General features: G+C 70.1%; 204 protein-coding genes, 1 tRNA gene, 6 pseudogenes and 2 riboswitches (2 of these 213 cut by a window edge). Of the genes and pseudogenes, 62 read left to right on the top strand and 149 right to left on the bottom strand.

Annotated elements, in window-relative coordinates; all coding sequences use genetic code 11:
• On the bottom strand, positions 1-83 hold the 5' end (the start) of the coding sequence (locus IE262_RS11550) for a hypothetical protein (RefSeq protein ID WP_189873324.1). Its footprint begins 823 nt before the window's first position; 83 of the gene's 906 nt are visible here — the first part of the coding sequence; it begins with the start codon at positions 81-83; the stop codon falls past the left edge of the window.
• A 41-nt stretch (positions 84-124) separates the two neighbouring features.
• Positions 125-742: an RNA polymerase sigma factor gene (locus IE262_RS11555; protein ID WP_189873326.1), complete on the bottom strand. Its 618-nt coding sequence runs from the start codon at positions 740-742 to the stop codon at positions 125-127.
• A gap of 360 nt (positions 743-1,102) precedes the next feature.
• On the opposite strand from IE262_RS11555, the gene IE262_RS11560 reads away from it, so the two are divergent.
• Complete coding sequence (locus IE262_RS11560) at positions 1,103-2,506, top strand: FG-GAP-like repeat-containing protein (protein ID WP_229877214.1); 1,404 nt, start codon at positions 1,103-1,105, stop codon at positions 2,504-2,506.
• Positions 2,507-2,606: 100 nt separating this feature from the next.
• On the opposite strand, the gene IE262_RS11565 is transcribed toward IE262_RS11560, so the two are convergent.
• The 4 genes from IE262_RS11565 to IE262_RS11580 form a co-directional block, all read right to left on the bottom strand.
• On the bottom strand, positions 2,607-3,080 hold the full coding sequence (locus IE262_RS11565) for a hypothetical protein (protein WP_229877240.1): 474 nt from the start codon (positions 3,078-3,080) through the stop codon (positions 2,607-2,609).
• A 214-nt stretch (positions 3,081-3,294) separates the two neighbouring features.
• On the bottom strand, positions 3,295-3,933 hold the full coding sequence (locus IE262_RS11570; RefSeq protein WP_134039598.1) for a hypothetical protein: 639 nt from the start codon (positions 3,931-3,933) through the stop codon (positions 3,295-3,297).
• A 190-nt stretch (positions 3,934-4,123) separates the two neighbouring features.
• Positions 4,124-4,900, bottom strand: coding sequence for a DUF4328 domain-containing protein (locus tag IE262_RS11575; RefSeq protein WP_189873329.1), 777 nt, complete (start codon positions 4,898-4,900; stop codon positions 4,124-4,126).
• 212 nt (positions 4,901-5,112) lie between these two features.
• Complete coding sequence (locus IE262_RS11580) at positions 5,113-6,723, bottom strand: beta-N-acetylhexosaminidase (RefSeq protein ID WP_189873331.1); 1,611 nt, start codon at positions 6,721-6,723, stop codon at positions 5,113-5,115.
• A gap of 230 nt (positions 6,724-6,953) precedes the next feature.
• Here IE262_RS11580 and IE262_RS11585 point away from each other — a divergent pair, with 230 nt between their 5' ends.
• The 5 genes from IE262_RS11585 to IE262_RS11605 all read left to right on the top strand — a co-directional run bounded on the left by IE262_RS11585 (position 6,954) and on the right by IE262_RS11605 (position 11,266).
• Positions 6,954-7,592 carry a 2-oxo-4-hydroxy-4-carboxy-5-ureidoimidazoline decarboxylase gene (locus tag IE262_RS11585; protein ID WP_166681725.1) on the top strand — a complete coding sequence of 213 codons (639 nt, stop codon included), beginning with the start codon at positions 6,954-6,956 and terminating at the stop codon, positions 7,590-7,592.
• Between the two features lie 248 nt (positions 7,593-7,840).
• Positions 7,841-8,221 (top strand): succinate dehydrogenase, cytochrome b556 subunit, encoded by a 381-nt coding sequence (gene sdhC / locus IE262_RS11590; RefSeq protein WP_131563907.1) that lies wholly within the window; start codon positions 7,841-7,843, stop codon positions 8,219-8,221.
• 5 nt (positions 8,222-8,226) lie between these two features.
• Positions 8,227-8,718, top strand: a complete 492-nt coding sequence (locus IE262_RS11595) for a succinate dehydrogenase hydrophobic membrane anchor subunit (RefSeq protein WP_131563908.1) — start codon at positions 8,227-8,229, stop codon at positions 8,716-8,718.
• A gap of 23 nt (positions 8,719-8,741) precedes the next feature.
• Positions 8,742-10,496 carry a succinate dehydrogenase flavoprotein subunit gene (sdhA, locus tag IE262_RS11600; RefSeq protein ID WP_134039595.1) on the top strand — a complete coding sequence of 585 codons (1,755 nt, stop codon included), beginning with the start codon at positions 8,742-8,744 and terminating at the stop codon, positions 10,494-10,496.
• The gene (locus tag IE262_RS11605) at positions 10,496-11,266 is read left to right on the top strand and encodes a succinate dehydrogenase iron-sulfur subunit (RefSeq protein WP_134039594.1); all 771 of its coding nucleotides are present in this window, start codon (positions 10,496-10,498) and stop codon (positions 11,264-11,266) included. The genes sdhA and IE262_RS11605 overlap by 1 nt, the downstream gene beginning before the upstream one ends.
• A 93-nt stretch (positions 11,267-11,359) precedes the next feature.
• On the opposite strand, the gene IE262_RS11610 is transcribed toward IE262_RS11605, so the two are convergent.
• From IE262_RS11610 to IE262_RS11620, 3 genes are read right to left on the bottom strand one after another with little or no spacing between them, the layout of a single operon-like run.
• Positions 11,360-13,834, bottom strand: a complete 2,475-nt coding sequence (locus IE262_RS11610) for a DUF4132 domain-containing protein (protein WP_189873333.1) — start codon at positions 13,832-13,834, stop codon at positions 11,360-11,362.
• A gap of 6 nt (positions 13,835-13,840) precedes the next feature.
• On the bottom strand, positions 13,841-14,233 hold the full coding sequence (locus tag IE262_RS11615) for a hypothetical protein (protein WP_189873335.1): 393 nt from the start codon (positions 14,231-14,233) through the stop codon (positions 13,841-13,843).
• A 51-nt stretch (positions 14,234-14,284) separates the two neighbouring features.
• Positions 14,285-14,665 (bottom strand): hypothetical protein, encoded by a 381-nt coding sequence (locus tag IE262_RS11620; protein ID WP_189873337.1) that lies wholly within the window; start codon positions 14,663-14,665, stop codon positions 14,285-14,287.
• Between the two features lie 101 nt (positions 14,666-14,766).
• On the opposite strand from IE262_RS11620, the pseudogene IE262_RS11625 reads away from it, so the two are divergent.
• The 6 genes and pseudogenes from IE262_RS11625 to IE262_RS11650 all read left to right on the top strand — a co-directional run.
• Positions 14,767-14,970 (top strand): annotated as a pseudogene (locus IE262_RS11625) (aminoglycoside phosphotransferase family protein); the annotation flags it as partial.
• A gap of 182 nt (positions 14,971-15,152) precedes the next feature.
• On the top strand, positions 15,153-15,560 hold the full coding sequence (locus IE262_RS11630) for a VOC family protein (protein ID WP_189873339.1): 408 nt from the start codon (positions 15,153-15,155) through the stop codon (positions 15,558-15,560).
• A gap of 102 nt (positions 15,561-15,662) precedes the next feature.
• Positions 15,663-16,070 carry a hypothetical protein gene (locus IE262_RS11635; protein WP_134039584.1) on the top strand — a complete coding sequence of 136 codons (408 nt, stop codon included), beginning with the start codon at positions 15,663-15,665 and terminating at the stop codon, positions 16,068-16,070.
• An 18-nt stretch (positions 16,071-16,088) separates the two neighbouring features.
• Positions 16,089-16,592, top strand: a complete 504-nt coding sequence (locus IE262_RS11640) for a thiol-disulfide oxidoreductase DCC family protein (protein ID WP_134039673.1) — start codon at positions 16,089-16,091, stop codon at positions 16,590-16,592.
• A 10-nt stretch (positions 16,593-16,602) separates the two neighbouring features.
• Positions 16,603-17,445: a TetR/AcrR family transcriptional regulator gene (locus tag IE262_RS11645; RefSeq protein WP_189873341.1), complete on the top strand. Its 843-nt coding sequence runs from the start codon at positions 16,603-16,605 to the stop codon at positions 17,443-17,445.
• A gap of 90 nt (positions 17,446-17,535) precedes the next feature.
• Positions 17,536-18,162, top strand: coding sequence for a Uma2 family endonuclease (locus IE262_RS11650; RefSeq protein ID WP_189873343.1), 627 nt, complete (start codon positions 17,536-17,538; stop codon positions 18,160-18,162).
• Here IE262_RS11650 and IE262_RS11655 read toward each other — a convergent pair.
• The 3 genes and pseudogenes from IE262_RS11655 to IE262_RS11665 form a co-directional block, all read right to left on the bottom strand.
• Positions 18,134-20,499: pseudogene (locus IE262_RS11655) on the bottom strand (MMPL family transporter). The gene IE262_RS11650 and the pseudogene IE262_RS11655 overlap by 29 nt on opposite strands.
• Before the next feature lie 228 nt (positions 20,500-20,727).
• Complete coding sequence (locus tag IE262_RS11660) at positions 20,728-22,113, bottom strand: metallophosphoesterase (protein ID WP_189873345.1); 1,386 nt, start codon at positions 22,111-22,113, stop codon at positions 20,728-20,730.
• Positions 22,114-22,146: 33 nt separating this feature from the next.
• On the bottom strand, positions 22,147-22,389 hold the full coding sequence (locus IE262_RS11665; RefSeq protein ID WP_131571092.1) for an SCO4848 family membrane protein: 243 nt from the start codon (positions 22,387-22,389) through the stop codon (positions 22,147-22,149).
• A 91-nt stretch (positions 22,390-22,480) separates the two neighbouring features.
• Between IE262_RS11665 and IE262_RS11670 the strand changes: the two genes are divergently transcribed.
• Positions 22,481-23,776, top strand: a complete 1,296-nt coding sequence (locus IE262_RS11670) for a D-alanyl-D-alanine carboxypeptidase family protein (RefSeq protein ID WP_351087043.1) — start codon at positions 22,481-22,483, stop codon at positions 23,774-23,776.
• A 51-nt stretch (positions 23,777-23,827) separates the two neighbouring features.
• On the opposite strand, the gene IE262_RS11675 is transcribed toward IE262_RS11670, so the two are convergent.
• The 3 genes from IE262_RS11675 to IE262_RS11685 form a co-directional block, all read right to left on the bottom strand.
• Positions 23,828-24,877, bottom strand: coding sequence for a YihY/virulence factor BrkB family protein (locus tag IE262_RS11675; RefSeq protein ID WP_189873349.1), 1,050 nt, complete (start codon positions 24,875-24,877; stop codon positions 23,828-23,830).
• Positions 24,878-25,022: 145 nt separating this feature from the next.
• Positions 25,023-25,970, bottom strand: a complete 948-nt coding sequence (locus IE262_RS11680) for a decaprenyl-phosphate phosphoribosyltransferase (protein WP_189873351.1) — start codon at positions 25,968-25,970, stop codon at positions 25,023-25,025.
• Positions 25,963-26,529, bottom strand: a complete 567-nt coding sequence (locus IE262_RS11685; protein WP_134039577.1) for a phosphatase PAP2 family protein — start codon at positions 26,527-26,529, stop codon at positions 25,963-25,965. Before IE262_RS11685 ends, IE262_RS11680 begins: the two co-directional genes overlap by 8 nt.
• 144 nt (positions 26,530-26,673) lie before the next feature.
• On the opposite strand from IE262_RS11685, the gene dprE1 reads away from it, so the two are divergent.
• Positions 26,674-28,089 carry a decaprenylphosphoryl-beta-D-ribose oxidase gene (dprE1, locus tag IE262_RS11690; protein ID WP_189873353.1) on the top strand — a complete coding sequence of 472 codons (1,416 nt, stop codon included), beginning with the start codon at positions 26,674-26,676 and terminating at the stop codon, positions 28,087-28,089.
• A 143-nt stretch (positions 28,090-28,232) separates the two neighbouring features.
• Entirely contained in the window at positions 28,233-28,988 is a 756-nt protein-coding gene (gene dprE2, locus IE262_RS11695) for a decaprenylphospho-beta-D-erythro-pentofuranosid-2-ulose 2-reductase (protein ID WP_189873355.1), read from the top strand.
• A gap of 195 nt (positions 28,989-29,183) precedes the next feature.
• Here the strand turns inward: dprE2 and IE262_RS11700 are convergent, their stop codons facing one another.
• The 3 genes from IE262_RS11700 to trpS form a co-directional block, all read right to left on the bottom strand.
• A complete protein-coding gene (locus tag IE262_RS11700) occupies positions 29,184-30,386 on the bottom strand; it encodes a hypothetical protein (RefSeq protein ID WP_189873357.1) in 1,203 nt (400 codons plus the stop codon).
• Positions 30,387-30,444: 58 nt separating this feature from the next.
• Positions 30,445-31,029, bottom strand: a complete 585-nt coding sequence (locus IE262_RS11705) for a 2'-5' RNA ligase family protein (RefSeq protein WP_134039574.1) — start codon at positions 31,027-31,029, stop codon at positions 30,445-30,447.
• A 165-nt stretch (positions 31,030-31,194) separates the two neighbouring features.
• Complete coding sequence (gene trpS, locus IE262_RS11710) at positions 31,195-32,208, bottom strand: tryptophan--tRNA ligase (RefSeq protein WP_134039573.1); 1,014 nt, start codon at positions 32,206-32,208, stop codon at positions 31,195-31,197.
• 142 nt (positions 32,209-32,350) lie between these two features.
• On the opposite strand from trpS, the gene IE262_RS11715 reads away from it, so the two are divergent.
• The 3 genes from IE262_RS11715 (at position 32,351) to IE262_RS11725 (ending at position 34,858) form a co-directional block, all read left to right on the top strand.
• Complete coding sequence (locus IE262_RS11715) at positions 32,351-32,911, top strand: RNA polymerase sigma factor (RefSeq protein WP_134039572.1); 561 nt, start codon at positions 32,351-32,353, stop codon at positions 32,909-32,911.
• On the top strand, positions 32,904-33,989 hold the full coding sequence (locus IE262_RS11720) for a hypothetical protein (RefSeq protein ID WP_373305027.1): 1,086 nt from the start codon (positions 32,904-32,906) through the stop codon (positions 33,987-33,989). Before IE262_RS11715 ends, IE262_RS11720 begins: the two co-directional genes overlap by 8 nt.
• A gap of 110 nt (positions 33,990-34,099) precedes the next feature.
• Positions 34,100-34,858: a hypothetical protein gene (locus IE262_RS11725; protein ID WP_229877215.1), complete on the top strand. Its 759-nt coding sequence runs from the start codon at positions 34,100-34,102 to the stop codon at positions 34,856-34,858.
• Between the two features lie 152 nt (positions 34,859-35,010).
• Here the strand turns inward: IE262_RS11725 and IE262_RS11730 are convergent, their stop codons facing one another.
• From IE262_RS11730 to pdxR, 4 genes are all read right to left on the bottom strand, one after another.
• Entirely contained in the window at positions 35,011-36,465 is a 1,455-nt protein-coding gene (locus IE262_RS11730; protein ID WP_189873361.1) for a glycine hydroxymethyltransferase, read from the bottom strand.
• Positions 36,466-36,496: 31 nt separating this feature from the next.
• Positions 36,497-36,610, bottom strand: a riboswitch (ZMP/ZTP riboswitch).
• Positions 36,611-36,715: 105 nt separating this feature from the next.
• Positions 36,716-37,900, bottom strand: a complete 1,185-nt coding sequence (locus tag IE262_RS11735) for a glutathionylspermidine synthase family protein (protein ID WP_189873363.1) — start codon at positions 37,898-37,900, stop codon at positions 36,716-36,718.
• A gap of 27 nt (positions 37,901-37,927) precedes the next feature.
• The gene (locus IE262_RS11740; RefSeq protein ID WP_189873365.1) at positions 37,928-38,287 is read right to left on the bottom strand and encodes a hypothetical protein; all 360 of its coding nucleotides are present in this window, start codon (positions 38,285-38,287) and stop codon (positions 37,928-37,930) included.
• Between the two features lie 177 nt (positions 38,288-38,464).
• Positions 38,465-39,907, bottom strand: coding sequence for a MocR-like pyridoxine biosynthesis transcription factor PdxR (gene pdxR / locus IE262_RS11745; protein WP_189873367.1), 1,443 nt, complete (start codon positions 39,905-39,907; stop codon positions 38,465-38,467).
• A gap of 47 nt (positions 39,908-39,954) precedes the next feature.
• Here pdxR and IE262_RS11750 point away from each other — a divergent pair, with 47 nt between their 5' ends.
• From IE262_RS11750 to IE262_RS11760, 3 genes are read left to right on the top strand one after another with little or no spacing between them, the layout of a single operon-like run.
• A complete protein-coding gene (locus IE262_RS11750; protein WP_189873369.1) occupies positions 39,955-40,503 on the top strand; it encodes a carboxymuconolactone decarboxylase family protein in 549 nt (182 codons plus the stop codon).
• Positions 40,504-40,511: 8 nt separating this feature from the next.
• The gene (locus IE262_RS11755) at positions 40,512-40,958 is read left to right on the top strand and encodes a carboxymuconolactone decarboxylase family protein (protein ID WP_134039566.1); all 447 of its coding nucleotides are present in this window, start codon (positions 40,512-40,514) and stop codon (positions 40,956-40,958) included.
• 14 nt (positions 40,959-40,972) lie between these two features.
• Positions 40,973-41,695: an isocitrate lyase/PEP mutase family protein gene (locus IE262_RS11760; protein WP_189873370.1), complete on the top strand. Its 723-nt coding sequence runs from the start codon at positions 40,973-40,975 to the stop codon at positions 41,693-41,695.
• A gap of 25 nt (positions 41,696-41,720) precedes the next feature.
• On the opposite strand, the pseudogene IE262_RS39415 reads toward IE262_RS11760, so the two are convergent.
• Positions 41,721-41,825: pseudogene (locus tag IE262_RS39415) on the bottom strand (glycine/betaine ABC transporter substrate-binding protein); the annotation flags it as partial.
• Between IE262_RS39415 and IE262_RS11765 the strand changes: the two are divergent.
• Positions 41,824-41,937: pseudogene (locus IE262_RS11765) on the top strand (glycine/betaine ABC transporter substrate-binding protein); the annotation flags it as partial. The pseudogenes IE262_RS39415 and IE262_RS11765 sit on opposite strands and share 2 nt — an antisense overlap.
• Positions 41,938-41,976: 39 nt before the next feature.
• On the opposite strand, the gene IE262_RS11770 reads toward IE262_RS11765, so the two are convergent.
• The gene (locus IE262_RS11770) at positions 41,977-42,690 is read right to left on the bottom strand and encodes an SDR family oxidoreductase (RefSeq protein ID WP_189873371.1); all 714 of its coding nucleotides are present in this window, start codon (positions 42,688-42,690) and stop codon (positions 41,977-41,979) included.
• 175 nt (positions 42,691-42,865) lie between these two features.
• On the opposite strand from IE262_RS11770, the gene IE262_RS11775 reads away from it, so the two are divergent.
• Entirely contained in the window at positions 42,866-43,474 is a 609-nt protein-coding gene (locus IE262_RS11775; RefSeq protein ID WP_189873373.1) for a TetR/AcrR family transcriptional regulator, read from the top strand.
• Positions 43,475-43,890: 416 nt separating this feature from the next.
• Here the strand turns inward: IE262_RS11775 and IE262_RS11780 are convergent, their stop codons facing one another.
• The 9 genes from IE262_RS11780 to IE262_RS11820 form a co-directional block, all read right to left on the bottom strand.
• Positions 43,891-44,838, bottom strand: a complete 948-nt coding sequence (locus IE262_RS11780; RefSeq protein ID WP_189873375.1) for an ABC transporter substrate-binding protein — start codon at positions 44,836-44,838, stop codon at positions 43,891-43,893.
• Between the two features lies 1 nt (position 44,839).
• Positions 44,840-46,804: an ABC transporter permease gene (locus tag IE262_RS11785; protein ID WP_189873377.1), complete on the bottom strand. Its 1,965-nt coding sequence runs from the start codon at positions 46,802-46,804 to the stop codon at positions 44,840-44,842.
• Positions 46,804-47,994, bottom strand: a complete 1,191-nt coding sequence (locus IE262_RS11790) for a quaternary amine ABC transporter ATP-binding protein (protein ID WP_189873379.1) — start codon at positions 47,992-47,994, stop codon at positions 46,804-46,806. Before IE262_RS11790 ends, IE262_RS11785 begins: the two co-directional genes overlap by 1 nt.
• Positions 47,994-49,553, bottom strand: coding sequence for a GMC family oxidoreductase (locus tag IE262_RS11795; RefSeq protein ID WP_189873382.1), 1,560 nt, complete (start codon positions 49,551-49,553; stop codon positions 47,994-47,996). The genes IE262_RS11790 and IE262_RS11795 overlap by 1 nt, the downstream gene beginning before the upstream one ends.
• A gap of 78 nt (positions 49,554-49,631) precedes the next feature.
• A complete protein-coding gene (locus IE262_RS11800; RefSeq protein ID WP_189873384.1) occupies positions 49,632-51,143 on the bottom strand; it encodes an aldehyde dehydrogenase family protein in 1,512 nt (503 codons plus the stop codon).
• A gap of 188 nt (positions 51,144-51,331) precedes the next feature.
• Entirely contained in the window at positions 51,332-52,324 is a 993-nt protein-coding gene (locus tag IE262_RS11805) for a serine/threonine kinase C-terminal domain-containing protein (protein ID WP_229877216.1), read from the bottom strand.
• A gap of 10 nt (positions 52,325-52,334) precedes the next feature.
• Entirely contained in the window at positions 52,335-52,700 is a 366-nt protein-coding gene (locus tag IE262_RS11810; protein WP_189873386.1) for a hypothetical protein, read from the bottom strand.
• Complete coding sequence (locus IE262_RS11815) at positions 52,687-54,570, bottom strand: AbeC-like domain-containing protein (RefSeq protein ID WP_373305029.1); 1,884 nt, start codon at positions 54,568-54,570, stop codon at positions 52,687-52,689. Before IE262_RS11815 ends, IE262_RS11810 begins: the two co-directional genes overlap by 14 nt.
• A 105-nt stretch (positions 54,571-54,675) precedes the next feature.
• A complete protein-coding gene (locus tag IE262_RS11820) occupies positions 54,676-55,203 on the bottom strand; it encodes an NUDIX hydrolase (protein ID WP_373305030.1) in 528 nt (175 codons plus the stop codon).
• A gap of 51 nt (positions 55,204-55,254) precedes the next feature.
• Here IE262_RS11820 and IE262_RS11825 point away from each other — a divergent pair, with 51 nt between their 5' ends.
• A complete protein-coding gene (locus IE262_RS11825; RefSeq protein ID WP_189873388.1) occupies positions 55,255-56,178 on the top strand; it encodes a bifunctional helix-turn-helix transcriptional regulator/GNAT family N-acetyltransferase in 924 nt (307 codons plus the stop codon).
• Between the two features lie 83 nt (positions 56,179-56,261).
• On the opposite strand, the gene IE262_RS11830 is transcribed toward IE262_RS11825, so the two are convergent.
• From IE262_RS11830 to IE262_RS11845, 4 genes are all read right to left on the bottom strand, one after another.
• Positions 56,262-57,251: a malate dehydrogenase gene (locus tag IE262_RS11830; RefSeq protein WP_189873390.1), complete on the bottom strand. Its 990-nt coding sequence runs from the start codon at positions 57,249-57,251 to the stop codon at positions 56,262-56,264.
• Between the two features lie 404 nt (positions 57,252-57,655).
• Complete coding sequence (locus IE262_RS11835; RefSeq protein WP_189873392.1) at positions 57,656-58,852, bottom strand: helix-turn-helix domain-containing protein; 1,197 nt, start codon at positions 58,850-58,852, stop codon at positions 57,656-57,658.
• A gap of 520 nt (positions 58,853-59,372) precedes the next feature.
• Entirely contained in the window at positions 59,373-59,792 is a 420-nt protein-coding gene (locus tag IE262_RS40530; RefSeq protein WP_134039667.1) for a DUF3017 domain-containing protein, read from the bottom strand.
• 220 nt (positions 59,793-60,012) lie between these two features.
• Positions 60,013-60,867 carry a bifunctional methylenetetrahydrofolate dehydrogenase/methenyltetrahydrofolate cyclohydrolase gene (locus IE262_RS11845; protein WP_134039556.1) on the bottom strand — a complete coding sequence of 285 codons (855 nt, stop codon included), beginning with the start codon at positions 60,865-60,867 and terminating at the stop codon, positions 60,013-60,015.
• A gap of 265 nt (positions 60,868-61,132) precedes the next feature.
• On the opposite strand from IE262_RS11845, the gene IE262_RS11850 reads away from it, so the two are divergent.
• Positions 61,133-61,852, top strand: a complete 720-nt coding sequence (locus IE262_RS11850; RefSeq protein ID WP_134039555.1) for an RDD family protein — start codon at positions 61,133-61,135, stop codon at positions 61,850-61,852.
• Between the two features lie 255 nt (positions 61,853-62,107).
• On the opposite strand, the gene purH is transcribed toward IE262_RS11850, so the two are convergent.
• Together purH and purN are read right to left on the bottom strand one after the other, a co-directional pair.
• Complete coding sequence (gene purH, locus IE262_RS11855; protein ID WP_189873395.1) at positions 62,108-63,700, bottom strand: bifunctional phosphoribosylaminoimidazolecarboxamide formyltransferase/IMP cyclohydrolase; 1,593 nt, start codon at positions 63,698-63,700, stop codon at positions 62,108-62,110.
• The gene (gene purN, locus IE262_RS11860) at positions 63,697-64,335 is read right to left on the bottom strand and encodes a phosphoribosylglycinamide formyltransferase (RefSeq protein ID WP_189873397.1); all 639 of its coding nucleotides are present in this window, start codon (positions 64,333-64,335) and stop codon (positions 63,697-63,699) included. Before purN ends, purH begins: the two co-directional genes overlap by 4 nt.
• 410 nt (positions 64,336-64,745) lie before the next feature.
• Here purN and IE262_RS11865 point away from each other — a divergent pair, with 410 nt between their 5' ends.
• Positions 64,746-65,513 (top strand): hypothetical protein, encoded by a 768-nt coding sequence (locus IE262_RS11865; RefSeq protein WP_134039553.1) that lies wholly within the window; start codon positions 64,746-64,748, stop codon positions 65,511-65,513.
• A gap of 38 nt (positions 65,514-65,551) precedes the next feature.
• Here the strand turns inward: IE262_RS11865 and IE262_RS11870 are convergent, their stop codons facing one another.
• Positions 65,552-67,261 carry a cell division protein PerM gene (locus IE262_RS11870; RefSeq protein WP_373305031.1) on the bottom strand — a complete coding sequence of 570 codons (1,710 nt, stop codon included), beginning with the start codon at positions 67,259-67,261 and terminating at the stop codon, positions 65,552-65,554.
• 98 nt (positions 67,262-67,359) lie between these two features.
• On the opposite strand from IE262_RS11870, the gene IE262_RS11875 reads away from it, so the two are divergent.
• Positions 67,360-68,364: a SigE family RNA polymerase sigma factor gene (locus tag IE262_RS11875; RefSeq protein ID WP_229877218.1), complete on the top strand. Its 1,005-nt coding sequence runs from the start codon at positions 67,360-67,362 to the stop codon at positions 68,362-68,364.
• 89 nt (positions 68,365-68,453) lie between these two features.
• On the opposite strand, the gene sucD is transcribed toward IE262_RS11875, so the two are convergent.
• From sucD to IE262_RS11905, 6 genes are all read right to left on the bottom strand, one after another.
• Positions 68,454-69,338: a succinate--CoA ligase subunit alpha gene (sucD, locus tag IE262_RS11880; protein WP_189873399.1), complete on the bottom strand. Its 885-nt coding sequence runs from the start codon at positions 69,336-69,338 to the stop codon at positions 68,454-68,456.
• 21 nt (positions 69,339-69,359) lie between these two features.
• Positions 69,360-70,541 (bottom strand): ADP-forming succinate--CoA ligase subunit beta, encoded by a 1,182-nt coding sequence (gene sucC, locus IE262_RS11885; protein ID WP_189873401.1) that lies wholly within the window; start codon positions 70,539-70,541, stop codon positions 69,360-69,362.
• Between the two features lie 708 nt (positions 70,542-71,249).
• Positions 71,250-72,167, bottom strand: a complete 918-nt coding sequence (locus IE262_RS11890) for a hypothetical protein (RefSeq protein WP_189873403.1) — start codon at positions 72,165-72,167, stop codon at positions 71,250-71,252.
• Between the two features lie 318 nt (positions 72,168-72,485).
• Complete coding sequence (locus IE262_RS11895; RefSeq protein ID WP_229877219.1) at positions 72,486-73,688, bottom strand: VWA domain-containing protein; 1,203 nt, start codon at positions 73,686-73,688, stop codon at positions 72,486-72,488.
• A 19-nt stretch (positions 73,689-73,707) separates the two neighbouring features.
• Positions 73,708-76,146, bottom strand: coding sequence for a DUF5682 family protein (locus IE262_RS11900; protein ID WP_229877220.1), 2,439 nt, complete (start codon positions 76,144-76,146; stop codon positions 73,708-73,710).
• 130 nt (positions 76,147-76,276) lie between these two features.
• Positions 76,277-77,476: an ATP-binding protein gene (locus IE262_RS11905; protein WP_134039549.1), complete on the bottom strand. Its 1,200-nt coding sequence runs from the start codon at positions 77,474-77,476 to the stop codon at positions 76,277-76,279.
• A 144-nt stretch (positions 77,477-77,620) separates the two neighbouring features.
• Between IE262_RS11905 and IE262_RS11910 the strand changes: the two genes are divergently transcribed.
• Complete coding sequence (locus IE262_RS11910; protein ID WP_189873405.1) at positions 77,621-78,976, top strand: SWIM zinc finger family protein; 1,356 nt, start codon at positions 77,621-77,623, stop codon at positions 78,974-78,976.
• 334 nt (positions 78,977-79,310) lie between these two features.
• Complete coding sequence (locus tag IE262_RS11915; protein ID WP_189873408.1) at positions 79,311-80,918, top strand: DUF5691 domain-containing protein; 1,608 nt, start codon at positions 79,311-79,313, stop codon at positions 80,916-80,918.
• 85 nt (positions 80,919-81,003) lie between these two features.
• On the opposite strand, the gene icmB is transcribed toward IE262_RS11915, so the two are convergent.
• The gene (gene icmB, locus IE262_RS11920) at positions 81,004-81,420 is read right to left on the bottom strand and encodes a coenzyme B12-dependent isobutyryl CoA mutase small subunit (RefSeq protein ID WP_131564477.1); all 417 of its coding nucleotides are present in this window, start codon (positions 81,418-81,420) and stop codon (positions 81,004-81,006) included.
• 701 nt (positions 81,421-82,121) lie between these two features.
• Here icmB and IE262_RS11925 point away from each other — a divergent pair.
• Together IE262_RS11925 and IE262_RS11930 are read left to right on the top strand one after the other, a co-directional pair.
• On the top strand, positions 82,122-83,015 hold the full coding sequence (locus IE262_RS11925) for an esterase/lipase family protein (protein WP_134039546.1): 894 nt from the start codon (positions 82,122-82,124) through the stop codon (positions 83,013-83,015).
• A 285-nt stretch (positions 83,016-83,300) separates the two neighbouring features.
• Entirely contained in the window at positions 83,301-84,929 is a 1,629-nt protein-coding gene (locus IE262_RS11930) for a M23 family metallopeptidase (protein ID WP_189873410.1), read from the top strand.
• Positions 84,930-85,026: 97 nt separating this feature from the next.
• Here IE262_RS11930 and pcrA read toward each other — a convergent pair whose 3' ends face one another.
• Positions 85,027-87,519: a DNA helicase PcrA gene (gene pcrA / locus IE262_RS11935; RefSeq protein ID WP_134039544.1), complete on the bottom strand. Its 2,493-nt coding sequence runs from the start codon at positions 87,517-87,519 to the stop codon at positions 85,027-85,029.
• Positions 87,520-87,816: 297 nt separating this feature from the next.
• A riboswitch (cyclic di-AMP (ydaO/yuaA leader) is annotated at positions 87,817-87,985 on the top strand.
• 8 nt (positions 87,986-87,993) lie between these two features.
• Here pcrA and IE262_RS11940 point away from each other — a divergent pair.
• Positions 87,994-89,172, top strand: coding sequence for a C40 family peptidase (locus IE262_RS11940; protein ID WP_189873412.1), 1,179 nt, complete (start codon positions 87,994-87,996; stop codon positions 89,170-89,172).
• A gap of 69 nt (positions 89,173-89,241) precedes the next feature.
• On the opposite strand, the gene IE262_RS11945 is transcribed toward IE262_RS11940, so the two are convergent.
• On the bottom strand, positions 89,242-89,595 hold the full coding sequence (locus IE262_RS11945) for a hypothetical protein (protein ID WP_134039542.1): 354 nt from the start codon (positions 89,593-89,595) through the stop codon (positions 89,242-89,244).
• 516 nt (positions 89,596-90,111) lie between these two features.
• Between IE262_RS11945 and IE262_RS11950 the strand changes: the two genes are divergently transcribed.
• Positions 90,112-91,182 carry a C40 family peptidase gene (locus tag IE262_RS11950; RefSeq protein WP_189873414.1) on the top strand — a complete coding sequence of 357 codons (1,071 nt, stop codon included), beginning with the start codon at positions 90,112-90,114 and terminating at the stop codon, positions 91,180-91,182.
• Between the two features lie 112 nt (positions 91,183-91,294).
• Here IE262_RS11950 and IE262_RS11955 read toward each other — a convergent pair whose 3' ends face one another.
• The 3 genes from IE262_RS11955 to IE262_RS11965 form a co-directional block, all read right to left on the bottom strand.
• Entirely contained in the window at positions 91,295-92,029 is a 735-nt protein-coding gene (locus tag IE262_RS11955; RefSeq protein WP_189873416.1) for a LuxR C-terminal-related transcriptional regulator, read from the bottom strand.
• A 167-nt stretch (positions 92,030-92,196) separates the two neighbouring features.
• A complete protein-coding gene (locus tag IE262_RS11960) occupies positions 92,197-93,522 on the bottom strand; it encodes an ATP-binding protein (RefSeq protein WP_166681723.1) in 1,326 nt (441 codons plus the stop codon).
• Between the two features lie 85 nt (positions 93,523-93,607).
• Positions 93,608-93,868, bottom strand: a complete 261-nt coding sequence (locus IE262_RS11965) for a hypothetical protein (RefSeq protein WP_189873608.1) — start codon at positions 93,866-93,868, stop codon at positions 93,608-93,610.
• Between the two features lie 90 nt (positions 93,869-93,958).
• On the opposite strand from IE262_RS11965, the gene IE262_RS11970 reads away from it, so the two are divergent.
• Positions 93,959-95,452, top strand: coding sequence for a PspC domain-containing protein (locus IE262_RS11970; protein ID WP_189873594.1), 1,494 nt, complete (start codon positions 93,959-93,961; stop codon positions 95,450-95,452).
• 369 nt (positions 95,453-95,821) lie between these two features.
• Here the strand turns inward: IE262_RS11970 and IE262_RS11975 are convergent, their stop codons facing one another.
• Both IE262_RS11975 and IE262_RS11980 read right to left on the bottom strand, forming a co-directional pair.
• Positions 95,822-96,352: a DoxX family protein gene (locus IE262_RS11975; protein WP_134039536.1), complete on the bottom strand. Its 531-nt coding sequence runs from the start codon at positions 96,350-96,352 to the stop codon at positions 95,822-95,824.
• A gap of 309 nt (positions 96,353-96,661) precedes the next feature.
• Positions 96,662-97,933: a hypothetical protein gene (locus IE262_RS11980; RefSeq protein WP_134039662.1), complete on the bottom strand. Its 1,272-nt coding sequence runs from the start codon at positions 97,931-97,933 to the stop codon at positions 96,662-96,664.
• A 268-nt stretch (positions 97,934-98,201) separates the two neighbouring features.
• Between IE262_RS11980 and IE262_RS39430 the strand changes: the two are divergent.
• Positions 98,202-98,483 (top strand): annotated as a pseudogene (locus IE262_RS39430) (DUF4429 domain-containing protein); the annotation flags it as partial.
• A 121-nt stretch (positions 98,484-98,604) separates the two neighbouring features.
• Here the strand turns inward: IE262_RS39430 and IE262_RS11985 are convergent.
• A complete protein-coding gene (locus IE262_RS11985) occupies positions 98,605-99,399 on the bottom strand; it encodes a class II aldolase/adducin family protein (protein WP_134039535.1) in 795 nt (264 codons plus the stop codon).
• A 267-nt stretch (positions 99,400-99,666) separates the two neighbouring features.
• On the opposite strand from IE262_RS11985, the gene IE262_RS11990 reads away from it, so the two are divergent.
• Positions 99,667-100,161, top strand: a complete 495-nt coding sequence (locus IE262_RS11990; RefSeq protein ID WP_189873418.1) for a pyridoxamine 5'-phosphate oxidase family protein — start codon at positions 99,667-99,669, stop codon at positions 100,159-100,161.
• A 151-nt stretch (positions 100,162-100,312) separates the two neighbouring features.
• On the opposite strand, the gene guaA is transcribed toward IE262_RS11990, so the two are convergent.
• Positions 100,313-101,893, bottom strand: a complete 1,581-nt coding sequence (guaA, locus tag IE262_RS11995; protein ID WP_189873419.1) for a glutamine-hydrolyzing GMP synthase — start codon at positions 101,891-101,893, stop codon at positions 100,313-100,315.
• 401 nt (positions 101,894-102,294) lie between these two features.
• Between guaA and IE262_RS12000 the strand changes: the two genes are divergently transcribed.
• A complete protein-coding gene (locus IE262_RS12000; RefSeq protein WP_229877221.1) occupies positions 102,295-102,645 on the top strand; it encodes a chorismate mutase in 351 nt (116 codons plus the stop codon).
• Positions 102,646-103,288: 643 nt separating this feature from the next.
• On the opposite strand, the gene IE262_RS12005 is transcribed toward IE262_RS12000, so the two are convergent.
• Complete coding sequence (locus IE262_RS12005; protein ID WP_229877222.1) at positions 103,289-103,843, bottom strand: hypothetical protein; 555 nt, start codon at positions 103,841-103,843, stop codon at positions 103,289-103,291.
• A gap of 440 nt (positions 103,844-104,283) precedes the next feature.
• On the opposite strand from IE262_RS12005, the gene IE262_RS12010 reads away from it, so the two are divergent.
• Positions 104,284-105,330, top strand: coding sequence for an LAETG motif-containing sortase-dependent surface protein (locus IE262_RS12010; RefSeq protein WP_189873423.1), 1,047 nt, complete (start codon positions 104,284-104,286; stop codon positions 105,328-105,330).
• Positions 105,331-105,533: 203 nt separating this feature from the next.
• Here the strand turns inward: IE262_RS12010 and IE262_RS12015 are convergent, their stop codons facing one another.
• From IE262_RS12015 to IE262_RS12055, 9 genes and pseudogenes are all read right to left on the bottom strand, one after another.
• Entirely contained in the window at positions 105,534-107,417 is a 1,884-nt protein-coding gene (locus IE262_RS12015) for a GMC family oxidoreductase (protein WP_189873425.1), read from the bottom strand.
• Between the two features lie 39 nt (positions 107,418-107,456).
• Positions 107,457-109,100, bottom strand: a complete 1,644-nt coding sequence (locus tag IE262_RS12020; protein ID WP_189873596.1) for a succinic semialdehyde dehydrogenase — start codon at positions 109,098-109,100, stop codon at positions 107,457-107,459.
• A 328-nt stretch (positions 109,101-109,428) separates the two neighbouring features.
• On the bottom strand, positions 109,429-110,832 hold the full coding sequence (locus IE262_RS12025; protein WP_189873427.1) for a diacylglycerol/lipid kinase family protein: 1,404 nt from the start codon (positions 110,830-110,832) through the stop codon (positions 109,429-109,431).
• Between the two features lie 276 nt (positions 110,833-111,108).
• Positions 111,109-112,890: a serine/threonine-protein kinase gene (locus tag IE262_RS12030; RefSeq protein ID WP_189873429.1), complete on the bottom strand. Its 1,782-nt coding sequence runs from the start codon at positions 112,888-112,890 to the stop codon at positions 111,109-111,111.
• A 180-nt stretch (positions 112,891-113,070) separates the two neighbouring features.
• Positions 113,071-114,369, bottom strand: a pseudogene (locus IE262_RS12035) (serine/threonine-protein kinase); the annotation flags it as partial.
• Between the two features lie 111 nt (positions 114,370-114,480).
• The gene (locus IE262_RS12040; protein ID WP_189873431.1) at positions 114,481-116,361 is read right to left on the bottom strand and encodes a serine/threonine-protein kinase; all 1,881 of its coding nucleotides are present in this window, start codon (positions 116,359-116,361) and stop codon (positions 114,481-114,483) included.
• Positions 116,362-116,514: 153 nt separating this feature from the next.
• Positions 116,515-119,196: a serine/threonine kinase C-terminal domain-containing protein gene (locus tag IE262_RS12045; protein ID WP_189873598.1), complete on the bottom strand. Its 2,682-nt coding sequence runs from the start codon at positions 119,194-119,196 to the stop codon at positions 116,515-116,517.
• A gap of 247 nt (positions 119,197-119,443) precedes the next feature.
• Entirely contained in the window at positions 119,444-121,666 is a 2,223-nt protein-coding gene (locus tag IE262_RS12050) for a serine/threonine-protein kinase (RefSeq protein WP_189873433.1), read from the bottom strand.
• Between the two features lie 213 nt (positions 121,667-121,879).
• Positions 121,880-123,586 carry a glycerol-3-phosphate dehydrogenase/oxidase gene (locus tag IE262_RS12055; RefSeq protein WP_189873435.1) on the bottom strand — a complete coding sequence of 569 codons (1,707 nt, stop codon included), beginning with the start codon at positions 123,584-123,586 and terminating at the stop codon, positions 121,880-121,882.
• Between the two features lie 272 nt (positions 123,587-123,858).
• Here IE262_RS12055 and IE262_RS12060 point away from each other — a divergent pair, with 272 nt between their 5' ends.
• A complete protein-coding gene (locus tag IE262_RS12060; RefSeq protein WP_189873437.1) occupies positions 123,859-125,079 on the top strand; it encodes a nucleotide sugar dehydrogenase in 1,221 nt (406 codons plus the stop codon).
• Positions 125,080-125,773: 694 nt separating this feature from the next.
• On the opposite strand, the gene IE262_RS12065 is transcribed toward IE262_RS12060, so the two are convergent.
• The 4 genes from IE262_RS12065 to IE262_RS12080 form a co-directional block, all read right to left on the bottom strand.
• Complete coding sequence (locus IE262_RS12065; protein ID WP_134039525.1) at positions 125,774-126,898, bottom strand: GuaB3 family IMP dehydrogenase-related protein; 1,125 nt, start codon at positions 126,896-126,898, stop codon at positions 125,774-125,776.
• A gap of 180 nt (positions 126,899-127,078) precedes the next feature.
• Positions 127,079-128,584 (bottom strand): IMP dehydrogenase, encoded by a 1,506-nt coding sequence (gene guaB, locus IE262_RS12070; protein WP_134039524.1) that lies wholly within the window; start codon positions 128,582-128,584, stop codon positions 127,079-127,081.
• 199 nt (positions 128,585-128,783) lie between these two features.
• Positions 128,784-129,359 carry a sigma-70 family RNA polymerase sigma factor gene (locus IE262_RS12075; RefSeq protein ID WP_131567123.1) on the bottom strand — a complete coding sequence of 192 codons (576 nt, stop codon included), beginning with the start codon at positions 129,357-129,359 and terminating at the stop codon, positions 128,784-128,786.
• A 451-nt stretch (positions 129,360-129,810) separates the two neighbouring features.
• Complete coding sequence (locus tag IE262_RS12080) at positions 129,811-130,422, bottom strand: response regulator transcription factor (protein WP_003948568.1); 612 nt, start codon at positions 130,420-130,422, stop codon at positions 129,811-129,813.
• Positions 130,423-130,824: 402 nt separating this feature from the next.
• Here IE262_RS12080 and IE262_RS12085 point away from each other — a divergent pair, with 402 nt between their 5' ends.
• Positions 130,825-131,154, top strand: coding sequence for a WhiB family transcriptional regulator (locus IE262_RS12085; protein ID WP_134039523.1), 330 nt, complete (start codon positions 130,825-130,827; stop codon positions 131,152-131,154).
• 72 nt (positions 131,155-131,226) lie between these two features.
• Here the strand turns inward: IE262_RS12085 and IE262_RS12090 are convergent, their stop codons facing one another.
• Positions 131,227-132,123 carry a LysR family transcriptional regulator gene (locus tag IE262_RS12090; protein WP_189873439.1) on the bottom strand — a complete coding sequence of 299 codons (897 nt, stop codon included), beginning with the start codon at positions 132,121-132,123 and terminating at the stop codon, positions 131,227-131,229.
• 80 nt (positions 132,124-132,203) lie between these two features.
• On the opposite strand from IE262_RS12090, the gene IE262_RS12095 reads away from it, so the two are divergent.
• The 3 genes from IE262_RS12095 (at position 132,204) to IE262_RS12105 (ending at position 134,532) form a co-directional block, all read left to right on the top strand.
• Entirely contained in the window at positions 132,204-132,878 is a 675-nt protein-coding gene (locus tag IE262_RS12095) for an MOSC domain-containing protein (protein ID WP_189873441.1), read from the top strand.
• Positions 132,879-132,991: 113 nt separating this feature from the next.
• Positions 132,992-133,762: an SDR family NAD(P)-dependent oxidoreductase gene (locus IE262_RS12100; protein ID WP_189873444.1), complete on the top strand. Its 771-nt coding sequence runs from the start codon at positions 132,992-132,994 to the stop codon at positions 133,760-133,762.
• A 62-nt stretch (positions 133,763-133,824) separates the two neighbouring features.
• Positions 133,825-134,532 (top strand): ester cyclase, encoded by a 708-nt coding sequence (locus IE262_RS12105; RefSeq protein ID WP_189873446.1) that lies wholly within the window; start codon positions 133,825-133,827, stop codon positions 134,530-134,532.
• 151 nt (positions 134,533-134,683) lie between these two features.
• On the opposite strand, the gene groL is transcribed toward IE262_RS12105, so the two are convergent.
• The 3 genes from groL to IE262_RS12120 form a co-directional block, all read right to left on the bottom strand.
• The gene (gene groL, locus IE262_RS12110) at positions 134,684-136,309 is read right to left on the bottom strand and encodes a chaperonin GroEL (protein ID WP_134039518.1); all 1,626 of its coding nucleotides are present in this window, start codon (positions 136,307-136,309) and stop codon (positions 134,684-134,686) included.
• Positions 136,310-136,448: 139 nt separating this feature from the next.
• Positions 136,449-136,757, bottom strand: a complete 309-nt coding sequence (groES, locus tag IE262_RS12115; protein WP_131567147.1) for a co-chaperone GroES — start codon at positions 136,755-136,757, stop codon at positions 136,449-136,451.
• 270 nt (positions 136,758-137,027) lie between these two features.
• Positions 137,028-138,017 (bottom strand): polysaccharide deacetylase family protein, encoded by a 990-nt coding sequence (locus IE262_RS12120; protein WP_189873448.1) that lies wholly within the window; start codon positions 138,015-138,017, stop codon positions 137,028-137,030.
• A 90-nt stretch (positions 138,018-138,107) separates the two neighbouring features.
• On the opposite strand from IE262_RS12120, the gene IE262_RS12125 reads away from it, so the two are divergent.
• A complete protein-coding gene (locus IE262_RS12125; RefSeq protein WP_229877224.1) occupies positions 138,108-139,313 on the top strand; it encodes a class I SAM-dependent methyltransferase in 1,206 nt (401 codons plus the stop codon).
• Positions 139,314-139,432: 119 nt separating this feature from the next.
• Positions 139,433-139,861 (top strand): large conductance mechanosensitive channel protein MscL, encoded by a 429-nt coding sequence (locus tag IE262_RS12130; RefSeq protein WP_134039515.1) that lies wholly within the window; start codon positions 139,433-139,435, stop codon positions 139,859-139,861.
• Positions 139,862-140,067: 206 nt separating this feature from the next.
• On the opposite strand, the gene IE262_RS12135 is transcribed toward IE262_RS12130, so the two are convergent.
• From IE262_RS12135 to IE262_RS12150, 4 genes are all read right to left on the bottom strand, one after another.
• Entirely contained in the window at positions 140,068-141,333 is a 1,266-nt protein-coding gene (locus IE262_RS12135) for an RNA polymerase sigma factor (RefSeq protein ID WP_189873451.1), read from the bottom strand.
• A 43-nt stretch (positions 141,334-141,376) separates the two neighbouring features.
• The gene (locus tag IE262_RS12140; protein ID WP_134040924.1) at positions 141,377-141,733 is read right to left on the bottom strand and encodes a YciI family protein; all 357 of its coding nucleotides are present in this window, start codon (positions 141,731-141,733) and stop codon (positions 141,377-141,379) included.
• 166 nt (positions 141,734-141,899) lie between these two features.
• The gene (locus tag IE262_RS12145; RefSeq protein WP_189873453.1) at positions 141,900-143,261 is read right to left on the bottom strand and encodes a glycoside hydrolase family 10 protein; all 1,362 of its coding nucleotides are present in this window, start codon (positions 143,259-143,261) and stop codon (positions 141,900-141,902) included.
• Between the two features lie 455 nt (positions 143,262-143,716).
• Positions 143,717-144,808 carry a LacI family DNA-binding transcriptional regulator gene (locus tag IE262_RS12150; RefSeq protein ID WP_134040920.1) on the bottom strand — a complete coding sequence of 364 codons (1,092 nt, stop codon included), beginning with the start codon at positions 144,806-144,808 and terminating at the stop codon, positions 143,717-143,719.
• 107 nt (positions 144,809-144,915) lie between these two features.
• Here IE262_RS12150 and IE262_RS12155 point away from each other — a divergent pair, with 107 nt between their 5' ends.
• From IE262_RS12155 to IE262_RS12170, 4 genes are read left to right on the top strand one after another with little or no spacing between them, the layout of a single operon-like run.
• Positions 144,916-146,286 carry an ABC transporter substrate-binding protein gene (locus IE262_RS12155; protein ID WP_189873455.1) on the top strand — a complete coding sequence of 457 codons (1,371 nt, stop codon included), beginning with the start codon at positions 144,916-144,918 and terminating at the stop codon, positions 146,284-146,286.
• On the top strand, positions 146,283-147,182 hold the full coding sequence (locus IE262_RS12160) for a carbohydrate ABC transporter permease (RefSeq protein WP_189873457.1): 900 nt from the start codon (positions 146,283-146,285) through the stop codon (positions 147,180-147,182). Before IE262_RS12155 ends, IE262_RS12160 begins: the two co-directional genes overlap by 4 nt.
• A 4-nt stretch (positions 147,183-147,186) precedes the next feature.
• Positions 147,187-148,089 carry a carbohydrate ABC transporter permease gene (locus IE262_RS12165; protein ID WP_373305033.1) on the top strand — a complete coding sequence of 301 codons (903 nt, stop codon included), beginning with the start codon at positions 147,187-147,189 and terminating at the stop codon, positions 148,087-148,089.
• A 54-nt stretch (positions 148,090-148,143) separates the two neighbouring features.
• Entirely contained in the window at positions 148,144-150,498 is a 2,355-nt protein-coding gene (locus tag IE262_RS12170) for a beta-xylosidase/alpha-l-arabinosidase (RefSeq protein ID WP_189873461.1), read from the top strand.
• Between the two features lie 52 nt (positions 150,499-150,550).
• Here IE262_RS12170 and IE262_RS12175 read toward each other — a convergent pair whose 3' ends face one another.
• The 5 genes from IE262_RS12175 to tsaB form a co-directional block, all read right to left on the bottom strand.
• Complete coding sequence (locus tag IE262_RS12175; protein WP_189873463.1) at positions 150,551-152,416, bottom strand: glycoside hydrolase family 15 protein; 1,866 nt, start codon at positions 152,414-152,416, stop codon at positions 150,551-150,553.
• A 118-nt stretch (positions 152,417-152,534) separates the two neighbouring features.
• Positions 152,535-152,801 carry a hypothetical protein gene (locus IE262_RS12180; RefSeq protein ID WP_189873465.1) on the bottom strand — a complete coding sequence of 89 codons (267 nt, stop codon included), beginning with the start codon at positions 152,799-152,801 and terminating at the stop codon, positions 152,535-152,537.
• Positions 152,798-153,895, bottom strand: a complete 1,098-nt coding sequence (gene tsaD, locus IE262_RS12185) for a tRNA (adenosine(37)-N6)-threonylcarbamoyltransferase complex transferase subunit TsaD (protein WP_189873467.1) — start codon at positions 153,893-153,895, stop codon at positions 152,798-152,800. The genes IE262_RS12180 and tsaD overlap by 4 nt, the downstream gene beginning before the upstream one ends.
• Positions 153,888-154,490, bottom strand: coding sequence for a GNAT family N-acetyltransferase (locus IE262_RS12190; protein ID WP_134040944.1), 603 nt, complete (start codon positions 154,488-154,490; stop codon positions 153,888-153,890). The genes tsaD and IE262_RS12190 overlap by 8 nt, the downstream gene beginning before the upstream one ends.
• Positions 154,491-154,516: 26 nt before the next feature.
• Positions 154,517-155,170, bottom strand: a complete 654-nt coding sequence (tsaB, locus tag IE262_RS12195; protein WP_189873469.1) for a tRNA (adenosine(37)-N6)-threonylcarbamoyltransferase complex dimerization subunit type 1 TsaB — start codon at positions 155,168-155,170, stop codon at positions 154,517-154,519.
• Between the two features lie 204 nt (positions 155,171-155,374).
• On the opposite strand from tsaB, the gene IE262_RS12200 reads away from it, so the two are divergent.
• Entirely contained in the window at positions 155,375-155,929 is a 555-nt protein-coding gene (locus tag IE262_RS12200; protein WP_189873471.1) for a hypothetical protein, read from the top strand.
• Positions 155,930-156,340: 411 nt separating this feature from the next.
• Here the strand turns inward: IE262_RS12200 and tsaE are convergent, their stop codons facing one another.
• From tsaE to IE262_RS12220, 4 genes are all read right to left on the bottom strand, one after another.
• Positions 156,341-156,874: a tRNA (adenosine(37)-N6)-threonylcarbamoyltransferase complex ATPase subunit type 1 TsaE gene (gene tsaE / locus IE262_RS12205; RefSeq protein WP_189873473.1), complete on the bottom strand. Its 534-nt coding sequence runs from the start codon at positions 156,872-156,874 to the stop codon at positions 156,341-156,343.
• Positions 156,840-158,081 (bottom strand): alpha/beta fold hydrolase, encoded by a 1,242-nt coding sequence (locus IE262_RS12210; RefSeq protein WP_189873475.1) that lies wholly within the window; start codon positions 158,079-158,081, stop codon positions 156,840-156,842. Before IE262_RS12210 ends, tsaE begins: the two co-directional genes overlap by 35 nt.
• A gap of 239 nt (positions 158,082-158,320) precedes the next feature.
• Positions 158,321-159,484, bottom strand: a complete 1,164-nt coding sequence (gene alr, locus IE262_RS12215; RefSeq protein ID WP_134040900.1) for an alanine racemase — start codon at positions 159,482-159,484, stop codon at positions 158,321-158,323.
• A gap of 172 nt (positions 159,485-159,656) precedes the next feature.
• Entirely contained in the window at positions 159,657-159,989 is a 333-nt protein-coding gene (locus tag IE262_RS12220) for a hypothetical protein (RefSeq protein WP_189873477.1), read from the bottom strand.
• Positions 159,990-160,166: 177 nt separating this feature from the next.
• Here IE262_RS12220 and glmS point away from each other — a divergent pair, with 177 nt between their 5' ends.
• Both glmS and IE262_RS12230 read left to right on the top strand, forming a co-directional pair.
• The gene (gene glmS / locus IE262_RS12225) at positions 160,167-162,014 is read left to right on the top strand and encodes a glutamine--fructose-6-phosphate transaminase (isomerizing) (protein WP_189873479.1); all 1,848 of its coding nucleotides are present in this window, start codon (positions 160,167-160,169) and stop codon (positions 162,012-162,014) included.
• A 130-nt stretch (positions 162,015-162,144) separates the two neighbouring features.
• Positions 162,145-162,846 (top strand): hypothetical protein, encoded by a 702-nt coding sequence (locus IE262_RS12230; protein ID WP_189873481.1) that lies wholly within the window; start codon positions 162,145-162,147, stop codon positions 162,844-162,846.
• Here IE262_RS12230 and IE262_RS12235 read toward each other — a convergent pair whose 3' ends face one another.
• The 3 genes from IE262_RS12235 to IE262_RS12245 are packed head-to-tail and all read right to left on the bottom strand — an operon-like array spanning position 162,847 to position 164,116.
• A complete protein-coding gene (locus IE262_RS12235) occupies positions 162,847-163,056 on the bottom strand; it encodes a DUF397 domain-containing protein (protein WP_189873483.1) in 210 nt (69 codons plus the stop codon).
• A gap of 11 nt (positions 163,057-163,067) precedes the next feature.
• Entirely contained in the window at positions 163,068-163,271 is a 204-nt protein-coding gene (locus IE262_RS12240) for a DUF397 domain-containing protein (RefSeq protein ID WP_189873485.1), read from the bottom strand.
• Positions 163,272-163,279: 8 nt separating this feature from the next.
• Entirely contained in the window at positions 163,280-164,116 is an 837-nt protein-coding gene (locus tag IE262_RS12245; RefSeq protein ID WP_189873487.1) for a helix-turn-helix domain-containing protein, read from the bottom strand.
• A 223-nt stretch (positions 164,117-164,339) separates the two neighbouring features.
• Between IE262_RS12245 and IE262_RS12250 the strand changes: the two genes are divergently transcribed.
• Positions 164,340-164,747 (top strand): ATP-binding protein, encoded by a 408-nt coding sequence (locus tag IE262_RS12250; RefSeq protein WP_189873489.1) that lies wholly within the window; start codon positions 164,340-164,342, stop codon positions 164,745-164,747.
• 71 nt (positions 164,748-164,818) lie between these two features.
• Here the strand turns inward: IE262_RS12250 and IE262_RS12255 are convergent, their stop codons facing one another.
• From IE262_RS12255 to IE262_RS12265, 3 genes are all read right to left on the bottom strand, one after another.
• Positions 164,819-165,685 carry an AraC family transcriptional regulator gene (locus IE262_RS12255; RefSeq protein WP_189873491.1) on the bottom strand — a complete coding sequence of 289 codons (867 nt, stop codon included), beginning with the start codon at positions 165,683-165,685 and terminating at the stop codon, positions 164,819-164,821.
• 176 nt (positions 165,686-165,861) lie between these two features.
• Positions 165,862-166,227: a VOC family protein gene (locus tag IE262_RS12260; protein WP_189873493.1), complete on the bottom strand. Its 366-nt coding sequence runs from the start codon at positions 166,225-166,227 to the stop codon at positions 165,862-165,864.
• Between the two features lie 198 nt (positions 166,228-166,425).
• Positions 166,426-168,114: a PA14 domain-containing protein gene (locus IE262_RS12265; protein WP_189873495.1), complete on the bottom strand. Its 1,689-nt coding sequence runs from the start codon at positions 168,112-168,114 to the stop codon at positions 166,426-166,428.
• A gap of 238 nt (positions 168,115-168,352) precedes the next feature.
• Here IE262_RS12265 and IE262_RS12270 point away from each other — a divergent pair, with 238 nt between their 5' ends.
• The 3 genes from IE262_RS12270 (at position 168,353) to IE262_RS12280 (ending at position 171,489) form a co-directional block, all read left to right on the top strand.
• Positions 168,353-169,426: a glycerophosphodiester phosphodiesterase family protein gene (locus IE262_RS12270; protein WP_189873497.1), complete on the top strand. Its 1,074-nt coding sequence runs from the start codon at positions 168,353-168,355 to the stop codon at positions 169,424-169,426.
• A 96-nt stretch (positions 169,427-169,522) separates the two neighbouring features.
• On the top strand, positions 169,523-169,894 hold the full coding sequence (locus IE262_RS12275) for a holo-ACP synthase (RefSeq protein WP_134040873.1): 372 nt from the start codon (positions 169,523-169,525) through the stop codon (positions 169,892-169,894).
• 164 nt (positions 169,895-170,058) lie between these two features.
• Positions 170,059-171,489, top strand: coding sequence for an NAD(P)H-hydrate dehydratase (locus IE262_RS12280; RefSeq protein WP_189873499.1), 1,431 nt, complete (start codon positions 170,059-170,061; stop codon positions 171,487-171,489).
• 19 nt (positions 171,490-171,508) lie between these two features.
• Here IE262_RS12280 and IE262_RS12285 read toward each other — a convergent pair whose 3' ends face one another.
• Positions 171,509-171,787, bottom strand: a complete 279-nt coding sequence (locus IE262_RS12285; protein WP_189873610.1) for a hypothetical protein — start codon at positions 171,785-171,787, stop codon at positions 171,509-171,511.
• Between the two features lie 200 nt (positions 171,788-171,987).
• On the opposite strand from IE262_RS12285, the gene coaA reads away from it, so the two are divergent.
• Entirely contained in the window at positions 171,988-172,977 is a 990-nt protein-coding gene (gene coaA, locus IE262_RS12290) for a type I pantothenate kinase (RefSeq protein WP_134040869.1), read from the top strand.
• A 29-nt stretch (positions 172,978-173,006) separates the two neighbouring features.
• Positions 173,007-173,954 (top strand): DUF389 domain-containing protein, encoded by a 948-nt coding sequence (locus IE262_RS12295; RefSeq protein ID WP_134040867.1) that lies wholly within the window; start codon positions 173,007-173,009, stop codon positions 173,952-173,954.
• A 129-nt stretch (positions 173,955-174,083) separates the two neighbouring features.
• Here the strand turns inward: IE262_RS12295 and glmM are convergent, their stop codons facing one another.
• The 4 genes from glmM to IE262_RS12315 all read right to left on the bottom strand — a co-directional run bounded on the left by glmM (position 174,084) and on the right by IE262_RS12315 (position 178,243).
• Positions 174,084-175,442 (bottom strand): phosphoglucosamine mutase, encoded by a 1,359-nt coding sequence (gene glmM, locus IE262_RS12300; protein WP_134040865.1) that lies wholly within the window; start codon positions 175,440-175,442, stop codon positions 174,084-174,086.
• A 306-nt stretch (positions 175,443-175,748) separates the two neighbouring features.
• A complete protein-coding gene (gene rpsI, locus IE262_RS12305) occupies positions 175,749-176,270 on the bottom strand; it encodes a 30S ribosomal protein S9 (protein ID WP_134040863.1) in 522 nt (173 codons plus the stop codon).
• Positions 176,271-176,312: 42 nt separating this feature from the next.
• Positions 176,313-176,756 (bottom strand): 50S ribosomal protein L13, encoded by a 444-nt coding sequence (rplM, locus tag IE262_RS12310; RefSeq protein WP_134040861.1) that lies wholly within the window; start codon positions 176,754-176,756, stop codon positions 176,313-176,315.
• A gap of 206 nt (positions 176,757-176,962) precedes the next feature.
• Positions 176,963-178,243: a glycosyltransferase 87 family protein gene (locus tag IE262_RS12315; protein WP_229877225.1), complete on the bottom strand. Its 1,281-nt coding sequence runs from the start codon at positions 178,241-178,243 to the stop codon at positions 176,963-176,965.
• Positions 178,244-178,317: 74 nt separating this feature from the next.
• On the opposite strand from IE262_RS12315, the gene IE262_RS12320 reads away from it, so the two are divergent.
• Entirely contained in the window at positions 178,318-179,196 is an 879-nt protein-coding gene (locus tag IE262_RS12320) for a hypothetical protein (RefSeq protein ID WP_134040859.1), read from the top strand.
• Between the two features lie 465 nt (positions 179,197-179,661).
• Here the strand turns inward: IE262_RS12320 and IE262_RS12325 are convergent, their stop codons facing one another.
• The 5 genes from IE262_RS12325 to IE262_RS12345 form a co-directional block, all read right to left on the bottom strand.
• A complete protein-coding gene (locus IE262_RS12325; RefSeq protein WP_134040857.1) occupies positions 179,662-180,738 on the bottom strand; it encodes a C40 family peptidase in 1,077 nt (358 codons plus the stop codon).
• Between the two features lie 19 nt (positions 180,739-180,757).
• Positions 180,758-181,240 carry a poly-gamma-glutamate biosynthesis protein PgsC/CapC gene (locus IE262_RS12330; protein WP_134040855.1) on the bottom strand — a complete coding sequence of 161 codons (483 nt, stop codon included), beginning with the start codon at positions 181,238-181,240 and terminating at the stop codon, positions 180,758-180,760.
• An 84-nt stretch (positions 181,241-181,324) separates the two neighbouring features.
• Positions 181,325-182,839 carry a poly-gamma-glutamate synthase PgsB gene (gene pgsB, locus IE262_RS12335; protein ID WP_229877226.1) on the bottom strand — a complete coding sequence of 505 codons (1,515 nt, stop codon included), beginning with the start codon at positions 182,837-182,839 and terminating at the stop codon, positions 181,325-181,327.
• A gap of 7 nt (positions 182,840-182,846) precedes the next feature.
• The gene (locus tag IE262_RS12340) at positions 182,847-185,093 is read right to left on the bottom strand and encodes a HAMP domain-containing protein (RefSeq protein ID WP_189873501.1); all 2,247 of its coding nucleotides are present in this window, start codon (positions 185,091-185,093) and stop codon (positions 182,847-182,849) included.
• Positions 185,094-185,387: 294 nt separating this feature from the next.
• The gene (locus IE262_RS12345; RefSeq protein WP_373305039.1) at positions 185,388-186,545 is read right to left on the bottom strand and encodes a CapA family protein; all 1,158 of its coding nucleotides are present in this window, start codon (positions 186,543-186,545) and stop codon (positions 185,388-185,390) included.
• 212 nt (positions 186,546-186,757) lie between these two features.
• On the opposite strand from IE262_RS12345, the gene IE262_RS12350 reads away from it, so the two are divergent.
• Entirely contained in the window at positions 186,758-187,567 is an 810-nt protein-coding gene (locus IE262_RS12350) for a hypothetical protein (RefSeq protein WP_373305034.1), read from the top strand.
• A 32-nt stretch (positions 187,568-187,599) separates the two neighbouring features.
• On the opposite strand, the gene truA is transcribed toward IE262_RS12350, so the two are convergent.
• From truA to IE262_RS12580, 46 genes are all read right to left on the bottom strand, one after another.
• Entirely contained in the window at positions 187,600-188,460 is an 861-nt protein-coding gene (gene truA / locus IE262_RS12355) for a tRNA pseudouridine(38-40) synthase TruA (protein WP_189873505.1), read from the bottom strand.
• 79 nt (positions 188,461-188,539) lie between these two features.
• Positions 188,540-189,085, bottom strand: a complete 546-nt coding sequence (gene rplQ, locus IE262_RS12360; RefSeq protein ID WP_134040847.1) for a 50S ribosomal protein L17 — start codon at positions 189,083-189,085, stop codon at positions 188,540-188,542.
• 183 nt (positions 189,086-189,268) lie between these two features.
• Positions 189,269-190,291 carry a DNA-directed RNA polymerase subunit alpha gene (locus tag IE262_RS12365; protein ID WP_003966937.1) on the bottom strand — a complete coding sequence of 341 codons (1,023 nt, stop codon included), beginning with the start codon at positions 190,289-190,291 and terminating at the stop codon, positions 189,269-189,271.
• 151 nt (positions 190,292-190,442) lie between these two features.
• Entirely contained in the window at positions 190,443-190,847 is a 405-nt protein-coding gene (gene rpsK, locus IE262_RS12370; RefSeq protein WP_003956432.1) for a 30S ribosomal protein S11, read from the bottom strand.
• A 68-nt stretch (positions 190,848-190,915) separates the two neighbouring features.
• On the bottom strand, positions 190,916-191,296 hold the full coding sequence (rpsM, locus tag IE262_RS12375) for a 30S ribosomal protein S13 (protein WP_134040845.1): 381 nt from the start codon (positions 191,294-191,296) through the stop codon (positions 190,916-190,918).
• A gap of 199 nt (positions 191,297-191,495) precedes the next feature.
• Positions 191,496-191,609 (bottom strand): 50S ribosomal protein L36, encoded by a 114-nt coding sequence (gene rpmJ, locus IE262_RS12380; protein WP_003998809.1) that lies wholly within the window; start codon positions 191,607-191,609, stop codon positions 191,496-191,498.
• 65 nt (positions 191,610-191,674) lie between these two features.
• Positions 191,675-191,896 (bottom strand): translation initiation factor IF-1, encoded by a 222-nt coding sequence (gene infA / locus IE262_RS12385; RefSeq protein ID WP_003948620.1) that lies wholly within the window; start codon positions 191,894-191,896, stop codon positions 191,675-191,677.
• A gap of 190 nt (positions 191,897-192,086) precedes the next feature.
• Positions 192,087-192,923 (bottom strand): type I methionyl aminopeptidase, encoded by an 837-nt coding sequence (gene map / locus IE262_RS12390; protein ID WP_189873507.1) that lies wholly within the window; start codon positions 192,921-192,923, stop codon positions 192,087-192,089.
• Positions 192,924-193,118: 195 nt separating this feature from the next.
• Positions 193,119-193,781 carry an adenylate kinase gene (locus IE262_RS12395; RefSeq protein WP_189873509.1) on the bottom strand — a complete coding sequence of 221 codons (663 nt, stop codon included), beginning with the start codon at positions 193,779-193,781 and terminating at the stop codon, positions 193,119-193,121.
• Complete coding sequence (gene secY / locus IE262_RS12400; protein ID WP_134040839.1) at positions 193,781-195,094, bottom strand: preprotein translocase subunit SecY; 1,314 nt, start codon at positions 195,092-195,094, stop codon at positions 193,781-193,783. Before secY ends, IE262_RS12395 begins: the two co-directional genes overlap by 1 nt.
• A 233-nt stretch (positions 195,095-195,327) precedes the next feature.
• Positions 195,328-195,783, bottom strand: a complete 456-nt coding sequence (gene rplO / locus IE262_RS12405; RefSeq protein ID WP_134040837.1) for a 50S ribosomal protein L15 — start codon at positions 195,781-195,783, stop codon at positions 195,328-195,330.
• Between the two features lie 2 nt (positions 195,784-195,785).
• The gene (rpmD, locus tag IE262_RS12410; protein ID WP_003974250.1) at positions 195,786-195,968 is read right to left on the bottom strand and encodes a 50S ribosomal protein L30; all 183 of its coding nucleotides are present in this window, start codon (positions 195,966-195,968) and stop codon (positions 195,786-195,788) included.
• 2 nt (positions 195,969-195,970) lie between these two features.
• Positions 195,971-196,576 carry a 30S ribosomal protein S5 gene (rpsE, locus tag IE262_RS12415; protein ID WP_003992370.1) on the bottom strand — a complete coding sequence of 202 codons (606 nt, stop codon included), beginning with the start codon at positions 196,574-196,576 and terminating at the stop codon, positions 195,971-195,973.
• A 36-nt stretch (positions 196,577-196,612) separates the two neighbouring features.
• Complete coding sequence (gene rplR / locus IE262_RS12420) at positions 196,613-196,996, bottom strand: 50S ribosomal protein L18 (protein ID WP_134040835.1); 384 nt, start codon at positions 196,994-196,996, stop codon at positions 196,613-196,615.
• Positions 196,997-196,999: 3 nt separating this feature from the next.
• A complete protein-coding gene (rplF, locus tag IE262_RS12425; protein ID WP_134040832.1) occupies positions 197,000-197,539 on the bottom strand; it encodes a 50S ribosomal protein L6 in 540 nt (179 codons plus the stop codon).
• 24 nt (positions 197,540-197,563) lie between these two features.
• On the bottom strand, positions 197,564-197,962 hold the full coding sequence (gene rpsH, locus IE262_RS12430) for a 30S ribosomal protein S8 (RefSeq protein ID WP_007384075.1): 399 nt from the start codon (positions 197,960-197,962) through the stop codon (positions 197,564-197,566).
• 211 nt (positions 197,963-198,173) lie between these two features.
• Positions 198,174-198,359 (bottom strand): type Z 30S ribosomal protein S14, encoded by a 186-nt coding sequence (locus IE262_RS12435; RefSeq protein WP_003948630.1) that lies wholly within the window; start codon positions 198,357-198,359, stop codon positions 198,174-198,176.
• Positions 198,360-198,364: 5 nt separating this feature from the next.
• The gene (rplE, locus tag IE262_RS12440) at positions 198,365-198,922 is read right to left on the bottom strand and encodes a 50S ribosomal protein L5 (RefSeq protein WP_007494758.1); all 558 of its coding nucleotides are present in this window, start codon (positions 198,920-198,922) and stop codon (positions 198,365-198,367) included.
• On the bottom strand, positions 198,922-199,245 hold the full coding sequence (gene rplX / locus IE262_RS12445; protein ID WP_134040828.1) for a 50S ribosomal protein L24: 324 nt from the start codon (positions 199,243-199,245) through the stop codon (positions 198,922-198,924). The genes rplE and rplX overlap by 1 nt, the downstream gene beginning before the upstream one ends.
• A 2-nt stretch (positions 199,246-199,247) precedes the next feature.
• Positions 199,248-199,616, bottom strand: a complete 369-nt coding sequence (rplN, locus tag IE262_RS12450) for a 50S ribosomal protein L14 (protein ID WP_003998823.1) — start codon at positions 199,614-199,616, stop codon at positions 199,248-199,250.
• Positions 199,617-199,866: 250 nt separating this feature from the next.
• Entirely contained in the window at positions 199,867-200,154 is a 288-nt protein-coding gene (gene rpsQ, locus IE262_RS12455; RefSeq protein ID WP_131564577.1) for a 30S ribosomal protein S17, read from the bottom strand.
• Positions 200,154-200,378: a 50S ribosomal protein L29 gene (gene rpmC / locus IE262_RS12460; RefSeq protein ID WP_030174543.1), complete on the bottom strand. Its 225-nt coding sequence runs from the start codon at positions 200,376-200,378 to the stop codon at positions 200,154-200,156. The genes rpsQ and rpmC overlap by 1 nt, the downstream gene beginning before the upstream one ends.
• Positions 200,378-200,797, bottom strand: coding sequence for a 50S ribosomal protein L16 (rplP, locus tag IE262_RS12465; RefSeq protein WP_134040826.1), 420 nt, complete (start codon positions 200,795-200,797; stop codon positions 200,378-200,380). Before rplP ends, rpmC begins: the two co-directional genes overlap by 1 nt.
• A 5-nt stretch (positions 200,798-200,802) precedes the next feature.
• A complete protein-coding gene (rpsC, locus tag IE262_RS12470; protein ID WP_189873511.1) occupies positions 200,803-201,612 on the bottom strand; it encodes a 30S ribosomal protein S3 in 810 nt (269 codons plus the stop codon).
• Complete coding sequence (rplV, locus tag IE262_RS12475; protein WP_004571827.1) at positions 201,612-201,959, bottom strand: 50S ribosomal protein L22; 348 nt, start codon at positions 201,957-201,959, stop codon at positions 201,612-201,614. Before rplV ends, rpsC begins: the two co-directional genes overlap by 1 nt.
• Positions 201,960-202,001: 42 nt before the next feature.
• On the bottom strand, positions 202,002-202,283 hold the full coding sequence (gene rpsS, locus IE262_RS12480) for a 30S ribosomal protein S19 (protein ID WP_134040824.1): 282 nt from the start codon (positions 202,281-202,283) through the stop codon (positions 202,002-202,004).
• 12 nt (positions 202,284-202,295) lie between these two features.
• Complete coding sequence (gene rplB, locus IE262_RS12485) at positions 202,296-203,132, bottom strand: 50S ribosomal protein L2 (RefSeq protein WP_131564585.1); 837 nt, start codon at positions 203,130-203,132, stop codon at positions 202,296-202,298.
• 40 nt (positions 203,133-203,172) lie between these two features.
• The gene (rplW, locus tag IE262_RS12490; RefSeq protein WP_134040822.1) at positions 203,173-203,592 is read right to left on the bottom strand and encodes a 50S ribosomal protein L23; all 420 of its coding nucleotides are present in this window, start codon (positions 203,590-203,592) and stop codon (positions 203,173-203,175) included.
• Complete coding sequence (gene rplD / locus IE262_RS12495; protein ID WP_189873513.1) at positions 203,592-204,251, bottom strand: 50S ribosomal protein L4; 660 nt, start codon at positions 204,249-204,251, stop codon at positions 203,592-203,594. The genes rplW and rplD overlap by 1 nt, the downstream gene beginning before the upstream one ends.
• A gap of 8 nt (positions 204,252-204,259) precedes the next feature.
• The gene (rplC, locus tag IE262_RS12500) at positions 204,260-204,904 is read right to left on the bottom strand and encodes a 50S ribosomal protein L3 (protein WP_134040818.1); all 645 of its coding nucleotides are present in this window, start codon (positions 204,902-204,904) and stop codon (positions 204,260-204,262) included.
• Positions 204,905-204,921: 17 nt separating this feature from the next.
• Positions 204,922-205,230: a 30S ribosomal protein S10 gene (rpsJ, locus tag IE262_RS12505; RefSeq protein ID WP_003948644.1), complete on the bottom strand. Its 309-nt coding sequence runs from the start codon at positions 205,228-205,230 to the stop codon at positions 204,922-204,924.
• Positions 205,231-205,689: 459 nt separating this feature from the next.
• Complete coding sequence (locus IE262_RS12510; RefSeq protein ID WP_189873515.1) at positions 205,690-208,803, bottom strand: glycosyl hydrolase 115 family protein; 3,114 nt, start codon at positions 208,801-208,803, stop codon at positions 205,690-205,692.
• A 204-nt stretch (positions 208,804-209,007) separates the two neighbouring features.
• Positions 209,008-210,201: an elongation factor Tu gene (tuf, locus tag IE262_RS12515; protein ID WP_134040813.1), complete on the bottom strand. Its 1,194-nt coding sequence runs from the start codon at positions 210,199-210,201 to the stop codon at positions 209,008-209,010.
• A 155-nt stretch (positions 210,202-210,356) separates the two neighbouring features.
• Complete coding sequence (fusA, locus tag IE262_RS12520; protein WP_134040811.1) at positions 210,357-212,483, bottom strand: elongation factor G; 2,127 nt, start codon at positions 212,481-212,483, stop codon at positions 210,357-210,359.
• Positions 212,484-212,522: 39 nt separating this feature from the next.
• Positions 212,523-212,993 (bottom strand): 30S ribosomal protein S7, encoded by a 471-nt coding sequence (gene rpsG, locus IE262_RS12525; RefSeq protein WP_009330725.1) that lies wholly within the window; start codon positions 212,991-212,993, stop codon positions 212,523-212,525.
• Positions 212,994-212,995: 2 nt separating this feature from the next.
• A complete protein-coding gene (gene rpsL, locus IE262_RS12530) occupies positions 212,996-213,367 on the bottom strand; it encodes a 30S ribosomal protein S12 (RefSeq protein WP_003948652.1) in 372 nt (123 codons plus the stop codon).
• 440 nt (positions 213,368-213,807) lie between these two features.
• The gene (locus tag IE262_RS12535) at positions 213,808-217,707 is read right to left on the bottom strand and encodes a DNA-directed RNA polymerase subunit beta' (protein WP_134040809.1); all 3,900 of its coding nucleotides are present in this window, start codon (positions 217,705-217,707) and stop codon (positions 213,808-213,810) included.
• Between the two features lie 97 nt (positions 217,708-217,804).
• Positions 217,805-221,290: a DNA-directed RNA polymerase subunit beta gene (gene rpoB / locus IE262_RS12540; protein WP_189873517.1), complete on the bottom strand. Its 3,486-nt coding sequence runs from the start codon at positions 221,288-221,290 to the stop codon at positions 217,805-217,807.
• Between the two features lie 598 nt (positions 221,291-221,888).
• On the bottom strand, positions 221,889-222,278 hold the full coding sequence (rplL, locus tag IE262_RS12545; RefSeq protein ID WP_134040805.1) for a 50S ribosomal protein L7/L12: 390 nt from the start codon (positions 222,276-222,278) through the stop codon (positions 221,889-221,891).
• A gap of 121 nt (positions 222,279-222,399) precedes the next feature.
• On the bottom strand, positions 222,400-222,930 hold the full coding sequence (rplJ, locus tag IE262_RS12550) for a 50S ribosomal protein L10 (protein WP_134040803.1): 531 nt from the start codon (positions 222,928-222,930) through the stop codon (positions 222,400-222,402).
• 318 nt (positions 222,931-223,248) lie between these two features.
• On the bottom strand, positions 223,249-224,103 hold the full coding sequence (locus IE262_RS12555; protein WP_189873519.1) for an SCO4651 family lipoprotein: 855 nt from the start codon (positions 224,101-224,103) through the stop codon (positions 223,249-223,251).
• 225 nt (positions 224,104-224,328) lie between these two features.
• Positions 224,329-225,054, bottom strand: coding sequence for a 50S ribosomal protein L1 (rplA, locus tag IE262_RS12560; protein WP_134040799.1), 726 nt, complete (start codon positions 225,052-225,054; stop codon positions 224,329-224,331).
• A gap of 103 nt (positions 225,055-225,157) precedes the next feature.
• Complete coding sequence (gene rplK / locus IE262_RS12565) at positions 225,158-225,592, bottom strand: 50S ribosomal protein L11 (protein WP_019756559.1); 435 nt, start codon at positions 225,590-225,592, stop codon at positions 225,158-225,160.
• 201 nt (positions 225,593-225,793) lie between these two features.
• Positions 225,794-226,630 carry a transcription termination/antitermination protein NusG gene (gene nusG / locus IE262_RS12570; RefSeq protein ID WP_134040797.1) on the bottom strand — a complete coding sequence of 279 codons (837 nt, stop codon included), beginning with the start codon at positions 226,628-226,630 and terminating at the stop codon, positions 225,794-225,796.
• A 77-nt stretch (positions 226,631-226,707) separates the two neighbouring features.
• Positions 226,708-226,992: a preprotein translocase subunit SecE gene (gene secE / locus IE262_RS12575; RefSeq protein ID WP_134040795.1), complete on the bottom strand. Its 285-nt coding sequence runs from the start codon at positions 226,990-226,992 to the stop codon at positions 226,708-226,710.
• 109 nt (positions 226,993-227,101) lie between these two features.
• Positions 227,102-227,174, bottom strand: a tRNA-Trp gene (locus IE262_RS12580).
• 348 nt (positions 227,175-227,522) lie between these two features.
• Here IE262_RS12580 and IE262_RS12585 point away from each other — a divergent pair.
• Positions 227,523-228,749, top strand: a complete 1,227-nt coding sequence (locus IE262_RS12585; protein ID WP_189873521.1) for a pyridoxal phosphate-dependent aminotransferase — start codon at positions 227,523-227,525, stop codon at positions 228,747-228,749.
• 171 nt (positions 228,750-228,920) lie between these two features.
• Positions 228,921-229,215, top strand: the 5' portion of a protein-coding gene (locus tag IE262_RS12590) for an adenosine deaminase (RefSeq protein WP_134040791.1). Its footprint extends 737 nt past the window's final position; the window shows 295 of its 1,032 coding nt (coding positions 1-295); its start codon is at positions 228,921-228,923; the stop codon falls past the right edge of the window.

The following is a 229,215-nucleotide window of genomic DNA, read 5'->3' on the forward strand; positions in this document are numbered from 1 at the left end:
TCGGGGAAGTCCTGCGGGGCGTCCGCCCCGGGACGCGCGAAGGGGCGGCCGGATGGCGTGCTGTCGCCCTGTTGTCCGCCCATACCCACGTCACCTCCACCCGACGGCTGCCTGTCGTCGCCGTTCATCTCGACTCCCCCAGCGTCTGGGGGCCCTCATCCGTCACACCCTCCCCGCCGAGCAGCCGGGCGAGGCGTTTGAGGCCACGGTGAGCGGCGGTACGGACCGCGCCCGGGCGTTTGCCCAGAACGCGGGCGGCGGCGGGTCCGTCCAGGCCGACCACCACCCGCAGCAGTACGGCTTCCGCCTGGTCGCGCGGCAGCCGGGCCACCAGTTGCAGGGCGTGCTGGGTGGCGAGGGACTCGACGGCCTGCTCGTAGGTGCTGTGGGGGCCGGGCAGGTCGAGGACGTCGTTCTCCAGCGCGGTCGCCCGGGGCCGTACCTTCTGCCGCCGCAGATGGTCCAGGGCCCGGTGCCGGGCGATGGTCGCGGTCCACCCGCGGAAGCCCGCGCCGTCCCCCTTGAACCGCCCGAGGTCCCGCGCTATCTCCAGCCACGCGTCGGACGCGACGTCCTCCGCGTCGTTCCCGACCAGACCCCTGAGATAGCCGAGCAGGCCCGGCTGCACGATCCGGTACGCCACGGCGAAGGCGGCCTCGTCCCCCTCCTGGGCCCGCGCGACGGCAGCCCCCAGCTCCCCGTCGTACGCCTGCACACGACGGGGTTCCCCTTGCTGGCCCACTACCGTCCTCGTTCGCACCGAGATCGAGTTCCGCGTCCTCCGGTCCGGCCGGACGTGGTCACTTCCCGCCGTGTCCGCGCCCTCCAAGGTCAACAGCGCCGAGCCGCACAGAAATGTCACAGTTCCCCCGCGGACCAGGGCGTAGGGCGAACGGTCACCTGGAGGTCACCTTCTGGTGATGTAGCGCACATCCAGGGTTCTCGATGATGATGTTCGGCCCGCCATGTGTGCTCAATGGAGGGCTGCCCGTGCGCCGGGCGGCTTGCTCATGCGGTTTTCCAGGGGTGGGACATCCAGGTGGAACAGCTAGGGGTGGGACATTTGAGCCGCCGCAGGACTCACGCGTACAAACCGCTCAGCATGAAGCGGAGAGCGTGGCTGACGCTGGGGGCCGTCGTGGTGGGCGGGGCGGGCGTCGTGACGTACGCCGTCGCCAGTCCGGTCAGCGGGCCGGCCGCCGACTACACCGGAGACGGCGTCAGCGACCTCGTGGCCGCCACGCCGAAGACCGGCAGCGGCTGGATCACCCTCGTGCCGGGCGGCGCCAACGCCCCCGTCTCCGGTTCCAAGCTCCGCCTCAACCAGGCGAGCCCGGGTGTCCCGGGTGCCGCGGAGTCCGGCGACCAGTGGGGCGCGGCCACCGCGTGGGGCGACATCAACGGCGACGGTTACGCGGACCTCGCGATCGGCGCGCCCGGCGAGGACGACTCCACCGGGCACAAGGACCGCGGTGCGGTGACGATCCTGTACGGCCCCAAGTTCGACACCGACGCCGACACCATGGCGCTCGGCGACGACTACAACCCGAACAGCGCGAGGTTCGGCTCGACCGTCGCCGTGGGCGACTTCAACTCCGACGGCAGGGCCGACGTCTTCACCGCGGCCACCGGCACCGGCGGCAACTGGGCCGCCCGCTTCGACAACGGCCACGAGGTGGCGGGCGACCTCACGACGGCGACCGGCTCCCTGGCCTACGCCGACGCCACGACCGGTGACTTCAACCGGGACGGCTACACGGACGTGGCGCTCAACTACCGTGACGCGTCCGGCGTCGGCAAGATCGTCTGGTTCAGGGGTTCCAGGTCGCTGGGCCTGACGAAGGTGTCCACGCTCACCGTCAAGGGTGGCCGCTCCATCGCCGCGGGCGACATGAACGGCGACGGCTACGACGACATCGCCGTCGGCCAGCCGTACACCTCCGAGTCCGGTGCCACGGCGGGCGGCCAGGTCACGATGGTCCTGGGCTCGTCCACCGGCTTCACCACCACCGGCACGAAGACGATCCACCAGGCCACGAGCGGCGTGGAGGGCGCCGCCGAGGCGGGCGACGCCTTCGGCACCTCGGTCTCGGTGGGGGACTTCAACGCCGACGGCTACGCGGACGTCCTGACCGGCGCCCCGAACGAGGACATCACCCGCGACGGGACGAACCGCTCCAACGCGGGCGCGGTCTGGCTCCTCAAGGGCACGTCCTCCGGCCTGACGGGCACGGGCTCCCTGTCCCTCTCCCAGGACTCCCCGAGCGTCCCCGGCGCCACCGAGACCGACGACAAGTTCGGCTCCGCCGTCTCACTGACCGACCTCACGGGCGACGGCTACGCCGACCTCACCATCGGCACCGAGGGCGAGGACACCGGCAACGGCACCCTCCTGTGGGTCCCGGTCCAGGACGGCACGGTCACGACGACCAAGTCGACGTACTACGGGCTGACGCAGCTGGGGACATCGACGGGGGCGAGGCTGGGCCAGGTACTGACGCCGTAGCGCGCCCCGGTCACTGACTCAGAAACTCCGGCCGGCTTGGCCTCCGGGCCGGCCCCTCCAGCCCGTCCGGCGTTCGAGGACGAGGCCGGATCAGGCCGGATCAGGCCGGACGGGGGTCTGGGGGCGGAGCCCCCAGGGGATGGGAACGGGTAGGTGCGGCGGGGGCGAACTCCCCCACCGCGTCCAGACACAACAACCGCAGCGACCCGTCCCCGGAGTAACACCGCCGCGCCTCATCGATCGGATCCCACACCCGGCCGTCCGGCGTCCGCACCCACAGATCCCCGCCCGACGACAGCCACTCCCCGCCACCCTCGCGGATGATCACCTCACCCGCATACGCACCGAGCCCCCGCAGCACCCGCTCGGCAGCGGCCCACGGCGTACCCTCCCGCCGTATCTCCTCGATCATCCGGTCCACCCGCCACAGACTCCGCGCCGAGTAGTCGAGACGCACCCGCGCCCCTTCGCGCATCATCCCCACCACGTCAGCCGCCCACCGAACGGGCTTGCCCGCGGAATGGTGCCGTGCCGCTGGCTGCGTCGCTGTCGTGGTCGTCGCCGCTGTCGCCACCGTCGTCGTCGCCGTCCATGCCGTCTGCTGTGCGTCGTTCACACTCGGAAGAGCGCCCTCCGCACGCGCCGCGTCACACGAATCCGGGGGATGCGCGACACCGGCGCAGGACCGCCACAGCGGCCGCAGGACGGTTACAACATCCTTGCGCCATCAGGGGTTTGCCCCGTCACTCACGCCCCCGGCTCACGCCCAGTGGCTCACGTCTCGCGGCTTACGCTTCGCGGCTTACGCTTCGTAGCTCAACCCCCCGCGCCCGCCGCGACACCACCGCCCGCAACACCCGTCGCCCCTCCGTCGACACGTCGAGCGCCTGCCGCACCCCGTTCGCCCCGTGCCCGGCGAGCAGCTCCAGCACCGTGACCTGACGGCGCAGTTCCGCGGCGACGAGCGGGGACATGCCCTCCGTACGCCCCTCACGGGGGGCCGTCACGGACGAACCGCCCTCCTCCGATGCCTTGCCCACGGGGTCGAGCAGCCGGTGTATCCGCAGGGCGGCCACGGAACAGGCGTCGGCCCACTCCCGCAACGCCCTCGCGGACCGCTCACCGGGCGCGGCGGCCAGCATCCGCCGGGCGAGCAGAGCGGCCTCGTCCTCGGCGGAACCACCGCCGGGACCCAGGCCAGCGGCCCCGCCCTCGCCCCAGGCGTCCCCCGCGCCGAGCTCCCCCCGCACCTTGGTGACCCGCTCCTCCCAGTCGGCCCAGGCGTCTCCGCCCGCGAGGCTCGCCCACAGCGGGCGCAGCACCTCGTCATCGCCCCCGAGCAACGGAACGCAGCGATCCAAACAAGCCAGTCCGCTGGCGGCCAGCCCGCGTTCGTCGGCCTGTGCGATCAGCTCCACCAGGCTCATCACGCCTCCTCGAAACTCGTTCGACAGGGCGCCTGTGCTTGACGGAGCCCGCACTTTCCCTTACTGCGTGCGACGGCCCGGGAGTGTCACAGGGGCACGACCCCGAGCCGGTCGAGCAACGGGAACAGCGGGATTCGGCCACGAGCGGCCGCTCGCAGAAATCGGGCGGTCCGTCCCGGCGCACCCGCGGTCAGCCGGAGACGGCCGCGGGCGCCGGCGCGCCCGGCCCGCTGCGCGCCTTGGTGTCCTGCATGCGCGTCAGCGTGAGCACGAAGAGGATGGCGAGGACGGCGGCGACGGCGTCGACCGCGTCCGCGAACAGCACCTGCCCCACGGCCCGCTCGATCTCCGGTGCCGTCTCGGCCCTGCTGTAGGCGGTGGAGGCGAGCCGCCCGGCGACCTGACCGATCACCCAGGCGGCCCACCAGGCGTTCACGAGCGCGTGCGAGCGGGGCGTGTACCAGGGGCTGCTGGCGTCCCAGATGTCGAGCGCGATCCGCCGCGGGAACCACAGGTTCACGATCGGCACGAACCAGCCGCCCACCGCCCAGCCGCGCTTCTTGCCGTGCCCGAACGGGTGGAACACCTCGGCGTTCACCCGCACCCGGTGGAACCAGACGAGGAAGACGACGGCGGTGGAGAGCAGAGCGGCCGTCTGCACGGACCCGGCCGCCGTGAACAGCGAGTCCGCGGAGTCGGCCCTGCGCTGCACGTCCGCGCCGGCGTCGCCGTCGGCGATGTCGCCGACCACGTCGTACGACACGAGGTCCGCCCAGATGGCGAACAGATCGGCGGCGACCACCGCGCCGAGCAGCACGGCGACGGCCCGGCCGAGGCCGACGGGCGAGCTCAGCCAGGCGCCCGGCCCGTGCGGCGGGGCCACGGGCGCGGCACCGGCCGCGGCGCACTGGGCGCAGATGACCCCGTCCGGTGTGGCGTCGAAGTGTCGGCATCGCGTGCAGAGCATGGTGAAGCGGCCCCCCGTGTCGGATCGGACAGAACCGCACGGGGCCCTCCCCAGAGCCTCACACGCGGCAGGCGGAACATACGGCGCACCGGCCGCGCACGTCCACCGGTTTCAGCCCCGCTTCAGCCCCGCAGTTTCCGCGCCCCGCAGTTTCCACCCCGTAGCTTCAGCCCCGTGGCTTCAGCCCGTACGAACGCCCGGCGCGGCACGCGTCAGCCGACCCGCTCCGCCAGCTTCTGGAACTCCGCCCAGGACAGGTCGGGCTTCCCCGGATCCCACAGCTTCTGGCTCAGCGCCCGCAGCGGCATCCGTACGCCCTGCGCCACCTCTGCCTCGGTCTGGGAGTTCGACAGGTCGCACCAGACCGCGAAGGACCCGCCCAGGATCTGGTCGTCGTACTTCTTGGCCACCGGAGTCGTGCCGCGCAGCACCAGTGGTGTCCACTGCTCGTAGATCCGCTGCCCGGTCGGGTAGACGAACTGGTTGGGTTCGCCGAGGACGTAGTACAGGAACTCGTCGTTGTAGTTGACCACCCGGCGTCCGGCGCTCAGGTATGCGTCCGGCTGCCGGGCCCCGAACTCCTTGCCCGTCCAGTACGCGACCTGGATGTCGCGCGACGGCTGCACCTTGGTGTCGCGGAAGAACCCGTCGTTCCAGGCCCGCATCGTCCGGTCGTGCTTGCGGATCGTGGCGGCCCTGTCGTCCATCCAGCCCGTGGCCAGGTCGGCCACGGTCGCCCCCGCCCCGTACCGGGCCCGTGCCGCGGCCGCCAGCTGCGGATAGGAGGACTCGGGGTCCGAGACCATCAGCGCCCGGTACTCGTCGGCGCCGAGGTGCCAGTAGGGCCCGGGGAACAGGTCCGCGTACTCGTTCAGCAGATCGTCGACGACCTTCGCCGCCCTGGGCTTGGAGATGTCGACCGCGCCGGAGGCGGCCACGCCGCTCGCGTTGCGCAGTTGCAGGTCCGGGTAGGCGGCGATCACCGCGCCCAGATGGCCCGGCGAGTCGATCTCGGGGACGACCTTGATGTGGCGGCTCGCCGCGAGGTCCACGATGCGCCGTACCTGCGCCTTGGTGAGGTGCTGCTTCGACACCACCTCGGGGTGCGTGTCCGACTCGATGCGGAAGCCCTGGTCGTCGGAGAAGTGGAGCCCGAGCTGGTTGTACTTCAGGTCGCCGAGCTCGCGGATGCGGTCCTCGATCCAGCCCGCCGTGAAGTGCTTGCGCGCGGTGTCCAGCATGAACCCGCGCTGCGGCTTGGCGGGCTCGTCCCGTACGACGCCCTCGGGTGCCGTGCCCCCGTCACGCACCTCCTGTTTGAGGGTGCGCGTGCCGTAGAAGACGCCCGTGTCGGTGGCCGCGGAGATCCGTACGCGGCCGTCGCGCACGGTCATCGTGTACGCCTCGGAGTTCGGCTGGTTTTTGCCGGTCAGCGTCAGCTGCACGTCCCCGTCGCAGGGCTCGACCTCTCCCGCGTACGTGAGACCCAGCTCACGCGCGGTGAGCTTGCCCTCGTCGGCCAGCTTCCTGTCGTCGACCACGAGCCGGGCTCCGTCGGAGGGCCGCCAGCCGGGGCCGCGGGCGGGCGTGTGCTCCCGTACCGCCGGAATCGTCCGGGGCTTCTGGGACATCGGGTACGAGCGCGACGGGGACGAGGACGCGGACGGGGACGGGCAGTCGCCCGAGTCGGCCCCCGCGCCCACCCCCGCCGGCCGGGAACCGTTCGCCTCCCCCGCGTCACCGCCCGGCCAGACGGTCACACCGAACACGACGGCAGCACCCGCCAGAGCGACCGCCACGACGGGGAGCAACCACTTCGGCATCCCGGACGTCTTCCTCCTTCGGGGTGCCCTGCGCCGACCACGGTTCACGACGCGCCCCCGATTGCTCCCTCTATCCGCGTTCGCCCCATGTCACATACCTCCACTCACGTACCTCCAGCGCCGAACCTACGACGTCCCTCCAGCCCGACCGTCCACCAGCGTTTCCGAAACTCTTCCCTCCGGGTGAATTTCGGGCATCGTTCAGACAGTCGTTGACCGCCCTCGATAACGTGACGGCACATCTCACACACCACCCCCAGCCGACCCGTACGCGACGTCCACAAGACCTCGCCACACACCGCCGAGGACCCACGCTGCCTTCGCACCGTCTTCCGCACCTCCCCGGCCAGGTCGCCTTTCCGGAGCAACCGCGCACCGCCCCCGACGGCCCCATCAACCTGGACGGGTTCAACACCGCGCCCGCGCCCGACACCGAGCAGGCCCTCCTCACCTGCTGCCGGAGTCTGCGCTGGGCCCACCGCGTCGCCGAGCACAGGCCCTACCCGGACCTGGAGGCCCTCCTCGCCGCGGCCGACGAGGCGGCCTACGACCTGACGCCCGCCGACATCGCCGAGGCCCTGGCCGCCGAGTCGCTCACCCTGCTCCCGGCCGGCGCGTACTCCGCCGCCCACACCGCACTGAGCGCCGCACACGCCGCCTACGAGAGCCGCTTCGGGCACGTCTTCGTGATCTGCCTGGACGACATCCCCACCGAGGAAGCCCTCGACCGGGTCCTCACCGGCATCCGGTCACGATTGACAAACGATCCGGAAGAAGAACGCCTCCTGGCAGCGGAGGAGCTCCGCCGCCTGGCAAGAGGAAGACTGACAAGGATCGTAGGGGACTTCTCGACGCAACCTGTGGCATAAGCAGGGGCGCGGGGAACTGCGCGACCAGCCAAAACCAGCCCGCACCCGGCATACAGGACAAACCCCCACCCCGGAAGCCGCCAGACTCCATCCCGTCCACATGCCTGATTGATCACACCCGCAACCCCCCGAGTAAGCGCCGCAGGCACACGTCGCTACGATGCTGGGGGCCGGTGGACCGTACCCGGCCGGGCCCGACCGACACAGAAGCCGGCAGGCCCCAGTCCCCGCTCCCGGAGGGTTCTTCCGTGCCGGCTGGAACGCTGTACCGCGGCCGGGAAGGAATGTGGTCCTGGGTGGCTCATCGAGTCACCGGCGTCCTCATCTTCTTCTTCCTGTTCGTACATGTGCTGGACACCGCTCTCGTCCGTGTCTCCCCCGAGGCCTACGACACGGTCGTGGCCACGTACAAGACCCCGCTCGTCGCGCTGCTGGAGTACGGCCTCGTCGCCGCCATCCTCTTCCACGCGCTCAACGGCCTGCGCGTCATCGCCGTCGACTTCTGGGCCAAGGGCCCGCGCTACCAGAAGCAGATGCTCTGGACCGTCGTCGGCGTCTGGCTCGTGCTGATGATCGGGGCGCTGTACCCCGTCCTCGGCCACGCCGTTCGTGAAGTCTTCGGGAGCTGAGGCGCATGTCCACCACTGAGACCACCGAATCCGGAATCGGCCCGGTAGAGGGCGCGGGCGAGCTGTCGGGCTACAGCCCCGAGAACCCGGCTCCCGTCATCGAGCCGCCCCGCAAGCGGACCACGAAGACCCCGAAGTCGACCCGCGGCAACTTCGAGATGTACGGCTGGCTGTTCATGCGCCTGTCCGGCATCGTCCTGGTCGTCCTGGTCATCGGCCACCTGCTCATCCAGCTCGTCCTCGACGGCGGCGTCTCCAAGATCGGCTTCGCGTTCGTCGCGGGCCGCTGGGCCTCGCCGTTCTGGCAGACCTGGGACCTGCTGATGCTGTGGCTGGCGATGCTGCACGGCGCGAACGGCCTCCGCACGATCATCAACGACTACGCGGAGCGCCCGAACACGCGCCTGTGGCTGAAGGGCCTGCTCTACACCGCCACGGTGTTCACCATCCTGCTGGGCACGCTGGTGATCTTCACCTTCGACCCGAACATCCGCTAGGCACGGGGCTGAGGTATCCACTCATGAAGATCCACAAGTACGACACCGTCATCGTCGGCGCCGGTGGCGCGGGCATGCGCGCGGCCATCGAGTCCACGAAGCGCAGCCGCACCGCGGTCCTGACCAAGCTGTACCCCACCCGCTCCCACACGGGCGCCGCGCAGGGCGGCATGGCCGCCGCGCTGGCCAACGTGGAGGAGGACAACTGGGAGTGGCACACCTTCGACACGGTCAAGGGCGGTGACTACCTGGTCGACCAGGACGCCGCCGAGATCCTGGCGAAGGAGGCCATCGACTCGGTCCTCGACCTGGAGAAGATGGGCCTGCCGTTCAACCGCACCCCGAACGGCACGATCGACCAGCGCCGCTTCGGCGGTCACAGCCGGAACCACGGTGAGGCCCCGGTCCGCCGCTCCTGCTACGCGGCCGACCGCACCGGCCACATGATCCTCCAGACGCTGTACCAGAACTGCGTGAAGGAGGGCGTGGAGTTCTTCAACGAGTTCTACGTCCTCGACCAGCTGATCACCGAGGTGGACGGCGTCAAGAAGTCCGCGGGCGTCGTGGCCTACGAGCTGGCCACCGGCGAGATCCACGTCTTCCAGGCGAAGGCGGTCATCTACGCGTCCGGCGGCTGCGGCAAGTTCTTCAAGGTGACGTCGAACGCGCACACGCTGACGGGCGACGGCCAGGCAGCGGTCTACCGCCGTGGCCTCCCGCTGGAGGACATGGAGTTCTTCCAGTTCCACCCGACCGGCATCTGGCGCATGGGCATCCTGCTGACGGAGGGCGCCCGCGGTGAGGGCGGCATCCTCCGCAACAAGGACGGCGAGCGCTTCATGGAGAAGTACGCGCCGGTCATGAAGGACCTCGCGTCCCGTGACGTCGTCTCGCGCTCCATCTACACGGAGATCCGCGAGGGCCGTGGCTGCGGTCCCGAGGGCGACCACGTCTACCTCGACCTCACCCACCTCCCGCCGGAGCAGCTGGACGCCAAGCTCCCGGACATCACGGAGTTCGCGCGCACCTACCTCGGCATCGAGCCCTACACGGACCCGATCCCGATCCAGCCCACCGCGCACTACGCGATGGGCGGCATCCCGACGAACGTCGAGGGTGAGGTGCTGCTCGACAACACCACCGTCGTCCCCGGCCTGTACGCGGCCGGCGAGGTCGCGTGCGTGTCGGTGCACGGCGCGAACCGCCTGGGCACGAACAGCCTCCTGGACATCAACGTCTTCGGCCGCCGCGCGGGCATCGCCGCCGCCGAGTACTCCCAGAAGGCCGAGTTCGTCGAGCTGCCGGAGAACCCGGAGTCCCTGGTCGTCGAGCAGATCGAGCGGTTGCGCTCGTCCACGGGCAGCGAGCGCGTGGCGGAGCTGCGCCGCGAGCTGCAGGAGACCATGGACGCGAACGTCATGGTGTTCCGCACCGAGCAGACGATCAAGACGGCCGTGGAGAAGATCGCGGAACTCCGCGAGCGCTACAAGAACGTCTCGGTCCAGGACAAGGGCAAGCGGTTCAACACGGACCTGCTGGAGGCCATCGAGCTGGGCAACCTGCTCGACCTGGCCGAGGTCATGGCCGTGTCGGCGCTGGCCCGCAAGGAGTCCCGCGGCGGTCACTACCGCGAGGACTACCCGAACCGCGACGACGTCAACTTCATGCGCCACACCATGGCGTACCGCGAGGTGGGCGACGACGGCGCCGAGTCCATCCGTCTCGACTACAAGCCGGTCGTCCAGACCCGCTACCAGCCGATGGAGCGTAAGTACTGATGGCTACCCCTGTTCTGGACAAGGCCGAGACTCCCGATTCGGCGTCTGCGGCCTCCCCGTACATCACGGTCACGTTCCGCGTGCGCCGGTTCAACCCGGAGATCGCCGCCGAGGCGCTCTGGGAGGACTTCCAGCTGGAGATCGATCCCAAGGAGCGCGTCCTCGACGGCCTCCACAAGATCAAGTGGGACCTCGACGGCACGCTCACCTTCCGCCGTTCCTGCGCCCACGGCATCTGCGGCTCGGACGCGATGCGGATCAACGGCAAGAACCGCCTTGCCTGCAAGACGCTGATCAAGGACATCAACCCCGAGAAGCCGATCACGATCGAGCCCATCAAGGGCCTCACGGTCCTGAAGGACCTGGTCGTGGACATGGAGCCGTTCTTCCAGGCGTACCGGGACGTGATGCCCTTCCTGATCACGAAGGACACGAACGAGCCGACCCGCGAGCGCCTCCAGTCGTCGGAGGACCGCGAACGCTTCGACGACACGACGAAGTGCATCCTGTGCGCGGCGTGCACGTCCTCGTGCCCGGTCTTCTGGAACGACGGCCAGTACTTCGGCCCGGCCGCCATCGTCAACGCGCACCGCTTCATCTTCGACTCGCGTGACGAGGCGGGCGAGCAGCGCCTGGAGATCCTCAACGACAAGGACGGCGTGTGGCGCTGCCGCACGACCTTCAACTGCACGGACGCCTGCCCGCGCGGTATCGAGGTCACCAAGGCCATCCAGGAGGTGAAGCGAGCGCTGATCACGCGCCGCTTCTGATCTCTTCCGCCGTACGTTTCGTACGGTGCTGTGGGCCCCGTTTCCCGGTTGCGCACCGGGGGCGGGGCCCACGTGTTCGCCGATCGCATACGGTCACAGCTGGCTGAGGATCGTGGGATCCGTGATCTTCGTGTCCTTGGCCAGCAGCATCGCCTTGCTGAGGATGACGGCGAGCATACGGTCCCCCTCGTACGGCAGATACCCTGCCTGCGGGCCACCCGCGGTCGCCTTCGGCACAATGCAGAGGTACTGGTCGTTCGGCGTCCTGAGGATGTTGCCCGAGCCGAGGTGGATCTTGTACGTGTGGCGCTCGCCCTTCACGTGCAAGAACCGGCCCTCCAGTGTGCAGCGGTCGGCTATCGCCAGACGGGGTATCAGCCGCTCAAGCAGCGCTCGACGCGTCTCGGCACTCTGGTTCAGCTCGCCGAAACCGTACGACGACCAGTACTCCCGGAAGCGCCCGCCGGGGCCGCCGTCCTGCCACGTGGGGTCGTTGCCGACACTGGCGACGCCGACGAACAGGTCGACGTCGCGCAGGACCTCGGACAGGACCAGGGGCGGGAGGCTGGAGAGGGGCAGCGGGTCGACCGGGTCGGCGCCGTCGCGCAGCCACATGGTGTACTCACCGCCGCAGCAGTGCGCCGAGTTCTCCGGGGCGTCGACCGGGTAGAAGCGGACCTGGTCCGTGCGCAGGCGGACATAACTGCCGGAGTCGGTGGTGTCGACGCCGTACTCCTCGCCGTCCCCCTCGATCCAGTACTCCGCGCGCAGGCCCCACTGCGGCAGCTCGCGCACGGCCGGCGGCGCCGAGTCGTCAACCATCAGCCGCATCCTGTTGCGCCAACCCCGGATCGCCGCAAGGGAGTTGAACTGGTGCTGACGCAGGATGTGCGCCGCGAAACGGTTGGAGTACGTGTCCGTCGCACGCTCGGCGTCCGTCAGCAGGTAGACCTCGCGGTGGGCCTGCTTGAACGGCTGGGTGATCTCGTGCCGCTCCAGCCAGTCGCGCCAGGCGACGATCTCGGCGGGTTCGTGGCCGACCGGATGCCAGAGGGTCACCTCCGACCCGCCGTCGACCGGGTCGTCGGTGAGCGTGCGCAGGGCCCCGTCCGCGTAGCCCACGGTCGTGCCGTCGACCGACCAGAGCAGACGGCGTGCGAGGGTCCCGACGAGCGGGTGGTCGAGGTAGCGCTCGCGCCAGGTGTCGTGGGACCAGGTGCGGCGGGCCAGGAACTGGCGGTCCAGGCGCTCGCTCTGTGCGGTGAGCATCTTGTCGATGTCCTTGACGGCTGCCTTGAGCTCCTTGAGCTCGTCGGCGAAGTCCCGCTTGACGGCCGCGGGCACGCTCTTGACGGGTTTGCCCGCGGCGCTGCGCCAGCCGAGGACCGCCCGGGTGCCGTGGACCTCGATCCGGGCGGTGACGTCACCGAGCCGGTGCCCCACGTGTCCGACCTCGGTGAGCCCGTACGCCGGAACGGCCAGCTCCTCGATCTCCTCCCGGCTGAGCCCGAGGGCGGTGGCGCGGTCCTCCAGGGCCGTGTCGACGATCTTCGCGGTGGCCTTGTACGTGATCCGGGTGGCGAGCCGCGCGAGCTCCGCGAGGGCTGCCTCGCTGTCGATCCGCGCGAGGGCGATGACACCGGCGTTGGCGACCTTCGGATTGCGCGGCCCCATCCCGGCGACCTTCTTCAGCGAGGTCTCGACGAGCGCGCCGAGCGCCCGCGCGGTGTCCGGGTGCGGCGGCAGGAGGGAGAGCAGCCAGGCCAGCCCGCGCAGGGCGTTGGCGTTGTACGGGTCGTAGGCGCTGTTGACGTCGGGCTCGTACTGCCCGCGCTCCAGCTCGAAGGTCCGAGGACGCCCGACGAGGCCGAGCCAGGGCAGGACGGTCGTACGAACGCGATCAGTGCCCAGAGCACCGATGAGCCCTTCGGCCCGCTGGTCCCATGCGGGGCTGGGCTTGGAGGCGGTGGCGCCGGCGGCATGGGCGAGGAGCGCACGCCATGCGGGCCCCTCGGCATCGGCCATGGCACGCTCGGCCCACTCCTCCCCCACGTTGAGGACGGGGACGGTCTCGGGCAGCTTTCGGACGAGCTCGCGGAGGTCCCCGGAGCGGTAGGTGTCCAGAGCGGAACGCCGGAAGACGGCGACGACGGCCGGTGCGAGGGGACGCCCCACGGCCAGCTCCTGCTCGGCCAGGACCTCCAACCGCGACGAGTCCCAGAAGTAGCGCTCCCGCCCCAACTGGTCGAGCTCCTGGAGGCGTTCCGCGGACAGCAGATCCTCCGAAAGACCTCGGGAGATGATCCCGATGAGGACGAGTGCGCCCCGCCGCGCGATGGGCCCGGCCTCGGCGGAGTGGTACTGCTCCGCCAGGGCGTTGCCGAGCCGCTGCCGCACCTCTCCAGGCAGGCCACGCAACAGGTCCACCAGCTCGTCCCACTCCTGGCCCCAGTACCCCTTGGTGCTGGGCTCGGCCTTCAGCAGATCAACGGCGAGCGCAGGGAAGTCCCCCTCTTCGACGCGCTGCCGCACCAGCGTCTTGTACCTCTTGACACTCGCATAGGCCATCGCTGCTCATCCCCCCACCAAGGGAACCAGCTTCAGAAAGACAACCTCGCTCCCGAGCGGCAGCTCGACCTCTTCTTCGAGATCGGTGACCTGCCGGTCCCCCACGAGCACGAGGAACCCGTTCCCCGCGAAGGCGGCGAGCGCGAGCTCGGTCTGCGCCTCCGGGTCGATCCGCCGGCGCGTCCGCATCGCGTACCCGTTCAGCACGCGCTCGGCGTCCTTGGGCTGCACGAGCCCCTGGAACACCTCAGGTGTGCGCGCGTTGTACTCGGCGACCTCCTGGAAAACCCGTCGCCGAATCAACTCCCCCACCGAGAGCCGCTCTTCAGCGACCTCGATCCCCCAGCCGGCACTCCGGCCCCCACTCGTCGTCTCGTCGACGAACGTCACGGTTCCCATGTCGGGGAACAGTACGGCCCGCCACTGACAACGAGGGTCGCCCTGGTGGTGCTAGACGTCCGCCGACCGCAACGTCCGGGCGGCCAGGAGCAACCCGGCAGCCCCGGCCACGGCCCCCACGGCACCGTAGGACCACACGGCACGAGAGGAACGCCAGGACAGCACCGACCACTTCGACTGCGCCGACAGGGCTGACCCCAGACTCAGCCACGACCCGGCGGAGACGAGCGACAGGGCGGACCCGATCGAACCGGCAGACAGCACACTCCCGACCGAGCCGATGGACAGGGCGGAGCCGACGGACCCGATGGACAGCACCGACCCCACGGAGCCGATCGAGAGCACGGAGTCCTGGGACCACAGGGACAACGCGGAGCCCGAGCCGGTGTGACGCGCCGGTGGGACGGACGGTTCGGACGACAGCTTGGTCATGAGTCCATCTTGCCGTTCTGTACGTCGTCCGCCAGTGCGCCGAGGTCGCCCTGGCGACCATGACCATGGGCCGCTCCCGCAGGTGGTGGGACGACTACCCCCTGTACGACCTCGCCACCTTCACGCTCGGACACGAGGAGCACCTCGACGACGTCATCGCCGGCTATGGCACCGACATCGACCTCGACGTGATCCACGCGTGGTGGTCGTTGCGAAGCCTGCTGATAATTCGCTGGCTGGTCGAGCACGGCTTCGACCCGTTCGCGCCGGGCTGTGAGGTCGACGTGCTGAGATCCCGGATGTGACTGAGACGGCCGCGCAGGGGTGAGGGTCGCACCGACCGTGTACTCGGCGAAGCTGACGCCGGCGGAGTCTCCCTGGCGCGGAACCGTACCCGAGGGACAGGACAGCAGCCCGGGACACGGCACCCGAGTGACACCTTCGTGGGCTCCCCGACCATGCTCGCAGCCGGATCTAACCTGATGGCATGTCAGATGACGAGTCGTACGAGCTGCTCGGTTTCGACAACGTGCTGCTGCCCGTGGGCGATCTCGACGAGGCCGTGGCCTTCTACGGGCGGGCCGGGTTCGGGGTGGCGTTTCGGCTGGACGAGGCCGGGATCGCGCTGTTGAAGGTGGGGAAGGAGACACCCGGCCTGCTGCTCCGGGCGGAGGAGGCGCTGGGGCAGCGGCCGCCGGAGTGGGCCTCACCCCGGGTGTGGCTGGAGGTGCGGGACGCCCGGGCCGCCGGGCGGGCGCTCGAAGCGGCCGGAGTACAGCCGCTCGACGCACCGTTCTCCGTGGCCACGGGGTGGACCGTGGAGTTCGCCGACCCCTGGGGCAACGTCATCGGGCTCACCGACTACAGCAAGCGGCCGGAGCTGGGGCGGGGCTGACCGGCCCGGAGCACCTCCGGAAACCGCCACTTGAACATGTTCAAAAGCAAGAGTACGGTTCCCGCAAGAACCTTTTGAACGTGTTCAAGAAGGGGTGGGGACATGGACCTCACGGTCGTCGCGTACGTCATCTACCTGCTGGTCAGCGTGGGACTGACGGTCTGGGTGGCGCGGACGCTGAGCCGGAACGGCCGGATCTTTCTCGGCGATGTGCTGCACGGGAACGAGAAGCTGGCCGACGCGGTCAATCACCTGCTCGTAGTGGGCTTCTACCTCGTCAACCTGGGGTTCGTCGCCCTCTATCTGAACCAGGACGGAGGGGTCGCCGACCCCCGCGGGGTCTTCGAGGCGGTCTCGACGAAGCTCGGCGTCGTGCTGCTCGTGCTCGGCGCGCTGCACCTGGGCAACGTGTTCGTGCTGAACAAGATCCGGCGGCGTGGGGTCATGGAGCGTGAGCAGGTGCCGCCCGTGCCGCCGCAGGGCTGGGTCGCCCCCTCGGCCAAGGCGTGACGACACGTGACGACGCCGATGGACGCCATCGCCGTACGCGACCGGGACGCCGCGCGCGTCCCGGTGCGCGGGCTCACCGTGCTGTACGACGCCCAGTGCTCGCTGTGCCGGTCCGTCCGGGAGTGGCTGGGAAGGCAACGGCAACTGGTGCCGCTGGAGTTCGTGGCGGCGGGGGAGGAAGAGGCCCGGCGCCGTTTCCCCTCACTCGATCACCGGGCCACCCTCGACGAGATCACCGTCGTGGGCGACGCGGGGCAGGTGTACCGCGGGCCCGCCGCCTGGATCGTGTGCCTCTGGGCCCTGCGTGAACAGCGGCCACTCGCCCACCGGCTGAGCACCCCGGCCGGGGCGCGGCTGGCCAAGGGTGCCGTCCTGGCAGCGGCCAAGTGGCGGGAGGCGCACGGCCGGTCCCAGTGGGGCGGAGACGCGTACGGGCGTGGCGACGGCTGGGCCTACGACCCGCGGTACGGGTGGACGTACACCCCGCCGGGCTGCGACAGCGGTACCTGCGCGACTCGTTAGGCTCTGTTCCGTGCCAGCAGTTCGCGAAGCGGCCGACGCGGCCGACGACCCCCGGCCCGAGAAGCACCCCAGCCCGAGCTCCGGATCCGCCCAGGGCTCCGGATCGGGCTCCGGACCGGACTCCGGATCCGCCCCGGCCTCGCCACGCGGTTCCGCCAAGTCCGAACAGACCCGCGCGCTCATCCTTGAGACCGCGCTACGGCTCTTCCAGGAGCGCGGGTACGACCGGACGACGATGCGGGCCATCGCGAAGGAGGCCGGGGTCTCCGTCGGCAACGCCTACTACTACTTCGCCGGCAAGGAGCACCTGATCCAGGGGTTCTACGACCGGATCGGCGCCGAGCACCTGGCGGCGGTCCGGCCGGTGCTGGAGCGGGAGACCGATCTGGAGGCGCGGATAGCCGGGGTGCTCAAGGCGTGGCTGGACGTGGCCGAGCCGTACCACGAGTTCGCCGCGCAGTTCTTCAAGAACGCGGCCGATCCGGACAGTCCGCTCAGCCCCTTCTCGCCGGAGTCGAAGAAGCCGAGGGAGGAGGCCATCGCCCTCCACCGGGAGGTGCTGGCCGGGTCGAAGGCCAAGGTGCCGGAGGAACTCCGCGAGGTGCTGCCGGAGCTGATGTGGCTGTCCCAGATGGGGCTCGTGCTGTACTGGGTCTTCGACCGGGCGGCCGGGCGCGAGCGGAGTTACCGGCTCGCCGAGCGGGGGGCCCGGCTCACGACGCGGGGGGTTTCGCTCGCGCGGTTCCGGGTGCTGCGGCCGCTCGTCCATGAGGTGCACGAGCTGTTCAGGGACTTCTTGCCGGGGATGACCAGGGCATTGCCCGATCCCGGGGGCAAGGGGCGGGCGGGTTGATCACTTTCGGGTGAAGCGGTTCGAACGGGACACCTGGCTTGCGGCGTGCCTACGATGATGCTCTCGACACCAGCCCCTAGGAGGCACGCGATGTCCGCTGCATCCGTCGAGCAGCCCTTCGACACCTTCGGCGACGACCGGCCATTCTCGCTCACGGCCATCGCCGACGAGATCATGGAGCGCCATCCGGGCTACCGCGTCGAGATCATCGGAGGCCACCTCCTCGTGACCCCATCACCGGATGCCCCTCACGCCCGCGCCCTGACCAAGCTCATGCGCCCCTTCATCGCTGCGGGCCTGGACGACGGCGAAACCGAGGTCCTCCAGAACGTCGGCCTCTGGCTGCCCACCGGCGCCGAGGACTACGCCATCCCCGACCTCGTGGTGGTGGACGCCGACATCGACGACCACTTCGTCGAGAACAACGCGTACGACCCGGTCTGCTTCCGCCTCGTCCTGGAGGTCACCTCCAGCAACTGGAAGGACGACCTCAAGACCAAGGTCGGCGCCTACGCCGAGGCCAAGGTGCCCGTCTACCTGGTCGTCGACCGCAAACACCAGCGCCTGCACGTCCTCACCGACCCCGACGGGAGCGAGTACGGGAATCACCGCGTCCACGCTCCCGGCGAGACCGTCACACTGCCTGACACGATCGGCGCCGAGGTCACCCTCGACGTGGAGCAGATCATCAAGGCCGGGCAGAAGAAGGCTGATTGAGCGCGTCCGCCTCACCCTCCGACACGTCCGCCAACTCCACGTCGTACACCAACGGCCCCGGCACCGCCACGACGTACGACCCGTCCGCCCGCGCCGTCACCCGGTCCAACTGAGGCCCGCCCTTCGAGAGCAGGGTCACCGCGGCGCCTGTACCGGTTCGCCCTCCTCCGTGCGGACGAAACCGTTGATCACCGAAGAGGGACGCCCGGTCGGCGCGGCCTCGGCCACGGTCTCCTCCCCGGGCTCCACCGTCAGGTGCGGCAGCCGCTTGTCCAGACCGGCGGGCAGCCACCAGTTGGCGCGGCCCAGCAGGTGCATCGCGGCCGGGACGAGGGCCGTGCGCAGGATGAACGCGTCCAGGGCCACCGCGGCCGCCAGGCCGACGCCGGACATCGCGCCCTCCAGTTCGCCGCTGAGCACGAAGGCCGAGAACACACAGATCATGATCAGAGCCGCGGAGTTGATGACCCGGCTCGTCTCCGCGAGACCGACGCGCACGGCCCGCGCGTTGTCCTTGGAGCGGACCCACTCCTCGTGCATCCGGCTCACCAGGAACACCTGGTAGTCCATCGAGAGGCCGAAGAGCAGCGAGAGCATGATGACCGGGAGGAACGCCGAGATGGGGCCCTCCTTTCCGATGCCGATCAGCTCCAGGCCCCAGCCCCACTGGAAGACCGCCACCAGCACACCGAAGGACGCCGCCGCCGCGGCAAGGTTCATCAGCGCCGCCGTCAGCGGGATCACCAGGGAGCGGAAGGCCAGGAGCAGCAGCAGGAAGCCGAGCGTGATGATCGCCGCCAGGAAGTACGGCATCCGGTCGGCGGTCACGGCCGCGAAGTCCTTGAAGACCGCCGTGACGCCACCCACGTGGGCCTTGGCCCCGGACTGCGGGATGACCTCGTCCCGCAGGCGGTCGATCAGCCGGTCCGTCTCCTCCGACTGCGGTGACGTCGACGGCACCACCTGGACCATCGAGACGCCGTTCGCGGACGGGAGGGCGACCACCCGGGCCACGCCCTCGGTCCTCTCGATGGTCGTGAGCAGCTTCTGGGGTGCCGCGCCGTCCACGACCACCTGGAGCGGCCCGTTGAAGCCGGGCCCGAAACCCTCGGCGAGCAGGTCGTACGCCTGCCGTGTGGTCGTCGGCTCCTGGTGGTTGCCCTGGTCGGTGGCGCCGAGCCGGATCGACAGGACGGGGATGGCGAGCACCGCCATGACGACCACCGCCAGCGTCGCGAGCGAGCGCGGCCGCCGCTGCACGTACGACGACCAGCGCGCCGCCGGACCGCTCGCCTCCTCCGGATGCGGGCCCGCCTCGGCGAGCCGGCGCCGCTGCCGGCGGCTGAGCACCCGCAGGCCGAGCAGCCCCAGCAGGGCGGGCAGCAGGGTGACGGCCGCGAGCACGCTCAGCACCACTGTCAGCGAGGCCGCGATGACGACCCCGTTCAGGAACCGCAGGTTCATCACCAGCATGCCGGCGAGCGCGATGCACACGGTGCTGCCCGCGAACAGCACCGCGCGCCCGGAGGTGTTGAGGGCCGTCGCCGCCGCGTCCTCGGGCTCCACCCCGCGCAGGATGCCGCGCCGGTGCCGGGTGACGATGAACAGCGCGTAGTCGATACCGACGCCCAGGCCGATCAACGAGCCCAGCAGCGAAGCGATTTCGGGCACATCCGTGACATGGCTGAGCAGCGTCGTCGCCATCATGCCGGTGCCGACGCCGGCGATCGCGACGACGATCGGCAGCAGCATCGCGAAGAGCGAGCCGAAGGCGAGGAAGAGGACGACGGCCGCCGCCAGGATGCCGACCAGTTCGGCCAGGCCCTGCGGTGGTTCCTGGACGCGGGCGATGGCCTGGCCGCCCAGCTCCACCTGGAGCCCGGCCCGTTCGGCGCCGTGGGCCGTGTCGACGACGTCCTCGATCAGCTCCTTGGGGATGGCGTTCGACTGCTCGGGGAAGGTCACCTGGGCGTATGCGATCCGCCCGTCCTGGCTGATCTGTCCGGCGCCGCCGCCTCCGGCCGCGTACGGGCTCGTGACCTGGCCGACGCCCTTCATCGCCGCGATCTCCTGGAGCGCGGGCTCGATGCGCGACCGTACGGACTCGTCCCGTACCGATCCCGTGTCCGTCTTCCACACGACCGTGTCGGTGTCGCCCGCGCTCTGCGGGAACGCCTTCTCCATCAGGTCGTTGGCGCGTTTGGAGTCCGTTTCCGGCAGGGTGAAGACGTTCGCGTAGTCCGGCCCGGCGGCGGAACCCGCCGCGCCCAGACCGAACAGCGCCCCCACCCACAACAACAGGACCACCAGCCGGTGCCGGTAGCACCACCGTGCCAATGTCGCCACGATCAACACTCCTCGTACGTCGTGTTCGACCGTCGATTGGGCCCGCCGGGCCCTGGGCAACAGCATGGGCGGAGGCAGGGACGCGGGGACGTGAGCCGGCCGTGACGCTCAAGGAACTCCACAGCTCTAAAGGGACTCCAAAGCGGGAGCGGGCCTTGTGTTGACTCGCGGGGTGAGGGGAGGGCCGCATCGCGGTGTCGCAGGCCCTCCCGAGCCCGTTCAGGCCTGCTTCGACGCCAGCTCCACCACTGTGATGTCCGACGGGACTCCCACGCGGACCGGAGGCCCCCACGCGCCCGCGCCGCGGGTGACGTACAGCTGCGTGTCGCCGTGGCGTTCGAGGCCCGCGAGGGTCGGGTTGGCGGCGGCCGCGACGTAGTTCATGGGCCACATCTGGCCGCCGTGGGTGTGGCCGGACAGCTGGAGGTCGACGCCGTGGTCGACGGCCTCTCTGATCTGGACCGGCTGGTGGGCGAGGAGGACGACGGTCCGCGAGGTGTCCCGGTCGCCCAGCGCCTTGGTGAAGTCCGGCCCCTGGCCCTCGTCCTCGCCCGCCACGTCGTTGACGCCCGCGAGGTCGAAGGCGGGCAGCTCCCGGCGCGCGTTCTCCAACGGGGTCAGGCCGAGCCGCCGTACCTCCTCGACCCACTGCCCGGCGCCGGAGAAGTACTCGTGGTTGCCGGTGACGAAGTACGCGCCGTGGCGGGCCCTCAGCTGCGCCAGCGGGGCCGCCGCCGGGCCCAGGTCCTCGACCGAGCCGTCCACCAGGTCGCCGACGACCGCGATCAGGTCGGGCTGGGTCCCGTTGATCGTGTCCACGACCTTCTGGGCGAAGCCCCGGCCCAGCATCGGCCCGAGGTGGATGTCGCTGACCACGGCGATCCTGAAGCCGTGGGCGGCGCGCGGCAGCTTGGCCAGCGGCACGGTGACCCGCTTCACCTTGGGGCCGCGCACGACGCTGTACGTGCCGTACCCGACTGTCCCGACCGCGGCGGCGGCCACGGCTCCGCCGACCACGCGGGAGACGAAGAGACGACGGGAGGGGTCGGTGGGCGCCGGGTCGGCGGACGTGGCGGTTCCTGCCGGGGCCGCGGGGGCGGCGGCTCCCGCCGGGTCAGCGGCAGTGACGGGCTTCGCCGGGTCCGCGGCAGTGGTGGGCTCCGTCGGGGCCGGGGGGTCGGCGGGTTCCATGGGCTGCGGGCCGGCCGGGACGGGCTCGGCCGCCCTCACCGGCACCGGCTCCGTCGCAGTGGCGGGTGCGTGTGCGGGCGCAGGTGCGGGCGCGCGCCGCTCCACCAGGCGCCGCACGAGCGGGCGTACGAGTTCTCCCGCCAGCAGCGCCAGCAGCAGGTACAGCGACAGCGCCAGCCACAGGAAGCCCGGCCAGCCCAGCACCTGCTGGAGCCAGAAGGGGGCGCCGCCGCGCTCGGCCGCGAACGCCGCGAACAGCAGCACCGGCCCGGCCACGAACACCGCCGCGCCCACCCGGCGGGCGGTTCCCGGCCCGGCTGTCGTGTCCCGCACCAGGCGGCGCCAGGCGTACCAGTGCAGGGCACCGAACGCGGCCAGGACGATCAGGGCCACGACTATGAAGACAATCACCATTCCGCCGAATCCCCCACTATGCCGAATCCCCCACTATGACGTCGGACGCAGTGCGCGCAGTCCGCGCAACCCGATGACCCCGATGGCAGTCCCAAGGACAAACGAGACGACGGCAAGCGTCAGGTGCACCCAGAAGTAAGCCGTCGGATCACCCGCGTCGTCGAACGCGAGCCCGCTGCCGTCGTTCCAGAGGTTCTTGACGAAAGTGATCCAGATGACCCAGCTCCACACCCCGAAGGCGAGCAGGAACCAGGAGAGGGGGCGGCTGAGCTTCATGGGCCCAGTATTACCTTTGCGCGCTCCGCTTCGCCGTCCGGGTGGGGGGAACGGTAGGACTTGTCGGTCGGAGCCATGTACTTTCTCGGTCGTGCCCGCCTCCTTGAAGACCACCAGGCGATCCCTGCTGGTCGCCTCCGCCGTGTCGTTGTCCCTGTCGTTGCCCCTGTCGATGTCCATATCGCTGACGGCTGCCCCGGCCGCGCTGGCCGCCGACAAGCCCTCGCCCGACGCGTCGCCGTCCGCCACGCCCCCGGCGCAGATGTCCACCGTGGGCGGCGAACGGCTGGGCACACCGGGCACCCAGGTCGAGCTCGGTGCCGACGCCCCGGTCCTGCCGAAGGACCTCTCCGCGCGTTCCTGGATCGTCGCCGACGCCGAGTCGGGTGATGTGCTGGCCGCCCACAACGCCCACTGGCGGCTGGCGCCGGCGAGCACGCTCAAGATGCTCTTCGCGGACACGCTGCTGCCGAAGTTCGGCAAGGACGAGGAGCACAAGGTCGTGCCCTCCGACCTCGCGGGCATCGGCGCGGGCTCCAGCCTGGTCGGCATCAAGGAGGACGAGACCTACACCGTCCACGACCTGTGGCTCGGTGTCTTCCTTCGCTCCGGCAACGACGCGGTGCGTGTGCTGTCCGCGATGAACGACGGCATCGACCAGACCGTCAAGGACATGAACGCACACGCCGAGGAGCTCCAGGCCCTCGACACGAACGTGGTCAGCCCGGACGGCTACGACGCGAAGGGGCAGGTGTCGTCGGCGTACGACCTGACCCTCGTCGCCCGGTCCGGCCTGCAGAAGAAGGACTTCCGCGAGTACTGCTCGACCGTGCGGGCCAAGTTCCCGGGCGAGACCAAGAAGAACAAGAAGGGCAAGACCACCCGGGAGTCCTTCGAGATCCAGAACACCAACCGGCTGCTGACCGGTGGCGCGGGCCTCGACGCGTACCAGGGCATCGCGGGTGTGAAGAACGGCAACACCACGAACGCGGGCTCCACCTTCACGGGGGTGGCCGAGCGCGACGGCAGGGTGCTGCTGGTCACGGTCATGAACCCGGAGAAGGACGGGTACACCGAGGTCTACAAGGAGACCGCCCGCCTCTTCGACTGGGGTTTCCAGGCCGCGGACAAGGTGACGCCGGTGGGTGAGCTGGTGCCGCCGAAGAGCGCGGACACCGGAAACGGTGCGCAGCAGGGGGCCACGGCGTCCCCGTCCGCGTCGGGCGCGCCGGGGGACAAGCCGATGGCCGTGGGTGCCTCCGGTGGGTCCAGCGGTATGGGGGTTGCACTGGGTATCGCCGGGGGTGTTCTGGCGCTTGTGGCGGCTGGGGCGTTTCTGGTGAATCGGCGGTGGCCGTTGCCGGAGCTGATGCGTCGCCGTCGGTGACGGTCCGCTCCGCTGGGGTGAGGGCTTGTGTCCGGCACAGGCCCTCGGGCCCTACGGGGAGCGGTGGTGCAGCGAGGACGAGTCGGGGTCGGGGCGCTTGTCGGGCTTCCCATCCGTACGGGCGGTCCCGACCTCCGGACGGCCCGTCCGCTCCTCCTGCTGTTCTGTCCCTTGCTCCGTCTTCTGCTCCGCCCCTTGTTTCGCCTTCTGTTCCGCCTTCTGTTCCGCCCCTTGGTCCGCCTTCTGTTCCGCCGCCTCGCTGTCCGTTGCTGTCCAGGCCGCGCAGTACAGGAGCAGTTTCACGGTGAAGTTGATCCAGAGGAGAAGGGCGATGGGGACGCCGAAAGCGCCGTACATGCTCTTCGAGGCGACGCCCTGCATATAGCCGCTGAGCAGCAGCTTCAGGAGTTCGAAACCGACGGCGCCGAGCAACGCGGCCACGATCAGGCGGCGGCGCGGCGGATGGACGCCGGGCAGCAGGGTCAGGACGTACAGCAGGATCAGGAAGTCGGCGAGGACGGCGATGGCGAAGGCGGCGGCCTGGAGCAGCGCGCCGCCGACGCCGTTCCGGTCGAGGCCGAGTTGCTCGGTGATCCGGCCGACCATCGCCGAGGCGACCGCGGAGACGGCGAGGGACACCAGGAGCGCGCCGCCGAGGCCGAGGAGCACGCCCGCGTCCTTGGCCTTGCTCAGGACCGGGTTCTCCTCGGGGTCCGGCTTCTCCCACACGGTGCGCAGACAGCCCCGCATCTCGCCGACCCAGCTGATGCCGGTGAACAGCAGCAGAGCGCCCGCGATGATCCCCACCGTGCCCGCGTTGCTCACGAGCGCGCCGATGTCGAGTTTGCCCGCGATGCCCGGCACCTGCTGGGCGATCTTGTGTTCGAGGTCCTTCAGCTGGTCCTTGCCGAGGGTCGCGGCGACCACGGTGGCGACCAGGGTCAGCAGCGGGAAGAGCGCGAGGAAGCTGATGAAGGTCATCGCCGCGGCCAGCCGCGTCCACTTCACGCGGGCCAGCCGCTCGTAGGACCGCCACGCGTGCGTGGTCATCAGCCACGCCACCACCGGGCCGATCACCGGGAGCCTCTTCAGCCAGTCCATGATCCCTCTCTGTCTCCTCTGCCTCTGCCCCCGTTCGGGGGGAGCATGTCCGTTCCGGGGACCCGGTCCGTTCCGGAAGACCAAGCCCGGGTACCCCCGAATCCGCGGGACAGGGGCCGTCACCAGGGCGCCGTGGAGCGGCGCCTCACCAGCGGGCCACCGCCAGGCCGTACAACGCGATCCACACCACCCCGATGAGCGCGAGCGCGCGGTCGCGGAGCACCACGTCCTCCGGCTGTCCCGCGGTGCCGCGGTCGGCGAAGACGGCGTACCTGAGGATCGCCAGGACGAAGGCGACCACGGACAGCTGACGCCACGGCAGCAGGCCCGTATGCGGCACCCCGCCCTCCTCCAGGGCCCACAGGCAGTAGCCGAGCACGGCCACCCCGGCGGCCAGTTGCCACACGAAGCGCAGGTATCCGACGGTGTACTCAGTGAGGAGCACGCGCGTGGCGCCCTGCTTCCCGGCCATCTGGACGGCCTCCGAGTACCGCTTGGCGGCGACCATGAACAGCGCGCCGAAGCCCGTGGTGATCAGGAACCAGCGTGAGAGCGGGATGCCGAGCGCCAGCCCGCCGGCCATGGCCCGCATCAGGAACCCGGTCGTGACGACGACGAGGTCGACGACGAGGACGTGCTTGAGGCTGAAGCAGTACGCGAATTGGAGCCCGAGGTACGCGATGAGCAGAGCCGAGGTCCGCGGCGAGCAGAGCCAGGCCGCGGCGGTGGGCGCGAGGACGGCGAGGGTGCCTCCGACGGCGTACGCGACCGGTACGGGGACCTGACCGGCGGCGACCGGGCGGTGGCGCTTGACCGGGTGGGCGCGGTCGGCCTCGGCGTCCCGGGCGTCGTTGACGAGGTAGACGGCGGCCGCGCAGGCGGTGAACAGGACGAAGACGAGCGGGAGTTGGATCAGGGCGCGGGTGGTGAAGAGCTCTCCGGCCGAGGCGGGGGCGGCCACGACGAGGACGTTCTTGGCCCATTGGCGGGGGCGGGCGGTTCGCAGGAGACCGAGGGCGAGGCCCCGGGGACGGGACGCGGAGGCGGGGGTGGTCGTCGATTCCGGTTCGGGGAGCGTGGTGGGTTCAGCCATAGTCGGCGCACCCCGTCGCGGGCGCCGTCGGGGCCGCCACCGCCTCGGTCATCCAGCGGGCACCGAGCCGCGCCGTGGCCGCTCCGAGGGCCACGCCCGCCGCCACGTCCGACGGGTAGTGCACGCCGACGACCAGCCGCGAGACGCACATCGCGGCGGCCAACGGGGGCACGAGGGAGCCGAGCAGGGGCGCGCGGAGCGCCCCGTACGCCACCGCAGCCGCCGCGGCCGAGCTCGCGTGTGAGCTGGGGAAGGAGTGCCGGCCGGCGGTGCGGACGAGGGGCTCGACATGGGCGGGCCGGGGGCGGCGCACCACCCGTTTCACCCCCATGCTGACCAGGTGTGCGCCGGCGGTCAGCGCGGTACCGCGCAGCCAGGCGCCGCGTCGCTCGCGGTCGACGGCGGCTCCGGCCAGGCCGGCCGCGAGCCACAGGGCGCCGTGTTCCCCGGCCCGGGACAGGGCGCGCGCGGCGAGGGCGACCCGCGGGTCCGACCCGTACCCGTGGAGCATCGACAGGAGCCGCCTGTCCAGGTTGGGAACATCGTCAACATCGTCCATGCGACGCCACTCTTCTAGGGAAGCCACCCAGAATGACGTAAATCTTGACTGACATCCCATTAATCACCCATTTCGGTGAGGGGCGCGGAGCGCACTCAAGCGAACGCGACGATATGCCCCTTTGTGGGGGATATCGTCGCGGGCATGCCAGCCGAAACGGTCCCTTCGACGACTCTCACCCCTTCTCCCGCCGCCTCCCCAGCGTCCCCTGCCTCCCTGGCCTCCGTCCCCGTCACCGGCTGGGGCCGCACCGCCCCCACCGTGGCCCGTCTGATCCGCCCATGCACGTACGAGGAGGCCGCGGCCGCCGTCCGGGCGTGCGGGGCGCGCGGGGGGATCGCACGGGGGCTCGGGCGGGCGTACGGGGACGCGGCGCAGAACGCGGGCGGAGCCGTGCTCGACATGACGGGTCTGGACCGCATTCACGCCATCGACGTGGACGGCGGGACGGTGCGCTGCGACGCGGGCGTGTCGCTGCACCGGCTGATGGAGGTCCTGCTGCCGCTGGGCTGGTTCGTGCCGGTCACGCCCGGGACGCGGTACGTCACGGTCGGCGGCGCGATCGGCGCGGACATCCACGGCAAGAACCACCACGTCTCGGGCTCGTTCTCGCGTCATGTGCTGTCCCTGGAACTGCTGACGGCGGACGGCGGGATCCGTACCGTGAGCCGCGGGACGCCGCTGTTCGACGCGACGACGGGCGGCATGGGCCTGACCGGGGTGATCCTCTCGGCGACCGTCCGGCTGCTGCCGGTGGAGACCTCGCTGATGTCGGTCGACACGGAACGTGCCCGCGACCTGGACGACCTGATGGCCCGCCTCACCATGACGGACGACCGCTACCGCTACTCCGTCGCGTGGATCGACCTCCTCGCACGCGGCGCGTCGACGGGCCGCTCGGTGCTGACCCGCGGCGACCACGCGCCCCTGGACGCACTGCCCACACGCGCGCGGAGACATCCGTTGGAATTCCGGACCCGCCGGCTCCCCGCCGTCCCCGCCCACGTTCCGGAAGGGCTGCTGGGCCGCACGACCGTGGGCGTCTTCAATGCGCTCTGGTACCGCAAGACGCCCCGTTCGCGCACGGGCGAACTGCAACGGATCTCCAGCTTCTTCCACCCGCTCGACGGTGTCCCTCACTGGAACCGCGTCTACGGCAGGTCCGGCTTCGTCCAGTACCAGTTCGTCGTCGGCTACGACCGCGAAGAGGCCCTGCGGCGGATCGTGCAGCGGATCTCACGGCACCGCTGCCCGTCGTTCCTCGCCGTACTGAAACGCTTCGGCGAGGGCGATCCGGGGTGGCTGTCCTTCCCGATGCCCGGCTGGACGCTGGCCCTGGACATCCCCGCGGGGCTGCCCGGCCTCGCCGCCTTCCTCGACGAACTGGACGAGGAGGTCGCGGCCGCGGACGGGCGCGTCTACCTGGCGAAGGACGCCCGGCTGCGGCCCGAACTGCTGGCGGGCATGTATCCGCGGCTGGCCGAATTCCGGGAACTCCGCCGGACGTTGGACCCTGGCGGCGTCTTCGTGTCGGACCTGGCCCGACGCCTCGGCCTCTGAGGCTGCCGGCTTCTGAGGCTTCTGAGGCTGCCGAGGCTTCTGAAACCTCTGAGGCTTCTGCTCCCACGTGCCTCCACCTGCCGCTGAAGGACCTGTTCGCCGCCCCCCTTTCCCTCTCCCCTCCAAGATCCCCAGGAGCTGTCATGAAGGACGCCTTCGGTACTCCCCAGTCCCTGCTGGTGCTCGGCGGCACGTCGGACATCGCGCTGGCCACCGCGCGCCGGCTGATCGCCCGCCGCACCCGCACGGTGTGGCTGGCCGGCCGCCCCTCGCCCGACCTGGACGAGGCGGCCGCGCACCTGCGCGGACTGGGCGCCGACGTGCGCACCGTCGCCTTCGACGCGCTCGCCCCCGCCTCCCACGAGACGGTCCTCGGCAAGGTGTTCGCCGAAGGCGACGTCGACATGGTGCTGCTCGCCTTCGGGGTGCTCGGCGACCAGGCGAACGACGAGCGGGACCCGGTGGCCGCGGTGCGCGTCGCACAGACCAACTACACGGGCGCGGTCTCGGCCGGGCTCGTGTGCGCACGGGCGCTCCAGGTGCAGGGGCACGGGTCGCTCGTGGTGCTGTCGTCGGTCGCGGGCGAGCGCGCCCGCCGCGCCAACTTCATCTACGGCTCCAGCAAGGCCGGCCTCGACGCCTTCGCCCAGGGCCTCGGTGACGCCCTGCACCGCACGGGCGTCCACGTCATGGTCGTCCGCCCCGGCTTCGTACGCTCGCGGATGACGGCCGGTCTGCCGGAGGCCCCCCTGGCGACGACTCCCGAGGCGGTCGCGTCCGCCATCGAACTGGGGCTGCGCCGCCGCTCGGAGACGGTGTGGGTGCCCGGGACACTGCGCCTGGTGATGTCGGCACTGCGCCACGTACCACGACCGCTGTTCCGAAGGCTGCCGCTCTAGGTCCTGTCGTCAAACTCCCGCCTGCCGCGCGACGCCCTGCACGCACTCTCGCCGCACCGGGCGAAAGCCCACGTACATCCAGTACGAGGGCTTCCGCCCGGCACGCCGAGAGCACGCACCTGACGCCGCGCGGCCCGCCCTCCGGGCGGACGACGGGAGTTTGACGACAGGACCTAGGCGCGAGAGCACAACCCTCTACCGGTTGAGCGAGACCACCACGGCCTTGCTCATCGGGTTCCCGCTCTGGTTGACCTGGACGTGCCCCACTCCGATGACCTTGTCCGTGCCGGGCAGCCGGGCCAGTTCCTCCAGCCACAGCGACTGCCGCGACGTACTGCGGACCCCGTCCTTGTTCGGCAGCCGGGACCGGGTGATCTTCCGGCAGGTGCCCTCCGCCGTGAGGTACCAGTTGCCGTCCAGGAAGAGCCCGTTGGCGCCGTCGCTCAGCACGGGGACCCGCTCGGCGCACCGGCCCGGCGCCTGAGGCTGCTCGGCCCAGCGTTCGCCGTCCCAACGCAGCCGTATCGCCTCGTCGTCCGGCTCGTCCTCGACCTCGCCGTGGTTGAAGCTGTGCGTGCCGTACGCGCGTATGTCGTCCTCCGCGAGTGCGATGACCGTGTCGAGCCAGGCGCCGGGCTCGGGCGGCACCGGCTCCGGGAAGTGGTACTCGGGGGTCTCGGCGCGGCTCCACGTACGGCCGTCCCAGTGCACGGCCACCGGCTGGGTGTACTCGCTCTCTCCGGGGCCGTCGGCCGTGCGGGTGTCGCGGGCACCCACGGCCCACAGGTCGTCCGTGGCGGTGCCGTCGAGCGCGGCGAGACCGTCGGCGGGCAGGGGCGTGACGGTCCACCGGGTGCCGTCCCAGTGCTGCACGCGACCCTCACCGGCCAGCACCCAGACGTCGTCCGGGCCGAAGGCCCTGATGTCCTCGACGGGTTGGCCCGGCGCCGGTTCCAGCGGGGACCAGCGCGTGCCGTCCCACCGGACGATCCGCGTCTCGCCGGTGGAGCCGGCCGTCGCGTCGGTCAGCCAGACCTCGCCGGAGCCCACCGCGGTCAGCTCGACCGCCTGGACCTCCGTGCCGATGGCCTCCGGCAGGGGCTGTTCGCGCCAGTCCTCCCCGTCGTAGCGCAGCAGAAAAGGGTCGCTCGTCCCGTCCGCACGCCGTCGGCTGCCGTAGGCCCAGATGTCGTCCTCGGCGACCACCGCCATGTCGCCCAGGGCGGCGGATCCGTCGAGGATGCGGTCGTACGACCAGGACAGGCCCGGCTTGCCGGAGCCCTTGGCTCCTGGTGACCGCTCACCGCTCCCGGACCGTCCCGAACCGCCCTCGTCCTGCCCGCCGCAGGCGCCCACAGTGAGAGCGAGCACGGCGAGCAGCGCCACGGTCCTGCGCATCGTCCCCCTCATCCCCCCATACGTCCCGCTCAGCGCGGCCCGGCATCCCTCCGGTGCCTCAGCGCGTCGGCAGGGTGGTGTCCCTCTCCGTCGGCGCCCCCGCCTGCGGCGGCACGACCGCTCCGCCGAAGGCGAACTCCCTGAGCTTGCGCCACACTCCGTCCGCGCCCTGTTCGTAGAGCGCGAACCCGGTGCAGGGCCACTCCGCCTCGTACTCGGACAACTCCTCGTACGCCCGGTCCATCGCCTCGTCGGAGATACCGTGCGCCACCGTGACGTGCGGGTGGTACGGGAAGGCCAGCTCGCGCGCCACCGGACCCGACGCGTCCCGGACCTGCTTCTGCAGCCACGTACAGGCCTCGGCCCCGTCGACGACCTGTACGAACACAACGGGCGACAGCGGCCGGAAGGTTCCCGTGCCGGACAGCCTCATCAGGAAGGAGCGCCCGGCGGCCGCGACGTCGGTCAGGTGCTCCTCGATCGCGGGCAGCTCCGAGTCGTCGACCTCCGTCGGCGGCAGCAGGGTGACGTGGGTGGGGATGCCGGAAGCCGCGGGGTCGCCGAAGCCCGCGCGCTGCTCCTGGAGCAGGCTGCCATGAGGCTCCGGGACCGCGATCGAGACACCGATCGTTACGGTCCCCACGTCGTCTCCTGTCGTCTGGTGTCGTCTGTGTGGTCAGTTTGCGGTCGGATTGCGGCCGGTTGTGGTCGGTCGTCGGGTCCGAGCGGTCGGTAGGCAGGGGTGATTGATGCCTGGTTATCGACTGTACGGTGGTGCGGCTCGACGAGGGGAGGGCGGCCGGGCGGCTCAGTGCTTGGCGGGCAGGAAGCCCACTCTCGCGTACGCCTGAGCGAGTGTTTCCGCCGCGACACCACGCGCCTTCTCTGCGCCCTTGGCGAGGATCGAGTCGAGCGTCTCGGGGTCGTCCAGATACTGCTGGGTGCGTTCCCGGAACGGCGTCACGAACTCCGTCATGACCTCGGCGAGGTCCGTCTTGAGCGCACCGTAGCCCTTGCCGGCGTACTTCTCCTCCAGGTCCGCGATCCCGGCCCCGGAGAGGGTCGAGTAGATGGTCAGCAGATTGCTGACACCCGGCTTGTTCTCCGCGTCGTAGCGGATGACCGTGTCGGTGTCGGTGACCGCGCTCTTCACCTTCTTGGCGGTCACCCTGGGCTCGTCGAGCAGGTTGATCAACCCCTTCGGGGTTGATGCCGACTTGCTCATCTTGATCGACGGGTCCTGAAGGTCGTAGATCTTCGCCGTCTCCTTCAGGATGTACGGCTTCGGAAGGGTGAAGGTCTCTCCGAAACGGCCGTTGAAGCGCTCGGCGAGGTCGCGCGTCAGCTCGATGTGCTGGCGCTGGTCCTCGCCGACCGGGACCTCGTCGGCCTGGTACAGCAGGATGTCCGCGACCTGGAGGATCGGGTAGGTGAAGAGTCCGACGCTGGCCCGGTCGGCGCCCTGCTTGGCGGACTTGTCCTTGAACTGGGTCATGCGGGACGCCTCACCGAAGCCGGTCAGGCAGTTCATGATCCAGGCGAGCTGCGCGTGCTCGGGGACGTGGCTCTGGACGAACAGGGTGCAGCGCTCCGGGTCCAGCCCGGCGGCGAGCAGCTGGGCGGCGGCGAGCCGGGTGTTGGCGCGCAGCTGAGCCGGGTCCTGCGGAACGGTGATCGCGTGCAGGTCGACGACCATGTAGAACGCGTCGTGGGACTCCTGCAGGGCCACCCACTGGCGCACGGCGCCGAGGTAGTTGCCGAGGTGGAACGAGCCTGCGGTGGGCTGGATTCCGGAGAGGACCCGGGGTCGTTCAGAGGCCATGTTCACCATTCTCTCAGGTGCCAGGGGCCGCTCCGGAACTGGTCGGGAACAGATGTGACACAGGTGGGAACCGATCCTCCTCGGCCGGTGTAACAAAGACGTGAGAACGCGGGAGGGGGGCCGCATCGTCGATGAGGCCGCGGTGATCGCACGCGTACGCACCGGTGATCCGGAGGCGTACGCGGACCTGGTGCGCGCCCACACCGGCATCGCGCTCAGGGCCGCCCGCGCGCTCGGAGCGGGAGCGGACGCGGAGGACGTGGTGCAGCAGGCCTTCTTCAAGGCGTACTGCTCCCTGGGTCGCTTCCGGGACGGCATGGCGTTCCGGCCGTGGCTGCTGTCGATCGTCGCCAATGAGACGAGGAACACAGTGCGGGCGGCGGGCCGCCGACGGACTCTGGCCGGCCGGGAAGCGGCACTGATCGAGACGGAGCCACTGATACCGGATTCGGCGGACCCGGCGGCCGCGGCCCTGGAGATAGAGCGCCGCGTGGCACTGCTGCGGGCGCTGGAGAAGCTGAGCGCGGAGCACCGTCTGGTTGTCACGTACCGCTATCTGCTGGAAATGGACGAACCCGAGACCGCGGAGGCCCTCGGCTGGCCCCGGGGCACGGTGAAGTCCCGCCTGAGCCGCGCCCTGCGCAAGCTGGGGCGGCTGCTGCCGGAGTTCGAGCCGAGGGAAGGAGGTGAGGAGGGTGAGTGAGCGGTACGGGGACGAGGACGCCGAGGCCGGGGGCGGAAGGGCCAGGGGCGGAAAAGCCGGAGGCGACAGGTCCGGGTGCGGTGAAGTAGGAAGCGGCGAGACCGAGGACCAGGGGCGGACGGCTTCGGGCGGCCTCGGGGCCCAGGAGACCGGGAACCGGGCTCCGCGCCCGGGCGAGGACGCCGGCTCGGGCGGCCGTGATGCCGAGGAGCCCAGCGGATCGCGTCAGCGGCCGGCTCACGCAACCGACCGACGTGTTTCCCGGTTGCCCGAGGAGCTGACGGCGCTCGGCAGGTCACTGGACCGGCCGGGGGCCGACGGGGACGAGACGATGGTCGAGCGCGTCCTTCAGCAGATACTCGCCGAGCGGGTGCCGACCCCGGTGGCCGGGCATCCCGGACCCGGCGAGCGGCTGCGCAGGGTGGGCCGCTGCGCCCGCACGCGCTGGCGCACGCTGACGGCCGTGCTCTGCGGGCTGCTCACCGCCCTCGTGCTCACGCCTCCGGTGCGGGCGTCGGTGGCCGACTGGTTCGGCTTCGGCGGCGTCGAGGTGCGGTACGACCCGTCGGCGGTGCCCACACCGGGGGCGTCGGTGCCGGGGTGCGGGACGTCCGTCCCGCCGGCGGAGGCCGAGCGGCGGGCGGGGTTCGCTCCTCGTGTGCCGGAGGCCCTGGGCCCGCAGGACGCGGTGACGGTGACGCGCCAGCCACACGACCGGTACCTGATCAGCCTGTGCTGGCGGGAGCAGGGGCACACGGTCCGGCTCGACGAGTTCCCGGCCCGCCTGGACGTCGGCTTCGTCAAGGGCGTCCGCGAACAGCCCGACTGGGTGCCCCTCGGCCGGCACGACGACGCGGACGACGGTCTCTCGGCCAACGCTCTGTGGTTTCCGCGCCCGCACCTGCTGACCTTCTGGCTGACCGACGAGAACGGCGACCGGTTCACCCGCTCCGAGCGCACAGCCGGCCCCACGCTGCTGTGGACGCACCGGCAGCCGGACGGCAGCGACGTGACGCTGCGCCTGGAGGGGGTGGCGTCGAAGACACGGGCGCTGGAGATCGCGAAGTCGCTCGGCTGAGGAAAGTCGGGCGGAGTGGGAACCCCGGCGGGTCGAGCGGTGTACCAGGAATGACACAGCGAGTGCGGGTGGTCCGCACCGGGCCTGATGGGGGGTGTCGAATGCGCTGGATGCATGACTGGACTCGTGACGGGATGCGTAAGCCGGGGGTGCTGTTAGGGGCACTGGCGACAGCTTTCGCCTTTGTGCTGCTGGGCGCGCCGTCCTCGGTGGCGGGGGGACCGACGAGCGTGCTGCTGGCCTCACCCACAAGCCGGCAGACGGCCTCGCTGTACTCGACGGATGATGGCTACAGCCTTCTGGAACTACTCCTTGGCAGGGCGGGCAACGCCCTGGACCGCAGCGAGGAGAAGCCCCCGAAGCTGGACGACACCATAGGCCGCACGGTCAACGTCACCTGGCTGGTCCACGACGTCAAACCATGGCGTGTGGACCGGGTTTACACCCTGGCGCCCGAGACCCAGGGTGTCTGGATCCACACGACGATAGGCACCCCGGACGACACGAACGGCATCTGGCACAAGGCGGAGCGCCCGGAGGAGCTGCGGTCGCTGCTCACGGATCTCGGAGTCATGGGCCAGGCACCGAAGAACTGGCCCGCGAACGCAGCGGCAGACCGTCCGTCGGGCGACGATGACACCGCCGCCCCCGCGACCAACGGCAGCTCGTCCGCCAGGGCGGCCGCCGCGAGCACGGACCTCGGCACCAACTGGTGGTGGGCGATACCGGGACTGGCAGTCGGCGCGGCACTGGCCCTGGCGCTGCACCCGCTGGCGGTCCGCGCCGGATGGCCCCCGTCGGCCCACTGGCGAACCTGGTGGAGGCACCGTCGAGAGCCCGGGCCACGGCAGGAACTGCGAGACGTCTGAGGGGCCTGCGCCGACCCCCCTCGGAGCGGCACTGGGCGGCATGTGGCTGATACGCCGCGTGGCGGCCCGGCACGAGTCCGGGCCGCTGCGGGGAGCCACGGCCGGTGGCGATCGACGGGTGGGACGGGACCGGCAGTCGCCGCTCGGTGGCCTCAGCCGAGGTCGATCTCCGGGTACAGCGGGAAGCCGGCCACGAGGTCGGTGGCCCGGCGGGAGATCTCGTCCGCGATCTTCGGGTCGAGCACATGCTGGGCCTTGGAGGGGGCGCCCTTGGCGGTGGTGCCGGGCTCCGTGGTGGTGAGGACACGGTCGATGAGACCGGCGACCTCGTCCATCTCGGCGGTGCCCAGGCCTCGGGTGGTCAGCGCGGGCGTGCCGATACGGATGCCGGAAGTGTACCAGGCGCCGTTGGGGTCGGAGGGGATGGCGTTGCGGTTGGTGACGATGCCCGAGTCGAGCAGTGCGGACTCGGCCTGACGGCCGGTGAGGCCGTAGGAGGAGGCGACATCGATCAGGTTGAGGTGGTTGTCGGTGCCGCCGGTGACGAGGGTGGCGCCACGGCGCATCAGGCCCTCGGCGAGGGCACGGGAGTTGTCGACGACGGCCTGGGCGTAGTCACGGAACTCGGGGCGGCGTGCCTCGGCCAGCGCGACGGCCTTGGCGGCCATGACATGCGGGAGGGGGCCGCCGAGGACCATCGGGCAGCCGCGGTCGACCTGGTCCTTGAGGGAGTCGTCGCACAGGACCATGCCGCCGCGCGGGCCGCGCAGCGACTTGTGGGTGGTCGTGGTGACGATCTGGGCGTGCGGCACCGGGTCGAAGTCACCGGTGAGGACCTTGCCGGCGACCAGGCCCGCGAAGTGGGCCATGTCCACCATGAGCGTGGCGCCGACCTCGTCGGCGATCTCGCGCATGATCCGGAAGTTCACGAGACGGGGGTAGGCGGAGTAGCCGGCGACGATGATCAGCGGTTTGAACTCGCGGGCGGAAGCGCGCAGGGCCTCGTAGTCGAGGAGGCCGGTGGCGGGGTCGGTCCCGTAGGAGCGCTGGTCGAACATCTTGCCGGAGATGTTCGGGCGGAAGCCGTGGGTGAGGTGGCCGCCGGCATCCAGGGACATGCCAAGCATGCGCTGGTTGCCGAAGGCCTGGCGGAGTTCGGCCCAGTCGGCGTCGGAGAGATCGTTGACCTGGCGGACGCCGGCCTTCTCCAGGGCGGGAGCTTCGACGCGCTGGGCGAGGACGGCCCAGAAGGCGACGAGGTTGGCGTCGATGCCGGAGTGCGGCTGGGCGTAGGCGTGCTGGGCGCCGAAGAGCTCGCGGGCGTGCTCGGCGGCGAGAGACTCGACGGTGTCGACGTTGCGGCAGCCGGCGTAGAAGCGGCGGCCGACGGTGCCCTCGGCGTACTTGTCGCTGAACCAGTTGCCCATGGCCAGGAGAGTGGCCGGGGAGGCGTAGTTCTCGGAGGCGATCAGCTTGAGCATCTCGCGCTGGTCGGCGACCTCCTGCCCGATGGCGTCGGCGACGCGGGGCTCCACAGCCCGGATCACGTCGAGGGCGGCACGGAAGGCGGTGGACTCGGTGGAGAGAGGCGCAGAGTTGTCGGACATGAGGACCTCCGGACGTGGCGTTCGGCGTGCACGGTACGGCCCAGGCGCACGGCACTCACGTACTCGGGCCGCTCCCCGATGGTCGGTCCCATCCTTGGACCCTGCCGTCACAGCGGGGTCCGGCGCGCCAGTCACGGCCCGCCGCTCACCCTACCGGGCACGCCGGAGCAGCGGGTTCGCCCGTCCACCATGCGAGCGTCGCGCGGGAGCCGACGTGGAGGGCGTCGAGAAGTATGTGACAGAAACCACGTCACAGGATCACGTGCGGCAGAAACCGAGCGTACTCGTCCGTGACCAGTCCCGACGACTCGCGGATACCGAGCCCGGCCGACTCGTTCTCCACGACCCACGCGCCGAGCACGACCCGGTTGCCGTCGAAGGACGGCAGCGGCGCCAGTTCCTGATAGCAGCAGGGCTCTTCCCGGGCGGTGCCCGGAGTGCCGGGCTCGTGGACCGTCACCCCCGCTCCCTCCCGCCCGAGCAGCGGCTTGGCCACGTAGCCGTTCCCGGAGACCAGTTCCCGGGGGCCGTCCAGGTAGGCGGGGAGCAGGTTCGGGTGTTCTGGATACAGCTCCCACAGCACCGCCAGCAGTGCCTTGTTGCTGAGGAGCATCTTCCATGCGGGTTCGATCCACAGGGTCGTGCCTGTGCCGCCGCCATTGTCGAGGGTGGCGAGGACGTGCGGGGCGAAGCGGTCAGTGGTGAGCCACTCCCAGGGGTACAGCTTGAAGATGCCCCGTATGAAGCGGAGCTTCGTGTCGACGAAGCGGCCGGACAGGCGGTCCCAGCCGATGTCCTCCATGGAGATCCAGTCGGTGGCGAGGCCGGCCTGTTCGGCGGTCTCCTTCAGATACGCGACCGTCATCAGGTCCTCACCGAGCTCGTCCGCCGCGGAGTGCGCGAAGTAGAGCGGGCCCCCCGGTGGAAGCAGGGCGGACTGGTTCCGCCAGGCGTCGACGAGGCGTTCGTGGAGGGAGTTCCACTGGTCGGCGCCCGGGAAGCGTTCCTCCATCCAGAACCACTGGGGGCTGGCGGCCTCGACGAGCGAGGTCGGGGTGTCGGCGTTGTACTCCAGCATTTTCGCCGGGCCCGTGCCGTCGTAGCGCAGGTCGAACCGGCCGTAGAGGGAGGGGAGTTCGGCTCGGCGGTGCCATGCCTCGGCGACCAGTTCGGCGAGCCGGGGGTCGGTGATGCCGAGGTCGGCGAACCGGTCCTGCTCGACGATGTGCGCGGCCGCCGCCAGGCACATGCCGTGCAGTTCCTCCACGACCTCCTCCAGTGCCTCGACCTCGGGGAGCGAGAAGACGTAGTACGCGCTCTCGTCCCAGTACGGGCGCAGGGAGCCGTCCGGGTAACGGGTCAGCGGGTAGATGAGGCCCTGCTCCTCGACGGTCTGCTGCCAGCCGGGGCGGGGCTCGATGGTGCGGCGCTCCATGGCTTCCGGATCCGTCCGCGCGCCCGCTCAGCCGCCGCCCGAGCCGGAGCCCGAGCAGCCGAAGCCGTCGCGGTCGACGGCCTCGCTGCGGCTGAAGGTGCCGTAGTCGGCGTAGCGGCCGGTGACGTCGGCGTCGTAGTACCAGGCGGCGTCGGTGGTCCGGCCGCCACTGCTCTTGCGCTTCTTGGCGGACGACGTGGATCCCGACCCCGACGACGTGCAGTTCTTGTCGGCGATGATCTTGTAGCCGTTGGCGAAACTGTAGCTGTCACGGTCCACACAGCGGCGGTCCGGTTCGGAGCCGCACGACGTGAGCGCCGCCGCTATGACGCCCATGCCCCCGAGTGCGACCGTGCTGGACCGCAGCCGCCTGCGCTGCTCTGCCATGTTCTCTTCCCCCGTCGGATGTACACATTCGGATGCAGACATGTGGGCCTACGCGCGGCACGTGCCCGGCGACCGACCGGCGCTCAGACTAGTGATCGAACCGAGTGGTTGCCCAGTCGGCTCCCCGATCCGGTGCGCGCACGCCACCGGTGCGCGCCCGCCAGTGCGGCACGCCCGCTACCGCAGCACCCTGCACAACGCGTCCAGCGCCCCCACCCACGCATGGTCCGGCGGGGTCCCGTAGCCGACGACCAGGGCGTCCAACGGGTCGACGGTCGCCCGGGCATGGCGGTAGCGGGCGAGGCCGTGCACGCCCAGGCCCTGCTCGGCCGCCGCCCGGACGACCGACTCCTCGGTGCCGGGCGGGAGTTGCAGCACCGCGTGCAGACCGGCCGCGATACCGGTGGTGCGGACACCGGGGGCGTGCTCCCGCAGAGCGTCGACCAGCGCGTCCCGGCGGCGCCGGTAGCGCAGCCGCACGGAGCGCACATGCCGGTCGTACGCGCCCGATGTGATGAACTCGGCGAGGGTCAGCTGGTCCAGCGACCCGCAGGACCAGTCCGTCCCGCCCTTCGCCATAAGGACCTCCGGGGTGAGCGACGGCGGCAGGACCAGCCAGCCCAGGCGCAGTCCCGGCGCCAGGGACTTGCTGGCCGTTCCGAGGTACACCACGTGGTCCGGGGCGAGGCCCTGCAGCGCGCCGATCGGCTGGCGGTCGTACCGGAACTCACCGTCGTAGTCGTCCTCCAAAACCAGCCCGCCCGTGCGGCGCGCCCACTCGACGACGGCGGCGCGCCGGTCGGGGTGGAGCGGCGCCCCCATGGGGAACTGGTGGGCGGGGGTGAGCAGGACGGCCCGTACGCCGGTCAGGTCGTCAATCAGATCGCTGGTCAGGCCGCTGGTCAGGCCCTCGGTCAGTTCCTCGGTCCGGGTGCCGAGTTCGTCGTACGGGAGCGGGACCGTCGCGAGGCCGGCCCGGGACAGCAGCTTCCAGTGGGTGTCGAGGCCGTACGACTCCACCGCGGGCGGGTGGCCGCCCCGGCGCGACAGCACCGTGCCGAGCAGCATCAGCGCGTGGGAGATACCCGAGGCGATCACGATGTGCTCGGGGTCGGCGCGGACACCGCGGGCCCGGGAGAGATAGCCGGCGAGGGCGGTGCGCAGTTCCACACGGCCCCGCGGGTCGCCGTAACCGAGGGCGTCGTACGGGGAGGACGCCAGGGCACGGCGGGCCGCCTTGAGCCACTCGGTGCGCGGGAAGGAGGCCAGATCGGGGCTGCCGGGGCAGAGGTCGTACGCCGGACGGCCGGGTTCCGGGCGGGGCACGGGCCGGCGGCGCCGCGCGCTCTGCGGGACGGCGCCGTCCGCGACGCGGGTGACCGAGCCCTGGCGCGCGGTGAGCCAGCCCTCGGCGACGAGGTCCCCGTACGCCCCGGCGACCGTGTTGCGGGCGATGCCGAGGTCGGCGGCGAGGGAGCGGGAGGAGGGCAGCCGGGTGCCGGGGGCGAGACGGCCACTGCGCACCGCCTCCCGGAGCGCGTCCGTCAGCCCCTTGCGCACACCGGAACCGGATGGCTCGACATGCAGGTCGACGCCATAAGTGGCCCATCCTTTCGCCATGGAAATGGACCATACTCCTGGGCTGCCTTGCTCCTAGGGTCGAGGGCATGAGGACGACGAACGACGAGACGAACGACGAGACGAGAGTGGAGTACGCCCCCGAGACCGGCCCTCGTCTGCGGTGGGCCCAGCTCGCCCCCGACGTCTACAAGGCGATGATCCGGCTCGACGCGGCCGCCCGGCAGGGCCTCGACCCGACGCTGTACGAGCTGGTCAAGATCCGTGCCTCCCAGATCAATCACTGCGCCCTGTGCATCGACATGCACACCAAGGACGCGCTCGCCGCGGGCGAGCGGGTCGAGCGGATCGTCCAGCTCAACGCCTGGGAGGAGTCGCGGCACTTCTACACCGAGAAGGAACTCGCGGCGCTGGAGCTGACGGAGGCCGTGACGGTCCTGACGGACGGCTTCGTATCCGACGAGGTGTACGAGAGGGCCGCCCAGCACTTCGAGGAGGTCGAGTTGGCCCAGCTGATCTCCGCGATCGCGGTGATCAACGCCTGGAACCGCTTCGGCGTGACCGCCCGGATGGCACCGGGCCACTACCAGCCAGGACGGAACCAGTCAGAACGGCACCAGCCGGGACGGCCTACGTGACGGCACACGTGACGGTCCGGACACGGCTTCTCGACCAGGCGGTCGGCCAGGCCATGTCGGCGCTCAGCGCGGCCGCGAAGAAGGGGCTCGGCGACCCCGCCCTCGCCGAACTCGTCATGATCCGGGCCTCACAGCTCAACCACTGCGCCTTCTGTCTCGACATGCACCTCGCCCTCGCCCGTAAGCAGGGGGTCAGTGAGAAGCAACTCGACCTCCTGGCCGCCTGGGAGGAGGCCGGGGACGTCTTCGACGAACGGGAGCGGGCCGCACTCGCGCTGACGGAGGCCGTGACGGTCCTGACGGACGGGTTCGTGCCGGACGAGGTGTACGAGCGGGCAGCCGGGCACTTCGACGACGTCCGCCTCGCCCACCTCGTCGCCGTGATCACCGCCATCAACAACTGGAACCGGGTGATGGTCAGCCGCCGGATCCCGCCGGGAGGTTACACACCGTGAACGACGGGAGCGGCATGAGCAAGGTCGATCTCTTCCGCGCCCTGCACCACGGCCGGACCCCGGAGGACCCCCTCGTCCTGCCGGGCCCGTGGGACGCGGCCAGCGCCCGTGTCCTCGCCGAGGCCGGGTTCCCGGCGCTCGCCACGCCCAGTGCCGGGGTCGCGGCCTCGCTGGGGTACGCGGACGAGGACGTGCCCGCCGACGAGATGTTCGCGGCGGTCGCGCGGATCGTACGGGCCGTGGAGGTGCCGGTGTCCGCGGACGTCCGGGACGGATTCGGGCTTCCGCCCAAGGAGCTGGTGGAGCGGCTCCTGGAGACCGGTGCCGTGGGCTGCAACCTGGAGGACTCCAGCGGGGGCGTCCTCAAGGACCCCCGGCAGCACGCCGACTGGCTCGCTCAGGTGCGGGCCGCGGCGGGCGGGGCGCTGTTCGTGAACGCGCGCGTCGACACGTTCGCCCGCGGTGTCCCCGATCCCGGCCGGGCCATCGAGCGGGCCGCGCTGTACGTCGCCGCCGGTGCCGACTGTGTGTACCCGATCTACGCCCCGCCGGAGGTGCTGCCGCTGCTGCGGTCCGGTATCCAGGGGCCGGTCAACGTGATGGCCCGGCTGGACGGCAAGGGCCCCTCGCCCACCGAACTCGGTGAACTCGGGGCCACTCGCGTCACGTTCGGGCCGGGACTGCAGCGCTGGGCGGCACAGGCACTGCGGGGGAGGGCCGACGACCTCAGACGGTAGGGGTGTTCTCAGACACCAGGAGCGTTCAGGGCACCCACGCCCTCCACGCGGACTCGTGGCTGTCCGCCCCCTTCTTCGCCGCCTCCTGAGGCGTGAGTTTCTGGCCGGCGATCATCAGGGAGACCTGCGAAGTTCCGCCGTGCAAGGAGGGCTGCGACGCCGACCCGGACAAGGTGGCGGGCGCCTGCCCGCACACGCCCCTCCAGAAGTGCCTGAACGCCGACTTCGCCTGGTCCGGGGGGAGGCGACGGCCCTCCTGAAGAACAGTGTGGAACTGCTCGTCAGGGGCGGGCGTGCACACCGACGCCTCCGGAGACGGTGAGGTTGTCGCCGGTGATGTAGCCGGCGGCGTCCGAGGCGAGGAAGGCCACGGCTTCGGCGATGTCGGCGGGAGCGCCGACGCGGCCGAGCGGGACGTCCCGAGCCCAGGAGCCGATCATTTCCTGGGAGACACCCATCTTGCTGTAGGCAGGGGTGTTGATCAGTCCTGGGCTGACGGCGTTGACGCGGATGCGGCGGGGGGCGAGTTCGAGCGCGAGGGACCGCATGAGGGGGAGCAGAGCGCCCTTGGCGGCTGTCATGGCGGCTCCGACCCCTTCGCCGGCGCCCACGGTGAACACGACCGAGGCGCCCTCGTTGAGGAGCGGGAGTGCCTTTTGCAGGGTGAAGAAGGTGCCCTTGACGTTGGTGTCGAACAGGGCGTCGAAGGCGTCTTCGTCGGTTGACTCGATCGGGCCGGGACGGGAGATGCCCGCGTTGAGGAAGAGCAGGTCGAGAGAGCCGAACTGCCGGCGCGCCTGGCCCATCGCATGGTCGATGTCCGGCAGGGACCGTGCGTCGGCCCGGACGACCATGACGTCTTCGGGAAGTCCGGCGTTGGCGACATTGCCGACGCCGGTGACCATGACGCGGTAGCCGCGAGAGTGGAGCAGTTCAGCGGTCGCCTTGCCGATGCCGCTGGTTCCACCGGTGATCAGAGCTGCAGGTGCAGACATGATGCGTTCCTTTGCGTGTTCCTGGGAGGTAGGGGGGTGATCGGTGAGCGGTTCCGGGCCGTGGGGCGGCGGGCTGTGCCGGGGTGACCACCTTTTGGCAGCGTACGGCGGGTTGGCAGCGACTGCCAAATCTAATGTGAGTGTCGACCTGGCAGTGCTGGGCTAGCCTGGTGGCATGAAGCAGGAAGCCAAGACAGCGACGGGCGCACCGAGCACGCTGTGGGACCGGACGCGGCAGCTGGCCTCCCAGGAGATCCTCAAGACGGCTCTGCGCCTGTTCACCGAGCAGGGCTACGACCAGACGACCATCGCCCAGATCGCGCGAGAGGCCGGCGTCTCCCAGCGCACCCTCTTCCGCTACTTCGGCACCAAGGAGGACCTGCTCGGCGGCAACCAGCACCGGTTCGGGCAAGTCCTGACGGACACGATCAGCGAACAGCCCGCCGAAGTCGGTGTCTGGGAGGCCCTGCGCGCAGGGGTTGCTGCCGTTCTGGCCCTGCATGACAGCCGCGAACAGGCCCTGGAGCGGTTCCGTCTCCTGCACAACACCCCGTCGCTGCGTGCCGGTTGGCTCGAAAAGCGGCTGCAGTTCCAGGAGGACCTGCTGCCGCACATCGAGGCGCGTATGGACGCTGCTACCGGCAGCGCGGATCCAAGGGCCCTCGCGGTGATCGCGACGGCGTTCGCATGCCTGGACGCCGCATCGATGACGTGGGTCGGCAACGACGGCAACGGCGACATCATGGACCTGTACGACGAGTGCCTGGCTGCGGTGCGCGGCTAGCACGCGGCGACCAGCCGGCCCCGAAAACGTGGACCGCCGGCGCCGAATTCGTCGGCCTGGCCCATGTCCCCGTTAACACTGAGGCCAGTTGGCACCACTCCGGTGATCGTTTCCGGCTCGCCTTGCTCTGGCGGCAGGGTCAGCAGGGTGTGGAGGGTTCCGACCCCGGCCGAGCGGATGAGGTTGACGGCGCGTTCCTCACTCACCCGAAGCCGCAGCGCTGGCAGCCTCCCACATGCCGGACTTCGCCGACGTTGCCGAGACCCTCAGCCGCATCACCTGCCGGACCCGCTGACCTGTGGTCTCTCCAGGCTGCAAGGATGTAGTGGCTCCCCGCCGGCGGTCGTGGGGGAACTCGCCGTCGTAGTCGTCCTCCACTACCGGCCTTCCGGTGCGGGGCGTTCAGGGCCAAGGGCTCAGGGCAGCCACGCCCTCCACGTGGACTCGTGGCCGTTGACCCACTTCTTCGCCGCCTCCTGAGGCGTGAGCTTCTGGTCGGCGATCATCAGGGAGACCTGGTTCTGGTCCTCGGTGGTCCACTTGAAGTTCTTCAGGAGGGCCGCCGCCTCACCGCCGTTCCGGGCGAAGTCGGCGTTGAGGTACTTCTGGAGGGGCGTGTGCGGGTACGCGCACGCCACCTTCTCCGGGTCCGCGTCGCAGCCCTCCTCGTACGGCGGGAGCTTCACCTCGGTCATCGGGACCTTCTCGAAGAGCCACTGCGGTGTGTACCAGTAGGTCAGGAAGGGCTTCCGCTCCTTCGCGAACTGCCGGATCTGGGTGATCTGCGCGGCCTCCGAACCGGCGAACACCACCTGGTAGTCCAGATCCAGGTTCTTCACCAGCGCCTTGTCGTTGGTGACGTAGGACGGGGAGCCGTCCAGCAGCTGGCCCTTGCCGCCGCTCTCGGGGGTACGGAGCTGGGAGGCGTACTTGTCGAGGTTCTTCCAGTCCGTGACGTCGGGGTGCTGCTTGGCGAAGTACGTCGGCACGAACCAGCCGATGTGGCCGGTGACCCCGAGGTCGCCGCCGTGGGCGATCGTCTTCTTGTCCTTGACGTACCGCTGCTCCTGCTCGGGGTGTCCCCAGTCCTCCAGGATCGCGTCGACGCGGCCCTGGCTGAGCGCGTCCCACGCGGGGACCTCGTCGACCTGGACGGTGTCGACGCGGTAGCCCAGCTCGTGTTCGAGCAGGTACTCGGCGACGGCCACGTTCGCCTGCGCGCCCACCCAGGACTGCACGGACAGGGTCACCGTCTTCGCGCCCTGGGCGTTCGCGAAGGGCGAGGCCTGCTTGGTCATGTCGGCGGCGCCGCAGCCGGTCAGCAGCAGCAGAGCGCCCACCACAGCAGTCGTACGAAGTCGCATGTCACGCTCCCTGCTTCACTCGGCGGCGTTCCGTCGGCTGCGTCACCCGGTCCAGCACGAGACCGAGGCAGACGATCGCGACGCCGGCCACCAGCCCGGTCGCCAGATCCCCTTGGGCCAGGCCGAAGACGACGTCGTAGCCGAGCGCCCCGCCGCCGACCAGCCCGCCGATGATGACGACGGCGAGGACGAGGACGACACCCTGGTTGACGGCCAGCAGCAGCGCCGGGCGGGCGAGCGGGAGCTGGACCTGGCGGAGCTGCTGTGCGCCGGTCGCGCCGAGCGAGCGGGCCGACTCCAGCGCGGCCGGGTCGACCTGGCGCAGCCCCTGGGCGGTGATGCGGACGACGGCGGGCAGTGCGTAGACCACGGCGGCGGCCACGGCGGGGGCGCGGCCCACGCCGAAGAGGGCCACGACCGGGATCAGGTAGACGAACTGCGGCATCGTCTGGAACACGTCCAGGACCGGGCGCAGCAGCCGCTCCACCCGGTCGCTGCGGGCGGCCGCGACACCGGTCGCGAAGCCCAGGACCAGCGTCACCGCGACCGCGGCCAGCACCTGCGACAGCGTGTCGAGGGACGGCTCCCACACACCGAGCACCCCGGTCGCGGCCATCGCGAGGACGGCGGTCAGCGCGGTGCGCCAGGTGCCGATCAGCCAGGCGACGGTGGCCACGAGGAACAGCACGGACCACCAGGGCAGCCCCTGGAGGCCGGAGCGCAGCGGGTCGAGCACCCAGGTGGTGAAGTGGCCCGCCCAGTCGGCGGTGCCGCCGAGGTACGGGACGCCCGAGTAGAGGTGGGCGGTCATCCAGTCGACGGCCCGGTTCACGGGCTCGGCGATGTTCACGGCCCACGCCTCGGGCCACTCCCGACGCCCCGCGAGACGCGCGGCGACCGCGACCGCCACGGCGAGGACGGCCGCGCCGCCCCACAGCAGTGCACTGGACCGGCCGGAGTTCTCGGGGCCGTCGCCGCCCAGCCGGGCACCCGCCGCGCCCGTGACCCGATCGAGGACGACCGCGAGCAGCACGATCGGGATGCCTGCGGCCAGCGCGGCGCCGACGTCGACCGACGCGAGCGCCTGGTAGACGCGGTCGCCGAGGCCGCCCGCGCCGATGACGGACGCGATGACGGCCATGGACAGCGCCATCATGATCGTCTGGTTGAGGCCGAGGAGCAGCTCCCCCCGCGCCAGCGGCAGCCGGGCGGTCACCAGGCGCTGGCGCGCGGTCGCCCCGAGCGAGGCGACGGCCTCCAGGACGCCCGGGTCGGCGCCGCGCAGCCCCAGCGCGGTGAGCCGGGCCATGGGCGGCGCCGCGTACACGACGGTGGCGAGGACGGCCGCGGGGACACCGATGCCGAAGACCAGCACGACGGGCAGCAGGTACGCGAACGCCGGGAGCACCTGCATGGTGTCCAGCACGGGCCGCAGCACGCGGTACGTGCGGTCCGACAGCCCGGCGGCGAGGCCCAGCAGCGCGCCGAGGACGACCGACGCGAGGACGGCGACCACCATGAGCGCCAGCGTCTGCATGGTGGGCACCCACATGCCGAGCAGCCCGCAGGCGAGGAACGCCAGGCCCGTACCGAGCGCCGCCCTCACCCCGGCGACGCGCCAGGCGACCAGCGCGGCCGCCGCGGTGACGCCCGCCCAGCCGGCCGCGAGCAGCACCAGGTAGACGGCGCGCACACAGAGCACGACCGTGTTGCTGACGTGGCCGAGGAAGTACAGGAACAGCGGGTGGCTGTCCCGGTTGTCGATGATCCATTCGCTGGCCCTGCCGAGCGGCTCGGACAGGTCCACGGTCAGTGCGTCCGGCCAGCTGCCGCTCGCCCAGCGGGCGCCCACGACGGGTACGAGGACGGCCGCCGCCAGGGCCAGCAGGGCGAGCTTGGCAAGGGCGCGGTGCCTGAGCAGGCCGGGCAGTCCGGCCCGGACGGTGGGTGCGGTGACGGCGGCCATCACACCGCCTCCCCGCCGGCCTCGGCGTCGGCCTCCTTGTCGGTGGCCTGCACGGGGGCGGCAGTTGCCTGCGCGGGGACTGCGGGCAGCGGCTTCGGGGCGGCGCCCGGTGCGGACATCGGCTTCGGGGCGGCGCCCGGGTGCGTGCCCGCGACCACGCCGAGGAGCGCGTCGGAGTCGACCACGCCGAGGCAGCGGCCGCCGTCCACGACCCGTGCGGGGGTGCCGGTGCGGGCCACCGCCTCGATGGCCTCCGAGACCGTCACGTCGGGTGCGACGGCCGGTCCCCGCCCGGCCTCCTCGGCGGTCGCGGGCGCCCGCATCGCGGTGCGTACGGTCATGACCTGCTCACGGGGCACCTCGCGCACGAACTCCCGCACGTAGTCGTCGGCGGGCGAGCCGACGATCTCCTCGGGCGTGCCCAGCTGCACCACCCGGCCGTCGCGCATGAGGGCGATGCGGTCGCCCAGTTTGAGTGCCTCGTTCAGGTCGTGGGTGATGAAGACCATCGTGCGGCCCTCCTCGCGGTGCAGCCGTACGACCTCCTCCTGCATGTCCCGCCGGATCAGCGGGTCGAGCGCGCTGAACGGCTCGTCGAACAGCAGCACCTCGGGGTCGACGGCGAGCGCCCGGGCGAGCCCGACGCGCTGCTGCTGGCCGCCGGAGAGCTGGCCGGGCCTGCGCTGTTCCATGCCGTCCAGGCCGACCTTGGCGACGACTTCGCGGGCGCGGGCGCGGCGCTCGGACTTACCGACGCCCTGGATCTGAAGGCCGTACGCCACGTTGTCGAGCACGGACCGGTGCGGCAGCAGCCCGAAGTGCTGGAAGACCATCGACGCACGGTGGCGCCGCAGTTCGCGCAGCCGTGCCCTGTCCATGCCGAGGACGTCCTCGCCGTCGATGGCGATCCGGCCGGATGTCGGCTCGATCAGCCGGGTCAGACAGCGCACCAGGGTGGACTTGCCGGAGCCCGACAGTCCCATGACGACGAAGACCTCGCCCTTGCGCACGTCGAAGCTGACGTCCCGGACGGCGGCCGTGCAGCCGGTGCGGGAACGCAGTTCGGCGGGCGCGAGCGCGGTGAGCTCGGGGTCGGCGGGCACGCGGTCGGCCTTCGGCCCGAAGACCTTCCACAGGCCCTCGACCGAGAAGACGGGGGTGCCGGCGGCGGTGCTCGTGACCGCGCCCATCACGCCTCACCCCCGGCCGTGGCGGTGGCGGTGGCACCGACGAGGTCCGCGCACCTCTCCCCGACCATCAGCACCCCGATCATCGGGTTCACGGCAGTCATCGTCGGGAAGACGGACGCGTCGGCCACGCGGATGCCGTCGAGTCCGCGGACCCTGAGCTCCGGGTCGACGACGGCGAGCGGATCGTCGGGGGCGCCCATACGGCACGTACCGGCCGGGTGGTACACGGTGTGCGCGACCTTGCGGGCGTACTCGCCGAGCTCCTCGTCACCGGTGACGTCCGGCCCCGGGCACACCTCGCGCCGGAGCCATCCGGCCAGCGGTTCGGTCTTCGCGATCTCGCGGGCGATGCGGATGCCGTCGACGAGGGTGCGCCCGTCGTAGTCGTCCTCGTCGGTGAAGTACCGGAAGTCGAGGGCGGGCTTGACGGCCGGGTCGGCGCTGGTCAGGTACAGCCGGCCGCGGCTCTTCGGCTTGGGGATGTTGGGGGTCATCGAGACGCCGTGCGCGGGCCGTTCGTACCCGAGGCGCTCCGGGTTGTCCGTGAACGGGATCTGGTAGAAGTGGAACATCAGGTCGGGGCCCGTGTGTTCGGGGTCCCGGCGCACGAACAGGCCGGCGTCGCTGTCCATCGCGGAGTTCTCCGGGATCGGCCCGTTCGTCTCCCACACGATGACCGACTCCGGGTGGTCGAGCAGGTTCTCGCCGACGCCGGGCAGCTCGTGGGTGACGGTGATGCCGAGCGCCTCCAGGTCCGCGCGGGGTCCGATGCCGGAGTGGAGCAGCAGCCGGGGCGAGTCGACGGCGCCGGCGCACAGCAGCACCTCGCGGCGGGCCCGTACGAGGAGTTCCTCGCCGTCCTTGGTGCGGACGTGCACGCCCTCGGCGCGCGTCCCGTCCAGCTCCAGCCGGTGTGCCCAGGTCTCCAGGTGGAGGCGGAGGTTCGTCCGCTCGTCCATGACCGGGTGCAGATAGGCGACCGACGCGCTGGAGCGCGTGTTGTTCTCGGGGTGGTAGGCGAGGTCGAAGAAGCCGACGCCGTCGTGGAAGGGCTTCTTGTTGAAGCCCTCGACGCGGGGGACGCCCAGGGCGGTCTGCGCGGCGTCCACGAAGTCGCGGGCGATGGCGTTCCGGTCCTTCTCGTCGACCGGGACGATGTTGTTCTTCAGGCGCGCGTAGTAGGCCTCCATCGGCACCGCGCCCCAGCCCTTGGCGCCCGCCGCCTCCCACTCGTCCCAGTCGGAGGGCAGCGGCTTGAACGCGATCAGCGTGTTGTGGCTGGAGCAGCCGCCGAGGACGCGGGCGCGGCTGTGCCGGATGTGGGAGTTGCCGCGGGGCTGCTCGGTCGTCGGGTAGTCGTAGTCGAGCTCGCCGCCGAGGAGGCCCATCCAGCGGCGCAGGGTGAGTACATCGTCCCGGCCGACGTCGCTGGGTCCGCCCTCGATGACGGCGACGGTCACCTCGGGGTTCTCGGTGAGGCGGGAGGCGATGACGGAGCCCGCGGTGCCGCCGCCGATGACGACGTAGTCGTACGTGTACTGATCCGTGTCTTGGTGCATGGGGGTGCTCCAGAGTGGGAGAGTGACCGGGCGGGAGACGGTGCCTCGGAGTGGGAGAGGGGCCTCGGGGGGAGGGGCTCAGCCCCCGAACCACCGCACCGGCTTCGGCGCCAGGTTCTGGTAGACGTGCTTGGTCTCGCGGTACTCGGCGAGGCCGCTGGGCCCGAGTTCGCGTCCCACTCCGCTCTTGCCGAAACCACCCCACTCGGCCTGCGGGAGGTAGGGGTGGAAGTCGTTGATCCAGACGGTGCCGTGCCGCAGCCGCCCGGCGACGCGCCGCGCACGCCCCGCGTCGGCGGTCCAGACGGCGCCCGCGAGCCCGTACTCGGTGTCGTTCGCGAGCGCCACGGCCTCGTCCTCCGTGCGGAAGGTCTCCACCGTCAGGACCGGCCCGAAGACCTCCTCGCGCACGACCCGCATCTCGCGGTGGCAGCGGTCGAGGACGGTCGGCTCGTAGAAGTACCCGGTGGCGGGCCGCCCGGCCGTCGGCTCGGGCCGCCTGCCGCCCGTCCGCAGCACCGCGCCCTCGGCGAGCGCGGACGCGACGTACGCCTCGGTCTTCTCCCGCTGCTGCTCGGACACGAGCGGGCCGCACTCGACGCCCTCCTCGGTGCCGCGCCCGAGCCGGATACGGCTCGCCCTGCGGGCCAGTTCGGCGACGAACCGCTCGCGCACGGACTCCTCGATGATCAGCCGTGCCCCGGCCGAGCAGACCTGGCCGCTGTGGATGAAGGCGGCGTTGAGGGCCTGGTCGACGGCGGTGTCGAAGCCCTCCTCCGTCGCGCAGGCGTCCGCGAAGACGACGTTCGGGTTCTTCCCGCCGAGTTCCAGGGCGACCTTCTTCACGCCGACGGCGGCGGCCTGCGCGACCTTCGTACCGCTGACGAGTCCGCCGGTGAACGACACGAGGTCGACGTCGGGATGCCCGGCGAGCCGCGCCCCGACCGAGTGCCCCGGCCCGGTCACGATGTTGGCGACGCCGTCCGGCAGCCCGGCCTCGACGAGCAGTTCGACGAGGGCGACGGTGGTGAGCGGCGTGATCTCGCTCGGTTTGACGACGAAGGTGTTCCCGGCGGCCAGCGCGGGGGCGATCTTCCAGCTGGCCTGGAGCAGCGGATAGTTCCAGGGCGTGATCAGCGCACAGACACCGACGGGCTCGTGCACGACGACGCTGTGGATGTCCTCGGAGCCCGCGTCGACGACCCGGCCGCCGCCCTCGCCCACGACGAGGTCGGCGAAGTAGCGGAACGCGTCCGCGACACAGTCGATGTCGACGCGCCCCTCCTCCAGGGTCTTGCCCGCGTCGCGGCTCTCCAGCCGCCCGAGGGCTTCGCGGTCGCGTACGAGGAGATCGGCGACACGGCGGAGCAGGGCGGCCCGCTCGGCCACGGGTGTACGGGCCCACGTGCCCTCGTCGAAAGCACGCCGGGCGGCGGCGACGGCGGCGTCCGCGTCCCGCTCGTCACCCTCCGCGACGACGGCGAACGGCTTGGCGTCCGCCGGGTCGAGGATCTCGCGCGTGGCACCCGAGACGGCGTCCAGCCACTCGCCGCCGACGTGGATGCTGCGCTGCGCCTGCTGTCCTGCCATGTTCGCAGTTGCCTTCCGTTCCAGGTCCGTGCCCCTGTGCCCCCTGCCCCTGTGTCACAGCGGTGTGACTCCGGGGGCCGTGAGCGCCTGCCCCCGCCCCCGGAATGCATGCACGATCGATGGCTGGAAGTGCGCAGCGTCACTGAACGCGCGTATGACGCGTGTGATCAGCCCGCTGACGCGTGTGATCAGCTCGCGCAGGTGGCGCCCGGCGGGCAGAACCAGCCCACCGCCGTGTCGGACATGGAGACCTCGTCGCTCCGGCCGTCGTCGTCGCGGCCGTACACGGCCACCGCGTAGAGCGTGCCGTCCGCGGCCGCGAAGCGTGTGTCGACGACATGCCAGGTGCCGACGTCGGGCTCGCCCCGGATCGAGTCGACCAGGTACTCCAGCCGCTCCCCCACGAAGTCGCCGTCGCTCAGGTCCTGCCGTCCGAGCTCCCGGAAGCTGTCGGACTTCGGGGTGTCCGGCGACAGGAACAGGTCGAACGACTCCTGCGGGGTCGCCTCGGCCACCTGGAACACCTGGATGCGTTGTTCGCCGTCCGGGCTGCGGAAGTTGACGACGTCCATGCCGTACTGGGACGGCACGGAGTCGCGCTCCCAGCCTTCGGGCACGGCCGTCCGGAACCCCTCGGGGTCGTCGAACGACTCGTAGCCCGTGGGGAGCTGGGCCGCGGTCAGGGACGGTGAGGGCGTCTCCTGCGGTACGTCACCGGTGGGCGACTCCGAGGTGTACGTCCCCGCCGGGTCGGTGGGGGTGACCGTCTCGCCGGCCTTCCGGTCGCGCCCGCCGTCGTCGCCGCCACCGGTCGTCTGGGTGAGCACCAAGCCCACGGTGACCCCGACCACGGCGGCCCCGGCCACCACTGCCGCCCACACGCGACGCCGGTCGAACCGGCCGCCCACCGGCTCCGACGGCTGGTCCGCGGGCGGCCAGGCGGGGCCGGACGGCCAGGGCGCCGAAGCCGGGGGAGGCGGCGGAGGTGTCGGAGGTGGCGGGGTCCCCGGCGACTCGGATGCCGCCGGGGGCAGGACTCCCTCGTCGTCGCCGTGCGGTGCGGCCACCGCCGGTTCGTGGTCGGGTCGGCCCGGTGGTGGCGGGGTGGCGTGGGCCGTCTCCCGGGTGCCGTCCTCCCAGCGCTGGGTCTCCTCGTTCCAGTACCGCTGTCCCCCGTTCATCGCGTCCCCCTCACATTCCGAGCAGTCCTGTCACGGCACCGGCCACGGCTCCGGCCGAGGCGAGCAGGCTCACCAGGGCCTCGGAGTCCGCGAGCAGCCTGCGCAGCCGCTGCAGTCTGCTCTCGCCGACCGTGCCGGTACGGCTGATCTCGTCCTCGGTGTCGGCCAGTTCGGCGTCCAGCTCGCGGGTCCGCTCGTCCGCCCGTACGCGGGTCAGGTCGGCGCGCAGCTCGCGCACCGCCTTCAGCAGTTCCTCGGCCGCGGCGTCGCGCGGGCCGCCCGTGCCGTGGTGGCTCTCGGCGTGCGCGTGGCTGCCGATGGCGAAGGTGCTGTGCGAGACGTCGCCGATGCGGACGTTCGGCTCATCCGTTGCCATCGCTGTCGGTTCCCTTCTGCTTCCGCGGCGCGGAGCCGCCGCTCGTGGTGGAGGAGTCGGAGGAAGCGCCGGTGGCTGAGGCGGAGGAGGCGCGGGCGTGGGAGCCGACGGCGAACGTGCTGCCCGCGACGGAGTCGATGTGCACCCCGCCGCCGCTGATGTTGACCACCTTCTGCACGAACTCGCCGGTCTGGTAGCCGTGGTCGGCCAGCGCCGTGCGCACCCCGTTCGCGATGCGGTCCTGCACGCTCCTGAGGTAGCGGTCGACGTCCATCTGCTGGAAGAGCGACCCGGACCGTGCCGAGCCCAGCTCGCGCACCGACATCGCGGGGCCGTCGGGCAGCGCGTTCCCGTAGCCGCCGGTGAGCAGTTGCCAGCCGTAGGCCGCGCCGTGGCCCAGGGTGACCAGGGAGCCGATCGCGGAGCGGGGCACCTGGCCGACGGCCCAGGTGGCCTTGCCGAAGGTGCTGTTGCTGCGGAACCGGTGGGCCGTGCGGTCGGCGTCCTTGAAGTCCGCGCGGATCGGCTGCAGTACGTGCGGGGCGATCTCCAGCATCAGCATGCGGCCCTGGGTGTGGATCCGGACGTAGACGGTGACGACCAGCTCCTCCTCCCAGCCGCCCACGCGGACCCGCAGGAAGTGCCGCCGCTTCTCGGCGCCCTCCTCCACCGCGCGGGCGCGGTGCTCCTCGAACGCCTCCTGGTTGTACGGGGCGTCCTCACGGCTGCCGAGTCCCTCGGCGGGAAGGAACACGCACTCGTCGATCTCCAGCCAGCGCAGCCGGTCGCGCACGGCGTGTCCGGCGTATTCCGAGGGCAGCCGCAGCCCTTCGATCAGCGGACGGACGACGTCGAGGATCGTCCGGTTGCTCATCGGCCGGACCTTCTTCATGCCGTCGGGCCGCAGCTCGACGGCGAGCACCCAGGTGTCGTAGGCCGCACCGGCGCCGCAGAACGGACGGGCCTCGTGGTACATGATCAGCGGCGCACGCTGCTCCAGCCGGATGCGTTCCTTCAGCCGCTGGAACCGCCGGTTGTCCTCGCTCTCCGCGGGGTCGGAGGCGGCGTCCGGGAACCGCTCCGGGGACAGCTCACCGCTCAGGGCACGCACGAACTGGCTGCGCTGGGCGCCCGTGCACAGGGCGACGGCCACGAAGAGCACGAGCGCCAGCCAGGCCTGGAACGCCTGGACCGAGGCGTCGCCGCCGACCATCTCCGACACGGCGGGCAGCAGCCCCTTGAGGAAGTCCCAGAAGCCCGTACCGTCGTCGTAGGAGTACGACTGGCAGGTGCCGTAGGAGTCGTACGAGGTGCAGGAGGGCTCGGACGACGAGTCGCCGCCGGAGAACGCGAAGACGACCGTGGCGACGAGGAACAGACCGAACACGATCCGGCCCAGCCAGCGGACGACGAACGCGGCCAGTCGCCGCGGGAACGGCGGGCGGTCGTCGTCGCCGCGGAGGGCGGTCCCCATCGCCAGCAGGACGCTGGGCAGGAGGTAGCCCGCCAGCAGGAAGTCGGTCACCAGCAGGCCCACCACCCACAGGCCCACGATCGCCCCGGCCCAGGCCAGTTCCAGGCGGCGGGCCCGCAGGGCGTGCGCGAGGACGCGGGCCGCGTCGAACCCCAGGGAGGGCGCCACGATCCGCTGCTCGTTGAGGTCCAGTTCCTCGATGACCCGGTCCCGGTAGGCGGAGTCGAGGTAGGTCCCGGCACACAGCAGACGACTGGCCTCGCTGGCATGCGGCGGGATGGGCGGCGGGGCCGACGGTGTCGGTGGCGCGGCGGGTGGTGCCGTTGCTGCCGGCTGTGAATCCGACTGTGGCTGAGGCTGTGACTGCGGCTGTGATGGCACGCTGGCGGTACTCACACGTCTCCCCCGATGTGTGAACTGGCTTGCGCTTCAGGCCAGGTGAGAAACCCTCAGCATAGAGGGGCCGCGGGAACACCGGAAACCGTTTCGCACGGCCAACGGTCACCGCACAGACGTGCCACACGAACTCCCCTTGTCCAGGTACCGCCGAAGCGCGCCCCTGCCGTCGCCCACGAACGGCCGGTGGCGGACCGCCGCCCGGAGTTCTCCTTCGGTGAGCCAGGCGTACCAGGAGATCTCCGCCGGGTCGGGGGTGACCGGCTCGGTGAGGACGGTTTCGTGGAGGCCGAGCCAGTAGGGGCTGATCTCTCCGTGACAGAGGTACTTGAACAGGAAGCGGGGTGCGGCGGAGACGGCCCCCAGTTCCTCGCCGAGTTCGCGGGCCGCCGCCTGTTCGTAGGTCTCACCGACGTCCACGGCGCCGCCTGTGAGCCAGTGGTACTGGCCCGGAAAGCGGGACACGTCGTTCGCGCGGCGGTGGACGAGGATGCGGCCTTCGGGATCGCGGCAGACAGTGGTCGATATGCGGTGCAGCCAGTGGCGCGAGATCGCCTCGGCCCGGTCGACGAGCCCCACCACGCGGTCCTGTTCATCCACCCGCTCGATCAGTTCGCCCCGAGGCATGGCCATGGCGGCACCCTACCGTCGACAGATCTCATTTCTTTGACTACGGTCAAAGAAATGAGGGCCAGCCATCCCACGACGGTGAACACATCGGCCGTGGCCACGGAGGACATCGCGAGTCTGCGGCGCTTCAACCGGTACTTCACGCGCCGGATCGGCGCGCTCGACGACCACTACCTCGGCCAGAACCGCCCCCTCGGCGAGGCGCGGCTCCTCTTCGAGATCGGGGAGGGCGGAGCCTCGCTGCGGGACCTGCGGGCGCGGCTCGGGCTGGACGCCGGGTATCTGAGCCGGATGGTGAAGGCGCTGGACGCGGAGGGTCTCGTACGGGTCCGCGTGCATCCCGGTGACAGCCGGCTGCGGATCGCCGAGCTCACGTCGGCCGGGCGGGTCGAGGTGGCGGAACAGAACCTTCGGGCCGACGCGTTGGCCGAAGGGTTGCTCAAGGGACTCACCCCCCGCCAGCGGGAGCAGCTGACCGGTGCCCTCGGGTGCGCACAGCGGCTGTTGCGGCTCGCCGCCATCCGGGTCGAGGTCGTCGACGGAGGGCACCCCGACGCCCGGGCCTGCCTCGACGCCTACGCCGCCGACATCGACGAACGGTTCCCCGAGGGCTACGACCCGGCCACCCTCGTCCAACCCGGCGAGGTGTCCGGGGAGTCGGGTGCGTTCCTGGTCGCGTACGAGGAGAGGCGGCCGGTGGCCTGCGGGGCGCTGACGCGGTTCGACGAGGCGGGCCGGGTCGCGGAGATCCGGCATGTGTGGGTGCACTCGGACGCCCGACGGCTGGGGCTCGCCCGGCGGCTGCTCGCGGAACTGGAGGGGCAGGCCGAGGAGCGCGGGTACGCCGTCGTACGCCTCGACACGCACGCCTCGCTGACCGAGGCTCAGTCCCTGTACCGGGCGTGCGGGTACACGGAGATCCCCCGCTACAACGACGACGCCTACGGGGCGTACTTCTTCGAGAAACGGCTCGGATAGACACCGCTCGGCGTGGACAGGCCCCGTCCCGGGCGGAACCGGGACGGGGCCTGTTTCGGTGTGGTGACGGATTCCTCCGACGCTCAGATGAGGCCGAGCGCGCGGACCGCCTCGCGCTCCTCCGCGAGCTCCTGGACGGAGGCGTCGATGCGGGCGCGGGAGAAGTCGTTGATCTCCAGGCCCTGGACGATCTCGTACGTGCCGTTCTGCACGGTGACCGGGAAGGAGGAGATGAGCCCCTCGGCCACACCGTACGAACCGTCCGACGGGATGCCCATGGAGACCCAGTCGCCCTCGGCGGTGCCGTTGACCCACGTGTGGATGTGGTCGATCGCGGCGTTGGCGGCGGAGGCGGCCGAGGAGGCGCCGCGGGCCTCGATGATGGCGGCGCCGCGCTTGGCGACGGTGGGGATGAAGTCCTCGGCGAGCCACTTCTCGTCGTTCACGACCTCGGCGGCGTTCTTGCCGGCGACCGTGGCGTGGAAGATGTCCGGGTACTGGGTGGCGGAGTGGTTGCCCCAGATCGTCAGCTTCTTGATCTCGGAGACGGGGACGCCGGTCTTCTTCGACAGCTGGGTCAGCGCGCGGTTGTGGTCGAGACGGGTCATCGCGGTGAAACGCTCGGCCGGTACGTCCGGAGCGGCGGCCTGGGCGATGAGGGCGTTGGTGTTGGCCGGGTTGCCGACGACGAGGACCTTGATGTCGTCCGCGGCGTGGTCGTTGATGGCCTTGCCCTGCGGCTTGAAGATGCCGCCGTTCGCCTCCAGGAGGTCACCGCGCTCCATGCCCTTGGTGCGCGGGCGGGCGCCGACGAGCAGGGCCACGTTCGTGCCGTCGAAGGCGACGTTCGGGTCGTCCGTGATGTCGATGCCCTGAAGGAGCGGGAAGGCGCAGTCGTCGAGCTCCATGGCGGTGCCCTCCGCGGCCTTCAGCGCGGGGGTGATCTCCAGCAGGCGCAGCTTGACCGGCACGTCCGCGCCGAGCAGCTGGCCGGAGGCGATGCGGAAGAGCAGGGCGTAACCGATCTGGCCGGCCGCGCCGGTGACGGTGACGTTCACGGGAGTGCGGGTCATGGCGTTCTCCGTATGACAGCTGGCGGTGGGGCGGTCCCTGCCCCGGGTGGGACGTACAGATGATCGATCTCTTGGCGTCAAGAGAGATCCACCGGTCAGGCTATCGCGCATCCGGGATCTCGTACGGTCCGGTGTGTGTGGCCCGTCCCACAGCGGCCCAACGGCGGCGAAGGGGGGCAACGAAGAGGCGGCCGCCGTCCGGGAGAGGGGGACGAAGCGGCCGCCTTGTGGGGGTGCCGGGCCGGGAGGGGGACTGGGTCTCCCGGACGGCCGGACTCCCGTGGGGGTACTGTCCGCATGCCCCGGCCGGCCGCGGGCATTCCCCTTGCCCCACGATTACTTTGAGTGGCGGGGTGTCACGTCCGGGCACCCCGCTCCACCCGGCGACCGCACCCCTGCCGCCCCTACTGCGTGCAGCCCTCCTGGCCCGCCGCAAGCGTCACGCACGCCGTCGCGTCACCCGCGTCCTTCACGGCGACCATCGGGGTGTACGCGGTGGTGTCGCCGACCGTCTCGACGGTGGCGGTCTGCTTCGTCCTGCCCACGCTCACCCGCACCTCGTCCCCCTGCGTGGCGGCGGTGATGCGCGCCCAGGCCGCGCCACAGGTCTCGCTGTAGCGGACCTCGACCTGGGTCGTGTCCACGGTGACGCTGTCGGTGGTCCGCACCAGCTCACCGCTGCACCCCATCGCCTCGGCGTCCTTGCCGGTGCAGCTGCCACCGCCGCACTTCACACCGGGCGGCAGATCGGGGTCGGGGCCGGCTGAGGTCGCGGGCGTGGACGGCTTGTCGTCGGCCGACTTCTCGTCGCCGCCGCCCGTGAGGAAGAAGGCCGCCGCGACCACCACACCCGCACCGACGACACCGGCCAGGAACATGGTCAGCCGCCGCTTCCCCCCTCCCCCGCCGGACGAACCGCCCCCGCCCGGCCGGGCGTCCTGCGGGGTCCCGGCCGGACCGAACCCACCGGACGTGCCGGAGCCGTGCGAGGGCCCGTACGGGTCCGAGGGTGAGGCGGCAACTCCCCAACCGCCGCCCCGGGAAGCCCCGCTCCCGGGCCCACCGCTCCCGGAAGCCGCACCGTACGAGCCCGCGGACGAGCCCGCGGATGAGCCTGCGATAGAAGGCGCGGAAGAGGGCGGGACCGTGGGGGCCACGCCCGCCGGGCCTGCCACACCCGGCGTCGCGGTCGCACTGCGGCCCGCCCTGCCGCTCTTGCCCTTGGCGGGCGGCGGATTCGTGCCGGGCTCCCCGAACTCCCCGAACTCCCCGAGCGCGGCGCGCGCCTGGGAGATACGGATGGCCTCCATGGTCATGTCGTGGCGCATCTCCGAGCGGCTCCAGGCCCGCTCGGCCAGCTCCCACATGGTCGTCAGGTGCACGGGATTGGTCCCGGTCACCTCGGCCAGCGCGACGATCGCACCCTTGGGCGCGAGGAGCCGGCCGTTCAGATAGCGCTCCCAGGACGTCTTGCTGTAACCCGTGCGGTCGGCCACTGCGGCAATGCTCAGCCCACTGCGGTCGACGAGTCGCCGCAGCTGGCCGGCGAACTCCTTGACCTGCGGATCGAGTTCATCGGGCAGATCCCTCCAACGAGGCATTGCTCCCCCCTCTTTCCCCCCGAACGTGCCTGATCTTTCCCCCGTACTGCTTCTCCCGCGCGTGGTGCCCTGGCCCGGTTCGTTACGTTCGTGGCGACGGCTCCGAACCACCCTGTGGGATGCGTCTGGTCAGGATGCCAGTTCCCGAAGTGGGGGCGCGCACGGGAGCATTCGGGCCACGGCATGCGCCGCCCCCCACCCCCCTGGTCCGCGGTCCAGTGTCCCACCGCCGTCCCCGTTCCCGGACCGCCCCAGGGCTACGACCGCCCCGCCGGACGGAGAAACCGTGGCGGAATGGTCACCTCCATGCCACAGCGGGCCGACAGCTGTTGAAGGCCGTGTTCGCCGTGCCCGAGCGTTGACCGCGACGGCGATCCGTCCTGACTCGGGGGAGAGGACGGGCCGCCGTCCTGTAGAACACCTGGTGAGCCGGACCGGCCCGCGCCGGTCCCGATGACAGCGGTGGCCCGTCCTCACCCCGAGGGGGAGTGGACGGGCCACCGCTGTGCGCGTTGCCGCGTCACCTGATCGTGAAGTGGAGGGTGTCGTCGAGGAACGGGATCTCCAGCCACGGGTTCGGCTGGGCCATCATCGCGAGCAGGACGATCCCGGCGCCGAGGAAGCCGTACGTGACCATGTCGGTGAACCGGGAACGCACGGCGAGCATGCCGACGTCGGGCAGGGCCCAGCGCAGGACGGCACCGCCGATCAGGGCGGCGCCGACCAGGATCGTGCCGAACCGGAACACGTCCAGCGCGGTCAGCAGCAGTCCGAGCCCGACGGCGGAGAGCACGGCGAGGATCGGCCACTGACGGGCCGGTGCCGGGGCGTCCCGGGGCGCCGCGCGGCCACCGCCTTCGGGGCGCGCGGTGTCACGGGTGAACCGGGGGAAGCGCCGGGTGGCCCGTCTCGGGACCCCGGTGGCGTCCGGCGCGCTGATCGCGTCCCGTACGGTCTGCTCCGCGCTCTCTTCCGGGTTCGCCGCCCCGCTCTTGTTCGGGTTCGTCTGCGCGTTCTTGTCCGGGTTCCTTTTCGGGTTCTTCTCCGCGTTGTTCTGCGCGTTGTTCTCCGGGGAGCCGGCGTCGTTCTCCGGCCCGGCCCCGGCAGTCTCGTCCTCGCGGGTCCTGTCCTTCACGGTGCCCTCCGGCTCGCTCGCCGTCTCAGCCGACACCGCGCTCCGCCGCCTCGACCACGTTCACCAGCAGCTGGGCGCGGGTCATCGGGCCCACACCGCCCGGGTTCGGCGAGATCCACCCGGCGACCTCGGCGACGCCCGGGTGGACATCGCCCACGATCTTGCCCTCGGCGGACCGCGAGACGCCGACGTCCAGGACGGCGGCACCCGGCTTCACGTCCTCCGGCCGGATCAGATGCGCGGAACCGGCGGCCGCGATGATGATGTCGGCCCGCTTCAGGTGCGCCGACAGGTCGCGCGTGCCGGTGTGGCACTGCGTCACGGTCGCGTTCTCGCTGCGCCGCGTCAGCAGCAGCGGCATCGGGCGCCCGATGGTGACGCCCCGGCCGACGACCACGACTTCGGCGCCCTTGATCTCGACACCGTAGCGGCGGAGCAGGGTGAGGACGCCGTTCGGGGTGCAGGGCAGCGGGGCGGGCTCGTTCAGCACCAGCCGGCCCAGGTTCATCGGGTGCAGGCCGTCCGCGTCCTTGTCCGGGTCCATCAGCTCCAGGATGCGGTTCTCGTCGATGCCCCTGGGCAGCGGCAGTTGGACGATGTAACCGGTGCACGCGGGATCCTCGTTCAGCTCCCGCACGACCGCCTCGATCTCCTCCTGCGTGGCGGTCGCGGGCAGTTCACGCTGGATGGAGGCGATCCCGACCTGCGCGCAGTCGCGGTGCTTGCCGGCGACGTACTTCTGGCTCCCGGGGTCGTCACCGACCAGGACCGTGCCGAGCCCGGGTGTGACCCCCTTCTCCTTCAGGGCCGCCACGCGGGTGGCCAGGTCGGACTTGATCGCGGCTGCGGTGGCCTTGCCATCGAGAATCTGGGCGGTCATGGGCCCCATCCTCGCCGATGACCTGCCCCCGGTTCCAATCCGGGCGCCCTAGACGCCACCGGGGTACCGGTCACCTCGTATCCGCCCATGATCAGTGATGTTGCACTTGCACAACACATAGCGAATGCCGCTGGACAAATAAGCCGGGCCTAAAGAACGATGAACGGCGCAGTGCCGCGGGCAGTGCCGGGGGGACGAACCGCATGAGATGAACCTTCCTCCGAACGTGCCGCGCGTCGTCCCCATCAACGGAGGAAACACCGCCATGAGTTTCGGCGACCCGAACAACCCGTACGGACCCCCGCAGGGCCAGCAGCCCGGCTACCCCCAGGCCCCGCAGCCCGGTTACGGCTACCCCCAGGGCGCTCCGCAGGGCGCTCCGCAGGGCGTGCCGCCGCAGCAGCCCGGGTACGGCTACCCGCAGGCCCCGCAGGGTGTGCCGCCGCAGCAGGGCTACGGCTACCCCCAGCAGCCGGGCTACCCGGGCGGGCCTGCCGCTCCCCGACCGGCCTCGATGGGCCGCCGCTTCGGTGCCCGTCTGATCGACGGCGTGGCCTTCGCGGTCATCTACTTCATCCTCGGCGCCATCGGCATCGGCGGTGCCGTCGGTGCGGCCCAGGACTGCGACCCGAACGCCGCCGACTACAGCACCTGCATCAACGACGCCAGTTCGAACTTCGCGGCCACGTTCGGCGCCGCGATCGGCATGCTCGCCATCGTCGGCCTGCTCTACGAGTGGCTGATGACCGGTCTGGTGGGCGCGACCCTGGGCAAGCTCGCCGTCGGCATCCGCGTCGTGAAGGTGGACACCGGCCAGAAGCCCGGCCTGGGCTCCTCGTTCATCCGCTGGATCATCCCGCAGGTCGGCAGCTTCGCCTGCGGTATCGGCGCGCTCCTGGTCTTCCTGTCCCCGTTCTGGGACAAGTCGGGCCGTCAGCAGGGCTGGCACGACAAGGCCGCGAGCACGATGGTCGTACAGAGCTGACGCGGGGCGCCTGACGACGTGGCGTTCGCGCCGTTCGCTCCTGGGGCCGTGCCTCTCCGCATCGAGGAGGGGCACGGCCCCGGTGCTGTCTGCAGCGCGAGGTCACGCCCGCGCTCATCGCCGCGACGCTGAAGGTGGAGAGCCGCGGCACCGTGGGCACGAAGCGGCCTCCGGCTCCCTCGGGGGAGGGCCGGAGGCCGCTTCGGTGTACGCGCTCGGTTCGTCCGCTCGGTCCGCTCGGTCCGCTCGGTCCGCTCAGTGGAAGAAGTGGCGGGTGCCCGTGAAGTACATCGTGATGCCCGCCTTCTGGGCGGCCTCGACGACCAGTTCGTCGCGGACGGAACCGCCGGGCTGCACGATGGCCTTGACGCCGGCGGCGCTCAGGACGTCGATGTTGTCCGGGAACGGGAAGAACGCGTCCGACGCGACGTACGAGCCCCGGGCGCGCTCGGCGCCGGCCCGCTCCACCGCCAGCTTGCAGGAGTCCACGCGGTTGACCTGCCCCATGCCGACGCCCACCGAGGCGCCGTCCTTGGCGAGCAGGATCGCGTTGGACTTGACGGCCCGGCACGCCTTCCAGGCGAAGGCGAGCTGCTGGAGCTCCTCGCCGGTGAGCGCCTCGCCGGTCGCCAGGGTCCAGTGCGCGGGGTCGTCCCCCTCGGCCTGGAGACGGTCGGTGACCTGGAGCAGCGCGCCGCCGTCGACGGGCTTGAGCTCGACGGAGGCCGCCGGGGCGTCCGGCGCCTTCAGCACCCGGATGTTCTTCTTCCTGGTGAGGGCCTCCAGCGCGCCGTCCTCGTAGTCGGGCGCCACGATGACCTCGGTGAAGATCTCCGCGACCTGCTCGGCCATCTCCTTGCTGACCGGCCGGTTGACGGCGATGACCCCGCCGAACGCCGACAGCGGGTCACAGGCGTGCGCCTTGCGGTGCGCCTCGGCGACGTCCGCGCCGATCGCGATGCCGCAGGGGTTGGCGTGCTTGATGATGGCGACGCAGGGCTCGGTGTGGTCGTACGCGGCACGGCGGGCGGCGTCCGTGTCCGTGTAGTTGTTGTACGACATCTCCTTGCCGTGGAGCTGCTCGGCCTCGGCGAGGCCGCCAGTGCCGCTGGTGTAGAGGGCGGCGGGCTGGTGCGGGTTCTCGCCGTAGCGCAGGGTGTGCGCGCGCTCCCAGGTGGCGCCCAGGAAGTCGGGGAACCCGCTGTCGTCGGCCGGCGCGTACGAGGAGGCGAACCAGGAGGCGACGGCCACGTCGTACGCGGCGGTGTGCTGGAAGGCCTCCGCGGCGAGCCGCTTGCGGGCGGCGAGGTCGAAGCCGCCGTCCTTGAGAGCGGCCAGGACGTCGGCGTACCGGGCCGGGCTGGTGACGACGGCGACGGACGGGTGGTTCTTGGCGGCGGCCCGCACCATGGAGGGCCCGCCGATGTCGATCTGCTCGACGCACTCGTCGGGGGTGGCCCCCGAGGCGACGGTCTCGCGGAACGGGTAGAGGTTCACCACGACGAGGTCGAACGGCTCGACCCCGAGCTCGGCGAGCTGCCGCTGGTGGTCGTCGAGGCGCAAGTCGGCGAGGATGCCGGCGTGGACCTTGGGGTGGAGGGTCTTGACCCGGCCGTCCAGGCACTCGGGGAAGCCGGTGAGCTCCTCGACCTTGGTGACGGGGACGCCGGCGTCGGCGATACGGCCGGCGGTGGATCCGGTGGAAACGATCTCGACCCCGGCCTCGTGCAGCCCGCGCGCGAGCTCGCCGAGCCCGGTCTTGTCGTAGACGCTGACGAGCGCACGACGGATGACGCGCTTGGCGCCGCTCCCGGCCGTCGTTGTGCTCTCGGTGCTCTCGGCGGTCACTGGATAACTACCTTTCGTCCCTCAATGCGATAGCCGTTGCGGGCGATCCGCCCCACGACATCGACGAGCAGCCTTCGCTCGACATCCTTGATGCGCTCGTGCAGAGCGCCCTCGTCGTCCTCGTCCCGGACCTCCACCACGCCCTGAGCGATGATCGGTCCGGTGTCGACGCCGTCGTCGACGAAGTGGACGGTGCATCCGGTGACCCTGACGCCGTACGCGAGCGCGTCGCGGACGCCGTGGGCTCCCGGGAAACTGGGCAGCAGAGCGGGGTGGGTGTTGACGAACCGCCCGCCGAACCGCGCCAGGAACTCCTTCCCCACGATCTTCATGAACCCCGCGGACACCACGAGATCGGGCTGGTGGGCGGCGACGGCGTCGGCAAGGGCCGCGTCCCACTCCTCGCGGGAGGCGTAGTCCTTCACCCGGCACACGAAGGTCGGCAGACCGGCGCGCTCGGCACGGGCGAGCCCCTCGATGCCGTCGCGGTCGGCGCCGACGGCCACGATCTCGGCGCCGTAGGTCTCGACACCCACCTCGTCGATGGCATCCAGCAGCGCCTGCAGATTGGTCCCGGAACCGGAAACCAGGACGACAAGACGCCTGGCCGCGGACTTGACCACGGACTCGGCCACGGCGGGGCCCTTTCTCGGGGGGTCTTTTGTACGGTCGTACGAATGCTTCGCGCCCCCTGATACGGGGAAGTGTACGAAGCGGTCGACCGCCAGCAACGATACCGGCACACCGGACGGCCCCCACGGGACGGGGGCGTGGCCGGAAGGTACCGTCAGGGAAGCATCCGACCGGGGAACACAGCCCAGCCAGGGCCCATCAGAAGGGCCCCAGGGGAACGCCTTGCCCGCCTGGGACGTTGACCAAGGGACGGATGCGACCGCTCCAGCGGCACCGAAGTGGGGCCGCAGCACCGATTCCAGAAGCCCAGACCACAGAACTCATCCCACCGAGCTCATAGAACTCATAGAGCCCTTACAGCTCATACAGCTCGTACCAAGAGAACTTATTACAAGGGGAAGACGCACACCTGATGCCGGACCGCAGTCTCCGACTTCCGCCGCTCCTGCTGCGCGAGCGGCGTTCTTCGCCCACCCCGCCGGGGGAGAGCAAGGACGCACCCGAACGCGGTCAGGACGCCACCGGGGGGCGTGGGGCCCAGGCCCCGGCCGACGACAACCCCTTCGCGCCGCCCCCGGAGGGGACGCCCGACCGCCCGTGGCGGCCGCGCCGCCCCGCGCACGGAAAGGGAGGGGACGACGAAGGGAACGCCCCTTGGGGCAGCCAGTGGAGCGACCGCCAGCCCGGCCGCTCGACCGGCGGCGGCTTCGGCGAGCGGCCCCGGCCCTCCGGTGGCGGACAGGGCGGCCCCGAGGGCGGCGGGCCGGGCGGTAGCCTGCGCTGGGACCCCACGGACCCGGCCCAGCGCCGTGCGCGCTATGCCCTGCTCGCCGGCATGTGGGCGTTCTTCTTCTCCCTCTTCAGCTGGCCGTACATGGCACTGCTGCTCGGTGCGCTGTCCCTCTACTGGGGCGTCAGCGCCCTGCGTGCCAAGCCCCGCCGCCCCGACCCCGGCGCTCCGGCCTCCGACCCGGCCCCCGCGCGCCCGCAGACCACGGCGGCGATCAGCGGCCTGGTGACCGCCTCACTGGCCCTGATCATGGTGGCCGCCACCTTCAGCGCCCAGCTGGTCTACCGCGACTACTACACGTGCACCAACGACGCCCTCACCACCGTCTCGAAGAAGTCCTGCGAGAAGCTCCTCCCGGAGGAACTCCGCGGCGTACTGGGCACCCCCTGAGTTCGGGCCGGGCGATCCACCGCTGACAGCACGGGCGCTCAGGGGCGGATGCGGTCGGGGCGGATGCGGTCGGGCGAGTCCTCGGCGGACGTGGCCCTGCGGAGCGCCGCCCAGCGGGTTTCGCGGGAGGTGTCGTCGTGCCAGGGGGAGCCCGTGGGGTCGAGGGGGACGAAGTCGTAGGGCTCGACGCCCGGGTCGGAGCGAGCCGTCTTGCGCGATGACGGGGAGCCGGGTTTCGCGACTCGGGTGGGCCGGTCGCGGCGCCGCGGCACGCGCCGTCCGGAACGCGACACCCGACGCCCCTCTTCGTGCGGTCGTCGAGCCCCGTGCGCACGGTCGACGTGGCGGCGCCCCTTCTTGTCCGGGCCCGGGGCCCCCTTCTTCTCCGAGTCCGGAGTCCCGCGTACCCCCAGCGCCACCGGCACCCCCACCGCCACCGTCCACGCCACCACCGCACCACCCACCTGCCACCACACCGGCCCGACATGGGCCAGCGCGGCGTTGCCGAGGCGGCCGGACGACAGGGCGGTGAGGGCGGCGAGGAGCAGACCGCACAGGACGGACGCGAGGACCGTCGTGGCGCAGGTCCGGCCACGGGACCAGGGCGCTCCCCGGTCGGCACGGGCCGCCGCCCCCGCACACCAGCCGAGGGTCACCCCCGCGGCCAGCGGCACCGCACCGGCCGCCCACTCGACCGGCGCACCACCGCCCGGTACCGCGGCCAGGAGGGGGAAAGGCGGCAGGAGAGGGTCGGGCGGGGTCGTGGACAGCGGTGCCGTCACCTGCGCCGCTCCCAGCGAGAAACCGGGCCCGAGGGCGTAGGCCGCCGCCCACACCGCCGCGTTCGGCAGAAGCGCCAGACACAGCAGCAGTACGGCGCAGCGCCCCGACCACACGTCCGTCAACTGCAGCAAGGCGTCCCGCGCCGCGCCGCCGTGCCACGCCAGTGACACCACGACCAGGATCCCGCCCCCTCCGACCAGCACCGCCGCCCCCGCCCCCGCGGCCCGCCCGGCGGTCATGAGGCGTGCACGCGTCCCGGGCCTCAGGCCCCCACCGAGCCACGCGGGCGGCGGACCGCCCGGACGGCCGGACGCCGACCACACCCCCGCGCCCGCCACGGCCCCCGCGAGCAGCGGCACACACACGAGGGCCCACACCCAGGAGGGCCGGAGTGCGCCACTGGAGGCGTACGCCGCGGCTGCCCCGCCGACGGCCGCGTAGCCGAGCACGACGCCCGCCCACGCCGCACCGATCGACCCTGCCCCACGGATCGACCCTGCCCCACGGGTCGGCCCTCCCGCACGGGGTGCGGCCTCGGCATCGTCCACCGCGTCCCGCGCCGCCCGCCGCACGAGCCCCATCGGGAGCGCGAGGAGCAGCAGCGGAGTGACGCCGACCGGCGCGGGTACTCCGGAGAGCGTCTCGGTGCGGACGAGTTCGACGCCGTGGGCCAGCAGCCACAGCGCCGCCGCCACGTGCAGCGCACCGCCCGGCCCGCTGTCGGGGTACGGCGAACTGATCCACAGCGCCATCACCAGCACGGCGAACGCCCCTAGCCCGAGCCCCGCCGCGAAGGCTCCTCCCAGCAGTCCCGCGCCCAGCCCGGACGGCCGCCTCCGCAGCCGGCCACCTGGGAGACCGGTCCACCGGCCGGACGGCCGGTCCGGCGGAGGCGGTAGTGGAGGAGACGGCGGTGAGTTCCGTACCGGGTGGGCGGGGTGGGAGGAGTCGCTCAGGTGCGTCACGGCCCCATGCTGCCAACGACACGCGCTTGGGCCGCGTAACGGGAGAATCATGGATGTGTCGCTCAATATACGTTTATGTGCTTTTCAGTACGGGGGGCATGCCCGTGACACAGAGCCCCGGAGCCTCGTCCACCCAGGCGATCGAGCCCTCGACCCGCGCAAGCGAGCCGTCGAACGAGGATGCCGAGCCCTCGCTCCCGGCCGCCGAGTGGTACGAACTGACACCCATCGAGGCAGCCGAACCCGCGCCCCCGTCGGGCCCCCTGACGCCCGCTCAGGCGTTCGACGCCCTCTATGCGTTCTGCGCCCCCACCCTCGTACGGCAGACGTACCTGCTCACCGGACGGCGCGCACTGGCCCGCGAATCGGTGGAGCGCGCCTTCCAGCTCGCCTGGCAGTGCTGGCCCGAGGTGGCCGTCGACCGGGACCCCACGGGCTGGGTACGGGCCGCGGCACACGAGTACGCGCTCTCCCCCTGGCACCGGCTCCGCCCCCGCCTCTGGCGCACCGACACCTGGCGCACCCCCACGCTCTCCGCCTCACCCGACCAGACGGGCACCGCCCTCACCGACCGCGCCCTCATCCACGTACTCCTGAAGCTGCCGCCCCCGTACCGGCGTGCGGTGCTGCTGTACGACGGTCTGGGCCTGGACCTGCCCGACACGGCCGCCGAGAGCGAGGCGAGCACCCCCGCGACGGCGGGCCGTCTGCTGTACGCACGAGAGGCGCTCGCCGCGCGTCTGCCGGAGCTGGCGGACACCGAGGAGTTGCACCGTCGGCTCGCCGATGCCGCGAACGGGGAGGGTCCGTGGATCGTCAGGCCGTGTTCCCCGGCCGCCGCGCGCCTGCGCGGCGAACGCCGGGCCCGCCGCTGGGTCCACGCGGCCACCGCCTTCGCGGCCCTCCTCCTCAGCACGACCGCCGTCGCCGTACGCACCGCCCCCGACCACTACGAGCCCCCGGTGGCCCCGGGTGCGCCGATCCGGGGCCTCCCGCCGAAGGGAGCCATGGGTCCGCTCTCCCAGGACCAGCTGGATCTCCGGGCCAAACTGAGATCGGCCACGGGAGGCGGCCCGCAGAGGCTGGCCCCGGAGAGCAGGTGACGGATCGGCCCGGCACGCGCCGGGGAAACGCCGGTGGGCCCGTACCCCCGAGGGATACGGGCCCACCTGACGCGCTTCGGGCCGAGGCGTCAGCCGGCGAGGATCTCCCGCGCGAGCTTGGCCGTCTCGGTCGGGGTCTTGCCGACCTTGACGCCCGCGGCCTCCAGGGCCTCCTTCTTCGCCTGGGCGGTGCCCGACGAACCGGAGACGATGGCGCCCGCGTGACCCATGGTCTTGCCCTCGGGAGCGGTGAAGCCGGCGACGTAGCCGACGACCGGCTTGGTCACGTTGGCCTTGATGAAGTCGGCCGCGCGCTCCTCGGCGTCGCCACCGATCTCACCGATCATCACGATCAGGTCGGTGTCGGGGTCGTCCTGGAACGCGGCCAGGGCGTCGATGTGGGTGGTGCCGATGATCGGGTCACCGCCGATGCCGACGCAGGAGCTGAAGCCGATGTCGCGGAGCTCGTACATCATCTGGTACGTCAGCGTGCCCGACTTCGAGACCAGGCCGATGCGGCCCGGCTTGGTGATGTCGGCCGGGATGATGCCGGCGTTCGACTGACCCGGGGTGATCAGGCCGGGGCAGTTCGGGCCGATGATGCGGGTCTTGTTGCCCTTGGCCTGGGCGTGCGCCCAGAAGCCGGCCGTGTCGTGGACCGCGATGCCCTCGGTGATGACGACCGCGAGCGGGATCTCGGCGTCGATGGCCTCGACGACGGCGTCCTTGGTGAACTTCTCCGGGACGAAGATGACCGTGACGTCGGCGCCGGTCTTCTCGATCGCGTCGGCGACCGAGCCGAAGACCGGGATCTCCGTGCCGTCGAAGTCGACGACCTGGCCCGCCTTGCGCGGGTTCACGCCACCGACGATGTTCGTGCCGGAGGCCAGCATGCGCTTGGTGTGCTTCTGGCCCTCGGAGCCGGTCATGCCCTGGACGATGACCTTGGATTCCTTGGTGAGGAAGATAGCCATGGTGTTCTGTGACCTCGTCCCTTACTTCGCGGCAGCAGCCAGCTCGGCGGCCTTGTCGGCCGCGCCGTCCATGGTGTCCACCTGCTGCACGAGCGGGTGGTTGGCGTCGTTGAGGATCTTGCGGCCCAGCTCGGCGTTGTTGCCGTCGAGGCGCACGACCAGCGGCTTGGTGACCTCTTCGCCCTTGCTCGCGAGGAGCTCCAGGGCCTGCACGATGCCGTTGGCGACGGCGTCGCAGGCGGTGATGCCACCGAAGACGTTCACGAAGACGGACCGGACGTCCGGGTCGCCCAGGATGATCTCCAGGCCGTTCGCCATGACCTCGGCGGAGGCGCCGCCGCCGATGTCGAGGAAGTTGGCCGGCTTGACGCCCTGGTGGGCCTCACCGGCGTACGCGACCACGTCGAGGGTGGACATGACCAGACCGGCACCGTTGCCGATGATGCCGACCTCGCCGTCGAGCTTCACGTAGTTCAGGCCCTTGGCCTTGGCCGCGGCCTCCAGCGGGTTGGCCGCCGCCTTGTCCTCGAACTCCTCGAACTCCGGGTGACGGAACTCGGCGTTCGCGTCCAGGGAGACCTTGCCGTCGAGGGCGAGGACGTCACCGGAGGCGACCTTGGCGAGCGGGTTGACCTCGACCAGGAGGGCGTCCTCCTTGACGAAGACGTCCCACAGGGTGACCAGGACATCGGCGACCTGGTCGGCGACCTCGGCCGGGAACTGCGCCGCGGCCACGATCTCCTGGGCCTTCTCCTTGGAGACGCCGGTGTTGGAGTCGACCGGGATCTTGGCGAGCTTCTCGGGGGTCGTCGCGGCGACCTCCTCGATGTCCATGCCGCCGGCGACGGAGGCCATGGCCAGGAAGGTACGGTTCGTGCGGTCGAGGAGGTAGGAGACGTAGTACTCCTCGACGATCTCCGGAGCCGTCTCGGCGATCATGACCTTGTGGACCGTGTGGCCCTTGATGTCCATGCCGAGGATGTCCGTCGCGCGGGCGACGGCCTCGTCCGGGGTGGCGGCCAGCTTGACGCCGCCGGCCTTGCCACGACCACCGACCTTCACCTGCGCCTTGACGACCGACTTGCCGCCCAGCCGCTCGGTGATCTCGCGCGCCCCCTCAGGCGTGTCGATGACTTCACCGGCCAGCACCGGTACACCGTGCTTGGCGAAGAGGTCCCTCGCCTGGTACTCGAACAGGTCCACGCGCTTCCGTCCCTATCAGTGATCTAGCGGTTCGTTGGATGCGTGGGCGTGCCGCGAAGGGCAACGTGACGTCCGCATGAGTCACAGGGGAAGCGCACACGGTGTCCGAGCGCGCGGCATGTCCGTCTCGCAGGTTATCTCTGCTTCCGGGGGGCCTCTAAATTCCGGGTCACACCTGAGCGGTGATACCTGTCACATGATGCCGCCCTCACTGGCACGGCGTGCCGCATGTGCGGGGCCTCACCGGGCTGGGGTTGACCCGGTGAGGCCCCTGGAAGGCCCTCCCATGGCTGTGAAGGGCCCGGGGCGGGTGGTCCCCACCCCCATGGGGACCACTCACGCCATCCGCCGGGATTCGCTCGGACACGGCCGACGGCTTCGGCCGCCTGCGGCACGGCCGATGGCTTCGGCCGCCCGGATGCCTCCCGGTGGAGCTGGTTTGCTCGTCTACGCCGGCCCGTCCGCGTCCCTGCCCGCGTTCCCGACCGCCTGCCCGGCGACGAGCGGGCGCCGCCCACGGCGTGGCCCGCGGGGAGACGGTGGCTCCGTCGTGGTGCGGGGTCGGCGTTGTCGACGCGGTCCGGCTCCGGCGGCGTCTGTCGAGGAATGTCGAGGGAGCCGAGGGATCGGAAGAGTGCCCGGACGGCGGGCAGACCTGCCCCGCTCCTCGCGTCCTCGCGCTACAGGGCCTGGCGGGAACGGGCCGCGCTAGCCGGGAAACTCGGGTATGTCCCGGTTCCTGTCCCGGGTTCCGTCCACGGCGACGACCGCGGTGACGCCACGCAGGCGGCTCAGCGGCGCCCGGTGGTCGAGGGTGACGGCGTGCGGCTCACCGTGCCGCGCCCCGCCGTGGTCGACGGCGGAGTGCCGGCCGAGCACACCGGCCTCGTCGCCCGGCGCCTGCTGCGGGGGCGTCCGTACGGTGTCCGCGCCCTGGGCGACGCGGACGCCGGACACGTCGGACTCGGCGCCATGGGCGAATCGCGGTCCGTACACGGCCCCCGCCCGTGCGGCCGACCGCGCCTCGGAACCGTCACCGCGCTCGGCGGCGCCGGGCTGCTCGGGCGCCGCACCGCCGGGCTGCTGGGGTGCCGCACCGATCGGCAGGATGTCCGCGGGTATCCCTGGCAGTCCTGGCAGTCCGGGGAGCTCGGGGAGCTCTGGCAGCTCGGGCAGTGACGGCGCCTCGGGGTGACCGGGCAGCGACGGCACCTCGGGCTGACCGGGCAGCGACGGCATGCCCGGCAGCGGCGGGAACTGCGAGGGTTCGTCCGCCAGACCGCCGGTCACCGTCTGGACGAGATCACCGACGGGCCGCACGACCGGTTCGGTGACCGGCCTCCGAGGGTCGGTGCTGTCCTCCACGCTCTTTGCCGCGCTCTTCGCCGTGCCGGCCACGGGAGCGGCATGCATCGCGGACCGAACGGACTCGGGCGTTGTGCTCACCGCGACCGTCCCCGCCTCCGGCGATGCCCCGCCCGCCGCGTGTGCCGGCTGCCCGCAGAGGAACCCCAGCACGAACAGCCCGCCCACCAACAGCACGACCTGCAGCACACGCCGCCCGGCCGCCCCGCGCGTCACGCGCAGAACGGCACCGGCACCGGTCAGTGCGGCTGACGGAGTCACAACGGGGAGAGCCCTCCCAGGAAGCGGAACGACGGCGTACGACACGCTGGGTGCGGTGGACTGGAGACCCTGCGGTACGAGGCGGTGCGCGCGCCGGACATCCGGCGAACTGTTCGAGGCGTGCGAACAAGTGCTGCCGATCCTCGCACGGGCCTCCCGAGGTTGCGCAAGCCCCTCGTTACCGATGGGCGATCATGCCCTCTTTCTCGGCTTTCTCAGTTTTCTCGGCTTTCTTAGCTTTATTGGCTTTCTTAGCTTTCTCGATTTTCTCCGTCATCCTTACTTCTCCTCACGGCTCTCCAGGTCCGTCCCGTCACGTCACGCCGTATCAGGAACCGGCAGGGGCCGCTTCTCGATGGCCGCCGCCATGACCTCGGGGAAGAGGTCCGGCGTGCAGGCGAACGCCGGTGCGCCGAGGGCCGCGAGCGCCGCCGCGTGCTCCCGGTCGTACGCGGGCGCCCCTTCGTCGGAGAGCGCGAGCAGCGTCACGAACTGCACGCCCGACGCCTTCATCGCCGACACCCGCTTCAGCATCTCGTTCCGTATTCCGCCCTCGTACAAGTCGCTGATCAGTACGACCACCGTTTCCGCGGGCCGGGATATCTGCGACTGGCAGTACGCCAGCGCTCTGTTGATGTCCGTGCCACCGCCGAGCTGGGTGCCGAACAGGACGTCGACCGGGTCGTCCAGCTGGTCGGTGAGGTCGACGACGGCCGTGTCGAACACGACGAGCCGGGTGCTGATGGACCGCATGGAGGCCAGCACGGCCCCGAACACCGACGCGTAGACGACGGATGCCGCCATCGAGCCCGACTGGTCGATACAGAGGATGACCTCCTTCTTCACCGACTGCGAGGCCCTCCCGTACCCGATGAGCCGCTCGGGCACCACCGTCCGGTACTCCGGCAGGTAGTTCTTCAGGTTGGCCGCGATCGTGCGGTTCCAGTCGATGTCGTGGTGACGGGGGCGGCTGACGCGGGCACTGCGGTCGAGGGCGCCGGTGAGGGTGGCCCGCGTACGGGTGGCGAGCCGCTTCTCCAGGTCCTCGACGACCTTGCGCACCACGGCCCGTGCGGTCTCCTTGGTCGTCTCGGGCATCGCCTTGTTGAGGGAGAGCAATGTGCCGACGAGGTGCACGTCGGCCTCCACCGCCTGGAGCATCTCCGGCTCCAGCAGCAGCGTGGACAGCCCGAGCCGGTCGATGGCGTCCCGCTGCATGACCTGCACGACGGACGAGGGGAAATACGTCCGGATGTCCCCGAGCCAGCGCGCCACGGACGGCGCCGACGCCCCGAGCCCGGCGGAACGCTCGCGTCCCGACTGTGGTTTGTCGCCCTTCCCGTAGAGAGCGGTGAGCGCACCGTCCATGGCCGCGTCCCGCCCGGAGAGCGCGCACCCCGTTCCGTCGGCCGCGTCACCGCCCAGCACGAGCCGCCACCGCCGCAGCCGCTCATGGCCGTCGGCCGGCTGCTCCGTCACCGCTGTCCCGCTCGCCGCAGGCGCATCCGTATCCGTACTCATCGGCCCACCCCCACAAGACTCATTGGCCCACCGCCACAAGGTCGTTGATGCCCGACGTGATGCCGGTGCCGTCGCTCGTATCCGCCTCCGCCTCCGCCTCGTCCAGCCCCAGCAGCAGACGCAGCACCGGCAGCACGGCGTCCGCCCGACCGGTGTCGAGCTCGGTGGCGAAGCCCGGTATCCCGGAACCGTCGGCCGCGGCCCCCGTCCGTGCTCCTGGTCCGCGCCGGACCAGTTCGCCGAGGGTCCGCCGCACCCCGGGCTCGTACGCCGAGAACGTCCGCCGCAGCAAGGGCAGTACGTCGGTGAACGCCTCCTGCGGCACTCCGGTCAGCCATGCGTCCACCAGCCCGAGCAGCCGCTCGTCGTGTACCAGCAGCATGCCGCCGCCGGCCCCGCCCCCGACGAACCCCTCGATCCACGCGGCGGCGTCCGCCGGCGCGGTCCCCGGCGACAGCACCAGCGCCATGAGCCGCGCGGCGTCGCCCTGCGCCAGCTCCCCGTCGTCCAGGAGGAGCCGTACGGCCCGGCCTCGGATGACGCCGGGAACGGTGTCGCGTCCGCAGAGGACGTGCAGCACGGAGTGCCAGCGGGCCCGCAGGTCGCCGTGCGCCCGCGAAGCGGTCTCGCCCAGGAGCGCCACCGCGCCGTGCACCGCGTCCACATGGCGGCGCATCTCCTCCGCCGCCTCCGCGTCGAGCGCGGCGCATGCGGGCGGGAGGCCCACGAAGACACGCTCGGCGAGTCCGGCCGCGACCTCGGCGAGAGCGTGCGTGTCCGTGGCGCGGACGTCGCCGTACCGGAGGGAACGGACCAGGGCGGGGAGCGCCTGGGCGAGGTGACCGACGTCCGCGTCCAATGCGGCACGGTCGGCGAGGGCCCGCATCACCACAGGGAGGGCGTCCGGGAGTTCGGCAAGGAGGCAGCGCTCGGCGAGCCCGGTGACGTCGGCGAGCGACTGCGCGGCCACGGCGTCTGCTTCGGCCTTGGCGGTCGCGGCCGAGAGTACCGTCGTCCCCCACACCCCGGCCTCGGCCACCCGCACCGACAACTCGGGCTCCCAGCACAGCCGCCAGGTCTCCCGGAACGTGCCCGTACTGCCGCGCGAGGCCGCGGGCTCTCCCCACTCGATGCGCAGCAGCCTCAGCCGGTGGAGGAGAAGGCTGCGCGCGGCGTCGTTCTCCTTGCGCAGGTCGAGCTCCAACTCCCGCTCCAGCGCCTCCGGCTTGAGCCGCAGCTTCCGCTGGATCCGCACGAGGTCACGCTGCAACGGCACCGCCGGCGCCGCCGCGGGCACCTCCCCCAGTACGTCCCCGACGACGAGCCGGTCGTGCACCAGGTCCAGCGGCACGTCCGAGCCCTCGCACATCACCGCCCGCACGGCGTCGGTGGTCTCGGTGAGGCCCGGCAGCGGGCGCCCACGCATCGCCGCCAGCGTCTGGGCGAGCCGCACCGCCTCGATGACGTGCGCCGACGAGACGATCCGGTCCTCCTCGCGCAACAGCCCGGCCACCTTGGTCATCCACCGCTCGACGGGGCGGTCGGGCGCGCCGAACAGGTGCCCGTACCAGCCCGGCGAGTCGATGCCCGCGCCGTACCCGCTGACCCGGGACAGCCTCCGGTGCGTCCACGGCACCCACGTCATGTCGGCCTTGACCTTGAGCAGCCCTTTCAGCAGCGCCCGGTCGGCGGCGACGGTGTGCTTCTCCCGCAGCGCGGGCACGTGCCACGCACCGCACACCACGGCGACCCCGTCCCCCGCCTCCTTCTGCGCGGCCCTCATCTGGAGCCGCATGTACGCCTCCCGCACCAGGTCCCGGTCATGACCACCGGTCCCGTACGATTCCCGCAGCGCCCCCATGGCCTCGGCGAGCACCGCGAACGGCGCGAACACGTCCCCACCCGTGCCCCTGTGCTCGACGACGTCCTCCCACCACCGCTCCGGGTCGTCGTACCCCGCGGCTTCGGCGAGAGCGGCGAGGGGGTCCACGCGGAGGGCTTCCGCGGGCGTGACGGTCTCGGTGGTGTCGGTGGTCTCAGTGGACTCTGTGGTGGTCTCGGTCGGCTCGGTCGGCTCCGAGGGTTCTTCCTTGCCCCACGCCAGCGTGTGGGTCGCCGGGAGGTCGATGAAGCGGGCCGGGACCTGGTGCTCCAGCGCCCAGCGGATGGCGACCCATTCCGGGGAGAACTCGGCCAGCGGCCAGAAGGCCGACCGGCCGGGCTCGTCCACCGCGTGGGCGAGGAGGGCGACCGGTGGTCGCATGTCCTCGTGGGCGGCGAGCGGGATCAGGGCGTCCGCCTCCGGCGGCCCCTCGATGAGGACGACCTGTGGGCGCGCCGCCTCCAGGGCCGCACGCACCGCCCGTGCCGACCCCGGACCGTGGTGTCGGACACCGAGCAGCAGCGGCCCGTCACGGTGCGCCCGCTCTCGCGACGGTGCCCCTTTGACGCCGGTCACACGCTCCCCCTGAATCCGCGGCCGTCGTCCGGGCAGAATTCCCGGCCGGAGTCGCCCGAACCGGTCCCATCGCCTCCGGAGCCGGAGCCGGGGCGGGGGCGGAGGCGCCCACCCACCTCCTGGAACCTGCTCACGCGCTCACCTCCCGGCAGGCGCGGTAGAAGTCCGCCCAGCCGTCGCGCTCCCGTACGACCGCCTCCAGGTACTCCTGCCAGATGACGCGGTCGGCCGCCGGGTCGCGGACGACGGCGCCGAGGATGCCGGCGGCGACGTCCGAGGCCCGCAGGACGCCGTCGCCGAAGTGGGCCGCCAGGGCGAGTCCGTTGGTGACGACGGAGATGGCCTCCGCTGTCGACAGCGTGCCGCTGGGCGACTTCAGCTTCGTACGGCCGTCGGTCGTCAGGCCGTCGCGCAGTTCGCGGAAGACTGTGACGACCCTGCGGATCTCGTCGATGCCGTCCGGTGCGGCCGGCAGGTCGAGGGAGCGGCCGATCTGGTCGACCCGGCGCGAGACGATGTCCACCTCGGCGTCGGCGCTCTCCGGCAGCGGCAGCACCACCGTGTTGAAGCGACGGCGCAGGGCGCTGGACAGGTCGTTGACCCCGCGGTCGCGGTCGTTGGCCGTGGCGATCAGGTTGAAGCCGCGGACGGCCTGCACCTCCTGCCCCAACTCCGGTATGGGCAGTGTCTTCTCCGACAGAATGGTGATCAACGTGTCCTGGACGTCGGCGGGGATGCGCGTCAGCTCCTCGACGCGGGCGGTCATGCCCTCGGCCATGGCCCGCATGACGGGGCTCGGCACGAGCGCGTCGCGGCTGGGGCCGTGGGCGAGCAGCTGCGCGTAGTTCCAGCCGTAGCGGATCGCCTCCTCCGGCGTGCCCGCGGTCCCCTGCACCAGCAGGGTCGAGTCGCCGCTGACGGCTGCGGCGAGGTGCTCGGACACCCACGTCTTGGCCGTGCCGGGCACACCGAGGAGGAGCAGGGCGCGGTCGGTGGCGAGCGTGGTGACGGCGACCTCGACGATGCGGCGCGGGCCCACGTACTTCGGCGTGATCACCGTGCCGTCCGGCAGGGTGCCGCCGAGCAGGTAGGTCGCGACGGCCCAGGGCGACAGCTTCCAGCGGGTCGGGCGCGGCCGGTCGTCCTGTGCGGCCAGCGCGGCGAGTTCCGCGGCGAAGGCGTCCTCGGCGTGCGGGCGCAGCGCCTCGGCATCGGTCTGTTCCGCGGGCGTGTGCCCGCTCGTGTGGGCGCCCGGGTCCGTGTGCGCGTTCGCGGGCGCGGACGGGTTCCGGTGCTCGTCGACGGATGTCGGGTCGATGGAAACAGGCATGACTTCAGTCCCCCTCCAGATCGGCCGCCTCCGGCCGGTTCGGATCTGGTGTCCACCGTGCACCACGCCACTGACAATGCGTTCTGACCTGCGGAAACGCGCCGCAGAGGTCGATTGTCAGTGGTGGGTTCTACCTTCGATGACATGACTCAGCAGGGGGTGCGCTGGACGGCTGAGCAGGTGCTGGCATTGGCGCCTGACGCCGCGTCGCGCAAAGCGGGAAGCAAACTCGGCGCGGCCGGGCCGTGGTCGGAGGCGGGCAGTTCTGACGAGGGGACGGTGTGGGGACTGTGCAAGGGCAGTGGCAGCAAGCCGTATCAGACGGTCATCGACGTCGCGGACTCCAGTGGGCCCGCGTACAAGTGCAGTTGTCCGAGCCGCAAGTTCCCGTGCAAGCACGCGCTGGGGCTGCTGTTGCTCTGGGCGGGCGACGACGGATCGGTGGCGCGTGCCCAGCCACCGGACTGGGCGGAGCAGTGGCTCACCGGGCGCCGGCGGCGCGCGGAGGAGAAGAGGACGACGACGGGCGCGGCATCTGGGGACACGTCAGGTGATCCGGAGGGGGCGCGCCGCAGGGCGGAGCGGCGCGCCGAGCGGATCACCGCGGGGGCCACGGAGCTGGAGCAGCGGTTGTCGGACCTGCTGCGGGGCGGTCTGGCGGCGGCCGAGCAGGCGGGGTACGGGCTGTGGGAGGAGACCGCGGCCCGCATGGTCGATGCCCAGGCGCCCGGACTGGCCGCGCGGGTGCGGGAGTTGGGGGCGATACCGGGCTCGGGGCCCGGCTGGCCGGTGCGGTTGCTGGAGGAGTGCGCGCTGCTCCACCTCCTCGACCAGGGCTGGCTGCGGCGTGAGGGCCTGCCGGACGGCCTCGCGGCGACGGTCCGTTCCCGGGTCGGCCTGCCCGGCTCGGCGGACGGCCCCCCGGTCCGGGACCACTGGCTGGTCCTCGCCCAGTACGACACGGCGGACGCCCGCCTGACCACGCGCCGGATCTGGTTGTACGGCGCTGAGTCCGGGCGTACGGCGCTCCTCCTCTCCTACGGGGCGGCCGGCCGCGCGCCGGAGTTGACGCTGCCGGTGGGGCTCGCCTTCGAGGCGGAGATGTCGTCGTATCCGGGTGCGGGGCAGTTGCGGGCCTCTCTGGGCCGGCGGTTCACCGCGCCCGAGCCCGCGGCGATACGACCGCCGGGGGTGACCCCGGCTCAGGCCGCTGCCCGCTACGGCGAGGCGCTGTGCGACGACCCGTGGCTGGACTCGGTCCCGGTCACCTTGTCCAGGGTCGTCCCGGCCCCGGACGGCGACTCCTGGCAACTGTCCGACGAGGACGGCGACATGGCCCTCCCCTTGTCGCTCTCCGCTCGCTCCCGGCCCGGCCTGTGGCGCCTCGTCGCCCTCTCGGGCGGCGCTCCCGTCACGGTCTTCGGCGAGTGCGGTCACCACGGCTTCACACCACTGACGGCCTGGCCCGAGGGAGCGGGAGACGCGGTGGGGCTGTGCTGAGGGAGGTGACCCGACGCGTGAGGTGAGGCGGCGCGTGAGGTGAGGCGGCGCGTGACAAGCCGGATGTGACCCGCACCCGGCTCGTCCGCTCCGGCGTTCCGCGGGAGGCCGGCCGGCCTGGTCAGCCTGGCCGGCCTCCTGCGGAACGAACGAAACCAGCGGCACGGCAGCACCGGCAGCGTCAGCAGCACCAGCAGCACCAGCAGCACCAGCAGCACCAGCAGCACCAGCAGCAAGAACGGACGCTTTCGGCCCGCGAGCCGGGCCGAGGGCCACCGCCTCGACCACCAACTGACCAGCCTTACAAGGAAGCACGGACAGAAGGGACGGACCCATGAACAGCACCTCGCCTCCTCCGCGGAACGCGTGGGAAGAGCTCGTGACCGTCGCCCTGCTCGGGACCGATCGGCGCCCGGCTCCCGGGCCGACCGCCGGGCGGGAGGCGCCAGTGGCGTTGCTGGACGCGGCGGCGGTGGAGACCGTGCGGCGCAGGGCGGGGATGCGGCCCGCGCGGGCGGCGGTGCGGCCGGAGCCCGCCGCGCCGGATCCGCGTCCGCCGTTGCCGCCGGCCGCGGCGCGCAGGCTCACGCAGTTGCTGGCCGACCGGGCCGGCGCGGGCGGCGGGGGACGCAGAGGTACGGCTCCCGACCTCATGGAGTTGCTGCCGCAGTGGCTGGCGCTGGCGAACGCGCGCGGGTTCGCGGCACCCCCCGAGGCGCTGCCCGCCCTTCTGGACACGGCACGGGGCCGTACGGACCTGCGCCCTGCGGCCCTGGCCTTCGCGGGCCCACGCGCGCTGTGGCTGGCCCGGCTGAACCCGGACTGGCGCTTCGCCCTGCGGGCCGCACCCGGTGGCGGCGCCGATCTGCCCGATGCCCAGCAAGCCGACCGGGTCCGACGGCTGTGGCAGGAGGGCCTGTTCGCGGAGCGGGTGGCGCTCCTGGTGGGGATACGGGCACAGGAGCCCGCGGCCGCACGCGAGTTGCTTGAGACGACGTGGGCGACGGAGCGGGCCGAGGACAGGCTCATGTTTCTCGATTCCCTGCGGACGGGGCTGGGCGCGGAGGACGAGCCGTTCCTGGAGCGGGCGTTGACGGACCGCAGCCGGAACGTGCGGGCGACGGCTGCGGAGCTGCTGTCCGCACTGCCGGGTTCGGCGCTGGCCGCGCGGATGGCGGACCGCGCGGCGGCGTGCGTGGCCGTCGACCGTACGCGGGACGTGCCCACGATCGTGGTGGAGGCGCCGCACGAGTGCGACGCGGGCATGGAGCGCGACGGGGTGGTGCCCAAGGCTCCGGCGGGACGGGGTGAACGGTCCTGGTGGCTGGGTCAGTTGGTGGAGGCGACACCACTGGCGGCGTGGTCGGCGCGGCTCGGGGGGCGTGCGGCGGAGGAGATCGTGGCCCTGCCGGTGGCGGACGACTGGCAGGGGGAGCTGAACGCCGCGTGGTGCCGTGCGGCGGTGCGGCAGCGGGACGCCGGCTGGTCCAGGGCGCTGCTGGGCTCCCCGTCCGCTCCCGAGGCCGCCGGCCCCGGGGCGGTGTCGCTGGCCGAGCGGGCCAAGCTTCTGGGGACGCTGGGTGCCGACGAACGGGCGGAGTGGGTGGCGGTGTTCATCGCGACGCACGGGCTGTCGGAGGCGTTCCAGTTGCTCGGGGTCTGCGCGGTGCCGTGGGCGCCGGCTCTGGGCGGCGCGGTGGTGGACGCGCTGAACATCGCGCGGGACGCCGGCAGTTATCCCTGGAGCTTCAGCGGCGTGATGGGGCTCGCCGAGCGCTGTCTGTCCCCTGCGGAGGCGGCGCGTCTGGATGCTCTGACGGCCACCCCCGAGGAGCAGGAGGACGCGTCTCCGGGGGCCGGCGGGTACTGGTCCGAGGCCTTCCAGCGCCTCGTCACGACGTTGCGTCTGCGCGCGGCGATGGAGGAGGAGCTGAGGAGCTGAGGAGCTGACCCATGGTGAGCCGGACTCTCCCGCCGTCACGGCGGGCGGCCACCCTCCGTGGGGACCGCTCGCCGGGAGGCCAGGGCTACGCCTCCGCCGGCTGGCGTACGTTCGCGCGGACCCAGTCCACGATCGACGCGGTGGTGGCGCCGGGGGTGAAGATCTCGGCGACGCCCATCTCCTTCAGCGGCGGGATGTCGGCCTCGGGGATGATGCCGCCGCCGAAGACCTTGATGTCCTCCGCGTCCCGCTCCTTGAGGAGCCGGATGACGGCCGCGAAGAGCGTGTTGTGGGCACCGGAGAGGATGGAGAGCCCGATCGCGTCGGCGTCCTCCTGGATCGCGGTGTCGACGATCTGCTCCGGTGTCTGGTGAAGGCCGGTGTAGATGACCTCCATACCGGCGTCGCGCAGCGCCCGCGCGATCACCTTGGCCCCGCGATCGTGGCCGTCGAGCCCCGGCTTGGCCACCACCACGCGGATCGGACCGGCTGCCACACCCATCACTGCCTCCATCCAACGACTGCACCGAACCCGTACCGAACGTCACGACACATACGGCACACGAACCATCACGGCACGTACGGCCACACACCGTACCGACCACCCATGCAGTGCGCACCGCACATATCACTCATACCGCCACCCGCCACGCCGGATACGTCCGCGGGCACAGGCCCGCGTACCGCACCGGCCGGGAAAGTGAACGAACGTTATCGCCAGCATCCCGCAACCGGCAGTTTCGCGGTGCAGACCGAGGGGGAAATCACACAAAGGACACGTTCACAGCGCAAGGTTTCGGGTTCCGCGGCACACGCGTCACCGAGACGGGCGGCTACCAGGCCGAACGCCCCCGGGACACGGGCGTCACGGGCGGATCGTGCGCAAGGAGAGCCGCCACGAGGTGGCCGCACCACCGCCGTACCGGCGGGAGACGGCAGCGGTGGTGAGGTGCTTCGGCGATGGCACGAGCACGAAAGCGAGGAATCACGGTCGTACGGAGTCCGGGACAGCCTGTGCCGTGAGTACGGCAGGGCGTCGCGTCGTCGGCACGGGTCGGCACGGCAAAGGCCCTCGTCGCGTCACCGGCGCCCCAAGCGTCGTCCACGCCGCACTCGCGCACCGTCACCCACCTCCACGGCGGCTCACCACGAGGGCACATGGGGGACAGGGACGTCCTCCCGAGTGCCGACGGGAGGTCGACCATGAAGGTCACCTGGGCAGGACTGCCCTTTCTACCGTTCTGCCAGCGCCTCTGGCCCGTCAGACTGGCAGGGCTGTCGGTGGCCCTCCTGAAGGCGACCGCCCTGGAGTTCGCGGTCCTCGCGGGGCACCTGCTCCTCTACCCGTCCGGAATTGCCCAGGAGCGCCGGTCCGTCCCCGCCCCTTCACCCCCCGGCGACGCCACCACCGCTTCCCTGCCGACCGAGGCCAAACCCCCGGTCGTCCTGTTGCACGGGTTCATAGACAACCGCTCCGTGTTCGTCCTGTTGCGCCGCTCCCTCACCCAGCACGGCCGACTGCAGATCGACTCGCTCAACTACTCGCCCCTCACCTGTGACATCCGCACCGCCGCCGAGGCGCTCGGCCGCCGCCTGGAGGAGATCTGCGAGCGCACGGACTGTGAGCGGGTGGACATCGTCGGGCACAGCCTCGGCGGACTGATAGCGCGGTACTACGTACAGCGACTCGGCGGCGACGTGCGCGTACGCACAGTCGTCACACTCGGTACCCCGCACGGGGGCACGCGCGTCGCACCACTGGCCGACGCACACCCCGTCGTGCGCCAGATGCGCCCCGGCTCACCGGTGCTGCAGGAGTTGCGCGAGCCCGCACCGGGCTGCCGTACGCAGTTCGTGGCCTTCTGGAGCGATCTCGACCACCTGATGGACCCGCTGGAGGCCGCCTGCGTCGACCATCCGGACCTGCTCGCCCAGAACGTACGGGTGAGCGGCATCGGGCACCTCGGCATGCTCGTACACCCCGCCGTCGCCGCGGGGATACGGCAGGCACTCGACCACGACGAGACGACACCGGAGACGGTGCACGGGCCCACCGGAGAGCCGGGAGCCTCCCCAGAAGGCCTGACCGTGGCGTAATCGCTCAAAGTCAGCCGAAATTCCGGCAGAACCAGTCGAGTCGAGCGGCGACCCGTCGCCCGAACGACCACTGGTGCAGCCATTCGACGGTCGCGACCCCGTCCCACATTTTCGAACACTCGTCGAACACAAAGCCAAGGCTGAGTCCATGGTCCGCCGAAAGGCGCTCGAATGCCCGTTTCCTGCGACCGCGAAACCCGTTGAAGATTGTCGCGCCCGCGCACCGCCGGGTACAGTCGCCGCACTGCTCTGCCAGCCCCTGTTGTCGAGGCGAAAGAGAAGTTGGTGAACGATCGTCACCCGTCGGGGACTGTGACTCCCCCGGCTCCGGCTTCCGATGCCGCCTCGGCGCACTACGCGTCATACGGCCACCAGGAAGCCTCGTACGGCGACTTCACCACGTATGACGGTTACGGTGCCACCGGTTTTGACGCCGGGCACCACTCCACCGCCACCGCCGACACGGGTTTCGCGACCGCGACCTTCGAGACCGACCCCCTCTTCGGCGATATGCCGGGCGCCGGCGCGACGGGCTCGTACGACTCCTCGCAGTGGTCCACGGGCAGCCAACAGACGCTGACCCATGACCCGTACGCGGCCCAGCCCCAGGCGACCTACGACACGGGCGGCTACGACTCCACTGGCTGGACGGCGGGTTACCAGAACCTCGCCGAGATCCCCGCGCAGCCCCAGAGCCCCGAAGCGTCCGGGCAGTGGGACGCGAACGGGTGGGTGCAGGCCGAACAGCTCGGCCAGGCCGCCGAGTTGGGACAGCCCGACCAGACCCAGCAGTGGACGGGCGGGCAGTTCTTCGACACGGGCGCCTACGACGCCACGCAGTGGAACAGCGACGGCACGTCCGGCGACCACGACACGAACGGCCATGAGCCGTACGAGGGGTACGAGCAACAGACACCGGCCGACGGGTACGAGCACCCCTCCCTCGACGCCTTCGACCAGCAGGCGACCGCGACCTTCGAGCAGGTCAACCCCTATGACGACGGGCAATCCGCCGCCATGGAGGGTGAGTTCGAGGAGGCCGACGGCACCGCAGCGCACGGAGCAGACCGTTCCACGCTGCTGGACGACGAGGAAGAGACCGCGCCCAGGAGTTCTGGCGCCTCAGCGGCGTCCGGCGTCTCCACCGGCTCCGGCCGGGCTGCGGCCCGCGCGGCCGCGCGCTCGCGTCGCCGCGCTCCGGCGAAGCGTTCCGCCGTGCTGACCGTCGCCGTGCCGTCGGCGTGCGTCATGGGCGTCGCGGGGATCGCCGCCGCCTCCGTGGGCGGTGGCGACGAAGACGTCAACAGGACGACGGCCACTGCGTCCGAAGCGGTCGCGGTCAAGCCGTCCGCCGCCAACAACAAGCTCGACACACAGCTCGAAAGCCTTTCCGCCGGGGCGGACGACTTCGCCGACCGGGCGAGCCGGACCCAGGAGCGCATCGACCTCAAGGCCCAGCAGGAGGCCGAACAGAAGCGGGCAGCGGCGGAGGCAGCGCGCAAGGAGCGCCTGCGGCCGAAGTTCGCGCTCCCGGTCGAGCAGAAGGGGCTCAGCGCGTACTACGGGCAGTCCGGCATCAACTGGATGTCCACGCACTCCGGCATCGACTTCCCGGTCTCCTACGGCACGCCGGTGATGGCGGTGGCCGACGGCGTCATACGGACCCAGTGGAACAGCGCCTACGGCAACATGGTCGTCCTGACCGCCAAGGACGGTACGGAGGTGTGGTACTGCCACCTCTCCACGTACAAGATCCCCTCGGGTACGGCGGTGAAGGCGGGTGACGTGATCGCGTTCTCCGGCAATTCGGGCAACTCGACGGGCCCGCACCTGCACCTCGAAGTACGACCCGGGGGCGGCTCGGCGATAGACCCGCTGGCGTGGCTGCGCAGCCACGGCCTCGACCCGACGTAGCTCGACGACGCACCGCGAGCCCCGGACACTCGGCAAGCACAGAAGCGGGCCCCTGCTCAGCAGGGGCCCGACTCGTGTCCGCGAACTCGTCGTCGGCCTACAGCTTCTCCACCGGCGCGTACCGAAGGAGCAGCCGCTTCGGCTTGGTGTCGCCGAAGTCGATCGTCGCCTCGGCGTTGGCACCCGTGCCCTTCACGCCGACGACCGTGCCCAGGCCGAACTGGTCGTGGGTGACGCGGTCTCCGACGGCCAGGGAGACGACCGGCTTCTCGGTGGCCGTGGCACGTCGCGTCGCGAAGCCGGAGGCGCCCGCGGCGGACGAACGGGAACGGGAGGACGACAGGGAGGCAGCGATCCCCGAGGCCGGGCCGGCGGCCCCTGGCGCCGTCGACGCGCCCGTGCGCTTCCAGTCCAGGTGCGCCGCCGGGATCTCCTCCAGGAAGCGGGACGGCGGGTTGTACGAGGGCTGGCCCCAGGCGCTGCGCAGGGTCGAGCGGGTCAGATAGAGCCGTTCCCGCGCGCGCGTGATGCCCACGTACGCCAGGCGCCGCTCCTCCTCCAGCTCCTTGGTCTGGCCGAGGGCGCGCATGTGCGGGAAGACACCGTCCTCCATGCCGGTGAGGAAGACGACCGGGAACTCCAGACCCTTGGCGGTGTGGAGGGTCATCAGCGTGATGACGCCCGAGCCGTCCTCTTCCTCGTCCGGGATCTGGTCCGAGTCGGCCACCAGGGCGACCTGCTCCAAGAAGTCGGACAGGGCCACCGACTCGCCCTCGGCGCGCTCCTGCTCGAACTCCAGTGCCACTGCGGCGAGTTCCTGGAGGTTCTCGATGCGTGTTTCGTCCTGAGGGTCGGTGGAGGCCTGCAACTCGGCCAGGTAGCCGGTGCGTTCGAGAATCGCCTCCAGGACCGTGGCCGGGCCCGCGCCGGAGTCGACGATCGTGCGCAGGTCTTCCATGAGCGTGTTGAAGCGCTTGACGGCGTTCGTGGAGCGCGCCGCCATGCCGTACGCCTCGTCCACGCGCCGCAGCGCCTGCGGAAAGCTGATCTTCTCGCGCTGGGCGAGGGCGTCGATCATCGCCTCGGCGCGCTCGCCGATGCCGCGCTTGGGCACGTTCAGGATGCGGCGCAGCGGGACCGAGTCCTCCGGGTTGGCCAGCACCCTGAGGTAGGCGAGGACGTCCCGGACCTCCTTGCGCTCGTAGAAGCGGACGCCGCCGACGACCTTGTAGGGCAGGCCGACGCGGATGAAGACCTCTTCGAAGACACGGGACTGGGCGTTCGTCCGGTAGAAGACCGCGACGTCCCCGGCCTTGGCCTCGCCCGCGTCCGTCAGCCGGTCTATCTCGTCGGCGACGAACTGTGCCTCGTCATGCTCCGTGTCCGCGACATAGCCGGTGATCCGGGCGCCCGCTCCGGCGTTCGTCCACAGGTTCTTGGGGCGGCGGGACTCGTTGCGCTCGATGACCGCGTTGGCGGCGGAGAGGATCGTCTGCGTGGAGCGGTAGTTCTGCTCCAGGAGGATCGTCGTCGCGTCCGGGTAGTCCTCCTCGAACTGGAGGATGTTACGGATGGTCGCGCCGCGGAAGGCGTAGATGGACTGGTCGGCGTCACCCACGACGCAGAGCTCGGCGGGCGGGACGTCGTACTCGCTGGGCGGGACGTCGACGGGGTGCTCGCTGGTGCCGACGAGTTCGCGTACGAGCGCGTACTGCGCGTGGTTGGTGTCCTGGTACTCGTCGACGAGCACATGACGGAAGCGGCGGCGGTAGTGCTCGGCGACGTCCGGGAAGGCACGGAGCAGGTTGACCGTCGTCATGATCAGGTCGTCGAAGTCGAGGGCGTTGGCCTCGCGCAGCCGCGACTGGTAGAGCGCGTACGCCTGGGCCAGGGTCTTCTCGAAGCCGTCGGCGGCCTGGGCGGCGAAGTCCTCCTCGTCGATCAGCTCGTTCTTCAGATTCGAGATCTTGGCGCTGAACGACTTGGGCGGGAAACGCTTCGGGTCGAGGTCCAGGTCGCGGCAGACGAGCGCCATCAGCCGCTTGCTGTCGGCAGCGTCGTAGATCGAGAAGGACGACGTGAAGCCGAGCTTCTTACTCTCCCGCCGCAGGATCCGTACGCACGCGCTGTGGAAGGTCATCACCCACATCGCGTTCGCGCGCGGGCCGACGAGCTGCTCGACGCGCTCCTTCATCTCGCCCGCGGCCTTGTTGGTGAAGGTGATCGCGAGGATCTGGCCCGGGTGGACGTTCCGCTCGCCGAGCAGGTGCGCGATGCGGTGGGTGAGCACGCGGGTCTTGCCGGAACCGGCGCCGGCCACGATGAGCAGGGGGGAGCCGGAGTGGACGACCGCCGCGCGCTGGTTCTCGTTCAGCCCCTCCAGGAGCGCAGCGGGGTCCACCGCGGGGCGTGGCTCGCCGTCGCGGTAGTAGGCGTCCCGGTCGGGCGGCGTGTCGAACCTGCCGCCGAACAGATCGTCCGGAATCGGTTCCGGTACGTGCTCGTCCTCGGGCGGCGGCGGAGGTTCTTCCTCATGGGCCCGCGGGGCCTTGAGATCCGCCAGGAAGCTGTCGTCGAAAAGGCTGCTCATCGCTCTCCGAGTCTAGGCCGCGCCACCGACACCCAGGGGCCACCCCGCAAACTCGGTCCGAGCGCGCGCTGCCGACGATCTTCGATGGCCGGCCTCCGCCAAGCCTGATGCCGATCCGGGTTGAACCTGCATGACGCTAGGGGTTTAGGCCGTCACTGTCCGCGATGACCAGGGAGGGAGTTGACCAAGGTCACGAAAACGTATCGGGCATATCGCGCATCAACCTTCACAGGCGCCACACGAATTGGCTAGCGTTCTTGTGGGCCGCTCGACCCAACCGGCGAACGTCGCCGGGCCGGGCGGCCTCCGCCGAGTCCGGCGCCCCTCGCGGAGCCGGAGCCGGGGACCCACCGACCTTGGGGTGAATCGGCCCACCTGCCGTACCAGGCAAGGGCCGTAGGGCACACCTTCCGACGCACGCGCCCGAACCCGACAGCTAACTCGGTAGGCGGACAACGGAAGGAGCCGCCTTTCATGGCGCCGCACCGAAAGTCGCGCCCCACCCGGACGCGCACAGGCATACGGACACCCGCCCTTGCGACGGCGGCGCTGACCTCCGTGGCCCTGTTCTCCCAGACAGCGAACGCCGCCCCCTCGACCGACGACAAACCGAGCCTCGAAGAAGTCGAGAAGAAAGTCGGCGACCTCTACCGCCAGGCCGAGTCGGCGACCGAGAAGTACAACGCGGCCGAGGAGAAGACGGCCAAGCAGAAGAAGCGTGTCGCCACGCTCCTCGACGATGTCGCCCAGCGCACGGAGAAGCTCAACGAGGCCCGGGAGCAGCTGGGCTCGTTCGCCGCCGCCCAGTATCGGGCGGGCGCCGCGGCCCCGGACACGGCAGCGATGCTGCTGGCGGACAGCCCGCAGGACTACTTCGACCAGACCCAGCTGATGGACCGCTTGACGGAACGTCAGAAAGAGGTGGTCGACGACTACGTCGCCCAGCGGACCGAGACGGCTCAGAAGCGCCAGGAGGCCACCGAGAGCCTGGAGTCGCTCACCCAGTCGCAGTCCACGCTGAAGTCGAGCAAGGCGAAGGTCCAGGCGAAGCTCACCGAGGCCCGTGAACTGCTGGCCAAACTGACCGCCGAGGAGAAGGCCCGCCTCGCGGCGATCGAGAAGGAGAAGCAGGAGGAGGCCGAGCGCCGGGCGGAGGAGCTGGCGCGGCAGCAGGCGGCCGAGGCAGAGAAAAAGCGCCAGGCGGCCGAGGCGGAGCAACAGAAGCAGGCGGCCCAGGAGCAGAACGCCGACAGCAGTTCCACGGTCGAGGCCCCGGCAGAGGACTCCACCTACGCCACGAAGGCCGCGAAGGCCATCGCGTTCGCCCGCGCACAGATCGGCAAGCCGTATGTCTGGGGCGCGACCGGCCCCGACTCGTACGACTGCTCCGGGCTCACCCAGGACGCCTGGAAGGCCGCCGGCGTCGACCTCCCGCGCACCACGTACGACCAGGTCACCGCGGGCAAGACCGTCTCACTCACCGACGCCAGGCCTGGCGACCTCGTCTTCTTCTACGACGACATCACCCACGTCGGGCTCTACATCGGCAACGGCATGATGATCCACGCGCCCAAGCCGGGGACGTATGTCCGCGAGGAGTCGATCTTCTACGACGGTGAGTCGTCGATCCACAGCGTGGTGCGGCCGGCGTAACGGTCGCGCCCTCCCGGCCCTGGCCGCGCCCGGCTCCTCGCCGCCGGCCGGGGCCGGCGCGGTTCCCGTTCAGGTCCAGAGCACCGCGATGAAGATGTTCGCTGTGGTCAGGGCGCCCACCAGGCCGAAAAGGCCCTTCTCCACCCGTTCCTCGTCGCGCTTCACGTAGACGAGCCCGAGGATCACGACCAGCAGGGCCAGCTTCACGCCGATCTTGACGTTGTTGACCGCCTGGTCGTCCGCCTGGTTGAGGCCGACCAGAACCGCACCGGTGATGAGCATCGTCAGCGCGCCGTGCAGCATGGCGGGCACGAAGCGGGCCGCCCCCTGCCCCATCGCCTTCATCTGGGTGAGGAAGCCGCCCAGGAGGGAGGCGATGCCGATGATGTGCAGGGCGACGAAGAGATGGATGAGTATGTCCATGGAGCCGGAGCCTAACCAGGGCCCCTCACGCGGCTCGGCACCGGCCCCGGAAAGACTCCGGTACTGGCTGGGGTGGTGGATCCTGATGCCGACCGCGGCCCCGGCCATGCCACTCGCTGCATCTAATACACCCATAGCGCCGCATATATGTGCCCAATAGCACCGCCTCGCCGCCGCTTGCCTCCAAACCACCGCATCGATCATCGCTCTGCGTGAAGGCGGCGCCGCCAGGCGGAGATCACGGCCATATACGGTCACCGACGGTCCACTGGGATCAGTTCCGCACATGGCGCCACAGAGCGGACACGGCCACGTTTAGCGTCCTCCACCAGGTGACCGGCTCCCCACCGCCGCCCCGGCCAGGGGCGGCAGTCGGACACCTCCGCCGCGAGGTCCGGCGGCAGCCCGCTGCCCCGGTGCGGGCCGCCACCGGACGCGAGACCGTCGAGCCCACGGCGGCCCCGGCCGAAGGCCGTCCCGGTCGTATCGCGTCGTACGAAAGGACGTGACATCCACTTGGCAGTGCACCGCAGGCCCGGACAGCGCCCCCTCAGTGGCAACAGGGCCCGTACCGCCGTCACGATCGCCTTGGCGGGCGCGGCGAGCGCGACCGGCTTCAACGGCACCGGGCACGCCGAACCGCAGCTCACACCGGCGCAGGTCAGGGCGAAGGTGGCCAGGCTGTACGAGCAGGCGGAGGTTGCCACCGAGCAGTACAACGGCGCCAAGGAGGGGGCCGACAAGGCGCGGGAGCGGCTGGAGGACCTGCGGGACGAGGCGGCCCGCCGCACGGAGGAACTGAACTCCGCACGCGAGAAGCTGGGTTCGGTGGCGGCGGCGCAGTACCGCGGTGGCGGCATCGACCCCGCGGTGCAGCTCGCGCTGAGCGGTGACCCGGACGCCTATCTGGACGGTGTGGCCTTCGCCGAACGGATCGGCAGCCGACAGGTGTCGGACGTGGCGAACGTACGGAAGCAGTTGAGGGAGATCGAGCGACTGCGGGGTGCCGCACACATCGAACTGTCACGGCTCGCGTCCCGGCAGTCGGACCTGAAGCGGCACAGGGGGACGATCACCGGAAAGCTGGGCGAGGCGAGACGCCTGCTGGCGCGGTTACCGGAAGGGGCCCGGTCGGGGCTGGACGCAGCGCCGGGCGCGGGGCGCGCATCGCGGTCCAGTGCCTCGGCGCGCGAACTCGGTCCGCTCCCGGCGGCCTCCTCCACCGGCCAGGCACCCAGTTCACGGGCGGCCGCGGCCCTGGCGTACGCCTACGCCAAGCTCGGCAGCCCGTACGTGTGGGGCGCGACCGGCCCCGACGCCTTCGACTGCTCCGGGCTCACCCAGGCGGCGTACCGCGCGGCCGGGGTCTCGCTGCCCCGGACGACGTACACCCAGATCGGCGCCGGGCAGCGCGTCGCACGCTCCCAGCTCCTCCCCGGTGACCTCGTGTTTTTCTACTCCGGGATCAGCCACGTGGGCATCTATGTGGGCAACGGACAGATGATTCACGCGCCCCGCCCGGGGACGCGGGTGCGGATGGCACCACTGGACGAGATGCCGCTCACGGGCGCTACACGGGTGGCGTGACCCGCAGGGCCGCGCGGTGGTGTGAGCCGTGGAGCCACGCGAGTGGCGAGAGCCGTGCGTGCTCCGCGGGTGGCCTGAGCCCTCGTGCCCTGCCGGGATCAGGCTCTCGGCTTCACACCAGCCGCCGTGCCGTCGCCCACCTCGTCAGTTCGTGCCGGTTGGAGAGCTGCAACTTCCGCAGCACCGCCGAGACATGTGACTCCACCGTCTTGACGGAGATGTACAGCTGCTTGGCGATCTCCTTGTACGCATAGCCACGAGCGATGAGGCGGAGGACCTCACGCTCGCGCTGGGTGAGACGGTCCAGGTCCTCGTCGACCGGCGGGGCGTCCGTCGAGGCGAAGGCGTCGAGGACGAAGCCGGCCAGTCTCGGCGAGAACACCGCGTCGCCCTCCTGGACGCGGAAGATGGAGTCGACCAGATCCGTGCCGGTGATCGTCTTGGTGACGTATCCCCGGGCGCCACCCCGGATGACACCGATGACGTCCTCCGCCGCGTCCGAGACGGAAAGAGCGAGGAAACGGACGGGCTGCTCGGCGTCGGACATCAACGCGGTGCACCGGCGCAGCACTTCGACCCCGCCCCCGCCCGGGAGATGCACGTCGAGGAGCACCACCTCGGGCCGTGCGGCCGAGATGACGCTCACGGCCTGGTCGACGTCCGCCGCCTCCCCGACGACCTCGACACCGGTGCGCTCCGTCTCCCCGATCTCCGCCTGCACGCCCGTACGGAACATACGGTGATCGTCGACCAGCACGACCCGGACCCGTCGTCCGGGCGCCGAACCGCTCGTCTTCCCCGAGCCGCTCGGTGCGTCCGACTCCGTCGGGGCAGCCGCCGTACCCATGAGACCTGTGGGTCCAGCAGTGGGGTCGGGCTGAGTGGAGCTTGTGGGTGCAGTGGGGCTTGTGGGGGCAGTGGGGGTAGGCCTCTTGGTGCCAGTGGGGCTGGTGCGGTCGGTTCCGGGAGCGGAACCGACCTGCCTGATCGGACCGCTCGCCCCGTTCGCGTCGCTCATGACGTCGTCTCCGCCCTCTCCATCTCCAACTCGACCTCCGTGCCGCCGTCCGGTACGGCGCGTAGCCGTGCCGTACCACCGTTGCGCTCCATGCGACCGATGATCGATTCTCTAACGCCCATGCGGTCGGCGGGTATCGAGTCGAGGTCGAAGCCGGGGCCCCGGTCACGCACGGACACGAAGACCGTCCTGCCCTCGACTTCGGCGTAGACCTGTACGGCGCCGCCCTCGCCACCGTACTTGGCGGCGTTCACCATCGCCTCGCGCGCAGCCTGCATCTGCGCGCCCAGGCGTTCGTCGAGGGGGCAGTCACCGACGACCACGACCTCGATGGGGACGCCGTGCTTGTCCTCCACCTCGGCGGCGCTGCGCTTCACGGCCTCCGCGAGTGTGTCGGGCTCGTCGTCCTCGTCCTTGCCGGTGCCCTCTGGCTTGTAGAGCCAGTTGCGCAGGTCGCGCTCCTGGGCGCGGGCGAGGCGGCGTACCTCGTTCGCGTTCTCCGCGTTGCGTTGTATCAGCGTCAGGGTGTGCAGCACCGAATCATGGACGTGGGCCGCGACCTCCGCCCGCTCCTGGGCGCGGATGCGCATCAGCCGCTCCTCGGAGAGGTCCTGGGTCATGCGGACGAGGTACGGGCCGGCCAGCAGCGCTATCCCCACGAGGACCGCGAGCGCGGCCTGCAGGACCGACCCGAGGTGGGCGGCGGAGCCCTGGAGGACGAATATCCCGGAGACACCCGCGGTGACGAGCAGGACCCCGCCCACGGAACGGAGCAGCGTGAGTGTGCGCCGCTGGCTGCCGACCTCGACCCAGCGGGCCCGCCGCGCGTTGTCCGCCTGGCGCCAGACCAGGGCGACACCGGCGGCAACCAGCACGGTCGGCCACAGGTACGCCTTGGCTCCGTCACCGAGGTTCACATTGCCGACGAAGACCATGGCCACGACGACCATGAGGAGCAGGGCGACGATCTGCCCCTTGTCCGGTCTGCGGGCCACGAGTTTTCGCCGGCCGTCCGGCGAGGTCTCCGTGGAGACCGCCGGGGGCCGCTGGTTGTCGACACCGCCCACACCGAGCGGGACGAAGAACCAGAACGCCGCGTACAGCAGCGCGCCGAGGCCGTCCGCGAGGAACAGACCGACGAACACCAGCCTCAGCCAGGTCACCGGCAGCCCAAGATGCCCCGCGAGCCCCCGCGCCACGCCTCCGAGCCAGCGACCGTCGCTGCTGCGGTAGAGCTTGCGCGGGGGCCGCGGGACATCGACTGGCACTGCTGCGGCTTCCGGCATGCCATCGATGTTCACACGCATGGCGGGCCATGGCATCAGGGTCTGCCCCGGAGACGTCCCTGATCTCCGACCAACTCGTGATCGAACAGTTCCCGGGGCCGATATCAGGGTTGCGCCAGGGTCATCCCGACTGCCGCAGGGCGGTCTCGGCAGCCACGATGGACACATGACAGATCAGCAGCACGCGGCACCGGAGCCGGGCCCCGGCTCGGGCGCCCGGCGGACGGCCACCGAGCCGCAGGACGCCGTGCCCACCCAGGACAAGGGCGGCACCACGCCCGGACCGGGCCAGGGCAAGGAGCCGCGCGCGTACGGGGGCGCACACACGCATACGGGCGCGGACGCCCGTGCGCACGCGGACGCAGGCACGCCCGCCGATCAAGCAGGCCAACCGGAGCAAGCGGGTCAAGCAGGTCAAGGCGGACTCGCGGGCCAAGCTGCGGCGAACCCCTGGGCTGGGGCCGCGGGCCCGATGACAAACGAATCGAGGAACGAGCCGAGGAACGGACCAAGGAACAGGCCAAACAACGAGCCGACGAGCCAGCCGACGGACGGGTCCGCCGACGGGATCGCGGCCGGGCCTACGGGGCAGGCGAGAAACACGGATCAGTCATCCGGAGGCCGGCCCCAGCGCGGCACCCCACCCACCGGGCCCACGGCTCAAGTCGCCGCCGACGGGTCCACTCCGGCCCCCGGCCCCACCGGGTTCCGCCGTGACCGGCGGCACAAGATGCTGGGCGGGGTGTGCGCGGGGCTGGGACGGCAGTGCGACATGGATCCGGTGATCTTCCGGATCGTGCTCACGGTCCTGTCGGTGAGCGGTGGCGTCGGCCTCATCTTCTACGGCTTCGTGTGGCTGTTCCTCCCGTACGACGACGAGGAGGAGAACGAGGTACGCAAGCTGCTGACCGGCCGCGTCGACGGCCAGGCCCTGGCGGCCGTGCTCTTCGCCCTGGTCGGCTGCGGCGTCTTCCTCACCATGCTGGGCAACGGCGGGGTGCTGACCTTCGCCGTGGTCCTCGCCCTGCTCCTCGCGGGCGCGGGGTACTGGTCGCAGCAGCGCAGCGCTCCCGACCCCGACCCGCTTGCCGCACAGGCCGTCGCCGACGCCCCACCGGAAGCGCAGGCGCCGCCCGTCCCCGTTTCCTATCCGTCCTGGTGGCGTGACCCGATCGTCAAGGACGGCAGGCACGTGGGCAGGACGGGATACCTGTGGGGGCCCTGGGAAGCCCGGGACCGCGATATCGCGGCGGCCATCAACATCGCCCGGGGAACGCCGTCCCACCAGGACATACGTGCCGCCCAGCGGCCCAAGCCGCGGGGGCCACGTTGGATAGGCGGCTGGGTGTTCCTGCTCGCGGTGCTCGCCGGCGGTCTCGCTACCGGTCTGACATGGGACGACCACGCGCTGGGGACGAGCCTGCAGGCAGGTCTGGCCTGCGCCCTCGCCGTGTTCGGCCTGGGCATCGGGGTCAGCGCGTTCCTGGGGCGTACAGGCGTGGGGTCGATCTTCCTCGCGGTGGTGACGGCAGGTCTGCTGGTGTGCTCGGCGGCGCTTCCGGCGGACATCAGCACCCACTGGATACGCACGACCTGGGCACCGACCGCCGTGGCGGGCGTGCATCCGGCGTACAAGCTGGGCAGCGGTGTGGGCACCTTGGACCTGACGCGCGTCAACGTGCCGAAGGGCAAGACGGTGACGACCGGCGCGGAGGTGGGCGTGGGCAAACTGAAGGTGGTGGTCCCCTCGGACGTCACGGCGCTCCTGACGGTAGAAGTGGGCGTGGGGGACATCCAGTTGCCGGGCGACAAGAAGGAGGACGTGGACGTGGCACCGGGCAAGGAGAAGCAACTGACCCTCTCCCCCGAGAAGGGGATCACCGGTGACGGGAAGTCCGGCGGCACGATCCGTGTCCATCTCAGGGTCGGTCTGGGCCAGGCGGAGGTGACCCGTGCTGCGGCATGACGTCCAGCCCGGCAAGCTCGTCGCGGGCTTCTTCCTCACCCTCACCGCCGTCATCTACGCCGGAGACGCGGGAGGCTCCTGGGAGGCCCCCTGGTTTGTGGCCATACCCCTGGTTACCGCAGGGCTCTGTCTGGCGGGCGCGACGGCGCTCCTGACGCACGCGATACGACGACGCCGATCGTCCCCCTGTGCGGGGCACGCTCCCGGGAACAGGCAGACGTCGGACGCCGGGGTGTCAGGCAGGACGGAGTAACGGCCCTTTCGGGCTCGGGCACAGGGTCACCCCCGGAACACCCGGACACCGCCTGCCGCCCGTGGGCGGTCAGTGACCAACGGCCGCGCGGCGCAGCAGCCCGGCTGTGCCGCAGCTCAGCGATAGGCGCCCATGCGTTGCCTTCGGCGGTTGCGGATGGCCGCGTCGATGGAGAGGACAGAGGCGCCGGCCAGGACGAGGGGGAGCCAGGCCATGAGGTAGGCGAGGTCGTTGCCGTAGTAGTAGGGGTCGGATGCCCAACTGACGGTCAGCCAGAGGCTGAGGGAGATCAGGGCGCCGCCGAAGGCCGCGAGACGGGCGAGGAGGCCGACGAGAGTGCCGATACCGACGGCGAGTTCACCGAAGGCGATGGCGTAGCCGAAGCCGACGGGGTTCTTGAGGGCGAGATCGACGAGGGCGGGGATCGCCGCGCTGTCGCGGACCGCGCGCATCATGTCCCCGACCGAGCCGGAGCCGGCATCGGACAGGAAGGCACTGTCGGTGAGTTTGTCCAGGCCGGCGTAGATGAAGGTGACGCCGAGAAAAACCCTCAGGGGGAGCAGGGCGTAACGGGTGGCGGTGTCCCGCCAGTCTCGGCCGCCCTCGAAGTAGGGGGTCCTCGTGTCCGAACGAATACTGTGAGTCATGACTGTCCGCCGCCTCTCGCCGCCGTGCCGTTGACCCCTCAACAGACCATACGTACGAAAGGGGGGAGCCGCTCAATGAGCGCGCATCAGTTTTCTGTGAAGATTGTCCTTGGGATCGTTGCTCGGTTTCTCTCAGCGGGTTTCCGCACGGCTCGGTCGGCTCTGGCCCCGTACCGGCCTCACCATTTGAACGAGGCCCACGGCCAACGCCTTGTCTGTCGACGGCCGGTCAAGGGACCGGTCGGGCAGTCGGCCACTCGGGCAGTCGGCCACTCGATCAGACAGCCACTCGATCAGACGGCCAGTCACTCAGTCGGTCACCTCGATCACACACCGGTTCGTCTCCACCCCGGCGGCGGTCACCACCTGGACCTCCACTCGGCCAGGCTCCACGTCGGCGGGGACCGGCACGGTGAGGACGGCGTCCGTGGGGTTGCTGAAGCCTCCGGCGACGGGGACGAGCGGGACGTGGACGTGGACGGCACCGATACGGACGACCATCCGGGAGAGGCGGTCGGCGGCCTGGGCACCCGGCGGTACGAAGCCGGCGCCGCGGATCTCGATGTCGTCGCCGGTGCGGATCGGCGCGTCGAGGTCGCCGGCCTCCCGGGCTCGGACAACGGAGAGGATCACAGGGCGGCCGCCCTCCGCGTACTTACCGGCGACGTACGTGGCCGCCGAGACCAGCACCAGCAGCGCCAGCCCCCAGGGGAGGTCGGGGAGTTGGTCAGGGCGGCGGGCCAGCCGTACCACAGCGAAGGCCAGGGCGACGGTGTTCACGACGACGTACTGGATATCGGTGAAGCTGCCGCGACCGGAGTCGTCGGTGAGGAGGTCGGAGGCGCGTGGACGGTCGGCGCGGACCTTCTGCAGGCGCTGACCGAGGACGCGCAGGCCGACCACTCGCCGGACCAGCACGGCGATCCCGCACACTACGGCGAGGACAGTCACCACGCCCGCGCCCCGGGCAAGATCGAGCCCGGTGATCAGCGCGTCCCGCTTGCCGTGGTCCGAGGCCGCGGCGAGTTGTCCGACGAGCACCAGGACGGCGTACACGGCGAGGAGCACCCAGCTCGCGGCCACGGCGCGGGACGTGGACAGCCGGTTGTCCTCACCGATCACGGGGGCCAGAGCGCCGCCCTTCGTACGGTGCAGGTATCCGGCGCCCGTCGTGGCCAGGCCCACCACCAGTGCGGCCAGCAGACCGGCCGTGCGCGCTGCCGTCCAGCCCGCTCCGATCGCGGTGAGTGCCTGGACCAGGAGCAGGAACAGGAAGGCGCCCCATACGACGCAGGCCGTGCGCAGCCACAGGCGGCCCAGCCATGCCTCGCCCTCCACCCGCCCGCGTTCGGCGACGAGGGCGGCGGACTGGGTGAGTTCGTCGGAGACCCACTGGCGGGATGCCGACGCCGAGTGCGCGACCGCCGCGGGCAGTCCCTGGCCGGACGCGAACCCCTCGCGCATGAGCAGGAATTCGGCGACCGCGCGCCGGTGTCCCTCGCGCGCGCCGTGCGGGCAGTCCCCGCATGCGCAGCCGCCCTCGTGGGCACCCACGCCCTGCCTCGCCTCCTGCACCGCCACGCCCGTGCCCGCCTTCCCCGCGCCGCTTCTCCTCCGTACGCCCGCGCCATGCGACAGCCGTACAGCCACCCTGCGATGACAGCGAATTCTGCCGTACGGAACAGGGCCTTCATCCGGCAGGTCTGGTCAGTGCGGGGTGAAGGGCGGAGACATGTGTTGACCAGGGCGGCAACGCCCATATCAGCGCCCGTTCAGGAGCGCGGGGCTGTGCCAAGGTGCGGCACCACCGGGTGGGCGCGAGCAACCACACACGCCCCGCAGCACCCCACTGCCGCCCGAGAAGGCCCCGTAGGCGCTCGACCCTCTGGCAGTACCCGGCGCGACCTGCTCACGGCCCTCGTCGCCACCGCGGTCACCGCCCGGCTCCCGCACCCGTCGAACCGCGCGATCGACGACGTGGAGCGCCCCGGGCTCGGCGCCGCGACCGCGCCTGCGGCCGACCATCACGACGTCCTCCTGTGCAGTTACGGGATTTGGGGCGCCTGCACCGCGAGGGGGTGCTCATCGACAAGGAGTTCGCTTGACGAAGGCGGCCGTGCTACGGGGCTTTCAGGTGCCGCGCTACGGGGTTTCCAGGGTGGCGTGCCGTGCGGTGCGGTGTGGTTTCCAGTGTTTAGTCCCGCGAGAACGGGGGGCGGGCCCAGGGAAGAGACATGCGGCATGGATGAGCGCTAGCTCAGCAGGTCGGGCTCGCTCCTGCTGATGTCCTGCCACAGGGGCTGGTAGTTGATCCACGCGACCAGGTCGCCGCCGAGTTGCTCCCGTGTGGCCACCGCCTGCCGGTGGCCGATGAGCACGGGCCGCCCCGCAGCCTTCGCGGTCAGCTGGACCTGGGCCGAGCGCTCCATCGACAGGAACCACCAGGCCGCCGCGTCCACCGAGTCGCCGACCGTCAGTAACCCGTGGTTGCGCAGCACCAGGGCCTTGCGGCTGCCGAGCGCGGACGCGATCCGGCGACCCTCCTCGGCGTCGACGGCGACACCGGTGTATGCGTCGTAGAGCGCGTGGTCCTCGTAGAAGGCACAGCTCTCCTGGGTGATCGGGTCGAGCAGTTCGGCAAGCGCCGAGAGAGCGCGGCCGTGCACCGAGTGACAGTGGGCGACCGCGACGACGTCCGGGCGGGCGGCGTGGACCTGGGCGTGCACGGTGAACGCCGCCTGGTTCACGTGGTAGCGGCCGTGGATCACCTGTCCTTCGGCGTTCGCCATGACCAGATCACTCACCGTGACGTGCTTGAACGGCATCCCGAACGGGTTGACCCAGAAGCAGTCGCTGAACTCCGGGTCGCGGGCGGTGATGTGCCCGGAGACTCCGTCCTCGAACCCGAGCCGCCCGAAGATCCTCAGTGCCCCGGCCAGTCGTTCCTTGCGGTGCCGGCGCTCGTCGTCCAGTGAGTCGTGCATCGGCGGCATGGCGAACTGCAGCTGGTCGGTGGGTAGGGGCAGGGGCGGTGTGGGCCCGTGCATATGTCCTCCAGCACTGGGTTCCTGTACGGAGCGGAAGTTACCGTCAGTCCCTGTAAGAGGACAGGGCCGTCGGGTGAAGAGTGTGCGCAACCGTTACGGAAGTCACGGAAACGCGTCGCCCTTCACGACGTCGCCGCCAGATCCCCGCCTCCGCGACCTCACCGCCACACCCCGCCCCCGCGACCTCACCGCCATGCCCTCGTCGCCGCGACAAGAGAGCCGGGATACGCGACAGAGGGTGTCGGGTATGAGCACCAGACTCGGCGTATGAACCACATCGATGTGCACACGGGCAGGAACTGGGCCGCCTTCGCCGACGCCGCACCCGATCTCGCCGGCATCGTCGAGGAGCGCTTCGGCAGCTTCACGCACCACGTCCTCGCCACGCTCCGCAAGGACGGTTCGCCGCGCACGACCGGGCTTGAGGTCCGTTTCCTGCGCGGTGAGCTGTGGTTCGGCATGATGCCGGACTCACTCAAGGCGCTTGACCTGCGGCGCGATCCTCGCTTCGCGTTGCAGGCGAACCCGGGCTCGGGTACGGAGATGGGTGGCGGTGACGTACGGATCGGTGGGCGGGCGATCGAGGTCGAGGACCCGGAGACGAAGGCCCGCTACACGCGAGAGGTGGAACCGCCGGAGCCGTTCCACCTCTTCCGCACCGAACTGACGGAGGTCGTACGGACCTACGTCGAGGACGACAAGTACCTGGTCGTCCAGGTCTGGAAGCCCGGAGAGCCGGTGCGCACGCTCAAACGGACCTGACGTTCAAACGGACTGGCACTCAACGGCACGGACGCTCAACGGCACGGACACTCGAAGCGACGGACACTCGAAGCGACGGACACTCGAAGCGACGGACGCTCAAAGGGGCTGACGCCACAACCGGTCTGAGCCCCGAGAATCCCCAAGGGGCTCACTCCCACTCGATGGTCCCCGGCGGCTTGCTCGTCACGTCGAGGACGACCCGGTTGACGTCCTTGACCTCGTTCGTGATGCGGGTGGAGATGCGGGCGAGGACGTCGTACGGCAGGCGCGACCAGTCGGCCGTCATCGCGTCCTCACTCGACACGGGACGGAGGACGATCGGGTGGCCGTACGTGCGGCCGTCGCCCTGGACGCCGACGCTGCGCACGTCCGCGAGCAGCACCACGGGGCACTGCCAGATGTCGCGGTCGAGTCCGGCGGCCGTCAGTTCCTCGCGGGCGATGGCATCGGCCTCGCGGAGCAGGTCGAGGCGGTCCTTGGTGATCTCGCCGACGATACGGATACCGAGGCCGGGGCCGGGGAACGGCTGGCGCTGGACGATCTCGTCCGGCAGGCCGAGTTCCTGGCCGACCATGCGGACCTCGTCCTTGAAGAGCTTGCGGAGCGGCTCGACGAGCTCGAACTCCAGGTCCTCGGGGAGGCCGCCCACGTTGTGGTGGGACTTGATGTTGGCGGTGCCGGTGCCGCCGCCGGACTCGACCACGTCCGGGTAGAGGGTGCCCTGGACGAGGAACGCCACCTCGGGGCCCTCATCCGCGATGATCTCCGCCTGGGCCTGCTCGAAGACGCGGATGAACTCGCGGCCGATGATCTTCCGCTTCTCCTCCGGGTCGGTGACCCCGGCGAGCGCCTTGAGGAAGCGTTCCTCGGCGTCGACGACCTTCAACTGGACGCCGGTGGCCGCGACGAAGTCCTTCTCGACCTGCTCGGTCTCGCCCTTGCGCATCAGGCCGTGGTCGACGTACACGCAGGTCAGCTGGGAGCCGATGGCCTTCTGTACGAGAGCCGCGGCGACCGCCGAGTCCACACCGCCGGAGAGGCCGCAGATCGCGCGCTTGCTGCCGACCTGCTCACGGATGGCCGCGACCTGCTCCTCGATCACGTTGCCGGTGGTCCAGGAGGGGGTGAGGCCCGCGCCCCGGTACAAGAAGTGCTCCAGGACCTGCTGGCCGTGCGTGGAGTGCATGACCTCGGGGTGGTACTGGACGCCGTACAGCTTCTTCTCGTCGTTCTCGAAAGCGGCGACCGGGACGACGTCCGTGGAGGCCGTGACGGTGAAGCCCTCGGGGGCGGCGCTGCACGCGTCGCCGTGGGACATCCACACCGACTGCTCTCCCGGGGTGCCCTCGAAGAGGGTGGAGCCCGGCTTGGAGACGTGGAGGGGCGTACGGCCGTACTCGCGTGCGCCGGTGTTGTCGACCGTGCCGCCGAGTGCCTGGGCCATCAGCTGGAAGCCGTAGCACATGCCGAAGACGGGGACCCCGGACTCGAAGATCTCGCGGTCCAGGCGGGGGGCGCTCTCGGCGTAGACCGACGAGGGGCCACCGGAGAGGATGATCGCCGCCGGGTTCTTGGCGAGCATCTCCGCGACCGGCATGGTGCTCGGCACGATCTCGCTGTAGACCCGGGCCTCACGGACTCGGCGGGCGATGAGCTGGGCGTACTGCGCGCCGAAGTCGACGACCAGGACGGTGTCGAGGGGAGCGGCAGCGGGGGTCGCTGATGACACGGGGTGCCTTCCGGCGGTTGGGCGGGGGTCTGTGCTGCCGAGTCTACCGGGGGTGTTGATCGGGGGTGCCTGTGCCGGTTCTGTGCCGGTTCTTCGCCTCGCTGCCCCCACCCGTCTTCTCCACGTCCCATCCCCCAGGGGACTCTCACCCGCACCGTCTCACCATTCGAACCCACTTGGTTGCCGCCACCGCGCGGGGCCATACTGCTCGCATGCTCAAGCACCAGACGTTCGTCTTTACCTATGGCAACCGGCCCACCGGCTGCCATGGTCGTGCTGCTTGAGCAACTGACAAGCGACTTCCCAGGCGCCCCGGGCCGACAAGGCCCGGGGCGCCTCGTCGTTTCCGGGTCCTGCCGCTCCGGGCGTCCATGACGAACACGGAACAAGGAGCCCTCGCGATGACCGCCACCACGCCCACCACGCCCATCAGTCCCACCAGTCCCATCAGTCCCACCACGTCCACCAGTCCCACCTCCACCGAGAAGACCGGCGCCCGCACCGAGGAAGCGGCCGACGTGATCAGGGGCGCACGCGAACGCATCGACGCTCTGGACGACCGGATCATCGGGCTCGTCCAGGAACGGATGGCCGTCTCCGCCGTCATCCAGGACGCCCGCATCGCCTCCGGTGGCCGCCGCGTGAACCTCTCCCGCGAGATGGAGATCCTCACCCACTACAGCGAGGCCCTCGGCAAGCCCGGCACCTCCCTCGCCATGACCTTGCTGGAACTGTGCCGGGGCCGCATCTGAGCCACCCCCGACACGCGGCGCGCCACCCCGCACGCAAGCCGGCGCACGCTCGTCCGCACCCCACCTCTCACCCGCACACCCCTCTCACCCGTACGGCGCGTGACCGCCGTACCACACGTTTCGTTGGTACCGGTGTCCGTGCCAGCCAGGCGCGGGCCCGAAAGAACCACGCGTGGCTCCGCTGGGGCGATGAGGCGTACGGATCGTGCTGTGCGCCGTGGGACCTCGCTCCAGGGTCGTGACCGGACGGCAGGGGACAGCAGCCCGGTCACCAAGAGAACGGTCGGCTTCGGGGACGCCCGGAGCCGACCGGCGGAATCTGTTCAAGGGTGGTCGAAACGGTTGCGGAGGCCGTGCCCCATCCAGCACGATGCAGGGACAGCCCGCACCGGACAACCGCATTGCACAGCCCGACTGCCAATGGTCGAGACCACACGCACTCCAACCGTGCGCCGAGGCGCCGACCGGCGGCCGGCGAGCCGAGAGCCAACCAAGCGGCGCAACCCCCCGGCGCCGCTCCCCAAGCACCGGCGCTGCCCTGACGCCGGTGCTGACTCCGAAGAGCCCCGCGGGATGCATCCCGCGGGGCTCTTCGCCGTCCGGCCGATTCTCCGCCCCGCCCCACCTCGCCTGTGCTCCTGCTTCAGCCCGACGTCTTCTCCAGCTTCGTCAGCTGAGTCAGCTTTGTCAGCTGCGTCTCGATCAGCTCTGCCGGCACCTGTGCCTTGTCCGCGTCGAGGAGGTTCATCGCGTAGAACGCCGCAAGCGTCGACCCGCTGCGGACGATCGTGAAGGTCATCGGCACGTCGGTGCCCTCGACGGAGCTCGTCAGCTTGAACGAGACCGCCTCGTCGCCCTGCTGGGGAGCGGGCAGGGCCTTGACGCCGCTGTGCTTGTAGTCGGCGTGCTCGTAGGCGGTGCACGACTTCGACGCGGTGCGCAGGTCTGCGACGACCTTCTCGGCGTCGCTCTGTTCATACGCGAGCAGGGCGAGCGAGACGATCGTCGCGTCGAGCTCGTTCTTGGCGGTGAGGGTGCGGGCCGCGCGGGCCTCGGCTCTCGGGGTGGAGGTGAAGAAGAACATGTCCGCGAGCGGCTGGCATGCGGCCGGCTCAGCGGGCACGGACTCGGCGGGGATGTCCTCCTCGGGCGTCTTCTCGATCTTGTAGTCCCCCGGTCGACTTCTCCACGGCGTCACCCTGGTCCCCGCCCCCACCGCACGCCGAGGTGAATCCCAGCACGGCCACGACCGAGACGGCCGCGGCTGCCCGCGACATCCTTGACTTCACGTTCCCCACCTTCCGCTCCGGCGCACGCCCACACCCCTGCCTGCCCGCGCCCCTGCACGCCTGCACGCCTCGCATGCGGTCTCGTACGCGGCCTCGTATGCGCCCACGAGACTCGGACAGTTCCGTCCGGGTCGGCGCACATCACATCATGTACGCGACATCGCAGTATGGCGGCATGGCAGCATGCCCCGCCCTCCCTTCACATGTGACCCAACCCACATAAGGATTCTGTGAAATCGGGCGCAACCCTTCTCGGATCTCGCAGGTCACATCTGTGCAGAACCCACAGCCATGCCCGCGGCCCGCGGCGTGGCCGCCACCCCCCGACCCGCACTCGGATGAGGTCCCGATGAAGCTTCGCCGCACTCTGGCCACAGCGGCCGCGACGGCAGTCCTTGCGCCGCTGGCCCTGCTGTCGGCCCCGGCCGCGTTCGCCGAGGAGACCGAGGAGACATCGACCTCAAGCGCGACTCCGAGCGCGCCCGAAGTGCCCGCCGAGTCCACCCCCGAGTCGACGCCGGAGAGCACTCCGCCCACCACGACGCCGGAGCCGGAGGCCACCCCCTCCACGTCCGCGCCGGCGGCCGGGGAGGAGGAAGAAGAGGGCGACACGGGCCCGGGCGAGTCCCAGACCCCGACGTCCACCCCGTCCGAGTCCAGCGAGCCGGACCCCTCCGACCCCGACATCCCGTTCTGCGAGGAGCTGGACGAGAACTACGGCGACGCCAAGGTGTCCGCTCAGGTCAAGGGTCTGCCCGGCAAGATCGTCGCGGGCAGCGGTTCCCACGCGTTCCAACTGGTCGTCACGAACGGCAGCGGCGTGGACATCAAGGGCGTCGCCTTCTACGCGGAGATCGAGAACTACGAAACGGACGAGGACAAGTTCCTCAGCCCCTACGTGGACCTGGAGTTCAAGAACCCCGAGAACGGCAAGTGGACGCGGATCGGGAACGACGAGTGGGCCGGTGACTACTTCGCCTACGTCGACGAGCTGAAGGCGAAGGCGAGCCAGAAGTTCGACCTGCGCGTGAGCATCGACGCGAAGGCACCCGCGGGCGACGCCTGGTCCTTCGGTTCCGGGGCCTACCTCGACAAGGTCGACGATCAGGACTGCATCGCCGAGGGCTGGGCACAGTACGACTTCGAGGTACTGAAGGCCGGCTCCGACAACCCGAACCCGGGGGAGGCCGGGCCGGGTGACAAGGGCAAGGGCGACAAGGGCTCCGTGAAGAAGCCGCAGGGCGATGTCTCCGAGCTGCCGAGCGGCAACCTCGCCGAGACCGGGTCGAGCTCCGCACTGCCGGTGATCGGCCTCGTGGGCGGCATCGCCGTCGTCGCGGGTGCGGGCGCGGTGTTCCTGGTCCGCCGCCGCAAGGGCGCGGACACCGCCGCCTAGGAGCTACGCGTCGCGTAAGGCATCACGCCTCGCACAAACAAGGAGGACCCGCGCTCGGAGGGGAGCGCGGGTCCTTCTCGTCGTCCACTTCTTCTGCGGACTCCCGCACTTCTTCTGCGGACCCCCGTGTTCTGCGGACTCCCGTGTTCTTCTGCGGACTCCCGTGTTCCGCTGCTTCCTCCAATACCTCGGCGTCTTCTGCTTCACTTCTTCGGCGGTACCCTCGGCACCCCCAGCAACGGCAGCCGCAGCGACCCGAACGCGTTCTCCGGAACCGCCGGGTGCCGAGGCTCCACCGGATTCAGCCGCTCGTACGCGGCACCGGGGGCCGGACGCGGGTCGGCCTCACCCTTGTTGGGCCAGTACGACATCGCGCGCTCGGCCTGGGCGGTGATGGTGAGCGACGGGTTCACGCCGAGGTTGGCGGAGACCGCGGCGCCGTCGACGACCGAGATGCCCGGGTGGCCGTAAAGCCGGTGGTACGGGTCGATCACGCCCTCCTCCGGGGACGCACCGATCGGGCAGCCGCCCAGGAAGTGCGCGGTGAGCGGGGTGCCCATCAGCTCGCCCACGTTGCTGCCGGCGAAACCGTTGATCTCGGTGGCGAGGGCCGAGGCGGCCTCCGTGGCGGCCCTGATCTGCTTGGGGTTGGGGGCGCCGTGGCCCTGGCGTGCCGTCAGCAGGCCCTTCCCCACGCCCTTGTCCTTCAGGTAGGTGGTCAGGGAGTTGTCCAGCGACTGCATCACCAGGCCGATGATGGTCCGTTCCGACCAGCTTCGGTTGGACAGCGAGCGGACCACGAGCCAGGGGTGCCGTGCGGCGTGGGCGAGCCAGCCCAGAGCCCTCGACGAGCCCTCCGCGTACGGCACCTGGAGGATGGACAGGCCGCCCATCGCGTTGGAGCCCTTGCCGTAGCGGACGGGTTCGATGTGGGTGTTCTCGTCGGGGTGGATCGAGGACGTGATGGCCACGCCCCGCGTGAAGTCGACCCGGGGCGCGCCGTGTGCCTTGCGGTAGCGCCGGTTGTCGGTCTGCGCGCCCACCAGTGCCTCGGAGTTGGTACGGGTGAGCATGCCCAGCCTCGGTGAGAGGTACGGCAGTTGGCCGCCCGCCTTCATACGGTGCAGCAGGGTCTGGGTGCCGTAGGTGCCGGCCGCGAGCACGACGCGCCGTGCCTTGAAGACCCGCCCGGCCTGACCGTTCCCGTTCCCGTACCCGAACCCGTACTCGTTCCCCTCCGCCCCCTCCTCCTGCCCCTGCCCCTGCCCCTTCCTCTTCCCCTTCGTCCCCTTCGTCGTCCCCTTCGCATCCGTGGGGAGCGTCGTGACGGCGTATCCGCCCTGCGAGTCGTCGGTGACCGCGACGACCGTCGTCATCGGGTGGACGACGGCGCCCGCCTTCTCGGCCAGGTACAGGTAGTTCTCGTTGAGGGTGTTCTTCGCGCCGTGGCGGCAGCCCGTCATGCACTCGCCGCACTCGGTGCAGGCGCTGCGGGCCGGCCCGGCGCCGCCGAAGTACGGGTCGGTGACCTCCTCGCCGGGCTCGGCCTTCACCGTGCCCTCCGCGTCCTCGCCGTCCCCGAAGAACACGCCCACGGGCGCCAGGTGGAAGGTGTCGCCGACGCCCATCCGCTCGGCCGCCGCCTTGAGGTGGACGTCCGACGGGGTCATCGTCGGGTTGAGCCGTACGCCGAGCATGCGCCGGGCCTGGTCGTAGTACGGCTGCAACTCCTCCTGCCAGTCGGTGATGGCCTTCCACTGCGGGTCCTCGAAGAACTGCTTCGGCGGTACGTAGAGGGTGTTGGCGTAGTTGAGGGAGCCGCCGCCGACCCCGGCACCCGCCAGCACCATCACGTTGCCCAGCAGGTGGATGCGCTGGATTCCGTACATGCCCAGCCTGGGTGCCCAGAGGTAGTTCTTCAGGTCCCAGGAGTTCTTCGGCAGTGACGCGCGGGTGAAGCGGCGGCCCGCTTCCAGCACGCCGACCCGGTAGCCCTTCTCGGTCAGGCGCAGCGCGGTGACGCTGCCGCCGAAGCCGGAGCCGACCACGATGACGTCGTAGTCGTATGCGGAGTACTCCTGAGGCACGTGCTCTCTCTCCTCGTCGGATGTGCGGTGCGACAGGGCCTAGCGCAGCCTCAGCGCCTTCATCACCCTCAGGCTCCGGCTCATGAACGCCGCGTACTTCTCGTCGTCCATCCCCAGCGCCGGCGCCATCGGCAGCACCCGCTGCTGGGCGATCGTCTGGGCCTCGGTGTACTTGAGGATGCCCTCGGCGCCGTGGCGGCGGCCGAGGCCGGAGTCCTTCATGCCGCCCATGGGCGACTGGACGCTGCCGTACGCGGAGGCGTAGCCCTCGTTGACGTTGACCGTGCCGGTGCGCAGCCGGGAGGCGACCTCGCGGCCGCGCCTGCCGTCCTTGGTCCAGACGGACGAGTTCAGGCCGTACGCCGTGGAGTTGGCGAGCTCGACCGCCTCGTCCTCGTCCTTGAAGCGGTAGACGGAGACGACCGGCCCGAAGGTCTCCTCGGCGCACACGGCCATGGGGGCCTCGACGCCCTCCAGGATGGTCGGCTCGTAGAAGTACGGGCCGATGTCCGGGCGGGCCACGCCACCGGCGAGGACCTTCGCGCCGTTGGCGACGGCCTCCTCCACGTGCCGCTTGACGGTCGCCAGTTGCCGCTCCCCCACCAGCGAGCCCATGTCGGCTCCGTACGCGAGGGACGTGCCGAGCCGCATGGCCTTGGTGCGGGTGGCGAACCGCTCCAGGAAGGCGTCGGCGATCGACTCGTGGACGTACAACCGTTCGATGGAGATGCAGAGTTGACCGGCTGAGGAGAAGCAGGCGCGGACGGCGCCGGCCGCGGCCTTCTCGATGTCGGCGTCCTCCAGGACCAGCATGGCGTTCTTGCCGCCGAGTTCGAGGGAGACCCCGACGAGCCGGGCGGCGGCTCCCTGGGCGACCTCGCGGCCGGTGCGGGTGGAGCCGGTGAACGAGACGTAGTCGGCGTGCCTGACGACCTCCGGGCCGACGACCGGGCCGTCGCCGATGACGACCTGGAAGAGCTCGGCGGGCAGTCCGGCCTCGATGAGCAGGTCGCGGGCCCAGAGCGCGGTGAGGGCGGTCTCCGTGTCCGGCTTCATCACGACCGCGTTGCCCGCGACGAAGGCGGGGATCGCGTCGCCGACCGACAGCTCCAGGGGGTAGTTCCAGGGCGCGATCTGGCCGATCACGCCGCGCGGGTGGCGCCGTTCGGTGACGCGCGTGAGGGTGGGCATGGCGCCCGCGTGCCGCTTGGGCTTCAGATACGACGCGGCCTTGCGCCCGTAGTGGCGGGCGGCCACGGCGACGGCCTGGATCTCCTCGTGCGCGTGCAGCCGGGCCTTGCCGGTCTCCAGCTGGATGAGGTCCAGCACCTCGGCCTGGCGCTCCAGCACCAGGTCGTGGAAGCGGAGCAGGACGGCGGCGCGCTCCCGTACCGGCCTCTGGGCCCAGACGGTCTGCGCCCTGCGCGCCTGCTCGTAGGCGTGGCCCACGTCCTCGGGGGTGGACTCGGGCAGGTCGGCCAGCTTCTCACCGGTGAACGGCGTGTGGTTGGCGGTGCGGCCGGAGCCGGCCACCCCCTTGGTGAGCTGGGCGACCAGCTCCGGCGTGACCACGTCGACGGCGGTGCGGGTGCCCTGAGGGGCGGGCGCGAGCGGGTTGGTGCCGGAAGGTGCGTCCATGCCGGTCTTCTCCGGGGCCTGCGAGTCCGGGGCCTGCGAGTCCATCATGACGCGCAGAGTATGCCTGCGCGGAGCCTTTGGGTACCCGGCGGTAACCGGCTTTCACCAGGCGCGCACACCACGTCAGCGATCAGGGGAAACGAATGCACTGATCAGGACGCGGGTGCGGTGATTGAGACACGTACGCATTGCAAACAGGGACGCGGGTGCCAGTACGCACTGCACACGCATTGCACGTACGCATTGCACGTACGCATTGCACGTACGCATTGCACGTACGCATTGCGCGTACAAATTGCATGTACCAGTTGCACGTACGAAGTGAGCGGGCGGGACCGGCCGGTACTGGGCGGTGCGGGCGGCACCGCTTCGGCTACCGCTTCGTCCAGTCCTGCCAGGTCTGTGGGGCGCGCCAGGTCTCGCCCCCGCTCTGGCGGCTCTTGGGCAGGGCCGTGCGGCCCACCGCGGCCGCGAGCTTGCGCAGCCGTCGCCAGTCCAGGGGCGGCTTGGTCTCCGGGACACCGGGGCGGCCCGCGGGGACCCTTACCCGCAGGGCCCCGGGCTCGATCCGGCAGCGTACGGGCGTGGGCAGGACCAGCGCCTCGCCGTCTATGCCCACCTCGATCTCGGCCCGGTCCGCCTGGACGACGACCTCGTGTGTGGTGAGGACCGTGAGGCCGGGGGCGTTCGGCCCCAGCAGCAGGGCGGCGGCCTCGGCGGCGCTCTCGACCTTGATGCCGATCACGCCGAGCGTTCCGGAGTCGAGCCGTTCCCGGCGCCCCAGGCCGGCGAGGTCGTCGCTCCGGTAGGGGTTGTTGCTCACGAGCACGGCCTGGGGCGCCTCGATGACGGTGTCCCTGGCGCGGGCGACGAGTCGCGGGCCCCGCTGGTGGGTGAGCAGGTCGGGCAGCAGCTCCAGCGTCGTACCGATCTTGTCGTCCCGGTACTCCGGGCTCTGTACGACGGCGGCGTAGGCCCCGAAGGAGGCGTTGTTGACGAAGGGGTGGGTGTCGGCGAACCCGAGATCGACGCGGAGTTCGACGCCCGCGTCGGTGAGCGCGTCGAGGCAGGCGGCCGGGTTGTCCCGGTCGAGGCCGAGGTCCATGGCGAAGTGGTTGCGGGTGCCGGCGGAGATGACGAGGAAGGGGATGTCGTGCTCCGCGGCGACGGCGGCGACGAGGGCCTGTGTGCCGTCCCCGCCGGCGACCCCGAGCAGATCGGCACCGCGGTCGACGGCGTCCCGGGCGAGCGCGACGACGTCCTCGTGCCGTGCGGGGTCGAGCAGGTGGACGTGCGCCCCCAGTTGCTCGGCCTTCTCCTTCAGCCCGAACCGCTCGACCTTCCCGCCCCCGGACCGCGGGTTCATGATGAGGAACGGCCGGGCGGGGGCGGGCGTCCGGTACGCGCGCACCCGCACGGCGTGCGACCGGGTGGTGCTCAGGGCGAACTTCCCGGCCCAGACGGCGAGTCCCCACAGCGCCAGGGACACCACGACGACCCACAGCAGGTTGGCGGCGGCGAAGGCCCAGATGACGGCGGTCGGCGCGGCGACGGCGAGCAGCCCGGAAGCTGTCCGGGCGGCGCCTCGCCGGGTCAGGACCCACCAGAGCGCGGCAAGCGTGACCGCCACTCCGACCAGCACGCCCAGGAGGAGCAGCACGCTCGTGGGCCCCGCGACCCCGAGGGGCAGCAGCACGGAGAGGGCCGCGGCGCCGAGCGCGACGCGGGCGGCCCAGCGTTGCCTGGCATGAGCCCGCCCGTCCAGATCAATGCCCACGTCCGTCTGCCTCTCCTGCGCTCATGCCCTCGGCAGGGGGAATAGTAGAAGGGGTACGCACGCGCGTGGGAGGGCGATCAGGAGCGTGCGGGACGCGCGGGACATGCGGGACGGGCGCTCCGTCCACGGCACCAGGATCAGGGCGTTGAGCCGGGGTTGTTCGGGACGTCCGCGCACGTGCGCAGCGCACCTCCGCGTGCGCACCGCACTCGGGCGTGGACGCACCACACTCGGCCGTGGGCGCACCGCGTCCGGCCGTGGGCCCGCATGGTCGCCTCACCGCTCGTCGATCTCCAGGTTCGCGATCGCCGTCCTCGCCACCTCACGGCCGCGGTCCGTGAAGTCGCCCTTGCCGGGGTAGCTGATGGTGAGCTTGTACATGTCCCCGGCCTTGGTCCGGTAGTAGAAGATCTTCAGCTCGCGGGGGCGGGGGTTCTGGGTGTCGGTGGTCGTGTACGCGATCGTGTTCTCGGCGGCCTGCTTGCCCTGGTACGTGGCCTTGTCGTCCGTGGTTGTCCTCACGCCCTCGGGCATGGACAGCTCGTAGCTGCCGTCGTTCTTGAACTTCTCGTCGTCGGCGTACATCTGGGCCGGCGCGGAGTTCTTGATCTGGTTCAGGGAGTCCTGGGACTTACGCGCCACGTTCAGGCCGATCCAGATGCTGCCGCTGTAGTCGGAGTAGGTCACCCAGTTCTTGTCCGTGTCGTCGGCGTCGGGCTTGGTCTCCTGGTAGTCCGCGGGCACCCCGAGTGTCACGCCGAGCTTCGTTTGTGCCCGGGTCTTCCAGCCGTCCGGCAGCGGTCCCGCGAACGGGTCGGCGATCACCAGACAGGCCGCCACCGCCGCGGCGACGACCGCGCCGCCCAGGCCGAACAGGGTGGTGCGGCCGATACGGACGCCCGTGCCGCCGGGGCCGGAGAGCTGGACGACCTGGGTGGGCTCCGGGGCCGGGGGCCTGGCGGCCTCCTCCAGGAGGGCGCGGACCCGGTCGGCGGTCGGGCGGCGAGCCGAGTCCTTGTTGAGGAGGCCGTTGATGACCTCCGCCAGGGGGCCCTGCGCCGAAGCGGGCGCGGCGGGCGTGGAGTTGAGGACGGACTGGAGGGTCGCGGGGGTGTTGGTACGGCGGAAGGGCGAGACTCCCTCGGTGGCCGCGTAGAGGACGACACCGAGCGACCACAGGTCCGACGCCGGGCCCGGGCGCTGGCCCAGCACCCGCTCCGGCGCGATGTACTCGGGCGAGCCGACGAAACTGCCGGTGTCCGTCAGGTTCGTCTCGCCCTCGATCTGGGCGATGCCGAAGTCGGTGAGGACGACGCGGTCGTGGCGGCCGAGGAGGACGTTGTCGGGCTTGACGTCGCGGTGCAGGATGCCCGCCGCGTGCGCCGCCTCCAGGGCGCCCAGCACCTCAAGGCCGATCTTCGCCGCGTCGCGCACCCCGAGGGTGCCCTCCTGGAGGACGGCGCCCAGCGAACGCCCCTGGACCAGCTCCATCACGATCCACGGCTGGCCGTCCACCACCGCCACGTCGTGCACGTTGACGACCGCCGGATGATCGAGCCGGGCCGCGGCGCGCGCCTCGCGGCGCATGCGCTCGAAGGCCTTGGACCGTTCGCGGTCGGGAAGATGGTCCGGGACGCGGGGCTCCTTGACGGCGACCTCGCGGTCCACTGTCTCGTCCTTGGCCCGCCATACGGTGCCCATGCCGCCGTGGCCGAGCTTGGCGAGCAGCCGGTAACGGCCGGCTATCAGGCGTCCGGCACCCGGGTCCTGCCGAGGCGGCCGGGGCTCCATCTGAGCGGGATCGGCGTGCGGGTGTGCCGGGTGCGAAGGCTTGGCGTGTGGGGGTGCCGCGTGCGAGGGCGCGGCGTGTGGGGGCGCCGCGGGTGGGGCTGGTACGGGTGCCTGCGGCGCGGCCTGGGCGGGCGACGCGTGGGCAGGCGCGGACTCCGCCGGCTGGGCGTACGGATTCCCTGGGTACGGCGCACTCGGCCGAGGCGGTTGCAGTCCGAAACTCGTGGGCTCGTCGGACCCGTAAGGGGCTCCCCCGTTGCTGCTCATGGGTTCATCTCTATCGCGACAGGCGCCCGGCATCCACCCTCGCCGCTTTCCGGTCACAGACCCGTGACGCGGGTCGCCGCTTATCTCCCTTTTATGGCACGGCTTCTTGGCGCGGTTTTGGCACGGTTTTATGGCACAGCTTTATGGCACGGCGGGAGTGGACCCCGGCGACGGCGTGACCGGGTCCGAGGGCGAAGCCGTGTCCGAGGGGGTGGTCGTGGCCGGTGGCGAGCCCGTGTCCGAGGGGGTGGCCGTGGCCGGCAGCGAGTTCGTGTCCGAGGGGGTGGCCGTGGGCGACGGCGGGCTCGCCGACGGGTTCCCCGGCGTGCTGGGTGCCGAACTCGTCGGCGTGACACCCCCGTCGCCGCCCTCCCGCATCAGCAGGGCCGCCGCCGACACTCCGGCACCCGCCATCGCGGCCACCAGCGCGGCCGCGACCAGCACGCCTCGCGCGGGGTGCCGTAGGGGACGCTCGGCCGCCCCACCGAGTGCGCCGGGTGCGCCGGGTGCGGAGTCTCGTAAGAGCGCGGGGGCGTCCCACGGAGGGGCCCCCGGAGCATCCTGCGCGTCCTGCGCGTCCGGTCGAGTCGGGGCCCACGTCACGTCCCGTCGTACCGGCGTGCGCCCCGCTCCTACCGGGGGCGTACGGCCCGTCTCCAGGTAGGCCCGCAGCAGTTGCTCCGCCTCCGTGGCGTTCAGCCGCCGGTCGGGGTCCCGTTCCAGCAGTCCGCGGACAACGGGCAGGAGTGGCCCGGCCTGCGCGGGCGGACGAATCTCGTCGGTGACGACCGCGTGCAGAATCCCGCCCAACGAGTCACGCCGGAACGGCGATTCACCGCTCAGCACGGCGCACAGCAACGCACCCAGCGACCACAGGTCCGACTCCGGCCCGGTCCTGGCCCCGGACATCCGCTCGGGCGCGGTGTACTCGGGCGAGCCGACGAACGACCCGGTCTCGGTGAGCGTCGTCGCGCCCGCGATCTGGGCGGTGCCGAAGTCGGTGAGGACGACGCGGTCGGTGCCTGCCTCCAACAGGACGTTCGCGGGCTTGAGATCGCGGTGCAGCACCCCGGCGTCATGGGCACGCCGCAGCGCGCCGAGCAGGTCGATGCCGATGCGGGCGGCCTCGCGGGCGTCCACCGGACCGTGGGCCGCGACGCGCTCGGCGAGCGAGCCGCCGTCGATCAGTTCCATGACGAGGTACGGGCGTTCGTCGTGCTCGACGACATCGTGGACGACGATGATGTGCGGATGGCTGAGCTGGGCCACCGCGCGGGCCTCGCGCAGGGTCCGCTCACGCTGCCGCCGGGACTCATCCCCGTCGAGGGAGCGGTCGAGGATGAGTTCCTTGACCGCCACCCGGCGGCCGAGGAGTTGGTCGGTCGCCCGCCAGACGACACCCATGCCGCCCCGGCCGATCCTCGCCTCCAGGCGGTAACGGTCCGCTACGACACGGAAGTTGTCCCCCTCGGTGCCCATGCGCCCCATCATGCACCACGCGGACGGAGCCCTTCCGGGTCCGTGCGCCGGGGTGGCCGACAAGCGACGTATACACGGCGCGCGGGCATCGGGTGGCGCTTTGTGAGCGGGCTACTGTCCCGGGGGCCGCCAGCCGCGCAATATCGTGTCGAACTGCTTGCGCGCGGTGTCCCAGTCCTCCGCCGGCGCGGACACGTAGATGACGTACTCGACGCCGTCACGGGCGATGTACATCTCCTCGATGGCGCGGCGCGGTCCCGGCCATGGGGTGTCCTTCGCCAGCGCCGTCCACGTGTACTCCCACAGGGAACCCCTGCGGTCACGGTAGGTGTTGACCTCCAGAGCCAGCCGCTCGTAATCGACCAGCCGCTGCGCCAGTTGCTGGTCCAGGTCGGCCTGGTGCATGTACGGGTCATCGAAGTCCGGCGAGTCGTCGACGGCGATGCGGATGAAGTGCTTGCCGCCGTCGGGGGAGTAGTCGGTCTGGTTGGCGTCGAAGACCTTGCGCTCCCACTCGTCGCTGGGCAGGGGAAGGCTGAATCCCGCGGGGTCGGTGCGGCGCACCCAGCCGTCGGGGAGGTTGTCGGCCGTGTCGTCTTCCGGACGCTGCGTCGCACTGTCGCCGGCGCCGGGGTCGGCGCTGGGGTCGAGGTCGGACACCTCGTTCCGCGCATTCCCCTCGTCCCACTGCTGCAGGACGACCGCGGTGCCCCCGCCCATGAGGGCGGCCAGAGCCACGACGAGGACGAAGGTACGGGCGCGAGTGCGCTTCCCGGGCCGGGCGACGGACGGCGCGACGGACCGGGCATCGGCACCATAAGGGCCCGTTCCGGGGTGTGCCCCGGCGACCGGCGACTGCGAGGCCATATGCCCTGGGACCGTGTGCCCCGGGACTGTGTGCCCCGGGACTGTGTGCCCTGGGGCTATGTGCCCTGGGGCTGCGTACCCGGGGGTGGTGTGCCCCGGTGCCGTGTGCCCATTCGCCTCATGGCGGTTCGCCCCATGACGGTCCGCCCCATGACGGTCCGTCTCATGGCGGTCCGTCTCATGCTGGCTTGCCTCGTGGGGGCTGGCCTCGTGATGGCTGGCCTCGCGGGGGCTGGCCTCGCGGGGGCTGCCCTCGTGATGGCTGGCCACATGACTGGTGGTCGGCACGTACGCCTGCGCCCCGCGCGGCCAACGCCCCTCCGCCGCCTCGGCGAGCATCTGCTCCGCCTCAGCCAGGCCGGGCCGCTCGGCGGGATCCTTGCGCAGCAGCGCGGTGATCACGGGCCCGAGCGGACCCGCGTGGGCCGGCTCGGCGGGATCCTCGTCGACCACGGCCTGCATGGTGGTCAGCGGAGTGGTGCGCCGGAACGGCGACTTCCCCTCCACCGCCGTGTACAGCGTGGCGCCCAGCGCCCACAGGTCGGAGGCGCGTCCGGGGTCCTGGCCGCGGACCCGCTCGGGTGCGATGTAGTCGACGGAACCGACGATCTCCCCGGTCTTCGTGAGCGTCGTGTCGCCCTCGACCTGGGCGATCCCGAAGTCGGTGAGCAGCACCCGCCCGTCCTCGGCGAGGAGCACGTTCCCGGGCTTCACATCGCGATGCAGCACTCCGGCGGCATGGGCGGCGCTGAGGGCGCGCAGCACCCACAGCCCGATCCGGGCCGCCTCCTGCGGCTCGACACGGCCTCGTTCCTTGACCGCGTCGGCGAGGGAGGCGCCCTCGACCAACTCCATGACGATCCAGGGCCGGTTGTCGTGGTCGAGGACGTCGTGCACGGTGACGACGGCCGAGTGGTTGATCCGAGCGGCCGCCCGTGCCTCGGCGTCGGTTCGCGCCAAGAGTCTGGCCCGGTCGCCGTCCGTGACGTACAGCGCCGCCGTCAACTCCTTGACCGCGACCTCCCGGTGCAGCAGTTCGTCCCGCGCACGCCACACGCGGCCCATGCCGCCGCTGCCGATCGTGTCGACGAGCCGGTAGCGGCCCGCGAGGAGCAGGCCCTGCATCTGATTCACGTTGCCCCGCAATGGTCTTGACAACATCAGACTAGAGAGAGGCTCCCTCGCGGGGAACGGGCGGGTCGACACAGAGACAGCACTGTGACGGTTCTCGCTTGCCGCGGCGCACGGGAACCGTTCCGGCGGACGGTTCCCTCACGCTCAGCCCGTCACCCGGTACGTCGCCGACGCCTGCTCGAACAGTCGTGTCACCTCGTCGCGTTCGGCCTCCGGACCACGCAACTGCACTACGTGGTAGCGGCCGCTGATGAGGATCGCGAGGTTCCGTACGAAGATCCCGCGCCCCGAGGAGTCCTGCCAGGTGAACTGCCCCTCGGCCATGCGCCGTCCGCCGACCTCGATGAGCCGCATCCCGCTGGAGGTCGCCCAGGTCGAGTCGCGGAACGGCTGGAGCTCGCGCTCGTCCTCCCGCTGGTACGTCAGCGGATCGCTGCCGAACGTGCCGGCGCTGTCGCGGCCGGGGACGACGATGAGCTGGAAGCCGCCCTGTGCGTAGACGATCTGGCCGCGCCCGTTCTTGGGCGTGCGGTCCCAGCCGCGGGCGACGGCGACCTCGAAGCCCTCGGGGTCCTTGCGCAGGGTGAACCCTTGGGCGACATCCGGGTCGTTGCCCTGTTCCTCTTCCGCACCGGGTGATCCGGATGATCCGGAAGGGCTCTTGTCGTCGTCCGCGGGCGAGGTCTGGTCGGGCCGCGGCTCGCTGCTGGCCTCCGGAGCGGAGCTGACGTCCCCGGCCGCGCCGGTCCGGCCGGTGTCGGAGCCGCTGCCCGTGCCGCCGGCGTCGCGGGAATCCGCCTTCGGCATGAACACCACGGCGTACGCGATCGCCGCGGCCATGGCGAGCAGTATCACCACGAGCAGGTTCCGCCCGAGGCTGCGCGGCCTGGGCGGCCGGTCCTGCTTGGCGCGCCGGTGGCGGGCGTGCGGGCTTGCCGCGGGCAGCGCTGCGCGGCGCCTGGGGACGAGCCAGCCCCGGCGCCGTACGATCGGCAGCCGGTTCGGTTCCGCGGGTGGTGCCGCTATCACATGCGCACCGGCCTCGGGCTCCGGCGCCGACCGCACGAGCGAGCGCAACCAGCCCCGCAGTTCCTCGAAGTCCAGCCGCTCGGTGGGGTCCTGGCGCAACAGCGACTCGACGACCGGCCGCAGCGGCCCGCACTCCTCCGCGAACGCGGGCGGCTCCGAGCACACCAGTTGCACCAGCTCGGCGGTGTTCTCCTCCGGGTAGGGCGCGTGCCCCTGCACCGCGCGGAACAGCAGCGCTCCGAGCGCCCACAGGTCGGTCGCGGGCCCGATCGGCGCCGCCAACTGCCAGTTCTCGTGCACCGGCCCGGCCTGTTCCGGCGCCCACCGCTCGGTGACGGGGCCGACGACCGCCATCCGCGCCTGCCGGGCCCGTTCGGCGGCCAGCGCCGTGGCGGGGCCGCGCCGGGGGGCACCGGTGGGGACCGTCTGCCCCCACGGGCTGGGCGCACTGTCAGCGTACGGGGCGGGTGTGGTGACGCTGTTGCCGTACAGGGGGCTCGCGGGCGCGCCCTTGCTGAGGGCGTCCGCGCCGTACGCGTCGCTGCCGGGTACGCCGTGCCCCTGAGCGCCGACACCGAGGACGCCACCGCCATAGGTGCCCGTACCAGGTTCACCGTGTTGTGAACCGCCGTGCCCTGGTCCGCCGTGCCCTGATCCGCCGTGCCCTGGTCCGCCGTGCTCTGCGCCGTGCTCTGGTGCGCCGTCGGCTGCCGGAGCGGCGCCACGGGGCAGCGCTCCGTGCCAGGGGTTCGGCCGTACCACGCCGTACGGGTCGGCGACCTGGCCGGGCGGTGTGTACGGCGCGCCCTGACCCGCGGCGGGCGTCGCCTCGCCGTGAACGGGAGCCGGTCGCTGCGCGGGCAACGCCGCGCTCTGGCCGCCCTGTCGTTCCTCGTGCACGCGTGCCGCGGCCCGCGCACCGGCTCGGTAGGCCGCGATGGCCCCGGCGCGGGCCGCCCGGACGTCACCCCCCGCGTCGAGCGCGCGCTGTCCGCCCGACGGGTCCGGGTCCGTGACCGGCCCGGGTCCCCCGGCCCCTCGCGCCTCGATGGCGGCACGCCGCGCGGCCTCGGCATCGGGGCCACCCACTCGGGGCGCCCCCGCATCGGCCGCGGAACCGGAGGCCCCCGAAGGCCCCGAAGCCCCCCGCGGCTCCCCGGCCGGGCCCTCGCCCTCGACCTCGCGCACCGGCACGGGGTCGTACCCGCACAGCGCCTCCTCGGCCGCTCCGGCCGCCAGCCCGCTGAGCACCACACGCCCGTCGTCGCAGACGAGGACGGTTCGCGCGGTGATGTTCCGGTGCACCCAGCCATGGGCGTGGAGCGCGCGCAGGGCGGTGAGGACGTCGGCGGCGACCTCGGCCGCCCGGTACGGCGTCAACGGCTGCTCGGCGAGCAGTGCGGCCAGCGGCCGTGCGCCCACCAGCTCACTCACGATCCACAGCGAACCGCTCTCGGCGAACACGTCGAAGACCTGGTCGAGCCGTGGGTGGTCGGGAATCTGCGCGGCGGCCTGCGCGGCCTCGATCGCCCGGCGCACGGCCGGGTCGGCGGGCCCGCGCGTGGACCGCGCGGCGGCCCGGGATGCCCCGCCGTCCCGGGCGACATACCCGTCGGGCAACCCGTCCGCGTCGAGCACCTCCGCCTCGACGATCTCGGGCAACGGCACCTGCCGCATGAGGACTTCCTGCCCGCTGTATGTGTCGAACGCCCGAGTCTCGGCCAGTTCGTACTCGTCCGACGGTGGCAGCGGCAGGCGGTAACGGTCGGCGAGTACCCGTCCCGCATAGTCGTCCACGATGCCTCCCCCGGCCACACGGTCGGTCAAATCCGTTCGCCTCGCGTCCCGTTCCGTACTGGATGCGTACGGTCCGCAGCCACTCACGATACGTGCCGGAGGCAACCCGCATTGAGGGGATTCGAGATCTCACCCCTCACAAGTCTTCCAATGATCTCAGTACCCCCTCAGGGCTTCGCCTGATCCCTCAGAGGTCCCCAGAGGATCCCCAGAGGATGGCTGACCCGTCAGAACTTCGCCTGGCCCTTCAGGACTTCGGCTGGAACGTTTCCGTGAACGTCCGCCACGTGTCCTTGCGCAGCTCGCTGTCCCAGTCGGAAGCCTTGGCGGTGTACATCAGCGCGTACCCCTGCTGTGAGTTCACCACGAACCCCCGGTCGATCGACCGGTACTTCGTGCCGCTCTCCGTGTAGGTGAACTCCCAGTCGGCCGTCTTCCATCCGCGGTAGTCCACCTCCTCGATGTGCACCCGCTGGTACTGCGAGCGCGTCATGTAGCGCTCCTGGTTCTCCCAGTCCGCCACCGGGTCATCCTTGGGTGTCGTCGTCCAGGCGACCAGCAGCTTCTGCCCGTCCGGCCCGGTGAAACGGGCACCCGCGGCATCCGTCGACCGGTACTTCCACGCCGTCGGCAGCCCGATCGAGAACCCTTGCGACCCCTTGTACGTCGACTTCGCGATGCCGTCCGCACCCGACGCGTCCCCGCCGCTCCCGGAACCGCTCTCCGTGCTCGCCTCACTGCTCGCCGACGCGTCCGCTCCCGAAGCCGACTCGGTCTTCTCGGTCTTGTCCGTCTTCCCGGTCTCCGTCTCCGTACGGCTGCCCGAGTCGTCGTCCTTGCTGCTGCTCGCGGTCACGCCCCTGGACGCGGCCGCCTTGGTGTCCCCGCTCTTGGAGTCCGACCCGCTGTCGTCGCCGAGGGACAGCGCGAGCACGGTGCCGAGCACGGCCAGCACCACGACCGCCGCGAGGATGACCAGCGTCCGCCGGGGTACGACATCGGTGATCGACGCCCGGGGCACGGGCCGCGGCGGCAGGTCGGGCGGCGGCATCTCCGGCCATCCCGAAGTCCGGCCCCCGCCCACCGTGTTGACCGCCTTGGTGGCGGCGACGTCCCCTGCTCCGGTCAGCCCGGCTGAGGCCTTGCCTCCGGACGCGGTGCCCCCGGAGGCACCGGTCTGCCCGGACGCCGTACCGGACGTGCCGGGGGTCTTGTCCGATCCGGTCGTACCGGAGCTCGTCCCAGGGCCCGCGGTGGACCCGGGTGCCGATCTGCTCCCCGAGCCTGGGGATGCGGACACAGACGCGGATTCGGATGCCGATGTGGAAGCGGATGCGGGTGCGGATGGGGAATCCGTTGGCGACGAAGCCGTCCCGGAGTCGCTCTCCTCACCGGCCTTGCCCCGCGTGCCTGCCGCCGCCGTGGCCGCCGCGGCCCCCGACGCCGCCTTCCGCACGGAACGAAACGCCCCGCGCCACCGCTCCGCCGGCTCCCCCTGCCTGGCACCGGCCCCGGAGCCGCCCGAACTCCCCTTCCCCGAAAGCTCCTCCGGCACCGGCGGCAACGCCACGACCCGTGTCGCGTCCAACGGCTCCGGCTCGGCCTGCTCGGGGTCGGGCGCGTGGATGACGTCGTTGAGCAACGCCCGCGCCCCCGCGTCGTCGAGCCGCTGCTGGGGGTCCTTGGCGAGGAGTCCGAAGATCACGTCCTTCAGCGGTCCCGCGCTCTTCGGCTCCGGGACCGGCTCGGTCATCACGGCGGTCAGCGTCGCGATGGCCGAGCCCTTGTCGTACGGCGGCACGCCCTCGACCGACGCGTACAGCAGGCCGCCGAGGGACCACAGGTCCGCCGCGGGGCCGGGCTTGTGACCGCGCGCCCGCTCCGGCGAGATGTACGAGGGGGCGCCGACGAGCATGCCGGTCGAGGTGATGGAGGGGTCGCCCTCGACCTGCGCGATACCGAAGTCGGTGAGGACGACCCTGCCGTCCTCCTTGGAGATCAGCACGTTCGACGGCTTCACGTCACGGTGCAGGATCCCCTCGCGGTGAGCGGCGCGCAGCACATCGAGGACGGCGAGGCCCACCTCGGCGGCGCGCTTCGGCTCCAGGAGACCGTCCTCGCGGATGACCTCGGCGAGCGACTTGCCCTCGATGAGCTCCATCACGATCCACGGCCGGTCGTCCTCGTCGACCACGTCGAAGACCGTCACCGCCCCGTTGCTGCGGATCCTGGCGATCGCCTTGGCCTCGCGCAACGTGCGCGTGATGAGCCGCCGCTTCTCGTCCTCGTCGATGCTCGACGGGAACCGCAGCTCCTTCACGGCGACCGTCCGGCCCAGCGTCTCGTCCTTGGCCCGCCACACCGTGCCCATGCCGCCGCGGCCGAGGACCCCTCCCAGCCGGTAACGCCCGGCGAGGAGACGTCCACTCTCGTCCCGACGGGATGCCCCGCCCCGCTCCGCCTCCGACATGCGTCCCCTCATGCAACCCGCCCTGACAGAGCCTCCATTGTCCCTCACCCGACAACCGCCCCACGCCCAGGGTGTCCCCTGCCCGCCCGAAGCCACACCCTCGGCCGACCTCGGACGGGGGAGCGCGCCACGGCACCGCACACCCCGGCCGGGACGAGGACTTCACCACGGCGCCGGCCACGTATCCGCTCATTCCCCCTCTACGCTCACCCTCTACAGCGGCACGATGTCCGGCGCTCCCAGCCGTGCCGCGTCGGCGGTCAGGTCGTCCGGCTGCCGCTGCGACTCCCGCTCGGCCTCCACGCGCTTCTGGTAGTGCTCGATCTCACGCTCGATCTGGTCCTTGTCCCAGCCGAGCACGGGAGCCATCAGCTCCGCGGCCTCCCGCGCACTGCGCGTGCCGCGGTCGAACGTCTCGATCGAGATCCGCGTCCGCCGGGTGAGCACGTCGTCCAGGTGCCGCGCCCCCTCGTGCGAGGCCGCGTACACGACCTCGGCCCGTAGATAGTCCTCGGCCGCGTGCAGGGGCTCCCCCAGCGACGGATCGGTCCCGATCAGGTCGAGCAGTTCCTCCGCCAGCGCGCCGTACCGGTTCAACAGGTGCTCGACGCGGGCCACATGGAGTCCGGCCCGCGCCGCTGTCCGAGCGCGCGCGTTCCACAGCGCCCGGTACCCCTCGGCCCCGAGCAGCGGCACGTCCTCGGTCACGCATGCGGCGACCCGCCGGTCGAGACCGTGCACCGCCGCGTCCACGGCGTCCTTGGCCATCACCCGGTACGTCGTGTACTTGCCGCCCGCCACGACCACGAGCCCCGGCACCGGATGCGCCACGGTGTGTTCGCGCGACAGCTTGCTGGTGGCGTCCGACTCGCCTGCGAGCAGCGGCCGCAGGCCCGCGTACACGCCCTGCACGTCGTCCCGGGTCAGCGGCACCGCCAGTACCGAGTTCACGTGCTCCAGCAGATAGTCGATGTCCGCGCTGGACGCGGCCGGGTGGGCCTTGTCGAGGTCCCAGTCGGTGTCCGTGGTGCCCACGATCCAGTGCCGCCCCCAGGGGATGACGAACAGCACGGACTTCTCGGTCCGCAGGATGAGCCCGCTCGTGGAGTGGATGCGGTCCTTCGGCACGACCAGATGGATGCCCTTGGAGGCCCGCACATGGAACTGGCCCCGCTCGCCCACCATCGCCTGGGTGTCGTCGGTCCACACACCGGTGGCGTTCACGACCTGCTGGGCGCGGACCTCGTACTCCCCGCCCGCTTCCACGTCCTGCACCCGGGCACCCACGACGCGCTCGCCCTCGCGCAGGAAGCCGGTCACCCGCGCGCGGTTGGCGACCTTCGCGCCGTACGACGCCGCCGTGCGCACCAGAGTGGCCACGTAGCGGGCGTCGTCCATCTGGGCGTCGTAGTACTGGAGGGCCCCGACCAGGGCGTCCTTCTTCAAGCAGGGCGCGACGCGCAGGGCGTTGCGGCGCGTCAGATGACGGTGCACGGGCAGGCCCCGGCCGTGGCCGCGCGCCATCGACATGCCGTCGTAGAGCGCGACGCCCGATCCCGCGTACAGCCGCTCCCAGCCCTTGTGCTGCAGCGGGTACAGGAACGGAACCGGCTTCACCAGGTGGGGCGCCAGCCGCTCCAGCAGCAGACCGCGCTCCTTCAACGCCTCCCGTACGAGCGCGAAGTCGAGCATCTCCAGATAGCGCAGGCCGCCGTGGATCAGCTTGCTGGACCTGCTGGAGGTGCCCGACGCCCAGTCACGGGCTTCGACCAGCCCCGTGGACAGGCCGCGCGTCGCCGCGTCGAGCGCGGTGCCCGCACCGACCACGCCCGCGCCGACGACCAGCACGTCCAGCTCGCGCTCGGCCATTCCCGCCAGGGACTCGGCGCGCTGTGCCGGCCCCAGTGTCGCTGTCCTCACCGCTGCCTCCCGCTGTGTGTCGCGCTGGTCTCGCCTGCCCGGCAAAACCCGGCTCACCTCCCCCATGCCCAGAATTCTGACGGCGTCGCCCGGCTTCGGCCACCAACCGCCCTCCGCCTGTGGACAACTCTCGGGGACGCGCGGAGAAAGAGCGTCAGCCAATACCGCATAACGGTCATATTTACTCCTAGTCTGACATTGCGCTCGCCCATCCTGTCCACAGGGCTTGCGCGACTGTCCCGCTTCGGCTATCGCGAAGGACGGCCCACGTCATGCCCGCAGATCTCGCCGTCATCGGACTCGGCCCGCTCGGCCTGCCGCTGGCCCAGGCCGCCGTCGCCGCCGGCATCCCCACCCTCGGGTACAGGACCGCTCCCGATGCCGACGCCCAGCACGGCTCCCTCACCCCCGCCGAACTCCGCCGCATGCTCGCCCAGGGCTTCCGGCCGACCACCAGCCCCGCCGAACTCGGCCGCGTCCGTACGGCCGTCCTCTGCGCCCCGACCCCGCGCGGCGCCGACGGCACACTCGACCTCACCCATGTCGCCGACGCCGCCCGCACCCTCGCCGAACGGTTGCGCCCGCACACCACGGTGATCCTGGAGTCCCCCGTGCACCCCGGCACCACGGAGCAGTTCCTGCGGCCGCTCCTCGAAGAGGGCTCCGGCCTGCGCGCGGGCCGCGACTTCCACCTCGCGTACTCCCCCGGTCGCGCCGACCCCGGCAACCGTGACTTCGGCCCCGCCAACACCCCCAAGGTGATCGGCGGCCTCACCCCCGCCTGCACCGAGTCGGCCGCCGCCTTCTACGGACGCCTCACCGACAAGGTGGTACGCGCGCGTGGACCGCGCGAAGCGGAGACCGTGCAGCTTCTGGAGACCAACTACCGGCACGTCAACATCGCCCTCGTCAACGAGATGGCCGTTCTCTGCCACGACCTGGGCGTCGACCTGTGGGACGTCATCCGGTGCGCCGAGACCAAACCGTTCGGCTTCCAGGCCTTCCGTCCCGGCCCCGGCGTCGGCGGCCACGGCGTCCCCCAGGACCTGGCCGGCCACGCGCCCCGCTCCCTGCGCATGGTCGAACTGGCCCAGCGGGTCAACGACCGCATGCCCCAGTACGTCGTCCAGCGCGCCGCCACGCTCCTCAACGAGCACGGCAAGTCGGCCCGCGGCGCCCGCGTACTCCTCCTGGGCGTCACCTACAGGCCCGACGTGGCCGACCAACAGGGCACCCCCGCACGCGAGATCGCCCTGCGCCTGATGGAACTCGGCGCCGCCGTCAGCTACCACGACCCGTACGTCCCGTCCTGGAGCGTCCTCGACCGCCCGGTCCCCCGCGCGGACTCCCTCTACGAGGCCGCCGCCGACGCCGACCTGACGATCCTGCTCCAGCAGCACCGCACGTACGACCTGCAGGGGCTGTCGGTGAAGGCGCAGTTGCTGCTGGACACGCGGGGGGCTGCGCCTTTGGGGGCGGCGCATCGGTTGTGAAGGGGGGCGCGTGGGTGGCTGGGGCTCTGGGACTGGTGGCGCGGGCTGGCCTCGCATCAGTAGCGTACGAGCGCGGATCCCCCGCCGGCCCGGCGGCGGGCTCCGGTTACGAGTGGTCGCCCCTACTGTGTATAGGGGCGGCCACTCACCATCGAAAATCCGCGAGCTCCACCCCCTCCCGATGCCGGGCCGCCCGACGGCGGATCCGGTACCGTACAAAAGGTGGAGCCCACCGCAGATGGCGCTGCGGCAGGCTCCTGAAAAGTGAACGGAGTGTCCACCCCTAGTCCTCTTGGGGGTGGCCGCTCACTTTCCGTACATACGCAAGATCCACCTCCTCCGGCACTTCACCATCCGCAGACGGATCCGATCCCAGCGGGTGGGCTTGCGATGACGCCCCATGGGTGCCCCCTTCCACGATGCCGCCCAGTTGCCCGGTGGACGGTCCGTTGGATTTCGGGCCGGGCCCCGAGGGCCGGGGTCCGGAACCGTGTCCTTGGAAGGGGGCGCCCCAGAGAACCGGGTCGCCAACACGGACGTTATCGCCGCAGACCGGTCCGACCAGCCCGTATTCGCCCCAAAGGCAACCGCGCGCTCCCGCATCGCCCAACGCGCCCCTGCCCAGGCCCCATTGGGCACGCAAAAGGGCCGGTCACCCACCCGGAGTGACCGGCCCTTCTTCCTGCCGTAGCGGCTACCGCCTGTGCTGCGAGTCCGCCACCGTCACCTCGACCCGCTGGAACTCCTTCAGCTCGCTGTACCCGGTGGTGGCCATGGCCCGCCGCAGCGCCCCGAAGAAGTTCATCGAGCCGTCCGGGGTGTGGGACGGGCCCGTGAGGACCTCCTCGATCGTGCCCACCGTGCCGAGGTCGACCTTCTTGCCGCGCGGCAGCTCCTCGTTGACGGCCTCCATGCCCCAGTGGTGGCCCTTGCCCGGCGCATCCGTGGCTCGGGCCAGCGGCGAACCCATCATCACCGCGTCCGCACCACAGGCGATGGCCTTGGGCAGGTCACCGGACCAGCCCACCCCGCCGTCGGCGATGACGTGCACGTACCGCCCGCCGGACTCGTCCATGTAGTCGCGCCGGGCGGCGGCCACATCCGCCACCGCCGTCGCCATGGGCACCTGGATGCCCAGGACGTTGCGCGTGGTGTGCGCGGCGCCGCCGCCGAAGCCGACGAGGACACCGGCCGCACCCGTACGCATCAGGTGCAGGGCCGCGGTGTAGGTGGCGCAGCCGCCCACGATCACGGGGACGTCCAGCTCGTAGATGAACTGCTTCAGGTTCAGCGGCTCGGCGGCACCGGAGACGTGCTCCGCCGACACCGTCGTCCCGCGGATGACGAAGATGTCGACGCCCGCGTCCACGACCGCCTTGGAGAACTGGGCGGTGCGCTGCGGGGAGAGCGCGGCGGCGGTGACCACACCCGAGTCGCGCACCTCCTTCAGGCGCTGCCCGATCAGCTCCTCCTTGATCGGAGCGGCGTAGATCTCCTGGAGGCGGCGGGTCGCGGTCTCCACGTCCAGCTCGGCGATCTCGTCGAGCAGGGGCTGCGGGTCCTCGTACCGCGTCCACAGGCCTTCGAGGTTCAGGACGCCGAGGCCGCCCAGCTCGCCGATGCGGATGGCCGTGGCCGGCGAGACCACCGAATCCATGGGGGCGGCCAGGAAGGGCAGCTCGAAACGGTAGGCGTCGATCTGCCAGGCGATCGAGACCTCCTTCGGGTCCCGGGTACGGCGGCTCGGGACGACGGCGATGTCGTCGAAGGCGTACGCCCGGCGGCCGCGCTTGCCCCGCCCGATCTCGATCTCAGTCACGTGAGTGGCCTTTCCTCTGCGTTCCAGCGCCTCCAGTATCCCCGACACCCACGACAAGGGCGGTCCCGGAGGCTCCGGGACCGCCCTCGTCGAACCGTGGACGCGGGGCACGCGTACGCGTGGAGGCTGTTCTCCAGCTTCAGCTGCGGCTGTTCAGGTTCGGCTGTTCAGGTTCGGCGTTCAGCCCCGGCTGGTGTAGTTCGGTGCCTCGACCGTCATCTGGATGTCGTGCGGGTGGCTCTCCTTGAGGCCCGCCGAGGTGATCCGCACGAAGCGGCCCTTGGACTCCATCTCGTCGATGGTGGCGGCGCCCACGTAGCCCATGGTCTGGCGCAGGCCGCCCACGAGCTGGTGCAGAACGTTGGCCAGCGGGCCGCGGTAGGGCACCTGTCCCTCGATGCCCTCGGGCACCAGCTTGTCGTCGGAGGCCACCTCGGCCTGGAAGTAGCGGTCCTTCGAGTAGGACCTGCCCTGGCCCCGGGACTGCATCGCGCCGAGCGAGCCCATGCCGCGGTACGACTTGAACTGCTTGCCGTTGATGAAGAGCAGTTCGCCGGGCGACTCCTCGCAGCCCGCGAGGAGGCTGCCGAGCATCACCGTGTCGGCGCCGGCGGCCAGCGCCTTGCCGATGTCGCCGGAGTACTGCAGGCCACCGTCACCGATCACCGGGACACCGGCGGCGCGGGCCGCGAGGGCCGCCTCGTAGATGGCCGTGACCTGCGGGACGCCGATACCGGCGACGACCCGGGTGGTGCAGATCGAACCGGGGCCCACGCCCACCTTGATGCCGTCCACACCGGCGTCGATCAGCGCCTGGGCCCCGTCACGCGTGGCGACGTTGCCGCCGATCACGTCCACGCCCACGCTCGACTTGATCTTCGACATCCAGCTGAGCGCGTTGCTGTTGTGGCCGTGCGAGGTGTCGACGACCAGGAAGTCCACGCCGGCCCCGGCCAGTGCCTGGGCCCGCTCCAGTGCCTCGGGGCTGGCGCCGACGGCGGCACCCACGAGCAGACGGCCCTCGGTGTCCTTCGCGGCGTTCGGGTACTGCTCGGCCTTCACGAAGTCCTTGACGGTGATGAGGCCCTTCAGGACGCCCGCCTCGTCGACCAGGGGAAGCTTCTCGATCTTGTGGCGGCGCAGCAGGTCCATGGCGTCGTTGCCGGAGATGCCGACCTTGCCGGTGACCAGCGGCATCGGCGTCATGACCTCGCGGACCTGGCGCGAACGGTCCGACTCGAAGGCCATGTCGCGGTTGGTGACGATGCCCAGCAGCTTGCCGCCGCCGTCGGTGACCGGGACGCCGCTGATGCGGAACTTGGCACACAGCGCGTCGGCCTCGGCCAGTGTCGCGTCCGGGTTCACCGTGATCGGGTCGGTGACCATGCCGGACTCGGAGCGCTTCACCAGGTCGACCTGGTTGACCTGGTCCTCGATGGAGAGGTTGCGGTGCAGCACGCCGACGCCGCCCTGCCGGGCCATCGCGATCGCCATGCGGGACTCGGTCACCTTGTCCATCGCCGCTGAGAGCAGCGGGATGTTCACCCGCACGTTGCGCGACACGCGGGACGAGGTGTCGACCGCGCCCGGCAGCACTTCGGATGCGCCCGGCAGCAGCAGCACGTCGTCGTAGGTCAGCCCGAGTGTCGCGAATTTCTCGGGCACTCCGTCGACGTTGGCAGTCATGACACCTTCTCCATATGGCCTTGATCGGTGCGGATGTCCATGCTAACGGGAAGCGGAGGTGCCTCATTCCATGGCGGAGAGCACCCTGTGGCTTCGTATGTTCGTACGGTTCGGGCATCGCCCCCGTTCACCGGCGGACGGGACGCGGCCGGAAAGTGGCCTCCGGGAAATCGAGGAAGGCCCCGGCGTGGGAGCCCGTCTACTGCTCTGCCAGCGCCCGCAGTCTGCTCAGCGCGCGGTGCTGTGCCACGCGTACGGCCCCTGGAGACATCCCCAGCATCTGGCCCGTCTCCTCGGCCGTGAGCCCCACCGCGATGCGCAGCAGGAGCAGTTCCCGCTGGTTCTCCGGAAGGTTGGCCAGCAGTTTCTTGGCCCACTCGGCGTCGCTGCTCAGCAGCGCCCGCTCCTCCGGGCCCAGCGAGTCGTCCGGTCGCTCGGGCATCTCGTCCGAGGGCACCGCCGTGGAGCCCGGGTGGCGCATCGCGGCCCGCTGCAGATCGGCGACCTTGTGGGCGGCGATGGCGAAGACGAACGCCTCGAAGGGCCTTCCTGTGTCCTTGTAGCGCGGCAGCGCCAGGAGAACGGCGACACAGACCTCCTGTGCGAGGTCCTCCACGAAGTGGCGGGCGTCACCCGGAAGCCGGGACAGCCGCGTACGGCAGTAGCGCAGGGCGAGCGGATGGACGTGGGCGAGCAGGTCGTGCGTGGCCTGCTGGTCTCCGTCGACAGCGCGATGAACGAGCGCACCGATCACCGTCGTCTCGTCGTCGCGCATCGGTCCATGGTGCCCTGAGGCCGTCCGCCCCGTGCCACCGTGCGCCGTGTTGTGCACCGAAGCGTTATGAGCAGGTGCGCCGGAACTCATCTCCTGCGCCCTCCCCTTCCGCTCGTCCGACTCGTCCCCGAGGAACTCCACACCTCAAGGATGCGGCATCCGCGGCGAAACGAGCAGCAGGCACCCGGCGGGCCGCTGTGCCACCCCCGCCCACCTCGCGATACGCACCCCCGTTGACCTGCCGGAAAGCGCTCCCGCCCGGCTTTCGGGAAGCGGCCCCGCCCGCCCTGTGGCAGACGGGGATTCCCGAACTCCCGCCGGGTCCTGTCGTCACACTCCCGTCGTCCCCCCGAAGGGCGGGCGACGCGCACGGCGTCGCGAGGCCGGGCGCACCTCCCACACCCTTTAAGGCAGTGGGGGAGGGAGTGTGACGGCAGAGCCCGGGGTCCACCTAACGGACCAGGCCCCACCGGAAGCCGAGCGCCACGGCGTGCGCCCGGTCGGAGGCGCCGAGCTTCTTGAACAGCCGCCTGGCATGCGTCTTGACGGTGTCCTCGGAGAGGAACAGCTCCCGGCCGATCTCCGCGTTCGACCGGCCGTGGCTCATGCCCTCAAGGACCTGGATCTCGCGGGCGGTGAGCGTGGGGGCGGCCCCCATCTCGGCCGAACGCAGCCTGCGCGGAGCGAGCCGCCACGTCGGGTCGGCGAGCGCCTGCGTCACCGTGGCACGCAGTTCCGCGCGTGAGGCGTCCTTGTGCAGATACCCCCGGGCGCCGGCGGCCACCGCGAGTGCCACTCCGTCGAGGTCCTCGGCGACGGTGAGCATGATGATGCGCGCACCGGGGTCGGCGGACAGCAGCCGCCGTACGGTCTCGACGCCGCCCAGACCGGGCATGCGTACGTCCATGAGAATCAGGTCCGAGCGGTCGGCGCCCCAGCGGCGGAGGACTTCCTCGCCGTTGGCCGCCGTCGTCACGCGCTCGACGCCGGGCACGGTCGCGACCGCGCGGCGGAGCGCCTCTCGGGCAAGCGGGGAGTCGTCGCAGACGAGGACGGATGTCATGGCCGCCCTCCGCAGCTGATGCGCGTCACCTTGAGCCTCCAGGCTGGTACGAATCGTCACCTGTGCGGTCGACACTCGCGAGCGGACTTGAGACGCCTGCCCGAGCGCTTGTTCCTTCAACCGCCTCCGCACTCTCAACGACGGTCACTCGAAAGAGTTACGGGGCACTGAGCCACCTTCGGCACTCTACGTGAGGGGACGGACACAGCGCAGACATGCGCAACAGACCCTCAACGTTTCATCACAACCATGCCCCATTTAGCCCCATTTCTTCCCTTTTTGCGGTGTTTGAGGCTAGATTCGCAATGGGTCATATTTTCATCTCCTTAGATCGCGGATGTACGGTCGAGTCATATCGTCAGATCACATCTCAGCCCAGAACGGCAACAAGGGGACAACGCAATGGCAGATTTCTCCCGCCTTCCCGGGCCCAACGCGGATCTGTGGGACTGGCAGCTCCTCGCGGCGTGCCGCGGAGTCGACAGCTCGCTCTTCTTCCACCCGGAGGGTGAGCGCGGTGCGGCACGGAGCGCTCGCGAGAACTCGGCCAAAGAGGTCTGCATGAGGTGCCCGGTCCGCGCGGAGTGCGCGGCACACGCCCTGCGGGTGCGCGAGCCGTACGGCGTGTGGGGCGGACTGACAGAGGACGAGCGCGAAGAGCTCATGGGACGGGCGCGCCACCGGCTGGTGTCGGCATCGGCGACGGGGAGCGATACCGCCTCCACCAATTGAAATAACGTTTTTCCAGTACCCAACGTCTCCGCAACCGCACGCCGGGCATGCATCCGCCTGCCCGGTTTTTGGCTATCGGGCCGCCGCCTTGGCCAGTTGTTCCAGCGTCGCCGCGACCGCGGGCACCTGGGCCAGGTCCGGCAGCGTGAGCGCCACGATCTCCCGGCGCACGGCGGGTTCCACGGCGACCGTCCGCACTCCCTTGGGACGTACCGACTCGATGGCCAGCTCCGGCAGCACCGCGACGCCGAGCCCCGCCCCGACCAGGCCGACGACCGCCGGGTAGTCGTCGGTGGCGAAGTCGATCCGCGGTGTGAAGCCCGCTCCCTCACAGATCTCGACCAGGTGTCCGCGGCAGCGCGGACAGCCCGCGATCCACGGCTCCGCCGAGAGGGCCCCGATCTCCACGGTTTCCGTACGGGCCAGCCGGTGCCCCTCCGGTACGAGCCCGACGAGCCGGTCGCTGAGCAGCCGGCGCACGACCAGGTCGTCCCACTCCTCGGGTCCGGCCGCGCCCTCGTAGCGGAAGGCGAGCGCGATGTCGCAGTCCCCCTGGCGCAGCATCTCGACGGACGCCGGGGGCTCGGCCTCCTCCAGAAAGACGCGGGTCCCGGGGTGCGCGGCGCGCAGTGCGGCGAGCGCGGTGGGCACGAGGGTGGAGCTGCCGCTGGGGAAGGACACGAGACGGACGCGTCCGGCCCTGAGGCCGGCGATGGCGGCCACCTCCTCCTCGGCGGCGGTGAGCCCCGCGAGGATCCCGGCGGCGTGCCGGACCAGCGCCTCGCCCGCCTGCGTCAGCCTCATCTCGCGACCGGTGCGGATGAGCAGCGGCGTACCCACCGAGGTCTCCAGGGCCTTCATCTGCTGGCTGACGGCAGGCTGGGTGCAGCCGAGCTCACGCCCCGCCGCCGAGAAGGAGCCGGTGGCGGCGACGGCACGCAGGACGCGGAGATGACGGGCCTCAATCACGTCTTCGAGCATAAGTGAAGCTTGGGAAGGGAGCCGGATATCGCGTCGACGCTTTGGACGTCAGCGCTTAGCGTGCCGTCATGAGGATTCTGTCGCTGAACGTGGGACGCCCCAGGACCGTGGATCACCCGGATCTGCGCGGGCACGTGACCGGTATCGACAAGCGGCCGGTGGAGGGGCCGTTGCGGATATCCGCGCCCGGCCCCAAGGGGGTGGGTGCCAGTGGTGTGGCCGGGGACGCGGTCTGCAACACGGAGCATCACGGCGGGGAGGACCAGGCGGTGTACGCGGTCGCGAGGGAGGACCTCGACGGCTGGGAGCGGGAACTGGGCCGGACTCTGGCCAACGGCGTGTTCGGCGAGAACCTCACCACCGAGGGCCTCGACGTGTCCGGCGCGCGGATCGGGGAGCGCTGGCGGATCGGCGCCGATGTGGTCCTGGAGGTCACCTCGGGCCGTATCCCCTGTCTCAACTTCCAGGTGCACCTCGGTGAGCGGGGCTGGGTCAGGCGCTTCACGCGGAAGGGGGCGCCCGGTGCGTACCTGCGGGTCGTCGAGGCGGGCGAGATCCGGGCCGGCGACCCCGTCGAGATCGTCCACCGTCCGGACCACGAGGTGACGGTGGCGCTCCAGTTCCGGGCCGTCACGACCGGGCCGGAGCTGCTGCCGCGACTGCTGGCGGCGGGGGACGCGCTGCATCCGGAGGCACGGAGGCGGGCGGAGAAGTACGTGGCGCGGCCCGGCGGGGGCGCGTAGCCGGCAGGGGCGCCGGGGCGGGACCGTGTCATGTCCTGTGCTGGGCGCGGGGAGGACCGGTGGAGGCCTTTACGGCGGCGGATTCACACAGTCCGGTTCACTAACCTTGCGTCATGACAACGGCTCTGATTACGGGTTCGACCGCGGGTATCGGTGCCGCCTTCGCTCGGCGGCTGGCGGCTGACGGTCACAACCTCGTCCTGGTGGCACGCGACACGAAGCGGCTGCGTGAGCAGGCGACCGAGTTGCACGACCGGCACGGCATCGAGGCGGAGGTGCTGACCGCCGACCTGGCGACGGACGACGGCATCGAGTCGGTGGAGCGGCGGCTGGCCGACCGCAGGAACGCGGTCGACCTGCTGATCAACAACGCGGGGTTCGGCACCAAGGGCCTCTATCTCGACGTGCCGATGGCCGACGAGCTGACGATGCTCAAGGTGCACTGCGAGGCCGTGCTCCGGCTGACCTCCGCGGCAGCCGAGGGGATGCGGGAGCGGGGCCGGGGCGGGGTCGTCAACGTGGCGTCGGTGGCCGCGTTCGTGCCGCGGGGCACGTACAGCGCGTCCAAGGCGTGGGTCGTGCAGTTCACGCAGGGCGCGGCGCGGGATCTGGCGGGCAGCGGGGTGCGGCTGATGGCGCTGGCCCCGGGCTTCGTGCGGACCGAGTTCCACGAGCGGGCCGGCCTGGGCACGGACAGCGTCCCGGGCTGGATGTGGCTGGACGCCGACAAGCTGGTCACGACGGCGCTGGCCGACCTGGCCCGTGGCAAGTCGCTGTCCATTCCGGACCCGCGGTACAAGGTGCTGATGGGCGTGGCGAAGGTGCTGCCCCGGAACCTGCTCGGTGGGATCACTTCGAAGTCGGGGAAGTACGGGCCCCGGTAGACCCGACCCCGGTGGGAAAATGGGGGTGTCAGCCGGACCCAGGGGGGCTGGGAGGCGGTGTCATGACGTTCGTGCAGCTCATCGACTGCAAGACAACCCGGTTCGACGAGATGAACCGGCTGATGGACACATGGGTCGAGCAGACCAAAGGCAGGCGGACCGCCACGCACAACATGATCGGCAAGGACCGGTCCGACACGTCGCACCTGGTCGAGATCGTGGAGTTCGGGTCGTACGAGGAGGCGATGCGGAACTCGAACCTCCCCGAGACCGGCCGTATCTTCCGGGACATGGTCGCGCTCTGCGACGAGAGGCCCACGTTCACGGATCTGGACGTGGTGCGGGACGAGCAGTTGTACGCGGCCAACGTCCGCAGGCTCTTCGAGCTGGCGGCCACCCGGGGCGAACTGCCTCCGCTCAACGACGTGTACGCGGAGAATTACCACGACCACGACCCGGCCAACGAGCAGGACACCATCGGGCTGGACGCCGTACGCAGGGACATACGGATGTGGCGCGGCGGCTTCGACTTCGCGTTCACGATCGAGGACCAGATCTCGCAGGGTGACCGTGTGGCGACGCGGTGGACCTGGAACGGGACCCACAAGGGTGAGTTCCTGGGGATCGCGGCCACGGGCAGGAAGGTCGGCATGACCGGCACCACGATCTACCGCTTCCAGGAGGACGGGAAGATCGTCGAGGGCTGGTGGCAGTACGACCGGCTGGGGCTGATGGCTCAGCTCGGGGCGCTCGACGCGCTGGAGCGGTAGGCCGGCCCGTCCGGAGGGCGCCGGAAGCGGGCCAAGCGGCCAAGCACAGGTCAAGCGGGCCAAGAGGGCCAAGCGGGCCGGACATGCCGGACAGGCGAAGGCCCGGCACCCCAGAAGGGCGCCGGGCCTCGCGACGACGTGCCGGGGTACGTCAGTGGGCGTGGCCGTGGCCGTGACCCGCGGCGGCCGGCTCCTCCTCTTCCTTCTTCTCGACGACCAGGGTCTCGGTCGTGAGGAGGAGGGAGGCGATGGAGGCGGCGTTCTCCAGGGCGGAGCGGGTGACCTTGACCGGGTCGATGACGCCGGCCTTGACCAGGTCGCCGTACTCGCCGGTGGCGGCGTTGTAGCCGTTGCCCTTGTCGAGCTCGGCGACCTTGGAGACGATGACGTAGCCCTCCAGGCCGGCGTTCTCGGCGATCCAGCGCAGCGGCTCGACGGCGGCCTTGCGGACGACGGCGACACCGGTGGCCTCGTCGCCGGTCTTGTCGAGGTTGCCCTCCAGGACCTTCACCGCGTGGACGAGCGCGGAGCCACCACCGGAGACGATGCCCTCCTCGACCGCGGCGCGGGTCGCGGAGATGGCGTCCTCCAGACGGTGCTTCTTCTCCTTCAGCTCCACCTCGGTGGCGGCGCCGACCTTGATCACGCACACGCCGCCGGCCAGCTTCGCGAGGCGCTCCTGGAGCTTCTCGCGGTCCCAGTCGGAGTCCGTGGTCTCGATCTCGGCCTTGATCTGGGCGACGCGGCCGGCGACGTCCTCGGTCTTGCCACCGCCGTCGACGATGGTGGTGTCGTCCTTGGTGACGGTCACACGGCGGGCGGTGCCCAGCACGTCCAGGCCGACCTGGTCGAGCTTGAGGCCGACCTCCTCGGCGATGACGGTGCCGCCGGTGAGGGTGGCCATGTCGCCGAGCATCGCCTTGCGGCGGTCACCGAAGCCGGGGGCCTTGACCGCGACCGCGTTGAAGGTGCCGCGGATCTTGTTGACGACGAGGGTCGACAGGGCCTCGCCCTCGACGTCCTCGGCGATGATCAGCAGCGGCTTCGAGGAGCCCGCCTGGATGACCTTCTCCAGCAGCGGCAGCAGGTCGGCGATCGAGGAGATCTTGCCCTGGTGGATGAGGATGTACGGGTCCTCCAGGACGGCCTCCATGCGCTCCTGGTCCGTCACGAAGTACGGCGACAGGTAGCCCTTGTCGAAGGCCATGCCCTCGGTGAAGTCCAGCTCCAGACCGAAGGTGTTGGACTCCTCGACGGTGATGACACCGTCCTTGCCGACCTTGTCCATCGCCTCGGCGATGAGCTCGCCGACCTGCTGGTCCTGGGCGGACAGCGCGGCGACGGCGGCGATGTCGGACTTCTCGTCGATCGGGCGGGCCGAGGCGAGGAGGTCCTCGGAGACCGCGGCGACGGCGGCGTCGATGCCCTTCTTCAGGGCGGCCGGGGAGGCACCGGCGGCGACGTTCTTCAGGCCCTCGCGCACGAGCGCCTGGGCGAGCACGGTGGCGGTGGTCGTACCGTCACCCGCGATGTCGTTGGTCTTGGTCGCCACCTCCTTCACCAGCTGGGCGCCGAGGTTCTCGTACGGGTCCTCGACCTCGACCTCGCGGGCGATGGTCACACCGTCGTTGGTGATGGTGGGGGCGCCGAACTTCTTGTCGATGACGACATTGCGGCCCTTGGGGCCGATCGTCACCTTCACCGTGTCGGCGAGCTTGTTGACGCCGCGCTCAAGGGCGCGACGGGCGTCCTCGTCGAACTTCAGGATCTTCGCCATGGGAGCGTTGGCCCTCTCGGAAAACTAGAGGTGTGCTAGGTGTGCTAGCGGTGAAAGAGCTGCGCCCCTGGCGCCCGGCTGATCAACGGCGGGGCCAGGGGCGCAGCTGTGAAAGCAGAACCGGCGGGTTCCGGGTGAACTACTTCTCGATGATCGCGAGCACGTCGCGGGCCGAGAGGACGAGGTACTCCTCGCCGTTGTACTTCACCTCGGTGCCGCCGTACTTGCTGTAGAGCACCACGTCACCGACCTTGACGTCGAGCTCGACGCGCTTGGCGTCCTCGATGCGGCCCGGGCCCACGGCGAGGACGACGCCCTCCTGGGGCTTCTCCTTCGCGGTGTCCGGGATGACCAGGCCAGAGGCCGTGGTCTGCTCGGCGTCGAGCGGCTGGACCACGATGCGGTCCTCAAGCGGCTTGATGGCAACCTTGGAGCTGGCGGTCGTCACGATCCGACCTCCCCCTTCGGAGATCTCACGGGGTTAACTGTCTGAGGTGGCGACCAGGTCGATCCGTCGTCGCGGGTGCCGGACCTGCCCGTCGCGTTGTTGGCACTCTCCAGGGGGGAGTGCCAGACCTGAGACTATGACCGCGATTAGCACTCGGTCAAGCGGAGTGCCAATTGCGCTGCGCGCGGCGCCGGTTCCCGGGCGCGCACGCGCGTGTCCCGGCACCCGGAGTCCCGGCACCCGGAGCCAGGGGGCTCCGCCCCTCGGCCGTCAGAGGTAGTCCTCCAGCCGGGCCACGGCGTACCCCTTCTCGGTCACCAGCTTCATGAAGTCGCGGATCATGTCGGGCATCGTGCCCTTCCACTGCCGCTTCCCCCGGAAGTGGGTGAGGACGATGTCGCCGGGGTGGAGGCTCCGGTCCGCCTCGCGGTAGGCCCAGCGGCCGGGGAAGACCTCCTCGTTCCACAGGAGGACGGCCTTGATGCCGCAGGCCTTGGCGGCGCGCAGGGTGTCGCGGTTGTAGCTGCCGTACGGCGGGCGGAAGAGGACGGGCCGCTTCCCGAACTGCTCCTCCATGACGTCCTGCATGCCGCAGATCTCGCGCTTCTGCTCCGCGTAGGGGAGTCGGCGCAGGAAGCGGTGGCGGATGGTGTGGTTGTCCAGGCCGGCACCGCGGTCCCGCATCTGCCGGAAGTAGCCGTAGTCGCTGCGCGCCTCGGAGTCGCTGAGGAAGGCGGTGTACGGGATCCTCAGGTCGCTCATCATCTGCAGGAACGCCGGGTCCTTCTCGGTGCCGTCGTCGATGGTGAGGAACACGACCTTCTCCCGGGTGGGGATGCCGGTGACGACGGGCGGCAGACCGTCCCGTTCGTGCCCGGGGACCTCAAACCCTTTCCGGGTCCGCAGCACCGGCTTCTTCGCCGGGGGCAGCGGTGGCGCCAGCGGCACCCTGCCGAGGCCCCAGCGGTTCGTGGCGGCGACCTGGAGGGTGTACGACTTGAGCAGCTTCGAGGCGTAGGCGTCGAGGGCACGCGCGGGGGGCGCCTGAAGGGTGCCCTGCCGGTCGTGGTCCCGCTGCGCCCCCGCGCCCCGGTCGACCTCCGGGGACGTGTCGACCCCGGCCTCCGTGGACGTGTCGACCGGATCGGCTGCGCCCCCGCATGCGGCGGAGGCCAGGGCCGAGACGGCCAGGACGACGGCCACCCCCCGCACCCCCGTCCACTTCGCACGCTTTTCATCATTTTGTCGTACGAGTCGCATATTGCCGCATCCTCGCAGGCCACCGCGCACCGCCCGGCCCGACACCGCCACCGGCCGCGCACCATCCACCGACTGGCCGACAATGTCCCGGTGAACGACCTCGCGCCTCTCGACTCCTTCGCCGCCCTCCGCACCCCCGAGGGCCTGGCCCTCCTCGACGAGGTGCGCGGCACCGACCCGGCGGCGGAGCTGGCCGTCGCGACCCGGCTGCGCCGCGACCATCCGGCCGGCCTCGTCTCGGCCGCCCTCGCCCAGGCGCGGCTGCGGCAGCGGGCGGTGGCCAAGTTCGGGACGGCGGACGCGGAGCGGATGTTCTTCACCCCGAACGGTGTCGAACAGTCCACGCGCACCTCGGTGGCGGCCTACCGGGCGGGGCGGTTCGCGGCGCTGGGCGTGCGGTCCGTCGCCGACCTGTGCTGCGGCATCGGCGGCGACGCGATCGCGCTGGCCCGTGCCGGGATCCGCGTCCTGGCCGTCGACCGGGACCCGCTGACGGCCGCCGCGGCCCGCGCGAACGCCGAGGCCCTCGGACTCGCCGACCTGATCGAGGTACGGGAGGCGGACGTGACGGAGGTGGACACGTCCCCCTACGACGCCGTGTTCGTCGACCCGGCACGACGCGGTGGCCGTGGCCGTATCTTCGATCCGGAGGCGTACTCGCCTCCGCTCTCCTGGGCCGTGGACACCGCCCTCAGAGCGCCGCACGCCGCCCTGAAGATCGCCCCCGGTGTCCCGCACGAGGCCGTCCCGCCACAGGCCGAGGCCGAGTGGATCTCCGACGGCGGCGACGTGAAGGAGGCGGTGCTGTGGTTCGCCACCGAGCCGGGCCTGGTGCGGGCCACCCTCCTCCCCGGCCCGCACACCCTGCGCGGCCGCGGCCTGCCGAATCCTCAGGTCCGCTCACTGGGCCGCTACTTGTACGAACCCGACGGCGCCGTCATCCGCGCCCACCTGGTCGCCGAGGTCGCCGCCGACCTGGACGGCGGCCTGATCGACGAGACCATCGCCTACGTCACCGCCGACGAGCCGCGCCCCACCCCGTACGCCACCGCCTACGAGATCACCGACCAGTTCCCGTTCCACGTCAAGAAGCTGAAGGCCCTGCTCCGCCAGCGCGAGGTCGGCGTCCTGACCGTGAAGAAGCGCGGCTCGGCGGTCGATCCGGAGGAACTGCGCCGGAAGGTGCTGCCGAAGCCGCACGGGCGGAACGCGGCGACCGTCTTCCTCACCCGGGTCGCGGGAGCCCCCGCCATGCTGCTCGGACACCCCGTACGGCCCGGCGAACCGGCCACCTGACGCCCCTGGCCCCCACGAACGGCGGCAGCCCGAGTGCGGTCCGAGTACGGCGCCACAAGACTGAACGCGACACCGTAGCCGTCACCGACGCCCAGGCTGGACAGGAGGCGAGGACTTCCGTGTTTCGCGGCTTCAAGAACTTCCTCATGCGCGGCGACGTCATCGTCGTGGCCGTGGGCCTGGTCGTGGCGCTGGCGTTCAGCACGCTGATCAAGGCGTTCACCGACTTCGTGATCAACCCCCTCGTCGCCAGGGCCCAGGGCGGCAAGTCACCGGGCCTGGGCTGGCAGCTCGGGCAGCCGGGCAACACCGCGACCTATCTGAACCTCGGTTCGTTCATCTCCGCGCTGATCTACTTCATCATCTTCATGGCGGTCATCTACTTCCTGATCGTCCTTCCCTACAAGCACTACCAGGCCAAGCGCGGCGTGACGGTGTTCGGCGAACCCGCGCCCAGCAGGACGTGCCCGGCCTGCCTTCAGGACGATCTGCCCAAAGCGGCGACCAAGTGCCGCTACTGCGGCACCGACCTCACTCCCGCGCCCTAGGGCTTGTTTCGAAAGTCCCGCCTGCCGCCCGACGTCTGGCACGCTCCCCCACTGCCTTAAGGGCGTGGGAGGTACCCCCACTCGCCGCACCGGGCGAAAGCCCAAGTACATCCAGTACGAGGGCTTCCGCCCGGCACGCCGAGAGCACGCACCAGACGCCGCTCGGCCCGCCCTCCGGGCGGACGACGGGACTTTCGAAACAAGCCCTAGCCGGCCTCCGCCGCCCGCCGCAGCAGCAGTTCCCGCTCCCGCTCGTTGCGCGTCAGCTTCGCCGCGCGTTCGAACTCCGCCCGGGCCTCCCGCGTACGGCCGAGGCGGGTGAGAAGGTCGCCGCGGACGCTGGGGAGCAGGTGATAGTCCCGCAGGGCCGGTTCGGCGGCGAGGTGGTCGACGATCTCCAGGGCCGGGCCCGGACCGTCGGCCATCGAGACGGCGACCGCCCGGTTCAGTTCGACGACCGGTGACGGGGTCCGGGCGGCGAGCAGGCCGTACAGGGCGGCGATGCGCGTCCAGTCGGTCTCCTCGTACGTGTACGCCCGGGCGTGGCACGCCGCGATGGCGGCCTGGAGCGCGTACGGGCCGGGGGCGCCCCCGGCGGCGGCACTGGCGCGGCCGAGCGCGGCGAAACCCCGGGCGATCAGCATCCTGTTCCAGCGGCGGCGGTCCTGGTCCTTCAGCAGCACCGGCTCTCCGGACGGTCCGGTACGCGCCGCCGCCCGCGACTGCTGGAGCTCCAGCAGCGCCATCAGCCCGTGCGCCTCGGGCTCCTTGGGCATCAGCTGGGCGAGCACGCGGGCGAGCCGGAGGGCGTCCTCGCACAGGGCGGGCCGCAGCCAGTCGTCGCCGGCGGTGGCGGCGTACCCCTCGTTGAAGATCAGGTAGATGACCTCAAGGACGGACCCGAGCCGGGCCTCCCGCTCCGGCCCGTACGGCACCTCGAAGGCGACCCCCTGGGCGGCCAGAGTCCGCTTGGCGCGCACGATGCGCTGGGCCATGGTCGCCTCGGGAACGAGAAACGCACGGGCGATCTCGACCGTGGTCAGCCCTCCGAGGAGGCGGAGCGTGAGCGCGATACGGGCCTCGGCGGACAGGACGGGGTGACAGGCGGTGAAGACCAGCCGGAGCAGATCGTCGTCGATGTCGTCGGGATCGGAGGGCTCGTCGAGGTGGTGCGCGCCGGTCAGGGACAGGTCCCGTCCGACCTCCTCCAGCTTCCGCGCGTACCGTTCCCGCCGCCGTACGAGATCGATGGCCCGGCGCTTGGCCGTCGTCATCAGCCAGGCGCCCGGGTTGTCCGGCACCCCCTCCCACGGCCACTGCTCCAGCGCAGCGACCAGCGCGTCCTGCGCCAGTTCCTCCGCGATGCCGACGTCCCCGACGATCCGGGCGACACGGGCGATGACGCGCGGGGACTCGATCCGGAAGACGGCCTCGACAGAGCGCCGCGGATCTGTGGTGGGCTGCGGTCTCACAGCCCACCATCAGACACCCTCCGCGGCCCTCGGCCAAGCGCGATCAGTCCTCGGCGATCTGCCGGACCTCCGCGGTGATCGTCCAGTAGTCCTCGTGCACCTGCAGGAAGCGCTTGGCCCACTCGATCGCCTCGGCCTTGTCCTTGCACTGCGAGATCGAGTAGCCGCCGATGACCTCCTTGGACTCGGTGAACGGCCCGTCGGTGACGGAGAGCTTCCCGCCCTCCCAGTGCACCCGGCTGCCGTCCGCGGTCGGGGTGAGTCCGGCCGTGTCGAGCATGACCCCGGCCTTGGTGATCTCTTCCAGGAGTGTGCCCATGCGCTCCTGGAGCTCCGGGCTCGGGCCCTCGGCCGGGGCGTTCTTCTCGTCGATACGGATCAGGGTGAGAAAGCGCGGCATGCTGGCTCCTCGTGTCGTACGGCCGGGTCCTTCCCGGCCTCTCACCCCTTGCGTCGAACGGCAGACGCCGCGATCGACACGGGCGCCGGATTTCTTCGAAGATTTTTGGCGCGGTCCGGAAATTCTCAGAATCTTCCGCTGACGGCCGGTCGTGCGTGAGGGCGCCTCACGCCAACGTCACCGTCGGCAGCGGGCTGCTCCCGTTCCCGTTCGCGTTGAAACCGAAGGTCACCGAACCGCCGCTCGGCACGTTCCCGTTCCATGAGGCGTTCGTGCAGCTCACCGCCGCGCCCGTCTGTGTGCACGTCGCGTTCCAGGCCTGGGTGATCTGCTGGCCCGCGCCGTACGTCCAGTTGACTCTCCAGGACGAGAGGGACGCCCCGGAGCAGGCGATCCTCACCTGGCCCGTGAACCCGGTGTTCCACTGGCTGGTGACGCTGTACGTCGCCGTGCACGCGCCCGTCGGAGGCGGTGTCGTCGTGCCGCCGAGGGCCGTCACGATGCCGGAGTACGCCGGTTTCGGGGCGTAGTTCTCGTCGTACGGGGTCGCCGCGCCCTCGCCGGGGAAGGTGTCCGGGATCCACGAGTCGGAGTCCGTGAAGCCCCAGACGGTGACCCCGGTGCACCGGCTCACCGCGACACACGCCTTCACCACGGCCTCGTACTCGGTCCCCTGCTGCGCCAGCTTGGCTTCGGTGGCCGGGAGCTGCATACGGATGTCCAGCTCCGTGATGGCCACGTCCACGCCCAGGTCGGCGAAGCGCTGGATGTTCTGCTGGAGGGTGGAGGGGACCTGGCCGAGGATCAGGTGGGCCTGGAGGCCGACGCCGTCGATCGGGACGCCGCGCTCCTTCAGCGACTTGACCAGGTTGTAGAGCGCCGTGCTCTTCGCGTTGACGCCCTCGACGTTGTAGTCGTTGATGTAGAGCTTGGCGCTGGGGTCGGCCGCGCGGGCGGCGGTCAGGGCCTGGGCGATGTAGTCGGCGCCGAGGCCGTTGTACCAGAGGGTCTGGCGGTAGGTGCCGTCCTCGTTGAACGGCTCGTTCACCACGTCCCAGGCGGCCAGCCGGCCCTTGTAGCGGCCGACCTCGGTGGCGATGTGGTCGTTCAGCAGCTGGCTCAGCTGGGTGGGGGTCCAGGTGCCGTTCGTCAGCCAGCTCGGGTTCTGGCTGTGCCAGACGAGGGTGTGGCCGCGCACCTGCTGCCCGCTCGCCTCGGCGAAGTCGACGATCTGGTCGGCCTCGGTCCAGTTGAAGTTGCCGCGGGTGGGCTCGACGGAGCCCCATTTCATGGCGTTGCCGGGGGTGAGGGAGTTGAACTCCGCTCCGGCGATGCGGCCGTACGTGCCGGTGAGCTTGGAGCCGGTGACCGCTGTTCCGATGACCTTGCCCTTGGCGTCGGCGAGGTCGCGCAGCGGAGGGTCGGCGGCGTGGGCGGTGGGAGCGGCGCCCAGCAGTGCGGCGAGCGCTGCCGCGCCGGTGAGCAGGGTGGTGAGGCGGGAGCGTAACGGGGATCTGGAGGTTCTCATGGCGGGTGCCTCCGAAAGTTTCGGTCGTCCAACCGATTGACTTCGGAGGAGTGTGGGGGTGGATGCCACGCCCGTCAATAGGCTCACTTCGGGTGCGTTTCGTCTGCCGGGTTTCTGTTGGGGGGGCGGCTGCGGGTTCGTTGTGGCTGGTCGCGCCCACGCGGCGGAGCCGCACATTCAACACAGCCCCGCGCCCCTAAAAGCCTGACGCGCGCCCGGCATCACAAGGCACCGCCGCCACAAGGCACCGGCAGTCGCGTACGCGCCGCAGGGGGTGTGCCGGGAGGTGTCCGCCCGCAGCGGCCGGCGTCCGCCACCGAGCACCTCGCACACCCACAGCACCGCCGGACCGAGGACGGAGACCTCCCGGCGCGCCCCCGACCCCCGGCGAAACCGCAGGCTCCCAAGCCACGACGGTGGGAAGGCCGCCCACGGGCCGCAGATGCCCACGATCCTCAGGCGCCCTCCCCGCAGTGCACACCCCTCCCCCGCCCCGGAGGGGCCCCCGTGCTGCTCCGTACCACCAGGCTTGTCGCCAGCTCCACCCGTGTCGCCGCCGGGGACCCTTCCTCGCGTCCCAGGTCGAGGACCAGCCGGGTCGCCGCCTCGGCCATCTCCATCAGTGGCTGCCGTATGGTCGTCAGCGGCGGTCCCACCCAGCGGGCCACCGGCAGGTCGTCGAAGCCGACCACGCTCAGATCCTCCGGAATCCGCAGCCCCAGTTCGCGCGCCGCCTCGTACAGGCCGAGCGCCTGGAGGTCGTTGCCCGCGAAGACGGCGGTGGGGCGGTCCGGCAGGCGGAGCAGTTCGAGCCCCAGCCGGTAGCCGGTCTCGTGGTGGAAGTCGCCGGCCTTGATCAGCTCCGGAGCCACCGGCAGACCGGCCGTCTCCAGCGCCGCCCGGTACCCGTCCACGCGCGCCCGGCTGCACATCATCCGCGAGGGCCCGCTGATCGCGCCGATGCGTTCGTGCCCCAGCTCGACCAGATGCCGGGTCGCGGCCAGCCCGCCCTGCCAGTTCGTCGCGCCGATCGAGGGCACGTCGTCGCCCGGGTCGCCCGCCGGGTCCATCACCACGAACGGGATGGACCTGCTGGTCAGCAGCGCGCGCTGGGACGCGTCGAGCCCGGAGAGAACCAGCACCACCCCGTGCGGGCGGCGAGCCGCGACCTGGTCGGCCCAGGTGCGGCCGGGGGTCAGCCGGCCCGCGCTCTCGGAGAGGACCACGCTCAGTCCGGCCTCCCGCGCCACCGTCTCGACGCCCCGGATGACCTCCATCGCCCAGGCGCTCTCCAGTTCGTGGAAGACCACGTCGACGAGCGGTGAGCGGGTGGCCTCGGCCCGGCGGCGCCGGTAGCCGTACGCGCGCAGCAGTTCCTCGACGCGGGTGCGGGTCGCCGGGGCGACGTCGGCCCGGCCGTTGAGCACCTTCGAAACAGTCGGAGCCGAGACCCCCGCCTCACGGGCGATCTCGGCCAACGTCGCCGTCTGCGTGGACTGCGTCCCCTGCGGTCTTGTCGGGGTTTCCTCGGGCTTCGGGGGTCTCATGGGCCGGATCGTATCCCTGCGCGACCCCTTGACGGACCCCTCCGGGCGCCCTACGTTCCCGGAACATTCGAAGTGCCATCCGAAACATTCGCGAAGGGTGAGCAAGGGTGAGTGCTGCAAGGGAGTCGCACAGAGAGCAGTCCGGACAGTCCGACGGCGGGAGCCCGGGCAGCCGTACGTTCAGCAGGCGCTGGGTGCTGGGGGCCGGCGCCACCACAGTGCTCACCACCGGACTCTCGGCCTGCGGCTCCGGCAACGGCTCGGGCGGCGACAGCGGCACGATCACCGCCTTCGTGTACGGCGACGACGCGGTGAAGGTCCAGGCAGCGAGCGTGGCCCGCTTCAACAAGTCGGCCGCCGCGAAGAAGGCGGGAGGCAGGGTCAAGCTGGAGAAGGTCCCCGGCTCCGACTACTCCCCCAAGCTCCGCACGGCCATGGGCTCGCCGAGCGCCCCGGACGTCTTCTTCAACTGGGGCGGCGGCTCGATCAAGGCGTACGAGGAGGCGGGCAAGCTCGTCGACCTCACCGAGATCATCAGCGGCGACCCGGTCCTCAAGGACGGTTTTCTGCCGGCCGTGCTCGCCGCCGGGGACCTCAAGGGCCGGCACTACGGCATACCGATGCGCGGCATGCAGCCCGTGATCCTCTTCTACAACAAGTCCGTCTTCGCCGAGCACAAGCTGCAACCGCCCACCACCTGGGACCAGTTGCTCGACATCAACGCCAAGCTGAAGAAGGCGAAGATCACCCCGTTCGCGCTCGGCGGCTCCGACATCTGGCCCGAGCTGATGTGGCTGGAGTACCTCGTCGACCGCATCGGCGGCCCGGAGGTGTTCAAACGCATCCAGGACGGCGACGCGGAGGGCTGGGGCGACCCGGCCGTGCTCAGGGCCGCGGAGATGGTGAAGGAACTCGTCGACGACGGCGCCTTCGGCTCCTCGTTCACCTCGGTGTCGTACGTCAACGGCGGCGCCCCCGCGGTCTTCGCCAAGGGCAAGGCCGCCATGCACCTGATGGGCTCGTGGGAGTACTCGACGCAGCTCGGCAAGTTCCCGGACTTCGCCAAGAGCAATCTGGGCTGGGCGGCGTTCCCGAAGGTCGAGGACGGCACGGGCGACGTCCGCAACGTCGTCGGCAACCCCACCAACTACTGGTCCGTCAACGCCCGTACCCGGAACAAGGACCTGGCCGTCGCGTTCCTCAAGGACTGCGCGTCCCAGGCGTACGCGAAGGACCTGATCGACAACGGCGACGTCCCGACCACGTCGAACGCGGCCGAGCTGCTCTCCTCCGCGCCCAACCCGGAGTACGCGAGGTTCCAGTACGACATGGTGGAGCAGGCCCCGGCCTTCACGCTCTCCTGGGACCAGGCGCTGGGCGACGCACTGGGCACCAAGATGCACACGGAGATCGGCAAGCTGTTCGCGGGGAAGTCGTCGCCGAGCCAGTTCGTGGCGGCCTGCAAGGGGCTGAAGTGAGCACGACGCTCCCCACGAAGGGATCCAGGACCGGAACCAGGACCGGAACCAGGACCGGCCGCCCGCACGCGGTCTGGGCGCTGCCCGCCGTCGTCTTCTTCACCTTCTTCGCGGTCGTCCCGTTGGTCCTGGCCTTCTACCTGTCCTTCACCAGGTGGGACGGCCTCGGCAACCCGCGGCCCGTCGGCCTGGACAACTGGCGCAAGCTGCTCGACGACCCCCGGCTGACCCAGTCCCTGTGGCTGACCGTGCTGCTGACGCTCGCGAGCTGGGCGTTCCAGACGGTGGTGGCCCTGCTGCTGGGCGTGTGGGCGGCGGGCCGCCAGCGCAACCGGGCGGTCCTGTCCGCGGTCTTCTTCGTGCCGTTCCTGCTGTCCTCCACCGCCATCGCGGTGCTCTTCTACGCCCTCCTCGACCCGAACTTCGGCATCATCCGGAAGGACGTGCTCGGCTCGTCCAGCGGGGCGTTCCTCGCGATCGTGTTCGTCGGCGGCTGGCAGTTCATCCCGTTCCACACCCTGATCTACCAGGGCGGCGCCCGGCAGATCCCGCAGGTCCTGTACCAGGCGGCGGCCATCGACGGCGCGGGCCGCTACCGCCGGTTCTTCTCCATCACGCTGCCCCAGCTGCGGCACACCATCACGACGTCGACCGTGCTGATCGTCGTCGGCTCGCTCACGTACTTCGAGACGGTCCTGATCCTCACCAAGGGCGGTCCGGGCACGGACACGGCGATCCTGCCGTACCTGATGTACGAGGCGGGCTTCAAGTCGTACGACTTCGGCTACGCCAGCGCCATCGCGTCGTTCCTGGTACTGGCCGCCACCGGCCTGTCGCTGCTGCTGGTCCGCATGACCGGCTTCGGCACCATGCGCAGCACACGCGAAGGGATGTGACGGGGTGTCACACGATACGTTGCCGCGTCCCGTGAGGACCCGCGAACCCGGCCGGGAGCCACCCGCGCCGGGGCGCCGCCGCAGGCACTGGACGAGGCGCGCGAACCCGGTCGCGGGCCTCGGCTCGATCGTCTGGCTCGCGATCGTCGTCATCCCGGTCTACGCCATGCTGTCGGCCTCCCTCACCGGCCAGGACAAGGCCCTCACCGGCAACCCCCTGAAACCGCCCACGAGTCCGACCCTCGACAACTACAGCACCGTCCTCCACAGCGGGTTCGGGCATCTGCTCGGCAACACGGCGATCGTGGCCGTGGCGGTCGTCGGCATCGTCCTCGCGCTCTGTGTCCCCCTCGCCTACGTGGCCGTCCGCACCCGCGACCGCTGGTCGAACACGGCCTTCCGCCTGTTCCTGCTGGGTGTGGCGATCCCGGCCCAGGCGGTCGTGGTCCCCCTCTACCTCCTGATCGCCCAGCTCGGCCTGTACGACACCCTCCTGGCGGTCATCCTGCCGACGGCGGCCTTCGCGATGCCGGTCTCGGTGCTGGTGCTGGTGGGCACGCTCCGGGACGTGTCGGAGGACCTGTACGAGGCGATGGCCCTGGACGGCGCGTCCCCGCTGCGGATGCTGTTCCAGCTGACGATCCCGCTCGCCAAGGGCGGTATCAGCACCGTGGTGATCTACGCGGCGCTCCAGGCCTGGAACGGCTTCCTCTTCCCGCTGATCTTCACCCAGTCGGACGGCCCGCGCGTCCTCACCCTCGGGCTCTTCAACTACGTCAGCCAGTTCGGCGTGAACATCCCGGCGCTGCTGGCCTCGGTCGTGCTGTCCGGCATCCCGATCTTCACCGTCTATCTGGTGGCCCGCCGTGCTCTGGTGGGTGGCCTGATGGGCGTGGGCGGCAAGTGAGCCCCGTACAGGAGCTCGCACCTCTGCGAACAGACCGACTCTGACAGGAGTTCCATGACCACCGTCCCCTGGCGTGACCGCGCTCTCCCCGCCGCGGTCCGCGTCGACGACCTGCTCTCCCGCATGACCCTGGAGGAGAAGACGGCCCAGCTGTACGGCGTGTGGGTGGGCGCCGCCACGGACGGTGAGGGAGTCGCCCCCCACCAGGACGAGATGTCCGAGCCCGTCGACTTCGACGAGATGATCACCCGGGGCCTCGGCCAGCTCACCCGCTCCTTCGGCACGGCTCCCGTGGACCCGGCGCTGGGCGCGCAGGCGCTGGCCCGCGCCCAGCGCCGCATCGTCGCCGCGAACCGCTTCGGCGTCCCGGCCATCGCCCACGAGGAGTGCCTGGCCGGCTTCACGACCTGGGGCGCCACCGCGTACCCGGTGCCGCTGGCCTGGGGCGCGACCTTCGACCCGGCGCTGGTCGAGGAGATGGCCGGGCGCATCGGCCACGACCTGGCGTCGGTGGGCGTGCACCAGGGTCTCGCCCCCGTCCTGGACGTCGTACGGGACCTGCGCTGGGGCCGGGTCGAGGAGACCATCGGCGAGGACCCGTACCTGGTCGGCACGATCGGCACGGCGTACGTACGCGGCCTGGAGTCGGCCGGGATCGTCGCCACGCTGAAGCACTTCGCGGGCTACTCGGCCTCCGTGGGCGCACGCAACCTGGCGCCGGTACGGGCCGGGGTGCGGGAGTTCGCCGACGTGACGCTGCCCCCGTTCGAGATGGCGCTGCGGGAGGGCGGGGCGCGCTCGGTGATGGCCGCGTACAACGAGACGGACGGCGTCCCGGCGTCGGCGGACCCGGCCCTGCTGACCGAACTCCTGCGGGAGACCTGGGGCTTCACCGGCACGGTCGTGTCCGACTACTACGGCGTGGGTTTCCTCCAGACGCAGCACCGGATCGCCGGAACCCGTGCGGGGGCGGCCCACGCGGCCCTGGCCGCGGGCGTCGACGTCGAACTCCCCACCCTGCGCTGCTACGGCGCCCCGCTGGCGCAGGCGGTACGGGAGGGCACGGTCCCCGAGGCCCTGGTGGACCGGGCGGCGCACCGGGTCCTGCTCCAGAAGTGCGAGCTGGGTCTGCTGGACGAGGACTGGGCCCCGCAGCCCGAGCCCGCGACGCCCGTGGACCTGGATCCGCCGCGGAACCGTGAGCTGGCCCGCCGCCTGGCCGAGGAGTCGGTGGTCCTCCTGGCCAACCCGGAGGGCCTGCTCCCGTTGGCCCCCGACACCCGGATCGCGCTGGTGGGCCCGCGGGCCGACGACCCCCTCGCCATGCTGGGCTGCTACTCCTTCCCGTCCCACGTGGGCACGCTGCATCCCGAGACCCCCTTGGGCATCGAGATCCCGACGCTCGTCGACGCCCTGCGCACGGAACTCCCCGACGCCAAGATCACGTACACGCCGGGTTGTGACGTCTCCGGTGACGACACGGCCGGGTTCGCGGAGGCGGTGGCCAGGGCGGCCGAGGCGGACGTCTGCGTGGCGGTCCTCGGCGACATGGCGGGCCTCTTCGGGCGGGGCACCTCGGGCGAGGGCTGTGACGCGGAGGATCTGCGGCTCCCCGGCGTCCAGGGGGCCCTGCTGGACGCCCTGGCGGCGACGGGCACGCCGGTGGTGCTGGTCCTGCTCACGGGCCGCCCGTACGCCCTGGGCCGCTGGGAGGGCCGGCTGGCGGGGGTGGTCCAGGCGTTCTTCCCGGGGGAGGAGGGCGGCCCGGCGGTGGCGGGAGCGCTGTCGGGTCGCGTCAACCCGTCGGGCCGCCTCCCCGTGAGCGTGCCGCGCCGCCCCGGAGGCCAGCCGTGGACGTATCTCCAGCCTCCGCTCGGCCTGGCGAGCCAGTCCAGCAACCTGGATCCGACGCCGCTGTACCCGTTCGGGCACGGCTGCTCGTACACGTCGTTCGCGTGGGAGGACTTCACGCGGGAGGACGCCGCGGGCGGCGAGGAGCCGGAGACCGGCACGGGTCCGGAGATCGGCACGGACGGCACGTACGACGTGTCGGTCACCGTCCGCAACACGGGCGACCGTGCGGGCGCCGAGGTCGTCCAGCTCTACCTGCACGACCCGGTGGCCCGCGTGACCCGCCCGGACATGCGCCTGATCGGCTACCAGCGGGTGGACCTGGCACCGGGCGAGGCGCGCCGGGTGACGTTCCGCTTCCACCCCGACCTGTCCTCGTTCACCGACCGCACCGGCCGCCGCGTGGTCGAACCCGGCGCCCTGGAACTGCGGTTGGCGGCGTCGAGCGCCGACGTGCGCCACACGGCGCGCCTGACCCTGACGGGACCGGAGCGCGTCCTGGGTCCGGACCGGCGGCTGCGCTGCGAGACGACGGTGTCCGTGCCGGTGCCGGAGTGAGGGCTCAGCCCAGGAATCAGCCCAGGAATCAGCCCATGAATCAGCCGAGCGCTCAGCCGAGGGCGCGGTCGAGGTTGAAGGCCGCGCTGATCAGTGCCAGATGGGTGAACGCCTGCGGGAAGTTGCCCTGCTGTTCGCCGGTGCGGCTGATTTCCTCGGCGTACAGACCGAGGTGGTTGGCGTAGGTGAGCATCTTCTCGAAGGCGAGCCGGGCCTCGTCGATCCGTCCGGCCCGGGTCAGTGCCTCCACGTACCAGAAGGAGCAGATGGAGAACGTGCCCTCCGCGCCGTAGAGGCCGTCGGGGCTGGACTCCGGGTCGTAGCGGTAGACGAGGGAGTCGGACACCAGTTCCCGGGTGAGCGTGTCGAGCGTGGACAGCCACTTGGGGTCGGTGGGCGAGATGAGCTTGGCCAGGGGCATCATCAGGACGGCGGCGTCGAGGACGTCGCCGTCCTCGTACTGCACGAAAGCGCCGCGCTCCGCCGACCAGCCGTGACGCATGATCCGGCGGTAGATCGTGTCGCGCGTCTGTCGCCAGCGGGGCAGGTCGGCGGGCAGGCCCCGCCGGTTGGCCATGCGGATCGCGCGTTCGACGGCCACCCAGCACATCACCCGCGAGTACAGGAACTGCTTGCGCCCGCCGCGGGTCTCCCAGATGCCCTCGTCGGGCTGGTCCCAGTGCTCGCACACCCAGTCGACGAGGTCGCAGACGTCGTCCCACTGGTCGCTGGAGATGGGCTGGGCCCACTTGTCGTAGAGGTAGATCGAGTCGATGAGGGCGCCATAGATGTCCAGCTGGAGCTGGCCGGCGGCGGCGTTGCCGACCCGGACCGGTACCGAGCCACGATGGCCCTCCAGGTGGTCGAGCTCGCGCTCGGGCACGTCCGTGCGGCCGTCGATGCCGTACAGGATCTGCAACGGGCCGGACGGGCCGCCGTCCCCCGAGCTGATGTGCCGGGTCAGGAACCCCATGAACGCCTCGGCCTCGTCGGTGAAGCCCAGCCGCAGCAGGGCGTACACGCAGAAGGCGGCGTCGCGGACCCACACGTACCGGTAGTCCCAGTTCCGCTCGCCGCCGAGCTGCTCGGGCACGCTGGTGGTGGGCGCGGCCACGATGGCGCCGGTCGGGGCGTAGGTGAGGAGCTTCAGCGTGAGCGCGGAGCGGTGCACCATCTCCCGCCAGCGGCCGCGGTAGCGGGAGGAGGACAGCCAGCGCCGCCAGTACGCGACCGTCTCCCCGAACTCCTGCTCGGCCTCGATCCGGGCGCACCCGCGCGGGGCCACGGCACCGCCGACCTGGTCGAGCGCGAACACGGCGTCCTCGCCCTCGGCGAGCTTGAACGCGGCCCGGGCGTCAGGTCCGTCGTGTTCCAGGGGCACGGTGGAGGTCAGGGCGAGCGCCATCCCGGCGGACTCGAAGACCGCCACGTCGCCGAGGTTCCGCAGCGTGTGCGGGTCGGCGCCGTAGTTGAACCGTGGTGCCACGAGGGCCCGGAACGGGACGGTGCCGCGCACGCACAGCACCCGCCGGATCAGCCGGTGCCGTCCGGCCTCGTCCCCGGTTCCCCTCCCCTCGCCCCGTATCGGCATGAAGTCCTGGACCTCGCCCACACCCTCCTCCGTGAAGAAGCGGGTGATCAGCACATTGGTGTCGGGGAAGTAGAACTGTTTGGTCCGCGCGGGCACGCTCGCCGCCAGCTCGAAGCAGCCGCCCCGCTCGGCGTCCAGGAGGGAGGCGAACACGCTCGGCGCGTCGAAGCGGGGGCAGCAGTACCAGTCGATCGTGCCGTTGCTGCCCACGAGGGCCACGGTCCGCAGATCACCGATCAGCCCGTGCTCGGCGATGGGCAGGTAACCGCTGATTCGGCTGGTTCCGCTGATTCCGCTGATTCGGCTGGTTCCGCTGGACTCCGCCATGGCAGCACCCCTCACCGGGACTCGGCCCGCGTCGGCGGGCCGACGCCTCCCAGGCTACGACCGCGCTGCCCGACCGGCCCGCCCACGCCGACGACAGGGCCTTGGTCCAGGGCCTGGTTCAGGCCCTGGCTGTACTGCCCAGCGACTCGAACCGCCACCGGTGCACTGCCCGGGTCACCAGCTCTCCGGCCGGCTCGGGCAGTTCGGGCAGCTCCGCGTCGTACGGAGCGTCCCACCAGGTGATGACGAGCACCCGGTCCCCAGGGGCGCGGAACGTCTCGCGGCGCAGGGGTGAGGACGGCAGTTCCTGTGCGCGGGCCCAGGTGAGGAGCTCCTCACCCCGGCCCGCCACCGCCCGCGCCTCCCACATCAGGGCGACGGTCACGAGTAGAGGTTCTCCTTGCTCACCTCGTGGACGTGGTCGTGGTCGTGCGCGGTGCCCGGCACATGCGGGTCCGTCACGGGGAGGGAGGAGTCCGCCGACAGGTCCCAGTCCGAGGCGGCGCGCCCCCGGGCGACCATCTCCGCGCCCAGTGACGCCACCATCGCCCCGTTGTCCGTGCACAACTTGGGCCGGGGAACCCGAAGCCGGATACCGGCCGCCTCGCAGCGTTCCTGGGCGAGGGCGCGCAGGCGGGAGTTGGCCGCGACTCCGCCGCCGATCATGAGGTGGTCGACGCCCTCGTCGCGGCAGGCCCGTACGGCCTTGCGGGTCAGGACGTCCACCACGGCCTCCTGGAAGGACGCCGCCACGTCGCGCACCGGGACCTCCTCCCCCGCCGCCCGCCTGGCCTCGATCCAGCGGGCCACGGCCGTCTTCAGCCCGGAGAAGGAGAAGTCGTACACCGGGTCGCGGGGCCCGGTCAGCCCGCGCGGGAACGCGATCGCGTCCGGGTCGCCCTCGCGGGCGTACCGGTCGATGACCGGCCCGCCCGGGAAGCCCAGGTCGAGGACGCGGGCGATCTTGTCGAAGGCCTCGCCCGCCGCGTCGTCGATGGTCGAGCCCATCGGCCGCACGTCGGAGGTGATGTCGGTGGACAGCAGCAGGGAGGAGTGCCCGCCGCTCACCAGCAGCGCCATCGTCGGCTCGGGCAGCGCGCCGTGCTCCAGCTGGTCCACGCAGATGTGGGACGCCAGGTGGTTGACGCCGTACAGCGGTTTGCCCAGCGCGTACGCGTACGCCTTCGCCGCCGAGACGCCGACCAGGAGGGCACCGGCCAGGCCCGGACCGGCGGTCACCGCGATGCCGTCCAGGTCACGCGCGCTCACCCCCGCCTCCTTCAGCGCCCGGTCGATGGTCGGCACCATCGCCTCCAGGTGGGCGCGGGAGGCGACCTCGGGCACGACGCCGCCGAAGCGGGCGTGCTCGTCGACGCTGGACGCGACCGCGTCCGCGAGCAGGGTGGTGCCGCGGACGATGCCGACACCGGTCTCGTCGCAGGAGGTCTCGATGCCGAGGACGAGTGGTTCGTCAGCCATTGATCTCGGTTCCTTGTACGCCGTTCACGGATGGTGCACCCGCGGCCGGGCCGCTCTCGGGTGCCGTGCTGAGCCTCATCACCAGGGCGTCCACGTTGCCCGGCTGGTAGTAGCCGCGCCGGAAGCCGATGGGCTCGAAGCCGAAGCGCTCATACAGTTTCTGGGCGCGGACGTTGTCGACGCGGCATTCGAGCATGACCTCGGCGCAGTCGAACGTCGTGGCGGCCCGCAGCAGCTCGGCCAGCAGCCGCGCACCGAGCCCGGTGCCCCACTGGTCACGGGCGACGGCGATGGTCTGCACATCGGCCACCCCACCGGAGCCACGGTCAGATCCGCCGTCGGAGCCGTTACCGGATCCGCTGCCGGATCCGCTGCCAGGTCCGATGTCGGAGCCGCCGTCGGACGCGCTCCCGGCGGCCGCGAGGCCCGCGTACCCCACGAGGCGGTCCCCCTGGACGGCCACGACATACCGCCGTGTCGCCCCCGGCCCCCTGGCGTGGGCCAGCTCGGACCAGAACATGCCCCGTGACCAGGCGTCCTCGGGGAACAGGGCCTTCTCCAGCTCCAGTACGGGATCTATGTCCCACCAGCGCATCTCGCGCAGCACCGAGGCCTCCTGGGTCACTTGGGGGTGACCACCTTGTAGTTCTTGGGCACCTGCGCGTCGGGCCGGCGCAGGTAGAGGGGCCGGGGCGGCGGCAGTTCCTCGCCCGCGGCCAGCTTCCGGACGGCCAGCGAGGCCAGCGCGGCCGCCGACACATGCTCGGGCTCGTGGGCCTTGGGGAAGGTGTCCGGGTAGAGCAGCGCGCCGGCGCCCACCGCCGGGAGTCCGGCCACGGCGTCGGCGATCTCGGCGGGCCGGTCGACGGCCGGGTCGGTCACCCGCGTACGGGAGTCCGCGTACCGCGCCCAGTACACCTCCTTGCGGCGGGCGTCCGTGGCCACGACGAACGGCACGTCGAGGTCGGACGCGTACGCGAGCCCGTCGAGCGTGCACAGTCCGTGGACGGGGACGCCGAGGGCGAGCCCGAAGGTGTCGGCGGTCATGAGGCCGACGCGCAGCCCGGTGTACGGGCCGGGGCCGATGCCGACGACGATGCCGGTGACGGCGTCGAGACGCGTGCCCGCCTCGGCGAGGACCCGGTCGACGGCGGGCAGCAGCAGTTCCCCGTGCCGGCGCGCGTCCACCTGGCTCGACGAGGCGACGACGTCCGTGCCGTCGTGCAGCGCGACGGTCACGGCGGGGGTGGCGGTATCCAGAGCGAGCAAGAGCACGCAAACAGCCTACGGCGCCCGAGCCGCGCTGACGGCCGCCCGGGACAGCCGCCTCTCTCCTGCTACCGTCACCACGAAGACTTGACGAAGACTTGCTCGAACGACGTACAAGACTCAGAGACGTCAAAGACGACGGAGACGTCAGGGCGACGTACAGGCAAGAACATCAGAGCCGTACTCAGGTACGAGAGGTGGGCGCAGAAGGTGGCCAGTAGCAGCTCGGGATTCGTGGCCGGGCTCACCGCGGCGGCCATCGCCGCAGTCGGTTTCCTCGCCTACCAGGCGTCGGCGAACGTACCGGAGGACCTGGGCAAGCCGTCCGCCACCGAGTCCCCGGCGGCCGTGAAGTCCAAGACGCCCTCGGACAAGAAGGCCCCGTCGCCCGTGCCCGACGACTCCGGTTCCGGTGAGCGCGTGGTGTACTCGCTCTCCGACGACCGCGTCTGGCTGGTCGGCGCGAACGACAAGGTGACCCGCACCTTCAAGGTCACCCCCAGCACGGTGGACCCGGACCCCGACACCTACCGGGTCACCTCCCGCACGAAATCCACCACCGGCTCCGACGGCACCGCCATCGAGCACGTCGTCCGCTTCACCACCGTCGAAGGCGTCGTCATCGGCTTCAGCGCCGCGGTCGACGGCTCCACCCCCGAGCCCGACCCCACCGCCAAGACAGGCGGCATCCGCGAGTCCCGCCCCGACGGCAACGCGATGTGGCAGTTCGCAACGATCGGCCGACCGGTGGTCGTGGTGAAGTAAGACGCGTACGCCACCTTTCAGGGGCGCGGGGAACTGCGCGATCTCTTAGGGGCGCGGGGAACTGCGCGACCAGCCACAACGAACCCGCAGCCGAACGAACAACCGGCAGCTCCTACGCCGCCTCAGGCCGCCGTACCCCTTCACCTTCCGCCGGAGGCACAGGCTCGGGCGGCGAGGACACCACCCGCGCCGCCGCACAAGATGCCAACAGCTCCCGCATCGAAACCCCCGGCACCCCACCCACCCGCTCAGCCCGCGGCAGCGACTCGTCTCGTTCTGAAGCCTGCATGGGACGCCTCCTGGAACCTGGGGGCGAAGGAAGTTAGGCACACCTAACTACGCGTACACCACCCATGTGACCACGCAGGAGCCACCTCACGCAACACCTTGCCGACGCGTTGTCGGAAACGTTCACGCCGACAGCACGCTCAGATCCACGGCCATCCACCGCTCCCCGACCCCCGTAAGGGTGACGTGGCGCACCTCGTCCGTCGTGTCCCCCACCGCCCGGTGGATGACGACGTGCAGCCGGTCCTCCGTCAGCTCCTCGACCTTGCCCTCGCCCCATTCCACGACGACGACCGAGTCGGACAGCGACACGTCGAGATCGAGGTCCTCCATCTCGTCGAGCCCGCCGCCCAGGCGGTACGCGTCGACGTGCACGAGCGGCGGCCCGTCCCCCAGCGAGGGGTGCACGCGCGCGATGACGAAGGTCGGGGACGTGACCGCGCCCCGCACCCCCAGCCCCTCGCCGAGCCCCCGGGTCAGCGTCGTCTTGCCCGCGCCGAGTTCACCGTTGAGCATCACGAGGTCGCCCGCGCGCAGCAGCTTGGCGAGGTGGCGCCCCAGCTCCCGCATCTGCTCGGGCGCACTGACGGTGAGCTCTACGGACACGGGGGCCGCCCGGTGCTCATCCGGGCTGTGCGGTGCTGCTGGTGCTTCCATAACCGCCAACGGTAGCCCCTGCGGGCACGGCGCCCGCGCGTGTGAGGAGGTCGGCGAGGCGGTCCATGACCACCTCGGGGTGCTCCAGCATCACCAGGTGACCGGCGTCCGGTACGAGCACGAGTTCCGCGTCCGGCAGGAGGTCCGCGATGGCCTCGCTGTGCTCGCTCGGCGTGACGAGGTCCTTCGTACCGGCCAGCACGAGCACGGGCAGCCCGGCGAAGTGCACGAGTGCCTCGGTCTTGTCGTGCTCGGTGAAGGCGGGGTAGAACTCGGCGACCACGTCGATGGGCGTGCCCTCGATCATGCGCTCGGCGAAGCGCGCGACCGCCGGGTCGATGTCCCGGGTCGCGAACGAGTACCGCTTGATGATCCCGGCGAACAGGTCGGCCGTGGCACGCCGCCCCCTCTCCACCAGCTCGGCCTGCTGCCCGAGCGCCCGCAGCACACCGGGCAGCACACGACGTATGGCGTTGACGCCCGCGACCGGCAGCCCGAAGTTGACCTCGCCGAGCCGCCCCGACGACGTACCGATGAGCGCCACGCCGACGACACGGTCGCGGATCAGTTCGGGGTAGTGGGCGGCCAGCGCCATCATCGTCATACCGCCCATGGAGTGCCCGACGAGCACGATCGGCCCCTTCGGCACGGCCGCGTCGAGGACCGCCTTGAGGTCGCGGCCGAGCTGGTCGATGGTGACCGGCACCCGGCCCTCCGCCTGCGCCGGGTTCCGCCCGGAGCGGCCGTGGCTGCGCTGGTCCCAGTGCACGGTCCGTACGACGCCGCGCAGCGCGGCCCGCTGGAAGTGCCAGGAGTCCTGGTTGAGGCAGTAGCCGTGGCAGAACACGACGGTGACCGGGGCCGGGGCCTTGCGCCCGAAGAGGCGGCGCTTGCGCGGACCGAGACCGGCCTCGGGCTCGATGTCGTCCACCTCGTAGTACAGCTCGGTGCCGTCGTCCGCGTACGCCTTGCCGGGCTTACCGCGCAGCGCTCCGTACGGTCCCGCCGAGTCCAGGGCGAGCCGGGCCTTCTTGCGCATGCCGCGGCCCACGGTGAGCCGCTCTATCGCGACACCGGCGGCGGCGCCCGCGGCGACCACGCCTATCGCCGCGCCCGCGATGCCCGCCCTGCGCCAGTTCCCGGGGGAGGCGGCAGCCGAGGCCGCGTCCGCGACGGCCTCCACGGCCTTCGCGCTGCTCTCGCTCACGTCCCGCTCCTCCTCACCGGGGTCCGCGGCCTTCGTCCGGCCTGACGGACTTGTGCTGCTGCTGTCCTGTCCTGTCCACTGATCGGGTCGGTACCGGCACAGGTGTGCCGTGCCGCCGCACATCTCTGCGCGTCCACGCGGCTACCCGCTTTGTCCGTCGTTCACCGGAAACGGTCGCCGTTCACCGAAAACCGTCGCCCCTTCACCGGAAACTGTCGTCGTTCATCGGAAACGGTCGCCTACGACGCGTCGTCGTTCACATAGACGCGCGGAACGCGCGTTCCGATCCGGGTGACGATCTCATACGCGATGGTTCCGGCCGCCTGCGCCCAGTCCTCGGCGGTCGGCTCGCCGCGGTCGCCCGGTCCGAAGAGCACGGCCTCCGTGCCGGCGGGCGGTTCGTCCCCGCCGAGGTCGACCACGAACTGGTCCATCGCGATCCGCCCGGCGACCGTCCGCCACTTGCCGCCGACGAGCACCGGTCCGGAGCCGGAGGCATGCCGCGGGATGCCGTCCGCGTAGCCGACGGGCACCAGGCCGAGGGTCGTGGCGCCCGGGGTGACGTACTGGTGGCCGTAGGAGACGCCGTGCCCGCCGGGGGCGTGCTTCACCAGGGCGAGGGACGCGCTCAGCGTCATCACCGGCCGCAGTCCGAAGTCGGCGGGGGTGCCGATCTGGGGGCTGGGCGAGATCCCGTAGACCGCGACTCCGGTCCGTACGAGGTCGAAGTGGGCCTCGGGAAGGGTAAGGGTGGCGGGCGAGTTGGCGATGTGCCGCACCTCGGGGCGGGCGCCCTGCCGCTCGGCGTACGCCACCATCTCGCGGAATCGGGTGAGCTGGGCCGCGATGGAGGGGTGGCCGGGCTCGTCGGCGCACGCGAAGTGGGACCACAGTCCGGTGACCGTGAGCAGTCCGTCGGCCTCGGCGCGCAGGGCGCCCGAGACGAGTTCCGGCCAGTCGTCCGGCTGGCAGCCGCTCCGCCCGAGCCCGGTGTCCGCCTTGAGCTGCACACGCGCGCGTACCCCGGCCGCGGCCGCGGCCTCGGTGACCTCCCGCAGCGCCCACAGTCCGCTGACGGAGACGTCCAGGTCGGCCTCGATGGCCTCCCGCCAGGGACCGCCGGGGGTCCACAGCCAGCACATGATGCGCCCCGGGAGCCCGGCCGCGCGCAGGCTCAGGGCCTCCTCGGGCGTGGCCGTACCCAGCCAGCGGGCCCCCGCCGCGACGGCCGCCCGCGCGCACGGCACGGCCCCGTGGCCGTATGCGTCGGACTTCACGACGGCCATCAGGACCGCGCCGGGCGCGTGCGCGCGCAGCGCCCGCACGTTGTCCCGCAGGGCGGCGAGATCGATCTCGGCACGGGCACGCGGGGGCGCGGCCGGTGGCAGTGCTGTCTCAGTCATCGCGCCCAGTGTCTCAGAGGGGCGGCAGCCGCCCGCTGGGCAGCATGCGCGGGGACGATACGGCCGTTCCGGGCTCGCCTGTCACCGGCAACGGCCGACGGCCGCCGGGTCGCGTGGCTCGGAAGACCACGGACCCGGCGGCCGCCTCGATGAGCGAGCGGTGCGTGGACGGTCAGCCCGCCAGTGACCCGGCGGCCACGCCCTGCGAACCCAGCCCGCTCTGCTCCGTGTTCGACTCCTGCCCACCGGAAGGCATGGCCTGGCCGAACATGTCGGGCTGCGAGGACTGTTCGAAGCCCGAAGCCCCTTCGGAGCCCGAGGACTGGCCGAAGGTCGAGGACTCATCGGAGTTCGACGACATCCCGGGGACGCTGTCGGCGACGGGCCCCGGCGCGGCGTCGGCCGTGGCCGCGGCCGCGTTCACGGGCAGGACGGCGAGCAGGGCGACGAGGACGGCGGCACCGCCGATCGCCGTGCGACGGGCGGGGACACGTGTTCCGGTCATGCGTGTTCCGATCATTCGTGTTCTGGTCATGGGACCAGCGAACGCAAAGTGCGCGGACCGTTGCGTGCGCCGCGCGTGTGAGGTCACCCGATATGAGGCTTACCTGCACTACATCGTCACCTAAAGTCACATCAAACACACACAAAGCCTCCATGCGGGCAGCCTGAAGGGGTCGTTATGTGCGGAATCGTCGGATATGTGGGCATGCGACCGGCGCTCGACGTGGTCCTGGCCGGTCTGAAGCGGCTGGAGTACCGGGGGTACGACTCGGCGGGCGTGGCGGTCCTCGCCGACGGGGGCCTGGCCACCGCCAAGAAGGCCGGGAAACTGCTCAACCTGGAGAAGGAGCTGGCCGAGCGCCCCCTGCCGACCGGCCCCACGGCCATCGGGCACACCCGCTGGGCGACCCACGGCGCCCCCACGGACGCCAACGCCCACCCGCACCTCGACAACGCGGGCCGCGTGGCCGTCGTACACAACGGCATCATCGAGAACTTCGCCCGCCTGCGGGCCGAGCTCGCCGCACGCGGGCACGAGTCGGCCTCCGAGACGGACACCGAGGTGGTGGCGCACCTGCTGGCCGAGGAGTTCTCCTCCTGCGCGGACCTCGCGGAGGCGATGCGGCTGGTGTGCCGCCGACTGGAGGGCGCGTTCACGCTGGTCGCGGTGCACGCGGACGAGCCGGACGTGGTGGTGGGCGCACGCCGGAACTCGCCGCTCGTGGTGGGCGTCGGAGCCGGCGAGGCCTTTCTCGCCTCGGACGTCGCCGCGTTCATCGCCCACACGCGGTCGGCGATCGAGCTGGGCCAGGACCAGGTGGTGGAACTGCGCCGGGACGGGATCACGGTGACGGACTTCGCCGGCCGCCCCGCCGACGTACGCGGCTACCACATCGACTGGGACGCGTCGGCGGCGGAGAAGGGGGGTTACGACTACTTCATGCTCAAGGAGATCGCCGAGCAGCCCAAGGCGGTCGCCGACACCCTGCTGGGACGCGTCGACGCGTCCGGCTCGCTGACCCTGGACGAGGTCCGGATCAGCACCTCCGAGCTGCGCGAGATGGACAAGGTGGTCATCGTCGCCTGCGGTACGGCGTTCCACGCGGGCCTCATCGCCAAGTACGCCATCGAGCACTGGACCCGTATCCCGTGCGAGGTGGAGCTGGCGAGCGAGTTCCGCTACCGCGACCCGATCCTCGACCCGCGCACGCTGGTCATCGCCATCTCCCAGTCCGGCGAGACCATGGACACGCTGATGGCGTTGCGGCACGCCCGCGAGCAGGGCTCCAAGGTGCTCGCGATCTGCAACACCAACGGCTCGACGATCCCACGCGAGTCGGACGCGGTGCTGTACACGCACGCGGGCCCGGAGGTCGCGGTCGCGTCCACGAAGGCGTTCCTGACCCAGCTGGTCGCGTGCTACCTCGTGGCGCTCTACCTGGGCCAGGTGCGCGGCACGAAGTGGGGCGACGAGATCCAGGCGGTCGTCCGGGAGCTCTCCCGCAGCTCCCAGGACGTCGAGCGGGTCCTCGACACGATGGAGCCGGTACGGAACCTGGCGCGCTCCCTCGCCGACAAACCCACGGTGCTGTTCCTGGGCCGGCACGTGGGCTACCCGGTGGCCCTGGAGGGCGCCCTGAAGCTGAAGGAACTCGCGTACATGCACGCGGAGGGCTTCGCGGCGGGCGAACTGAAACACGGCCCGATCGCGCTGATCGAGAAGGATCTGCCGGTGGTGGTCGTCGTACCGTCCCCGCGCGGCCGCTCCGTCCTCCACGACAAGATCGTGTCCAACATCCAGGAGATCCGGGCGAGGGGCGCGCGGACGATCGTGATCGCGGAGGAGGGAGACGAGGCGGTAGCCCCGTACGCGGACCACCTGATCCGCATCCCCGCCACACCGACCCTCCTCCAACCGCTGGTCGCGACGGTCCCGTTGCAGGTGTTCGCCTGCGAGCTGGCGACGGCGCGAGGGAACGAAGTGGATCAGCCCCGGAACCTGGCGAAGTCGGTGACGGTGGAGTAAGGGGCCGCGGGTATCGACATCAGGTTCGGATACCGACCGATAAATCAGTGATCAACTGTGAAGCCGCTGTGTTTAAAGTACGGGCAAAGCACCGCGGAATCACCGTGGTTGAAGAGAAAGAACCACCGCCTTGAGATCGACCGCAGTCCGTCGAGTCGGCCTTGCCGCCTCCGCCGCGCCCGCCGCCGCGCCCGCCGCCGCGAAGGCCCTGAGCGCCGACGAGCTGGAGAAGGCCGCACTGGCCCAGGCGGACGTCGACAACGGCGAGGTCGACACCAAGATCGACGGGAGCGAGGACGACGTCACGAAGGACGAGGTCGAGGCGGACGGCGCGGCCTGCGCACCGCTCGCCCTCGTCCAGTCCGGCGCCGCCCAGGGCGAGTCGGCCGCGACGGTGAAGCGGATGTGGACGGAGGAGGCCGAGAAGCCGTCCGAAGCCGACGCCATGTCCGAGGAGGCGATGCTCGCGTCCCTCGACGTCGAGAAGGTCTTCGTGACGCTCGCGACCTACGAGGACGGGGGCGCCGAGACGGTCCTCAAGGACACCGAGGCGGCCCTGAAGAAGTGCGCGGCCGGCTTCACCACCACCACGGCCGGTGAAAAGGGGAAGATCACGAAGGTGGTGGCGGCCAAGGCACCCAAGGGCGCGGACGAGGCCGTCGCGATGACCATGACGATGGTGACCGAGGGCAAGGAGACGATGCCCTTCAAGGCCGTCGTGGCCCGCAAGGGCTCCACCGTCGTCGCCATGAACCTCGCGTCGGCCGTCACGGGCAAGGACTTCGAGTTCCCCGCACAGATCCTGGACACCCAACTGGGCAAGCTGGGCTGATCACCGCACGTCTGCCGCGGCGAGCCGGTCGGCGTTCAGGGCGCCGATGAAGGTGACGAAGGCTCCGGCCGGGACGGTGAGGGGGGTTCTGGCCGGGGTTTTTGAGTCGCGGATGGCTATGTGGGTGCGGGTGGTTGCGATCTCTACGCAGCTATTGCCGTCGCCCTCGCCCGAGTAGGACGACTTCCGCCAGATGCCGGGGGTGCGCATGGGGTGCACCTCTACGGAAGCTCGTTCGGGTGAGCCGACTTCAGAGTCTCTATGAAGGGCGTGAAAGCTCCGGCCGGGAAAGTGAGGGGGGTTCTGGCTGGGGTCTTTGAGTCACGGATGGCTATGTGGGTGGGGGCAGTGGCGATCTCCACGCAGTTGTTGCCATCGCCGCCGCCGGAGTAGGACGACTTCCGCCAGTTATCGGGGGTGGTCACGAGATGCCTCACAGTTCCTTGCTCAGCCTGTGGATGAAGTCACGGGACCGATCGGGGTCGAGTGACGCGGCTTCCACTCTACGGAAGAGCGTTCGAAAAACTCCGAGTTGAGCTTCCGAATCGACGAAACCAGTGCCGTGGGGAGCGTCGCGAACGGCGGTGTCCAGCTTCGGTACGGCACCGCCTGCCAGCATCACGGTGCTCCAGGTTCCGCCGAAGCCGTCCAGGTCGAAGGGGATCACGCGCACCGAGATGTGCTCGGCTTCGGAGAGTTCCAGGACGCGGGCAAGCTGAGTTCGTGAGGCAGCACGATCACTCAGCCTGATGCGCAGTGCCGCCTCGTGGATGACTGCCTCGTATGGAACGGTGATCCGCTGCCGCTCCATTCGGTGTCGTACGCGCAATTCGAGCTCGTCGTGCGGGACTTCGGGAATCCTGGAAGAGAAGGCAGCGTGGGCGTAGTCGGCCGTCTGAAGCAAGCCGGGGATGAACAGGAACTCCACGTCGCGCCGGTACGTGGAGTGGTGCTCCAGTTCGGCGATGTCCAGGAACGGCGTGGGGAGCAGGCCCCGGTACTCCTCCCACCAGCCGCGCGTCCGGTCGGTGGCCATCGCGACCAAGGCGTTGATGAACTTCTCGTCCGTGCAGGCATAGTGGGACGCGAGGCGGCGTAGCCGTTCCTCGCTCACGCCCGCGAGTCCGGATTCGATGTGGCTCATCTGGACGCGGCCCGTTCCGAGCAGCGCAGCCGCCTCGCGAGCGGTGAGTCCTGCTGCCTCACGGAGCCTGCGCAGCTCGACGCCCAGGCGCACCTGACGTGCCGTTGGTTCGCGCCTCAGGGCCATCGATTACTCCTCAGTTCAACACGCCCGCTGGCGCGACTCGTTCGGGGCCAGATTACGGGATCAACTTGCCCTGTATGACAGGTTAGACCTACCGTCAGTGACGCGACGCACACACTGCGGAATAGCCAGACCCGGAAGCGCACCGCCCCGTCCTGCCATGACGGCTGCGGCACTGCCACCGCCCGCCAACCGCAACCCCCCACCACCCGAACGGAGTTGCCGCATGCCCGAAAACGCACCGTGGGAGTACTGCCTCCACATCCCGAACGACCTTCGTGCCGTCACCGTCAGTCGCCGCACCCTCCGCCTGATCCTCACCATGCACGGCCTGATCGGACTCGTCGACACCGCCGAGTTGCTCGCGACCGAGCTGGTCTCCAACGCCGTACGCCACACCAAGGGCCCCGCCGCCCTGCGCGTCCAGTGGTCGGCCGGTGTCCTGCGGATCGGCGCGCTGGACGCCGATCCCGAACCGCCGGAACCACCGAGTGCGCTGGGCCAAGCAGCAGAACTGGAGAACGGACGCGGGCTGGCGCTGGTCCGGGCCTGCGCCGACCTGTGGGGCTGGCAGCCGCTGACCGACCACGGCAACCGGGGCAAGCACGTGTGGTGCGATCTCACCGCCGTCTAGCTCCGTCCAGCGCCGTTTGCGCCGGCGCGGTGCACGCGTGCACGCACCTGCCCCGGGGGCTTGCCGCTTGGTCAGCCGTGCTCGGGCTCCACCGGGAGCCACAGTTCGGCTTCGGCCTCGGTCTTGTCCGGCGACAGGCGGGTGCGCAGGATCTCAGGGCCGGTGCGGCTGCGGTACGGGTTCGACGGGAACCACTCGGTGAAGACGTCCCGCCACAGTTCCTGGATGGCCTGCGGCGCCGGCCCGGAGGTGGTGAAGACCGCCCAGGTGCCGGCCGGGACGGCCAACGTGGTGGTGCCCTCGGGAGCGGCCACGGAGGTGATCACACCTTGGTAGTAGTCGAGTTCGGTGCCCTCGGCGCGGCTGGGGTCCAGGTCGTCGCAGACCGCGACGATGCCCTGCGGCTCCTGGTCCGACAGCTTCTCCAGGCGCTCAAGGGTCTGCGGGTCGATCCCGCGGACAAAGTCCATGATCGCCTGGTTCGGCCCCTCATGCACCAGCGGTACCCGGGTTTTGAGCCCGACGACGGCGAACTCCGCCTTGTCCACAACGCGGTATCGCATACTGCTCCTCCCTTCGATGGTGAGGCGGAAGGCCATCCGGGACTGGGAGCTGAGTGCGGCGCGGGTACGCCGGGCCTCGCCCGGTCCGATGCCGTGCATGGCACGGAACGCCCGCGCGAACGCCTCGCCGGAGCCGTAGCCATAGCGCACCGCGATCTCCAGCAAGGTCTCACGCCCCGCGAGTACTTCGGCACCCGCGAGGGTGAGCCGACGGCGCCGGATGTACTCCGACAGCGGCATGCCCGCGAGCGCCGAGAACATCCGGCGCAGGTGGTACTCCGAGGTGGCCGCGATGCGTGCCAGCTCGTCCACCTCGATGTCCTGGTGGAGATGGCGCTCGATGTGCTCCATGGCCTGGTTCAGCCGCTCCAGCATGCCCGGTCTCCTTCCTCTTGACGAGCACCACGCTAGGCAGCGCTCACCATGCCGGACCCGACATCCTGTGCCCGATCAAGTCGGGTGCACGAGGCAGCCCGGAAGGTGAAGCGGAGTGGTCGACCCGGCTCACTCTCCCCTTGAAGAGCGGCAGTTGGTGCGATGAGCCCGGCCTGTCAGTCGACGGGGGCAACTCGGATCAGGTTGCCGTCCGGGTCCGCGACGACGAACGTGCGCCCGAACACCTCATCGCGCGGCTCGCTGACCACTCGGACCCCTTTCGCCACCCACCGCTCAAACTGGCGATCGATCGCGTCGGGGCCGCCAGGCAGTGTGAGACAGACCTCGCTGGTGCGTGGCACCGCCGGGGTCCGGCCGTCGATCTGCCCGCTCCAGAGTGCGAGGTCCGCGCCGTCGCCGAGATCGAAGGCGATATATCGAGGGGTCTCGAAGCTCGGCTTGATCTTGAGGAGGTCTGCGTAGAAGCGGGCAGCTTCGGGGGCGTCGCTGACGTAGACGATGAACACGATCGAGGACGACATTGCTCACTCCTTGGGTCGGTCTCGCTGAACGACTGGAGCGTGCGCGTTATTCATGACAGATTCCGTCATGTTTTCCAAGATTCTCGATCCCGTGACTCCGGACCGCTTCTTCTCGTGGCCGAAGCGGCAGCAGGGAAAGGGGCCCGCAGTTCCTTGGGCTGCAACCACCCAAGCCCGCCTCCGGGCCCCTCCGCGTACTCAGGGCGCCAGGGCCACCCAGTCACCGCCGGGCGCGGACTCGGTGCCGTCCGCGTACTGGGCGGTCACCCAGTAGAAGTGGGTGGTGCCCTTGGCGGCGGCGGTGTCCTCGTAGGAGGTCCCCGTCGTGGCCGCCAGCTTCTCGTACGCCTCGGCGTCCGGGTTCCAGCGGTAGACCTGGTAGCCGGTGGCGCCGGTCACTGAAGACCAGGACAGCTCGACACCCGCCCCGCCGGAAGTCGCCGTCAGCCCGACCGGCGAGCCCTCCGGCGTCGCCACGCTCGGTGTCATGTCGAGCTCGGTCGCGGTCACGATCTGGGCCTCGCCGGTCCACTGGAAGGACGAGTTCCCGGCGTCGTCGATGGCGTCGACGATGAAGCAGGACTCCTCGCCGTCCGGGAGGGTGGTGTAGGCGTACGAGGTGGTGTCGGCCGACACGTAGTAGCCCGGGTAGAGGGAGCACACCTGCTCGCCTTCGTCGCCCAGCAACTCGCCCCGTCGGACCACGTAGCGCGCCAGGTCGGTGGTCGGGTTGGCGTCCCAGCGCACCTCGAAGCCGTACTCGGTCGGAGTGACCGTCACCCCGGTGACGGCGGACGGCGGGGTGAGGTCCCGGCGCTTGCCGCTGACGGCGGCGGACCGCGCGGACTCGTTGCCCGCGGCGTCCAGAGCGGTCACCCGGTAGTAGTAGGTGGCGTCCTCGGCCGCCGAGGTGTCCGCGTACGCGACCTGGTCGGTACTGCCGACTCGGGTGTAGGTCCCGTCAGCGCCGGACGCCCGGTACACCCGGTACGACGCCGCTCCCTCGACCGCCTTCCAGCTGATCCGCAGATTCGTCGGTTCGGAGGCGGTGCTCAGTCCGGTCGGCACGGCCGGTGGGGTGCGGTCGACCGTGGTGACCAGCTGATCGGCGGTGCCCGTCGACTCGTTGCCCGCCTTGTCGTAGGCGCGGACCTCGTAGTAGTACGCCGCGCCGGTCAGCGGCAGAGTCGCGTCCGTGTGCGAGGTGGCGGTGGTGGTCGTCAGCCTCGTCCAGTCGGTGCCGCCCTTCGGACGGCGGTAGACCCGGTATCCCGCCAGGTCCATCTCCTTGTTCTTGGACCAGGTGAGCTTGGCCTTCCCCGTCACCGAGTCGTACGACACGGCGGTTCCGGTCGGGGTGAGCGGCTTGACCTTGTCGACCGTCGCGGAAGTGCGGGGTGCGTAGGCGAACTTGACGTTCGCGGTCCCGGTCCAGTTGACGTAGTCGACGCGGAGGGTGTGTTTGCCGGAGGGGATGGTCACGTTGACGGTCGTGGAGACCGTCGACGAGACGTTCTTCCACAGGTCGATCTTGCGAGTGCCGTCGAGGTAGACGCGGATGCCGTCCTGGCTCGACGCCGTGAGGGCGAAGGGGCCGCCGGAGCCGAAGTCGCGCGTCACCGTCCAGCGGACGGAGAAGTTGTTGGTCGGCAGGCCCGAAGCGGGGGCGCCCGTGCCCCAGTCCTGGCTGATCGTGGAGTCGCAGTCCGTCTTCTTCGGCGTGCCCGAGAAGGTGGTGTTCGCGAAGAACTCCCGCTTGTAGACGGGGGAGGTGCAACTGACGGCTGCTGAGGCGGGCGCGGCGAGCGCGGTGAGCAGGCCGCCCGTGGTGGCGAGCACGACGGCCGTGGCGGCCCCGGAGGTCGTGCGTCGTCTGGCTGGGTTCATGCGGTCCTCTGATCGGGATCAGAACGTGGAAGAGAACGCAGAGGAAAGCGTCCTTGATCACGATACGCGCGACCGGGAAGAGGTTTATGACGAGGTCATAACGCAGGAATCAAGAACCGTCACGAGACGCATGATTCTCCGGGAGTTCGCGGCGCTGTAACGGATGGGCTTCCGTGCGGTCCGCGCCTGCGGTTTAGCTTCACGTGGTCGAGTTTCGTATGAGATGAATGAGGCATAAATGTCCCTCCGGCATGCACTCGCTGTTCTGGCCGTCGTGCCCGCGCTCGCCTTCCCGGCGACCGCCCAGGCGGCCACCGCCTCTCAGCCCGAAGTCCTGCCCCAGAAGAGCCACTTCGACCTTCAGGCCCACCGCGGCGGCCTGGGTCTGACCACCGAGGAGTCCCTGGAGGGCTTCGGCAAGGCGCTGCGTCTCGGGGTGAGCACCCTGGAGCTGGACACCCAGATCACCAAGGACCAGAAGGTCGTGGTCACGCACGACCGGCAGGTCAGCGCCAACAAGTGCAAGGACACCAGCCCGCTGACGCCGGGTGACCCGATGTACCCCTACGTCGGCAAATACATCAAGGACCTCACCCTGGCTCAGATCAAGACCATGGACTGCGGTTTTCAGCAGCTGCCCGGCTATCCCGAGCAGGAGCAGATCAAGGGCTTCCGCATGGTGGAGCTCAAGGACGTCCTCGACCTGGTCAAGAGCTACAGGGCGCACCAGGTCAAGCTGAACATCGAGACCAAGGTCGAGGCAGGCGCGCCCGAGCAGACCGCGCCCCGCGAGCTGTTCGTGCGGCGCGTCTACGAGGAGATCCACCGCTCGGGCATCGAGAAGCAGGTCACCATCCAGTCGTTCGACTGGGGGGCCCTGAAGGAGATGCACAAACTCGCGCCGTCGTACCCGCTGGTGGCGCTGACGAACTACGACTTCCTCCAGGTCGGCAAGCCGGGCGCCTCCCCGTGGCTCGGCGGCATCGACGCCGACGACTACGACGGCGACTTCGTCAAGGCCGCCGCCACCCTTGCGGGCGTCACCGCGCTCTCTCCCAACTACGGCTTCCCGCAGAACGGCACGATCGCAGACCCGAACTTCCGCTTCTACCCGGACGAGAAGATGATCTCCGAGGCGCACCGGCGCGGGCTGAAGGTCATCCCGTGGACCTGTGACGACCCCGCCACCATCGAGGCGCTGATGGACATGGGCGTCGACGGCATCATCACCGACTACCCGAACCGCGTGCGGGACATCATGGCCGAGCGCGGCATGCGCCTGCCCAAGAGCTACCCCACGCCGCGCCACTGACGACCGGCAACGCCGCGTAAGCGGTCGGCGTCCGCGTAAGCCATCGGCGTCGACGTCGGTGACGGCCCCGTACGGGCGGCCCGTAAGGTGCAGGGCATGAGCATCATCGGGGTCGGCATCGACGTAGCCGAGATCGACCGCTTCCGTGCCTCGCTTCAGCGCACGCCGGGGCTGGCCGAACGCCTCTTCGTGGACGGCGAGTTGTTCCTCCCGAGCGGCGAACGCCGAGGGGTCGCCTCGCTGGCGGCCCGCTTCGCCGCGAAGGAGGCGCTGGCCAAGGCGCTGGGCGCCCCACCGGGCCTGCACTGGACGGACGCCGAGGTCTACGTCGAGGACAGCGGCCGGCCCCGACTGCGTGTCCAGGGCACGGTGGCCGCCCGCGCCGCCCAACTCGGCGTCACCTCCTGGCATGTCTCGCTGAGCCATGACGCGGGCGTGGCGTCGGCGGTGGTGGTGGCGGAGGGGTAGCCACGAGCCATGCGGAGGGCGCCCCAGGACGGGTAGCCCCAGGGTGGCCCCTGGGTGGCCCCCAGGACGGGTAGCCCCAAGGTGGCCCTCTGGATGGGTGGCCCCCCGGCGCCTCGGGGTGCCGCGAGGTGGCCGTTCAGCGACCGTACGGGAGACTCGACAGCATGCGTAGTGCGTACCGCGTGGAAACCGTCCGAACCGCCGAGCGCGAGCTCATGGCCAGGCTCCCCGACGGCGCCCTCATGCAGCGCGCCGCCGCCGGACTGGCCGCCGCCTGCGCCGACCTGCTCGGCCGGGTGTACGGCAGCCGCGTCGTCCTCCTGGTCGGCAGCGGCGACAACGGCGGCGACGCCCTGTACGCGGGCGCCCGCCTGGCGAAGCGCGGCGCGGGCGTCACGGCCGTCCTGCTCAACCCCGACCACACCCACCCCGGCGGCCTGAAAGCCCTGCGCCGGGCGGGCGGCACCGTGGTCCCGCCCCACCAGGCGGACCACGCCCTCCAGCGCGCCCACCTCGTCGTCGACGGCATCGTCGGCATCGGCGGCAAGGGCGGTCTCCGCCCCGACGCCGCGCCGCTGGCCGCACTCGCGGCGGCGTCCGGTGCGGCCGTGGTCGCCGTCGACCTGCCGTCCGGTGTCGAGGCCGACACGGGGGAGGTGCGCGGCGCGGCCGTCCGCGCCGACCTGACGGTCACCTTCGGGACGCACAAGCCGGGCCTGCTCGTCGACCCGGCACGCGAGTACGCCGGTTCCGTACGCCTCGTCGACATCGGGCTCACTCTCCCCGCCGACCCGGACCTGGAGGCGTTGCAGCACGCGGACGTGGCGGCGCTGCTGCCCCGCCCCGCCGCCGAGAGCGACAAGTACCGACGGGGTGTCGTGGGGATCGCCGCCGGTTCCGCGCGCTATCCCGGCGCGGCCGTCCTCGCCGTCTCGGGCGCCCTGCGCGGCGGGGCGGGAGCCGTGCGGTACGTCGGCCCCGCCGGGAACGCGGTGATCGCCCGCTTCCCGGAGACCCTCGTGTCGGAGCGGGGCCCGAAGCACGCGGGCCGGGTGCAGGCCTGGGTCGTGGGCCCCGGCGCCGGAGACGACGCGGGACCCGTGGGCGAGGTCCTCGCCACCGACGTGCCCGTGCTGCTCGACGCGGACGGCCTGCGACTGGCCGACCGGGACGCCGTACGCGCCCGCACCGCACCCACGCTCATGACCCCGCACGCCGGAGAGGCCGCCGCGCTGCTCGGCACCTCACGCGAGGAGGTCGAAGGGGCGCGCCTGACGGCCGTACGGGACCTCGCGCGCCGCTATGACGCGACCGTGCTCCTCAAGGGCTCCACCACGCTGGTCGCCGGCCCCGACGGCGGCACGGTCCGCGTGAACCCCACCGGCACACCCTGGCTGGCCACCGCGGGCAGCGGCGACGTCCTCTCCGGTCTCGCCGGCTCGCTGCTGGCGGCCGGTCTGTCCGCCCTGGACGCGGGGAGCGTCGCGGCGTACGTCCACGGCCTGGCGGGCCGCTACGCGGCGGACGGCGCACCGGCGGGCGCACACGACGTGGCGGAGGCGATCCCGGCGGCGTGGCGGGACATCCACGGCTGACTCAGCCGCCCGAAGGTCTTCAGCAGCCCTGCTCCAGCCGGTCGATGGCCTCCTGGACCATCCCCAGGTACTCGACCTCCTCGCACCGGGGCTTGCTGCCCATCCGGTACATGTCGATGCAGTCGTAGAGGTACTCCCCGAGGTCCTCGTCCGGCAGGTCGTCCGCCAGTTCGCTGCACACACGTCCGGCGAAAACGGATTCGACACGCGTAGATCTACGGCGCACGACATCACGCATCCGCACGACATCCCGCATCCGCACGACATCCCGCATCCGTACGGCATCACGAAGGCGCATGACAAGACCACCCCAAAACCCCCGACGGGCCGGGAGGCGGCTCCCTCCCGGCAGGCGGACGCTATCCCCTCCCCCACCTCCGGTCCATACCTTCGACACAAGTCATACACAGCGACAAGTCATACGTAAGGGCCCCCTCGCGTGACGGACCCCACCCCGCCGGCCCGTCCGTACTCCGTCAACACCCGTGACAATGAACTGTGATCTCATCGGTCTCCTCGTTGCCGCGGAGCGCCCACCGGCCCAGGCCGGAGGCGACTCCCTACGTCGACCTCACCCGTGCCGAGTGGAGCGCGCTGCGCGACAAGACGCCGCTGCCCCTGACCGCCGAGGAGGTCGAGAAGCTGCGCGGCCTGGGCGACGTCATCGACCTCGACGAGGTGCGGGACATCTACCTGCCGCTCTCCCGGCTCCTCAATCTGTACGTCGGTGCCACGAACGGCCTGCGCGGTGCGCTGAACACCTTCCTCGGCGAGCAGGGCTCCCAGTCCGGCACCCCGTTCGTCATCGGTGTCGCGGGCTCCGTCGCCGTCGGCAAGTCCACGGTCGCCCGCCTGCTGAAGGCCCTGCTGGCCCGCTGGCCCGAGCACCCGCGCGTGGAACTGGTCACGACGGACGGTTTCCTGCTCCCGATGAAGGAGCTCCAGGAGCGGGGCCTGATGTCGAGGAAGGGGTTCCCCGACTCGTACGACCGCCGCGCGCTCACCCGCTTCGTCGCCGACATCAAGGCGGGCAAGGACGAGGTGACGGCGCCCGTCTACTCCCATCTGATCTACGACATCGTCCCCGGCCAGAGGCTCACGGTGCGCCGCCCGGACATCCTCATCGTCGAGGGCCTGAACGTCCTCCAGCCCGCTCTCCCCGGCAAGGACGGCCGCACCCGTGTCGCCCTCGCCGACTACTTCGACTTCAGCGTGTACGTCGACGCCCGCACCGAGGACATCGAACGCTGGTACCTGAGCCGCTTCCGCAAGCTGCGCCGGACGGCCTTCCAGGACCCGTCCTCCTACTTCCGCAAGTACACCCAGGTGTCGGAGGAGGAGGCCCTGGACTACGCCCGCACGACGTGGCGCACCATCAACCGGCCCAACCTGACCGAGAACGTGGCGCCGACCCGTGGCCGCGCCACCCTGGTCCTGCGCAAGGGCCCGGACCACAAGGTGCAGCGCCTGAGTCTGCGCAAACTCTGACCCTTGCCTGTGACCGTTAGCCTGCCCCCATGCTGCATCTGCGTCTGATCACACCGTCCGACAAGACCGACGGCGTGGTGCGCCTCGTCGAGCGGACGGTCGGCACCACGCATCTCGTCGTGCTGCCCGGCGCCGCCCGCAATCCCGCCGGGGACGTGGTGCTGTGCGATGTGGCGCGCGAGGCGGGCGACGAACTCATCGGCGCGCTCCGTGCGTTGGGCCTCGACACGACGGGCTCCATCGCCGTGGAGAACATCGACCTGTCGCTCTCCAAGCGCGCCGAGAAGGCCGAGGACGAGGCGCCGGGCGAGGGCGCGGACGCGGTGCTGTGGGAGCACCTGGCGGACGCGACGCACGAGGAGTCGACGCTGTCGATCACGTACGTTGCCTTCATCACCCTGGCCACGATGATCGCGGCCTGCGGTGTGGTGCTCGACAACGCGGTCCTGATCGTGGGCGCGATGGCGGTGGGCCCGGAGTTCGGCCCGCTGGCGGGCTTCTCCACCGCCCTCGTGCAACGCCACCCGCGCCTCGCGCTCCGCTCGCTCATCGCGCTGCTGGTGGGCTTCGCCGTGGCGATGGCGGTGACGGTCGGCTTCAGCCTCTTCATGGACGCGGTCGGCCTGTTCAGCGAGGCGCAGTTGCGGGCGGAACGGCCCAACACGGGCTTCGTCTACGCCCCCGACTGGTTCTCCTTCGTCGTGGCGGTCCTCGCGGGTATCGCCGGCACCCTCTCGCTGACCTCGGCCAAGTCGGGCGCCCTGGTGGGAGTGGCCATCTCGGTGACGACGGTCCCGGCCGCGGCGAACGCGGCCGTGGCCCTGAGCTACGGCGACACCGCCCAGACCTGGGGCTCCACGGAGCAGCTGCTCCTGAACCTCCTGGGCATCGTCCTCGCCGGCACCCTCACGCTCCTGGCCCAGAAGTGGCTGTGGGCGAAGCAGCGGGAACGTACGGCGGCGAGGAGCACCCTGTAGCGACCCCGGTAGGGACCCCTGTAGCGACCTCTGTAGCGACCTCTGTAGGGATCCCTGTGGCGATCTCTGTAGCGACGAACCCGCAGCCCGCCAACAGGGCACCCGCCCACTCCCTGCCCGGGACAGCCCTTACCCCAGCGCCGACTTCACCGTGTCCGCGAGCCGCCCGGCGACCGACCGCGCCTGATCGATGTCCGCGGCCTCCACCATCACCCGCACCAGCGGCTCTGTCCCGGACGGCCGCAGCAACACCCGCCCGGTCGACCCGAGTTCACGCTCGGCGTCGGCGACGGCACTCGCCAGCTCCGCGGACGTGGCGACCCGGGACTTGTCGACGTCGCGCACATTGATCAGCACCTGCGGCAGCCGCTCCATGACGGACGCGAGGTCCTTGAGCGTACGGCCGCTCTGGGCGACCCGGGCGGCCAGCAACAGCCCGGTCAGCGTGCCGTCCCCGGTCGTCGCGTGGTCGAGGATGATCACGTGCCCGGACTGTTCGCCACCGAGGGCGTACCCGTGCTCCTTCATCTCCTCCAGCACATAACGGTCGCCGACCGCGGTCTGGACGAGCTTCAGCCCCTCACGCTCCAGCGCGAGCTTGAAGCCGAGGTTGGACATGACGGTGGCCACCACGGTGTCGGCCCGCAGGACGGACCGTTCCCGCATCGCCAGCGCGAGCACGGCGAGGATCTGGTCGCCGTCGACCTCGTTGCCCTCGTGGTCCACGGCGAGGCAGCGGTCGGCGTCACCGTCGTGCGCGATGCCGAGGTCCGCGCCGTGCTCGACGACGGCGGTCTTCAGCGGGTCGAGGTGCGTGGAGCCGCACCCGTCGTTGATGTTGAGCCCGTCGGGCTCGGCGCCGAGGGTGACGACCTCGGCTCCGGCGCGGACGAAGGCCTCGGGCGAGACACGGGCGGCGGCCCCGTGCGCCTCGTCCAGCACGATCTTCAGGCCGTCGAGCCGGTGGGGCAGGACACTGATGAGGTGCGCGACGTACTGGTCGAGCCCCTCGTCGTACGACGTCACGCGCCCGACGCCCGCACCGGTGGGCCGGTCCCAGGGCGCTCCGGTCCGGTGCTCCTCGTACACGCCCTCGATCCTGTCCTCCAGCTCGTCGGCGAGCTTGTGGCCGCCGCGGGCGAAGAACTTGATGCCGTTGTCGGGCATGGCGTTGTGGCTGGCGGAGAGCATCACGCCGAGGTCGGCACCGAGCGAGCCGGTGAGATAGGCGACGGCCGGGGTGGGCAGCACACCGACGCGCAGGACGTCCACGCCCGCGCTGGCGAGGCCGGCGACCACGGCGGCCTCCAGGAACTCCCCGGACGCCCGCGGGTCGCGCCCGACGACCGCCAGCGGCTTGTGGCCCTCGAACGTGCCCGCCTCGGCGAGTACGTGGGCCGCCGCGACGGAGAGGCCGAGGGCCATCTCGGCCGTCAGATCCGCGTTGGCGACGCCGCGCACGCCGTCCGTGCCGAAGAGTCGTCCCACTGTGTGTCCTCCGAATGTACTGAGTATGGGATATATCCCCTGGTTGAACCGGGGATACCTCCCGTGGTGTCCCGGGTTCCCGTGAAGTCGACCGTCACCCGCACTACACGGTTGCCCTGTGTCCGGCCTTCTCTCCCCGGAGTGCCTGTCCTGTCCACCCGTGTAGCCGTGCGGGGGTGCGGTGTGGGGCATGGGGCGTGGGGCGTGCGCATAAGCCTGCGATAAAGCATTGATCCCGGTAAACGAACCGCCCCGACGGCACAGAACGTGCCGCCGGGGCGATGCGTGCGATACAGCGAGCGACGATTAGCGCTTGCTGTACTGCGGGGCCTTGCGGGCCTTCTTCAGACCGGCCTTCTTGCGCTCGACCGCGCGGTCGTCGCGGCGGAGGAAGCCGGCCTTCTTGAGCGGGCCGCGGTTGTTGTCGACGTCGGCCTCGTTCAGGGCGCGGGCGACACCGAGACGGAGCGCACCGGCCTGGCCGGAGACGCCGCCACCCGCGATGCGGGCGATGACGTCGTAGCGGCCCTCAAGCTCCAGCACCTTGAAGGGCTCGTTGACTTCCTGCTGGTGCACCTTGTTCGGGAAGTAGTCCTCAAGGGTGCGCCCGTTGATCTTCCACTTGCCGGAGCCCGGAACGATCCGGACACGGGCGATGGCGTTCTTGCGACGGCCCAGGCCGGCGGCCGGCTGGGGCTCGCCGAAGCGGGAGGCGAGGGACTCGGAGGTGTACTCGCCCTCCACCGGAACCTCGGACTCGGTGGTGTAGCTGTCGATGTCGACGAGCTCGGTCTCTTCGACCGGCTGCTCAGCGGTGGTCTCGGCCACGATTCTCCTCAGATTCTCTTCAGGCTTGGGGGTTGGCCGGACTTACTGCGCGACCTGGGTGATCTCGAACGGCACCGGCTGCTGGGCAGCGTGCGGGTGCTGGTCGCCCGAGTAGACCTTCAGCTTGGAGAGCATCTGGCGGCCGAGGCTGTTCTTGGGAAGCATCCCCTTGACGGCCTTCTCGACGGCCTTCTCCGGGTTCTTCGCCAGCAGCTCGTCGTAACGGACGGAGCGCAGACCACCCGGGTAGCCGGAGTGGCGGTACGCCATCTTCTGGGTCCGCTTGTTGCCGGACAGGTGCACCTTGTCGGCGTTGATGATGATGACGAAGTCACCAGCGTCGACGTGCGGCGCGTAGATGGGCTTGTGCTTGCCGCGCAGGAGGGTGGCGGCGGTGGTGGCAAGACGACCCAGGACGACGTCCTGGGCGTCGATGACGTGCCACTGACGCGTCACATCGCCGGGCTTGGGGCTGTACGTACGCACGGTTCGTAGCCTTCGCTTCTTCAGTGAGGTTCCTGACAAGGTCACCGAAGACGATCACGACAGCCATGACCGCACTGCGGTGACGCAAGCCGCGTGCTGGTCGCTGGTCATCGGCCCGGTGGACCGGTGTAAGGGCCCCTCACGTGAGAATGAGCAAGCCAATACACATAACGAACATGCAGGATAGCCGGGCCCGCGGGGACGGGTCAAAACGGGGCCGGACCGCTGCCGCCGGGCTCCGCCGCCTGCCCCTGGGGATGGGGCTCTGGACGCGCATCGAGAGGGGCAGGGGGGACGGGTTCCTCCACGGGCGGCCGGTGACAGGCAAGCGTCACCACCAGCGCGCAGAGCGTCACCGCGTCCTTGAAGGCCCGCCGCGTCGGCACCTCCAGAAGTTGCAGTGTGAACCCGGGGGCCTGCGGAATCAGCGCGAGCCAGAACCATGGACTACGGGCCACGGAGCCGGGCAGCACCGCGCTCGCGAGCATCAGCGGGAGCACAAGCATCAGATAGTGGTCGAACGACGGCCGCGACACCAGGAACACCGACAGCATCAGCAGGCACGCCGTCTCCGTCAGCCGCAGCACCGCGTCACCCCCACGCCGCCACCGAGCGTACGCACACCACAGCCCCGCCCCGGCCGCCACCATGGCCACTGCGGCCGCCACCGCCTGTGGGACCCCGAGCCTCGGCAGCACCACCCCCAGCGAGGCCTCGTACAGCCGCGCGAAATCGTCCTGCCCGCTCACCAGGTACGGCAGGGTCCGGGTGAAGAAGCCCGCCGGGTTCGGGATCAGCAGCGCCGAACCGCCGGAGGCCAGCGCCGGGACCAGCACCATCAGCCCCAGTCCACGCCACCGCCGCGCGAACACGAACAGCAGCACCATCGGCGCGAGCAAAGGCTTCAGCGCGACGGCCGCACCGAGCACCGCCCCCGCCGCACCCCACCTCCCCCGCGACATGAGCAGCAGCGCCAGCGGCAGCGCGACCGCCGCCGTCGCGGTCCAGTTCCCCAGTCTCACGAGGTGCGCGAACGGCGCGAACCCCACCGCCAGCCCGAGGAGCCCCAGCACCGCGAACCGGCTGCGCCACGGCACCCCGTACAGCCGCAGCGCACACGCCCATCCGGCCATCAGGAGGCCGGTCGTCACCACCGGCACCAGCACTCGCAGCACGACCGACGGCACGATCAGCTGGGGCACCGCCGCCAGCATGGCGCTGGGGAAGTAGAGGAACCGCTGGTCGTCGTAGGGCGACCCGCCGTTCCAGAGCGTGCGCGCCGCCTGCACGACGATGCCGTTGTCCATTCCCCCTGCCGCGGACGCCTGCGCCGCGCTCGCGATCAGCGCGCACAGCACCACCCCGAGTGCCGTCCACGCCGGCCAGGACGCCCGCCCCAGCGCCCATCCCGACCACCACACCCGCCCGTACTGCCGCCGTTGAGGCCGACCAGAGTGACCAGAAATGCCCTCTACGTCCATGTTCATTCTGGTCACGCTAGGGGCTCAAGTGCCCCAACACCCTGAACAGCACGCCCCAACCCCCGTCTAAAATGCGGTCCATGAGTTTTGGGCAAGGGGAGCCTCAGTGGGATCCGTGGAAGCCGGGTTCTCAGCAGCCGCAGTGGTCGGACCCGGGGGGGCAGACCCCCGACTGGGCGGCGCTCGCGGAGGCGTCCGAGACGCGTAACAAGCGGCGTCGTGTGCTGTTCATAGCCGGCGGCGCCCTGGCCACGATCGCCATAGGCGCCGCCGTCGCCGTGGCCGTCGTCTCCGCGGACGGCGACGCCGAGGCCTCGAACAACCCCGCCAACGACCTGCCGAGCAGCGCGGCCATCCCGAGCGCGAGCGACGCCTCCGAGCCGTCCTTCGCGCCGACGTCGGCCCCGCCCCCGCTGGACCCCAAGGACTTCATCTCCAGCGCGAAGAAGGACACGGCTCCGCTCAGCGCGGAGAGCCTGTTCCCGGGATCGCAGCTGACGATGGGTGAGTCCGTCTACAAGAAGGGCGCCACGGCCTCCACCGCCGACTGCGCCTCGGTGGCCCAGGGCACCCTCGACAAGGTCCTCACGAACAACGACTGCACCCGCGTCATGCGCGTCACCTACACCAAGGACGGCGTCGCGGTCACGGTCGGCGTCGCCCTCTTCGACACCGAGGCCCAGGCGACCAAGGCCAAGAAGGACGCCGACGACAAGAGCATCATCTCCTCCCTCTCCGGTGACGGCGTACCCGAGTTCTGCCGTACGGCGATCTGCCGCTCCACGACCAACTCGTACGGCCGCTACGCGTACTTCACGCTCGCCGGCTTCACCAACGGCAAGGACGTCACGGAGAAGGACACCGCGGTGTTCGAAACGGGCGACGACCTGGCCGAGTTCACCTTCCGCCAGATCCGCCGCCGAGGCGAGGCCCAGGCCTCAGCCGCCGCAAACGAGTAACCGAACACGCGAGCAGAGGGCTGGCCTCCGGCCCGCCCGACGCTTGAGAACGAGCCGGCCCAGCCGGACACACCCCACCCCCACAAACCCACCCCAGCCCCAGCCCGTCCGACCCTCAAGGACGAGGCCGCTCAGCCCGACACACCCCAGCCCCCCAGCCCGTCCGGAGCCTGAGGACGAGGCGGCTCAGCCGGACACACCCCGCCCACACCAAACCCACCCCAACCCCATCCTCAGCCCGCCCGGCGCTTGAGGACGAGGCCGTCCAGGCCAACACACCCCACCACCCGCACAAACCACCCACCCCCAGCCACCCACTCACAGCCCGTCCGGCGCTTGAGGACGAGGCCGTTCAGGCCGAAGCGGGGGTCTGGGGGCGGCAGCCCCCGGGAAGGGATGGGACGGGTAGGGGCGGCGGGGGCGAAAACACCCTCCAAGCCCCCCGCACCCACGCCACCCCACCCCTCACAACCGCTTGGCGCTCCGCAACGTCTTCGCGTAGTACCCGTTCCCATCCAGCCGCGACACGCCCCCCACGTCACCGATGGTCGGCCCGTTGACCTCCTCGCGGCTGGACACGAAGATCAGGTGCCCCTCGGTGTCGTAGCCGAGGACCATCCCGACGTGGTCCAGCCGCTCCCCGGTCCGCGTGTCGAGCTTGAAGAAGACAAGGTCCCCCGGCTGCAACTGGTCGATCCCGGTCGGCCGGTCCTTCGCCGTGATCCCGGTCAGCGGCAGCACGTCGACACCCTGCTTCGAGCGGGCCATACCGTTGGCGGTACGCGGCAGCCCGTCCCCCGACTTGTCCGAGGACATCAGCGGGTAGCGGGCCCGGTAGCCCAGCACCATGCGCATGAACCCGGAGCAGTCGATGGACCTGGCACGCATCGACTCCGGCTGCCCGACCACCCCGTCCCGGAAGGGGTACGGCACACCGAGGTAGTCGTAGAAGTCGGACTGCTCAAGGCGCAGGTCACCGCCCTCGGCCCCCGTCGTGTTCAGGGGCCCGAAGTTGGCGTCACCGGCGTAGACGACACCCTGCGCGTCCTTCTTCTCCTTGGCGCCCTCGACGTACTGGAACGCAAAGGCGAAGAGGTCGTCCTTCTTGCTGCCCTCGTTCTCGGCGTACCAGTCCTTGAACCACTTCTCCTTCTCCGCGCCCTTCTTCCACCGCTCGGGCATGAGCCGCACCCAGTCCGTCGTCGAGACCTTGGAGCTGGTGGACGAGGGTTCCGCGAAGGTACGGGACGGCCCGGTCAGCGTCGCGGTGCGCGCCCCGTCGGTGAGCACCGCCTTGACCTGGCCGTCGGCCCCGCGCAGCACGGAGCGGGCCGGGTGCTCCAGCCGGGACCACGTCTCCTCGCCCGTGTCCGCGCTCTTCGACCCGCCGCGGGAGCCGTCCAGCACGCCGACGTTGGTGATCTCCGTCACGCCCTGCTCGTCCTGCTTGCGGAGCTCGACGGTGAGATAGCCGGACGTCCCCACGAGCGCCAGCACCACAAGAGCGGAAAGGACCGGCCGCGATTTCTTCTTCCCTGCCATGACTTCTCTCCCCGTACCTTCAGACGGTGGGCATGACGCCGAGCAGCAGCCCGGCGGCGACGACGATGTAGGCCATGAGCGAGACGGTGCCCGTGGCCAGCAGCGTGGCCCCCTTGGGCTGGCGCACCATCTGGTAGGCGATCAGACCGGGCACGATGAAGCCGAGCGTCTGGTTGCCGTACAGCAGCGGGAACTCGATCGAGAGCACGATCATCACCGTGGACTGGAGCAGCACGCCCAGCAGGACCACCGCGGCGAACAGCCGCTTGCCGTAGAGGATCACCAGTCGCTGCATCACCTTGGTGCCCCCGTAGGTGAGGGCGGTGACGCCGACCACCATGGCCGCCCGCTGGAGGTCCTCGATGAGGGTGAGGGCGATCCATCCCGGCGTGATCATTCCGCCGGGGGACAGGTTGGTGGTCAGGTAGCACAGCAGCGAGAAGAACAGGCCGATGGCGATGCCCAGGGCGGCCATCTCGGGGGTCAGGGCGGCGGTGGTCAACGGGGTCTCCGGGCACGGGTGCGGGTCGTGGTGCGGGGCGGTCGGCGGCGTGCGGGTGCGGGGTGTCGTCCCCGTCCGCGGAGGTCAGGAGTGGGGATGCTGCCCACCGCCGTCGGCCGTCGGGTACGGGTGGCCGCCGTGGGAGTCGTCGCCGTACTGCCACGCCTCCTGGACCGGGGCGGCGTACGGCGCCTGCGGCTCCGGGACGTACGGCCTCTGGTGTTCGTCGGCGTGCTGGGCCCACGAGGGGCGACGCTGCTGGGCCGGGGCCGGGATGCGGATCACCGGGATCTCCTGGGTCTGCGAGGCCTGGTAGCGCTCCTCGTAGGCCATGGGGTACGAGGCGTACGGGTCCAGGCGGGCCGGCTGGGCCGGCAGCACGGGGTCCGCGGGCTGGTCCGTGTCCTCGGGGGTGGAGTCGTCCGCCGGGAGTTCGGCCAGGTATTCGAGGAGTTCCTCGCCCTGGCCGTGGATGTTGCCGATGGCGACGAGAGAGGAGTCGTCGGCCATGCGCTCCAGCAGGGCGGGCATGAACTCCTCGGCCGAGCGCCGCTCACCGCCGAGGTCGATCGCGCGGTCGCGCCACTCGGCCGGGATGGCGTCGATGGCGCTCTTGGCGGGGTGCCCGATGACGAACACGTTGTCCGGCTGGAGGTCGGGGATGATCTCGCCCATCTGGCCGTTGCGCTCGACGCGGTCGGGGCGGCAGTTGATCACGACGTTCAGCGGCCGGTGGATGGCGCCGAGGTCGAGCAGCTGGTTGATGTTCATCAGCGTCGACTCGGGGTCGTTGGCCGCGAAGACGTTGGCGAAGGCGAGCCGCTTGCCCTCGGGCGTGAGGTAGCGCTCCACGGAGAGGACACCGGGGTCCGGCGGGGCGTCGTACATGCCTTGCAGGGCGACCTGCCGTTCCACGCCGAGCAGTTCGGCGACGACCAGCGCGATCGCGACGTTCTCCTTGAAGGTGAACCAGCTGAAGCCCCGCAGCTCCTCGTCGGTGACCGTGTCCGGGTCGGCGTAGACGAGCTTGCAGTTACGGGCGTCGGCCTCCTCCTGGAGGATGTGGAAGCGCTCCTTCTCCGCGGTGACGCAGATGCCGTCCTCGGGCATCGAGCGGCACAGCGAACGGGCCACGTCGTCCAGGGTGGGCCCCATCTCGGCGAGGTGGTCCTCGCGGACGTTGCACAGCACGCCGATCGTGGAGCGGATCAGTTTGCTCTGGTTGACCTCCTGAAGGGCCGGCATGACGGCCATGCACTCGATGACGAGGGCGTCGGGACGGTACGTGGCGGCCCGGCGGACGATGCCGATCTGCTCCACCACGTTGGCGATACCGAACTTGCGGTAGACCGGCTCCTCGGTGGCGTCGGGGTGGATGAACCGCGCGGCCGTTCCCGTCGTCTTGGCCACGGTCACCAGGTCCCCGCCCCGCAGGGCCCCGGCGCACAGCCGGGTGATGGAGGACTTGCCGCGGATGCCGTTGACGAGCACCCGCGAGGGGATGCTGTGCAGGCTGGCGTAGTGCCGGCGCTGCTCCACGATGCCCGCCACGAGCAGCGCGACACCGCCTATGAGCAGCACGAAGTAGAGATAGAGCACAGCTGGGTCACCTTCCCCGGCCGACGGGCTGTGGCTCGGTGAGCCGGCGCGCCTGGTTCTGCTTACGGGCCTGCAGTTGCTGACGGATCAGTTCGAGGCTGCGTACGACGGCACCGACCTCGTCCTGGTAGCGGGGGTACTGCACGGTCTTGAGGTCACCGTCCGCCAGCTTCTCGGCGCCGGTCGCAAGCGCCCGCAGCGGCCGGGCCACGACCAGGAACACCCAGCCCAGGCAGACGACGATCAGGGCCAGCCCGAGCAGCCCGGCGAGCACGCTGCGGTCCTCCAGCTGGTAGGCGGCGATCTGGAAGTCCTTGGCGTTCTGCCAGCTGACCGCGGTCCAGCCGAGGTCCGCCGCAACGCCGCCGCCGGAGAAGGGGGCCGCCGCGGCGACGGTGACCCCGCGCCCCTCGCGGATCAGCAGGCCGTTCTCCACGGGGCCGGCGCCGACCGGGACGCTGCCGGCCCGGACGAGGCCGGTGAGCGCGTCGCGCGGCAGTTTCTCGAAGGCCAGGAAGCCGTCGCTGGCGGCGATGGTCTGCGCCTTGGAGTCCACCACGCGGACCTCGCCGAGGCCGGGCCGCTTGAGCAGCGAGTTGAGGAACTCGACCCTGACCTCGCCGACGACGGTCTCACCCTTCCGGTCCGGGACGGGGGCTCCGACCTGGATGACCGGCTTCTTCCCGCCCTTGCCCGCGACCCGGACCGGCGGAAGGTCCTCCTCGCCGCTCCAGCGGGCGCTCGGCTCCTCCCCCGCGCGGGCCAGGACGTCGCCGTCCGAGGAGAGCAGGTACAGCGACTGGTAGCGGGTGTGCTCGCGCAGGGCGGCCGCCAGCACCTTGGTGGTGGCGGCGGTGTCGTCCCCGCCGATCAGCCGGGACGTGGAGACCATGTCCGCCTGGGCCTCGTTGAGCGCCCGGCGCACCCGGTCGGCGACCAGGTCGGTGCGGTCGCGCTGGTCGCTGACCATGGAGGCCGGGACGCTGACCGAGTCGTCCGTGCGGTTCAGCAGGAGACCGACCGGCACACACCACAGCAGCAGCACCACCGACGTCAGCGCGAGCGGTCCACGGACCCCGAACCGTGTCTTCGCCAGCCGGCGCTCGGTGGGCTCGTCCGCCCCGCCGCCGAGCTGGACGCGCAGGTGCTCCAGAGCCCGGCCGATACGCGCGGCCTCACCCCAGCGGGGCACGGCCACCGGCCGGGTCAGGTCACCTCGGGCGAGCCGGCGGGATTCCAGGAACAGCCGCAGCAGCGGCCGCTGTACGGTCACCAGGAGCACGGTCACCGCGAACAGACCGAGCACCACCAGCGCGCCGGCCGCCAGCAGCCCGTAGAGCTCCCGGCCCGGGGCGGCGGCCTGCTGCTGGACCGCGGGGAGCATGGCCACCACCGTGAGCCCGAGCCCCGCGCCCACACTCTGCTTGTCCTCGGGATCGGCGGAGGCGAGGGAGGCGTACCCGGCGGTGGCGACCCGGCCGTTGTAGGACCCGCCGACCAGGCTTCCGCTGACGCCGGGGTAACCGCGGGAGCCGGGTTCCCTGGCGCTGACGGGATTCTGCTCGGTCTCGTCGGCCGCCCGGCCGGAGAGCTTGCTCATCTGCTTCTGGAGGAAGGCGAGTTCCTGGCGCTCCTGGTCCGAGTTGAGCGCCTCGGACTGCTCGAAGCCGGCCGTGGCGAGGACCTCACCGCCGGTGGCGACGACCGCCATGGAGCGGAACTGCCCCAGGTTGATGGCGGGCACGGACAGGCTGTTGGACGCGATCAGCAGCTGCTGCGGCCGGTCCGCGAAGTCGAGGACGGCCATGGTCATCAGCCGTACGTCACCGGTCTCCAGCCGGACCATACGGGGCTTGAGCGCCTTGCCCCCGGTGAGGACGTCCTTGTCCAGCCAGGCGAGAGGAATCGTTTCGCCTCTGGCGGCCAGGACCTTGCCGGTCTCCAGGTCCAGGACCGTGGTGCCGGTCCACTTCTGGTACGTCTTGCCGAGGTCGGACAGGACGCGCTCCGGCTCCACCGGTGTGCCCTCGTTCAGCGCGGCCGCGGTGCGGTTCAGGTCGGCGACTCGCTCGTCGATCGAGGCCCGCAGGGCGATGGCGCCGTCCTCCGCGAAGTGCTGCTGCGCGGACAGCACCGCCTCCGGCACGACCTGCTCACCGGCGGGGCCGAGGACCTTGGCGGTGAGTCCGGCGAGGGCGAGCACCAGCACGCAGAGCAGCGCGATGGGCGGACGGATACCGCCCAGGAGCGGCATGTCCGCTCGTCTTCGGCTTCGTCGCCGCCCGCCCTTCCCAGGGCTCGCGGCACGAGTGGATGTCACCGGTGGTCTCCTCCGACCTCTACGGATGACGGCGCCTGCCGGAAACACCGCCGAAACGCGGGGGCATGACACAGCCGTCACTTAAAAGACTGATAAGGAGCGCCGAGGTTGTGTCTCTCGCCCCGGAATGCACTGTGGCGCTGCTCACGCCGTCGCGGCGCTCACGCAGTGGCGTGGCTCGCGCGACGGCCTGGCTACGCAGTGGCCTGGCTCACGCAGTGGCGCTGGTCACCGCTGCAACGGGAGCTCCTTCAGACCGTCCCCGCCCGGAGCCCCGCGGTTGTAGAGGAAGCCCCGGATACGGTCCTCCGCCAGCCGGTAGCGGGCCAGCCGCTCCTCGGAGACGTCCGCGTCCTTGAGGGCCTTGCGCACGTCCACCAACCGGTGGTCCTCGACCGCGCCGGCGGGCGCCTTCTCACCGGCCTCCAGCTCCGGCGGGATGTCCACCAGCGTCGGGGCGTAGCGGGCCGAGACGTCCCACTTGCCGTCCGTCGTCTCGCGGAACTCGAACCAGCCGATCGCGCCCTCCTCGGTGAGCCCGGTCGGCGTGGAGTGACGGGCGATCTGGTTGCCGAGACTGTAGGCGATCCAGGTGCCGTTCACCTTCTGGATCGGCTGCACCACGTGGGCGTGGTGCCCGATCACGAGATCGATCCCCGTCTCCTCGGTGATCCGTTCCGCGAGGCGGAGCTGCGGAATGCTGGGTTCGTTGTAGTGCTCCAGCCCCCAGTGGACCGAGAGGATCACCACCTCGGCGCCCTTCTTCCGGGCCCGCTCCTCGGCCTTCTTGATCTCCTCGAAACCGATCCGGTTGAACGCCCACTTCTCCTTCTCGGGCGTCGGGTTGAGGAAAGATTCCCAGGAAAACGCGAGATGGGCGACCTTCACGCCGTTGACGTCACGTATGTTGATCTGTTCTGCTTCCTCGGGCGTGCGCGCCGAGCCGGTATGTCCGAGGCCGGCCTTGTCCATGGCGTTCAAGGTGCGCCGCACGGCTTTCAGGCCATGGTCGTAGGTGTGATTGGAGGCCGTCGAGCAGGTGTCGTAACCCACATCCTTGAGGGCCGTCAGAATCTGCGGCGGAACAAGGAATTCCGGGTAGCCCTCGAAGGGCCCCTTGGGCGTTCCGACCGGCGTCTCCATGTGGCAGATGGCCAGGTCGGCCTTGCTGATGACCGGCTTCACGCCGGCGAGCATCGGGCCGAAGTCCAGCCCGGCCTCCCCCTTGCCGGTCTTCTTGGCGTCCTTGGCGGCCTGCTCGACCAGCTCGGGGTGGATGAGCACGTCACCGGCGGCAGCGACGGTGAACGAGCGCCCGCCCGGCTTCACCTTCGCCGCCGGGGTACCAGAACTGCACGCGGTGGTCACGGCGACGACCGTCGCCAGGGCGGCAACCGAACGACCGATCCGGAGAGGATTACGAAGTGTCACCGCGCCATATTCACATGGGCCTCACATGCGTCAGTCCCGTTGCTGTCACAAGACAATCACATTTCGTTCGCATACTGGCACAAGTCGGACTCGTACTCGCGCTTTTCGGCTGCCAGTCACCCACAGGGCAGGGAACGGACGAATCCGCTCCACGTTCCCGGGAATTGGTGGATCTCCGCAGCCGGATCCTCGCGTATACGGCCGAGTTCCAGCCGGACGGCGACTACACCCCGCCGAGCGACGCCCAGCGCGAGAAACTGTCCGAGGGCGTGGGGAACCTCCTGGACGGGAACGCCACGCGGGCCGAACAGGTCCTCTCCCCCATCGGCCTCAAGGTCACCCGCCTCACCGACACCGAGTCCGGACGCAGGTACGACGAGATCGCGGCCCGCCGGCCGGGCGAGGCCCAGCGCTGGGGACGCCTGTACCTGAACGCCGACGCCCGCCTCCGCTGGAACGCCCAGGTCCCCCACCCGATGAGCGACCGGGACACCGAGCTCCTCGGGGTACGGCTCCTGGAGGACAACCCCGGCGGCTCACTCGTCCTGGCCGGCGCCCACCGCCGCGCGGGCCCGGAGGACGCCGCCGATGTCGCCCACCGCGAGGACAGCGCCTTCCACACCGTCGTCGTGGAGCTCCAGAAGCGCGACGTACCGGGTGTCCAGCTGCACGGCTTCGCCGAGGGCACGGACCGCCCCTACGATGCCGTCGTCTCCACCGGCGCCGCCCAGAGCGCGCACACCGAGACCTCCGCCATGGCCGACTCCATGGAGGCCGACGGGCTGCGCGTATGCCGTGGCTGGCAGGACAAGTGCCCGCTCGAAGGCGTCACCAACGTCCAGGGCAAGACCGCTCAACGGCACCACGCCAAGTTCGTCCACGTGGAACTCGCCCCCACCGCCCGGGGCGACGGCCCGGACGCCGACGAGGCCGAGAAGGCCCTGTCGGGCATGGTCACGTCCTGGGCACACGACTGAGGGCCCGAACAGCTACGGCGCCGCACCGGGCCTCAGCAAAAACCGGCCGCCCCGGGCAGCGTCCGCTTGTTCCGCGCCTCCTTGTTCCGCGCGGCCAGCAACTCGTCGGCGGGATACCCGACTTCCTCCAGCGTGAGCCCGTGCGGCCGTACGACATGCACGGCGGAGTCCCGCACACCGGCGGCCAGCACCTTGCCCGGCCAGTCCGGCGCTCGATGCCCGTCGCCCACGAACAACAGGGCGCCGATGAGCGACCGCACCATGTTGTGACAGAAGGCGTCGGCCCGCACGGTGGCGGTGACGATGCCGTCCTCCCCCCGCACGAGGCTCAGTTCCTGCAGCGTACGAATGGTCGTGGCGCCCTCACGCTTCTTGCAGTAGGCGGCGAAGTCGTGCTCGCCGATGAGCCTCCCGGCGGCTTCGTTCATGGCGTCGACGTCGAGCGGCCAGTCGTGCCAGAGGACATGGTTGCGCAGCAGCGGGTCGACACCGCCGGGATTGTCGGTGACCCGGTACGCGTACCGCCGCCACACGGCCGAGAACCGCGCGTTGAACCCCGCGGGCGCCTCCCTGAGCGCCCACACCCGCACGTCCCTGGGCAGCCTCCCGGCCAGCCGCTTGAGCAGCTTCCCGTGGTGCTCGCCCCACACGTCCTGCGGCAGGTCCACATGCGCGACCTGTCCCCGCGCATGCACCCCGGCATCGGTCCGCCCGGCCACGGTCAGCTCGTACGGGGCCCCCTTGGAACGCGTCACCGTCCGCAGGGCCTCCTCAATCTCCGCCTGTACGGTCCGCCGCCCTCCGGCCTGCTTGGCCCAGCCGGAGAACTCGGTGCCGTCGTACGAGAGATCAAGCCGCACACGCACATGTCCCGGCTGTACTTCGTCACTCACAGGTAGATCCTCTCAGGACCGGCGAACGCGAAAGCGGGCCCGCCCCAACGGACGGACCCGCTCACACGCGAGGTCAACCTCAGGCGTCCTTCGCGCCTTCACCAGCCGCTTCCGCGGCGGGCTCGGCGGGAGCCTCAGCCTCGTCAGCCTTGGCCACGTCGACCTTGGCGTCCTCGGCCTTGGTCTCCTCGACCGTGGCCTCCTCGGCCTCCTTGACCGCACGCTTGGTGGCGGCCTCGGCCTCACCCGTCGCCTGCTGCGCGACCGTCAGCGCCTCGACCAGCTCGATCACGGCCATGGGCGCGTTGTCGCCACGGCGGTTACCGATCTTGGTGATACGGGTGTAACCACCCGGACGGTTCTCGTACCGCGGGCCGATCTCGGTGAAGAGCGTGTGCACGATGCTCTTGTCCGTGATGACCTGGAGCACCTGACGGCGGTTGTGAAGGTCGCCCTTCTTCGCCTTGGTGACCAGACGCTCGGCGTACGGCCGCAGACGGCGGGCCTTCGCCTCGGTGGTGGTGATACGGCCGTGCTCGAACAGCGCCTTCGCGAGGTTCGCGAGGAGCAGCTTCTCGTGCGCGGCACTGCCGCCCAGACGGGCACCCTTGGTGGGCTTCGGCATGGTTCTTCTCCTGTGTCTCTGCCCCGGCCGTGTCAGGTACCGGGGTCAGTATCCGAGCGGGCGGGGTTACCCGTCGGAGATCCGGGAGCAGCCCCGAAGGGGCGCTCCCGGAAGGGGCGCGGGGAACTGCGCGATCAAGCACAGCACACCCGCACCCAAGTGCGGACCGGAAGTCCCGAGCTCTTAGTACTGCTCGGTCTCCACGAAACCCGCATCCGCATCGTCATCCGCGCCAAAGGCGTCGGCCGCCGCGGTCGGGTCGAACCCGGGCGGGCTGTCCTTCAGAGCGAGACCCATCCCGGCCAGCTTCGCCTTGACCTCGTCGATCGACTTCGCACCGAAGTTACGGATGTCGAGCAGATCGGCCTCGGAGCGGGCGACGAGCTCACCCACGGAGTGGATGCCCTCACGCTTGAGGCAGTTGTACGACCGAACGGTGAGCTCCAGCTCCTCGATCGGCAGCGCCAGATCCGCGGCGAGAGCGGCGTCCGTCGGCGACGGACCCATGTCGATGCCCTCGGCGTCGATGTTCAGCTCGCGGGCGAGACCGAACAGCTCGACCAGGGTCTTACCGGCGGAAGCCATGGCGTCACGCGGACGCATGGCCTGCTTGGTCTCGACGTCGACGATCAGCTTGTCGAAGTCGGTGCGCTGCTCGACACGCGTGGCCTCGACCTTGTACGTGACCTTCAGCACCGGCGAGTAGATCGAGTCGACCGGGATACGACCGATCTCCTGGCCGACCTGCTTGTTCTGCACGGCGGAGACGTAGCCGCGACCGCGCTCCACGGTCAGCTCCATCTCCAGCTTGCCCTTGCCGTTGAGCGTGGCGAGGACGAGGTCGGGGTTGTGCACCTCGACACCGGCCGGGGGCGCGATGTCGGCGGCGGTGACCAGACCCGGGCCCTGCTTGCGCAGGTACATCACGACAGGCTCGTCGTGCTCCGAGGAGACGACCAGCTGCTTGATGTTGAGGATCAGGTCGGTGACGTCCTCCTTGACGCCCGGCACGGTGGTGAACTCGTGCAGGACACCGTCGATCCGGATGCTGGTGACAGCCGCACCGGGGATCGACGACAGGAGCGTACGACGCAGAGAGTTACCGAGGGTGTAGCCGAAGCCCGGCTCCAGCGGCTCGATCACGAACCGGGAGCGGAACTCGTCGACGACCTCTTCGGTCAACGAGGGACGCTGAGCGATCAGCATGTGTGGATCAGATCCTTCAGTCGTGGGCGCCCGCTATATGACGCCCGACGGAACCGCCCCTGCCATAAAGGGCGGGTACTGCAAGGGTACGGGCGGTACAACCCCTAAGGGCCGCACCGCCCTGAAACCGCGGTCGCGAAAGCGCGAGGCGTCAGACGCGACGACGCTTCGGCGGACGGCAGCCGTTGTGCGGGGTCGGGGTGACGTCCTGGATGGAGCCGACTTCGAGACCGGTCGCCTGGAGCGAGCGGATGGCCGTCTCACGACCCGAGCCCGGGCCCTTCACGAAGACGTCGACCTTGCGCATGCCGTGCTCCTGCGCGCGGCGGGCGGCCGACTCGGCGGCCATCTGCGCGGCGAAGGGGGTCGACTTGCGCGAGCCCTTGAAGCCGACGTGGCCGGCGGAGGCCCAGGAGATCACGTTGCCGGACGGGTCCGTGATCGAAACGATGGTGTTGTTGAACGTGCTCTTGATGTGCGCGTGGCCGTGAGCGACGTTCTTCTTTTCCTTGCGGCGCACCTTCTTGGCAGCGCCCTGACGTCCCTTGGGGGGCATCTCTTAACTCCTACGGGAGGTGGTCGGTCCTACAGCGAAGACCGCTGGACGGCGAGTTTCGCTGCGGACTACTTCTTGCCCGGCTTCTTCTTACCGGCGATGGCGCGACGCGGGCCCTTGCGAGTGCGGGCGTTGGTGCTGGTGCGCTGACCACGGACGGGCAGACCACGGCGGTGACGCAGGCCCTGGTAGCAGCCGATCTCGACCTTGCGGCGGATGTCGGCCTGGACCTCGCGACGGAGGTCACCCTCGGTCTTGATGTTGTTGTCCACGTACTCGCGGATCTTGACGAGCTCTTCCTCGGTCAGATCGCGCACACGGGTGTTCGGGTTGACGCCGGTCTCGGCCAGCGTCTGCTGCGAGAGGGTCCGGCCGATGCCGAACACGTAGGTGAGGGCGACCTCCACGCGCTTGTCGCGCGGGATGTCAACACCGGAAACGCGTGCCATTCAATGGCTCCAGTTGATACTCGGAGGTCTTCCGCAAAGCCGCTCCCCAGCCGCCGTACCAGGTACGAACTGGGTCCCCGGCCTCCGAACCGGGGGTGTCAGGCACCGTCGAGGCGCCTGGGCCCTGCGTATGAACAAATTCAGCTCGCGTCGCGCGAATCCCTGCGATATCGATGCAGAGGGATCGATCGATCGTGCGTCAGCCCTGGCGCTGCTTGTGGCGCGGGTTCTCGCAGATGACCATGACCCGACCGTGACGGCGGATCACCCTGCACTTGTCGCAGATCTTCTTGACGCTCGGCTTGACCTTCATGGGATGTGAGGTTCTCCGGGTCAGTTGCCGGCGGACCCGCGGGGAACGCGGGACCTGGGCAAGATCTACTTGTAGCGGTAGACGATCCGGCCACGCGTCAGGTCGTACGGAGACAGCTCCACCACGACCCGGTCGTCAGGGAGGATGCGGATGTAGTGCATGCGCATCTTGCCGCTGATGTGTGCCAGGACCTGGTGGCCGTTCTGGAGCTCGACCTTGAACATGGCGTTCGGCAGAGACTCGACGACAGTGCCCTCGATCTCGATGGCACCTTGCTTCTTGGCCACGCTTCGCCCTTCGAATCGACTACCTAGATCGGCTCCGGGCGACCGCATGCGGGCATACGGGAACACGAGAGCCGACGAGTCAGTCTACGTCAGCCCATCCGGAAACACGAATCGAGAAGGCTGCCCACGAAACGAGATCGTTATGCCCGGGGTGCGGGCAGTGCGGCTGCGGGCGGTGGCCGTCGTTCCGTCACGCCAACGGATCAGGCGCCGCGGTCACCCCATACTCCGCCAGCTTCGCCTTCCCCCCGTCGGGAGCCGTGAGCACCAGCGGGCCCGCCTCCGTCAACGCCACCGAATGCTCCCAGTGCGACGACCACGTACCGTCCGTCGTGATCACCGTCCAGTCATCCTCCAGGACCTTGGTCCTGGGGGTGCCGAGGGAGACCATGGGCTCGATGGCGAGGCAGAACCCGGGCACCAGCTTCGGGCCCTTGCCCCGCCGCCGGTCGACGTAGTTCAGCAGGTGCGGGTCCATGTGCATCTCGGTACCGATGCCGTGCCCGCCGTAGTCCTCGACGATGCCGTACTTGCCGCCGCCCGGCTTCGGCTGGCGGCGGATGTACGTCTCGATCGCCTTGGAGACGTCCACGAGCCGGTGCCCCTGCTTCATCGCCGCGATGCCGGCCCACATCGACTCCTCGGTCACCCGGGACAGCTCGATGAGCTCCGGAGCGTGACCGGAGCCCACGAAGGCGGTGAACGCCGCGTCCCCGTGCCAGCCGTCGATGATCGCGCCCGCGTCGATCGAGATGATGTCGCCGTCCTTGAGGACGACCTCGTCGCTCGGGATGCCGTGGACGACGACCTCGTTGACGGAGGTGCAGATGGTCGCCGGGAAGCCGCCGTAGCCCAGGAAGTTCGGCTTGGCCCCGTGCTCGGCGATCACCTTGCGGGCCACGTCGTCGAGGTCCTTGGTGGTGGCACCCGGCACGGCCGCCTCACGGGTGGCCGCGTGGATGGCTGCGACGACCAGCCCCGCCTCGCGCATCTTGGCGATCTGCTCGGGGGTCTTGATCTGCACCATGGGGGCTACGGCCTTTCTGGACCGGAGGAAAGACGGACCATTCAACAATACGGGTGGCGGCCGGCACCTCTCTCAGCACAGTCAGGCGCCACCAGGGGCGTCTGGGGGCGCAGCCCCCAAAAACCACACCCCCACCCGCACACTTCGGCCGCGGCACCCCCGGAGGGACACCGCGGCCGAAGACATCCAGCTCGACTACTTGTCGTCGTCCTTGCGCTTCAACGCTTCCATCGCCCGCACGGTGACCTCTTCCACCTTGCCGAGCGCGGAGATCGTCACCACCAGGCCCTGGGCCTTGTAGTAGTCGATGATCGGCTCGGTCTGCGTGTGGTAGACCTCCAGCCGCTTGCGCACGGTCTCCTCGGAGTCGTCGTCGCGCTGGTACAGCTCGCCGCCGCACACATCGCAGACGCCCTCGTCCTTCGGTGCCTTGTACGACACGTGGAAGACGTGGGACGAGTCGTTCCGGCAGATGCGGCGGCCGGCGATCCGCTTGACGACCTCGTCCTCGGGGACCTCCAGGTCCAGCACCGCGTCCAGCTTCATGCCCTCGGAGGTGAGCATCTCGTCCAGCGCCTCGGCCTGCGAGACGTTCCGCGGGAAGCCGTCGAGCAGGAAGCCGCTCGCGGCGTCCGGCTGCTCCATGCGGTCCTTGGCCATCGCGATGGTGACCTCGTCCGGCACCAGCTCGCCCTTGTCCATGAAGGACTTCGCGAGTTTGCCGAGCTCCGTCTGCTGGCTGATGTTCGCACGGAAGAGGTCGCCCGTGGAGATGTGCGGGATCGACAGGTTCTTGGCAAGGAACGCGGCCTGCGTTCCCTTGCCGGCACCGGGCGGCCCGACGAGGACGATTCGCATCAGCGGAGGAACCCTTCGTAATTGCGCTGCTGAAGCTGGCTCTCGATCTGCTTCACCGTCTCCAGACCCACACCCACGATGATCAGGATGCTGGTTCCGCCGAAGGGGAAGTTCTGGTTTGCCCCGAAACCAGCCAACGCCATCGTTGGGACGAGGGCGATCAGCCCCAGATACAGCGAGCCCGGCCAAGTGATCCTGTTGAGCACGTACGAAAGGTACTCAGCGGTCGGCCGACCAGCCCGGATGCCCGGGATGAAGCCACCATACTTCTTCATGTTGTCCGCGACTTCCTCGGGGTTGAACGAGATGGCCACGTAGAAGAAGGCGAAGAAAACGATGAGGAAGAAGTAGAGGGTGATGTGCGCGGGCGCCGCCGTGTCCGCCAGGTTCTGCTGGATCCACGTCGCCCAGCCCGCCTGAGAATTCGAGAACTGGACGATCAACGCGGGAATGTAGAGCAGCGACGAGGCGAAGATGACGGGGATCACACCCGCCTGGTTCACCTTCAGCGGGATGTACGTCGAGGTGCCCCCGTAGGAACGGCGGCCGATCATGCGCTTCGCGTACTGGACCGGGATACGGCGCTGGGCCTGCTCGACGAAGACCACGAGCGCGACCATGACCAGGCCGACCGCGATGACGGTGGCGAACTCGATCCAGCCGTCCGCCAGGTTGCCCTGCTTCTTGATCGCCCACAGCGCGGACGGGAAGGTGGCGGCGATCGAGATGAACATCAGGATCGACATGCCGTTGCCGATGCCGCGGTCGGTGATGAGCTCACCGAGCCACATGACGACGGCCGTACCGGCGGTCATCACGATCACCATGGTGATGGTGGTGAAGATCGAGCGGTCCGGGACGATGGAGCTCGCCAGGTTGCAGTTGGAGAACAGCGAGCCGCTGCGGGCGGTGGCCACCAGACCCGTGCCCTGGAGGATCGCCAGGGCCACCGTGAGGTAGCGCGTGTACTGTGTGATCTTGGCCGTACCGGCCTGGCCCTCCTTCTTGAGGGCTTCCAGGCGCGGGATCACGACGGTCAGCAGCTGCAGAATGATGCTCGCCGTGATGTACGGCATGATGCCGAGCGCGAAGACCGTGATCTGGAGCAGCGCGCCGCCACTGAACATGTTGACCAGACCGAACAGGCCCTGGTTGGCGTTCGCCTGATCAATGCAGTACTGGACAGCGGAGTAGTCGACGCCCGGGATCGGAACGTGCGTACCGATCCGGTAGATCACGATGATGCCGAGCGTGAAGAGCAGCTTCTTGCGCAGGTCGGGCGTCCTGAACGCCCGGGCGAACGCGGTGAGCACGGTGCCTCCTGCGACCCCCGCGCTTCTGCGTCAAGGGTGACGGTCTTGAGGTTCGACGAATATGTAACGGTCAACTGCCGCTCAGGGTGCCCCATGTGGCGCACTCTGTGAAAGATGGCAGTGGAGGCCACCTTACCGGCGAGACTGCCCCCTCGGAACGACCAACCGGGGATACCCCTTTTGTGGGCATCCCCGGTGGGATCGTTCAGGTCATCGAGACGCCTGCCGTGAGGTCAGACGAGCTCGGTGACGGTACCGCCGGCGGCGGTGATCTTCTCCTTGGCGGAGCCGGAGACGGCGTCGACCGTCACCTGCAGCGCCACGGAGACCTCGCCCTGGCCGAGGACCTTGACAAGGCTGTTCTTGCGGACGGCACCCTTGGCGACCAGGTCGGCAACGGTGACCTCCCCACCCTCGGGGTAGAGGGCGGCGAGCTTGTCCAGGTTCACGACCTGGTACTCCGTCTTGAACGGGTTCTTGAAGCCCTTCAGCTTCGGGAGGCGCATGTGCAGCGGCATCTGGCCACCCTCGAAGCGCTCCGGAACCTGGTAACGGGCCTTCGTGCCCTTGGTACCACGACCGGCCGTCTTACCCTTCGACGCCTCACCACGACCGACACGGGTCTTGGCGGTCTTGGCGCCCGGGGCGGGACGGAGGTTGTGGATCTTGAGCGGGTTCTGCTCCGCCATGATCAGTCGACCTCCTCGACCGTCACGAGGTGGCGGACGGTGTGCACCATGCCGCGGAACTCGGGGCGGTCCTCCTTGACGACCTGCGTGTTGATGCCCTTGAGACCAAGGGAGCGCAGGGTGTCACGGTGGTTCTGCTTGCTGCCGATGTAGGACTTGACCTGCGTAATCTTGAGCTGCGCCATGATTACGCACCCGCCCCGGCACGCGCACGCAGCAGGGCCGCGGGGGCGACGTCCTCCAGCGGCAGACCGCGGCGGGCCGCGATCTCCTCGGGACGCTGCAAACCCTTCAGGGCCGCCACGGTCGCGTGCACGATGTTGATCGCGTTGTCGGAGCCGAGCGACTTCGACAGAACGTCGTGGATACCGGCGCACTCCAGCACGGCACGCACCGGACCACCGGCGATCACACCGGTACCGGGCGACGCGGGCTTGAGCAGCACGACGCCGGCAGCCTTCTCACCCTGGATCGGGTGCGGGATGGTGCCCTGGATCCGGGGGACCTTGAAGAAGTGCTTCTTGGCCTCCTCAACGCCCTTGGCGATGGCGGCCGGCACCTCCTTGGCCTTGCCGTAACCGACACCCACGGTGCCGTCACCGTCGCCCACCACGACCAGCGCGGTGAAGCTGAAGCGACGACCACCCTTCACAACCTTGGCGACGCGGTTGATCGCGACGACGCGCTCAACGTACGCGGTCTTCTCGGCGGCAGCTGCGCCGCCGTCACGGCCCTTCCGGTCCCGCCGCTCGCCGCCACCGGCACCGCCACCGCGGCGCTGGGGTCCAGCCATTGGATTACCTCTCTCTTTCCGCTAGCTACAAGCGGCTCAGAACTTGAGCCCGGCTTCGCGGGCGGCGTCCGCCAGGGCGGCGATGCGCCCGGCGTACTGGTTGCCACCACGGTCGAACACGACGGCCTCGACACCGGCGGCCTTGGCACGCTCGGCGACCAGGGCGCCGACCTGCTTGGCCTGCGCGGACTTGTCGCCCTCGCCACCGCGGACGGAAGCGTCCAGCGTGGACGCCGATGCCAGGGTGTGGCCCTTCAGGTCGTCGATCACCTGCGCCACGATGTGGCGGTTGGAGCGGGTCACGACCAGACGGGGACGCTCCGCCGTACCGTTGATCCGCTTGCGGATCCGGATGTGACGGCGCTTGATCGCGGCGCGCTTGTAGGCGTCGCCCTTGAGGATCTTCTGCCCGTATGCCATGGCTTACTTACCCGCCTTTCCGACCTTGCGGCGGATGACTTCGCCCTCGTACTTGACGCCCTTGGCCTTGTACGGGTCGGGCTTGCGGAGCTTGCGGATGTTGGCCGCGACCTCGCCGACCTTCTGCTTGTCGATGCCCTCGACCTGGAAGCGGGTCGGGGTCTCCACCTTGAAGGTGATGCCCTCGGGCGCCTCGACGGTGATCGGGTGGCTGTAACCGAGGGCGAACTCCAGGTTCGATCCCTTGGCGGTCACGCGGTAACCGACACCGCTGATTTCGAGCTTCTTCACGTAACCCTGGGTCACGCCGGTGATCATGTTCGCCACCAGCGTGCGGGACAGGCCGTGCAGGGCCTTGTTCTGACGCTCGTCGTTGGGGCGGGTCACCGAGAGGGTGCCGTCCTCGCCCTTGGCGATGTCGATCGGCGCCGCGATGGTGTGGGTCAGCGTGCCCTTGGGGCCCTTGACCGCGACCGTACGGCCGTCGATGGTGACGTCCACGCCGGCGGGAACCGCGATGGGGAGCTTGCCGATGCGCGACATAGCTGTTTCCTCCGTTCCCTTCTGCTACCAGACGTAGGCGAGGACTTCCCCACCCACGCCCTTCTTGCCGGCCTGCTTGTCGGTGAGGAGCCCGTGAGACGTGGAGATGATCGCCACGCCGAGGCCGCCGAGCACCTTCGGCAGGTTGGTGGACTTCGCGTACACCCGGAGACCGGGCTTGGAGATCCGCTTGATGCCCGCGATGGAGCGCTCACGGTTGGGGCCGAACTTCAGCTCCAGGACGAGGTTCTTGCCGACCTCGGCGTCCTCGACCTTCCAGCCCGTGATGAAGCCCTCCTGCTGGAGGATCTCCGCGATGTGCGACTTGATCTTGGACGCCGGCATCGTCACGGAGTCGTGGTATGCCGAGTTCGCGTTCCGCAGACGCGTAAGCATGTCTGCGATCGGATCAGTCATGGTCATGAATTGGCCTTCGGCCTCTCTCGCCGGGGTTTCCTGGTGCGCCATCCCTCTCCCCGATCCGAGACGGGGCGGGTGCGGCACGGTGGACCTACGGCGTAGTAAGTCGTATGGGCGTCAGGCGCCCAACCCTCCAAGGCTAAGCCATGGAGAGGTGGGCCCCTGACACTGCCCTTTACTTACCGAGAGCTTCAGGAATCCCTTATTACAGGGATTACCAGGAGCTCTTGGTCACGCCCGGCAGCTCGCCACGGTGAGCCATCTCACGAAGGCACACGCGGCACAGGCCGAACTTGCGGTACACGGAGTGGGGACGGCCGCAGCGCTGGCAGCGCGTGTAGCCACGCACACCGAACTTGGGCTTGCGGGCAGCCTTCGCGATCAGAGCCTTCTTCGCCATCTCGCTCACGCCTCCTTGAAGGGGAAGCCGAGGTGACGGAGGAGCGCGCGGCCCTCAGCGTCGTTGGTCGCCGTGGTGACCACGGTGATGTCCATACCCCGGACGCGGTCGATCTTGTCCTGGTCGATCTCGTGGAACATGACCTGCTCCGTGAGACCGAAGGTGTAGTTGCCACGGCCGTCGAACTGCTTGGGGGACAGACCGCGGAAGTCGCGGATGCGCGGGAGCGCGAGCGACAGGGTGCGGTCCAGGAACTCCCACATGCGGTCGCCACGGAGCGTGACGTGGGCACCGATCGGCTGGCCCTCACGCAGCTTGAACTGCGCGATGGACTTGCGGGCCTTGGTGACGGCCGGCTTCTGACCGGTGATGGTGGTCAGGTCGCGGATCGCACCCTCGATCAGCTTCGAGTCACGGGCGGCGTCGCCGACACCCATGTTGACCACGATCTTGACGAGACCGGGGATCTGCATGACGTTCTCGTACTTGAACTCGTCACGCAGCTTGCCCGCGATCTCCTCGCGGTACTTCGTCTTCAGACGCGGAGTGGTGGTGGTAGCCATCAGATGTCCTCACCCGTCCGCTTGGCAACGCGGATCTTGTTGCCCTCTTCGTCGAAGCGGTAACCGACGCGGGTCACGACCTTCTTGCCGTCCTTCTCGACGACGAGCTGGACGTTGGACACGTGGACCGGCGCCTCGGTGGTCACGATGCCACCGGCCTGCGAGCCCTTGGCGGTCGGACCAGCCTTGGTGTGCTTCTTGACCCGGTTGACACCCTCGACCAGGACACGGTCCTCGCGGGGGTAGGCCGCGATGACCTTGCCCTGCTTGCCCTTGTCCTTGCCGGTGATGACCTGGACCAGGTCGCCCTTCTTGATCTTCATGCTTACAGCACCTCCGGCGCGAGCGAGATGATCTTCATGAACTTCTTCTCGCGCAGCTCACGGCCGACCGGGCCGAAGATGCGGGTGCCGCGAGGGTCGCCGTCGTTCTTCAGAATGACGGCGGCGTTCTCGTCGAAGCGGATGTACGAGCCGTCCGGACGGCGACGCTCCTTGACGGTGCGAACGATGACCGCCTTGACGACGTCACCCTTCTTCACGTTGCCACCGGGGATCGCGTCCTTGACGGTGGCGACGATGACGTCACCGATGCCCGCGTAGCGGCGACCGGAGCCACCGAGCACACGGATGCAAAGGATTTCCTTCGCACCCGTGTTGTCGGCGACACGCAGTCGCGACTCCTGCTGGATCACGTCTATCTCCTGATCGTCTGCCGGTTCCCGCAGCGACCTTTTCGGGTCGGGCCTGCGAGCCTGGCGGAACTGTCCTGCGGGTTCTTCCCGCAGGAATTACTTGGGCCTCTTGAGGCGGGAAACCCCACGCCGGGGTGCACCGCACGGGCCGAAAGGCCCGGAACAGCGCCCGGCCGGGGGCCGCGGGACTTCCGTCCCGTCGGCCCCAAACCGTCTGGCGGGGGCAGCGGGGGCTTCAGCCCCCGCTTGGTTACTTCGCCTTTTCGAGGATCTCGACGACGCGCCAGCGCTTCGTCGCGGACAGCGGCCGGGTCTCCATGAGGAGGACGCGGTCGCCGACACCCGCGGCGTTCTGCTCGTCGTGGGCCTTGAGCTTGTTCGTACGGCGGATGACCTTGCCGTACAGGGCGTGCTTCACCCGGTCCTCAACGGCGACGACGACGGTCTTGTCCATCTTGTCGCTGACGACCAGACCCTCACGGGTCTTGCGGAATCCGCGCGCCTCGGTCTTCTCTGCAGTCACGTTGCTCTCGCTCATCAGGCGCTCTCCACCGTTTCGATGCCCAGCTCACGCTCGCGCATCAGGGTGTAGATCCGCGCGATGTCCTTGCGGACCGCCTTCAGACGGCCATGGTTTTCGAGCTGACCCGTCGCCGCCTGGAAGCGGAGATTGAACAGCTCTTCCTTGGCCTCGCGAAGCTTCCCGAGAAGCTCCTCGTTGCCCAGCTCGCGCAGCTCGGACGCCTTGGTACCGGCCGACATCACGCTTCACCTGCCTCGCGCTTGACGATCTTGCACTTCATCGGCAGCTTGTGAGCCGCACGGGTCAGGGCCTCGCGCGCGATCTTCTCGTTGGGGTACGACAGCTCGAACATCACGCGTCCGGGCTTGACGTTGGCGATCCACCACTCCGGAGAACCCTTACCGGAACCCATGCGGGTCTCGGCGGGCTTCTTGGTGAGGGGACGGTCCGGGTAGATGTTGATCCAGACCTTGCCGCCACGCTTGATGTGACGCGTCATGGCGATACGAGCGGCCTCGATCTGACGGTTCGTCACGTAGGCCGGGGTGAGCGCCTGGATGCCGTACTCGCCGAACGCAACCTGCGTCCCGCCCTTGGCAGCGCCGGTGCGCTTCGGGTGGTGCTGCTTGCGGTGCTTGACCCTACGGGGGATCAGCATGTCGGTCAGGCCTCCGTTCCGGTGCTCTCAGCCGGAGCGGCGGCAGCGGGGGCCTCGGCGCCGGCAGCCTGCTGCGGCTTGCGACCGCGCCGCTCGCCACCGCGGCCACCACGGGCCGGGCGGTCGGCACCGCCACGCGCCGGGCGGTTGCCCGCACGGGCGGCGGCGTTCTCGGCGCGGACCTCGGCGATGTTCTTGACGTCGCCCTTGTAGATCCAGACCTTCACACCGATGCGGCCGAAGGTCGTCTTGGCCTCGAAGAAGCCGTAGTCCACGTTCGCGCGGAGCGTGTGCAGGGGCACGCGGCCCTCGCGGTAGAACTCCGAGCGGGACATCTCGGCGCCGCCGAGGCGGCCACCGCACTGGATCTTGATGCCCTTGGCGCCGGCCTTCATGGCGGACTGCATGCTCTTGCGCATGGCCCGACGGAAGGAGACGCGGGAGGAGAGCTGCTCGGCGACGGCCTGGGCAACGAGCTGAGCGTCGGTCTCGGGGTTCTTGACCTCAAGAATGTTCAGCTGGACCTGCTTGCCCGTGAGCTTCTCAAGGTCGCCGCGGATGCGGTCGGCCTCGGCGCCACGGCGGCCGATGACGATGCCCGGACGCGCGGTGTGGATGTCCACGCGGACGCGGTCACGGGTGCGCTCGATCTCCACCTTGGAGATGCCGGCGCGCTCCATGCCGGACGTCATCATCCGGCGGATGGCGACGTCTTCCTTGACGTAGTCCTTGTACAGCTTGTCGGCGTACCACCGGGACTTGAAGTCCGTGGTGACACCGAGCCGGAACCCATGCGGGTTAACCTTCTGGCCCATTACCGGGTTCCTTCCTTGCTGCTGACGACCACGGTGATGTGGCTGGTCCGCTTGCGGATCCGGTAGGCACGGCCCTGGGCACGCGGACGGAACCGCTTCAGGGTCGGGCCCTCGTCGACGTACGCCTCGCTGATCACCAGCGAGGAGGCGTCCGTGTGGTCGTAGTTGTGCGCGGCGTTGGCGATGGCGCTGTCGAGCACCTTGCCGACCGGCACGGAGGCTGCCTGCGGAGCGAATCGCAGAACAGCCTGGGCCTCCGTGGCGTCCATGCCACGGATGAGGTCCACCACACGGCGGGCCTTCATGGGCGTGACGCGGATGTACCGCGCCTGGGCCCTGGCTTCCATGGTTGTCCCTTCAGTTTCTTACGTGTCTGAATGCGATCCGCTTTAGCGGCGCTTCGACTTCCGGTCGTCCTTGACGTGGCCCCGGAAGGTGCGGGTCGGCGAGAACTCGCCGAGCTTGTGACCGACCATCGACTCGGTGACGAACACCGGGATGTGGGTCTTGCCGTTGTGCACCGCGATCGTGTGGCCGAGCATGGCCGGGACGATCATCGAGCGACGGGACCAGGTCTTGATGACGTTCTTGGAACCGGCTTCGTTCTGAGCATCCACCTTCTTGATGAGGTGCTCGTCGACGAAGGGCCCCTTCTTGAGACTGCGCGGCATCTAAACCCGCTCCTAGCGCTTCTTGTTCGTCTTGCGGCGGCGGACGATGTACTTGTTGCTCGCCTTCTTGGGAGAACGAGTACGACCCTCCTTCTGACCCCAGGGGCTGACCGGGTGGCGACCACCGGAGGTCTTGCCCTCACCACCACCGTGGGGGTGGTCAACCGGGTTCATCGCCACACCGCGAACGGTCGGGCGGACGCCCAGCCAGCGCTTGCGGCCGGCCTTGCCCCAGTTGATGTTGCTCTGCTCGGCGTTGCCGACCTCGCCGACGGTGGCGCGGCAGCGCACGTCGACCAGGCGGATCTCACCGGACGGCATGCGGAGGTGGGCCATCTGGCCCTCCTTCGCGAGCAGCTGCACGGAGGCACCGGCGGAGCGGGCGAACTTGGCGCCGCCACCCGGACGAAGCTCCACGGAGTGGATCGTCGTACCGACCGGGATGTTGCGGAGCGCCAGGTTGTTGCCGGGCTTGATGTCGGCGCCGGGACCGTTCTCGATCCGGTCGCCCTGTCCGAGGCCCTTGGGGGCCAGGATGTAGCGCTTCTCGCCGTCCGCGTAGTGCAGGAGCGCGATGCGCGCGGTGCGGTTGGGGTCGTACTCGATGTGCGCGACCTTCGCCGGCACGCCGTCCTTGTCGTGACGACGGAAGTCGATCACGCGGTAGGCGCGCTTGTGGCCACCACCCTGGTGGCGGACGGTCACACGACCGGAGTTGTTACGGCCACCCTTGCTGTGCAGGGGGCGGACCAGCGACTTCTCCGGCGTGGACCGCGTGACCTCGACGAAGTCGGCGACGCTGGAGCCACGGCGGCCCGGCGTAGTCGGCTTGTACTTGCGGATTCCCATTTCTCAGTCCTCGTCCGATATCGGACGATCCGGACCTCCGTCAGGAGGTCGGACCGCCGAAGATGTCGATACGGTCGCCCTCGGCGAGGGTCACGATCGCGCGCTTGGTGGACGCGCGCTGGCCGAAGCCGGTGCGGGTCCGCTTGCGCTTGCCCTGGCGGTTGATCGTGTTGACCCCGGTGACCTTGACCGAGAAGACCGCCTGGACGGCCTGCTTGATCTGGGTCTTGTTGGCGTTCGGGTCGACGATGAACGTGTACTTGTTCTCGTCGAGGAGCGCGTAGCTCTTCTCCGACACGACCGGCTTCAGCAGGACGTCACGGGGGTCCGTGTACGCCTTGCTCGCCGGGGTGACGACGGTGTTCTTGCCCTCGGTGGCGTGGCGCTTCGCCTTGGCGACGCGCGCGGCCTTGGCGGCCTTGGCGGCCTTCGAGGCGATGGAGGGGTGACGGGTAGCCATCAGGCCTCGCTCCCTTCGGTGTCGTTGGCCTTCTGCGGGCCGGCGACGAAGGACTCAAGAGCGCCCTTGGTGAAGACCACGTCGTCCGAGACGATCACGTCGTACGTGTTCAGCTGGCCCGGCTCCAGGATGTGGACCTGGGGCAGGTTGCGGGCGGACAGCCACGCGGCCTCGTCGGCGCGCTCGACGACCAGGAGCAGGTTCTTGCGCTCCGAGATCTTGCCGAACAGGCTCTTGGCGGCCTTCGTGGAGGGGGTCTCGCCCTCGATCACGCCGGTGACGACGTGAATGCGGTTCGCGCGGGCCCGGTCGGTGAGGGCGTGGCGCAGGGCCGCGGCCTTCATCTTCTTCGGGGTGCGCTGCGAGTAGTCACGCGGCTGCGGGCCGTGGACGACGCCACCACCGGCGAACTGCGGCGCGCGGGTCGAGCCCTGACGGGCGCGGCCGGTGCCCTTCTGGCGGTACGGCTTCTTGCCGCCACCACGGACCTCGCCACGGGTCTTGGTCTTGTGCGTGCCCTGACGGGCAGCGGCGTTCTGCGCGACGACGACCTGGTGGATCAGCGGGATGCTGACCTTCTCCACACCGAAGATCTCCGCGGGGAGCTCGACGGTACCGGCCTTCTCGCCGGCAGGCGAAAGGATGTCAACAGTGCTCATCGGTTACCTCAGGCCCCCTTGGCCGCGGTGCGGACCAGGACGAGGCCGCCGTTCGGACCGGGAACCGCGCCCTTGATGAGCAGCAGACCCTTCTCCGCGTCAACGGCGTGGACGGTCAGGTTCTGGGTGGTGACCCGCTCGTTGCCCATGCGACCCGCCATGCGGAGGCCCTTGAACACGCGGCCCGGGGTGGCGCAGCCACCGATGGAACCGGGAGAGCGGTGCTTGCGCTGGGTGCCGTGTCCGGCGCCGAGGCCACCGAAGTTGTGGCGCTTCATGACACCGGCGAAGCCCTTGCCCTTGCTCTTGCCGGTCACGTCGACCTTGACGCCGGCCTCGAACACCTCGGCGGTGATCTCCTGGCCCAGCGTGTACTCGGAGGCGTCCGCGGTGCGGATCTCGACGAGGTGACGACGCGGGGTGACGTCGGCCTTGGCGAAGTGGCCCTTGAGGGGCTTGTTCACCTTGCGCGGGTCGATCTCGCCGAAGGCGATCTGGACCGACTCGTAGCCGTCGGTGTCGTTCGTACGGACCTGGGTGACGACGTTCGGGCTGGCCTTGACGACGGTGACGGGAACAACGCGGTTGTTCTCGTCCCACACCTGCGTCATGCCGAGCTTCTCGCCCAGGATGCCCTTGATCTGCTTGGTCATTCTCAGCTCACCGACCCTCAGAGCTTGATCTCGATGTCGACACCGGCCGGCAGGTCGAGTCGCATCAGAGAGTCAACGGTCTTGGGGGTGGGGTCGAGAATGTCGATCAGGCGCTTGTGCGTGCGCATCTCGAAGTGCTCGCGCGAGTCCTTGTACTTGTGCGGCGACTTGATGACGCAGTACACGTTCTTCTCAGTGGGCAGCGGCACCGGGCCCGCGACCGACGCACCAGTACGGGTCACCGTCTCGACGATCTTCTTCGCCGAGGAGTCGATGACCTCGTGGTCGTAGGCCTTGAGCCGGATGCGGATCTTCTGTCCCGCCATGGCTACTTCGTAGTCCTGTCTCTCTTTACGCTCCGGAACCCGGTGTTCCCTTGACTTCCTCCGACCCACGCGGTCGGGCGTGTCGCGCTCCCGCTGACACGGATGTCCCTTGTCCGAACATCCCTGCCGGGGTGGCGCGGCCCTACCAGAACCGCGGACCGGAGGCAAAGCAGCGTCTTTCCCCTGCCGAAGGCCCACCGGGTGCCTGGCCGGTGCCGCGCCCACGCTTCCCGGAAGATTCCCGTACGTCCGCCCCAGCGCTGCCTTACGGCAGTTGGGGCGACGAGTACTGTGGGACTCGCTTCCAGTCCTCCCGGCGGGAGGCGCGCAGCATCAACACTCGACCGAGCAACCCCGCTAGTCTGCCATACGGGGCACGGCGCTGGCCAATCGGGCCGTAGAGGGTACCCGGAGGGTGACGTAGGTCAAACCTGGAGCTCAGCTGGAGAGCTTTCCGGCTCAACGGACGCGGTGGCTCTCCGGCGGGCCCAGGTACGTCGGCGTCAGACCGCCCGTGTCGATCACCAGCCGTTGCAGCACCACCGTCGGGTCGACCATCCAGAACTTCAGGCGGTGCACACCGGCCCGCCCGATCGTGTGTCTCGTCGCCGTCACATTGACGTTGTCCGACGTGTTGCGCGCCCACTGCTTGTTCATCAGGCCGTCGTCGGCGCCCGTGACCGCGGTGATGTCGACGATCTGCGGCTCGGCGTCGTCGAACGACACCCCGTACCGCGGGCCGCCCGTCACCAGCGTCGGGTTCCGGGGGGAGAGGTACGACCAGAGCGTCACCTCGCCCGCCGACAGCAGCGTCACCTCGTACTCCAGTCGCGGTGACGCCGACCGGCCCGGCGTCCGGCGCGCCGCCGTGACGGGCCACGGGGTCATTCCCGCTCCCGTTCGCCCGATCCGGTCGAGCCGTTGCCAGCGCACGTCCCTCGCCCCGACCGCCCGCGCACAGTGCTCCGCGTCGATGGCCACATATCCGCCCGCCTCCACGAAGCCCCGCGGTCCTCGTGGCGACGGCTTCTCGGCCACGGCCTTGACGGTCACCGAGGAACCGGCGCCGCGTACGACCACGGAACCCTCCGCGCCACCCTCCGGCACCCGCGCCCAGTCCACGAGCAGCACCACCCGCACCTGCTGCTCGACCCGGCCGCGCGGACGGTCCGCCCGCAGCCACGGGACCGCCGGCTCGATCCGGTACTCGAAGGGCGTACGGCCCCGGTTGAACACCTCGATGTACTGGTCGGGGCGGGTCTGGTACGGGCTGAACACCGGCAGTACGGCCGCGCCCGCCGCACCCCCGGGCCACCACTCCCCCGAGTCCAGCGAACCGTCGACCGCGACCCCCAGCTCAGCCCCGGACGGCACCTCGATCCGCTTCACCTTGGGGAAGATCTCGTCCGGCAGCGCCACATTGTCCTTCTCCGGCTGCTGCCAGCCCGCGTTCGGTCCGTACCGCTCCACGTCCCCGTAGCCGATGTGCGGCTGCGTCTGGAAGCCGTCCCATTTGCCGCCCGCCACCTCGGTGTTGAAGCGGCGGGCCAGGGCGAAGTCACGCTCCAGGCCGGCCTCCGCCTCCGCCGCCCGGTCGTTCGTGGCGGCCCGGCCCTGGGCCGCGTACAGCAGGTTCGTGAACTCGGCCTCCCGCAACGCGTACACGTTCGCGGTCGCCTGCACCTGGTAGCCGACCAGCTCGAACCACGCGTCCCGCGTCCTCGCCGGAAGCCGGCGCCCGATCCGGTCCGCCGTCTTCGCCAGTGTCCGCCACTCCTCCGTGACCCGCTCCAGCTCACAGTGGCCGAAGTGGAACGGTGTCTCCTGGTCGTCGTACACGACCGCCGACTCGTCCTTGGCCGGGTCCTTCGCCGGATTCAGCGTGATCCGGCGGTTCAGCAGCTCCGGCTTGCGGCGGGCCTGGAGCTGCCCGTACTCGGCGAGCACGGCGGCGATGGCCCCGGCCTCCGCCGGCCCGAAGTTCTGCCGCGCGTAGCGCAGCTCCCACTCCTCAAGGTCTTCCAGCCCCCAACGCCCCGGATTCCAGGCGTAGTTCAGGAAGAACTCGGTCGGCAGCTCGTTGCCCTTCAGATCGCCCACGTTCGTCACCCACAGCCCGTGGTTGCCGTACGCGTGCGCCTGGTGGAGCTGGTCCCAGAGGTTGGCGAGGTTGGCGGTGTCGACCCACTTGTAGTTGCGGCCCACGCCCACGTAGTCGAAGTGGTAGTACAGGCCGTAGCCACCGCCTCGCGGCTCCCGCGGGTCCGGGTGCTTGCGGATGTTGCCCCAGTTGTCGTCCGTCAGGACCACCGTCACGTCGTCGGGCGCGCGCAGCCCGCGGTCCCAGTAGCGCTGGACTTCCTTGTAGAGGGTCCACACCTGCGGGGTCTCCTCCACCGGCCGCCCGGTGACCTCCGCGATGATCTCCCGCTGGGTCGCGATGATCTCCTGCATGAGTTCGATGCCGTCGCCGTCCGGGAGGCTGGTGTCCCCGTTCCCCCGCATGCCGAGCGTGACCACGCCCTCGAAGTCCTGCTCGACCATGCGCCGGATGCCGTCACGCCAGTACGCCTTGATGGCTTCGGCGTTGCGCCGGTACGACCACTCGCCCGTGCCACCGTACGGATCGCTCCCCGGCTTCACGATGGCGCCCGAGGAATCCCTCACCGCGGGGACCGCATGCCGGTTCCACTCCTCGATGCCCCGCATCATGGGCGCCTCGTGAGACGTGCCCATGACAACACCGTATTCCTTCGCCCGCGCGTGGTTCTCCGGATCGTCCTCGGCGAAGGCCCTCCCCCACACCGCGGGCCAGAGGTAGTTCCCCTTCAACCGCAGCAGCACCTCGAAGACCTTGGCCCAGAAGTCCGCGGTGAAGCCTCCGGGGTGACCCGGCGCCTTCCCGGGACCGAAGTACCGGGGTGCCCACGTCCCCAGCGCCGGGTTCTCGTCGTTGATGAACACACCTCGGTACCTCACCGCCGGCGTGCCCTGGCTGAACCGTCCCGGCAGGACGTACACCTCGTCCCGGTGGGCCGGCGGTACGTCGTCCCACCAGTACCAGGGCGAGACCCCGATGCCGTACGAGACGTCGTACGCCCCGAAGATCGTGCCGCGCGGATCGCTGCCCGCGATGACGAACGCCCGCTCGACTCCCGGCATGGGCCGCTCGACCACAGCCTGCAGCGAGGTCTCCCAGCGGCCGCGCACCCCGCTCACGTCGAGCTTGCCCGACGCCACCAACCCGTCGATCAGGGGGCTGTGCCCGATCGTCCCGACAAGGACCGCCTCACGCGCGATCGAGCCGCCGGGCCGCACACCCGTCACCCGCTCGATGTCGTCGCGGAGGTCCCCCGCGACCCGTACGACTCCGGGGTGGTCCTCGGGACTGACGACGACGGGGGCGCCCACAAGCGAGAAGGCGCCCGCACTCGGCGCGAAGGAGATGTACTCCCCCGGATCCGTCAGCCGTGGCGTGGCCCCCTCCGCCCACGCGACCCCCGATAACGCGGGAAGCGTCGCGAGCCCTGCCCCCGCTCCGAGAACGGCTCTACGGCTGACGCGTCCGGACATGCCCCACCCCTCGGTCGGTATGTGCTCAGCGGTATGCCACATGGTGAGGGGAGTGCAGGGTGGGAACAACGGGTCGAACGCGCCGAATACTTTCGTAACAGCCCACACACAACAGCAAAGGGGCCCGCACGACCGAAGTCGTACGGGCCCCTTCAGGAGCTCGCGATGGAGCTACCAGGTCAACTGACCGTCAAGCAAGCGAACTTACTTGTTGATCTTGGTGACCTGGCCGGCGCCCACGGTCCGGCCACCCTCACGGATGGCGAACTTGAGGCCCTCCTCCATGGCGACGGGCTGGATGAGCTCCACCTTCATCTCGGTGTTGTCACCCGGCATGACCATCTCGGTGCCCTCGGGGAGGGTCACGACGCCGGTCACGTCCGTCGTACGGAAGTAGAACTGCGGACGGTAGTTGTTGAAGAACGGCGTGTGGCGGCCACCCTCGTCCTTGGAGAGGATGTAGGCCTGCGCCTCGAACTCGGTGTGCGGGGTGACCGAGCCCGGCTTGATGATGACCTGGCCGCGCTCGACGTCCTCGCGCTTGATGCCGCGGAGCAGCAGACCGACGTTCTCACCGGCCTGGCCCTCGTCGAGCAGCTTGCGGAACATCTCGATGCCGGTGACCGTGGTGGTGGTCTTCTCGGTCTTGATGCCGATGATGTCCACGGTCTCGTTGACCTTCAGGACACCACGCTCGATACGGCCGGTGACGACCGTACCGCGACCGGTGATCGTGAAGACGTCCTCGATCGGCATCAGGAACGGCTTGTCGACGTCGCGCTCCGGCTCCGGGATCGACTCGTCGACGGCCTTCATCAGCTCAAGGACGGAGTTGCCCCACTCCTTGTCGCCCTCAAGAGCCTTGAGCGCCGAGACACGGACGACCGGAAGGTCGTCGCCCGGGAACTCGTACTCGGAGAGCAGCTCACGGACCTCAAGCTCGACGAGCTCCATGATCTCCTCGTCGTCCACCATGTCGGCCTTGTTCAGGGCGACGACGATGTACGGAACGCCGACCTGGCGGGCCAGGAGCACGTGCTCCTTGGTCTGCGGCATCGGGCCGTCCGTGGCGGCGACCACGAGGATGGCGCCGTCCATCTGGGCAGCACCGGTGATCATGTTCTTGATGTAGTCCGCGTGACCGGGGCAGTCGACGTGGGCGTAGTGACGGGTCTCCGTCTGGTACTCGACGTGCGCGATGGAGATGGTGATACCGCGCTGGCGCTCCTCAGGAGCCTTGTCGATCTGGTCGAACGCCGAGGCCTCGTTCAGGTCCGGGAACGCGTCATGCAGCACCTTGGTAATGGCGGCCGTGAGGGTCGTCTTACCGTGGTCAATGTGACCGATGGTGCCGATGTTGACGTGCGGCTTAGTCCGCTCGAACTTCGCCTTCGCCACTGGGGTCCTCCTGTGGAGTGGTTCTGTACGCCTTACTTCATCGGCGCCAGGTGATCTTTGCTGGAAAGCCCGGGCCCCGGGGCATTCCCCCGCGAATGCGGGTGAATACCCCTCAAGGCTCCGGAGTCAAGCCTACGGCGTGTGAACGGGGTACGTTACTCGCCCTTGGCCTTCGCGATGATCTCCTCGGCGACGTTCCGCGGAACCTCGGCGTAGGAGTCGAACTGCATCGAGTAGCTCGCGCGACCCGACGTCTTGCTGCGGAGGTCGCCGACGTAGCCGAACATCTCCGACAGCGGAACCAGGCCCTTCACGACGCGGGCACCGGCACGCTCCTCCATGGCCTGGATCTGGCCACGACGGGAGTTGATGTCGCCGATGACCTCACCCATGTAGTCCTCGGGCGTGGTGACCTCTACGGCCATCATCGGCTCCAGCAGCACGGGGCTGGCCTTGCGCGCGGCCTCCTTGAAGGCCTGCGAACCGGCGATCTTGAACGCCAGCTCGGAGGAGTCGACCTCGTGGTAGGCACCGTCGATCAGCGTGACGCGGACGCCGGTCATCTCGTAACCGGCGAGGATGCCGAACTGCATGGCCTCCTGCGCACCGGCGTCGACCGAAGGGATGTACTCCTTCGGGATACGGCCACCGGTCACCTTGTTCACGAACTCGTACGACGTGTCGCCGCCCTCAAGGGGCTCGATCGCGATCTGCACCTTGGCGAACTGGCCGGTACCACCAGTCTGCTTCTTGTGCGTGTAGTCGACGCGCTCGACGGCCTTGCGGATCGTCTCGCGGTACGCGACCTGCGGCTTGCCGACGTTGGCCTCGACCTTGAACTCACGGCGCATACGGTCGACCAGCACCTCAAGGTGCAGCTCGCCCATGCCACCGATGATGGTCTGGCCGGTCTCCTCGTCGGAGTGGACCTGGAAGGAGGGGTCCTCCTCCGCGAGACGCTGGATGGCGACACCCAGCTTCTCCTGGTCACCCTTGGACTTGGGCTCGATGGCGACCTGGATGACCGGCGCCGGGAAGTCCATGGACTCCAGGATGACCGGGCTCTTGTCGTCGCTCAGCGTCTCACCGGTGGTGGTCTGCTTCAGGCCCATGACGGCGACGATGTCGCCGGCGCCCACCGAGTCGATCTCCTCACGCTTGTTGGCGTGCATGCGGTAGATCTTGCCGATGCGCTCCTTCTTGCCCTTGACGGAGTTCAGCACCTGCGTGCCGGACTCCAGGCGGCCCGAGTAGACCCGGACGAAGGTGAGCTTGCCGAGGTGCGGGTCGCTCATGATCTTGAACGCCAGCGCGGACAGCGGCTCGTCGTCGGACGGCTTGCGCTTGATGACCTCGTCCGGGTCGTTGACGGCGCGGCCCTCGATGGCCTCGACGTCAAGCGGGGTGGGGAGGTAGCGCACGACCGCGTCGAGCAGGGGCTGGACGCCCTTGTTCTTGAACGCGGTGCCACAGAACACCGGGGTGACCGTGGTGTCGCTGGACTTGCCGGAGGCGATGGTGATGCGACGGATCGCGGCGTACAGCTGCTCCTCGGTGGGCTCCTCGCCCTCCAGGTACAGCTCCATGATCTCTTCGTCGTTCTCCGCGACGGCCTCGATCAGCTTGCCGCGGTACTCCTCGGCAGCCTCGGTGTGCGTGGCCGGGATGTCGACGACGTCGTACATCTCGCCCTTGGCGGCCTCGGCGGACCACACGAGCGCCTTCATGCGGACCAGGTCCACGACGCCCTTGAAGTCGGCCTCGGCGCCGATCGGGAGCTGCATGACGAGGGGCTGGGCGCCCAGGCGGTCCGAGATCATGTCCACGCAGCGGTGGAACTCGGCGCCGGTACGGTCCAGCTTGTTGACGAAGCAGATACGCGGAACGCCGTAGCGGTCCGCCTGACGCCACACCGTCTCGGACTGGGGCTCGACGCCGGCAACGCCGTCGAACACCGTCACAGCACCGTCGAGCACGCGCAGGGAGCGCTCCACCTCGACGGTGAAGTCGACGTGCCCCGGGGTGTCGATGATGTTGATGGTGTGGTCGACGTTGTCCAGCGGCCAGTGACAGGTAGTGGCAGCAGAGGTGATCGTGATGCCACGCTCCTGCTCCTGCTCCATCCAGTCCATGGTGGCAGCGCCGTCGTGGACTTCACCGATCTTGTACGAAACACCGGTGTAGAACAGGATCCGCTCGGTGGTGGTCGTCTTGCCCGCGTCGATGTGGGCCATGATCCCGATGTTGCGGACCCTGGCCAGGTCAAGCGAAGTGGTAGCCATAAGGCTTCAGTCTTCTCTCGGTCTCGATGGGGTCTGCGACTACCAGCGGTAGTGCGCGAAGGCCTTGTTGGACTCGGCCATCTTGTGCGTGTCCTCGCGCTTCTTCACAGCGGCACCAAGGCCGTTGGAGGCGTCGAGGAGTTCGTTGAGCAGACGCTCGGTCATGGTCTTCTCGCGACGGGCGCGGGAGTAACCGACCAGCCAGCGCAGCGCCAGGGTGTTGGCACGGCCGGGCTTGACCTCGACCGGAACCTGGTAGGTGGCGCCACCGACACGGCGGGACTTGACCTCAAGGGTCGGCTTGATGTTCTCAAGGGCGCGCTTGAGCGTGATGACCGGGTCGTTGCCGGTCTTGTCGCGCAGGCCCTCCATGGCGCCGTACACGATGCGCTCGGCGGTGGAGCGCTTGCCGTTCAGCAGCACCTTGTTGATGAGCGAGGTGACAAGAGGAGAACCGTAGACCGGGTCGATGATGACCGGGCGCTTCGGGGCAGGGCCCTTACGAGGCATTCTTACTTCTCCTTCTTGGCGCCGTAACGGCTGCGGGCCTGCTTGCGGTTCTTGACACCCTGGGTGTCGAGCGAACCACGGATGATCTTGTAGCGAACACCCGGCAGGTCCTTCACACGGCCACCGCGCACGAGCACGATGGAGTGCTCCTGCAGGTTGTGACCCTCACCCGGAATGTAAGCGGTGACCTCGATCCCGCTGGTCAGACGCACACGCGCGACCTTACGCAGGGCCGAGTTCGGCTTCTTCGGGGTGGTCGTGAACACACGCGTGCAGACGCCCCGACGCTGAGGGGAACCCTCAAGTGCGGGCGTCTTGTTCTTCTCGACCTTGTCCTGCCGGCCCTTCCGGACCAGCTGCTGGATCGTAGGCACTACTTCTCCGGTTTCTGTGTGCCGATGGGTACAGCTAACCTGGAACGTCGCCGACCCACGCGGTCGGGTGTGTCGAATCCCGCAGACTCCCGCCGCAAGGCGAAAAGGGCGCAGATTACGGTGGCCGGTGACGGCTCGCCATGCGGTTGATGGCACACACGGGAGCCAGGGCACACCCCAGGCACAAGGTCTGAGCGTACCTACCTCATTCGCTGCGGTCAAAACAAATGGGCGCCGCCCGCATCGCCACGCGGAACATGTCAAGACCCCGTGCCGTACCTGATCTTCTCACCCACGGCCCGCGATCTTCTCTACGGCAGGTCCCGCAGGCCCAACTCCCCAGAGCCCAGCGGCACATGACGCGCCGCTGACAGCCCGCTGACACGCCGAAGGGCGGTCACCCACAGGGTGACCGCCCTTCAGTACGTCAGACGTACGCCTTACTGGTTGTACGGACCGTAGTCGTAGTCCTCCAGCGGCACGGCCTGGCCGGAGCCCGTGCCGAACGGCGAGTAGTCGATGTCGTCGTAGCCCACGGCCGAGTACATCGCGGCCTTGGCCTCCTCGGTCGGCTCGACCCGGATGTTGCGGTAGCGGGACAGACCCGTACCGGCCGGGATGAGCTTACCGATGATGACGTTCTCCTTGAGGCCGATCAGGGAGTCGGACTTGGCGTTGATCGCCGCGTCCGTGAGGACCCTGGTCGTCTCCTGGAAGGACGCCGCCGACAGCCACGACTCGGTCGCCAGCGAGGCCTTGGTGATACCCATCAGCTGCGGACGGCCGGAGGCCGGGTGGCCGCCTTCCTGGACCACACGACGGTTCTCGGTCTCGAACTTCGAGCGCTCCACGAGCTCGCCGGGCAGCAGCTCGGCGTCGCCGGACTCGATGATCGTCACACGGCGCAGCATCTGCCGGATGATGATCTCGATGTGCTTGTCGTGGATCGACACGCCCTGCGAGTTGTAGACCTTCTGGACCTCGCCGACCAGGTGGACCTGGACGGCACGCTGACCCAGGATGCGCAGCACGTCGTGCGGGTTGGTGGCACCCACGGTGAGCTGCTGGCCCACCTCGACGTGGTCGCCCTCACGGACCAGGACCTTGGCGCGCTTCGAGATCGGGTACGCCGTCTCGTCGCTGCCGTCGTCCGGGGTGACGACGAGCTTCTTGGTCTTCTCGGTCTCCTCGATCCGCACGCGGCCGGAGGCCTCGGAGATCGGGGCGACACCCTTGGGCGTACGGGCCTCGAAGAGCTCGACGACACGGGGCAGACCCTGGGTGATGTCGTCACCGGCCACACCACCGGTGTGGAAGGTACGCATCGTCAGCTGGGTACCGGGCTCACCGATGGACTGGGCGGCGATGATGCCGACCGCCTCACCGATGTCGACCAGCTTGCCGGTGGCCAGCGAGCGGCCGTAGCACATGGCGCAGGTGCCGACGGCGGACTCACAGGTCAGGACCGAGCGGGTCTTGACCGTCTCGACCCCGTACTTGACCAGCTCGTCGATGAGCACGTCACCGAGGTCGGTACCGGCCGGGGCCAGCACCCTGCCGTCGACGACGATGTCCTCGGCGAGGCAGCGCGCGTACACGGACGTCTCGACGTTCTCCGTCTTGCGCAGCACGCCGTCCGCGCCGCGCTCGGCGATCGCCAGCTTGAGGCCGCGCTCGGTGCCGCAGTCCTCCTCGCGGATGATGACGTCCTGCGAGACGTCGACCAGACGACGGGTGAGGTAACCCGAGTCGGCGGTACGCAGAGCGGTGTCCGCCAGACCCTTACGGGCACCGTGCGTGGAGATGAAGTACTCCAGCACGGACAGACCCTCACGGAACGACGCCTTGATGGGCCGCGGGATGGTCTCGTTCTTGGCGTTCGACACCAGACCGCGCATACCGGCGATCTGGCGCATCTGCATCATGTTTCCTCGGGCACCCGAGTTCACCATCATGAAGATGGGGTTGGTCTTCGGGAAGTTGTCGTTCATGGCCTCGGCGACCTCGTTGGTCGCGTTGGTCCAGATCCCGATGAGCTCCTGGGTGCGCTCGTCCTTGGTGATCAGACCGCGCTCGTACTGCTTCTGGATCTTCTCGTCCGCGGCCTCCCACTTGGCGACGATCTCCTTCTTCGCCTCGGGGACGACGACGTCGGAGATGGCCACGGTGACACCGGAACGGGTCGCCCAGTAGAAGCCGGCCGCCTTCAGGTTGTCGAGCGTCGCCGCCACGATGACCTTGGGGTAGCGCTCGGCGAGGTCGTTGACGATCTCGGAGAGCTGCTTCTTGCCGACCTCGTAGTCGACGAACGGGTAGTCCTCGGGCAGCAGTTCGTTGAAGAGCGCGCGGCCCAGCGTGGTGGTCAGCCGGAAGCTGTCACCCTGCTGCCACTCCGGCTCGCCCTCCTCCTGCGCCGGCGGGGTCCAGCCGCGCGGCGGGATGGTGCCCACCGGGAAGCGGATGTCCACGCGCGACTGCAGCGACAGCTCGCCGGCGTCGAACGCCATGATCGCCTCGGCCACGGACGAGAACGAACGCTCCTCGCCCTTGACCTCCCGCATCTCGCCGTCGGTGGTGAGGAAGAACAGACCGAGGACCATGTCCTGGGTCGGCATCGTCACCGGACGACCGTCGGCGGGCTTGAGGATGTTGTTCGAGGACAGCATCAGGATGCGGGCCTCGGCCTGCGCCTCCGCGGACAGCGGCAGGTGCACGGCCATCTGGTCACCGTCGAAGTCCGCGTTGAACGCGGTGCAGACGAGCGGGTGGATCTGGATGGCCTTGCCCTCGACCAGCTGCGGCTCGAAGGCCTGGATGCCGAGGCGGTGCAGCGTGGGCGCACGGTTCAGCAGAACCGGGTGCTCCGCGATGACCTCTTCCAGCACGTCGTACACGACCGTACGGCCGCGCTCGACCATGCGCTTGGCGCTCTTGATGTTCTGCGCGTGGTTCAGGTCCACCAGACGCTTCATCACGAACGGCTTGAACAGCTCCAGCGCCATCGCCTTGGGCAGACCGCACTGGTGCAGCTTCAGCTGCGGACCGACGACGATCACGGAACGGGCCGAGTAGTCGACGCGCTTGCCGAGCAGGTTCTGACGGAAGCGGCCCTGCTTGCCCTTCAGCATGTCGCTGAGGGACTTCAGGGGACGGTTGCCCGGGCCGGTGACCGGACGGCCGCGGCGGCCGTTGTCGAAGAGGGCGTCAACAGCCTCCTGAAGCATGCGCTTCTCGTTGTTGACGATGATCTCCGGGGCACCGAGGTCCAGGAGCCTCTTCAGACGGTTGTTGCGGTTGATGACACGGCGGTACAGGTCGTTCAGGTCGGAGGTCGCGAAGCGGCCACCGTCCAGCTGCACCATCGGACGCAGGTCCGGCGGGATGACCGGCACGCAGTCGAGCACCATGCCCTTGGGGCTGTTGCTGGTCTGCAGGAACGCGGAGACGACCTTCAGGCGCTTGAGCGCACGGGTCTTCTTCTGGCCCTTGCCGGTACGGATGATCTCGCGGAGGCGCTCGGCCTCCTCGTCCAGGTCGAAGGACTCCAGGCGCTTCTGCAGCGCCGCGGCGCCCATCGAACCGTCGAAGTACGTGCCGAAGCGGTCACGCAGCTCGCGGTAGAGGAGCTCGTCGCCCTCCAGGTCCTGGACCTTGAGGTTCTTGAACCGGGTCCACACCTCGTCGAGACGGTCGATCTCGCGCTGCGCACGGTCGCGCAGTTGCTTCATCTCACGCTCGGCGCCCTCGCGCACCTTGCGGCGCACGTCGGCCTTGGCGCCCTCGGCCTCCAGCTCGGCCAGGTCGGTTTCGAGCTTCTTGGCGCGGGCCTCCAGGTCGGCGTCCCGGCGGTTCTCGATCTGCTGCCGCTCGACGGAGACGTGCGCCTCCAGGGAGGGCAGGTCGCGCGTACGGCGCTCCTCGTCGACGTACGTGATCATGTACGCCGCGAAGTAGATGACCTTCTCCAGGTCCTTCGGAGCGAGGTCGAGCAGGTAGCCGAGGCGCGAGGGAACGCCCTTGAAGTACCAGATGTGCGTGACGGGAGCGGCCAGCTCGATGTGGCCCATCCGCTCACGGCGCACCTTGGCGCGAGTCACCTCGACACCGCAGCGCTCACAGATGATGCCCTTGAAGCGGACGCGCTTGTACTTGCCGCAGTAGCACTCCCAGTCCCGGGTCGGACCGAAGATCTTCTCGCAGAAGAGTCCGTCCTTTTCGGGCTTGAGGGTGCGGTAGTTGATGGTCTCGGGCTTCTTGACCTCGCCGTGGCTCCACTGACGGATGTCGTCAGCGGTGGCCAGGCCGATCCGGAGCTCGTCGAAGAAGTTGACGTCGAGCACTATGCGTCAATCCCTCTCAGGGTTGTAAGTCTTGGGGTCTGAAACGGGGGTCCCGGGGCCGGCGGACCCTGATCGCTCACGGTCCGCCGAAATCCCGTCAGACCTCTTCGACGCTGCTCGGCTCGCGCCGGGACAGGTCGATGCCGAGCTCCTCCGCAGCGCGGAAGACGTCCTCGTCGGTGTCACGCATCTCGATGGACATACCGTCGCTGGACAGCACCTCCACGTTCAGGCACAGGGACTGCATCTCCTTGATGAGCACCTTGAAGGACTCGGGGATGCCGGGTTCGGGGATGTTCTCGCCCTTGACGATGGCCTCGTAGACCTTCACGCGGCCGGTGACGTCGTCGGACTTGATGGTCAGCAGCTCCTGGAGGGCGTACGCGGCGCCATAGGCCTCCAGCGCCCACACCTCCATCTCGCCGAACCGCTGGCCACCGAACTGGGCCTTACCACCCAGCGGCTGCTGGGTGATCATCGAGTACGGGCCGGTCGAGCGGGCGTGCAGCTTGTCGTCGACCAGGTGGTGCAGCTTGAGGATGTACATGTACCCGACCGAGATCGGGTCCGGGAACGGCTCACCGCTACGGCCGTCGAACAGCCGCGCCTTACCGGTCGGGAGCACCATGCGCTCTCCGTCGCGGTTCGGGATGGTGTGCTGCAGCAGACCCGCGAGCTCGTCCTCACGCGCACCGTCGAAGACGGGGGTGGCGACGTTCGTGCCCGGGTCGACCCGGTCGGCCTCGATGGCCTGCAGGCGCTGCGCCCACTCCTCGCTGAGCCCGGAGACGTCCCAGCCGCGGCTGGCGAGCCAGCCGAGGTGGATCTCCAGGACCTGTCCCGGGTTCATTCGGGACGGGACACCGAGCGGGTTGAGGATGATGTCGACCGGGGTGCCGTCCTCCAGGAACGGCATGTCCTCGATCGGCAGGATCTTCGAGATGACACCCTTGTTGCCGTGGCGGCCGGCGAGCTTGTCACCGTCGGTGATCTTGCGCTTCTGCGCCACGTACACGCGCACCAGCTGGTTCACACCCGGGGGAAGCTCGTCGCCCTCCTCGCGGTCGAAGACGCGGACGCCGATGACCTTGCCGGTCTCGCCGTGCGGCACCTTCAGCGAGGTGTCACGGACCTCACGGGCCTTCTCACCGAAGATCGCGCGCAGCAGGCGCTCCTCCGGCGTCAGCTCGGTCTCACCCTTCGGGGTCACCTTGCCGACGAGGATGTCACCGGCGATGACCTCGGCACCGATACGGATGATGCCGCGCTCGTCGAGGTCGGCGAGGACCTCCTCGGAGACGTTCGGGATGTCCCGGGTGATCTCCTCGGGGCCGAGCTTGGTGTCACGGGCGTCGACCTCGTGCTCCTCGATGTGGATCGAGGAGAGGACGTCGTCCTGCACGAGGCGCTGCGACAGGATGATCGCGTCCTCGTAGTTGTGACCCTCCCACGGCATGAACGCCACGAGCAGGTTCTTGCCGAGCGCCATCTCGCCGTTCTGGGTGGCCGGGCCGTCGGCGAGGACCTGGCCCTCGATGACGCGGTCGCCCTCGTTGACGATGACCTTCTGGTTGACCGAGGTGCCCTGGTTGGACCGGGCGAACTTGGCCAGGCGGTACGTGATGTACGTGCCGTCGTCGTTGGCCGTGGTGATGTAGTCCGCGGAGACCTCCTGGACCACACCGGCCTTCTCGGCCTTGACGACGTCGCCGGCGTCGACGGCGGAGCGGTACTCCATGCCGGTGCCGACGAGCGGGGACTCGGACTTGATGAGCGGCACGGCCTGACGCATCATGTTCGCGCCCATGAGGGCACGGTTGGCGTCGTCGTGCTCCAGGAACGGGATCATGGCGGTCGCGACCGACACCATCTGGCGCGGCGAGACGTCCATGTAGTCGACGTCCTCGGGGCTGACGTAGTCGACCTCACCGCCACGGCGGCGCACCAGGACACGCGCCTCGGCGAAGCGGAGCTCGTCCGTCAGCGTGGCGTTGGCCTGCGCGATGACGAACCGGTCCTCTTCGTCGGCCGTGAGGTAGTCGACCTCGTCGGTGACCTGACCGTCGTTGACCTTGCGGTACGGGGTCTCGACGAAACCGAACGCGTTGACCCGGCCGTACGAGGCCAGCGAGCCGATCAGACCGATGTTAGGGCCTTCAGGGGTCTCGATCGGGCACATGCGGCCGTAGTGCGACGGGTGCACGTCACGGACCTCGAAGCCGGCCCGCTCACGGGAGAGACCACCCGGACCAAGGGCCGACAGACGGCGCTTGTGGGTGAGACCCGACAGCGGGTTGTTCTGGTCCATGAACTGCGACAGCTGGCTGGTGCCGAAGAACTCCTTGATGGAGGCGACGACCGGCCGGATGTTGATCAGCGTCTGCGGCGTGATCGCCTCGACGTCCTGCGTGGTCATGCGCTCACGGACGACTCGCTCCATACGCGCCAGACCCGTGCGGACCTGGTTCTGGATGAGCTCGCCGACGTTACGCAGACGGCGGTTGCCGAAGTGGTCGATGTCGTCGGTCTCGACGACGATCTGCGTGCCGTTGTCGCCGACCGTCTCGATCTCGCCCGCGTGCAGCTTCACCAGGTACTTGATCGTCGAGATGACGTCCTCGACGGTCAGGACACCCGCGTCGAGCGGAGCGTCCGAACCCAGCTTCTTGTTGACCTTGTAGCGGCCGACCTTGGCGAGGTCGTAACGCTTGGGGTTGAAGTACAGGTTCTCCAGCAGCGTCTGCGCGGCCTCACGCGTGGGGGGCTCGCCCGGACGCAGCTTGCGGTAGATGTCGAGCAGCGCGTCGTCCTGGCCCTGGGTGTGGTCCTTCTCCAGGGTGGCGCGCATGGACTCGTAGTCGCCGAACTCTTCGAGGATCTGCTCGGTGGTCCAGCCGAGCGCCTTGAGGAGGACGGTCACGGACTGCTTGCGCTTGCGGTCGATGCGGACACCGACCATGTCGCGCTTGTCGATCTCCATCTCCAGCCAGGCACCCCGGGACGGGATGATCTTGGCGGAGAAGATGTCCTTGTCGGACGTCTTGTCGATCGAGGAGTCGAAGTAGACACCGGGCGAACGGACCAGCTGCGACACCACGACACGCTCGGTGCCGTTGATGACGAACGTGCCCTTGTTCGTCATGAGCGGGAAGTCGCCCATGAAGACGGTCTGGGACTTGATCTCGCCGGTCTCGTTGTTGGTGAACTCGGCCGTGACGAAGAGGGGCGCGGCGTAGGTGAAGTCGCGCTCCTTGCACTCGTCGATGGAGTTCTTCGGCGGCTCGAAGCGGTGGTCGCGGAATGTCAGCGACATCGACCCGGAGAAGTCCTCGATCGGGGAGATCTCCTCGAAGATCTCCTCCAGACCGGACTTGGTGGGGACGTCCTGACCGGACTCCAGAGCCTCCTCGACCCGACTCTGCCAGGCGGTGTTGCCGAGCAGCCAGTCGAAGCTCTCGGTCTGCAGCGCGAGCAGGTTGGGAACCTCAAGAGGCTCCTTGATCTTTGCAAAGGAGATGCGCAGCGGGGCGGTGCTGGCGCCGTTGTTCATATTCGCGTTCGAGGCAGTGCGCGAGGCGGCCAAGAGGGGGTCCTTCCGAGGGCTCGGACTCACTACGCGCGTACCGGCCCCCTCGACCGGACACAGAGATGGAAAGCCCCAGGTGGGGGACGCTTCAATCGTCGGTGTCGGGCGAGGGCATGTTCCTGGTGACGGGCAGGAAGCAGCTAACAGGCAGCGCAAAGGGTCAGTGTAGCCACTTGGCTCACTGATGTCCAGTGCGGGTTTGCGGACCCTCGAAAACCCTCGTTGTTCGTCAACACCTGCGACAAGCCACGCCCTCGATGCACATCGATACTTCCCTCTTCGTCGTCGATCCATGCCTCGGATGCGGATCGTTGTGACGACGCGTCCTGAGAATTGCGCGCTGCGTGCAGTTCGTCAAGGCCCCCAAGCCCGACCCGGGTGCCGCGATCGTCACTCGCAGCCGGTCACCGGGGTGCCCGGAGGCACAACGAAGATCACCATACTCGTCGGAACCCACAGTGCAAGGCAGCCGTCCGACAACGTCCGGAACGCCGAAGGGCGACCACCCACTTGGGTGATCGCCCTTCGGTGCGTCTGCGTTACAGCCCCACGGAGGAACTGCGCGGCGTCGGGATCCGTACGGACCCCTGAGGTCTTACTTGACCTCGACGGAGGCGCCGGCGCCCTTGAGGGACTCGGCGGCCTTCTCGGCGGCGTCCTTGGCGACCTTCTCCAGGACGGGCTTCGGGGCGCCGTCCACGAGGTCCTTGGCCTCCTTCAGACCCAGCGAGGTCAGCTCACGCACGACCTTGATGACCTGGATCTTCTTGTCGCCGGCGCCGGTGAGGATGACGTCGAACTCGTCCTTCTCCTCCTCGGCGGGGGCGGCGGCGCCACCGGCGGCACCACCGGCGACGACGACCGGCGCGGCAGCGGCGGCGGTGACGTCGAACTTCTCCTCGAACGCCTTCACGAACTCGGAAAGCTGGATGAGGGTCATGTTCTCGAACTCGGCGAGCAGTTCTTCCTGGGTGAGAGCCACGATGGCTTTCCTTCCACTAATTCGGCTGGTGCCGGATGTACATGTCTGGCGGGCGTACGTTCGGCCCGCTACGACCGTTGCCCGGAGGGGGTTGCCTCAGGCGGCGGTCATTTCGCGAGCCGAGTTACTCGGCACCGCCCTGCTCGTCCTGCTTGGCGCGCAGCGCGTCCACGGTGCGGACGAGCTTCGACGGCAGCGCCTGGAAGACAGAGGCAGCCTGGGACTGCTTGCCCTTCAGAGCACCGGCCAGCTTGGAGAGCAGAACCTCGCGGGACTCAAGGTCCGCAAGCTTCTTGATCTCGTCGGCGGACAGCGCCTTGCCGTCAAGGACACCGCCCTTGATGACGAGGTTCGGGTTGTCCTTGGCGAAGTCACGAAGACCCTTCGCCGACTCCACCGGGTCACCGGTGACGAAGGCGACCGCCGTCGGACCGTTGAACAGGTCGTCGAGCGTCGTGATCCCGGCCTCGTTGGCCGCAATCTTGGTCAGCGTGTTCTTCACCACGGCGTACTGGGCGTTCTCACCGAGCGACCGGCGCAGCGTCTTGAGCTGCGCCACGGTGAGACCCCGGTACTCGGTCAGCACGGCGGCGTTCGAGCTGCGGAACTGCTCCGTCAGCTCGGCTACCGCGGCAGCCTTGTCGGGCCTTGCCATAGAGCGTCGGCCTCCTTCCGGGTGTTGAGGACCGCTCGGAAGGGGCCGGCATAAACGAAACGCCCCGGCGCAGGCGCACGGGGCGTAGCTCGACCGGACGAATCCCGTCTGCAAACGGAACCGGTCCAGGAGCACTTCCACAGTCACCTGCGCGGGTCGTCCGCAGTTCAGCGGATCCTTCGGCCACCGGGCCCTCTCACGAGCGCCACGGCAACGACCAGCGGTCTTTGGCTTCTGGGTGAGCGTAGATGACACGGGGCGTGTCAAGCAAATCCGTTCGGCCGCGCCCCCGTGGACGGGGCGCGGCCGGGGCGGACGTCAGCCCTGCTGGGCCGCCTCCATCATCTCGGCGAGGTCCATCGTGTCCTTGGCCGGCGGGGCCTCCACGGTCACCGGCTTGTTGTAGTCGAGGAACGTGATGGTCATGTCGAGCGGGCCCTTGTCGGCGTCGCCCTTCATGCGGAACTGCTTGGTGTGGTCCTCGTCGTCGATCCACATGTGCATCGTGAGGCTGTCGAGGCCCATGTCCTCGTACTGCTCGATGGCCTTCTCACGCTGCTCGCGGGTGGCCTTGTCCTCGCCCTTGAGGGACTTGCGGAACTGGTCGAGGGTGACCGTGCCCTGGTAGTGGGTGGTCTCGACACCGTCGATGGTCTCGGTGCCGACCTCCTTCACGTCCTTGGAGCCGGTGAGGAGGGTGGACTCCTGGGCCGGGTTCTTGTCGGCCGTGGCGCCCAGGGACTCGCCGCCGAGGGCACCGGCGTCCTTCCCGAGCGCGTCCATGTCGAACTTGATCCAGCGCTTTCCGTCCATCTCCTTCGCGGCCTCGGCGCCTCCGTCGAGGTACATGGCCTTGTCGACGAGCCTGATCTCGACCTCGTTGGCCTCGGCCTGGTCGAGCGCCGTCATCTTCATGCTCATGGCAACAGTGGGCTTCATGCTCATCTGCGCCTCGGCCTCGATGCGCCCCTCTTCCGGGACCTCGCCCGTCATCCGGTAGCTCAGGGACGTGATGTCCTCAACGTTCTTCGCCGCCTTCGCCACGGCCGCCGCGGGCGTCATCTTCGGCGACTCCTCCTTCGCGGAGTCACTCCCGGTTTCCGTCCCGCAGGCGACCGCTCCGCCGCTGAGCAGCAGGGCGGCGAGCGCCGCGCCGGTTACCTTCCGACGCATGGATCCGTACACAGAAATCCCCATGAGTCCCCCCAAGGAACGCTTGATCGATTCATAGCAAGACCGAGAGCGTATACCAGGCGGATTCCCGTGTCCCCCGGACTTTCCCCGGCTCTGTGTGGCTCACCTCACGCGCCCGGCAAGGGACGAGCCCCGCACCTCGAAAGGTTGCGGGGCTCGCTGACCGGATCGCGTGCGAACCGGCTACCGAAAGGAGCGCAGGGCTCAGACGGCGGCCGGGTCCTCCTCGACGAGGAGGTTGCGGGTGCGGTTGGGGTCGACCGGGATGCCGGGGCCCATCGTGGTGGTGATGGCGGCCTTCTTGATGTAGCGGCCCTTGGCGGCGGACGGCTTCAGACGGAGGATCTCCTCCAGCGCCGCGCCGTAGTTCTCCACCAGCTTGCTGTCGTCGAACGACGTCTTGCCGATGATGAAGTGCAGGTTCGAGTGCTTGTCGACGCGGAACTCGATCTTGCCGCCCTTGATGTCGTTGACGGCCTTGGTGACGTCCGGGGTCACGGTGCCGGTCTTGGGGTTCGGCATCAGACCACGGGGACCGAGCACGCGGCCGAGGCGGCCGACCTTGCCCATGAGGTCCGGGGTGGCGACGACGGCGTCGAAGTCCAGACGGCCCTTCGCCACCTCGTCGATCAGCTCGTCGGAGCCGACGATGTCGGCGCCCGCGGCGCGTGCGGCCTCGGCACGGTCACCGGTCGCGAAGACCAGGACCCGGGCGGTCTTACCGGTGCCGTGCGGGAGGTTCACGGTGCCACGGACCATCTGGTCGGCCTTGCGCGGGTCGACACCCAGACGGAAGGCGACCTCGACGGTGCCGTCGAACTTGGTCGTGGAGGTCTCCTTGGCGAGGCGGACGGCTTCGAGCGGGGCGTACAGCTTCTCCCGGTCGATCTTGATGTCCGCAGCGCGGAGAGCCTTGCTGCGCTTGCTCACAACTGCTCCTGTGTGTTCTGAGAGGAGTCGTGGTACGGGCCGAGCAGGCCCTGCCACGTGCGGCTGCCCGTTCGGCAGCTGCATGGTTCAACGAAGGTGGGGTTCAGCCCTCGACCGTGACGCCCATGGAACGCGCGGTACCGGCGATGATCTTCGCGGCGGCGTCCAGGTCGTTGGCGTTGAGGTCGGGCAGCTTGGTCTGGGCGATCTCGCGGACCTGCGCCTCGGTGATCTTGGCGACCTTGGTCTTGTGCGGCTCGCCGGAGCCCTTCTCCACGCCCGCGGCCTTGAGGATCATCTTGGCGGCCGGCGGCGTCTTGGTGATGAAGGTGAAGGAACGGTCCTCGTAGACCGTGATCTCCACCGGGATGACCCACCCGCGCTGCGACTCCGTCGCGGCGTTGTAGGCCTTGCAGAACTCCATGATGTTGACGCCGTGCTGACCCAGCGCCGGGCCGACCGGCGGGGCCGGGTTCGCGGCACCGGCCTGGATCTGGAGCTTGATAAGCCCCGTGACCTTCTTCTTCTTGGGAGGCATTGCTCTCCGGGTCCTTTCGATTCGAGTGCGCCTCCGCCCGGGTCGCGTCCCGGATGAAGGCATACCGCGCAACGATAACGGGTACAGATGCGCGGCCAAAAACCGCGCAGGTCAGACCGGCCACGAGGGCCTGCCTGACCTGCGCGAAGCGACAAGTCCAGAAGTGCCGCAGTTCCCAAGGCCGGAGTTCCGGCCGTGGAACTAGTTCTTCTGGATCTGGTCGAAGCTGAGCTCGACCGGCGTCTCGCGGCCGAAGATCTCGACGAGGCCCTTGACCTTCTTCGAGTCGGGGTTGATCTCGTTGATGGTCGCCTGGAGCGTGGCGAACGGGCCGTCGGTGACGGTGACCGAGTCGCCGACCTCGAAGTCCAGCACCTGGACCTCGACCTTGCGGGCCGGAGCCGGCTTGCCCTCGGCCTCGGCGGCCTCACGGGCGGCCTTCTCCTCGGCCTCCGGGGCGAGCATCTTGACGATCTCGTCGAGCGTCAGCGGGTAAGGGTCGTAGGCGTTGCCCACGAAGCCGGTGACGCCGGGCGTGTTGCGGACGACGCCCCAGGACTCGTTCGTCAGGTCCATGCGCACCAGGACGTAGCCGGGGAGCTTGTTCTGACGGATGGTCTTGCGGTCGCCGTTCTTGATCTGGACGACCTCCTCCTGCGGCACCTCGGCCTGGAAGATGTAGTCCTCGACGTTCAGCGAGACGGCGCGCTGCTCCAGGTTGGTCTTCACGCGGTTCTCGTAGCCGGCGTACGTGTGGATGACGTACCACTCGCCGGGCAGCGTCCGCAGTTCCTCGCGCAGCGCGGCGACGGGGTCGACGGGCTCGGCCTCCTCCTCGGCGGCCTCACTCTCGCCCTCGTCACCCTCGTCGTCCTCGATGTGCACGGCGGCTTCCTCGGCCGGCTTCCCCGCCTCGGCTTCGGCAGCCTCGTGCTCGTCGACCTCGTCCGCTCCCCTGACGATGTCGAGCTCGTCGTCCACGGACTCGACACCTTCCCCACGAGGCTCGACGGCGTCGTTCACGTTCGGGTCAGACACGGTGGCTGCTTCTTCCTGGATTCATGGCGGTGGAACACGCGAAAGGGGCGCCGGGTACGGCGCCCTTCGCTTTCGGCTCAGCCGAAGACGTACTTGGCGGCCTTGTCGAGTCCGAAGTCAATCACAGTCACCAGACCGATCATGATGACGACGAAGACGATCACCACGGTCGTGTACGTCGTCAGCTGAGAGCGGGTCGGCCAGACGACCTTGCGGAGTTCCGCGACGATCTGGCGGTAGAACAGCGCAAGGCGCTTGAAGGGGCCCTTCTTGGCGCGCTTGCCGCCCCTGCGGGTCTTCTTGGACTCCGGCGCCTCGTCCTGGGCATCAGGCATGTCGATGGAGCCCACGGCGTCCGTCACTCGTCCTCACCTGATTCCGGGTCGTGGCCGTGCCGCGCCCGGTCTGAGCCGCACGGCGGTGCATTGCTGTACGTACATGCGCACACTTCCTGGCGTAAGGAGTGTGTTGCAGGGCCGGAGGGACTTGAACCCCCAACCGCTGGTTTTGGAGACCAGTGCTCTACCAATTGAGCTACGACCCTTTGGTTCCCCCCAAACGTACCGCATCCGCCCGAGTGCTCGGTGTGCACCGGGTGAGCGCGGCCCGCAGAGGCCAACGAGGTGTGAGTGTACGTGCTCGCGGGCCGGTCGTCGAACGGAAAGTGCCTGTGGATGCTTTCCCGGCGGAAGATCGGCGGTGGATCGCCCGGATAACGACCATGCCGCAGCCGAGCTCCGGACAATTGTTCGCATCCCGTCGGCCAGTCGGTTGCCGCCTGCCACGGCACCGGGGTCACCTCCGCTCCGGCAAGTGGCTTGGAGACAGGCTGAGTCGGCCGGCAAGTGAAACCGGCGTGCCGCGGGCGTTTCGTGTCTGAAACGATGGGGTCATGAGCGCTGCTACCTCTCCCACCGAGCGCCGGGTCTCCGCCCGAGTCGGCGCGATCTCCGAGTCCGCCACCCTCGCCGTGGACGCCAAGGCCAAGGCCCTCAAGGCCGCCGGGCGTCCGGTGATCGGCTTCGGCGCCGGCGAGCCCGACTTCCCGACCCCGGACTACATCGTCGAGGCGGCCGTCGAGGCCTGCAAGAACCCGAAGTACCACCGCTACACGCCTGCGGGCGGTCTGCCCGAGCTGAAGGCCGCGATCGCCGCGAAGACGCTGCGGGACTCGGGTTACGAGGTGGACCCCTCTCAGATCCTGGTCACCAACGGCGGCAAGCAGGCCATCTACGAGGCCTTCGCCGCGATCCTCGACCCAGGTGACGAGGTCATCGTCCCGGCGCCGTACTGGACGACGTACCCGGAGTCGATCCGTCTCGCCGGCGGCGTCCCGGTCGAGGTCGTCGCGGACGAGACCACGGGCTATCGGGTCTCGGTCGAGCAGCTGGAGGCGGCACGCACGGAGAAGACCAAGGTCGTCCTCTTCGTGTCGCCGTCCAACCCGACCGGCTCCGTGTACAGCGAGGCCGAGACCGAGGCGATCGGCCGCTGGGCCGTCGAGCACGGCCTGTGGGTGCTCACGGACGAGATCTACGAGCACCTCGTCTACGGCGACGCGGTCTCCGTGTCGCTCCCCGCGATCGTGCCGGAGCTGCGCGACAAGTGCATCGTGGTCAACGGCGTCGCCAAGACGTACGCCATGACGGGCTGGCGCGTGGGCTGGGTCATCGGCCCGAAGGACGTCGTCAAGGCCGCGACCAACCTTCAGTCGCACGCCACGTCCAACGTCTCGAACGTCGCCCAGGTGGCCGCGCTCGCCGCCGTCTCGGGCGACCTGACGGCCGTCGCCGAGATGCGCGAGGCCTTCGACCGCCGTCGCCGGACCATCGTGCGGATGCTCAACGAGATCGACGGCGTGCTCTGCCCGGAGCCCGAGGGCGCCTTCTACGCGTACCCCTCCGTGAAGGGCCTCATCGGCAAGGAGATCCGCGGCAGGCGCCCGCAGAACACCGTCGAGCTGGCCGCGCTCATCCTGGAGGAGGCAGAGGTCGCGGTCGTCCCGGGCGAGGCGTTCGGCACGCCGGGATACCTGCGGCTGTCGTACGCGCTGGGTGACGAGGATCTCGTCGAGGGCGTGAGCCGCATCCAGAAGCTGCTGGCCGAGGCGAGGGACTGACGTTTTCGTACGTCTTAGGGACGTCGTTTTCGTTTTTCGCGCTCTACGCGCGCGGGGCGCCAACTACTCACGTGAGTAGTTGGCGCCCCTTTCTTCGTCTTCGTGTGCGAGCAAGACCACGATCGGGGAAAGCGCTACCGATGCGGCGGCGACGTACGGCACGATCCTTGAATGGAGCACGTACGTGATGTCTCTGAGCTGCCCAAGGCTCATCTGCACCTGCACTTCACCGGGTCGATGCGGCCCGGAACCGTCCTGGAACTCGCCGACAAGTACGGCGTGCGGCTGCCCGAGGCCCTGACCGGAGCGCTGACGAGTGGGGAGCCGCCGAAGCTGCGGGCGACGGACGAGCGGGGCTGGTTCCGCTTCCAGCGGCTGTACGACGCGGCGCGGTCCTGCCTCAGAGAGCCCGAGGACATCCAGCGGCTGGTGCGCGAGGCCGCCGAGGAGGACGTCAGGGACGGCT

The organism is Streptomyces bluensis (assembly GCF_014650715.1).
GTDB classification, from domain to species: Bacteria; Actinomycetota; Actinomycetes; order Streptomycetales; family Streptomycetaceae; genus Streptomyces; species Streptomyces bluensis.

What these genes read in the sequence shown, in the direction of transcription:
- IE262_RS12010 (WP_189873423.1), top strand. Translation starts at nt 104,284, where the DNA reads ATGAAGCTTCGCCGCACTCTGGCCACAGCGGCCGCGACGGCAGTCCTT.
- IE262_RS11940 (WP_189873412.1), top strand. Translation starts at nt 87,994, where the DNA reads ATGGCGCCGCACCGAAAGTCGCGCCCCACCCGGACGCGCACAGGCATA.
- IE262_RS12150 (WP_134040920.1), bottom strand. Translation starts at nt 144,808, where the DNA reads ATGAGACCCCCGAAGCCCGAGGAAACCCCGACAAGACCGCAGGGGACG.
- IE262_RS11575 (WP_189873329.1), bottom strand. Translation starts at nt 4,900, where the DNA reads ATGCTCTGCACGCGATGCCGACACTTCGACGCCACACCGGACGGGGTC.
- rplW (WP_134040822.1), bottom strand. Translation starts at nt 203,592, where the DNA reads ATGGCTACCCGTCACCCCTCCATCGCCTCGAAGGCCGCCAAGGCCGCC.
- rpsG (WP_009330725.1), bottom strand. Translation starts at nt 212,993, where the DNA reads ATGCCTCGTAAGGGCCCTGCCCCGAAGCGCCCGGTCATCATCGACCCG.
- rplX (WP_134040828.1), bottom strand. Translation starts at nt 199,245, where the DNA reads ATGAAGATCAAGAAGGGCGACCTGGTCCAGGTCATCACCGGCAAGGAC.
- IE262_RS12220 (WP_189873477.1), bottom strand. Translation starts at nt 159,989, where the DNA reads ATGACCGGAACACGTGTCCCCGCCCGTCGCACGGCGATCGGCGGTGCC.
- IE262_RS11750 (WP_189873369.1), top strand. Translation starts at nt 39,955, where the DNA reads ATGAGGACGACGAACGACGAGACGAACGACGAGACGAGAGTGGAGTAC.
- IE262_RS11810 (WP_189873386.1), bottom strand. Translation starts at nt 52,700, where the DNA reads ATGGCAACGGATGAGCCGAACGTCCGCATCGGCGACGTCTCGCACAGC.
- IE262_RS11595 (WP_131563908.1), top strand. Translation starts at nt 8,227, where the DNA reads ATGTCCACCACTGAGACCACCGAATCCGGAATCGGCCCGGTAGAGGGC.
- pdxR (WP_189873367.1), bottom strand. Translation starts at nt 39,907, where the DNA reads ATGGCGAAAGGATGGGCCACTTATGGCGTCGACCTGCATGTCGAGCCA.
- rplB (WP_131564585.1), bottom strand. Translation starts at nt 203,132, where the DNA reads ATGGGAATCCGCAAGTACAAGCCGACTACGCCGGGCCGCCGTGGCTCC.
- IE262_RS11910 (WP_189873405.1), top strand. Translation starts at nt 77,621, where the DNA reads ATGACTCAGCAGGGGGTGCGCTGGACGGCTGAGCAGGTGCTGGCATTG.
- IE262_RS11990 (WP_189873418.1), top strand. Translation starts at nt 99,667, where the DNA reads ATGAACCACATCGATGTGCACACGGGCAGGAACTGGGCCGCCTTCGCC.
- IE262_RS11865 (WP_134039553.1), top strand. Translation starts at nt 64,746, where the DNA reads ATGCCGGACCGCAGTCTCCGACTTCCGCCGCTCCTGCTGCGCGAGCGG.
- sucD (WP_189873399.1), bottom strand. Translation starts at nt 69,338, where the DNA reads ATGGCTATCTTCCTCACCAAGGAATCCAAGGTCATCGTCCAGGGCATG.
- IE262_RS11615 (WP_189873335.1), bottom strand. Translation starts at nt 14,233, where the DNA reads ATGGGAACCGTGACGTTCGTCGACGAGACGACGAGTGGGGGCCGGAGT.
- IE262_RS12140 (WP_134040924.1), bottom strand. Translation starts at nt 141,733, where the DNA reads ATGCCGCGCTTTCTCACCCTGATCCGTATCGACGAGAAGAACGCCCCG.
- IE262_RS12040 (WP_189873431.1), bottom strand. Translation starts at nt 116,361, where the DNA reads ATGCAGGGCCTGCTCCTCGCGGGCCGCTACCGGCTCGTCGACACGATC.
- IE262_RS11985 (WP_134039535.1), bottom strand. Translation starts at nt 99,399, where the DNA reads ATGCACGGGCCCACACCGCCCCTGCCCCTACCCACCGACCAGCTGCAG.
- tsaD (WP_189873467.1), bottom strand. Translation starts at nt 153,895, where the DNA reads ATGGCTGACGAACCACTCGTCCTCGGCATCGAGACCTCCTGCGACGAG.
- IE262_RS12175 (WP_189873463.1), bottom strand. Translation starts at nt 152,416, where the DNA reads ATGGCGGAGTCCAGCGGAACCAGCCGAATCAGCGGAATCAGCGGAACC.
- guaB (WP_134039524.1), bottom strand. Translation starts at nt 128,584, where the DNA reads ATGACTGCCAACGTCGACGGAGTGCCCGAGAAATTCGCGACACTCGGG.
- IE262_RS11845 (WP_134039556.1), bottom strand. Translation starts at nt 60,867, where the DNA reads ATGACCGCCCAGATTCTCGATGGCAAGGCCACCGCAGCCGCGATCAAG.
- IE262_RS11560 (WP_229877214.1), top strand. Translation starts at nt 1,103, where the DNA reads ATGAAGCGGAGAGCGTGGCTGACGCTGGGGGCCGTCGTGGTGGGCGGG.
- sdhA (WP_134039595.1), top strand. Translation starts at nt 8,742, where the DNA reads ATGAAGATCCACAAGTACGACACCGTCATCGTCGGCGCCGGTGGCGCG.
- rpsS (WP_134040824.1), bottom strand. Translation starts at nt 202,283, where the DNA reads ATGCCGCGCAGTCTCAAGAAGGGGCCCTTCGTCGACGAGCACCTCATC.
- IE262_RS11685 (WP_134039577.1), bottom strand. Translation starts at nt 26,529, where the DNA reads ATGGACGATGTTGACGATGTTCCCAACCTGGACAGGCGGCTCCTGTCG.
- IE262_RS12340 (WP_189873501.1), bottom strand. Translation starts at nt 185,093, where the DNA reads ATGCCGCTCCTGGGCGGTATCCGTCCGCCCATCGCGCTGCTCTGCGTG.
- fusA (WP_134040811.1), bottom strand. Translation starts at nt 212,483, where the DNA reads ATGGCTACCACTTCGCTTGACCTGGCCAGGGTCCGCAACATCGGGATC.
- IE262_RS11925 (WP_134039546.1), top strand. Translation starts at nt 82,122, where the DNA reads ATGAAGGTCACCTGGGCAGGACTGCCCTTTCTACCGTTCTGCCAGCGC.
- IE262_RS12585 (WP_189873521.1), top strand. Translation starts at nt 227,523, where the DNA reads ATGAGCGCTGCTACCTCTCCCACCGAGCGCCGGGTCTCCGCCCGAGTC.
- IE262_RS11960 (WP_166681723.1), bottom strand. Translation starts at nt 93,522, where the DNA reads ATGCCATGGCCCGCCATGCGTGTGAACATCGATGGCATGCCGGAAGCC.
- IE262_RS11830 (WP_189873390.1), bottom strand. Translation starts at nt 57,251, where the DNA reads ATGACCCGCACTCCCGTGAACGTCACCGTCACCGGCGCGGCCGGCCAG.
- rpmD (WP_003974250.1), bottom strand. Translation starts at nt 195,968, where the DNA reads ATGGCGCAGCTCAAGATTACGCAGGTCAAGTCCTACATCGGCAGCAAG.
- IE262_RS12050 (WP_189873433.1), bottom strand. Translation starts at nt 121,666, where the DNA reads ATGTCGGAGGCGGAGCGGGGCGGGGCATCCCGTCGGGACGAGAGTGGA.
- IE262_RS12280 (WP_189873499.1), top strand. Translation starts at nt 170,059, where the DNA reads ATGCGTAGTGCGTACCGCGTGGAAACCGTCCGAACCGCCGAGCGCGAG.
- IE262_RS12235 (WP_189873483.1), bottom strand. Translation starts at nt 163,056, where the DNA reads ATGCGCACCCCCGGCATCTGGCGGAAGTCGTCCTACTCGGGCGAGGGC.
- IE262_RS11785 (WP_189873377.1), bottom strand. Translation starts at nt 46,804, where the DNA reads ATGGCCGCCGTCACCGCACCCACCGTCCGGGCCGGACTGCCCGGCCTG.
- rplQ (WP_134040847.1), bottom strand. Translation starts at nt 189,085, where the DNA reads ATGCCGAAGCCCACCAAGGGTGCCCGTCTGGGCGGCAGTGCCGCGCAC.
- IE262_RS12325 (WP_134040857.1), bottom strand. Translation starts at nt 180,738, where the DNA reads ATGGCAGGGAAGAAGAAATCGCGGCCGGTCCTTTCCGCTCTTGTGGTG.
- IE262_RS12285 (WP_189873610.1), bottom strand. Translation starts at nt 171,787, where the DNA reads ATGCGCCTTCGTGATGCCGTACGGATGCGGGATGTCGTGCGGATGCGG.
- IE262_RS12245 (WP_189873487.1), bottom strand. Translation starts at nt 164,116, where the DNA reads ATGGCCCTGAGGCGCGAACCAACGGCACGTCAGGTGCGCCTGGGCGTC.
- IE262_RS12120 (WP_189873448.1), bottom strand. Translation starts at nt 138,017, where the DNA reads ATGCGACTCGTACGACAAAATGATGAAAAGCGTGCGAAGTGGACGGGG.
- IE262_RS11735 (WP_189873363.1), bottom strand. Translation starts at nt 37,900, where the DNA reads ATGGAGCGCCGCACCATCGAGCCCCGCCCCGGCTGGCAGCAGACCGTC.
- map (WP_189873507.1), bottom strand. Translation starts at nt 192,923, where the DNA reads ATGGTGCAGATCAAGACCCCCGAGCAGATCGCCAAGATGCGCGAGGCG.
- IE262_RS11640 (WP_134039673.1), top strand. Translation starts at nt 16,089, where the DNA reads ATGGACGCCATCGCCGTACGCGACCGGGACGCCGCGCGCGTCCCGGTG.
- IE262_RS12395 (WP_189873509.1), bottom strand. Translation starts at nt 193,781, where the DNA reads ATGCGAATCGTCCTCGTCGGGCCGCCCGGTGCCGGCAAGGGAACGCAG.
- IE262_RS11620 (WP_189873337.1), bottom strand. Translation starts at nt 14,665, where the DNA reads ATGACCAAGCTGTCGTCCGAACCGTCCGTCCCACCGGCGCGTCACACC.
- IE262_RS11675 (WP_189873349.1), bottom strand. Translation starts at nt 24,877, where the DNA reads ATGGACTGGCTGAAGAGGCTCCCGGTGATCGGCCCGGTGGTGGCGTGG.
- IE262_RS11760 (WP_189873370.1), top strand. Translation starts at nt 40,973, where the DNA reads ATGAGCAAGGTCGATCTCTTCCGCGCCCTGCACCACGGCCGGACCCCG.
- IE262_RS11800 (WP_189873384.1), bottom strand. Translation starts at nt 51,143, where the DNA reads ATGGCAGGACAGCAGGCGCAGCGCAGCATCCACGTCGGCGGCGAGTGG.
- rplC (WP_134040818.1), bottom strand. Translation starts at nt 204,904, where the DNA reads ATGACCAAGCAGATCAAGGGCATCCTGGGCGAGAAGCTCGGCATGACG.
- alr (WP_134040900.1), bottom strand. Translation starts at nt 159,484, where the DNA reads ATGACTGAGACAGCACTGCCACCGGCCGCGCCCCCGCGTGCCCGTGCC.
- IE262_RS11945 (WP_134039542.1), bottom strand. Translation starts at nt 89,595, where the DNA reads ATGGACATACTCATCCATCTCTTCGTCGCCCTGCACATCATCGGCATC.
- rpsK (WP_003956432.1), bottom strand. Translation starts at nt 190,847, where the DNA reads ATGCCCCCCAAGGGACGTCAGGGCGCTGCCAAGAAGGTGCGCCGCAAG.
- rplR (WP_134040835.1), bottom strand. Translation starts at nt 196,996, where the DNA reads ATGGCATACGGGCAGAAGATCCTCAAGGGCGACGCCTACAAGCGCGCC.
- rpsJ (WP_003948644.1), bottom strand. Translation starts at nt 205,230, where the DNA reads ATGGCGGGACAGAAGATCCGCATCCGGCTCAAGGCCTACGACCACGAG.
- IE262_RS12255 (WP_189873491.1), bottom strand. Translation starts at nt 165,685, where the DNA reads ATGCTGGAGCGGCTGAACCAGGCCATGGAGCACATCGAGCGCCATCTC.
- IE262_RS11850 (WP_134039555.1), top strand. Translation starts at nt 61,133, where the DNA reads ATGAGTTTCGGCGACCCGAACAACCCGTACGGACCCCCGCAGGGCCAG.
- IE262_RS12020 (WP_189873596.1), bottom strand. Translation starts at nt 109,100, where the DNA reads ATGGACTCGCAGGCCCCGGACTCGCAGGCCCCGGAGAAGACCGGCATG.
- IE262_RS11630 (WP_189873339.1), top strand. Translation starts at nt 15,153, where the DNA reads ATGTCAGATGACGAGTCGTACGAGCTGCTCGGTTTCGACAACGTGCTG.
- IE262_RS11970 (WP_189873594.1), top strand. Translation starts at nt 93,959, where the DNA reads ATGACAAACGAATCGAGGAACGAGCCGAGGAACGGACCAAGGAACAGG.
- IE262_RS11725 (WP_229877215.1), top strand. Translation starts at nt 34,100, where the DNA reads ATGCATGACTGGACTCGTGACGGGATGCGTAAGCCGGGGGTGCTGTTA.
- IE262_RS12080 (WP_003948568.1), bottom strand. Translation starts at nt 130,422, where the DNA reads ATGACATCCGTCCTCGTCTGCGACGACTCCCCGCTTGCCCGAGAGGCG.
- IE262_RS11780 (WP_189873375.1), bottom strand. Translation starts at nt 44,838, where the DNA reads ATGCGACTTCGTACGACTGCTGTGGTGGGCGCTCTGCTGCTGCTGACC.
- IE262_RS12000 (WP_229877221.1), top strand. Translation starts at nt 102,295, where the DNA reads ATGACCGCCACCACGCCCACCACGCCCATCAGTCCCACCAGTCCCATC.
- IE262_RS12320 (WP_134040859.1), top strand. Translation starts at nt 178,318, where the DNA reads ATGAGTTTTGGGCAAGGGGAGCCTCAGTGGGATCCGTGGAAGCCGGGT.
- IE262_RS11680 (WP_189873351.1), bottom strand. Translation starts at nt 25,970, where the DNA reads ATGGCTGAACCCACCACGCTCCCCGAACCGGAATCGACGACCACCCCC.
- IE262_RS11905 (WP_134039549.1), bottom strand. Translation starts at nt 77,476, where the DNA reads ATGCCTGTTTCCATCGACCCGACATCCGTCGACGAGCACCGGAACCCG.
- IE262_RS11805 (WP_229877216.1), bottom strand. Translation starts at nt 52,324, where the DNA reads ATGAACGGGGGACAGCGGTACTGGAACGAGGAGACCCAGCGCTGGGAG.
- trpS (WP_134039573.1), bottom strand. Translation starts at nt 32,208, where the DNA reads ATGGCCTCTGAACGACCCCGGGTCCTCTCCGGAATCCAGCCCACCGCA.
- IE262_RS11975 (WP_134039536.1), bottom strand. Translation starts at nt 96,352, where the DNA reads ATGACTCACAGTATTCGTTCGGACACGAGGACCCCCTACTTCGAGGGC.
- IE262_RS11740 (WP_189873365.1), bottom strand. Translation starts at nt 38,287, where the DNA reads ATGGCAGAGCAGCGCAGGCGGCTGCGGTCCAGCACGGTCGCACTCGGG.
- IE262_RS12260 (WP_189873493.1), bottom strand. Translation starts at nt 166,227, where the DNA reads ATGTCGTCCTCGATCGTGTTCATCGTCTACGTCAGCGACGCCCCCGAA.
- IE262_RS12060 (WP_189873437.1), top strand. Translation starts at nt 123,859, where the DNA reads ATGCCCGCAGATCTCGCCGTCATCGGACTCGGCCCGCTCGGCCTGCCG.
- IE262_RS12170 (WP_189873461.1), top strand. Translation starts at nt 148,144, where the DNA reads ATGACCACCGTCCCCTGGCGTGACCGCGCTCTCCCCGCCGCGGTCCGC.
- IE262_RS12095 (WP_189873441.1), top strand. Translation starts at nt 132,204, where the DNA reads ATGAGGATTCTGTCGCTGAACGTGGGACGCCCCAGGACCGTGGATCAC.
- IE262_RS11650 (WP_189873343.1), top strand. Translation starts at nt 17,536, where the DNA reads ATGTCCGCTGCATCCGTCGAGCAGCCCTTCGACACCTTCGGCGACGAC.
- IE262_RS12190 (WP_134040944.1), bottom strand. Translation starts at nt 154,490, where the DNA reads ATGCGCTGGTGGGACATAGATCCCGTACTGGAGCTGGAGAAGGCCCTG.
- IE262_RS12295 (WP_134040867.1), top strand. Translation starts at nt 173,007, where the DNA reads ATGCTGCATCTGCGTCTGATCACACCGTCCGACAAGACCGACGGCGTG.
- IE262_RS11825 (WP_189873388.1), top strand. Translation starts at nt 55,255, where the DNA reads ATGAGGGCCAGCCATCCCACGACGGTGAACACATCGGCCGTGGCCACG.
- rplK (WP_019756559.1), bottom strand. Translation starts at nt 225,592, where the DNA reads ATGCCTCCCAAGAAGAAGAAGGTCACGGGGCTTATCAAGCTCCAGATC.
- rpsQ (WP_131564577.1), bottom strand. Translation starts at nt 200,154, where the DNA reads ATGAGCGAGAGCAACGTGACTGCAGAGAAGACCGAGGCGCGCGGATTC.
- IE262_RS11770 (WP_189873371.1), bottom strand. Translation starts at nt 42,690, where the DNA reads ATGTCTGCACCTGCAGCTCTGATCACCGGTGGAACCAGCGGCATCGGC.
- IE262_RS11955 (WP_189873416.1), bottom strand. Translation starts at nt 92,029, where the DNA reads ATGGGTACGGCGGCTGCCCCGACGGAGTCGGACGCACCGAGCGGCTCG.
- IE262_RS11635 (WP_134039584.1), top strand. Translation starts at nt 15,663, where the DNA reads ATGGACCTCACGGTCGTCGCGTACGTCATCTACCTGCTGGTCAGCGTG.
- rplJ (WP_134040803.1), bottom strand. Translation starts at nt 222,930, where the DNA reads ATGGCAAGGCCCGACAAGGCTGCCGCGGTAGCCGAGCTGACGGAGCAG.
- IE262_RS12030 (WP_189873429.1), bottom strand. Translation starts at nt 112,890, where the DNA reads ATGAGCAGCAACGGGGGAGCCCCTTACGGGTCCGACGAGCCCACGAGT.
- dprE1 (WP_189873353.1), top strand. Translation starts at nt 26,674, where the DNA reads ATGCCAGCCGAAACGGTCCCTTCGACGACTCTCACCCCTTCTCCCGCC.
- rpsH (WP_007384075.1), bottom strand. Translation starts at nt 197,962, where the DNA reads ATGACCATGACTGATCCGATCGCAGACATGCTTACGCGTCTGCGGAAC.
- IE262_RS11665 (WP_131571092.1), bottom strand. Translation starts at nt 22,389, where the DNA reads ATGAAGCTCAGCCGCCCCCTCTCCTGGTTCCTGCTCGCCTTCGGGGTG.
- IE262_RS12270 (WP_189873497.1), top strand. Translation starts at nt 168,353, where the DNA reads ATGTCCCTCCGGCATGCACTCGCTGTTCTGGCCGTCGTGCCCGCGCTC.
- IE262_RS12100 (WP_189873444.1), top strand. Translation starts at nt 132,992, where the DNA reads ATGACAACGGCTCTGATTACGGGTTCGACCGCGGGTATCGGTGCCGCC.
- IE262_RS12365 (WP_003966937.1), bottom strand. Translation starts at nt 190,291, where the DNA reads ATGCTGATCGCTCAGCGTCCCTCGTTGACCGAAGAGGTCGTCGACGAG.
- IE262_RS11820 (WP_373305030.1), bottom strand. Translation starts at nt 55,203, where the DNA reads ATGGCCATGCCTCGGGGCGAACTGATCGAGCGGGTGGATGAACAGGAC.
- IE262_RS11660 (WP_189873345.1), bottom strand. Translation starts at nt 22,113, where the DNA reads ATGGTGATTGTCTTCATAGTCGTGGCCCTGATCGTCCTGGCCGCGTTC.
- IE262_RS12555 (WP_189873519.1), bottom strand. Translation starts at nt 224,103, where the DNA reads ATGCGTCGGAAGGTAACCGGCGCGGCGCTCGCCGCCCTGCTGCTCAGC.
- rplD (WP_189873513.1), bottom strand. Translation starts at nt 204,251, where the DNA reads ATGAGCACTGTTGACATCCTTTCGCCTGCCGGCGAGAAGGCCGGTACC.
- IE262_RS11775 (WP_189873373.1), top strand. Translation starts at nt 42,866, where the DNA reads ATGAAGCAGGAAGCCAAGACAGCGACGGGCGCACCGAGCACGCTGTGG.
- IE262_RS12315 (WP_229877225.1), bottom strand. Translation starts at nt 178,243, where the DNA reads ATGAACATGGACGTAGAGGGCATTTCTGGTCACTCTGGTCGGCCTCAA.
- glmS (WP_189873479.1), top strand. Translation starts at nt 160,167, where the DNA reads ATGTGCGGAATCGTCGGATATGTGGGCATGCGACCGGCGCTCGACGTG.
- IE262_RS12510 (WP_189873515.1), bottom strand. Translation starts at nt 208,803, where the DNA reads ATGTCCGGACGCGTCAGCCGTAGAGCCGTTCTCGGAGCGGGGGCAGGG.
- IE262_RS12250 (WP_189873489.1), top strand. Translation starts at nt 164,340, where the DNA reads ATGCCCGAAAACGCACCGTGGGAGTACTGCCTCCACATCCCGAACGAC.
- rplF (WP_134040832.1), bottom strand. Translation starts at nt 197,539, where the DNA reads ATGTCGCGCATCGGCAAGCTCCCCATCGCGGTTCCCGCCGGCGTGGAC.
- IE262_RS11730 (WP_189873361.1), bottom strand. Translation starts at nt 36,465, where the DNA reads ATGTCCGACAACTCTGCGCCTCTCTCCACCGAGTCCACCGCCTTCCGT.
- rpsE (WP_003992370.1), bottom strand. Translation starts at nt 196,576, where the DNA reads ATGGCTGGACCCCAGCGCCGCGGTGGCGGTGCCGGTGGCGGCGAGCGG.
- IE262_RS12075 (WP_131567123.1), bottom strand. Translation starts at nt 129,359, where the DNA reads ATGCGCGACGACGAGACGACGGTGATCGGTGCGCTCGTTCATCGCGCT.
- rplO (WP_134040837.1), bottom strand. Translation starts at nt 195,783, where the DNA reads ATGGCGGAGCAGAACCCGCTCAAGATCCACAACCTCCGTCCCGCCCCG.
- groL (WP_134039518.1), bottom strand. Translation starts at nt 136,309, where the DNA reads ATGGCGAAGATCCTGAAGTTCGACGAGGACGCCCGTCGCGCCCTTGAG.
- IE262_RS12265 (WP_189873495.1), bottom strand. Translation starts at nt 168,114, where the DNA reads ATGAACCCAGCCAGACGACGCACGACCTCCGGGGCCGCCACGGCCGTC.
- rpmC (WP_030174543.1), bottom strand. Translation starts at nt 200,378, where the DNA reads ATGTCGGCCGGTACCAAGGCGTCCGAGCTGCGCGAGCTGGGCAACGAG.
- rpsC (WP_189873511.1), bottom strand. Translation starts at nt 201,612, where the DNA reads ATGGGCCAGAAGGTTAACCCGCATGGGTTCCGGCTCGGTGTCACCACG.
- rplP (WP_134040826.1), bottom strand. Translation starts at nt 200,797, where the DNA reads ATGCTGATCCCCCGTAGGGTCAAGCACCGCAAGCAGCACCACCCGAAG.
- pcrA (WP_134039544.1), bottom strand. Translation starts at nt 87,519, where the DNA reads ATGAGCAGCCTTTTCGACGACAGCTTCCTGGCGGATCTCAAGGCCCCG.
- IE262_RS11570 (WP_134039598.1), bottom strand. Translation starts at nt 3,933, where the DNA reads ATGAGCCTGGTGGAGCTGATCGCACAGGCCGACGAACGCGGGCTGGCC.
- IE262_RS12145 (WP_189873453.1), bottom strand. Translation starts at nt 143,261, where the DNA reads ATGAGAACCTCCAGATCCCCGTTACGCTCCCGCCTCACCACCCTGCTC.
- rpmJ (WP_003998809.1), bottom strand. Translation starts at nt 191,609, where the DNA reads ATGAAGGTCAAGCCGAGCGTCAAGAAGATCTGCGACAAGTGCAGGGTG.
- IE262_RS11895 (WP_229877219.1), bottom strand. Translation starts at nt 73,688, where the DNA reads ATGAGTACGGATACGGATGCGCCTGCGGCGAGCGGGACAGCGGTGACG.
- rplV (WP_004571827.1), bottom strand. Translation starts at nt 201,959, where the DNA reads ATGGAAGCCAGGGCCCAGGCGCGGTACATCCGCGTCACGCCCATGAAG.
- IE262_RS11605 (WP_134039594.1), top strand. Translation starts at nt 10,496, where the DNA reads ATGGCTACCCCTGTTCTGGACAAGGCCGAGACTCCCGATTCGGCGTCT.
- IE262_RS12105 (WP_189873446.1), top strand. Translation starts at nt 133,825, where the DNA reads ATGACGTTCGTGCAGCTCATCGACTGCAAGACAACCCGGTTCGACGAG.
- rpsM (WP_134040845.1), bottom strand. Translation starts at nt 191,296, where the DNA reads ATGGCACGCGTTTCCGGTGTTGACATCCCGCGCGACAAGCGCGTGGAG.
- IE262_RS11580 (WP_189873331.1), bottom strand. Translation starts at nt 6,723, where the DNA reads ATGCCGAAGTGGTTGCTCCCCGTCGTGGCGGTCGCTCTGGCGGGTGCT.
- IE262_RS12435 (WP_003948630.1), bottom strand. Translation starts at nt 198,359, where the DNA reads ATGGCGAAGAAGGCTCTGATCGCGAAGGCTGCCCGCAAGCCCAAGTTC.
- IE262_RS11915 (WP_189873408.1), top strand. Translation starts at nt 79,311, where the DNA reads ATGAACAGCACCTCGCCTCCTCCGCGGAACGCGTGGGAAGAGCTCGTG.
- IE262_RS11875 (WP_229877218.1), top strand. Translation starts at nt 67,360, where the DNA reads ATGCCCGTGACACAGAGCCCCGGAGCCTCGTCCACCCAGGCGATCGAG.
- IE262_RS11790 (WP_189873379.1), bottom strand. Translation starts at nt 47,994, where the DNA reads ATGGGCGCGGTCACGAGCACCGCCGCCGGCACCCCCGTCTTCTCGGTC.
- IE262_RS12275 (WP_134040873.1), top strand. Translation starts at nt 169,523, where the DNA reads ATGAGCATCATCGGGGTCGGCATCGACGTAGCCGAGATCGACCGCTTC.
- IE262_RS11795 (WP_189873382.1), bottom strand. Translation starts at nt 49,553, where the DNA reads ATGCACCAAGACACGGATCAGTACACGTACGACTACGTCGTCATCGGC.
- IE262_RS11835 (WP_189873392.1), bottom strand. Translation starts at nt 58,852, where the DNA reads ATGCCTCGTTGGAGGGATCTGCCCGATGAACTCGATCCGCAGGTCAAG.
- rplE (WP_007494758.1), bottom strand. Translation starts at nt 198,922, where the DNA reads ATGGCTACCACCACCACTCCGCGTCTGAAGACGAAGTACCGCGAGGAG.
- IE262_RS11610 (WP_189873333.1), bottom strand. Translation starts at nt 13,834, where the DNA reads ATGGCCTATGCGAGTGTCAAGAGGTACAAGACGCTGGTGCGGCAGCGC.
- tsaE (WP_189873473.1), bottom strand. Translation starts at nt 156,874, where the DNA reads ATGGAAGCACCAGCAGCACCGCACAGCCCGGATGAGCACCGGGCGGCC.
- IE262_RS11700 (WP_189873357.1), bottom strand. Translation starts at nt 30,386, where the DNA reads ATGCGCAGGACCGTGGCGCTGCTCGCCGTGCTCGCTCTCACTGTGGGC.
- IE262_RS12085 (WP_134039523.1), top strand. Translation starts at nt 130,825, where the DNA reads ATGGCAGATTTCTCCCGCCTTCCCGGGCCCAACGCGGATCTGTGGGAC.
- dprE2 (WP_189873355.1), top strand. Translation starts at nt 28,233, where the DNA reads ATGAAGGACGCCTTCGGTACTCCCCAGTCCCTGCTGGTGCTCGGCGGC.
- icmB (WP_131564477.1), bottom strand. Translation starts at nt 81,420, where the DNA reads ATGGGTGTGGCAGCCGGTCCGATCCGCGTGGTGGTGGCCAAGCCGGGG.